The 230686-nt window shown below is 72.5% G+C and carries 194 protein-coding genes and 3 pseudogenes; 98 read left to right on the plus strand and 99 right to left on the minus strand.

The window, feature by feature from the left end; genetic code table 11:
• Positions 1–111 precede the first annotated feature (111 nt).
• Positions 112–1611 carry an MFS transporter gene (locus ABGA99_RS05350; protein WP_347582239.1) on the minus strand — a complete coding sequence of 500 codons (1500 nt, stop codon included), beginning with the start codon at positions 1609–1611 and terminating at the stop codon, positions 112–114.
• 62 nt (positions 1612–1673) lie between these two features.
• Between ABGA99_RS05350 and ABGA99_RS05355 the strand changes: the two genes are divergently transcribed.
• On the plus strand, positions 1674–2678 hold the full coding sequence (locus ABGA99_RS05355) for a YafY family protein (protein ID WP_347582240.1): 1005 nt from the start codon (positions 1674–1676) through the stop codon (positions 2676–2678).
• Positions 2679–2744: 66 nt separating this feature from the next.
• Here ABGA99_RS05355 and ABGA99_RS05360 read toward each other — a convergent pair whose 3' ends face one another.
• The 5 genes from ABGA99_RS05360 to ABGA99_RS05380 all read right to left on the minus strand — a co-directional run bounded on the left by ABGA99_RS05360 (position 2745) and on the right by ABGA99_RS05380 (position 11644).
• On the minus strand, positions 2745–6071 hold the full coding sequence (locus ABGA99_RS05360) for an ALF repeat-containing protein (protein WP_347581008.1): 3327 nt from the start codon (positions 6069–6071) through the stop codon (positions 2745–2747).
• A gap of 137 nt (positions 6072–6208) precedes the next feature.
• A complete protein-coding gene (locus tag ABGA99_RS05365; RefSeq protein WP_347581007.1) occupies positions 6209–8422 on the minus strand; it encodes a S1 family peptidase in 2214 nt (737 codons plus the stop codon).
• Positions 8413–8967, minus strand: a complete 555-nt coding sequence (locus ABGA99_RS05370) for a hypothetical protein (RefSeq protein ID WP_347581006.1) — start codon at positions 8965–8967, stop codon at positions 8413–8415. The genes ABGA99_RS05365 and ABGA99_RS05370 overlap by 10 nt, the downstream gene beginning before the upstream one ends.
• A 248-nt stretch (positions 8968–9215) precedes the next feature.
• On the minus strand, positions 9216–10667 hold the full coding sequence (locus ABGA99_RS05375) for a polysialyltransferase family glycosyltransferase (RefSeq protein ID WP_347581005.1): 1452 nt from the start codon (positions 10665–10667) through the stop codon (positions 9216–9218).
• A complete protein-coding gene (locus tag ABGA99_RS05380; protein WP_347581004.1) occupies positions 10667–11644 on the minus strand; it encodes a glycosyltransferase family 2 protein in 978 nt (325 codons plus the stop codon). The genes ABGA99_RS05375 and ABGA99_RS05380 overlap by 1 nt, the downstream gene beginning before the upstream one ends.
• A 187-nt stretch (positions 11645–11831) precedes the next feature.
• On the opposite strand from ABGA99_RS05380, the gene ABGA99_RS05385 reads away from it, so the two are divergent.
• From ABGA99_RS05385 to ABGA99_RS05405, 5 genes are all read left to right on the plus strand, one after another.
• Positions 11832–13169, plus strand: a complete 1338-nt coding sequence (locus ABGA99_RS05385) for a DUF6716 putative glycosyltransferase (protein ID WP_347581003.1) — start codon at positions 11832–11834, stop codon at positions 13167–13169.
• Between the two features lie 125 nt (positions 13170–13294).
• Positions 13295–14647 carry an acylneuraminate cytidylyltransferase gene (locus tag ABGA99_RS05390; protein WP_347581002.1) on the plus strand — a complete coding sequence of 451 codons (1353 nt, stop codon included), beginning with the start codon at positions 13295–13297 and terminating at the stop codon, positions 14645–14647.
• Positions 14648–14694: 47 nt separating this feature from the next.
• Entirely contained in the window at positions 14695–15645 is a 951-nt protein-coding gene (locus ABGA99_RS05395; RefSeq protein WP_347581001.1) for an N-acetylneuraminate synthase family protein, read from the plus strand.
• Positions 15642–16751 carry a hypothetical protein gene (locus ABGA99_RS05400; protein WP_347581000.1) on the plus strand — a complete coding sequence of 370 codons (1110 nt, stop codon included), beginning with the start codon at positions 15642–15644 and terminating at the stop codon, positions 16749–16751. The genes ABGA99_RS05395 and ABGA99_RS05400 overlap by 4 nt, the downstream gene beginning before the upstream one ends.
• Before the next feature lie 202 nt (positions 16752–16953).
• Complete coding sequence (locus tag ABGA99_RS05405; RefSeq protein ID WP_347580999.1) at positions 16954–18189, plus strand: amidohydrolase; 1236 nt, start codon at positions 16954–16956, stop codon at positions 18187–18189.
• A 147-nt stretch (positions 18190–18336) separates the two neighbouring features.
• On the opposite strand, the gene ABGA99_RS05410 is transcribed toward ABGA99_RS05405, so the two are convergent.
• Together ABGA99_RS05410 and ABGA99_RS05415 are read right to left on the minus strand one after the other, a co-directional pair.
• The gene (locus ABGA99_RS05410; protein ID WP_347580998.1) at positions 18337–19119 is read right to left on the minus strand and encodes a class I SAM-dependent methyltransferase; all 783 of its coding nucleotides are present in this window, start codon (positions 19117–19119) and stop codon (positions 18337–18339) included.
• A gap of 2159 nt (positions 19120–21278) precedes the next feature.
• Positions 21279–21905: a TetR/AcrR family transcriptional regulator C-terminal ligand-binding domain-containing protein gene (locus ABGA99_RS05415; protein ID WP_347580997.1), complete on the minus strand. Its 627-nt coding sequence runs from the start codon at positions 21903–21905 to the stop codon at positions 21279–21281.
• A 101-nt stretch (positions 21906–22006) separates the two neighbouring features.
• Here ABGA99_RS05415 and ABGA99_RS05420 point away from each other — a divergent pair, with 101 nt between their 5' ends.
• The 4 genes from ABGA99_RS05420 (at position 22007) to ABGA99_RS05435 (ending at position 25028) form a co-directional block, all read left to right on the plus strand.
• Complete coding sequence (locus ABGA99_RS05420; RefSeq protein ID WP_347580996.1) at positions 22007–22645, plus strand: CatB-related O-acetyltransferase; 639 nt, start codon at positions 22007–22009, stop codon at positions 22643–22645.
• A 58-nt stretch (positions 22646–22703) separates the two neighbouring features.
• The gene (locus ABGA99_RS05425; RefSeq protein WP_347580995.1) at positions 22704–23885 is read left to right on the plus strand and encodes a macrolide family glycosyltransferase; all 1182 of its coding nucleotides are present in this window, start codon (positions 22704–22706) and stop codon (positions 23883–23885) included.
• 184 nt (positions 23886–24069) lie between these two features.
• A complete protein-coding gene (locus ABGA99_RS05430; protein ID WP_347582241.1) occupies positions 24070–24588 on the plus strand; it encodes a MarR family transcriptional regulator in 519 nt (172 codons plus the stop codon).
• Entirely contained in the window at positions 24585–25028 is a 444-nt protein-coding gene (locus ABGA99_RS05435; protein ID WP_347580993.1) for a MarR family transcriptional regulator, read from the plus strand. Before ABGA99_RS05430 ends, ABGA99_RS05435 begins: the two co-directional genes overlap by 4 nt.
• Before the next feature lie 65 nt (positions 25029–25093).
• On the opposite strand, the gene ABGA99_RS05440 is transcribed toward ABGA99_RS05435, so the two are convergent.
• Entirely contained in the window at positions 25094–26674 is a 1581-nt protein-coding gene (locus ABGA99_RS05440; protein WP_347580992.1) for a methylmalonyl-CoA mutase family protein, read from the minus strand.
• 93 nt (positions 26675–26767) lie between these two features.
• Positions 26768–27640, minus strand: coding sequence for a sulfotransferase (locus ABGA99_RS05445; RefSeq protein WP_347581042.1), 873 nt, complete (start codon positions 27638–27640; stop codon positions 26768–26770).
• Positions 27641–27834: 194 nt separating this feature from the next.
• Between ABGA99_RS05445 and ABGA99_RS05450 the strand changes: the two genes are divergently transcribed.
• Positions 27835–28764, plus strand: coding sequence for a L,D-transpeptidase family protein (locus ABGA99_RS05450; RefSeq protein WP_347582242.1), 930 nt, complete (start codon positions 27835–27837; stop codon positions 28762–28764).
• A 275-nt stretch (positions 28765–29039) separates the two neighbouring features.
• Here ABGA99_RS05450 and ABGA99_RS05455 read toward each other — a convergent pair whose 3' ends face one another.
• From ABGA99_RS05455 to ABGA99_RS05465, 3 genes are all read right to left on the minus strand, one after another.
• Positions 29040–29711, minus strand: a complete 672-nt coding sequence (locus ABGA99_RS05455; protein WP_347581041.1) for a sigma-70 family RNA polymerase sigma factor — start codon at positions 29709–29711, stop codon at positions 29040–29042.
• A 304-nt stretch (positions 29712–30015) separates the two neighbouring features.
• Positions 30016–31176 (minus strand): hypothetical protein, encoded by a 1161-nt coding sequence (locus ABGA99_RS05460; protein WP_347580990.1) that lies wholly within the window; start codon positions 31174–31176, stop codon positions 30016–30018.
• The gene (locus ABGA99_RS05465) at positions 31176–31820 is read right to left on the minus strand and encodes an RNA polymerase sigma factor (RefSeq protein ID WP_347580989.1); all 645 of its coding nucleotides are present in this window, start codon (positions 31818–31820) and stop codon (positions 31176–31178) included. Before ABGA99_RS05465 ends, ABGA99_RS05460 begins: the two co-directional genes overlap by 1 nt.
• A gap of 527 nt (positions 31821–32347) precedes the next feature.
• Between ABGA99_RS05465 and ABGA99_RS05470 the strand changes: the two genes are divergently transcribed.
• Entirely contained in the window at positions 32348–35044 is a 2697-nt protein-coding gene (locus tag ABGA99_RS05470; RefSeq protein WP_347582243.1) for an N-acetylmuramoyl-L-alanine amidase, read from the plus strand.
• A 139-nt stretch (positions 35045–35183) separates the two neighbouring features.
• Here the strand turns inward: ABGA99_RS05470 and ABGA99_RS05475 are convergent, their stop codons facing one another.
• Positions 35184–36959, minus strand: a complete 1776-nt coding sequence (locus ABGA99_RS05475) for a glycoside hydrolase family 20 protein (RefSeq protein ID WP_347580987.1) — start codon at positions 36957–36959, stop codon at positions 35184–35186.
• A gap of 210 nt (positions 36960–37169) precedes the next feature.
• Here ABGA99_RS05475 and ABGA99_RS05480 point away from each other — a divergent pair, with 210 nt between their 5' ends.
• The 5 genes from ABGA99_RS05480 (at position 37170) to ABGA99_RS05500 (ending at position 41351) form a co-directional block, all read left to right on the plus strand.
• The gene (locus ABGA99_RS05480; protein WP_347582339.1) at positions 37170–37697 is read left to right on the plus strand and encodes a 2-oxo-4-hydroxy-4-carboxy-5-ureidoimidazoline decarboxylase; all 528 of its coding nucleotides are present in this window, start codon (positions 37170–37172) and stop codon (positions 37695–37697) included.
• Between the two features lie 248 nt (positions 37698–37945).
• On the plus strand, positions 37946–38326 hold the full coding sequence (gene sdhC / locus ABGA99_RS05485; protein ID WP_347580986.1) for a succinate dehydrogenase, cytochrome b556 subunit: 381 nt from the start codon (positions 37946–37948) through the stop codon (positions 38324–38326).
• On the plus strand, positions 38326–38808 hold the full coding sequence (locus tag ABGA99_RS05490) for a succinate dehydrogenase hydrophobic membrane anchor subunit (protein WP_347582244.1): 483 nt from the start codon (positions 38326–38328) through the stop codon (positions 38806–38808). Before sdhC ends, ABGA99_RS05490 begins: the two co-directional genes overlap by 1 nt.
• A gap of 21 nt (positions 38809–38829) precedes the next feature.
• Positions 38830–40584, plus strand: coding sequence for a succinate dehydrogenase flavoprotein subunit (gene sdhA / locus ABGA99_RS05495; RefSeq protein ID WP_347582245.1), 1755 nt, complete (start codon positions 38830–38832; stop codon positions 40582–40584).
• Entirely contained in the window at positions 40584–41351 is a 768-nt protein-coding gene (locus tag ABGA99_RS05500; RefSeq protein ID WP_347580983.1) for a succinate dehydrogenase iron-sulfur subunit, read from the plus strand. Before sdhA ends, ABGA99_RS05500 begins: the two co-directional genes overlap by 1 nt.
• Positions 41352–41391: 40 nt before the next feature.
• On the opposite strand, the gene ABGA99_RS05505 is transcribed toward ABGA99_RS05500, so the two are convergent.
• The 8 genes from ABGA99_RS05505 to ABGA99_RS05540 form a co-directional block, all read right to left on the minus strand.
• A complete protein-coding gene (locus ABGA99_RS05505) occupies positions 41392–42006 on the minus strand; it encodes a hypothetical protein (RefSeq protein ID WP_347582246.1) in 615 nt (204 codons plus the stop codon).
• 95 nt (positions 42007–42101) lie between these two features.
• A complete protein-coding gene (locus tag ABGA99_RS05510) occupies positions 42102–43379 on the minus strand; it encodes a thymidine phosphorylase (protein WP_347582247.1) in 1278 nt (425 codons plus the stop codon).
• Positions 43379–43822, minus strand: a complete 444-nt coding sequence (locus tag ABGA99_RS05515; RefSeq protein WP_347580979.1) for a cytidine deaminase — start codon at positions 43820–43822, stop codon at positions 43379–43381. Before ABGA99_RS05515 ends, ABGA99_RS05510 begins: the two co-directional genes overlap by 1 nt.
• Positions 43819–45177 carry an ABC transporter permease gene (locus ABGA99_RS05520; protein ID WP_347580978.1) on the minus strand — a complete coding sequence of 453 codons (1359 nt, stop codon included), beginning with the start codon at positions 45175–45177 and terminating at the stop codon, positions 43819–43821. Before ABGA99_RS05520 ends, ABGA99_RS05515 begins: the two co-directional genes overlap by 4 nt.
• 73 nt (positions 45178–45250) lie before the next feature.
• Entirely contained in the window at positions 45251–46354 is a 1104-nt protein-coding gene (locus tag ABGA99_RS05525; RefSeq protein WP_347580977.1) for an ABC transporter permease, read from the minus strand.
• Positions 46351–48009 (minus strand): ABC transporter ATP-binding protein, encoded by a 1659-nt coding sequence (locus tag ABGA99_RS05530; protein WP_347581039.1) that lies wholly within the window; start codon positions 48007–48009, stop codon positions 46351–46353. The genes ABGA99_RS05525 and ABGA99_RS05530 overlap by 4 nt, the downstream gene beginning before the upstream one ends.
• Before the next feature lie 189 nt (positions 48010–48198).
• Positions 48199–49218 carry a BMP family ABC transporter substrate-binding protein gene (locus ABGA99_RS05535; protein WP_347580976.1) on the minus strand — a complete coding sequence of 340 codons (1020 nt, stop codon included), beginning with the start codon at positions 49216–49218 and terminating at the stop codon, positions 48199–48201.
• A gap of 101 nt (positions 49219–49319) precedes the next feature.
• A complete protein-coding gene (locus tag ABGA99_RS05540; RefSeq protein WP_347580975.1) occupies positions 49320–50720 on the minus strand; it encodes an MFS transporter in 1401 nt (466 codons plus the stop codon).
• A gap of 36 nt (positions 50721–50756) precedes the next feature.
• Here ABGA99_RS05540 and ABGA99_RS05545 point away from each other — a divergent pair, with 36 nt between their 5' ends.
• Positions 50757–51782 carry a LysR family transcriptional regulator gene (locus tag ABGA99_RS05545; protein WP_347580974.1) on the plus strand — a complete coding sequence of 342 codons (1026 nt, stop codon included), beginning with the start codon at positions 50757–50759 and terminating at the stop codon, positions 51780–51782.
• Positions 51783–51793: 11 nt separating this feature from the next.
• On the opposite strand, the gene ABGA99_RS05550 is transcribed toward ABGA99_RS05545, so the two are convergent.
• Entirely contained in the window at positions 51794–52534 is a 741-nt protein-coding gene (locus tag ABGA99_RS05550) for an alpha/beta hydrolase (RefSeq protein WP_347580973.1), read from the minus strand.
• Between the two features lie 582 nt (positions 52535–53116).
• Here ABGA99_RS05550 and ABGA99_RS05555 point away from each other — a divergent pair.
• Positions 53117–54250 carry an adenosine deaminase gene (locus tag ABGA99_RS05555; protein WP_347581841.1) on the plus strand — a complete coding sequence of 378 codons (1134 nt, stop codon included), beginning with the start codon at positions 53117–53119 and terminating at the stop codon, positions 54248–54250.
• A 180-nt stretch (positions 54251–54430) separates the two neighbouring features.
• A complete protein-coding gene (locus ABGA99_RS05560; protein WP_347581840.1) occupies positions 54431–54670 on the plus strand; it encodes a hypothetical protein in 240 nt (79 codons plus the stop codon).
• A 76-nt stretch (positions 54671–54746) separates the two neighbouring features.
• Here ABGA99_RS05560 and ABGA99_RS05565 read toward each other — a convergent pair whose 3' ends face one another.
• From ABGA99_RS05565 to ABGA99_RS05590, 6 genes are all read right to left on the minus strand, one after another.
• On the minus strand, positions 54747–54950 hold the full coding sequence (locus ABGA99_RS05565; protein ID WP_347581839.1) for a PspC domain-containing protein: 204 nt from the start codon (positions 54948–54950) through the stop codon (positions 54747–54749).
• 91 nt (positions 54951–55041) lie between these two features.
• Positions 55042–55674 carry a VanZ family protein gene (locus ABGA99_RS05570; RefSeq protein WP_347581838.1) on the minus strand — a complete coding sequence of 211 codons (633 nt, stop codon included), beginning with the start codon at positions 55672–55674 and terminating at the stop codon, positions 55042–55044.
• A gap of 36 nt (positions 55675–55710) precedes the next feature.
• Complete coding sequence (locus ABGA99_RS05575) at positions 55711–56628, minus strand: hypothetical protein (RefSeq protein WP_347581837.1); 918 nt, start codon at positions 56626–56628, stop codon at positions 55711–55713.
• Between the two features lie 52 nt (positions 56629–56680).
• On the minus strand, positions 56681–57274 hold the full coding sequence (locus ABGA99_RS05580; protein WP_347581836.1) for a hypothetical protein: 594 nt from the start codon (positions 57272–57274) through the stop codon (positions 56681–56683).
• Positions 57271–58818 carry a HAMP domain-containing sensor histidine kinase gene (locus tag ABGA99_RS05585; RefSeq protein WP_347581835.1) on the minus strand — a complete coding sequence of 516 codons (1548 nt, stop codon included), beginning with the start codon at positions 58816–58818 and terminating at the stop codon, positions 57271–57273. The genes ABGA99_RS05580 and ABGA99_RS05585 overlap by 4 nt, the downstream gene beginning before the upstream one ends.
• Complete coding sequence (locus ABGA99_RS05590) at positions 58815–59492, minus strand: response regulator transcription factor (protein WP_027771656.1); 678 nt, start codon at positions 59490–59492, stop codon at positions 58815–58817. Before ABGA99_RS05590 ends, ABGA99_RS05585 begins: the two co-directional genes overlap by 4 nt.
• A gap of 212 nt (positions 59493–59704) precedes the next feature.
• On the opposite strand from ABGA99_RS05590, the gene ABGA99_RS05595 reads away from it, so the two are divergent.
• A complete protein-coding gene (locus ABGA99_RS05595) occupies positions 59705–60562 on the plus strand; it encodes a SigE family RNA polymerase sigma factor (protein ID WP_347581834.1) in 858 nt (285 codons plus the stop codon).
• A gap of 442 nt (positions 60563–61004) precedes the next feature.
• On the opposite strand, the gene ABGA99_RS05600 is transcribed toward ABGA99_RS05595, so the two are convergent.
• From ABGA99_RS05600 to deoC, 3 genes are read right to left on the minus strand one after another with little or no spacing between them, the layout of a single operon-like run.
• Positions 61005–61901: an aldehyde dehydrogenase family protein gene (locus tag ABGA99_RS05600; protein WP_347576464.1), complete on the minus strand. Its 897-nt coding sequence runs from the start codon at positions 61899–61901 to the stop codon at positions 61005–61007.
• A complete protein-coding gene (locus ABGA99_RS05605) occupies positions 61898–63340 on the minus strand; it encodes an aldehyde dehydrogenase family protein (protein ID WP_347576463.1) in 1443 nt (480 codons plus the stop codon). Before ABGA99_RS05605 ends, ABGA99_RS05600 begins: the two co-directional genes overlap by 4 nt.
• A gap of 16 nt (positions 63341–63356) precedes the next feature.
• A complete protein-coding gene (deoC, locus tag ABGA99_RS05610; protein ID WP_347576482.1) occupies positions 63357–64325 on the minus strand; it encodes a deoxyribose-phosphate aldolase in 969 nt (322 codons plus the stop codon).
• A 136-nt stretch (positions 64326–64461) separates the two neighbouring features.
• Here deoC and ABGA99_RS05615 point away from each other — a divergent pair, with 136 nt between their 5' ends.
• Entirely contained in the window at positions 64462–65145 is a 684-nt protein-coding gene (locus ABGA99_RS05615) for a PH domain-containing protein (protein WP_347582248.1), read from the plus strand.
• 29 nt (positions 65146–65174) lie between these two features.
• On the opposite strand, the gene ABGA99_RS05620 is transcribed toward ABGA99_RS05615, so the two are convergent.
• The 3 genes from ABGA99_RS05620 to ABGA99_RS05630 form a co-directional block, all read right to left on the minus strand.
• A complete protein-coding gene (locus tag ABGA99_RS05620) occupies positions 65175–66284 on the minus strand; it encodes a C40 family peptidase (RefSeq protein WP_347576461.1) in 1110 nt (369 codons plus the stop codon).
• A 255-nt stretch (positions 66285–66539) separates the two neighbouring features.
• Positions 66540–68231, minus strand: a complete 1692-nt coding sequence (locus ABGA99_RS05625) for a phospho-sugar mutase (RefSeq protein WP_347582249.1) — start codon at positions 68229–68231, stop codon at positions 66540–66542.
• Positions 68232–68355: 124 nt separating this feature from the next.
• Entirely contained in the window at positions 68356–69162 is an 807-nt protein-coding gene (locus ABGA99_RS05630; RefSeq protein WP_347576459.1) for a purine-nucleoside phosphorylase, read from the minus strand.
• 99 nt (positions 69163–69261) lie between these two features.
• Here ABGA99_RS05630 and ABGA99_RS05635 point away from each other — a divergent pair, with 99 nt between their 5' ends.
• Complete coding sequence (locus tag ABGA99_RS05635) at positions 69262–70713, plus strand: NAD(P)H-quinone dehydrogenase (RefSeq protein WP_347576458.1); 1452 nt, start codon at positions 69262–69264, stop codon at positions 70711–70713.
• A 139-nt stretch (positions 70714–70852) separates the two neighbouring features.
• Positions 70853–71833 carry a DeoR/GlpR family DNA-binding transcription regulator gene (locus ABGA99_RS05640; RefSeq protein ID WP_347576457.1) on the plus strand — a complete coding sequence of 327 codons (981 nt, stop codon included), beginning with the start codon at positions 70853–70855 and terminating at the stop codon, positions 71831–71833.
• Between the two features lie 121 nt (positions 71834–71954).
• Here the strand turns inward: ABGA99_RS05640 and ABGA99_RS05645 are convergent, their stop codons facing one another.
• Together ABGA99_RS05645 and ABGA99_RS05650 are read right to left on the minus strand one after the other, a co-directional pair.
• On the minus strand, positions 71955–73184 hold the full coding sequence (locus ABGA99_RS05645) for an MFS transporter (RefSeq protein WP_347582250.1): 1230 nt from the start codon (positions 73182–73184) through the stop codon (positions 71955–71957).
• Between the two features lie 122 nt (positions 73185–73306).
• Positions 73307–73891 carry a TetR/AcrR family transcriptional regulator gene (locus ABGA99_RS05650; protein ID WP_347576455.1) on the minus strand — a complete coding sequence of 195 codons (585 nt, stop codon included), beginning with the start codon at positions 73889–73891 and terminating at the stop codon, positions 73307–73309.
• Between the two features lie 118 nt (positions 73892–74009).
• Between ABGA99_RS05650 and ABGA99_RS05655 the strand changes: the two genes are divergently transcribed.
• The gene (locus ABGA99_RS05655; RefSeq protein WP_347576454.1) at positions 74010–75440 is read left to right on the plus strand and encodes an MFS transporter; all 1431 of its coding nucleotides are present in this window, start codon (positions 74010–74012) and stop codon (positions 75438–75440) included.
• Between the two features lie 43 nt (positions 75441–75483).
• Here the strand turns inward: ABGA99_RS05655 and ABGA99_RS05660 are convergent, their stop codons facing one another.
• The 5 genes from ABGA99_RS05660 to ABGA99_RS05680 form a co-directional block, all read right to left on the minus strand.
• The gene (locus ABGA99_RS05660; protein ID WP_347576453.1) at positions 75484–77241 is read right to left on the minus strand and encodes a biotin carboxylase N-terminal domain-containing protein; all 1758 of its coding nucleotides are present in this window, start codon (positions 77239–77241) and stop codon (positions 75484–75486) included.
• 457 nt (positions 77242–77698) lie between these two features.
• Positions 77699–78307 (minus strand): nucleoside triphosphate pyrophosphatase, encoded by a 609-nt coding sequence (locus ABGA99_RS05665; RefSeq protein ID WP_347576452.1) that lies wholly within the window; start codon positions 78305–78307, stop codon positions 77699–77701.
• Between the two features lie 123 nt (positions 78308–78430).
• Positions 78431–78577 (minus strand): hypothetical protein, encoded by a 147-nt coding sequence (locus ABGA99_RS05670; protein ID WP_164492577.1) that lies wholly within the window; start codon positions 78575–78577, stop codon positions 78431–78433.
• Positions 78578–78649: 72 nt separating this feature from the next.
• Positions 78650–78862: an acyl-CoA carboxylase subunit epsilon gene (locus ABGA99_RS05675; RefSeq protein WP_347576451.1), complete on the minus strand. Its 213-nt coding sequence runs from the start codon at positions 78860–78862 to the stop codon at positions 78650–78652.
• Between the two features lie 23 nt (positions 78863–78885).
• A complete protein-coding gene (locus ABGA99_RS05680; protein WP_347576450.1) occupies positions 78886–80493 on the minus strand; it encodes an acyl-CoA carboxylase subunit beta in 1608 nt (535 codons plus the stop codon).
• 225 nt (positions 80494–80718) lie between these two features.
• On the opposite strand from ABGA99_RS05680, the gene ABGA99_RS05685 reads away from it, so the two are divergent.
• Entirely contained in the window at positions 80719–81585 is an 867-nt protein-coding gene (locus ABGA99_RS05685; RefSeq protein ID WP_347576449.1) for a biotin--[acetyl-CoA-carboxylase] ligase, read from the plus strand.
• Between the two features lie 75 nt (positions 81586–81660).
• Complete coding sequence (locus ABGA99_RS05690) at positions 81661–82878, plus strand: adenylate/guanylate cyclase domain-containing protein (protein WP_347576448.1); 1218 nt, start codon at positions 81661–81663, stop codon at positions 82876–82878.
• A gap of 12 nt (positions 82879–82890) precedes the next feature.
• On the opposite strand, the gene ABGA99_RS05695 is transcribed toward ABGA99_RS05690, so the two are convergent.
• Both ABGA99_RS05695 and ABGA99_RS05700 read right to left on the minus strand, forming a co-directional pair.
• Positions 82891–83994 carry a GGDEF domain-containing protein gene (locus ABGA99_RS05695; RefSeq protein WP_347576447.1) on the minus strand — a complete coding sequence of 368 codons (1104 nt, stop codon included), beginning with the start codon at positions 83992–83994 and terminating at the stop codon, positions 82891–82893.
• Between the two features lie 85 nt (positions 83995–84079).
• Positions 84080–84859: an enoyl-CoA hydratase-related protein gene (locus tag ABGA99_RS05700; protein ID WP_347576446.1), complete on the minus strand. Its 780-nt coding sequence runs from the start codon at positions 84857–84859 to the stop codon at positions 84080–84082.
• Positions 84860–85033: 174 nt separating this feature from the next.
• Here ABGA99_RS05700 and hutH point away from each other — a divergent pair, with 174 nt between their 5' ends.
• From hutH to ABGA99_RS05720, 4 genes are all read left to right on the plus strand, one after another.
• Positions 85034–86599 (plus strand): histidine ammonia-lyase, encoded by a 1566-nt coding sequence (gene hutH, locus ABGA99_RS05705; protein WP_347576481.1) that lies wholly within the window; start codon positions 85034–85036, stop codon positions 86597–86599.
• 177 nt (positions 86600–86776) lie between these two features.
• The gene (locus ABGA99_RS05710) at positions 86777–88048 is read left to right on the plus strand and encodes an Ig-like domain-containing protein (RefSeq protein ID WP_347576445.1); all 1272 of its coding nucleotides are present in this window, start codon (positions 86777–86779) and stop codon (positions 88046–88048) included.
• A 257-nt stretch (positions 88049–88305) separates the two neighbouring features.
• Complete coding sequence (locus tag ABGA99_RS05715) at positions 88306–89763, plus strand: ABC transporter permease (RefSeq protein ID WP_347576444.1); 1458 nt, start codon at positions 88306–88308, stop codon at positions 89761–89763.
• Between the two features lie 51 nt (positions 89764–89814).
• The gene (locus tag ABGA99_RS05720) at positions 89815–90498 is read left to right on the plus strand and encodes an ABC transporter ATP-binding protein (RefSeq protein ID WP_347576443.1); all 684 of its coding nucleotides are present in this window, start codon (positions 89815–89817) and stop codon (positions 90496–90498) included.
• 145 nt (positions 90499–90643) lie between these two features.
• On the opposite strand, the gene ABGA99_RS05725 is transcribed toward ABGA99_RS05720, so the two are convergent.
• Positions 90644–91300 (minus strand): hypothetical protein, encoded by a 657-nt coding sequence (locus ABGA99_RS05725; protein WP_347576442.1) that lies wholly within the window; start codon positions 91298–91300, stop codon positions 90644–90646.
• A gap of 201 nt (positions 91301–91501) precedes the next feature.
• Between ABGA99_RS05725 and ABGA99_RS05730 the strand changes: the two genes are divergently transcribed.
• Positions 91502–92401 (plus strand): TIGR03560 family F420-dependent LLM class oxidoreductase, encoded by a 900-nt coding sequence (locus ABGA99_RS05730; protein WP_347576441.1) that lies wholly within the window; start codon positions 91502–91504, stop codon positions 92399–92401.
• A gap of 12 nt (positions 92402–92413) precedes the next feature.
• On the opposite strand, the gene ABGA99_RS05735 is transcribed toward ABGA99_RS05730, so the two are convergent.
• The gene (locus tag ABGA99_RS05735; RefSeq protein ID WP_347576440.1) at positions 92414–93175 is read right to left on the minus strand and encodes a class I SAM-dependent methyltransferase; all 762 of its coding nucleotides are present in this window, start codon (positions 93173–93175) and stop codon (positions 92414–92416) included.
• Between the two features lie 100 nt (positions 93176–93275).
• Here ABGA99_RS05735 and ABGA99_RS05740 point away from each other — a divergent pair, with 100 nt between their 5' ends.
• The 5 genes from ABGA99_RS05740 (at position 93276) to ABGA99_RS05760 (ending at position 97985) form a co-directional block, all read left to right on the plus strand.
• Positions 93276–94271, plus strand: a complete 996-nt coding sequence (locus ABGA99_RS05740) for an AraC family transcriptional regulator (protein ID WP_347576439.1) — start codon at positions 93276–93278, stop codon at positions 94269–94271.
• A 31-nt stretch (positions 94272–94302) separates the two neighbouring features.
• Positions 94303–95259 (plus strand): helix-turn-helix domain-containing protein, encoded by a 957-nt coding sequence (locus tag ABGA99_RS05745; RefSeq protein WP_347582251.1) that lies wholly within the window; start codon positions 94303–94305, stop codon positions 95257–95259.
• Between the two features lie 135 nt (positions 95260–95394).
• On the plus strand, positions 95395–96393 hold the full coding sequence (gene gap, locus ABGA99_RS05750) for a type I glyceraldehyde-3-phosphate dehydrogenase (protein ID WP_347576437.1): 999 nt from the start codon (positions 95395–95397) through the stop codon (positions 96391–96393).
• Between the two features lie 120 nt (positions 96394–96513).
• Positions 96514–97038 (plus strand): hypothetical protein, encoded by a 525-nt coding sequence (locus ABGA99_RS05755; RefSeq protein ID WP_347576436.1) that lies wholly within the window; start codon positions 96514–96516, stop codon positions 97036–97038.
• A gap of 341 nt (positions 97039–97379) precedes the next feature.
• Positions 97380–97985, plus strand: coding sequence for a lytic polysaccharide monooxygenase (locus tag ABGA99_RS05760; RefSeq protein WP_347576480.1), 606 nt, complete (start codon positions 97380–97382; stop codon positions 97983–97985).
• 197 nt (positions 97986–98182) lie between these two features.
• Here the strand turns inward: ABGA99_RS05760 and ABGA99_RS05765 are convergent, their stop codons facing one another.
• The 6 genes and pseudogenes from ABGA99_RS05765 to ABGA99_RS05790 form a co-directional block, all read right to left on the minus strand.
• Positions 98183–99277, minus strand: a complete 1095-nt coding sequence (locus ABGA99_RS05765; protein ID WP_347576435.1) for a cobalamin-dependent protein — start codon at positions 99275–99277, stop codon at positions 98183–98185.
• Positions 99270–100934: a PP2C family protein-serine/threonine phosphatase gene (locus tag ABGA99_RS05770; protein WP_347582252.1), complete on the minus strand. Its 1665-nt coding sequence runs from the start codon at positions 100932–100934 to the stop codon at positions 99270–99272. Before ABGA99_RS05770 ends, ABGA99_RS05765 begins: the two co-directional genes overlap by 8 nt.
• A 393-nt stretch (positions 100935–101327) precedes the next feature.
• A pseudogene (locus ABGA99_RS05775) lies at positions 101328–101681 on the minus strand (hypothetical protein).
• Positions 101682–102136: 455 nt separating this feature from the next.
• Complete coding sequence (locus tag ABGA99_RS05780; RefSeq protein ID WP_347582253.1) at positions 102137–102490, minus strand: hypothetical protein; 354 nt, start codon at positions 102488–102490, stop codon at positions 102137–102139.
• Positions 102491–102612: 122 nt separating this feature from the next.
• Positions 102613–103275, minus strand: a complete 663-nt coding sequence (msrA, locus tag ABGA99_RS05785; protein ID WP_347576432.1) for a peptide-methionine (S)-S-oxide reductase MsrA — start codon at positions 103273–103275, stop codon at positions 102613–102615.
• A 74-nt stretch (positions 103276–103349) separates the two neighbouring features.
• Positions 103350–104441 carry a hypothetical protein gene (locus ABGA99_RS05790; protein ID WP_347576431.1) on the minus strand — a complete coding sequence of 364 codons (1092 nt, stop codon included), beginning with the start codon at positions 104439–104441 and terminating at the stop codon, positions 103350–103352.
• 121 nt (positions 104442–104562) lie between these two features.
• Between ABGA99_RS05790 and ABGA99_RS05795 the strand changes: the two genes are divergently transcribed.
• Positions 104563–105708 (plus strand): cystathionine gamma-synthase, encoded by a 1146-nt coding sequence (locus ABGA99_RS05795; protein ID WP_347576430.1) that lies wholly within the window; start codon positions 104563–104565, stop codon positions 105706–105708.
• A 57-nt stretch (positions 105709–105765) separates the two neighbouring features.
• Here the strand turns inward: ABGA99_RS05795 and ABGA99_RS05800 are convergent, their stop codons facing one another.
• From ABGA99_RS05800 to ABGA99_RS05810, 3 genes are all read right to left on the minus strand, one after another.
• Positions 105766–106020 carry a hypothetical protein gene (locus tag ABGA99_RS05800; protein WP_347576429.1) on the minus strand — a complete coding sequence of 85 codons (255 nt, stop codon included), beginning with the start codon at positions 106018–106020 and terminating at the stop codon, positions 105766–105768.
• On the minus strand, positions 106017–106496 hold the full coding sequence (locus tag ABGA99_RS05805) for a sigma factor-like helix-turn-helix DNA-binding protein (protein WP_347576428.1): 480 nt from the start codon (positions 106494–106496) through the stop codon (positions 106017–106019). The genes ABGA99_RS05800 and ABGA99_RS05805 overlap by 4 nt, the downstream gene beginning before the upstream one ends.
• A 99-nt stretch (positions 106497–106595) precedes the next feature.
• The gene (locus tag ABGA99_RS05810; RefSeq protein WP_347582254.1) at positions 106596–107162 is read right to left on the minus strand and encodes a MarR family transcriptional regulator; all 567 of its coding nucleotides are present in this window, start codon (positions 107160–107162) and stop codon (positions 106596–106598) included.
• A gap of 252 nt (positions 107163–107414) precedes the next feature.
• Between ABGA99_RS05810 and ilvA the strand changes: the two genes are divergently transcribed.
• The 3 genes from ilvA to ABGA99_RS05825 all read left to right on the plus strand — a co-directional run bounded on the left by ilvA (position 107415) and on the right by ABGA99_RS05825 (position 110846).
• The gene (gene ilvA / locus ABGA99_RS05815) at positions 107415–108638 is read left to right on the plus strand and encodes a threonine ammonia-lyase (protein WP_347576426.1); all 1224 of its coding nucleotides are present in this window, start codon (positions 107415–107417) and stop codon (positions 108636–108638) included.
• 334 nt (positions 108639–108972) lie between these two features.
• A complete protein-coding gene (locus ABGA99_RS05820; protein WP_347576425.1) occupies positions 108973–109992 on the plus strand; it encodes an ATP-binding cassette domain-containing protein in 1020 nt (339 codons plus the stop codon).
• 47 nt (positions 109993–110039) lie between these two features.
• Positions 110040–110846 carry an ABC transporter permease gene (locus tag ABGA99_RS05825; protein ID WP_347576479.1) on the plus strand — a complete coding sequence of 269 codons (807 nt, stop codon included), beginning with the start codon at positions 110040–110042 and terminating at the stop codon, positions 110844–110846.
• A 90-nt stretch (positions 110847–110936) separates the two neighbouring features.
• On the opposite strand, the gene greA is transcribed toward ABGA99_RS05825, so the two are convergent.
• Entirely contained in the window at positions 110937–111434 is a 498-nt protein-coding gene (greA, locus tag ABGA99_RS05830) for a transcription elongation factor GreA (RefSeq protein WP_347576424.1), read from the minus strand.
• 146 nt (positions 111435–111580) lie between these two features.
• Positions 111581–111991, minus strand: coding sequence for a DUF4307 domain-containing protein (locus ABGA99_RS05835; RefSeq protein ID WP_347582255.1), 411 nt, complete (start codon positions 111989–111991; stop codon positions 111581–111583).
• A gap of 112 nt (positions 111992–112103) precedes the next feature.
• On the opposite strand from ABGA99_RS05835, the gene mca reads away from it, so the two are divergent.
• The gene (gene mca, locus ABGA99_RS05840; protein ID WP_347576422.1) at positions 112104–112976 is read left to right on the plus strand and encodes a mycothiol conjugate amidase Mca; all 873 of its coding nucleotides are present in this window, start codon (positions 112104–112106) and stop codon (positions 112974–112976) included.
• A gap of 4 nt (positions 112977–112980) precedes the next feature.
• On the plus strand, positions 112981–113391 hold the full coding sequence (locus ABGA99_RS05845) for a hypothetical protein (RefSeq protein ID WP_347582256.1): 411 nt from the start codon (positions 112981–112983) through the stop codon (positions 113389–113391).
• Between the two features lie 319 nt (positions 113392–113710).
• Here ABGA99_RS05845 and ABGA99_RS05850 read toward each other — a convergent pair whose 3' ends face one another.
• On the minus strand, positions 113711–117055 hold the full coding sequence (locus ABGA99_RS05850) for a tetratricopeptide repeat protein (protein ID WP_347582257.1): 3345 nt from the start codon (positions 117053–117055) through the stop codon (positions 113711–113713).
• Between the two features lie 236 nt (positions 117056–117291).
• Positions 117292–119100, minus strand: coding sequence for a phosphoenolpyruvate carboxykinase (GTP) (locus ABGA99_RS05855; RefSeq protein WP_347582258.1), 1809 nt, complete (start codon positions 119098–119100; stop codon positions 117292–117294).
• Positions 119101–119345: 245 nt separating this feature from the next.
• On the opposite strand from ABGA99_RS05855, the gene ABGA99_RS05860 reads away from it, so the two are divergent.
• The 4 genes from ABGA99_RS05860 to ABGA99_RS05875 all read left to right on the plus strand — a co-directional run bounded on the left by ABGA99_RS05860 (position 119346) and on the right by ABGA99_RS05875 (position 122904).
• On the plus strand, positions 119346–120035 hold the full coding sequence (locus ABGA99_RS05860; protein WP_347582259.1) for a hemolysin III family protein: 690 nt from the start codon (positions 119346–119348) through the stop codon (positions 120033–120035).
• Between the two features lie 140 nt (positions 120036–120175).
• The gene (locus tag ABGA99_RS05865) at positions 120176–120553 is read left to right on the plus strand and encodes a hypothetical protein (RefSeq protein ID WP_347582260.1); all 378 of its coding nucleotides are present in this window, start codon (positions 120176–120178) and stop codon (positions 120551–120553) included.
• A 171-nt stretch (positions 120554–120724) separates the two neighbouring features.
• Positions 120725–122248, plus strand: a complete 1524-nt coding sequence (locus ABGA99_RS05870) for an MFS transporter (RefSeq protein ID WP_347582340.1) — start codon at positions 120725–120727, stop codon at positions 122246–122248.
• Positions 122249–122253: 5 nt separating this feature from the next.
• A complete protein-coding gene (locus tag ABGA99_RS05875; protein ID WP_347582261.1) occupies positions 122254–122904 on the plus strand; it encodes a TetR family transcriptional regulator in 651 nt (216 codons plus the stop codon).
• A gap of 14 nt (positions 122905–122918) precedes the next feature.
• On the opposite strand, the gene ABGA99_RS05880 is transcribed toward ABGA99_RS05875, so the two are convergent.
• The gene (locus ABGA99_RS05880) at positions 122919–125066 is read right to left on the minus strand and encodes a thioredoxin domain-containing protein (RefSeq protein WP_347582262.1); all 2148 of its coding nucleotides are present in this window, start codon (positions 125064–125066) and stop codon (positions 122919–122921) included.
• A 230-nt stretch (positions 125067–125296) separates the two neighbouring features.
• On the opposite strand from ABGA99_RS05880, the gene ABGA99_RS05885 reads away from it, so the two are divergent.
• From ABGA99_RS05885 to ABGA99_RS05895, 3 genes are all read left to right on the plus strand, one after another.
• On the plus strand, positions 125297–125815 hold the full coding sequence (locus ABGA99_RS05885; RefSeq protein ID WP_347576415.1) for a SigE family RNA polymerase sigma factor: 519 nt from the start codon (positions 125297–125299) through the stop codon (positions 125813–125815).
• On the plus strand, positions 125808–126401 hold the full coding sequence (locus ABGA99_RS05890; protein WP_347582263.1) for a hypothetical protein: 594 nt from the start codon (positions 125808–125810) through the stop codon (positions 126399–126401). Before ABGA99_RS05885 ends, ABGA99_RS05890 begins: the two co-directional genes overlap by 8 nt.
• 105 nt (positions 126402–126506) lie before the next feature.
• Positions 126507–127094, plus strand: coding sequence for a hypothetical protein (locus ABGA99_RS05895; RefSeq protein ID WP_347582264.1), 588 nt, complete (start codon positions 126507–126509; stop codon positions 127092–127094).
• Positions 127095–127231: 137 nt separating this feature from the next.
• On the opposite strand, the gene ABGA99_RS05900 is transcribed toward ABGA99_RS05895, so the two are convergent.
• Positions 127232–128443, minus strand: coding sequence for a pyridoxal phosphate-dependent aminotransferase (locus ABGA99_RS05900; protein ID WP_347576412.1), 1212 nt, complete (start codon positions 128441–128443; stop codon positions 127232–127234).
• Positions 128444–128551: 108 nt separating this feature from the next.
• Here ABGA99_RS05900 and ABGA99_RS05905 point away from each other — a divergent pair, with 108 nt between their 5' ends.
• Positions 128552–130675 carry a P-loop NTPase fold protein gene (locus ABGA99_RS05905; RefSeq protein ID WP_347582265.1) on the plus strand — a complete coding sequence of 708 codons (2124 nt, stop codon included), beginning with the start codon at positions 128552–128554 and terminating at the stop codon, positions 130673–130675.
• Here ABGA99_RS05905 and ABGA99_RS05910 read toward each other — a convergent pair.
• Positions 130593–132191 carry a D-aminoacylase gene (locus ABGA99_RS05910; protein ID WP_347582266.1) on the minus strand — a complete coding sequence of 533 codons (1599 nt, stop codon included), beginning with the start codon at positions 132189–132191 and terminating at the stop codon, positions 130593–130595. The genes ABGA99_RS05905 and ABGA99_RS05910 overlap by 83 nt on opposite strands.
• Positions 132192–132213: 22 nt before the next feature.
• Positions 132214–133515 carry an alanine racemase gene (locus tag ABGA99_RS05915; protein WP_347582267.1) on the minus strand — a complete coding sequence of 434 codons (1302 nt, stop codon included), beginning with the start codon at positions 133513–133515 and terminating at the stop codon, positions 132214–132216.
• A gap of 155 nt (positions 133516–133670) precedes the next feature.
• Here ABGA99_RS05915 and ABGA99_RS05920 point away from each other — a divergent pair, with 155 nt between their 5' ends.
• On the plus strand, positions 133671–134420 hold the full coding sequence (locus tag ABGA99_RS05920; RefSeq protein ID WP_347576408.1) for an IclR family transcriptional regulator: 750 nt from the start codon (positions 133671–133673) through the stop codon (positions 134418–134420).
• Complete coding sequence (locus ABGA99_RS05925; protein ID WP_018834583.1) at positions 134417–134830, plus strand: RidA family protein; 414 nt, start codon at positions 134417–134419, stop codon at positions 134828–134830. Before ABGA99_RS05920 ends, ABGA99_RS05925 begins: the two co-directional genes overlap by 4 nt.
• Positions 134831–134852: 22 nt before the next feature.
• Here the strand turns inward: ABGA99_RS05925 and ABGA99_RS05930 are convergent, their stop codons facing one another.
• Positions 134853–135827 (minus strand): helix-turn-helix domain-containing protein, encoded by a 975-nt coding sequence (locus ABGA99_RS05930; RefSeq protein ID WP_347576407.1) that lies wholly within the window; start codon positions 135825–135827, stop codon positions 134853–134855.
• A gap of 94 nt (positions 135828–135921) precedes the next feature.
• Here ABGA99_RS05930 and ABGA99_RS05935 point away from each other — a divergent pair, with 94 nt between their 5' ends.
• Positions 135922–136125 carry a hypothetical protein gene (locus ABGA99_RS05935; RefSeq protein WP_347576406.1) on the plus strand — a complete coding sequence of 68 codons (204 nt, stop codon included), beginning with the start codon at positions 135922–135924 and terminating at the stop codon, positions 136123–136125.
• Between the two features lie 63 nt (positions 136126–136188).
• Here the strand turns inward: ABGA99_RS05935 and ABGA99_RS05940 are convergent, their stop codons facing one another.
• Positions 136189–137526: a M14 family metallopeptidase gene (locus ABGA99_RS05940; RefSeq protein WP_347576405.1), complete on the minus strand. Its 1338-nt coding sequence runs from the start codon at positions 137524–137526 to the stop codon at positions 136189–136191.
• Between the two features lie 210 nt (positions 137527–137736).
• Between ABGA99_RS05940 and ABGA99_RS05945 the strand changes: the two genes are divergently transcribed.
• Positions 137737–139029, plus strand: a complete 1293-nt coding sequence (locus ABGA99_RS05945) for an Nramp family divalent metal transporter (RefSeq protein WP_347576404.1) — start codon at positions 137737–137739, stop codon at positions 139027–139029.
• 115 nt (positions 139030–139144) lie between these two features.
• Here ABGA99_RS05945 and ABGA99_RS05950 read toward each other — a convergent pair whose 3' ends face one another.
• Positions 139145–140854: a glycoside hydrolase family 18 protein gene (locus ABGA99_RS05950; protein WP_347582268.1), complete on the minus strand. Its 1710-nt coding sequence runs from the start codon at positions 140852–140854 to the stop codon at positions 139145–139147.
• Positions 140855–141189: 335 nt separating this feature from the next.
• Between ABGA99_RS05950 and ABGA99_RS05955 the strand changes: the two genes are divergently transcribed.
• The 7 genes from ABGA99_RS05955 to ABGA99_RS05985 all read left to right on the plus strand — a co-directional run bounded on the left by ABGA99_RS05955 (position 141190) and on the right by ABGA99_RS05985 (position 148594).
• Positions 141190–142173 carry a hypothetical protein gene (locus ABGA99_RS05955; protein WP_347576477.1) on the plus strand — a complete coding sequence of 328 codons (984 nt, stop codon included), beginning with the start codon at positions 141190–141192 and terminating at the stop codon, positions 142171–142173.
• A 10-nt stretch (positions 142174–142183) separates the two neighbouring features.
• The gene (gene cpaB / locus ABGA99_RS05960; RefSeq protein WP_347576402.1) at positions 142184–142897 is read left to right on the plus strand and encodes a Flp pilus assembly protein CpaB; all 714 of its coding nucleotides are present in this window, start codon (positions 142184–142186) and stop codon (positions 142895–142897) included.
• Positions 142898–142907: 10 nt separating this feature from the next.
• Positions 142908–144659 (plus strand): AAA family ATPase, encoded by a 1752-nt coding sequence (locus ABGA99_RS05965; protein ID WP_347576401.1) that lies wholly within the window; start codon positions 142908–142910, stop codon positions 144657–144659.
• A gap of 418 nt (positions 144660–145077) precedes the next feature.
• Positions 145078–145407 (plus strand): TadE/TadG family type IV pilus assembly protein, encoded by a 330-nt coding sequence (locus tag ABGA99_RS05970; protein ID WP_347576400.1) that lies wholly within the window; start codon positions 145078–145080, stop codon positions 145405–145407.
• Positions 145408–145409: 2 nt separating this feature from the next.
• On the plus strand, positions 145410–146744 hold the full coding sequence (locus ABGA99_RS05975) for a CpaF family protein (protein WP_347576399.1): 1335 nt from the start codon (positions 145410–145412) through the stop codon (positions 146742–146744).
• On the plus strand, positions 146744–147679 hold the full coding sequence (locus tag ABGA99_RS05980) for a type II secretion system F family protein (protein ID WP_347576398.1): 936 nt from the start codon (positions 146744–146746) through the stop codon (positions 147677–147679). The genes ABGA99_RS05975 and ABGA99_RS05980 overlap by 1 nt, the downstream gene beginning before the upstream one ends.
• Positions 147680–147694: 15 nt before the next feature.
• Positions 147695–148594, plus strand: a complete 900-nt coding sequence (locus ABGA99_RS05985; RefSeq protein ID WP_347576397.1) for a DUF5936 domain-containing protein — start codon at positions 147695–147697, stop codon at positions 148592–148594.
• 27 nt (positions 148595–148621) lie between these two features.
• Here ABGA99_RS05985 and ABGA99_RS05990 read toward each other — a convergent pair whose 3' ends face one another.
• Positions 148622–149494: an LLM class flavin-dependent oxidoreductase gene (locus ABGA99_RS05990; protein WP_347576396.1), complete on the minus strand. Its 873-nt coding sequence runs from the start codon at positions 149492–149494 to the stop codon at positions 148622–148624.
• Between the two features lie 288 nt (positions 149495–149782).
• Between ABGA99_RS05990 and ABGA99_RS05995 the strand changes: the two genes are divergently transcribed.
• From ABGA99_RS05995 to ABGA99_RS06015, 5 genes are all read left to right on the plus strand, one after another.
• A complete protein-coding gene (locus ABGA99_RS05995; RefSeq protein WP_027754509.1) occupies positions 149783–149989 on the plus strand; it encodes a hypothetical protein in 207 nt (68 codons plus the stop codon).
• On the plus strand, positions 149986–150642 hold the full coding sequence (locus tag ABGA99_RS06000; RefSeq protein WP_347582341.1) for a pilus assembly protein TadG-related protein: 657 nt from the start codon (positions 149986–149988) through the stop codon (positions 150640–150642). The genes ABGA99_RS05995 and ABGA99_RS06000 overlap by 4 nt, the downstream gene beginning before the upstream one ends.
• A gap of 19 nt (positions 150643–150661) precedes the next feature.
• Positions 150662–151264, plus strand: coding sequence for a hypothetical protein (locus ABGA99_RS06005; protein WP_347582269.1), 603 nt, complete (start codon positions 150662–150664; stop codon positions 151262–151264).
• 13 nt (positions 151265–151277) lie between these two features.
• Positions 151278–151904, plus strand: coding sequence for an OmpA family protein (locus ABGA99_RS06010; RefSeq protein WP_347582270.1), 627 nt, complete (start codon positions 151278–151280; stop codon positions 151902–151904).
• A 69-nt stretch (positions 151905–151973) separates the two neighbouring features.
• Complete coding sequence (locus ABGA99_RS06015) at positions 151974–152429, plus strand: hypothetical protein (RefSeq protein WP_347576393.1); 456 nt, start codon at positions 151974–151976, stop codon at positions 152427–152429.
• Positions 152430–152436: 7 nt separating this feature from the next.
• Here ABGA99_RS06015 and ABGA99_RS06020 read toward each other — a convergent pair whose 3' ends face one another.
• The 4 genes from ABGA99_RS06020 to ABGA99_RS06035 all read right to left on the minus strand — a co-directional run bounded on the left by ABGA99_RS06020 (position 152437) and on the right by ABGA99_RS06035 (position 155033).
• Entirely contained in the window at positions 152437–152655 is a 219-nt protein-coding gene (locus tag ABGA99_RS06020; RefSeq protein WP_347576392.1) for a DUF397 domain-containing protein, read from the minus strand.
• A 347-nt stretch (positions 152656–153002) separates the two neighbouring features.
• Positions 153003–153437: a hypothetical protein gene (locus ABGA99_RS06025; RefSeq protein WP_347576391.1), complete on the minus strand. Its 435-nt coding sequence runs from the start codon at positions 153435–153437 to the stop codon at positions 153003–153005.
• A gap of 174 nt (positions 153438–153611) precedes the next feature.
• Positions 153612–154550 (minus strand): hypothetical protein, encoded by a 939-nt coding sequence (locus tag ABGA99_RS06030; RefSeq protein ID WP_347576390.1) that lies wholly within the window; start codon positions 154548–154550, stop codon positions 153612–153614.
• 111 nt (positions 154551–154661) lie between these two features.
• Positions 154662–155033, minus strand: coding sequence for a DUF192 domain-containing protein (locus tag ABGA99_RS06035; protein WP_347576389.1), 372 nt, complete (start codon positions 155031–155033; stop codon positions 154662–154664).
• Between the two features lie 147 nt (positions 155034–155180).
• Here ABGA99_RS06035 and ABGA99_RS06040 point away from each other — a divergent pair, with 147 nt between their 5' ends.
• On the plus strand, positions 155181–155909 hold the full coding sequence (locus ABGA99_RS06040; protein ID WP_347576388.1) for an A24 family peptidase: 729 nt from the start codon (positions 155181–155183) through the stop codon (positions 155907–155909).
• Between the two features lie 279 nt (positions 155910–156188).
• On the opposite strand, the gene mgrA is transcribed toward ABGA99_RS06040, so the two are convergent.
• Positions 156189–157226 (minus strand): L-glyceraldehyde 3-phosphate reductase, encoded by a 1038-nt coding sequence (mgrA, locus tag ABGA99_RS06045; protein ID WP_347576387.1) that lies wholly within the window; start codon positions 157224–157226, stop codon positions 156189–156191.
• Positions 157227–157343: 117 nt separating this feature from the next.
• Here mgrA and ABGA99_RS06050 point away from each other — a divergent pair, with 117 nt between their 5' ends.
• From ABGA99_RS06050 to ABGA99_RS06065, 4 genes are all read left to right on the plus strand, one after another.
• Entirely contained in the window at positions 157344–158123 is a 780-nt protein-coding gene (locus tag ABGA99_RS06050) for an isoprenyl transferase (protein ID WP_347576386.1), read from the plus strand.
• A gap of 305 nt (positions 158124–158428) precedes the next feature.
• Positions 158429–159742 carry a PhoH family protein gene (locus ABGA99_RS06055; RefSeq protein WP_347576385.1) on the plus strand — a complete coding sequence of 438 codons (1314 nt, stop codon included), beginning with the start codon at positions 158429–158431 and terminating at the stop codon, positions 159740–159742.
• A gap of 416 nt (positions 159743–160158) precedes the next feature.
• Positions 160159–160887: a transglycosylase SLT domain-containing protein gene (locus ABGA99_RS06060; protein ID WP_347576384.1), complete on the plus strand. Its 729-nt coding sequence runs from the start codon at positions 160159–160161 to the stop codon at positions 160885–160887.
• A 207-nt stretch (positions 160888–161094) separates the two neighbouring features.
• Positions 161095–162495 (plus strand): AI-2E family transporter, encoded by a 1401-nt coding sequence (locus ABGA99_RS06065; protein WP_347576383.1) that lies wholly within the window; start codon positions 161095–161097, stop codon positions 162493–162495.
• A 41-nt stretch (positions 162496–162536) separates the two neighbouring features.
• Here the strand turns inward: ABGA99_RS06065 and ABGA99_RS06070 are convergent, their stop codons facing one another.
• From ABGA99_RS06070 to ABGA99_RS06095, 6 genes are all read right to left on the minus strand, one after another.
• Positions 162537–163073: a carboxymuconolactone decarboxylase family protein gene (locus ABGA99_RS06070; protein ID WP_347582271.1), complete on the minus strand. Its 537-nt coding sequence runs from the start codon at positions 163071–163073 to the stop codon at positions 162537–162539.
• A gap of 101 nt (positions 163074–163174) precedes the next feature.
• A complete protein-coding gene (locus tag ABGA99_RS06075; protein ID WP_347582272.1) occupies positions 163175–165559 on the minus strand; it encodes an FtsX-like permease family protein in 2385 nt (794 codons plus the stop codon).
• Positions 165556–166272, minus strand: a complete 717-nt coding sequence (locus tag ABGA99_RS06080) for an ABC transporter ATP-binding protein (RefSeq protein WP_347582273.1) — start codon at positions 166270–166272, stop codon at positions 165556–165558. Before ABGA99_RS06080 ends, ABGA99_RS06075 begins: the two co-directional genes overlap by 4 nt.
• Positions 166269–166793: a PadR family transcriptional regulator gene (locus ABGA99_RS06085; protein ID WP_347576379.1), complete on the minus strand. Its 525-nt coding sequence runs from the start codon at positions 166791–166793 to the stop codon at positions 166269–166271. Before ABGA99_RS06085 ends, ABGA99_RS06080 begins: the two co-directional genes overlap by 4 nt.
• Before the next feature lie 107 nt (positions 166794–166900).
• Positions 166901–167131: a hypothetical protein gene (locus tag ABGA99_RS06090; RefSeq protein WP_347576378.1), complete on the minus strand. Its 231-nt coding sequence runs from the start codon at positions 167129–167131 to the stop codon at positions 166901–166903.
• Positions 167128–168093 (minus strand): SPFH domain-containing protein, encoded by a 966-nt coding sequence (locus ABGA99_RS06095; RefSeq protein ID WP_347576377.1) that lies wholly within the window; start codon positions 168091–168093, stop codon positions 167128–167130. Before ABGA99_RS06095 ends, ABGA99_RS06090 begins: the two co-directional genes overlap by 4 nt.
• Positions 168094–168278: 185 nt before the next feature.
• On the opposite strand from ABGA99_RS06095, the gene ABGA99_RS06100 reads away from it, so the two are divergent.
• The gene (locus ABGA99_RS06100) at positions 168279–169121 is read left to right on the plus strand and encodes a hypothetical protein (protein WP_347582274.1); all 843 of its coding nucleotides are present in this window, start codon (positions 168279–168281) and stop codon (positions 169119–169121) included.
• Complete coding sequence (locus ABGA99_RS06105) at positions 169105–170364, plus strand: hypothetical protein (RefSeq protein WP_347582275.1); 1260 nt, start codon at positions 169105–169107, stop codon at positions 170362–170364. Before ABGA99_RS06100 ends, ABGA99_RS06105 begins: the two co-directional genes overlap by 17 nt.
• 97 nt (positions 170365–170461) lie before the next feature.
• Here ABGA99_RS06105 and ABGA99_RS06110 read toward each other — a convergent pair whose 3' ends face one another.
• The 3 genes from ABGA99_RS06110 to ABGA99_RS06120 all read right to left on the minus strand — a co-directional run bounded on the left by ABGA99_RS06110 (position 170462) and on the right by ABGA99_RS06120 (position 174810).
• Positions 170462–172483: a SpoIIE family protein phosphatase gene (locus ABGA99_RS06110; protein WP_347582276.1), complete on the minus strand. Its 2022-nt coding sequence runs from the start codon at positions 172481–172483 to the stop codon at positions 170462–170464.
• 119 nt (positions 172484–172602) lie between these two features.
• Positions 172603–173349, minus strand: a complete 747-nt coding sequence (locus ABGA99_RS06115) for a DUF402 domain-containing protein (protein WP_347576373.1) — start codon at positions 173347–173349, stop codon at positions 172603–172605.
• 24 nt (positions 173350–173373) lie between these two features.
• Positions 173374–174810 carry a class II fumarate hydratase gene (locus tag ABGA99_RS06120; RefSeq protein WP_347576372.1) on the minus strand — a complete coding sequence of 479 codons (1437 nt, stop codon included), beginning with the start codon at positions 174808–174810 and terminating at the stop codon, positions 173374–173376.
• 195 nt (positions 174811–175005) lie between these two features.
• Here ABGA99_RS06120 and ABGA99_RS06125 point away from each other — a divergent pair, with 195 nt between their 5' ends.
• Positions 175006–175716: a hypothetical protein gene (locus tag ABGA99_RS06125; protein ID WP_347576371.1), complete on the plus strand. Its 711-nt coding sequence runs from the start codon at positions 175006–175008 to the stop codon at positions 175714–175716.
• A gap of 92 nt (positions 175717–175808) precedes the next feature.
• Here the strand turns inward: ABGA99_RS06125 and ABGA99_RS06130 are convergent, their stop codons facing one another.
• Positions 175809–177509, minus strand: coding sequence for a fumarate hydratase (locus tag ABGA99_RS06130; protein ID WP_347576370.1), 1701 nt, complete (start codon positions 177507–177509; stop codon positions 175809–175811).
• Positions 177510–177646: 137 nt separating this feature from the next.
• On the opposite strand from ABGA99_RS06130, the gene ABGA99_RS06135 reads away from it, so the two are divergent.
• Both ABGA99_RS06135 and ABGA99_RS06140 read left to right on the plus strand, forming a co-directional pair.
• Positions 177647–178336 carry a DUF1707 domain-containing protein gene (locus tag ABGA99_RS06135; RefSeq protein WP_347576369.1) on the plus strand — a complete coding sequence of 230 codons (690 nt, stop codon included), beginning with the start codon at positions 177647–177649 and terminating at the stop codon, positions 178334–178336.
• 200 nt (positions 178337–178536) lie between these two features.
• The gene (locus ABGA99_RS06140; protein WP_018834542.1) at positions 178537–178902 is read left to right on the plus strand and encodes a WhiB family transcriptional regulator; all 366 of its coding nucleotides are present in this window, start codon (positions 178537–178539) and stop codon (positions 178900–178902) included.
• Positions 178903–178983: 81 nt separating this feature from the next.
• Here ABGA99_RS06140 and glpX read toward each other — a convergent pair whose 3' ends face one another.
• Positions 178984–180030 (minus strand): class II fructose-bisphosphatase, encoded by a 1047-nt coding sequence (glpX, locus tag ABGA99_RS06145; RefSeq protein WP_347576368.1) that lies wholly within the window; start codon positions 180028–180030, stop codon positions 178984–178986.
• Positions 180031–180210: 180 nt separating this feature from the next.
• Here glpX and ABGA99_RS06150 point away from each other — a divergent pair, with 180 nt between their 5' ends.
• Positions 180211–180738 (plus strand): DUF4245 domain-containing protein, encoded by a 528-nt coding sequence (locus ABGA99_RS06150; RefSeq protein ID WP_347576367.1) that lies wholly within the window; start codon positions 180211–180213, stop codon positions 180736–180738.
• 85 nt (positions 180739–180823) lie between these two features.
• Here the strand turns inward: ABGA99_RS06150 and ABGA99_RS06155 are convergent, their stop codons facing one another.
• Both ABGA99_RS06155 and xseA read right to left on the minus strand, forming a co-directional pair.
• Positions 180824–181111 (minus strand): exodeoxyribonuclease VII small subunit, encoded by a 288-nt coding sequence (locus ABGA99_RS06155; RefSeq protein WP_347576366.1) that lies wholly within the window; start codon positions 181109–181111, stop codon positions 180824–180826.
• Between the two features lie 21 nt (positions 181112–181132).
• Positions 181133–182344 (minus strand): exodeoxyribonuclease VII large subunit, encoded by a 1212-nt coding sequence (gene xseA, locus ABGA99_RS06160; RefSeq protein WP_347582277.1) that lies wholly within the window; start codon positions 182342–182344, stop codon positions 181133–181135.
• Between the two features lie 107 nt (positions 182345–182451).
• On the opposite strand from xseA, the gene ABGA99_RS06165 reads away from it, so the two are divergent.
• Entirely contained in the window at positions 182452–183453 is a 1002-nt protein-coding gene (locus ABGA99_RS06165) for a 4-hydroxy-3-methylbut-2-enyl diphosphate reductase (RefSeq protein WP_347582278.1), read from the plus strand.
• Here ABGA99_RS06165 and ABGA99_RS06170 read toward each other — a convergent pair.
• Positions 183374–183976 carry a DUF6542 domain-containing protein gene (locus ABGA99_RS06170; protein ID WP_347576363.1) on the minus strand — a complete coding sequence of 201 codons (603 nt, stop codon included), beginning with the start codon at positions 183974–183976 and terminating at the stop codon, positions 183374–183376. The two genes, ABGA99_RS06165 and ABGA99_RS06170, sit on opposite strands and share 80 nt — an antisense overlap.
• Positions 183977–184269: 293 nt before the next feature.
• Between ABGA99_RS06170 and ychF the strand changes: the two genes are divergently transcribed.
• The gene (gene ychF / locus ABGA99_RS06175; RefSeq protein WP_347576362.1) at positions 184270–185358 is read left to right on the plus strand and encodes a redox-regulated ATPase YchF; all 1089 of its coding nucleotides are present in this window, start codon (positions 184270–184272) and stop codon (positions 185356–185358) included.
• Positions 185359–187188: 1830 nt separating this feature from the next.
• Here ychF and ABGA99_RS06180 read toward each other — a convergent pair.
• A complete protein-coding gene (locus tag ABGA99_RS06180; RefSeq protein ID WP_347576361.1) occupies positions 187189–187689 on the minus strand; it encodes a hypothetical protein in 501 nt (166 codons plus the stop codon).
• A gap of 768 nt (positions 187690–188457) precedes the next feature.
• Here ABGA99_RS06180 and ABGA99_RS06185 point away from each other — a divergent pair.
• The 5 genes from ABGA99_RS06185 to ABGA99_RS06205 all read left to right on the plus strand — a co-directional run bounded on the left by ABGA99_RS06185 (position 188458) and on the right by ABGA99_RS06205 (position 193460).
• Positions 188458–189267, plus strand: coding sequence for a phytanoyl-CoA dioxygenase family protein (locus ABGA99_RS06185; RefSeq protein ID WP_347582279.1), 810 nt, complete (start codon positions 188458–188460; stop codon positions 189265–189267).
• Between the two features lie 11 nt (positions 189268–189278).
• Positions 189279–190328, plus strand: coding sequence for a polysaccharide deacetylase family protein (locus ABGA99_RS06190; protein WP_347576359.1), 1050 nt, complete (start codon positions 189279–189281; stop codon positions 190326–190328).
• Positions 190325–191566, plus strand: a complete 1242-nt coding sequence (locus ABGA99_RS06195) for an FAD-binding protein (RefSeq protein WP_347576358.1) — start codon at positions 190325–190327, stop codon at positions 191564–191566. Before ABGA99_RS06190 ends, ABGA99_RS06195 begins: the two co-directional genes overlap by 4 nt.
• A 61-nt stretch (positions 191567–191627) precedes the next feature.
• Positions 191628–192620, plus strand: a complete 993-nt coding sequence (locus tag ABGA99_RS06200) for an aldo/keto reductase (RefSeq protein WP_347576357.1) — start codon at positions 191628–191630, stop codon at positions 192618–192620.
• A gap of 48 nt (positions 192621–192668) precedes the next feature.
• Complete coding sequence (locus ABGA99_RS06205) at positions 192669–193460, plus strand: SDR family NAD(P)-dependent oxidoreductase (protein ID WP_347576356.1); 792 nt, start codon at positions 192669–192671, stop codon at positions 193458–193460.
• Between the two features lie 33 nt (positions 193461–193493).
• Here ABGA99_RS06205 and ABGA99_RS06210 read toward each other — a convergent pair whose 3' ends face one another.
• From ABGA99_RS06210 to ABGA99_RS06235, 6 genes are all read right to left on the minus strand, one after another.
• The gene (locus ABGA99_RS06210) at positions 193494–194444 is read right to left on the minus strand and encodes an aminoglycoside phosphotransferase family protein (RefSeq protein ID WP_347576355.1); all 951 of its coding nucleotides are present in this window, start codon (positions 194442–194444) and stop codon (positions 193494–193496) included.
• Positions 194445–194544: 100 nt separating this feature from the next.
• On the minus strand, positions 194545–195810 hold the full coding sequence (locus ABGA99_RS06215; protein WP_347576354.1) for an MFS transporter: 1266 nt from the start codon (positions 195808–195810) through the stop codon (positions 194545–194547).
• A gap of 30 nt (positions 195811–195840) precedes the next feature.
• The gene (locus ABGA99_RS06220; protein ID WP_347576353.1) at positions 195841–197205 is read right to left on the minus strand and encodes a hypothetical protein; all 1365 of its coding nucleotides are present in this window, start codon (positions 197203–197205) and stop codon (positions 195841–195843) included.
• 59 nt (positions 197206–197264) lie between these two features.
• The gene (locus tag ABGA99_RS06225) at positions 197265–198635 is read right to left on the minus strand and encodes an amino acid adenylation domain-containing protein (RefSeq protein WP_347576352.1); all 1371 of its coding nucleotides are present in this window, start codon (positions 198633–198635) and stop codon (positions 197265–197267) included.
• A complete protein-coding gene (locus ABGA99_RS06230) occupies positions 198632–199138 on the minus strand; it encodes a phosphopantetheine-binding protein (protein WP_347576351.1) in 507 nt (168 codons plus the stop codon). The genes ABGA99_RS06225 and ABGA99_RS06230 overlap by 4 nt, the downstream gene beginning before the upstream one ends.
• 17 nt (positions 199139–199155) lie before the next feature.
• On the minus strand, positions 199156–200064 hold the full coding sequence (locus ABGA99_RS06235; RefSeq protein WP_347576350.1) for a class I SAM-dependent methyltransferase: 909 nt from the start codon (positions 200062–200064) through the stop codon (positions 199156–199158).
• Positions 200065–200668: 604 nt separating this feature from the next.
• Between ABGA99_RS06235 and ABGA99_RS06240 the strand changes: the two genes are divergently transcribed.
• From ABGA99_RS06240 to ABGA99_RS06275, 8 genes are read left to right on the plus strand one after another with little or no spacing between them, the layout of a single operon-like run.
• On the plus strand, positions 200669–202387 hold the full coding sequence (locus ABGA99_RS06240) for a prolyl oligopeptidase family serine peptidase (protein ID WP_347576349.1): 1719 nt from the start codon (positions 200669–200671) through the stop codon (positions 202385–202387).
• Between the two features lie 37 nt (positions 202388–202424).
• Positions 202425–204026 (plus strand): MBL fold metallo-hydrolase, encoded by a 1602-nt coding sequence (locus ABGA99_RS06245; protein ID WP_347576348.1) that lies wholly within the window; start codon positions 202425–202427, stop codon positions 204024–204026.
• On the plus strand, positions 204023–205375 hold the full coding sequence (locus tag ABGA99_RS06250; protein ID WP_347576347.1) for a hypothetical protein: 1353 nt from the start codon (positions 204023–204025) through the stop codon (positions 205373–205375). Before ABGA99_RS06245 ends, ABGA99_RS06250 begins: the two co-directional genes overlap by 4 nt.
• 12 nt (positions 205376–205387) lie before the next feature.
• The gene (locus ABGA99_RS06255) at positions 205388–208582 is read left to right on the plus strand and encodes an amino acid adenylation domain-containing protein (protein ID WP_347576346.1); all 3195 of its coding nucleotides are present in this window, start codon (positions 205388–205390) and stop codon (positions 208580–208582) included.
• Positions 208579–211524 (plus strand): beta-ketoacyl synthase N-terminal-like domain-containing protein, encoded by a 2946-nt coding sequence (locus ABGA99_RS06260; RefSeq protein ID WP_347576345.1) that lies wholly within the window; start codon positions 208579–208581, stop codon positions 211522–211524. The genes ABGA99_RS06255 and ABGA99_RS06260 overlap by 4 nt, the downstream gene beginning before the upstream one ends.
• A 28-nt stretch (positions 211525–211552) precedes the next feature.
• On the plus strand, positions 211553–213328 hold the full coding sequence (locus ABGA99_RS06265) for a non-ribosomal peptide synthetase (protein WP_347576344.1): 1776 nt from the start codon (positions 211553–211555) through the stop codon (positions 213326–213328).
• Positions 213328–214119, plus strand: a complete 792-nt coding sequence (locus ABGA99_RS06270; protein WP_347576343.1) for an alpha/beta fold hydrolase — start codon at positions 213328–213330, stop codon at positions 214117–214119. The genes ABGA99_RS06265 and ABGA99_RS06270 overlap by 1 nt, the downstream gene beginning before the upstream one ends.
• Complete coding sequence (locus ABGA99_RS06275; RefSeq protein WP_347576342.1) at positions 214109–215011, plus strand: aminoglycoside phosphotransferase family protein; 903 nt, start codon at positions 214109–214111, stop codon at positions 215009–215011. The genes ABGA99_RS06270 and ABGA99_RS06275 overlap by 11 nt, the downstream gene beginning before the upstream one ends.
• Before the next feature lie 47 nt (positions 215012–215058).
• Here the strand turns inward: ABGA99_RS06275 and ABGA99_RS06280 are convergent, their stop codons facing one another.
• The 3 genes and pseudogenes from ABGA99_RS06280 to ABGA99_RS06290 form a co-directional block, all read right to left on the minus strand.
• A complete protein-coding gene (locus ABGA99_RS06280) occupies positions 215059–216156 on the minus strand; it encodes an aminotransferase class I/II-fold pyridoxal phosphate-dependent enzyme (RefSeq protein ID WP_347576475.1) in 1098 nt (365 codons plus the stop codon).
• A 204-nt stretch (positions 216157–216360) separates the two neighbouring features.
• The gene (locus ABGA99_RS06285) at positions 216361–217713 is read right to left on the minus strand and encodes a condensation domain-containing protein (RefSeq protein WP_347582342.1); all 1353 of its coding nucleotides are present in this window, start codon (positions 217711–217713) and stop codon (positions 216361–216363) included.
• Positions 217714–217994: 281 nt separating this feature from the next.
• Positions 217995–218525, minus strand: a pseudogene (locus ABGA99_RS06290) (substrate-binding domain-containing protein); the annotation flags it as partial.
• A 26-nt stretch (positions 218526–218551) separates the two neighbouring features.
• Between ABGA99_RS06290 and ABGA99_RS06295 the strand changes: the two are divergent.
• The 3 genes and pseudogenes from ABGA99_RS06295 to ABGA99_RS06305 all read left to right on the plus strand — a co-directional run bounded on the left by ABGA99_RS06295 (position 218552) and on the right by ABGA99_RS06305 (position 226794).
• Positions 218552–225028, plus strand: a complete 6477-nt coding sequence (locus ABGA99_RS06295; RefSeq protein WP_347576341.1) for a polymorphic toxin-type HINT domain-containing protein — start codon at positions 218552–218554, stop codon at positions 225026–225028.
• Between the two features lie 1098 nt (positions 225029–226126).
• A pseudogene (locus ABGA99_RS06300) lies at positions 226127–226501 on the plus strand (HYD1 signature containing ADP-ribosyltransferase family protein).
• Positions 226502–226503: 2 nt separating this feature from the next.
• Positions 226504–226794 carry a hypothetical protein gene (locus ABGA99_RS06305; protein ID WP_347576340.1) on the plus strand — a complete coding sequence of 97 codons (291 nt, stop codon included), beginning with the start codon at positions 226504–226506 and terminating at the stop codon, positions 226792–226794.
• A gap of 184 nt (positions 226795–226978) precedes the next feature.
• Here ABGA99_RS06305 and ABGA99_RS06310 read toward each other — a convergent pair whose 3' ends face one another.
• The 3 genes from ABGA99_RS06310 to ABGA99_RS06320 all read right to left on the minus strand — a co-directional run bounded on the left by ABGA99_RS06310 (position 226979) and on the right by ABGA99_RS06320 (position 228609).
• Positions 226979–228157, minus strand: coding sequence for a site-specific integrase (locus ABGA99_RS06310; protein ID WP_347576339.1), 1179 nt, complete (start codon positions 228155–228157; stop codon positions 226979–226981).
• A 99-nt stretch (positions 228158–228256) separates the two neighbouring features.
• Positions 228257–228484 carry a helix-turn-helix domain-containing protein gene (locus ABGA99_RS06315; RefSeq protein WP_347576338.1) on the minus strand — a complete coding sequence of 76 codons (228 nt, stop codon included), beginning with the start codon at positions 228482–228484 and terminating at the stop codon, positions 228257–228259.
• On the minus strand, positions 228484–228609 hold the full coding sequence (locus ABGA99_RS06320) for a hypothetical protein (protein WP_347576337.1): 126 nt from the start codon (positions 228607–228609) through the stop codon (positions 228484–228486). Before ABGA99_RS06320 ends, ABGA99_RS06315 begins: the two co-directional genes overlap by 1 nt.
• Positions 228610–228796: 187 nt before the next feature.
• On the opposite strand from ABGA99_RS06320, the gene ABGA99_RS06325 reads away from it, so the two are divergent.
• The gene (locus tag ABGA99_RS06325) at positions 228797–230077 is read left to right on the plus strand and encodes a Hint domain-containing protein (protein ID WP_347582280.1); all 1281 of its coding nucleotides are present in this window, start codon (positions 228797–228799) and stop codon (positions 230075–230077) included.
• 176 nt (positions 230078–230253) lie between these two features.
• Positions 230254–230469: a hypothetical protein gene (locus ABGA99_RS06330; protein ID WP_347576335.1), complete on the plus strand. Its 216-nt coding sequence runs from the start codon at positions 230254–230256 to the stop codon at positions 230467–230469.
• Positions 230470–230686 lie beyond the last annotated feature (217 nt).

Raw genomic sequence — 230686 nt, forward strand, 5'->3', positions numbered from 1 at the left:
CCGGAGGGCGACTTCCGCGGCGGCCGGGGCCGCGGAAAACCCCGCCCGCGCAACGGAGCGGGGTGCTGCCCCTGTGGGGCTGCACCCCGCTCCGTAGCGGTGTCGTCGTGGTCAGACGGCCACCAGTTCCTTCTTCTGGTCCGGCTCCGCGGCCTTCTCCGGCTCCGGGTCCGCCGGGTTGCGCTTCGGGAGGGCGAACAGCAGCGCGTACACCACTCCCAGGATCGCGATCACCCACCACATCGCGTTCTCGAACGCCCCCGCGAACGCCGGGCCCACCTCCTGCGGGCCCGTCGGCTCGTCCATCGCGCCGAAGAACACCACCGACACCAGCCCCAGACCCAGCGCCATCCCCAACTGGTTCGTCGTGTTGATCAGGCCCGACGCCGAGCCCGCGTGGCGGCGCGGGACGCCGGAGAGGACCGCGTTCGTCAGGGGGGCGAAGATCAGGCCCATGCCCGCGCCCAGCAGGGTCAGCGGCAGCGCCATCTGCCAGGTGGAGATCTCCGTGCCGTAGCGGTCGGACGCCGTCAGGTAGAGCAGGGCTCCCGACACCATCATCACCGCGCCACCGTGCAGCACCTTCCGCCCGAACCGCGGCGTCAGCGTCTGCACCGACACCCCCGCCGCCACCGAGCAGCCGAGCGAGAACGGCAGCCCCGTCAGGCCCGCGTGCAGCGCACTCCAGCCGAGGCCGAGCTGCATGTACAGCGTCCACACCAGGAAGAAGATCCCCAGCCCGGTGCTGAAGGTGAGCTGGACCCCGATGCCCGCGGCGAAGCTCTTCACCCGGAACAGCGTCAGCTCGACCAGCGGCGAGCCGTCCGCGCGCTGCTTGCGCTTCTGGTACGCGACGAAGGTGGCGAACACCGGCAGGCTCGCCGCCATCGAGACGAAGCCCCACACCGGCCAGTCGTTCTCGTGGCCCATGGTGATCGGGTACAGCAGCATCAGCAGCCCCGCGGTGGCCAGCAGCACCCCGCGCAGGTCCAGGCGCAGTGCGTCGGGGGCCGTCGACTCGCTGATGAAGCGGCGGCCGAGGATCAGGCCGGCGATGCCCACGGGCAGGTTGATGAGGAAGATGGGCCGCCAGGCCAGCCCGAACAGGTCCCACTCGGTGAGCAGCGCGCCGATCATGGGGCCCGACACCGCGCCGAGGCCGGCGACCGCGCCGAACATCCCGAAGACCTTGCCGCGTTCCTCCGCGGGGAACGTGACGTGGATGATGCTGAGTACCTGCGGCACCATCAGCGCCGCCATCGCGCCCTGCAGCACCCGCGAGCCCACGAGCATCGCCGGGTCGGCGGCGATGCCGCACAGCAGCGAGGCGATGGTGAAGCCGCCCATGCCGAGCAGGAAGACCCGCTTGCGGCCGTAGATGTCACCGAGCCTGCCGCCGGTGATCAGGCCGATGGCGAAGGCGAGCGCGTAGCCGGCGGTGATCCACTGGATCGCGCCGAAGGAGGCGCCGGTGTCCTCCTGGATGCTCGGGATGGCGATGTTGACGATCGTCGCGTCGACGAGGTCCATGAAGGAGGCCGTCAGCACCACGGCGAGCGCGATCCACCGGCGGCGATCCGGTCCTGCCACAGAGGCGTTCTGGAAGGTCATAGCGGTAATCTAGGATCCGTATAGGACAGGTCATGTCCTAAAGGGAAGGCAGTCTGGAAAACATGACGACCGACACTCCCAAGCGGCTTCTGCACCTGCTCTCCCTCCTCCAGACGCCCCGCGAATGGCCCGGCAGCGAGCTGGCCGAACGTCTCGGCGTCACCGACCGCACCATCCGCCGCGACATCGAGCGGCTGCGCGACCTCGGCTACCCGGTCGAGGCCACCCGCGGCGCCGTCGGCGGCTACCGCCTGGTGGCGGGGAAGGCCATGCCCCCGCTGCTCCTCGAAGACGACGAGGCCGTCGCCATCGCCGTCGGCCTGCGCAGCTCCGCCGGCCAGACGGTCGCGGGTCTCGCGGAGGCGTCCGTACGGGCGTTGGCGAAGCTGGAGCAGGTGCTGCCCTCGCGGCTGCGCCGCCGTGTCACGTCGCTCGGCACCGCCACCACCCCGCTGACCCGCTGGCAGGGCCCGCAGGTCGACGCCGAGGTGCTGACGGTGCTGGCCGCCGGCGCGGCGGGCGGCGAGCGGCTGCGCTTCGGCTATCGCGCGGCGGACGGCACCGAGACCAAGCGGCTGGTCGAACCCGCCGGGCTGGTCGCGGCGGGCCGGCGGTGGTACTTCGTCGCGTACGACAACGACCGTGACGACTGGCGGATGTTCCGCGTCGACCGCATCACCCGCCCCTTCGCCACCGGTGTCCGCCCGCCGCGCCGCGAGCTGCCGGCCGCGGACGCGGCGGCGTTCGTCGAGGCCCGGATGGGCGGGGACCGGCCCCGCTACCGCGCCCGCGCCACGCTGCACGCGCCGTACAAGGAACTGGCCCGCCGCCTCGGCGGCACGGAGGGGCTGACGCGGCTGGACGAGGGGCGGTGCGCGTTCGTGACGGAGGCGGACGCGCTGGACTGGCTGGCGCTGCGACTGACCGCGCTGGGCTGCGAGTTCGAGGTGCACGAGCCGCGGGAGCTGGCGCAGTACCTCCGGGACCTCGCGGGCCGCGCGTCGCGGGCGGCAGGGACGGAGGAGACCGAGGTGGAAGGGGCACGGGAGAGGGGCGGGGCGGGGTAGGGGGCAGGGGAGTGGCGGGGCTCAGGCCGTGGGGCCCTCGCCGGCGGGCAGCGGGCGGCCGGCGCGTCAGAAGAGGCTGCCGAGCGTGCTGGTGAGGGGGGACACCAGGTTCAGGCCGGCGTCGGTGAGCCGGAAGAGCATGGACGCCGCCATCTCGTCGCCGACGAACGACTTGACCACAGTGCCCTGCAACCCCAGCAATCCGCTGATCGCGAAGCTCCCGGCTGCCACCTGGAATTCCTCGCAGCTGAAGCCGCACTCCACGGCCCAGAGACCGGCGGAGAGACCACCTGTGGCAAGGGAGAAGCCCCCCAACCATGGGGCGGCCGGCGGGGCGGTGACGGCGGCGATCGCTGCCCCGTAACCGCTGGCCGTGCTCAGGTCGCCGAAGAAGCTGGCAAAGCTGATCGGCCTCCGGCGTATCTGGAAGTCCTCCCAGTTGACCTGGTCGTGTTCCTCGGTGTCGCTGGGGTTGGTGTTGTTCTCCTCGTTGCGTTCGGCTCGTTCGGCCGCCTCGCGGGCGGCCTCGGCCGCCTCGGCCCGGCGTTGCTGGGCGACGATGACACGGGCCTGGCTGGCCGCCTCGGCCGCTTCCTTGGCCGACAGGCCCGCCGCGACCGCGGACCGCCAGGCGGCGGCGGCCGAGCCCTGGGCCTCGTACGCGGACACCCCGGCGCGGTGGGCGGCGCCGAGGGCGACGTTGGCCGAGTAGTTGGCTGCCCGGGCGGAGCGGCGGGCGGTGGTCGCCGCGGCGGCGGCCTGTGCCGCGGAGAGCCTGGCCGCCGCGGCGGAGGCGTCGGCCGCGTCGGCGTGCTGCCCGGCCTGCTCGGCGTACTGCTCGGCACGCTGAGCGGAGGCGCTGGCCCGTTCCGCCCACTTGTCCGCCTCCTCGGCCGCCTCGCGGGCCTCGGCTGCGACCTTCGAGGCCCGGCAGGCGTCCTCCTGCGCGCGCTCGGCGATCTCCCGGGCCGCGTCGATAGTGCCCAGCATGGCGGCGGCGTGGGTGAAGTAGTCGTGGTCGACCTGTGCGGCCAGGTACTGGACGCGGTGGACGAAGTTGCGGCGCATCCACGTCGGGCCCGTCAGCGCCGCCTCGGCGTAGGCCCGGGTATAGGGGCCGTTGCTGGAGAGCAGCTGGGTGGCGATCACGGAGTCGTCCTCGCGGACGGCCGCGGGGTACCCGTCGACGAGGAAGTCCTGCAGTGCCTGCGCACTGCCGTCGTCCAGCGCGGCCTCGGCGGCGGCACGCACCGCGGGGCCCGGGTCGGCGGAGAGGAGTTGGGTGATCTGGACGCGGTTGTCCTCGGCCGCGGCCTCGACCTGGCCGCTGATGAGGAAGGTCCGTACGGTCTCGGGGGCCTCGCTCTCCAGCGCTGCCTGCGCCGCCCGGGCCACCGGGGACGAGGCTGCCTCGGCGATGTAGAGGGCGGTCTCGTGGTCGTCCTCGTCCTGGGCGAGCAGACGGTCGGTGTCGAGCCAGGCATGGACGTCGGCGTCGGTGCCGGCGAGGGCGAACGCGGCGGCCTCCCGGCTCCAGCTGCCGTGGCCGGCCAACAGGCCGGTAGCGGCGCGGCGGCCCACGGTGGCGGCCCGGCCCAAGTCGCCGTCGGCGAGGGCCTGCTCGGCCGCGGCGATCAGGTCCATGGTCTCCTGGGCGGTCTGTTCCTCCTGGGTCCGCTTGTTCTCACGCGCGGCCAGGTCCTCCGCCTCGATCTCGGCCAGCACCCGGGCCTCGTCAAGCGCCCTTGCCCGGTCCTCGTCCAGGGCGGCGAGCTCGGCCGCACGGGCCTCCTCAGCCACGGAGACCGCCTTGTTGACGGCCTCGGTGGCGGTGTTGGCGGCTTCGATCGCACTGTTCGCGTGCGCGGTGGCCTTGTTGGCGAAGTCGAGTGCCTCGCCAGCGTGTTCGGCGGCCTCCTCGGCGGCGTCGGCGGAGTTCTCGGCGTGTTCGGCGGCGGAATTGGCGGCGATACGGGCGGTGTTCGCGGCACTGGCGGCCTTGGTCGCCAGCTGCTGTGCCCGTCCGGCCGAGCTGGTGGCGCGTGCCGCTGCCGCGTTCGCGATCTGTGCCTCACGGCGGGCCTCGGCGGCCTCGGCCACGGCCACGCCGGCTGCCTCAGCGGCCTCGGCGGCGGAACCGGCAGCCGCGGCGGCGTTCAGGGCGGCGGAGGCAGCCGCGGCGCCGGAGCGGGCGGCCGACTCCGAGGCGGTGGCCGCGTGCCCGGCGGCGGTCGCCGCGCTGCGGGCCTTCGCCGCGGCGTTGCGGGCGGCGACGGCGGCGTTGCGGGCCGCCGCTGCCTGGGAGGCGTCCTTGGAGGCGGCGATGGCGGCACTGTACGCACCGGCGGCGGCGCTACCGGCCTTGGCGGCGGCCTGGGAGGCGGCGTTGGCGGCCTGGGAGGCACGGCGGGAGGCGGCAACGGCGGTCTGGGAGGCGACGATCGCGTTACGGGCGGCGTTCGCCGCCCCCTTGGCCGCGGTGGCGCCCCTGCGAGCGGCTGCCGCGGCGCGCCGGACGTCGTCCTGCGCCGCGCGGGCCTCCTCGGCGGCCTGCTGCGCTGCCTGCTTGGCCTTCTCCGCGGCGGTCTGGGCGCGTTCGGAGGCCACCTCGGCGCGGTCGGTCTCGGCCGCGGCCCGTCTGCCCTCGCGTTCGACGACGGCGACGAGCTCCTCGATGGTGGTCGCCTCCTGGTCCCGGGCGCGGGCGATGTGCTGACCGGTGTCGAGGAACCACTGCAGGTCGGCGGGGCCACCGTCGAGGGCGCGGTTGGCGTACTCCCGCACCTGGGAGCCGGCACCGTTGAGCATGGTGACGGTCTCCACCCGCATGTCTTCCGCGTGGGCGTCGTACTGGCCGTTGGTGAGGAACTCCTCCAGCACCTCCGGGGTGCCGTCGCCCAGGGCGGTGTTCGCCGCGCGGGTGACGGCGGGGCCGCCGGTGCTGGAGACGATGGTGGTGGCCACCCGGAGGTCCTCGGCCAGGGCGGGGCGGAACCCTTCGGTGATGAATGCGCTGATGGCCTCGCCGCCGGTGTCGAGCGCGGCGGACGCCCCACGACGCACCCCGGCGCCGGCGACGGCGAGCTGCTGGACGACAGCGACGCGCTGGTCCTCGACGGTCGCCGCGGGGAGCTGGTCGGTGAGGAAGGTCTGGATGTCGGTGTCGGTCCCGGCCAGCGCGGCGGCAGCGGCGGCCCTGACCGAGGTGCCGCCGATCAGCCATGCCTCGACGGCCATGCCGCGTGCGGTGTCGGGCAGTTCGAAGTCGTCGGACGGTTCCTCGTCCGCGGCGGTGCGGGCGTATGCGGCCGGCACCGACGGCATGAGGACGGTGGCCGCGGTGGCGGTGAAGACGCCGAGGAGGTGGCGTCGGCTCCAGAACGCGGTGTTCATGAGGGATCCCCCTGGGTGTGTGGTCATGCGGGATGGGCCCGCGAGCCCGGGGCGGAAGGGCCGGCGGGCTCGCGGGTGGCGCTGTTCTCCCGTGTTCTCCCGTTGGCGTCGGATGTGCGCGTGCCGGCAGAGGGCCGTCAGCGGGCAGCCCAGCCGAACGCCACCCCGGAGGCGGGGAGGCCGTTCAGGCCGGGTTCGTACGTGGTGACCGCCCCGGTCTCGCCGGCGTGGCCGCCGGTGGCGTTGCCCCACGGCAGCGCGTACAGGGCGCCGTGGGGGGCGGGGCCGTCGGGTATGCCGACATACAGGCGGGTGCCGGTGGCATGCAGGTGGCGGCCGACCCCCGCGCCCGCGCTGGGGGAGCCGGGCAGCCCGGAGCCGTTCCCCGCCTCGATCCAGAACGCGGCGTCCCCGGAGGCGGTGGGCAGGCCGAAGGTCTGCACCGCGCCCGCGCCGGTGGCGCCGCCGGTGCTCTCTCCGGGGGCGCCGACCGCGAGCAGCACGGTGGTGTCGCTGCTCACCGTCCGCAGCGCGGTGTTCACCACGGATACGTCGGTGCCGAACAGGTCGTCGGACTCCGCGGTGTCGTCGACGCCGGCGCCCTGCTGGTGGATGTTGGCGAGCGGACCGGCGGCCCCGGCGGCGTTCACCCGGAAGGCCGCGACGCGGCCGGCGTCGACCGCGGCTGTGCCGTCGACGGTGAGATCCTCGCGGGGCACGCCGACGGCGAGGACCGATTCCCAGGTGCCGTCCTCGCCGGCGGAGCGGTAGGCGGCCATGGCGAGGGAGGCGCCGTAGCGGTCGCCGCTCTCGGCCGCCGCGCCGCCGCCGTCGGTGTTCTCGTTGAGGCTGTCCAGCGGGGCGGGGATGTTGTCCTCGTTCATGGTGTGGTCGAAGAGCCAGACCATGCCGGCGGCGGAGGCGTCCTGCACCCCCTCGAAGGGGGCGCCGACCGCGAGGTGGTGCGGCGAGCCGGCGACGGAGGCGCCGAAGCGGTCTCCGTTCTCCGCGGAGCCGGCCACCCCGGGCTGGTCCTGGTGCAGCTGGCGGGTGCTGTTGCCGCGCAGGTAGAAGACCTGTCCGGCGTTGGTGGCACCGTTGACATCCTCGTTGGGAACGCCGATCAGCAGGTACGGCACGCCGGTGTCGGTGTGCCCGGCGGCGATCGCCTGCCCCATCTGGTCGTTGGGGTCGGCAGTGGCGGAGCCGACGACGCCGGGGCCGTTGCCCTGGTGGAGATAGAGCGCCTCCTCGCCCTCGCCGAGGCCGTCGGGCGAGCCGTACAGGATGGTCACGCTGCCCGCGTCGGCGGCGCCGGTATCGTCCAGCGGAGTGCCGACGACCAGGTCGGTGCAGCCGTCCTCGTTGTGGTCGAGGACCGCCAGCTCCTCGCCGAAGCCGTCCTCCGGCTGGGCCGAGCCGGGGACCTGGCTGAGGTCCTGTTGGAGCACGGCAGGCGCGCGGTCGCCGCCGTAGACGACACGCAGGAGGCCGGCGCCCGGGTCACCGCCGACGGTGGCCCGGGGGTCGGTGGCGGCGACGTCCTCGGCGCCGTCGCAGTCGAAGTCGCTGGGGCGGGGGGTGCCGACGGTCGTGGTGACCCACTCGGGTACGTCGTCCACCCGAGTGTCGAGCGCGCCTGCGACGGGATCGGTCTCACCGTCCCCCACGTCCGTGCCGAAGCAGCCTGCCTCCCAGGTGCGGCTGTGCACCCCGACAAGCTCCAGCTGCCCGGCGGACTCGCGTAGCACCGGTCCGCCGGCGTCGCCCCGGCAGACCGCGGCACCGTCCTGCCCGACGACGTTCATCTCGCCGGTGCCCACGGCGTCCACGGTGAAGGTGCCGGTGTGCAGGGTGAGCGGCGCCCACTCGTCGGCGGTACGGCCGTAGCCGGCGCCGATCAGCTGCTCCCCGACTACGGGTACGGCATCCCCGAGGGCGACCGGGACGACGGCGTCCACAGGGCGGACGAGACGGGCGAGGAGCAGGTCACGGTCGTGGTGCGGGACCAGTTCGACGACGTCGCGCACCTGGCCGGCGGCGGTCGTGAGGTCGGTGCGGCCGACGGTGGCGGTGGTGTCCAGCGGCGGCCTGCCAGCGGGAGCCGTCGGGTCGGCCGAGGGGTCGTCGGCGAAGCAACTGGCCGCGGTGAGCACCCACTCGGCGTCCACCAGCGCCCCCGAGCAGGCCCGTTGGCCGGCACCGAGGTCCAGCCGTACGGCGAACTCGTAGCTGCTGTCGGTTTCGGCGGGGCCGGCAAGGGCGGGCGCCGGGGCGGCGGTGGTCAGCAGGTGCGCCGCGGTGCCGAGCGCGACCAGGACGGCAGCGGTACGGAGCCGGCTCACCGGCATGGCCCCTCCTCCGGATCGCCAGCGTCCTCAGGGGGCTCGTTGCTGGTGACGAGTTCCAGAAGCGTCTCCTCGGGCTGGCCCGGCCCCTGCCCCTCGCCAACCCCGACACCGGTGTTCCTGCCGATCTGGCAGACGACTTCGCCGTCCCCCGCCGTCATACGCGCCGTGGTGTAGTAGTCGTTTCCCACGATTCTGTACACCGAGGGGATCTCCATGCTCAGATACCCCTGGCTGCCGGTGACGCGGAAACATACGGGGCTTTCCTGGAGGCCACCCTCCTTCACTCTGCCCTCCACCCTCAGCAGCCCCTCCTCGCCGCACTCGGTAAGAACGATATGGCCGTCTCCCCGCTTGAGCTGGAACCCGCGCTCCTCCTGGATCCGTGCAGCCTGCGGGTATGCGAAGTCCTCGACCGCGTAGGCGGGTTCCTCCTGCAGTGGTGCGCCCGTGGGCGGAGGGTCGTCGGCCTGGGCGACATGCAGGGCACCGGCGACGACGGCCAGCGCCGCGGCAGCGGTGACGAGTAATGGTGAACGCAATCTCAACAGAAGCCCCGTTTCCTGTCACATCGTTGGACGGAGGTAAGCGTGAGCCGCACCGTCGACGAGCGCGGGCATGGAAAGCCGTCGACCCGGAGGTCGCGGCGGGCGCGTGTGTGGCAGGCTCAGCCTCGTCGAGCACCGCGAACTCGTCGCCCCTGCTTGCCTTCGAACGGTTGCACAGGAACCTTGACGATTTCTGGGAGGTTTTCTGGCAGCGGATCCGGCCCGGTGATCCGGGCAGGCACCCTCCGCTACCGCAGCCGACGCCGCAGTGCCCGTGCCCGCCGCGCCACCCGCCGCACCGCCGGGCTCCGCGGCACGAACGCCAGCCGCTTCGGCACCCCGCCCGGCAGTCCCTCCACCGTCAGCCGGCGCCGCTTGAAGTACCGCCACGTGTCCGCGTCCAGCTCCGCCGCCAGCCACCGCTCGACCTCCGGCCGCCGCCGCGCGTGGATCCGCGGCTGCATCGTGAACCCGACCGCCGTCAGCAGCCCGCCCAGCGCCGCCTGCGCCTCCGCCGCCGTGGGCGCCCGCCAGTCGCGGACCGCCGCCGGGTCGTCCAGCGACGGCAGCAGCGCGTCGGCGATCGTGACCGGGATGCGGTTGCTGTTCTCGTACGGGGTCAGGCGCTCCAGCAGCGTGTCGGTGCCGACGGTCGCCACCGGCAGCCCGTACAGCGTCGAGGCCGTCATCAGCGCCGTGGAGAACGCCCCCGCCACCAGCGCCGGTTGCAGCCGCTCGTACAGCACCTCCGCGAGCACCGGGGAGTCGAGCACCGTCAGCGCCACGCCGAGGCCTTCCGCCTCTTCCTCCAGCAGCCGCGAGACCCGCGCCGGCGCCATCGGGTGCGGCTTGAACACCACGCTGCGGTGGCCCAGTCCGGCCGCGCCGCGCAGCATCCGCACGTGCAGTTCCTCTTCCTCCGCCGCCGTGAGGATCTTCAGCGCCGACAGGTACTGGCCCAGGAGGAGTGCGGGCGAGGACCCTTCGGCGAGCCCGGCGGCGGGCAGGTCGAGGTCGGCGGCGGCCGCCATCTCGGCCAGTACCTTCTTCAGCTCCTCCGCCGGCACGATCTCCGGCGGCACCCCGAACTCCGTGAGCAGCATGGGCCGTACGCCCGGCAGCAGGTCGGGGTGGAGCAGCCGCTCGACGCGCGCGCCGACGAAGGAGGAGAGCTTGTTGCGGGTGGGGCCGTAGCTCATCAGGCCGTCGGCGTAGACGTGCAGGGCCGCGTCGGGGAAGAGCTGGACGAGCGCCCGCGCCGGGTTGACCTGGATCGACTCCACGACGAGCGTGAGCCGGTCGTCGCCCAGGCCCCACAGCAGCCGCAGGTGCCGCTCCCACAGCGGTACGTCCTCGGCGCGCGGCTCCCACGCGGCGGGGTGCAGCGGGCGGATGGCGTGGTTCCAGTCGCGTACGTCGTCGAAGCGGGAGCGCAGGTGCGCGAAGCCGGCCATGGTGTCGACGGCCGGGGACGTCTCGGGGTTGGCGGCGTTGTTGGTGATCAGCAGGATGCGGCGGTCCGCGGCGGGGAAGAGGCCGGCGTCCAGGGCGGCGGCGAGGGTCGCGGTGCCGTAGAGGGTGGAGGCCACGAAGACCTGGGTGTGCCGGCCGGGCGCGTACCGGATCTGCAGCGGCGAATACGCGGTAAGGGGGGCCAGGGGTGCCGTGGAGGCTGTGGGGTCGGCGGACGGGGAGGTCATCAGCCGGCCACCTCCGCCGGTACGCCCCGGCGGTGCAGCCGGCGCAGCAGGTCGGAGCGGTCGGTGTCCATGGCGTCCAGCACCTCCGTGAGTACGTGCCGGGGCATGCGCCGCAGCGCGTCGGCGCTCCTCTCGCGCAGTCTGCGGGCCACGGGCTTCTCGAACCGTTCGCCGTTCTTCAGATGGTGCGCGATGATCGCGCAGTAGTTCCGCACCGCCTTCGGCAGCAGCAACTCCGCGTCCCGGTCCGCCGCCGTCTCCTCGACCACCTGGTCGAAGGCGCGCAGGAAGTCGAGTTGGCGCACGTCGGCGATCTGGGTGAGGGAGTTCGCGACGCCGCGGCGGTAGAAGACGCCGAGCAGTCCGACGACCGCGAACGTCCGGGCCTCGCGGTGCAGCCGCCAGATCCACGGCCGGTCCTCGGCCGTCCGCAGCCCGTCGGGGAAGTGCAACAGGCCCTCGTCCAGCAGCCGCCGGTGGTAGATGCCGGCCCAGGCGTAGGCGTAGTCGACCGACGTGGTGCGCGTCGCCGGCAGGATCGCGGAGCGCGGGTCCTGGACGACGCCGCGGCGGCCGTGCGGTACGCGGTGGAGGGTGCGGGCGCGGGCGGCGCACTGCACGTGGTCGGTGCGGACGAAGTCGCAGTCCAGCTCGGCGATGGCCGCCAGCAGCCGGCGGTAGTAGCCGGGGGCGAGCCAGTCGTCGCCGTCGAGGAACGTCACGTACCGGCCGCGGGCCCGGTCGAGCCCGGTGTTGCGGGCGGTGGCCAGGCCGCCGTTGTGCTCGTGGCGTACGTGCACGGCGCCCGGCAGGTCGCGCGCGGCCCGCTCCAGCAGCTCGCCGGTGCGGTCCGTCGAGCAGTCGTCGACCAGGATGAACTCGGTGTCCGGTGCCGCGTTGGCGCGCAGGCAGGCGAGCGTCTCGGGCGCGTAGTCCTGCACGTTGTAGAAGGGAACGATCACGGAGAGCTGACGCATCCAGGCGATGCTAGGGGCCGCCCCGCGCCCGGGGCTTGCCCTGCCCCGACGCGGGCGTGAACGCCGGGCGGCGGAACGGTGAACGCCGTCCTTCCGCGACCGGGTTCGCCGTTCGGCGGCGTGTTGTTAACCATTTGTACGGCCGGTGTTGGGCCATCGAGCGGAATGCCTCCCTACCGTCGGCGGCGTGCTCAACGACCCCCCGTCACAGCTTCGCACCGCTGTTCTCGCCGACTCGGACACCCGCTGGAAATGGGGCGCGCTCACCGCTCGCCGCATGGCCCCGGAGGCGGTGCTCGACGGGTATCTGCTGCACGGCCGGGCGACGCCCACGGCGCGCCAGCTCGCCGAGGTCGGCGTCCCCGCCGATGCGATGAGGGAGGTCACGGCGGTCGAGTTCCTGGCCGCCGCCGACCCCGACCGCTACGACGTCGTGCTCCTGTCCTGCGTCGGCGGCACCGTACAGGCGATGCTCCACGGCCTCGCCCGCGCCTGGCAGGGTGCCCGGCGCCGCCCCGCGGTCGTCACCGGCTACGTCGGCGTCGTGTACGAGAAGCTCTCCGACGGCCTCCTCCTGCGCAACGGCGCCGACATCGTGCTGGCCAACAGCCGCCAGGACGCCGAGCGCTTCCGCGCGGTGTACGAGGGCGTCGGCGCCTCGCCGAACAGCATCGTGGAGTGCGCGCTGCCGTTCCTCGACGGCGCGGCGTACGACCCGGCCGCCCCCGGCGGCGACCGCCCGTACACCGTCGTCTTCGCCGTCCAGCCCTCCGTGCCGGACAACCGCGAGGACCGGCTGTACCTGCTGCGCCGTGCCGCCCGGCACGCCGAGCGGCACCCGGAGCGGGACGTGCTGGTCAAGCTGCGCAGCCGGCCGGGCGAGCACACGACGCACATCGAAGAGGCCCCGTACCAGAAGCTCGCCCGGAAGCTGCCCGGCGGCCTGCCCGCGAACTGCAGCCTGGTCTACGGGAACATGGGCGAGGTCCTCGACCGCACCGACCTGCTCGTCACCGTCAGTTCCACCGCCGCGCTGGAGTCCCTGCACCGCGGCATCCCCACCGCCGTCCTGACCGACCTGGGCGTACGCGAGCCGCTGGGCAACCACCACTTCCTCGGCTCCGGCTGCCTCGCCTCCTGGGACGAACTCGACGCCGGCCACCTGCCCAAGCCCGACCCCGTGTGGCTGTCCCGGCAGGGCGTCCCCGGCGCGGCCTCCGCCGAGCCGTACGACGCCGCCTTCGACCGCGCCCGGGCCCGGCTGACCACCCTGGTCGCCGACCCTCAGTTGCCGCCGCTGGCGCCGTACTACACCCCGGAGACCGCGGGCGGCTACCTGCCGCGGATCCTCGCCCGGCACGGCCTGGCCCCCACCGGCGAGCCGCTGCCGCAGGCCGCGGCCGCCGCCGAGCCCGGCCCGCTCCGGCGGTGGGCGCGCACGCTGCTGCGCAAGGCCGCGCGCGCCGCGTACCGGGGCGGCGTCCAGCGCATCGCGCCCCTCATCCGCCGTATGGGGGCGCTGTGAGCGACGCACCCGCGGCCGCGACCCCGCAGGCCGGCAGCGCACCCGCACGTTCGCCGCGCGGGCGGAGAAGCGAACCAGCCGACGCCGTGACGTCCCGCCCCGGCCCGCATCAGCAAGGAGCCTCCATGTCCCAGCCCGAGTCCGCAGCCCGCGTGCTCGCGGTCATTCCGGCCCGCGGGGGGTCCAAGGGCGTCCCCGGCAAGAACCTCGCCCGTGTCGGCGGCGTGCCGCTGGTGGCCCGCGCGGTACGGCAGTGCCTCGCGGCCCGGCTCGTGACCGACGTCGTGGTCTCCACCGACGACGAGACCATCGCCTCCGTCGCCCGCGAGGCCGGCGCCGAGGTCGTCCGCCGCCCCGCCGAGATCGCCGGCGACACCGCCTCCAGCGAAGCGGCGGTGCTGCACGCGCTGGACACCCACGAGGAGCGCTGCGGCGAGCCGATGGCCGCGGTGCTGCTGGTGCAGTGCACGAGCCCGTTCCTGACCGGCGCCGACATAGACGGCGTCACGGCGGCGGTGCTGGCCGAGGGCGCGGACAGCGCGCTGACGGTGGCGCCGTTCCACGGGTTCATCTGGCGGGACGAAGCGGACGAGGCGGAGACCGCCGCCGTCGCCGGGACCCCCGCGGCGGCGAAGACCCCGGCCGTCGCGGAGGCGACCGCCGTCGCCAAGGCGGCGGCGGGTCCCGCGGCGGGCACCGCGACGGGTGCCGCGCCCACGAAGGTGGCCCCGGCCGTCGAAGCCGCCCTGTCCCAGGGCTACGGCGTCAACCACGACAAGTCCTACCGGCCCCGCCGTCAGGACCGCCCGCAGGACCTGCTGGAGACCGGCGCCGCGTACGCCATGCGCACCCCCGGGTTCCGCGAGCACCGCCACCGCTTCTTCGGCCGTACCGCCCCGGTGCGTACCGACGCCGCCCGCGTCCTGGAGGTCGACGAGCCCGACGACCTGACCCGCGCCCGCGCCCTGGCCCCCCTGCTCGACGTGCCCGGACCCGGCTCGCTGCCCACCCGCCGCGACGTCGACGCCGTCGTCCTCGACTTCGACGGCACCCAGACCGACGACCGCGTGTACATCGACGCCGACGGCCGCGAACTCGTCGCCGTCCACCGCGGCGACGGCCTCGGCATCGCCGCCCTGCGCCGCGCCGAGCTGAAGCTGCTCATCCTTTCGTCGGAAAAGAACCCGGTCGTCGCCGCGCGGGCACGCAAACTTCACCTCCCCGTTCTGCACGGGGTCGACCGTAAGGACATCGTACTGAAGCAGTGGTGCGAGGAGGAGGGCATCGCGCCCGAGCGCGTGCTCTATGTCGGCAACGACGTGAACGACCTGCCGTGCTTCGGCCTCGTCGGCTGGCCCGTCGCGGTCGCCGGCGCCCACGCGATCGTGCGGGACGCGGCGCGTGCGGTGACGTCCACCCCCGGAGGCGACGGAGCGATCCGCGAGATCGCCTCGTGGATCCTCGGTCCCTCCCTGTAGCCCGATCCCTCCCTGGCGAGGGTCTGGAGAGTAAGGAACAGATCTGCATGAGCTCCACCCAGCGTTTCCGCACCTTTGGCGACCGCGTCGTCGGCCCCGGCCGGCCGGTGTACGTCACGGGTGAGATCGGCATCAACCACAACGGTGACCTCGACAACGCCCTCGCGCTGGTCGACGCCGCCGTCGAGGCGGGCTGCGACGCGGTGAAGTTCCAGAAGCGCACGCCCGAGATCTGCACCCCCCGCGACCAGTGGGACATCGAGCGCGACACCCCCTGGGGCCGGATGACGTACATCGACTACCGGCACCGGGTCGAGTTCGGCGAGGAGGAGTACCGGGCGATCGACGCGCACTGCAAGGAGCGCGGCATCCACTGGTTCGCCTCCCCCTGGGACCCCGAGGCCGTCGCCTTCCTGGAGAAGTTCGACGTGCCGGCCCACAAGGCCGCCTCCGCCTCGCTGACCGACGACGAGCTGCTGCGCGCCATGCGCGCCACCGGCCGCACGGTGGTCCTGTCCACCGGCATGTCGACCCCGAAGCAGATCCGGCACGCGGTCGAGGTGCTGGGCAGTGACAACATCCTGCTCTGCCACGCCACCAGCACGTACCCGGCGAAGGCCGACGAGCTGAACCTGCGCATGATCCACACGCTGCAGGCCGAGTTCCCGAACGTGCCGATCGGCTACTCCGGCCACGAGACGGGCCTGCAGACCTCGCTCGCCGCGGTCGCCCTGGGCGCCGTCTTCGTCGAGCGGCACATCACGCTGGACCGCGCGATGTGGGGCTCCGACCAGGCCGCCTCGGTCGAGCCGCAGGGCCTGGCGCGGCTCGTACGCGACATCCGCGTGGTCGAGGAGTCGCTGGGCGACGGCGTGAAGAAGGTCTACGACAGCGAGCTGGCGCCGATGAAGAAGCTGCGCCGGGTCAAGGGAGTCGTCGCGGAGGCCGCCGAGGCGGCCGACGGGGCGGGAGTCGAGAAGGAGCCGGTCGGCGTATGACCGAAGACGGCGCCGGCGGCACGACCGTCGCCCTGGTGGAGAGCCCGGTCCAGTTGCTCAACGTGCTGGAGTGGGCCTACCAGGGCGGGACCGTCATACCGTTGACGGTGGTCGTGCTGCCCCCCACCGAGCCGCTCTCACGCGGCCAGTTGCGCCGGATGGCGGAGCTGGCGATGGACGACGGCCTGGAAGTCCGCTGGCAGGAGGCGCGCGGCGGGGCAGGACCGCTGCGCACCCTGACGAGCCTGGCCCGCCCGCTGCGGCGGGCGCGCCGGGTGGTGCTGGGCGACCCGTTCTCGCGGTACGTGCAGACGCTGCTGACGGTCGTCAAGGCGCGGGAGGTCGTCGTCGTGGACGACGGCACGGCGACGATGGAGTTCACGGCACAGCTCTCGCGGGGGGAGCGGTTCGTCCGCTGGCACCGCAGCGGGCGCAGCGGCGGGGCGCGGGGGATGCTCTTCGCGCCGGTCGCGAGCGCGGCGCGGCGGCGGCTGACGCCTGCGGGAAGCGGTGCCTCGGGCACGCGGGTGGAGGTCTTCACCTCGATGCCGGTGGTGGACCCGCCCCCCGGGCTGAAGGTGACGGCGAACGAGTTCGCCTGGACCCGCTCCCGCTTCGGCCCGCCGAGCGTCGGTACGGCCACGGACCTCGTCGGCACCTCCCTGGTGGAGACCGGCGTCGTGGACCACGACCGGTATCTGGAGGCGGTGGCGTCGCTCACCAAGGCGTACGGCGCCACGCGCTACTTCGCGCACCGCAGGGAGCGGGCCGACAAGCTCCACCGGCTCCACCTGCACACCGGCCTGGAGATCGTCCGCCCCGACCTGCCGCTGGAGATCGTCGCCCGCCGCGGCCCCATAGGCCGCACGATCGTCAGCTTCCCGTCGACGGTGGTGCACACGCTGCCGCTGGCACTGGCGGGTACGGGCGTGAAGGTGGCGGTCTGCGAGGTCGACCCGAGCTGGCTGACGGAGACGGCGTCGCCGCGGGCGCAGGGCTTCCTGTCGTCGGTGGCGGGGGCGGCCCGGGAACGGCGCGGGGTCGACGGGCTGCCGGTGGGCCCGGCGACGGCGACGGGGTGGTCGGGGGCGCCGGCGTCGGTGTGAGGCGCCGGGACACGGGGGAACGGGGGAGCCGGAAACGGGGGAGCAGGGGGAACCGGATACGGGGGAACGGGGGAGACGGCCGCTCGAGCGCCGGAGTGTACCCACCGCGTACGCCGGTCATGCACCCGCGGGGCTGAAATTTTGTTGATCCCTTCTCGGTAGCCCCGGTGATCCCCGTACGCTGCATAGTGTGAACCGACTGATGTCCCGTGACGCAGAGCCCGAGTCCGGCCCCGACGCGCTGCTGCCCGGGGCGCTCCCGGCGGCGCTGAACGCCGAACTCATCGCGTTCCGGCGGGACTTGCACGTGCACCCGGAGCTGGGCAACCAGGAGTTCCGTACCACCGCGGCGATCAAGGAGCGGCTGGAACAGGAAGGTCTCGCACCGCGGGTGCTCCCGGCGGGCACCGGGCTGATCTGCGACATCGGCATCGAGGAGGGCGGGACGCCCCCCGGCCCGATGCTGGCGCTGCGCGCGGACATCGACGCGCTGCCGATCCCGGACACCAAGACGGTGCCGTACCGCTCCGCCGTCCCCGACCGCGCCCACGCCTGCGGCCACGACGTGCACACGGTGGTCGTCCTCGGAGCGGGTATCGTCCTCGCCGGCCTGGCCCGCGAGGGCCTGCTGCCGCATCCCGTACGGCTGATCTTCCAGCCCGCGGAGGAAGTGCTTCCCGGCGGCGCCACCGATGCGATCGAGGCCGGAGTGCTCGACGGCGTCGGCCGGATCATCGGCGTGCACTGCGACCCGCGCGTGGACGTGGGCCGCATCGGCCTGCGTCAGGGCGCCATCACGTCGGCCTGCGACCGCCTGGAAATCTCCCTCGACGGCCCCGGCGGCCACACCGCCCGCCCCCACCTGACCACCGACCTGGTCACGGCGGCCGCCCGCGTGGCCACCGACGTCCCGGCCCTCCTCGGGCGCCGCGTCGACGCCCGCGCCGGCCTGGCGGTCACCTTCGGCCGCCTCCACGCCGGCCACGCCTGCAACGTGGTCCCCCAGCACGCGGAACTGTCCGGCACGGTCCGCTGCCTGGACCTGGACACCTGGCGCCGCGCCCCGGACATGGTCCACGCGGCGGTCGACGAGGTCGCGTCGATGCACCGCGCGAAGTCCGCGATCACGTACGTCCGCGGGGTCCCGCCGGTGGTCAACGAGCCGGCGACGACGGCGCTGCTGGCCAACGCGATGGCGTCGCGGCGGGGAGCGGAGTCGGTGGAGACGACGGAACAGAGCCTGGGCGGCGAGGACTTCTCCTGGTACCTGGAGCACGTCCCCGGCGCGCTGGCACGGCTGGGCGTGCGGGCGGTGGGGGAGACCGGACTGCCGCGGGATCTGCACCAGGGGGACTTCGACGTGGACGAGGGCGCGATCCGCGTGGGAGTGGAACTCTTCACGGCGGCGGCGCTGCTGGACGCGGGGGCCGTGGCGTAGCGTCACTCTCTTCACCCGGGTGATCAGTTGGACACCTGCGTCGCCGTATCCGTTGCCGGACGGATGGGCTGCGTCACGTAGTGGATCGGGTCGCCTCCGCCGCCGCCTGGACGGCGGTCCTCACCGTCGTCAGGCACGGGGAATTCCCTACCGCCTGACTTCGGGGACGAGCGTCAGGTAGGCCAGGCCCATCGCACTGCGGTAGCCCCGCAGCCACATGTCGCGGTGGCGATCGGCACGGTCACGGGTCTCCTTCGCCAGGGGGTGTTCGGGGTGGGCGGCAAGCCATTCCTCGACATCGGACTGGTAGGCGGACTCGAAGTCCTCCCATTCGTCCTTGCCCGCGGTCTCGATCCAGGCGGGCCGGAAGCCCGCGGTGACGGCGAGATCGACGAGGTCGGCGAGGTCGTGGTGCTCCCCGGGGGAGGCGTCCGGCCACATGGCCGACAACTCCTCCGGTGTGGGCGTGCGTTGCCAGATCGCCTCCCCGAGCACGACACGGCCTCCCGGGTTGACCAGGCGGCGGAGGGCGTGCAGGGCGGCGGCCGTGTGCGCGGGGGGCGGGGCATCGCTGAAGGCGTGGCTGGCCCCGAAGCAGAGGACGAGGTCGGCGGGACCGTGGGCGGTGTCGACGGCGGACTCCTGGACGAAGCGGACACGCTCGGCCAGCCCTCGGGCCCCGGCGTTGGCGCGCCCGCGGGCCAGGTCCTCTTCGTTGAGGTCGATGCCGACGCCGGTCGCGCCGGGTGCGGCCTCAAGGAAGCGAAGCATGAACTCTCCCCAGCCACAGCCGATGTCCAGCACGGACACCGGGGCAGTCGGGGTGGCGGGGCCGGACAGCCGGCGGATCATCCGGGCGGCCCGGCCCTCGGAGAGGGGGCCGTGGAAGGTGAGCCGGGTCAGCCGCGGCGGGGAGGTGGTGTCGTCCATGGGGCGAACGGTAGGACGATCAGGCAACTGAGGGACACCGGTTTCCGCCCGGTCGCCGGTTGCCTCCTTGCGCCTCGCTGGGTCCCTGGTTGTCCCCCTCGCGCCCGCCCGGGTCCCTGGTTGTCCCGCACGCCCGCCGAGTCCCTGATTGTTCCCTCGCACCCGCCGAGTCCCCGCTTGTCCTGCACGCCCGCCGAGTTCTTGGTTATCCCACCCGTCCATAGTTGTCCCCTCACGCCCGCCCAAGGGTATGCGGGTGGTCTGACAGTGCGGGTGCGGCGGGGTGTTGAGCTGGTACGTCGCGTGGGTGGGGCGGGTGCGGGGGTACGGCGTCGGGCGGGTGGTGGGGCGGGTGCGGGCCCGCGTACGGGGGATCGGTATCGGGCTGGCGGTTGTTCGTGGGGTGGGCCGGTGTCGGGGGGGTCCGCGAGGGGAAAAGGGTGTCGTTGGGGCTCCCCCCGGGCCACCCCACTCCTGATGATGCGGACCTGCGCCCGGTGTCAAGGGCGTCCCTCTCCGCTTCGCTGCGAGGGGCGTCGCTGCGCGATGGGGCTTCGCCCCACCCTTGACACCGGACTCCGGCCCGTGACAGACCGGCGGCTATGGGTGGCCCGGAGGGAGCGGGCGCCCTCGACCGGTACTACGGAGGCGGAGCCCCGCGGACGGGGGCCGGACCGCCGCGAGTTGGGCTGCCCCGATCCCGGATGGGCGCCGCACCGGGCAGGGAGAGCCGGGCCTGGCCGGCTGGATGCCCCGAGGGGGACGGGGCCGGAGGCCGGGGCCGGGCCTGCCCAAGGCGCTGTTGCATCCGGCCCGGCGGGGGCGTCGGCCCGGTGTCGGACGGTCTCGGCCTCGATCCGAGACCGGAGGTCGACTCCTGCCGCATCACACGCACACACGGTCGTCCGCTCACCCGGCAACTCCCGCCAGCGCCACCTCAGCGGAGGAAATCGGCCGTAACTTGCGGTAGCACCCTCAATGAACCAGGACAAACCGCCCTCGTGGGTCGACCTTCGCTCATCCGCGCGCATCCACTCGGCCGCAGGTCGCCACCTGGTACCCCAGGCCGCGCGGAACGCGCGCCGCCGAGAAGAACTCACGGCAACCCGCCCCTTAAATCTACCCAAATCGCCCGTCAGGACCGACTTTTGCCCACGCTCGCGCACTCGCGGGGGTCCAGGTGGGTCGACGGTCACCCAGGTCGCTCCGAATGAACGCAACCGAGCCGAACTCGCGGTAACACCTCTACCAAGCTAGGGCAAATCACCTCTGTGGGTCGACTTTCGCCCATCGACGCACACACAGTCGCTCCGAGGCCCGACCGTCGCCGTCCGCTGCTCCGGTGCGGCGAGATTGGGTCGTAACTCGCGGTAACACCCCCCGATCCGGCCCGAATCGGGCCCCGGAGCCCGAGTTTCGCCCATCGAGACGCACACACCGGGCGGTCGGCGCCGGCTACGCCCACCCGGCGCTCCCGCCCTCGCCCACCGGGGCGTCGGCGATCGGGCCCAGCCCGCCTCCCGGCAACCGCCCCCGTCCATCCGGGGATATCCGCGATCGGGACGAGCCCAACGCCGGGCGGCCCGGTCCCCCGTCCGCGGGGCTCCGCCTCCGTAGTGCCGGTCGAGGGTGCCCGCTCCCTCCGGGCCACCCATAGCCGCCGGTCTTTCGGGCCGTAGTCCGGTGTCAAGGGTGGGGCGAAGCCCCATCGCGCAGCGACGCTCCCGCAGCGAAGCGGAGGGAACGCCCTTGACACCGAGCGGAGGTCCGCATCATCAGGAGTGGGGTGGCCCGGGGGGAGCCCCAACGACACCCTTCTCCCCCCGCGGACCCCCCGTACGCGGGCCTACCCCACGCGCCGTCGCCCGCCCCGATACCGATCCCCCCGTACGTGGCCCTACCCCACGCGCCGTCGCCCACCCCGACACTGAACCCCCGTACGCGGGCCCGCCCCACGCGCCACCACCCGCCCGACGCCGCACCCCCGCACCCGCCCCACCCACGCGACGTACCAGCTCAACACCCCGCTGCACCCGCACTGTCAGACCACCCGCATACCCTTGGGCGGGCGTGAGGGGAGAGCCGGGAGGAGAGCCGGGAGGAGAGCTAGGGGGAGAGCCGGGGGCGACGGCCGGTCACCGTGGATCCCCGTCCTTCGGTCATGCACCCTCTCCACCACCCGCCGAAAACGCCCCCGCCCCCGCCGCCAGTACCGCCGCCCTCGCCGCCCGCTCCGGCAACTGCGGGTCCGGGGCGGCCCGTAGCAATACCACGTGGTGGTACACCGGCGCCGTCGCCGCCATCAGCACCGCCCGTGCGTCCGTCCGCCCCGCGGGGAGTTCCCCCCGCTCCACCGCACGCTCCACGACGATCTCGCACTGGGCGTACCTCTCCTCCCACAGCCGCGTCTGGGCCCGCGCGGCCGCTTCGGAATGGAACGAGGCGGCCATCAGCGCCACGGCGAACGACGGCTGTACCACCAACGACTCCTGGATCTCCTCGTTGAGCGCCGTCAGGTCGCCCCGCAGCGAGCCGGTGTCCGGTGGGCGCCAGTCGATCTCGCCGGCCGCCTCGATGACGTCGACCAGCAGGCCGCCCACGTCGCGCCAGCGCCGGTAGACCGTCGCGCGGTGGACGCCCGCGCGGGTCGCGACGCCCTCCATCGTGAGTCCTTCGTGGCCGCTTTCGGCGAGTTCGGCGCGTACCGCGGCGAGGACCTGCGCGCGGATACGGGCGGTGCGACCGCCGGGGCGGCGGTCCGGCGCCGTGGCCGTGGGGTCTGTCATCAGGGAGTCCACAATCCGCTTGATCGACGTGCCGGGGATGCGTGACCATCTTAAAGCTACAGTTGTCGCACTAACGCCCGCCCGAGAGGAACCGCCTCCCCATGCCACCCGTCCCCGCCGACCCCACCGTGCTGCACCCCATGCCCGACCACCCGCGCGTCGTCCTGCTCAAGCCCCTGCTGACCTCGCCGCTCATCGACGTCGGCGACTTCTCGTACTACGACGACCCCGACGCTCCGACCGCGTTCGAGACGCGCAACGTGCTGTATCACTACGGGCCCGAGCGGCTCGTCATCGGCAAGTACTGCGCGCTGGGCACGGGCACGCGGTTCGTCATGAACGGCGCCAACCACCGCATGGACGGCCCGTCCACGTTCCCGTTCCCCACCATGGGCGGCTCCTGGGCCGAGCACTTCGACCTGATCACCGGCCTGCCGGGCCGCGGCGACACCGTCGTCGGCAACGACGTCTGGTTCGGGCACGGCGCCACCGTCATGCCCGGCGTACGGATCGGCCACGGCGCGATCATCGCCGCCGGCGCCGTCGTCACCGGCGATGTCCCGGACTACGGCATCGTCGGCGGCAACCCGGCCCGCCTCATCCGCACGCGCTACGAGGCGGCGGACGTCGCCCGGCTCCTCGCCGTGGCGTGGTGGGACTGGCCCGTGGGGCACCTCACCGAGCACGTCCGGACGATCATGTCCGGTACCGTCGCCGAACTGGAGGCCGCCGCCCCCTAGAACCCGCGGACCGACCTGCCCCGACATCGCGCACCACCCCGGAAACGAGTGATCGTCCATGCCCCCTCGCCGCGCCCACATCGCCATGGTCGGCATCCCCGCCGTCAGTCACGTCCTGCCCAGCCTCGCGGTCATCCGCGAGCTGGCGGCCCGCGGGCACCGGGTCACGTACGCCAACGACCCCTTCATCGCCGACCGGATCGAGCCCACCGGCGCGGAGCTGGTGCCCTGCACCTCCACGCTGCCCGTCGCCGACAACGACTGGCCCGCCGACCCCATCGCCGCGTCGGGCCTCTTCCTCGACGACGCCATCCAGGCGCTCCCGCAACTGCACGCCGCCTACGACGACGATCCGGCCGACCTGTATCTCTACGACATCGGCGCCTACGCCGCCCGCGCCCTCGCCGAGGCGCAGGGCCGCCCCCTCCTGCAGTTGTCCCCGACGTTCGTCGCCTGGGACGGCTACGAGGAGGAAGTCGCGGTGCATCTGCGGAAGTTGCCGGGTGCCGACGCGTACACGGAGAAGTTCGCGCGGTGGCTGGCGGAGTGCGGGGCGACGACGACGGACGTGGACGCCTTCTCGGGGCCGCCCGGCCGGGCCCTCGCGCTGATCCCGCGGGCGATGCAGCCGCACGCCGACCGGGTCGACACCTCGACGGTGACCTTCGTCGGACCCTGCTTCGACACCGGTACGGACACGGAGGGCTGGACCCGTCCGCCCGGTGCGGACCGGGTGCTGCTGGTCTCGCTGGGCTCCGCGTACACGCGCCAACCGGAGTTCTACCGCCAGTGCGTCGCCGCCTTCGGCGACCTGCCCGGCTGGCACGTGGTCCTCCAGATCGGCAAGCACACCGACCCCGGTGAACTCGGCGCCGTCCCGCCGAACGTCGAGGTACACCCCTGGGTCCCGCAGCGGGCGATCCTGGAGCGGGCCGACGCCTTCGTCACCCACGCCGGAATGGGCGGCTGCGGCGAAGGGCTCCTGGCGGGCGTCCCCATGATCGCGGTGCCGCAGGGAGCGGAGCAGTTCATGAACGCCGACCGGCTCGTGGAACTGGGCATCGCCCGCCGCGTGGACACGGCGGACGCCACCGCGGAGACCCTGCGCACGGCACTGACCGACCTCGTCGCCGACCCCCACCGTGCGGCCCGCTCCCAGCAGTTGCAATCCGAGGCCCGCACGGAAGGCGGCACCCCCCGAGCCGCCGACCTGATCGAAGCCCTCCTCCCCACCCGCTGACCCGCCCCGCCCGACAAGGCCGGCTCACCGGCGCAGCCCGGTGGCCCGCCCCGGCAGACGGCCGCCGCCGCGACGAATTCGCGGTAACCCGACCGCGCAAACGACCTCGAACGCCCACGTGGACCGACGGGAGGGCGCGAGGAAATAGTAGCCATGGACATAGTTGCCATGTATGCTATCTGTCATGAGCGAAGGTCCACCCGGTCCCACGCCCGGCTTCCTGGTGTGGCGGCTCGCCAACAAGTGGCGCGTCGCCGTCGACCGCGCGCTGGCTCCGCTGGACCTCACCCACGCGAAGTACGCGCTCGTCGGCTCGCTGTACGGCATGCAGCACGCCGGAGAGCGGCCCAGCCAGCGGCAACTCGCCGACCACACCGGCCTGGAGGCGCTTTACGTCTCGAAGCTGGCGCGGGCCCTGGAAGCGGACGGGATCATCGAGCGCACCCGTGATCCCCGCGATCCCCGCGCCATGCGGCTCGCCCTCACCGAGCCCGGTCTCGCCGTGGCGCGGCAGGCCGTCGTGGTGGTCCGGGAGCTGGTCGACCGACTGCTGGAGCCGCTCGGCGGTCTCGACGCCCCGCGGACCGGCGCGTTCACCGACGAGCTGCTGACCCTGCTCGACGTACCTCTCGCCCACCTCCTGCCGAACGACCCGACGACCCACCCGACGACCCACCCGACGACCCAGGGGACATCACCATGACCGGCACCGCACCCGTCGCCGACGCCCGTGCCCTCGCTCTGGCCCACTACGCCGCCCGCGGCGTACTGGAGCAGGTCCTCGCCCGCCACGGCATGACGTTCCAGCAGCAGATCGCCCTCCGCGCCGCCGTCACCGCCGACGCCCCGCAGACTCCAAACGACCTCGTCGCCCGGGTCCGGGGCTCCCTCAAGGCCGACCCGGCCGGCATCCGCGCCACTCTGGACGAGCTGCTGTCCAAGGAACTGCTCGTCGCCGACGCGGCGCACCTCCGCCCCACGGACGCCGGGCGGGAGGTGCTCGCCGCCGTCGCCGCGGAGACCGCCCCCGTCTCCGCGCGCATCTGGGGCGGGATCGCCGCCGAGGACCTGGCCGCCGCCGGCCGCGTCCTCGCCCTCGTCAACGAGCGCGCCGACGCCGAGTTCGCGGCACTGACCGCCTGACGGCCCCGCTGACGGCCGCCAGCGAGCGCCGACGGCGTGCCGCGTCACCGCGGCCGGGCCCGCCCCTAGAACGCGTCCACCGGCTCGTACGTCCCCCACACCTCCCGCAGTGCCTCGCACACCTCACCCACCGTCGCCCGCGCCGCCAGCGCCGCCTTCATCGGATACAGCACGTTCCCCGTCCCCTCCGCCGCCGTCCTCAGCTCCGCCAGGGCCGCCTCCACCGCGCCCCCGTCGCGCGCCGCCCGCAGCCGGGCCAGCCGCTCCACCTGCCGCGTCTCGATCGCCGGGTCGACACGCAGCGGCTCGTACGGCTCCTCCACCGCCATCCGGTAGCGGTTGACGCCCACCACGACCCGTTCACCGGCCTCCGTCTCCTGCGCGATCCGGTACGCGTTCCGCTCGATCTCGCCCTTCTGGAAGCCGTTTTCGATCGCGCTGACCGCGCCGCCCTGGTCCTCGACCCGCTGCATCAGATCCACCGCCGCCGCCTCCAGACCGTCGGTCATCGTCTCCACCACGTACGACCCGGCGAAGGGGTCGACCGTCGCGGTCACGTCCGTCTCGTACGCCAGCACCTGCTGGGTCCGCAGCGCCAGCCGCGCGGCCTTGTCGGTGGGCAGCGCGAGGGCCTCGTCGAAGGAGTTGGTGTGCAGCGACTGCGTGCCGCCGAGGACCGCCGCCAGGGCCTGGACCGTGATGCGGGCGAGGTTCACCTCGGGCTGCTGGGCGGTGAGCTGGACGCCGGCGGTCTGGGTGTGGAAGCGCAGCATCAGCGACTTCGGGTCGCGCGCGCCGAACTCCTCGCGCATCACCCGCGCCCAGATGCGGCGCGCCGCACGGAACTTGGCCACCTCCTCCAGGATCGTGGTGCGGGAGACGAAGAAGAACGACAGCCTGGGCGCGAAGTCGTCCACGTCCATGCCGGCGCGGACGGCCGTGCGCACGTACTCGATGCCGTCGGCGAGCGTGAACGCGACCTCCTGGGCGGGCGAGGCGCCCGCTTCCGCCATGTGGTAGCCGGAGATCGAGATGGTGTTCCACTTCGGGATCTCGGCGCGGCAGTACCGGAAGATGTCGGCGATCAGCCGCAGCGACGGCTTCGGCGGGAAGATGTACGTGCCGCGCGCGATGTACTCCTTCAGCACGTCGTTCTGGATCGTGCCGGTGAGCCGGGCCGCCGGGATGCCCTGCTCCTCGGCGACGAGCTGGTAGAGCAGGAGGAGCAGCGCGGCCGGGGCGTTGATCGTCATCGACGTGGACACCCGGTCCAGCGGGATGCCGTCGAAGAGCACCCGCATGTCGTCGAGCGAGTCGACGGCGACGCCGACCTTGCCGACCTCGCCGTGCGCGAGGAGCGCGTCGGAGTCGTGGCCCATCTGCGTCGGCAGGTCGAAGGCGACGGACAGGCCCGTCGTGCCGTGGGCGATCAGGTCGCGGTAGCGGGCGTTGGACTCGGCGGCGGTGCCGAAGCCCGCGTACTGACGCATCGTCCACGGCCGGCCGGTGTACATCGTGGGATAGACGCCGCGGGTGTACGGATACGCGCCGGGCTCCCCGAGCCGGACGGCGGGGTGCCAGCCGGCCAGGGCCTCGGGCCCGTACACCGGCTCGATGGGCAGCCCGGACTCCGAGTGGCGTGCCATGTGATCCCAGCCTTTCCCAGCCTTCCGCGTCTGCACGGACTGTAGCCACGAGCGTACGCTCCGCCAGTGACAACGGGCCGGGACCTCGCGCCCCTATCCCGCGCGCCGGTACCCCCACAGCTCCGCCAGCTCCGCGAGCCGCCCGGTCAGCCCGGCGTCGTGGTCGCCGGTGCGCGCGGGCTGGATGCGGCCCGACTTGATGTTGCCGCTCCAGTCGCCCATGTGCGGCCGGAAGGCGCCGTGGTCGTGCGCGCCGTAGTCGAGCATCCCCGGGGCCCACTCGACGCCGAGGAAGTCGCAGATGCCGCGGGTGGTCCTCTCCGGTTCCGCGGTCAGCTCCTCGTAGCGCAGGACGTGCCCCGCCGCGCCCAGTTCCGTACGGGCGGCCTCCAGGGCCTCGCCGTAGTCGAGGACCTCGGCGTGGACGGCGTCGAGGTCCGGTTCCCTGCGGCGGTTGACGAGGGAGGAGACGACGGCGCCGGGGTGGCGCAGCAGGACCAGGAAGCGGGCGTCGGGCCAGCAGTCGCCGAGCCGGTCGCGGATGAGGGCGTTGGCGGGGGTCTTGTCGACGATGATCCGCTTGCCGCTGCGCTCCAGCTCCATGTGCAGCACGCGGTCCCACAACAGGTGTTCCAGCTCGCGGCGGTCCAGCTCCAGGCCCTCCATGGCCCGGGCGCTGTACGGACGGGTGAGGTCGACGCGCAGCGTGCGCAGGTGCATCTCGTGCGGGGCGCGGATCTCGGGGTGGCTGTTGAGGAGGACGCGCAGCAGGGTGGAGCCGGAGCGTACGGACGACAGCACGAAGACCGGGGACCCGACGAGGCGCGGGGCGCGGGGGGCCGCGTACTCCGGTGAAGCGGCGGCGCGTGCGGGCGCGGTGGTGGACCGGGGGGCGCGCCGGGGCGGGCCGAGCGCCTGTGCCATCAGCTTGCCGCGCCGCTTGAGCCCCTTGCCGACGGCGTTCATGCGCACACCCAACCCTCCTAGCGGCGATCACGGGCGGCCGGGCGGCGTGCGCCGGGCCGACGGGCCATTCCAGGGGATCGCGGCAAACGCAAGGTGTCCGGGAGGCAACGGCGCGCTGCGGGGTTCCGGACCGGCCGTGGCGGGGGAGAGAATCGTTCGACGTCTTGCAGGAGGGAACCGGGGGGGTGGGCGAATTGCGTCCAGCACGTGTGAGCGTTTACAGAAAACTCCATTCGATCCGCGTGGCCGTCGCGCTCGCGGCCGCCGGGGCGGCGCTCGCGGCGGGGTGTTCGGCCTCGGCGGACGCGGCCGGCGGCGGGGGCGGTTCGCCGTCGCCGTCGTCGTCGAGCGCCGCGCCGCCCACGCGGTCCGAGAAGCCCGCGGAGCCCTCGGCCACGCCGTCCGAGAAGAAGCCGGCGAAGCCGGCCGAGAAGCCCAGCGCCGAGGCGTCCGTGTCCACGACGCCCACCGAGGAGCCGACGCCCGAGGGCCCCGAGGTGCTGATGGCCGTGGGCGACGAGACCGAGCAGGTGCGGGAGCTGCAGGCGCGGCTGCGCGCGGAGGGCGTCTTCGCGCAGAGCCCCACCGCGTACTACGGGCCGATCACCGCCGACGCCGTCTCGGCGTTCCAGGAGGACCGCGGCCTGCCGCGCACCGGTGAGACCGATGTCGTCACCTGGGAGCGGCTGCTGGCCCGTACGGACGAGCCTACGCGCGACGAGCTGTACCCGCCGACGTCGCAGGCCATGGAGAGGCCCGACCCCCGCTGCAACGACGGGCGGGTGCTGTGCGTGAGCAAGCGCAGCGACACCCTGCGGTGGATGAAGGACGGCGAGGTGCTGGCGGCGATGGACGTGCGCTTCGGGTCGCAGTACACGCCGACCCGCGAGGGCGTGTTCGAGGTCTTCCTCAAGAGCCGGCACCACGTCTCGACGCTCTACGACACCCCCATGCCGTACGCGATGTTCTTCAGCGGCGGTCAGGCCGTGCACTACTCCGCGGACTTCGCCGCCAACGGCTACGCCGGCGCCTCGCACGGCTGCGTGAACGTGCGCGACGAGGCGAAGATCGCGAAGCTCTTCGGGGACGTCCGGGTCGGCGACAAGGTGGTCGTCTACGACTGAGCGCGCGCGGCGCAACGGCATCCGCGGTGCCGTACGCGCCGTACGCAGGGGCTGAGCTGTGGCTGTGACACTTTCTCCGCCGGCGACGCTGTAAGTGATGTGCCGACTGGTCATCGGCCCAGCGCTCGGCCGGGGTTCCCCCCGTACCTGCGGCTCAGCGCATATGGCGCGGGCGGGTTGCGTTCCCCCAGCACCGCCCGCGCCACTCCCCCTCCTGAGGTCTCCTACGGATTCCGTACGCCGGAACGCGTACGGCAGCGGGCGTACGGCACCTCTCAGGCGCCCAGGCCCAGCCTCAACCGCTCCTCCGAGCCCGCTTCCGTCTCCGCCGCCGGCCTGCCGCTCTCGCCCGCCGCGAAGGCCGCGCGCTCCAGGCTCCGTTCCCGCCGGGCCGCCGGCGTCACCAGCTCGGCGAGCTGCCGCAGCCCGCGGTGGGCGGCGGTACGCACGGCGCCCGGCCGCTTGCCCAGCACCTCACCGGCGTCGGTGGCGCGCATCCCGGCCACCGTGCGCAGCAGCACCGCCTCCGCCTGGTCGCGGGGCAGCGTGGAGATGAGCCTGAGGACCTGCCGGGTGCCCAGCGACTCCAGCGCGTGCTCCTCGGCGGCGCGCTCGGCGGGCAGGTCGTGGATGCCCTCGTCGAGCAGCACGCCCTGCGGGCGGCGGCGTTCGCGGCGCAGCAGGTCGAGCGCCCGGCGCCGGGCGACCGTGATCGTCCAGCCGCGGAACGACGGGCCGTCGCCCCGGAACTTGCCCAGGTCGCGCGCGATCACCAGCCAGGCGTCGGCGGCCACGTCCTCGGCGTCGTCGCCCACCACGCCGCGCAGATACGCGAGCAGCACCGGCTGGAGCCGCCGGTAGAGCGCGGTGAACGCCGCCTCGTCGCCGTTCTGCGCCCGGTGGACCAGTGGCTGAAGGTCCTCGTCCGCACCCTCGTGTCCCGGCACCGCCCGTGCGGCAGCCGGTCTGTCGTAATCCCCCACCTTGTGAGCCTCGTGAGATCGGCCTGCGGCACTGTGCACCGTGCCCGCGCCCCCGCGCGCTCTCCGTCAGGCCGCTGCCCCAGCCACTCCCGGAATAGAACAGATCACTGCAACAATGCCAGACATCATGGACGTTTGACGTGGGCACCCCCACATTTATCCCGTACGGGCAGGTGACCGCCACAAATATTCCCGGACCGCTCCGGGTGAAACGGGATAAAAGGGCGCGTCGGCGGGCGACTTGCCGAGGAGCGGGGGTGCCGCGGCGTCAGCCGGCGGCGGACTCCTCGGGCTCCGCGGCGGTCGCGGTGGCCGTGGGCTCGGGGGTGGGGGACTCCGAGATGTTGACGCCCGGGTTCGGCGACGGGCCCTCCTGCGGCGGGCCTTCGCTGCCGCCGTCCTCGCTGCCGCCGTCGGTGTCACCGCCGCCGCTGTCCCCGCCGGAGCCGCCGGAGTCGCTCGAACCGCCGGTGCCGCCCGGGTCCGTGCTCGGGTCGGTCGGCGAGGGGCTCGGGCTGGTCGGCTCCTCCGCGTCGCCGCCCGTGGAGCCGCCCGTGCCGCCGCCGGTCGCGCCGCCCGGAGTGCCCACGCTGGTGCCCAGCCGGTTCGAGCAGTACGGCGTCATCGCCTCCGCAGAACCGGCCGCCTGCTCCAGGATGCGCAGCCGCGCCCGGCCCGGCATCGGACCCGTGCCGGCCTGCGCGGCGAGGTAGTCGCGGCACAGCGCGTCGAGCACGGAGTCCGCGTCCGCCATGTTCGGCGGCTCGTCGCCCCGTATGTCGCCGATGACGCCGCGGCCCGGCAGATCCGGGTCCGTACCGCGGCCCTGGTCCTTGGAGTCCTTGCCGTCCTTGCCGGAGTCCTTGTCCTTGCCGTCGTCCGACCCCTTGCCGCCCTCCGCGGCGGAGCCGTCCTCCTTCTCGCCGCCGGGGGTCTGGGCCGACGACGTGGCGCCCACGCTCGGCGACCGGTTGCCCCCGGTGTCCTCGATGAACGACGGCGCCGGCAGCACACCCGCACTGGAGGCCACCGCGACCCCGCCCAGCGCACACGCCGCCACCGCACCCACCACGCTCAGCCGCAGCGACCGCAGCCGCTCCACGACGCCGGAACGGCGCCGCCCGCGGCGCCCCTCGAACGGTGACTCGGCGGCGAACTCCGCGGCCGACGCCGGGCTCGGGCTCTCCTGCGCCGCCCGGAACGCCGCCAGCGCGGCCTGTTCTCCCGGCACCCGGCCGTTCGCGCCGGGACGGCCCGACTCGGCCACCCGCGCCAGCACGGCGGCCAGCCGCTCGGCGGCGGCCCGGTCCTCCGGCGACCAGCGCTTACGCCCTCGCCGGCCGTTGCCGTCCGCGAAGTCGAGAGGCTCCCCGCGAAGCAGTCGCTCCGCGACGTCCTCGTCGAGCCAGCCGTACCGGTCGTCCACCATCACATTTCCTTAAGCGTCCGCGCGGCTGATTGCGTCACACCGCCAGGCTGCTGGCCTTCCCCGGGCGGAACGTCCCCCTCTTCCTGCGGCCTCTCGATCAGCGCGGTCAACTGCTTGAGGCCGCGGTGCGCCGCCGTACGCACCGCGCCCGGGCTCTTGCCCAGGACCTCGGCGGTGCGCTTGGCGTCCAGTCCCATGATCACGCGCAGCACCACGACTTCGGCGTAGTCCTGGGGCAGCCGTGCGATGAAGGCCATCGTGCGGCCCGTACCGAGCGCCTCGATCGCCTCCTCCGCGGTGTCCGAGTCCGCGGGCCGGTCGGCGAGCTGGGTCTCGTCGCCGCCGGAGACGGGTCTGCGGGAGCGCATCCGCACGTGGTCGAGCGCGCGGTTGCGGGCTATGCGGGCGGCCCAGCCGCGGAAGCGGTCGGCGTCCCCGCTGAACGAGCCGAGGTCGCGGGCGATCTGCAGCCACGCCTCCGAGGTCACGTCCTCGGCGTCGCCGTCGCCGACGAGGCTGCGCACGTATCCGAGCAGGCGAGGGTGCACCGTCCGGAACACGATGCGGAACGCTGCCTCGTCACCACGCTGGGCAGCGTGCACCGCGCCGGACAGCGCGGCGTCTTCCGCGTATTCCCCCTGCACGGTGGTCAGTTCGTCCGTGGCGCCGGGAGACGCAGTACACGCGGACACATCTGCGGAGCACCCCCGGATCTGGGCGGACCGTCGAGCGATAGTCGAACGAATGTCTGTGCGTCTACTCGACGCGAGGTGCACGCTACGGCGGTGGCGGTCCCTTCGCAACACACCGGGGCCCTCCCTACCCGACCGCATGAGGAACGGACCGGTCCGGGTAAGGTCCCGGCGGCGGCCCGACAGCCCTCCGACAGGGGGCAGAAGGACCTCCGCGGGAGCGCCGCGCGGGGGTCCCGCGGCACCCGCCGGCGGGGGCTGTGACATTTCTGGGCCCTCTGGCGCTGAGTATTACAGCGGGCCCGAACGGGCACCGCGACTGAGGCCGACGGCCGGAGCAGCTCCTGTGGGGGGTAGCGGCTCCGGCCGTCTTCTTTGTGCCGGTCAGGGCGGACGTGACACGTTTTCGACCCCGGCGGCGCTGTACGTGTGTCAAGCGTGAGCGAACGTCACACGTGAGCAACCCGAAGGGGCGGAATGTGAGTCCGCGTAGATCCCATGCGTACCGGCCGCTGAGCCTGCGCAGACGTGCCTGGCTGACGCTGGGCGCGGTCGTGCTCGGCGGTGCCGGCGTGATCACCGTCGCCGTGGCAGACCCCGGCTCCGGCTCGGACGACCCGGCGGCGGCCGGGCTGGAGCCGCGCAAGCCGGCGGTGCACGGCGTCGACCTGACCGGGGACGGCGCCCGTAAGAAGGTGGACCGTACCGGCACCGAGCAGTTCTCGATGGTCGGCATCTCCTGGAGCAACGAACGCCGCGACCTCGGCGGCGCCGCCGAGGTGCGCACGCGCTCGGCCGAGACCGGCGCCTGGAGCGACTGGCGCACGCTCGACACGGACGGCGGCCCGTCCGCCGACGACCTGACTCCCGACATGCGCGGCAGCACCGAGCCGCTGTGGGTCGGCCCGTCGGACGGCGTGGAGGCGCGGGTCGTACGCGCGGACGGTACGAGCACCGCGCTGCCCGCCGGCATGGAGGTCGCGCTCGTCGACCCGGGTGTCACGCAGGAGGAGGCCGAGGCGGCACAGGCCGCCGGCGTCGGCACCGAGGCGGGTACGGAGACGGCACCGGTCGCGCAGGCGGCCGCGGTGTCCGGGCCGGGGTCCGCCGCGTCCTCGTCCTCTTCGTCCTCGTACGGCACCGACCTGGCGCCCGCCGCCGCCGTCACCCAGGCGGAACCCGGCCCGGCGCCCGACTCGCCCGTCACCCCGCCGCCGGTGACCCGCCGTGCCGGCTGGGGCGCCGACGAGTCGCTGGTCGACGACCCGCCCACGTACAACCCCGACGGCATCAAGGCCGCGCTGGTGCACCACACCGCCCAGGCCGTCAACTACTCGTGCGCGGAGTCGGCCGCCATGGTCCGCTCCATCTTCCTCATGCACGTGAACGGGAACGGCTGGAACGACGTCGGCTACAACTTCCTCGTCGACAAGTGCGGCCGCATCTTCGAGGGCCGTGCCGGCGGCATCGACCAGCCGGTGCTCGGCGCGCACACGAGCAACTTCAACAGCCACTCCACCGGCATCTCCATCCTCGGCGACTACCACACCTTCGGCCACCCCTCCCAGGCGTCGCTGGAAGCCGTCTCGCGCATCGCCGCCTGGAAGCTCGGCCAGTACGGCGTGAGCCCCACCGGCAGCACGTCGCTGACGCCGATGAAGCTCGACGCGAACGACGAGTTCGTCCCCGCCGGCGACCCGAAGACCATGAAGAACATCTCCGGTCACAAGGACGCCCGGTTCCGCCCGGACGGTGCGGCCGAGGACGTCAACGTCACCGCCTGCCCCGGCGACCGGCTGTACGCCAAGCTGGGCCAGATCCGCGCCCTGGCCGCCGCCCCCGGCGCCTCGCACGCCCTGCCCACCCGGGACTTCAACGGTGACGGCCGCGGCGACATGGTCGCCGGCACGCCGCGGGCCAACGGCGGTGGGAAGACCGGCTCCGGCGCGGTGTTCGTCGTCCCCGGCGGCGAGAACGGCCCGGTGGCGAGCGCCAAGCGCAGCATCACCCAGAACAGCACCGGCGTGCCCGGCACGGCCGTGGCCGGCGACGCCTGGGGCACCGACACCGAGTGGGGCGACGTCAACAACGACGGCATCGCCGACCTCCTCGTCGGGGCTCCGAACAAGGACGACTCCGCCGGCCACGCCGACGCCGGTGTGATCACCGTCCTGTACGGCCCGGGGCTGAACTCGGGCAGCAACCTCGTCCTCGGCGACGGCTTCGCGCCGGCCGGCGCCAAGTTCGGCTCCGCGGTGGCCGCCGGCGACTTCGACGGCGACGGCCGCGACGAGGTGCTCGGCATGGGCGCCGAGGCGTGGGCCACGCACGACCTGAACGGCAACGGCCGCGAGGGCTCGTTCCCGTACGAGACCGTCAGCTACCAGGACGCCGCCGTGGGCGACTTCAACCGCGACGGCTACGACGACGCCGCCCTCACCTACCGCGACCCGAGCGGCAAGGCGCGCCTCGACGTGCTGCGCGGCACGTCGGCCGGGCTGGACGTCACCGCGAACCTCGGGGTGCCGGGCGGCCGTTCCGTGGCCGCCGGCGACGTCACCGGCGACGGCTACGCCGACCTCGTGGTCGGCCAGCCCTTCGCGAGCGAGTCGGCGGCCAACACCGGCGGCCAGGTCACGCTGCTGAAGGGCTCCGCGAGCGGGCTGACGGCGACCGGCAAGCAGATCGTCCACCAGGGCACGGGATCGGTGCCGGGTGCGTCCGAGGCCGGCGACGCGATGGGCTTCTCGGTCTCGGTCGGCGACGTGGACGCCAACGGCTACGCCGACGTGCTCACCGGCGTCTACCGCGAGGACATGACCCGCGACGGCGCCAACCGCGCGGACGCCGGCACGGCCCTGCTGCTGCGCGGCGGTTCCGCCGGGCTGTCGACGGCGTCCGGTTCGCCGAAGGCGTACCACCAGGACACCGCGGGGATCAGCGGCGTCAGCGAGAAGGGCGACCGGCTCGGCTCCTCGGTGCTGCTGGCCGACCTGTCCGGATACGGGCGGGCGGACCTCGTCATCGGCGTGATCGGCGAGGACGCCTACGACGGCACCCTGCTGCAGCTCGACAGCGGCAGCCAGGGCGTGTCGGCGTCGGGCGCCGTGTACTACGGCAAGTCCGCGCTCGGCACGCCGGCCGGCGGCCGGCTGGGGGTCGAGCTGGCGCCGTGAGGCGCTGACTCCCGGCACCTGTGCCGACGAGGGGCCGCCCCGGTTCGGGGCGGCCCCTTCGGCGTGCGTCGCCGGCGGCGGCCCGTCCCGTGCGGGCACGGGCCCGCGGCGTACGCGGGCCGCCGCCCCCGTACGCCCGTCAGCCGCCGCCCCGCACCGCCTTCGCGAGGTCCGCGAACTGCCCCCACCCCAGCCGCGGCTCGCGCGGGTCCCACACCTTCTGCGCCATCGCCGCCAGCGGCAGCCTGACGCCCCGCGCCACCTGCCCGGGCGTCTGCGCCCCCGCCCGGTCTCCCCACACCGCGAAGCGGGCGCCCAGCACCTCGTCGGGGCCCGCCAGCCGCTCCGGCACCGGCCGGCTGCCGCGCAGTACCGCGGGGGTCCACTCCTCGTAGATCCGCTCGCCCGTGGGGTACGTGAACTCGTTGGGCTCGCCGAGGACGTAGTACAGGTACTCGTCGTTGAGGTTGACCAGTTGCCACCCGTCCTCCAGGAACGCCTGCGGGTCGCGCGCGAACGCCTCCTTGCCCGTCCAGTACTCGACCTCCCGGTCCCGGGCCGGACCGACCTTCGCACCCGGGATGAAGCCGTCGTTCCACGCCTTGACCTTCTTGCCCTGCTTCTTGACCGTGTCCGCCCGCGCGTTGAGCCAGGCGGCGTTGAGGTCGGCGACGACGGCGCCGGCGCCGAAGCGGTCGCGCGCCGCCGCGGCCAGGTGCGGGTAGCGGGCCTCGGGGTCGGTCGCCATCAGTGCCACGTACTCGTCGCCGCCGATGTGCACGTACGGGCCGGGGAAGAGCTGCGCGTACTCCGTCAGCAGGTCGTCCACGATCCCGGCCGCGCGCGGCTTGGAGATGTCGATGGCGCCCTCCACCGGGCTGCCTTCCGGCGTCTTCAGTTGCAGGTCCGGGTGGGCGTCGAGGACGGCGCCGAGGTGGCCGGGGGAGTCGATCTCGGGGATGACGGTGACGTGCAGGTCCGCCGCGAGTTCGATGATGTCCCTGACCTGGGCCTTGGTCAGGTGCGGATCGGAGACCACCTCGGGGTGGGTCTCGCTCTCGATCCGGAACGCCTGGTCGTCGGAGAGGTGGAGGTGGAGCTGGTTGAGCTTGAGGTCGGCCATCTCCCGGACGCGGTCGGACAGCCATGCGGCGCTGAAGTGCTTGCGCGCGATGTCGACCATGAACCCGCGCTGCCGGCGGTCGGGGCGGTCGTCGATACGGCCGGGCGGTACGCCGCCGTCGGCGCGGGCGGCCTGCAGCAGGGTGCGGGTGCCGTAGAAGACGCCGGTGTCGGTGGCGGCGGTGACGGTGGCACGGCCGTCGGCGACGTCGATGCGGTACGCCTCGGGGCCGCCGGCGCGGCGGGGTTCGAGCCGGAGGCGGATGTCGCCGCTGCGCTGCCCCAGATCCGGGTCCGCGGCCTTGTCGCCGCCGTCGTCGTCCGCGTAGCGCATGCCGAGTTCGCCGGCCAGCCGCATGGACTCGTCGGTGACCGCGTCGTCCTCGGCGACGACACGGGCGCGGTCGGCGGGCCGCCAGCCGGTGCCGTCGGCGCGCTCGTAGGAACGGACGGCGGGGACGGTGCGGGGGTCGGGGAGAGGCTTGTCGCGGTCGGCTCGGGGCGGGCCGGGGCGGTCCTCGTCCCCGGCGGTGGGCGTGGCGGGGGTGTCGCCCTGCGCGGTGCGGTGGGCGGCGGCGCCGACGCCGCGGTGGGGGGAGCCGTCGCCGTCACCGCCGTCGAGCACGGGGCGGAGGGCGAGGAGTACGGCGGTGGTGGCCAGGGCGGTGGCCAGGGCCCAGTACAGCGCGCGCCGGGGGCCCCGGAGGGCGCGGAGCGGGCCGCCCGGGCGGCGGGCGTGCCGGCCGGCGGGGGACCGGCGCGGAGGACGGGACGGACGCGGTGGGAATCGCATGGGTGGGGACCTCCCGGAGGGCCACGGCAGAGCGTGGGGACGCGAAGCAGCACTCCTGTCGATTCAGTGCGACAAACCTCCTCTTCTGGGTGAACCGCCGGCCGGTACGACCGGAACGTTCGGTTCCGGACGCTAGCGTGGCGCAGCGCTGTTCGACCGTAGCCGCCCGCGGTACGCCCCCACGCACCCGGCACGCCCCAGGGAGCCACCCTGCCCACACCCACCCCCCGAGCGACCCGCGCCGCCGGTCCCGCCGCCGACCCCGCCCGGCTGGCGGCCTTCAACGCGGCATCCGCCGCCGACGCCGAGCGCGCGCTCCTCGACTGCCTCGACGACCGGCACTGGGCCCGCCGCCTCACCGCCCACCGCCCGTACCCCGACCTCGACGCCCTCCTCGCCGCCGCCGACGAGGCCAGCTACGACCTCGCCCCCGGCGCCGTCGCGGGCGCGCTGGCCGACGAGACGACCGCCCTGCCCGCGGCCGCCGGGCCCGCCGAGCGCACGGCGCTGCGGGCGGCGCACGCCGCGTACGAGAGCCGCTTCGGGCACTCCTTCGTCCTGTGCCTCGACGCCTGCCCCGAGGACGAACGCCTGGACCGCACCCTGGCCGCCATCCGCATCCGCCTCGGCAACGAACCCGACGAGGAGCGCCTCGTGGCCGCCGACGAACTCCGCCGCCGGGCCCGCGCCCGCCTCGCCCGTCTCCTCACCCCGGCAGCCGGCTCACCTCGTCCCTGACGGCGAAAACCCGCCACGCGCACCGGCGGCAAATCGGGACGCAACCGCACGGATCGCCACGCCAGCCAGCGCGGTTAGGCCACGCGCGTGCCTGATTGATCACACCTGCACCCCCGTGGCCGGTGTGCCGACGCACCGTCGCTACGATGGCGAAGGCCGGTGGACCGTACCCGGCCGGGTCATGACCGACAGTGCAGTACCCGAGCCCTGACGGCCGGCCCCCGATCAGTTTCCGGAGGGGTTTTTCCGTGCCGGCTGGAACGCTCTACCGCGGCCGGGAAGGCATGTGGTCCTGGGTGGCGCACCGCGTCACCGGCGTCCTCATCTTCTTCTTCCTGTTCGTCCACGTCCTCGACACCTCCCTGGTGCGGGTGTCGCCCGAGGCGTACGACGACGTGGTGGCCACGTACAAGACGCCGATCGTGTCGCTGCTGGAGTACGGGCTGGTCGCCGCCGTCCTCTTCCACGCGCTCAACGGGCTGCGCGTCATCGCCGTCGACTTCTGGTCGAAGGGCGTCCGGCTGCAGAAGCCGATGCTGTGGATCGTGGTCGGGATCTGGGCGGTGCTGATGGTCGGGGCGATCTACCCGGTGCTCGGCCACACCGCACGCGAGCTGTTCGGGAGCTGATGACCATGGCCACCTCCGATGTCGAGCTGACCGGCTCCTCCGCCGCGTACTCCGCCGACAACCCCGCCCCGCTCATCGAGGCCCCCCGCGCCCGCACGCCGCGCACCGCCCGCTCCACCTCCCGTACCCGCACCAACTTCGAGCTGTACGGCTGGGTGTTCATGCGGCTGTCGGGGGTCGTGCTCGCGGTCCTCGTCGTCGGCCACCTGCTGATCCAGCTGGTGCTCGACGGCGGCGTCAGCAAGATCAGCTTCGCCTTCGTCGCCGGCCGCTGGGCCTCCCCGTTCTGGCAGGGCTGGGACCTGATCATGCTCTGGCTCGCGATGCTGCACGGCGGCAACGGGCTGCGCACGGTCATCAACGACTACGCCGAGCGCGACGGCACCCGCTTCTGGCTGAAGATGCTGCTGTACGCCGCCACGGTCTTCACCATCCTCCTGGGCACGTTGGTGATCTTCACCTTCGACCCGAACATCCGCTGACGCGGCGAAGAGGTTCCCCTCATGCAGATCCACAAGTACGACACCGTGATCGTCGGCGCGGGCGGCGCCGGCATGCGCGCCGCCATCGAGGCGACGAAGCGCAGCCGCACCGCCGTGCTGACCAAGCTGTACCCCACGCGCTCCCACACCGGCGCCGCGCAGGGCGGCATGGCCGCCGCCCTGGCGAACGTCGAGGAGGACAACTGGGAGTGGCACACCTTCGACACCGTCAAGGGCGGCGACTACCTGGTCGACCAGGACGCCGCCGAGATCCTGGCGAAGGAGGCCATCGACGCGGTCCTCGACCTGGAGAAGATGGGTCTGCCCTTCAACCGCACCCCGCAGGGCCGCATCGACCAGCGCCGCTTCGGCGGCCACTCGCGCAACCACGGCGAGGCCCCGGTGCGGCGCGCGTGCTACGCGGCGGACCGTACCGGCCACATGATCCTGCAGACGCTCTACCAGAACTGCGTGAAGGAGGGCGTGGAGTTCTTCAACGAGTTCTACGTCCTCGACCAGCTCATCGTCGAGACCGACGGGGTGAAGCGGTCGGCGGGCGTGGTCGCGTACGAGCTGGCGACCGGCGAAATCCACGTCTTCCAGGCCAAGGCCGTCGTCTACGCCTCCGGCGGCAACGGCAAGTTCTTCAAGGTCACCTCCAACGCCCACACCCTGACCGGCGACGGCCAGGCGTCGGTGTTCCGGCGCGGCCTGCCGCTGGAGGACATGGAGTTCTTCCAGTTCCACCCGACGGGCATCTGGCGCATGGGCATCCTGCTCACCGAGGGCGCCCGCGGCGAGGGCGGCATCCTGCGCAACAAGGACGGCGAGCGCTTCATGGAGAAGTACGCGCCCGTCATGAAGGACCTCGCCTCGCGCGACGTCGTCTCCCGCGCGATCTACACCGAGATCCGCGAGGGCCGCGGCTGCGGCCCGGAGGGCGACCACGTCTACCTGGACCTCACGCACCTGCCGCCGGAGCAACTGGACGCGAAGCTGCCGGACATCACGGAGTTCGCGCGCACGTACCTGGGGATCGAGCCGTACACCGACCCCATCCCGATCCAGCCGACCGCGCACTACGCGATGGGCGGCATCCCCACCAACATCCGCGGCGAGGTGCTGGCCGACAACACCACCGTCGTCCCCGGGCTGTACGCGGCCGGGGAGGTCGCCTGCGTCTCCGTCCACGGCGCCAACCGGCTGGGCACCAACTCGCTGCTCGACATCAACGTCTTCGGCCGCCGCGCGGGCATCGCCGCGGCGGAGTACTCGGCGACGGCGGACCACGTCGAACTGCCGGAGGACCCGGCGGCGTTCGTGGTCGGCGAGGTGGCGCGGCTGCGTGACTCGGCGGGCAAGGAGCGGGTGGCGGAGCTGCGGCGCGAGCTGCAGGAGACGATGGACAAGAACGTGATGGTCTTCCGCACGGAGCAGACCATCAAGGAAGCGGTCGAGAAGCTCGCGGAGCTGCGGGCGCGGTACAAGAACGTGGGCATCCAGGACAAGGGCCGGCGGTTCAACACCGACCTGCTGGAGGCGATCGAGCTGGGCAACCTGCTCGACCTGGCCGAGGTCATGGCGATCTCCGCGCTGGCCCGCAAGGAGTCCCGCGGCGGCCACTACCGCGAGGACTACCCGAACCGCGACGACGTCAACTTCATGCGCCACACCATGGCGTACCGCGAGGTCGGCGACGACGGCGCGGAGACCGTCCGGCTCGACTACAAGCCGGTCGTGCAGACCCGCTACCAGCCCATGGAGCGTAAGTACTGATGGCAACACCCGTGTTGGACAAGGTCGAAGACGAGTTCCCCGAGTCGGCGGCCTCCCCGTACATCACCGCGACGTTCCGCATCCGCAGGTTCAACCCGGAGGCGGCGGCGGAGTCGTACTGGGAGGAGTTCCAGGTCGAGATCGACCCGAAGGAGCGGGTCCTCGATGCGCTGCACAAGATCAAGTGGGACATGGACGGCACCCTGACCTTCCGCCGCTCCTGCGCCCACGGCATCTGCGGCTCCGACGCGATGCGCATCAACGGCCGCAACAGGCTGGCGTGCAAGACGCTGATCAAGGACCTCGCACCGGAGAAGCCGATCACGGTGGAGCCGATAAAGGGTCTGACGGTGCAGAAGGACCTGATCGTCGACATGGAACCCTTCTTCCAGGCCTACCGCGACGTGATGCCCTTCCTGGTCGCCCACGGCAACGAGCCCACCCGCGAGCGCCTCCAGTCGGCGGCGGACCGCGAACGCTTCGACGACACCACGAAGTGCATCCTGTGCGCGGCCTGCACGAGCTCGTGCCCGGTGTTCTGGAACGACGGCCAGTACTTCGGCCCGGCGGCGATCGTGAACGCCCACCGCTTCATCTTCGACAGCAGGGACGAGGCGGGAGAACAGCGCCTGGAGATCCTGAACGACAGGGACGGCGTCTGGCGCTGCAGGACCACGTTCAACTGCACGGACGCGTGCCCCCGCGGCATCGAGGTGACGAAGGCGATCCAGGAGGTCAAGCGCGCCCTGATCACGCGGCGGTTCTAGGAGTGGGGGGAGGCGCGTGGCCTCCCCCCGGGCCGGAACGTCAGCCCTCTGCCGGGGCGGCGAAGAGTTCGTCGAGGCTGGTGGCGGTGGGGGCTCGGTCGAACCAGAGATCGAGGGTTTCTTGGTCACCGCAGGTGAGGATGCGGTGCCGGGTGTCCTCAGACAACGGGAAGCCCCGCACCTCCAGGATTTGGATGACCGCATCGCTCCAGATCGCCATCCGGAGTCCTTGCGCGCGGCCTTGGATGTAGCCCTGCTTGCGAAGGTTCTCGGCGACGTAGCTTCGGAAGGAAAACAAGCAGGTCTCCACGAAATTCCTCCAGATCGTCCCAGCCGGGGTCGCTGCCAGGATCGGCTGGTGGCCGTAGCGGTTGCGGAGGTAGCTGAGGTAATACGCCCAACTGTCGGGCTTGTCCTTGTCCGGCTTCGTCTGGGCTTCGACCAGCAGAAGGTAGGTATGACCGCCCGGGAACTCCAGCCGTAGCAGCGTGTCCACGTGGCGTTCTACCGGCCGCACCTCCCTGACGTCGCTGTCGATCGCCGTGACCACCGCCTCGCCCGGCACCGGAATGTCCAGCAGCCTGAAGGCGCTCGTGAATAACTCCGGGATCTGCTGGAAGGCCCGGTGGTGCGTCTCGTGTGGGGAGTTGACCATGATCGGGACGCTAGTCGCCTGCCAGATATGCCATCGGCATATCTGCTTATCTCACTCGCACGAGTGAGCGACCCCGACTCTGTTGACGGCCCCGCTCAGTCCAGCCTGTCCAGGATCAGCGGGCCCCGTTCCACCGCCGCGCCCGGGGGCGCCACGTCGTACGACGACTCCAGCGCCTCCAGTGCCTCCGGGATCCGCTCCGGGGTGTCCGTGTGCAGGGTCAGCAACGGCTGGCCCGCCGTCACCGGCGTGCCCGGCTTGGCGTGGAGTTCCACGCCCGCCGCCGCCTGGACCGGGTCCTCCTTGCGGGCGCGGCCCGCGCCCAGGCGCCAGGCCGCCAGGCCCACCGCGTAGGCGTCGAGGCGCGAGAGGACCCCCGTCGTCGGGGCCGGGACCGTGTGGGTCTCGCGGGCCGTGGGGAGCGGGGCCGACGGGTCGCCGCCCTGCGCGGTGATCATGCGGCGCCACACGTCCATCGCCGAGCCGTCCGCCAGCGCCCCCGCGGGGTCCGCGTCCGGCAGGCCGGCCGCCGTCAGCATCTCCCTGGCCAGCGCGAGCGTCAGCTCCACCACGTCCGCCGGGCCGCCGCCCGCCAGCACCTCCAGCGACTCGCGGACCTCCAGCGCGTTGCCCGCCGTCAGCCCCAGCGGCGTCGACATGTCCGTGAGCAGCGCCACCGTACGCAGCCCGTGGTCGTTGCCCAGGCCCACCATCGTCGCGGCCAGTTCGCGCGCCCGGTCCAGGTCCTTCATGAACGCGCCCGAGCCGACCTTCACGTCCAGCACCAGCGCGCCCGTACCCTCGGCGATCTTCTTCGACATGATCGAGGACGCGATGAGCGGGATCGACTCCACCGTCCCGGTCACGTCCCGCAGCGCGTACAACTTGCGGTCCGCCGGCGCCAGCCCCGTGCCCGGGGCGCAGATCACGGCGCCGGCGTCGCTCAGGATCGCCATCATCTCGTCGTTCGACAGCGAGGCCCGCCAGCCCGGAATGGACTCCAGCTTGTCGAGCGTGCCGCCGGTGTGCCCGAGGCTCCGCCCCGACAACTGCGGCACCGCCGCCCCGCAGGCGGCGACCAGCGGTGCCAGCGGCAGCGTGATCTTGTCGCCGATGCCGCCCGTCGAGTGCTTGTCGGCGGTCGGGCGCGGCAGGGCGGTGAAGTCCATCCGCTCGCCGGAGGCGATCATCGCCGCGGTCCAGCGGGCGATCTCGTCGCGGTCCATGCCGTTGAGCAGTATCGCCATGGCCAGCGCGGACATCTGCTCGTCGGCGACCTCGCCGCGGGTGTACGCCGCCACGACCCAGTCGATCTGCTCGTCGGAGAGCCGTTCGCGGTCGCGCTTGGCGCGGATGACGGAGATGGCGTCCATCAGTTCTGCGATCCTCCGCTCTCGGAGTTCTGGGAACCCTTCAATCTGCTCAGCTCGAACGGGCCGAAGGCGTCGGGCAGCAGCTCGGCCAGCGGCCGGATGCCCGCCGGGGTGTCGAGCAGCAGGTCGGGCCCGCCGTGTTCGCTGAGCAACTGGCGGCAGCGGCCACACGGCAGGATGAGCTGCCCCTCACCGTTGACGCAGGTGAAGTGGGTGAGCCGGCCGCCGCCGGTGGCGTGCAGCGCGGAGACCAGGCCGCACTCGGCGCACAGCCCGACGCCGTACGAGGCGTTCTCCACGTTGCAGCCGACGACGGTGCGGCCGTCGTCCACGAGCGCCGCGGCGCCCACGGGGTACTGCGAGTACGGGGCGTACGCCCGGGACATCGCGTCCCGCGCCGCCCGCCGCAGCGCCTCCCACCGCTCGTCGTCCTGCGACGTCACGTGCTCTCTCCCCTTCGGTAACGCTTGCCGATCCACTTCGGCACCCGCAGCCGCTGCGCGAACACCGCCAGCACCACCAGTGTGGTCACGTACGGCGTGGCTTCCACGACCTCGCGCGGCACCGTGTCCGTCGTCGCGTACAGCACCCCGAGGAGCACCGCCGCGACACCGGCCGCTATGGCCGCGCGGGCGCCGCCGCGCACGTACTTCCACACCGCGTACGCCGCGAGCAGCACCGCCAGCAGCAGGAACAGCGCGTGCACGGCCTCGCCGCCGCCGCGCAGTTGCAGGCTGTCGGTGAAGCCGAAGAGGCCCGCCGCCATCGCCGTACCGCCCGGACGCCAGTTGCCGAAGATCATCGACGCCAGGCCGATGTACCCGCGGCCGCCGGTCTGGCCCTCCAGATAGATGTGGGTGAACGTGACCAGGAACGCCCCGCCGAGCCCGGCGAGCGCGCCGGAGACGGCCAGCGCCGCGTACTTGTAGAAGTAGACGTTCACGCCCAGCGACTCGGCGGCCACCGGGTTCTCGCCGCAGGACCGCAGCCGCAGCCCGAACGCCGAGCGCCACAGCACGTAGTACGTGAGCACGAAGAGCGCGGCCGCGATGAGGATCAGGTACGACACGTCGTCGGTGAGACCGCGCAGGATCCCGGCGGTGTCGGAGAGGAAGAACCAGTGTTTGCCCTCCAGGTCTCCCAGCCAGCCGGCGGCCCCGTGCAGGGCCCCTGCGACGTCGGAGAGGAGGAACCAGTCTTTGTCTTCCAGGTCTCCTAGCCAGCCGGAGACCGCGGAGATGGAGAACGTGGGCATGTCGTCGACTTGCGGCGACTGCTTGTCCGTGCCGCCCGCCGCCAGCGCGCCCCCGTCCGCGAAGAAGATCTTCGCCATGTACTGGGTGGCGCCGAGCGCAAGGATGTTGATCGCCACACCCGAGACGATGTGGTCGACGCCGAACGTCACCGTCGCCATGGCGTGCACCAGCCCGCCCAGCGCCCCGCCGATCACCCCGGCCAGCGCGCCCGCCCACGGGCCGTGCTGCCAGCCGATCCAGCCGGCGAAGAACGTGCCGAGGATCATCATGCCTTCGAGGCCGATGTTGATCACGCCGGCCCGTTCCGCCCACAGCCCGCCGAGGCCGGCCAGGCCGATCGGCACGGCCAGCGCGAGCGCGCCGCCGATCTGCGCGGAGGCGGTGAGGTTGGTGGTGTCGGTGATCGCGCGGACCGCGGACAGCAGCAGCAGTCCCGCGGCGATGAGCAGGAGCACCTGCGGCATGCCGAGCCGCCGCTTGCCGCCGTCTCCCGGCGGTCGCTTCGCGGGCGCGGCGACGCCCGTCTTGGTCACCGTGCTCATGCGCCGGCCTCGCTTCGCCCGGCGGGCTGTGAGCACAGCGCGCACCTTTGAATGATTCGCTCGCTCCGCTCGCTCATGCGCCCACCTCCGCCTTCTCGGTCTTGCGTGCCTGGGCCAGCTCCTCGCCGACGCGGCGCTGCTGGTCGCGCAGCGCCCAGCGGCGGACCACCTCGTAGGCGATGACGACGCAGAGCACGATGATGCCCTTGATGACTTCGACGATCTTCTGGTCGTAACCCTCGAATTCGAGCTGCGTGCCGGTGCGCTCCAGGAAGGCCCACAGCAGCGCGCCGAGCGCGATGCCGACGGGGTGGTTGCGGCCGAGGAGGGCGATGGCGATGCCGGTGAAGCCGACGCCGAGCGGGAAGTCGGTGCCGTAGTTGTACGACTCGCCCAGCAGCGTCGGCATCCCGACCAGGCCGGCGACGGCGCCGGAGAGCACCATGCTGGTGACGATCATGCGCTTGACGTCCACGCCGCTCGCGGCGGCGGCCGTCTCCGACCGGCCGACGCTGCGCAGGTCGAAGCCGAAGCGGGTGCGGTTGAGGACGAACCAGTACAGGAAGCCGGCGAGCACGGCGAAGACGACGAATCCGTTGATGTCCCCGACCGAGGTCTCGATCATGAAGATGTGGCTGGAGGACGGGATGTTCGGGGTGTGGGTGAGGTTCCCGTCCTTCTCGCCGAGGCGGCCCGCGGTGAGGTAGTAGCCGATGACGGCGCCGGCGATCGAGTTGAGCATGATCGTCGTGATGACCTCGCTGACACCGCGGGTCGTGCGCAGCACACCCGCGATGCCCGCCCAGATCGCGCCGACGCCCATGGCGACCAGGATGATCAGCGGGATCTGGATGATGCCGGGCAGCGACAGCGCGCCGCCGACGGCCGCGGCGAAGAAGGCCGCGATGCGGTACTGGCCGTCGACGCCGATGTTGAAGAGGTTCATCCGGAAGCCGATGGCCACGGCCAGCGCGGAGAGGAAGAACATCGTCGACTTGTTGACAATGTAGATGGCGCTCCGGTCGGTCGTGCCGAACTCGATCATGACCTGGTAGGCCCGGAACGGGTCCTTCCCGGAGATCAGGATGATCAGCGAGGTCAGCACCAGCGCGGCGAAGACCGCGAGCACCGGGGCGCCGACCGCCGTGATCAGCTTGTCCCTGTCGAGGCGTTTCATCGCGTACGGCCTCCGCCCTGCGCGTCGTCGCTGTGGGTGGCGGTGCCGCGCGGGTGCGGCACCGGGGCGTCCTCGGCCGCCGAGGTGTCCTCCAGGTGCCCGCTCGCCGCGCCCGTCATCGCACTGCCCAGTTCCTCCGGCGTGATCGCCGCCGGGTCCGCGTCGGCGACCAGTCGCCCGCGGTACATCACCCGCAGCGTGTCCGACAGGCCGATCAACTCGTCCAGGTCCGCGGAGATCAGCAGCACCGCGAGCCCGTCGCGGCGGGCCGCGCGGATCTGCTCCCAGATGTCCGCCTGCGCGCCCACGTCCACGCCGCGCGTGGGGTGGGCGGCGATGAGGAGCTTCGGCCGGTGGCTCATCTCCCGGCCGACGATCAGCTTCTGCTGGTTGCCGCCGGAGAGCGAGGCGGCGGTCACGTCGATGCCGGGGGTGCGGACGTCGTACTCCGCGACGATCCGCTTGGTGTCCTTGCGGGCCGCGGCGGTGTCGATGAGCACGCCGCGGCTGTTGGGGCGTTCCGTGGTGTGGCCGAGGATGCGGTTCTCCCACAGCGGCGCCTCCAGCAGCAGGCCGTGCCGCTGGCGGTCCTCGGGGATGTAGCCGATGCCGCCCTCGCGGCGCTTGCGGGTGGCGGCGTGGCTGATGTCCGTGTCGTCGAGCACGATGCTGCCGCCGTCCGGGTCGCGCAGCCCCATGATGGCCTCGACCAGCTCGGACTGGCCGTTGCCCTCCACGCCGGCGATGCCCAGCACCTCGCCCTTGTGGATGGTGAAGGAGATGCGGTCCAGCACCTCGCGCGGTACGCCGTCGGCGTCGACGGCCGACAGGTGCAGGTTGCTGACCTGCAGCATCGATATGTCCGTGACCGTCGACTCGCGGGTCTCGGGGGTCGGCAGCTCGCTGCCCACCATCAGCTCCGCGAGCTGCTTGGAGGTGACGTCCGCGGGCTTCACGGCGGCGACCGTCGTGCCGCGCCGGATGACGGTGATGTCGTCGGCGACGGCGAGGACTTCGCCGAGCTTGTGCGAGATGAACAGCACGGTCAGGCCCTCGGCCTTCAGCCCGCGCAGGTTGTCGAAGAGCGCGTCGACCTCCTGCGGGACGAGGACCGCGGTGGGCTCGTCGAGGATGAGCGTACGGGCGCCGCGGTAGAGGACCTTGAGGATCTCCACCCGCTGCCGGTCGGCGACGCCGAGGTCCTCGACCAGGACGTCGGGGCGGATGCCGAGGCCGTACGCCTCCGACAGCTCCTTGATCTTCGCGCGCGCCCCGTCGCCGATGCCGTGCAGCTTCTCGCTGCCCAGGACGGTGTTCTCCAGCACGGTGAGGTTGTCGGCGAGCATGAAGTGCTGGTGCACCATGCCGATGCCGCGCGCGATGGCGTCGGCGGGGCTGGCGAACGTGACCTGCGTGCCGTCGATCGTGATGGTGCCCTCGTCCGGCTTCTGCATGCCGTAGAGGATCTTCATCAGGGTCGACTTGCCCGCGCCGTTCTCGCCGACGAGGGCGTGCACGGTGCCGCGGCGCACGGTGATGTCGATGTCGTGGTTGGCGACGACGCCGGGGAAGCGTTTGGTGATGCCGTGGAGTTCGACGGCGGCGGCGCCGGCGGGTGGATCCGCTGCCGTGGAGCTGCTGCTGGGGGCTGTGATGGCGCACACTCCTCGTCGAGGGCGGTGGATGCGGGGCGGCGGACGTACCGAAGCGCCGTACGGACGGCGCGAGTTACGTGACGCGAGTTACGGCATATCACGCTACGCGCGTAGTCCGGAGGCAGATGCGCGGGGTCCGGTGGACGGCCGACGCGCACCGCCCTCCGGACCCCGTCACACGTACCGTGCTCAGGGAGTGTCGCTGACCTTGATCTCGCCGTCGGCGATCTTCTGCTTGGCCGCGTCGATGTCGGCCTGGATGTCCTCGATGAACCCGCCGGAGGTGGCCAGGCTCACGCCGTCGTCCTTGAGCGCGAAGGTCTGGTCGCCGGTGAGCGGCTTCTCGTCCTGGACGCTCTTGATCACGTCGTAGACCGCCACGTCGACGTTCTTGACCACGGACGTCATGATCGCGTCCTTGTAGTCGGCCAGGGCCTTGTCGCGGTACTGGTCGGAGTCGACGCCTATCGCCCACGCGCCTTCCTGGGCGGCCACGGCCTCGATCGAGCCCGTGCCGGACAGGCCGGCGGCGCTGTAGATGATGTCCGCGTCGGAGTCGAGCATGCCCTCGGCGATGCCCTTGGCGCGCAGCGGGTCCTGGAAGCCCTTGAGGTCGCTCTCGTAGAGGTACTTCACGTCGACCTCGACGTCGGGCTTGGTGTCCTTGACGCCCTGGACGAAGCCCGCCTCGAACTTCTTGATCAGGTTGTTGTGCACGCCGCCTATGAAGCCGACCTTGCCGGTCTTGCTCTTCGTCGCGGCGGCCACGCCCGCCAGATACGAGCCCTCGTGCTCGGCGAAGGTGACACCGGCCACGTTCTTCCCCTGCGACGCCTCGTCGATCACGGCGAAGGTGGTGTCGGGGAAGTCCTTGGCGACCTTGTTGACCGACTTGCCGTAGGCGAAGCCGACCCCGATCACCGGGTTGTAGCCCGCCTCGGCGAGGGAGATGAGACGCTGCTCGCGGTCGGCCTCGGTCTCGCCGTCGCGGGCGGTCAGCTCCTTGCCGCCGAGGTCGAACTCCTTCTTGGCCTTGTCGTACCCGCGGGCGGCCGACTCGTTGAAGGAGGCGTCACTGCGGCCGCCGACGTCGAACGCGAGGCCGACGCCCTTGTCGCTGCTGCCGCTGTCGCTGCTGCACGCAGCACTGGTGAAAGCAAGGGCCGCGGTTGCCACGCCCGCGGCGGCGATCTTGGTTACCCGGCGCAAGAGGACTTCCCCTTCGGTCTTGGCGAAGCGCCTCTTTCCGGCGCTGCTTCGGGGGCATCGTAACGCGCGTAGAACAAGCTGAACCTCCGGCAACGAACCCGTTACCGGATCGTCTCCGCGCCGGTGCTTTCGGCGGTGCGCGCGACGCCGGCGCGTATCGGCTGACCTGTCGGTTCGCGGGGAACCGGGCGGGTTGCGGGGGCCTGTGCGCGCCCGCTTGCGCGGGGCGTCCGGCCGGCCCCCTCGCGCGCTGCGGTGCGGGTCGCCGCGGTGGCCAGGCGGGTGGCGTGAAGAGTGACGCCCGTGACGCCGGCGAGGGCCACGAGACCCAGGACGACGACCCCGTGCCAGCCGATCGCGTGGAAGGCGATCGCGCCGACGGTCGCGCCCGCGCTGTTCCCGACGTAGTACGCGACCTGGTAGAGCGCCGACGCCTGCGCCTTGCCGGTCTGCGCCGCGTGGCTGACGGAGGCGGAGGCGACCGCGTGCCCGGCGAAGAACCCGGCGGTGAGCAGCACCAGACCGGTCAGCACAGTGGCCAGGGAGTCGCCGATCGTCAGCAGCAGCCCGGCGGCGGTGGTGCCGGCGGCGGCGTACAGGGTGCCGCGGCGGCCGAGGCGCGCGACGAGCCGGCCGGCGGCGGCCGAGGAGCCGGTGCCGACGAGGTAGATCACGAAGACCGAGCCGATGAGGCCCGCGGACAGGCCGAAGGGGGCGCCGGCCAGCCGGTAGCCGATCATCGTGTAGACCGAGCCGAAGACGGTCATGAACAGCAGCCCGATCGCGTACAACCGGCGCATCAGCCCGTCGGAGAGATGGCCGCGTACGGTCCGGGCGAGCGCCCGCGGCGCCAGCGGCGCGGCGGTGAAGTGCCGGGCGCGCGGCAGGAGTACGCGGAAGGCGACCGCGCAGAGCAGCGAGAGCGCGGCGACCGCGGCCAGCGCCGCGCGCCAGCCCCAGGCGTTCGCCGTCCAGCCGGTGAGGATGCGGCCGGCCATGCCGCCGATGCTGTTGCCCGCGACGAAGAGCCCCACGGCGCCGATCACCGCCCGGGCCCGTACCTCGTCGGCGATGAACGCGATGGCCGACGCCGGGATCCCGGCGATCGCCACACCCTGGAGCGTACGGAGCGCGATGAGCGCACCCAGGTCCGGCGCGAACGGCATCGCCAGCCCCAGCAGCACGGCCGCCGTCAGCGACCACGTCATCGTCTTCCGCCGGCCGAACCGCTCGGAGACGGCGCTCAGCGGCAGCACGGCGAGCGCGAGGGCGGCGGTGGTGGCGGAGACCGTCCAACTGGCCGCGCCGGGACTGACGCCGAGGTCGGCGGAGATGGCGGGCAGCAGCGCCTGGGTGGAGAACAGAAGGGTGAAGGTGGCGACGCCGGCGGCGAACAGGGCGAGGAGCACGCGGCGGTAGCCGGGCTCGCCGGGGGCGTGCTTGGCGGGCACGTGGGCGGGGGCGCTCACATGGGGCGTAAGCGCCCCGGTATCGGAGGGCATGCGTCGAACGTACGGCGGGTCTCGCTCATGCGTCCAATGCGGAAAACGGTGATAATCGATGCTGTGGTGAATGAGCAGAGGTCACAGGGGTCGTTGTCACGGTCCCGTCATCAGGAAGACATCTCGGCCGCGGTCGCGGCCGCCGCCCCCGGGGAGCCGGGGGAGTGGGGGGCGGTGCTCGCGCCCCGGCTCGCGCAGTTCGCCGCGGTCGCGCGCGAGGAGCACGTCACGCGTGCCGCCCGCGCGCTCGGCGTCCCCCAGCCGACGCTGAGCCGCGCGATGGTACGGCTCGAAGCCGACCTGGGCGTCGCGCTCTTCGCCCGCCGCGGCCGCACGCTGTCGCTGACGACCGCGGGCCGCGACTTCCTGGCGTACGCGGAGCGGGCGCTGGCGGAGGTGGCCCGCGGGGCCGAGGCCGTACGCGCCGACGCGCACCCCGAGACGGGCAAGGTCGCCTTCGGCTTCCTGCACACCCTCGGCTCGGAGACCGTGCCGGGGCTGCTGCGGGAGTTCCGCAAGGACCACCCGCGGGTGCGCTTCTCGCTGGTGCAGAACTACGGGGAGTGGATGCTGCAGCGGCTGCGGGCGGGCGAGTTGGACCTGTGCCTGACCTCGCCGGTGCCGGACGCGCCGGATCTGGAGGCGCGGCGGCTGGACGAGCAGCGGCTCCGGCTCGTCGTGCCGGACGACCACCGGCTCGCCGGGCGGCGCCGGATCCGGCTCGCGGAGGTGGCGGAGGACCCGTTCGTGACGCTGGAACCGGGCTACGGGATGCGGCGGATGATGGAGGAGCTGTGCGCCCAGGCCGGGTTCGTGCCGCGGATCGCCTTCGAGGGCGAGGAGGCGGAGACGATCCGCGGGCTGGTGGCGGCGGGCCTGGGCGTCGCGCTGCTGCCGCCGCCCGCGGTGCCGCGGCCGGGGGTGGTGGAACTGAACGTCACGGCGCCGCGGGCGGTGCGGGAGATCGGGGTGGCGTGGGTGGCGGGACAGCAGGAGACGGCACCGGTGGGGGCGTTCCGGCGGTTTCTGCTGGGGCGGCGGGGGCAGTTGCTGGCGGGGTAGGGGCCCGCGGGCTACGCCGGGGCGAAGCCCGCGGCCAGCGGCATGCGCAGGCCGATCGGCGGAGGTGCCGCGAGCGCGTCGGCGAGCGGCCTGCTGTACGGCCGGCCGAAGAGCGAGCCCATGACGAAGTCGGCGCCGAGGGCGAGGACTTCGGACCGGTGCTGGTGCATGCCGTGCCCGTCGGAGTGCACCTCGAAGCGGCACACGTCGCGGTTGGCCTTCTTCGCCCGTACCGCCAGCCGGTACGACAGCTCCGGGTCGGTGCGCGCGTCGTCCGTGCCGTGCACGAACAGCACGGTGCGCCCGCTCAACTGCCGTACGGGCTCGGCGTCGGCCGCCTGCGCGTCCGGCAGCCACGGCGCCAGCGCCAGCACCGAGACGACCGCCTCGTGCCCGGCGGCGCGCAGCGCGGCCCGGCCGCCGACGTCGGTGCCGACCAGCGCCACGGGCACGTCCCCGTACCGCCGTACGACCTCCTCCAGCGCCCACTCCGCATCCTGCGCGGCGTCCGCCGCGGCGCCGTTCCAGCCCCGGTAGCGGTAGTGCACGGTGTGCGCGACGAGCCCGTCGCCGCGACCGGCGCGCCCGAGCCGGCGGGCCAGCGACCACACGGAGGCGGCGGCGAGCCGCGACGGCCGCCGGCTGCTGACGCCCTCGCCCGCGGGCAGCAGCAGCGCCACCGCCTGCGCGGAGGACGCCCCGGTGGCGCGTCCGAGCCGGGCGGGGCGGGGCACGCTGGTCTCCTGTCGCATGGCAGCACGATGGCAGATACGGCCCTCCGTGCCCAGTGGTCTGCACCACTCCCGACCCGCCCTCCCCACAAGGCAGTTACCGAGCCCCGCCACACCCCCACGAGCAGGCCACCGACCGGCACCGACAGCCCACCCCGGAGAACGCCCCACCCTCTCCCGGCAACCGCGGGCCCCGGCGCCCACGACGCCGCGGGGCGACGACCTGCGTGCAGGCCCCGGTGTGCCCCATCCGCATCCGCTCGCCGGCAGTCGGCGGGTCACCGCGCGGGTCCCCGCCCCGGGCGTCGCGGGGCCACCGCGCTCGCGCGAAGGCGCCGGTCCGCGAGGGCCGCACGGCCCCTGCCGGCCGCGCCGGTGCGATGCCGCGGCCCCGGGCGCCGGCCCGGCGGGGCGCCTCCCCGCTGCCCCCGGAACCCGCTCGTTACCGCCGCGACCCCGCCTCCAGCTCATCCACCCCGCTCCACCCCCCCCCGCAGCCCCTCCCCGCCCCGCCGAGCCCTCACCCCCGCGGCCGGCGCCCGCCGCCGGGCACTGCTCTACGCGCGTAGGATGGCGCAAATCGTGACGAGAGAGAGGTGCCGCATGGCGGATGACAACGGCAGAGGTGCGGTTTCCGGGGCGGTGCCGGACCGGGAGCGGATTCGGCGGGCGCCCAAGGTGCTGCTCCACGACCACCTCGACGGCGGCCTGCGCCCCGGCACCGTCGTCGACATCGCCCGCGAGACCGGCTACTCCGGGCTGCCCGAGACCGACCCCGAGCGGCTCGGCGTCTGGTTCCGGGAGGCCGCCGACTCCGGGTCGCTGGAGCGCTACCTGGAGACCTTCGCCCACACCTGCGCCGTGATGCAGACCCGTGACGCGCTGGTGCGGGTCGCCGCCGAGTGCGCCGAGGACCTGGCCGCCGACGGCGTCGTGTACGCCGAGGTGCGCTATGCCCCCGAGCAGCACCTCCAGGGCGGGCTGAGCCTGGAGCAGGTGGTCGAGGCGGTCAACGAGGGCTTCCGCGAGGGCGAGCGGCGCGCGCACGCCGCCGGGCACCGCATCCGCGTCGGCGCGCTCCTCACCGCGATGCGGCACGCCGCCCGGTCGCTGGAGATCGCCGAACTCGCCAACCGCTACCGCGACCTCGGCGTCGTGGGCTTCGACATCGCCGGCGCCGAGGCCGGCTTCCCGCCCACCCGGCACCTCGACGCCTTCGAGTATCTGAAGCGCGAGAACAACCACTTCACCATCCACGCCGGCGAGGCCTTCGGCCTGCCGTCGATCTGGCAGGCGCTGCAGTGGTGCGGCGCCGACCGGCTCGGCCACGGCGTACGGATCATCGACGACATCCACGTCGCCGAGGACGGGACCGTCAAGCTCGGCCGGCTGGCGGCGTACGTGCGCGACAAGCGGATTCCGCTGGAGCTGTGCCCGACGTCCAACCTCCAGACCGGCGCCGCCCCCTCGTACGCCGAGCACCCCATCGGGCTGCTGCGCCGGCTGTACTTCCGCGCCACGGTCAACACCGACAACCGGCTCATGAGCGGCACGAGCATGACCCGCGAGTTCGAGGAGCTGGTGCGCACGTTCCACTACACGCTGGACGACATGCAGTGGTTCACCGTCAATGCCATGAAGTCGGCTTTCATTCCTTTCGATGAAAGGCTGGCGATGATCAACGAGGTCATCAAGCCCGGTTACGCCGGGCTCAAGTCGGAGTGGCTTTTTCGCTGACCGCTTCTGACCTGCGAATTCAGATGGCTGAAGAGGCGTGGGTCGATGGTATTACGATCCGCGGATGGGGCCGTACGGGCCAATTCCGGGACCGGCGGGGCGGTCTTTGCCGCGGCGTTATCCGGCTGGCTACGTTTCACCTTGCCGCTCGATATCCGCAAGGACGAGGACCTGAATTCCATGAAGACCTGCAAGATCGTCGGTACCGCACTGCTCGGCGCCGCCTTCGCCGTCGCCGCGGCGGGCACCGCCTCCGCCTCGACCGTCCCCGGCCTGCCCGACCCGGTCGGCCAGTTGACCTCCCCGCTGGAGTCGGCCACCGGCTCCCTGGGGGCGGGCGACAAGGGCGACCAGGCCCAGCCGCTCTCCCAGCTCGGCCCGGTGACCAGTGTGCTCCCCGTGGACGCCCTGCCACTCTGACGTCCGTACGCAGCGAAGCCGGGGCCGGTATCCCTCGTGGATGCCGGTGCCGGCTTCGTGTCGTCGGGGTCCGTCCTCACCAGGCCGGATGCTGCACCTTCTCCTCGCCGGGCATCAGCACCCACAGCGCCAGGTAGAGCAGGAACTGCGGGCCCGGCAGCAGGCAGGACGCCAGGAAGACGACCCGCACCGTCCTGGGGGTCGTGTCGAAGCGCCGGGCCAGGCCGGCACACACTCCGGCGATCATCCGGTCGTCGCGCGGTCTCATCGGCATGGCCATGGCTGCGTCACTCCTCGGGTCGGCGTTCGCGGCCCGCCGTGTGCGGGCCGGTGATTCCACCGTAGGCACACAAGCCGGACGAAACGTCGCCCTACGGGGCGATCTCGACCCTGGTGATTCTCGGGGGCGGGCCCTGAGACTTCCCGTCCGCCGTACGCTCCGCCTCGTCCGCTCCGGCCGCCTCCTCCGCATGCGCCGCACCGGCCGCGCGGCCCGCGGGGTGCCGCCGGCGCAGCCGCGCGCGTGTGGCCGGGACCACCGTCAGATGCGCCAGCGCGACCCCCAGGATGTAGAGCAGCATTGTGTCCACGTTCGCGACCTGACCCGGCACCGTCGTCTTCAGCAGCTCGACGACCAGCGCCAGCATCGAGCCCGCGAAGACGGTGCGGGCGAACGACCCCGCCACCGAGGCGTTGACCCGCCCGCCGATCAGCGGCAGCAGCACCCCCGCGGGGGCCAGGACGAACAGCGACTCGACGGCGTACCGCAGCGCCGACCACGGGTCATCGCCGAACTCGGCCCGGATCGTCGTGAGCGGTCGCAGATTCGCCGCGTCAACCCACGGCACGGCATTGGGGCGGAGCGTAAACCACCAGACTGCGGTCAGATGCAGGACTAGGAGGACAACGCCGGCCACCCGGAATCTCAGGGCGGCCGATCCGCCCGTCGCATGGCGCTGCACGCAGGCAAGGACGCCGCTACCGACTCGTACGGTTCCCGGCATCCGCCGCCGGAGTGTGATCTTCGGTGCGGAGGCTCCTCAGCCGACCAGACGGCGGCGCCAGTCCAGGCCGGTGACGGGTATCGCCTGGCCCGGATCGCCGTCCCACCCGGTCCGCAGACCGGCCTCCCCGAGGGCGGCGACCACCTCGTGCCCGATGGCCGCGGTCGTCTCGGACGAGCCGTCGAAGCCGCCGTAGTAGAGCGTCAGCCCGCCGTCCGCCGCCGCGGACTCCGACGACTGGTGGATGAAGTAGACGAAGCCGCGCGCGTCCGGCTCGCCCGCACCGCCTATCTCGGCGTTGCCGCAGCTGCGGCAGCAGGCGAAGTGCTCACGGGCGGTGATGCCGGCCGCCCGCAGGGCGGTGAAGGCGCGGGTGATCCGTTCGGGGTCCGTCTCGCCCCGCCAGCCGGCCTGCTCGGCGACCCGCTCCAGCCACAGCCGGTCGGCCAGCGCCCGTGCCTGCGGGGCGGAGATGGGCCGGCGGTCCTCGGTGACCAGGAACTCCTCGGCGCACTCGGCCAGTTCGGCTCGGGTCGCGTAGCCCGCGGCCAGCACCTCGCGGACCCGCTTCTCCAGCTCCGTACGATCCTCTGCGCCGAGGTCCAGCGGCGGCACCTCGGACGCGGGCCCGGTATCCGTGCGCGACCAGGACAGCCCTGCCTCCCAGCCGGCCTCCTCGCGGGCCCAGCCGGTCAGCGCCGCGATCACGGCCTCGGGGCCGCCGGCCGTCGCGCCGAAGTGCCGGTCGCCGCCGCCGTCTCGGTACTCCACCGCGTAGTCCCCGCCGGCGTCGTGCCAGACCTGGGCGAAGAAGTCCGGCAGGTCGGGGATCCGCTGGAGCACGAGGAAGTGGTCGTCGGCGCCACCTATCCGCCGGACAAGCGCCGCCAACTCCGCAGCGGACACGCGCACATGCCGCTCCCCGCGTTCCGTCTTCACCACGATCCCGAGCATGCGGAAACTGTGGCACACGCCACTGACACCGGCCCCCGCGGACCGGAAGCGCTCAGGTCGCGGGCTCGCCGACGGTGTTCTCCGGCGCCCGCAGCGCGTCGTCGGTGCAGCGGTACGTGTACGGCGGGTCCCCCGCGTCCGGGCCTGCCAGCACCGCCGTACGCTCCTCGCCCGCCGCGTACGTGCAGACGATCTGCGCCAGCATCGGAGACCCCAGACCCTGCGGATCCCGGCTCAGCCGCACCGTGCCCGCCGGATCCCCGGAAAGACCGTCCGTCACCCGCAGCCCGGAGACGGCGGTGGAGTAGCCGGCCTGCTTCTCGTCCTCGCGCGGCTCCCGCTCCAGCTCCCTCAGCAACCGCGCCGCCAGCTCCGTACCGGCCAGGTCGTCCGGAACGCTCCGGGGCACCGGCGCCAACTGCGTACCGCACACCAGATACACCGCCCGCAGCGTCTCGCCGTCCGCCGATCGCGCCGCCGGCGACGGGCCGCCCGGCGCGCACTCCGCCCGCGACGGCGCGCTGCCGGCGTCCACCGGCACGGACGTGGGCCGAATCCCGCACCCGGTGGTCAGCACCGCGACGGTGGCCACGGCGACCGCCGCCAGGGCCGCGAAGACCGGCCGGTTCGAGGCTGGCGCCCTCACTCGTCCTCCTGCTCCAGGGCCTCCGCAGCCGCCGACGAGTCCCGCGGCAGCCGCAGCGTGAACACCGCCCCGCCCGCCGGGTCGTTGGCCGCGGTGATCGTACCGCCGTGGATCCGGGCGCTCTCCACCGCGATGGACAGCCCGAGGCCGCTGCCGTCGGAGCGCGGCCGCGCGGTGTCCGCCTTGTAGAAGCGGTCGAAGACGTGCGGCAGCACCTCGGCGGGGATGCCTGGCCCGTTGTCCTTGACCTCGATGACCAGATCGCCGGCGCCGGGCGCGTCCGCCGTGGTGCGCACCGACACCCGCACGGGGGAGCCGCCGTGCTTGAGCGCGTTGCCGATGAGGTTGGCGAGGATCACGTCCAGACGCCGCGGGTCCAGGCGCGCGACGATGCCGCGGTCGGCGTCCAGCTCCACCGCGTCCAGCCAGGCGCGGGCGTCGATGCAGGCGGTGACCAGGTCGGCGACGTCCACGTCGTCGAGGACGAGCCGGGCGGTGCCGGCGTCGAAGCGGGTCACCTCCATCAGGTTCTCCACCAGGTCGTTGAGCCGCCGGGTCTCCTGCACCACGAGCTGCACCGCGGGCGCGATCATCGGGTCCAGGTTCTCCTGTTCCTCCTCCAGCACCTCGGACACCGCGGTCATCGCGGTCAGCGGCGTGCGCAGCTCGTGCGACATGTCCGCCACGAACCGCCGGCTGGACTTCTCCCGCTCGCTCAGCTCCTCCACCCGCTGCTGCAGCCGCTCCGCGGTCTGGTTGAACGTCCGCGACAGGTCGGCCAGTTCGTCGGTGCCGGTCACCCGCAGCCGGGTGTCGAGCTTGCCCTCGCCGAGCCGCCGTGCCGCCTCGCCGAGCCGCTGCACGGGCCGCAGCACCGTGGACGCGGCGCCCTGCGCGAGCAGTGCGGAGCCGATGAGGGACAGGCCGGTGGCGATGCCCAGCGACCAGGCCAGCGAGTTGAGGTCCCGGCGCTCGGAGTCCAGGGACTTGAACATGTAGCCGGTCCAGTCGGTGCCGATCACCCGGGCGCCGCCGACGAGATACGGCGTGCCGTCCATCGTCACCCGCTGCCAGTACAGGTGGTACGGCCACTTCCCGTCGTCGCGCCGCTGGTCGACCGCCGTCTTCAGCGTCTTCGGCACGTCGTGCAGGGTGAACGACGGGTCGGAGCGCTCCACGCAGCCGGGTTCGCCGCCGCTGCCCCCGCCACCGGAGATGAGTATGACGTCGAAGTTCTGGGTGGTGCTCGACAGCCGCCGGGCGGCCTTGGCGAGATCCGTACAGCCGGCCCGCAGGTCCAGCTCGCCGCCCTCGTCCTGCAGCGACTCCCGGAAGTCCTTCAGCGAGGCGTCCTGGGTGCGGGTGAGCACCGAGTCCCGGTTGAGCCAGTACGCGATGCCGGCGACGGACACCGCGGAGACCAGGGCCACCAGCGCGAACACGATGACCAGACGCAGTCGCAGGCTGATCCAGCGCAGCAGCCCCGCCGCCCAGCCGCGTACGAGCCCCTGCCGCCCCTGCGCGTCGGAGGGGCCCGGACTCACGAGGGCGGATCCAGCCGGTAGCCCACGCCGCGTACGGTCTTGATCAGTGTGGGCGCGGACGGCACGTCCTCGACCTTCGCGCGCAGCCGCTGTACGCAGGCGTCGACCAGCCGGGAGTCGCCCAGATAGTCGTGTTCCCAGACGAGCTGCAGCAACTGCTGACGCGACAGCGCCTGGCCGGGCCGGCGGCTCAGCTCCAGCAGCAACCGCAGCTCCGTCGGCGTCAGTTGCAGATGCTCGCCGTCCTTGGTGACGGTCATCGCCGAGCGGTCGATGACGACGTTGCCGAACGTGGCCGAGTCGGTGGTCTCCCGCTCGCCGCGGCGCAGCACCGCGCGGATCCGGGCGTCCAGCACCCGCCCCTGCACGGGTTTGACGACGTAGTCGTCGGCGCCCGACTCCAGCCCGACCACGACGTCGATGTCGTCGCTGCGCGCGGTCAGCAGGATGATCGGCAACTGGTCGGTGCGGCGGATGCGCCGGCACACCTCGAAGCCGTCGATGCCCGGCAGCATGACATCCAGCACGATCAGGTCGGGCCGCTGCTCGCGCAGCAGCTTGAGCCCGTCCTCACCGGTCGCCGCGGTCGTCACGCGGTGGCCCTGGCGGGAGAGGGACATCTCCAGCGCGGTGCGGATGGCGTCGTCGTCCTCGATCAGCAACAGAGAAGGCACGCGGGTCATTCTGGCAGGGCGCGCCGGAAGGGGCGAGTTCGCCGTCATCACGGCCTCCGGGAAGGGCCCGTGTAAGGGGCACCCGCCCCTGTTGCACGCCTGTGACAGTCGACGGACAGCGCGATGAAGTCGGGACGACAGGATTCTGGTCGTCGGGCAAGCCCGGCACAGCGGGGCCGACCGAAGCAGACTCCACCGACGGGGGGCGTGAGATGAACGCACTGCACGACAGCACCACCAGCGCAGCGGTTCACACACGCCTGCACGCCAAGGGGGGGAGTGCCGAGGGGATGGCTCCCGCCCGCGCCTCGCGCGGTGCGGGGGAGTCCGGTGCCGCGAACGCGCGGGGGTGCGGTCGCGGCGCCGGGCGTCGTCCTCCTTACATGGTCGCGATCGCGGGCAGCACGGGCCCCGGGGGGACCGGCGTCATGCCGGCGGGGACCGGACCGGCCGTGGACCCGGGGGGGGACGACGGGGGGAAGAAGGCGTACGGAGAGGTGCCGGGGGAAACGGTCGGCAAGCAGGCCGGGGCCGCCGCGGAGGCTGACAGCACCGCGGCGTTCACCGCCTACGTGGCCGAGCGGCGCGCCTCTCTGTACGCCACCGCCTACCACCTGACCGGCGACCGGTTCGAGGCGGAGGACCTGCTGCAGAGCGCACTGTTCTCCACCTACCGGGCCTGGGACCGGATCAGCGACAAGGCGGCGGTGGGGGGCTACCTCCGCCGTACCATGACGAACCTGCACATCAGTGCCTGGCGCCGGCGAAAGCTCGCGGAGTATCCGACCGAGGAACTTCCCGAGGCGCCGGGGGAGTCGGACGCCATGCGCGGCACGGAGCTGCGCACGGTGCTCTGGCAGGCGCTGGCGCGGCTGCCCGAGATGCAGCGCACGATGCTCGTGCTGCGCTACTACGAGGGCAGGACCGACCCGGAGATCGCCGACGTGCTGGGGATCAGCGTGGGGACCGTCAAGAGCAGCATCTGGCGCTCGCTGCGCCGGCTGCGCGACGACGAGGCGCTGAGCTTCGGGCGGGACCGGGAGGAGTCGTTCGAGGAGCTCGTGGCCTGAGGGGCCGATGACCGGGGACGGGGGGACCTGGGGCCACGGGAGGGGAGAACGGGGGAAATCGGGGGATCGGGGGAACGGGGGGAAAGACCGCGAGACCGCACGGGGCCGGGGGGTGCCCGTCAGGGATCGGGGGATCGGGGGACGTGCAGGGGCCGGACGCGCGGGGGGTGCGTCCGGCCCCTGCTCGTGTGCGCGGGGTGCGGGTGCGCCGCGCCGCGGTGCGCCAGCCGCGGCGCGCGGGCCGCGGCTGTCGCCGGGCCGGTCGGCGGGCCGCCCTGCGCGGCCCGGGCGGCGCTGCCGGCGCACGGTCGTCGCGCCTCCCGCGCCCCTCGCGGTGCCCGCCCGCGTCCGTCGGCCCGTACGGACGGGCTGGGGCGCAGCCGCGTAGTCGTGCCGTCCGCGCCCTCGTCCCGTACGCCCCGCCGCCCCGGCCGGGAGGCCGTCAGTACGCCGAGCCGCTCACACCCAGGCTGCCCGTCGGGTGCCAGACCGTCTTCGTCTCCAGGAACGCCGTCAGCCGGCCCGTCCCCGGGTCCGCCGTCCAGTCGTACGGCGGCCGCGGGCGCAGCACCCGCTTCAGGTTGTCCGCCGCCGCGACCTCCAGCTCCCTCGCCAGCTCCGCGTCCGCGCCCGTCAGGTCGATGGCGTTGACGTCCTGGTGCGCGGCCAGCGTCGGCGCGATCTCCGCGGTACGCCCCGAGAGCACGTTGACGACACCCCCCGGCACGTCCGACGTGGCCAGCACCTCCGCCAGCGACAGCGCCGGCAGCGGCCGCTCCTCCGCGGCGACGACCACCGCCGCGTTGCCCGTGGCGATCACCGGCGCGAGCACCGACACCAGTCCCAGCAGCGCCGACTCCTGCGGCGCCACGACGGCGACGACACCCGTCGGCTCCGGCGCGGAAAGGTTGAAGTACGGCCCGGCGACCGGGTTTCCGCCGCCGGCGACCTGGGCGATCTTGTCGGTCCACCCCGCGTACCAGACCCAGCGGTCGATCGCCGCGTCCACCTGCGCCGCCGACTTGGCCTTCGACAGCCCCTCGGCGTCGGCGACCTCCGCGACATACTGCTCGCGCCGCCCCTGCAGCATCTCCGCCACCCGGTAGAGCACCTGCCCGCGGTTGTACGCCGTGGCACCCGACCAGCCGGCGACGGCCTTGCGGGCGGCGACCACCGCGTCGCGGGCGTCCTTGCGGGAACCGCGGGGCGCGTGGGCGAGCCAGCGGCCCTTCGCGTCGGTCACCTCGTACACCCGCCCGCTCTCCGAGCGGGGGAACTTCCCGCCCACGTACAGCTTGTAGGTCTTGAGGACCGACAGCCTCGCATCCGCCTGTGTCATCGCAGGTACGCCTCCAGCCCGTGGCGGCCGCCCTCGCGGCCGAAGCCCGACTCCTTGTAGCCGCCGAACGGCGAGGTCGGATCGAACTTGTTGAACGTGTTCGCCCACACGACGCCCGCGCGCAGCCGCTCGGCCACCGCCAGGATCCGCGAGCCCTTCTCCGTCCACACCCCGGCGGACAGCCCGTACGGCGTGTTGTTGGCCTTCGCGACCGCCTCGGCGGGGGTACGGAACGTCAGCACCGACAGCACCGGGCCGAAGATCTCCTCGCGCGCGATGCGGTGCGCCTGCGTCACGCCGGTGAAGAGCGTCGGCGCGAACCAGTAGCCGCTGCCGGGCAGTTCGCACGGCGCCGTCCAGCGCTGGGCGCCCTCCGCGTCACCGGCGTCGGCCAGCTCCGTGATCCGGGCGAGCTGCTCGGCGGAGTTGATGGCCCCGATGTCGGTGTTCTTGTCCAGCGGGTCGCCCAGCCGCAGCGTGGCGAGCCGCCGCTTCAGCGACTCCAGCAGCTCGTCGGCCACCGACTCCTGCACCAGGAGCCGGGAGCCGGCGCAGCACACCTGGCCCTGGTTGAAGAAGATGCCGCCGACGATGCCCTCGACGGCCTGGTCGATCGGGGCGTCGTCGAAGACGATGTTGGCGCCCTTGCCGCCCAGCTCCAGCGTGAGCCGCTTGTCCGTGCCGGCGACGGACCGGGCGATCTCCTTGCCGACGGCCGTGGAGCCGGTGAACGCGACCTTGTCGACGTCCGGGTGCGCGACGAGCGCCGCACCGGCGTCCCCGTAGCCGGGGAGGATGTTGACGACGCCCTTCGGCAGCCCGGCCTGGCGGCAGATGTCGGCGAAGAACAGCGCGGACAGCGGGGTGGTCTCGGCGGGCTTAAGCACCACGGTGTTGCCGCAGGCCAGCGCCGGGGCGATCTTCCACGCGAGCATCAGCAGCGGGAAGTTCCACGGGATGACCTGCCCGGCGACGCCCAGCGGCTTCGGCTCGGGACCGAAGCCCGCGTGGCCGAGCTTGTCGGCCCAGCCGGCGTAGTAGAAGAAGTGCGCGGCGACCAGCGGCAGGTCGGCGTCGCGGGTCTCGCGGATCGGCTTGCCGTTGTCCAGCGTCTCCAGCACCGCCAGCTCGCGCGAGCGCTCCTGGATGATGCGAGCGATACGGAACAGGTACTTGCCGCGCTCCGCGCCCGGAAGCGCCGACCAGGAGGTGAACGCCCGGCGGGCGGCGGCGACCGCCCGCTCGACGTCCGCCTCGCCGGCCCGCGCGACCTCCGAGAGCACTTCCTCGGTCGCCGGGGCGACGGACTTGAAGACCTTCCCGTCGGCGGCGTCGGTGAACTCGCCGTCGACGAACAGGCCGTAGCTGGGCGCGATGTCGACGACCGAGCGGGACTCGGGCGCGGGCGCGTAGGCGAAGAGCTTGTGTTCAGCGGTCATTCGGCTCGGTCCCCCTCTAGTCCACGGTCACGTAGTCGGGGCCGGAGTAGCGGCCGGTGCGCAGCTTCTGCCGCTGCATGAGCAGGTCGTTGAGCAGGCTGGAGGCGCCGAAGCGGAACCAGCGGTTGTCCAGCCAGTCGTCCCCGGCGGTCTCGTTGACCAGCACCAGGAACTTCACCGCGTCCTTGGCCGTGCGGATGCCGCCCGCGGGCTTCACGCCGACCTGGACGCCGGTGGCCGCGCGGTAGTCCCGGACGGCTTCGAGCAGGACCAGGGTGTTGGCGGGGGTGGCGTTCACGCCGACCTTGCCGGTCGAGGTCTTGATGAAGTCGGCGCCGCCCAGCATGCCGAGCCAGCTCGCCCGGCGGATGTTGTCGTACGTGGACAGCTCGCCGGTCTCGAAGATCACCTTCAGCCGGGCGCCGGCCGCGGCCTGCCGCACGGCGCGGATCTGCTCGTAGACCTCCAGATAGCGGCCGGCCAGGAAGGCGCCGCGGTCGATGACCATGTCGATCTCGTCGGCGCCCGCGGCCAGCGCCGCACGGGTGTCGGCGAGCTTCACCTCCAGCGCCGCCCGCCCGGAGGGGAAGGCGGTGGCCACCGAGGCGACCTTCACGCCGGAGCCGGCCAGCGCCTCGGCGGCGACGGCGGCGAGGTCCGGGTAGACGCAGACGGCAGCGACCTGGGGTGTCGTACGGTCCGTGGGGTCGGGGGTGCGGGCCTTGGCGCACAGCGCGCGCACCTTGCCGGGGGTGTCGGAGCCCTCCAGCGTCGTCAGGTCGATCATCGAGACGGCCAGGTCCAGGGCGTACGCCTTGGCCGTGGTCTTGATGGAGCGGGTGCCCAGGGCGGCGGCGCGGGCCTCCAGGCCGACCGGGTCGACGCCGGGCAGCCCGTGCAGGAAGCGGCGGAGCGCGCCGTCGGAGGCCGTCACGTCCGCGAGGGACGCCGGCGGGCCCGCGGCTGCGGTGGGTATGCGGGGCATGGTCACCACACGAGCATATCTACCCGCGTAGCGTCCCGGGAGTGGGCCTACGGACCCCGCGGACCCGGCGGATCGATGCGGGACCGCAATACCGGTGCGATGTCCGGATTCCGGACCGTCGGGCAGAATCGGCGGCATGAGCAAGGACACCCCGGACACCCGGCCGAAATACGCCGACCGCGCCTACCGCTCCGTCGCGGGCATCGCCGCCGGCGTGCTGCTGCTCGTCCTCGGCGGCTGGCTCGGTGTGGACGCCCTGGTCCGCGGCAGCGGGCAGGCGCGGGTGATCGCGGTGGCCGCGCTGGTCGCCGGGGTGCCGCTGGTGGTGTCACTGACGCTGCGGCCGGTGGTGTACGCGGGCGAGGAGCGGCTGCGGGTGCGCAACCCGTTCCGCACGATCGTGGTGCCGTGGGGCCGGGTGGAGGAAATCCGCGCGGGCTACTCCAGCGAGGTCGTCACCGAGGACGCCAAGTACCAGATGTGGGCCATCCCCGTCTCGCTGCGCGCCCGCAAGAAGGCCAACCGCCGCCGGGACCGCGCGGCCGGCGGCGGCGGGCTCTTCAGCCCGTCCAGCCGCCCGGCTCTGTCGGACCCGGCGATGCGCCGCCCCGGCGGCACGGGCGCCGCCGGCCTGGACCCCTCGGCGGGCGACCTGACGCCGACGGCCGACAAGTCGATCCGCGAGCTGCGCGAACTGGCGCACACGTACGCCGAGCGCGAGGGCGCGCAGGGGCCGGTCACGGTGCGCTGGGCGTACGAGATCCTGGGCCCCGCGATCGCGGGAAGCCTGGCCCTGATCATCGCCATCGCCGTCGGCTAGGCACCCCCGAGCCGCTGGTGACGCCTCCGTCAGCCGGGGCGGATCGCGCTGTGGACCGGCATGCTGTAGATCGACTCGGAGCGGACCACGGCGCCGGGACGCGGGGCGTGGATCATGTGGCCACCGCCCGTGTAGAGGCCGACGTGGCTGATGTCGTCGAAGAAGAAGACCAGGTCGCCGGGGCGCAGTTCGGCGACGGGCACGGAGGCGCCCGCGGTGACCTGGTCCCACGTCACGCGGGGGATCTCCACCCCCGCCGCCCGCCACGCGGCCTGCGTCAGACCGGAGCAGTCCCACGCGTCGGGGCCGGTGGCGCCCCACACGTACGGCTCGCCCGCCTGCGCCTCGGCGAAGGCGAGGGCGGCCTCGGCCCCCTGGGATAGGGGGCCGTCCTCGGCGGGCGCGGTGGCCTCGCCGGTGATGGTCCGCTCCGCCAGCTCCTGCCGCGTCTCCTCCTGCCGCTCCCGCAGCCGGCGCTCCTCGGCGGCCTCGCGCCGGGCGTGCTCACGGGCCCGCCGCTCGGCCTCGGCGCGCTCCGCGCGCTCCAGCTTGTCGAACTCGGCCCGTTCGCGGCCGGACAGGTCGGCCTTCAGCTCGCGCGCCTCGGTGAGCTTCGCCCGCAGCGCCTTCTCCTGGCGGCGCAGCGACGCCTCGCGGTCCTTGAGGCCGTCCACGGCCGCGGCGGCGGCCTTGCTGCGCTTACGGGCCTCCCGCTGCCGCGCGGTGAACTCGTCCAGCGCGTGCTGCTGCCGCTCGGACAGCCGGCTCAGCAGGTGCCGGTGGTCGGCGTACCCCTGCGGGTCCTCCGCGAGCAGCAGAACGGCGGCCTGCGACAGGCCGGTCGCCCCGGTGCGGTACTGGGTGGTGACGTAGCCGGTCAGCGTCCGCCGCGCGTCGTTGACCCGCGCGGTCGCCTGCGCGGCCCGCGCCAGCAGCCGGTCGGCCACCTGCTGCTGCTCGTCGGCCGCCGCCCCGGCCTCGTTGACCCGCTGCCCGGCGACACTGGCCTGCCGATCCAGCTCCTCGACGCGATCCCGGACTTCGGCGGCCCGCCGCGCCGCCTCCTGGGCCCGCCCCCGCTGCTCCCCGACGGCCGACGGGCCGTCTCCCGGCTCGTCCGCGACGGCGACCTGCGCCACCAGAATCGCCGAGGCCAGGGCGAACCCGGTAACGGCCCCGGAGCGCCGGCGACGGACCCGGGCGGGGCCGGCCGTGACCGGTCTCTCCTTCCGCGAGCGGACTCCCGGAGCGTGTGCGGAGGAGCCGAACGCACCGGAGCGGCCCGGTATCCAAGAAGAAAACGTCACCCCGACCCGCTACCCACCCCCGGGACGCCCCACGCACCACCGGGGCCGGGCCGCGGTCTCACCGCGGGGTACCGACGCCCCGGTGTCTCAGAGGCCCGCCGCCGCGGACAGGTCCGTTTTCAGGTCCGCCAGGACCTCCGCCGCCGTCGCCCGTGCCGCCGGGAGGCCCGGGAGTCCGGCCGGGACCGGGATCACGGCCTCCAGGTAGCACTTCAGCTTGGGTTCCGTGCCGCTCGGGCGGACGATCACGCGGGCCGCTTCCACACCCCGGGCCCCGTCGCCCGCCAGCGTGTAGCGGAGGCCGTCCGTCGGGGGCAGCGCCGGGGTGCCCGTCGAGAGGTCCTCGGCCCGCGTCACCCGGAGGCCCGCTGCCGTCCGCGGCGGGGACGTGCGGAGGCGGTGCATCGCCGTCGCGATCACGTCCAGGTCGTCCACGCGGACGGAGAGCTGGTCCGTGGCGTGCAGCCCGTGCTCCACGGCGATGTCGTCCAGCAGGTCCTGGAGCGTACGGCCCGCCGCCTTCAGCTCCGCCGTCAGCTCGGCGACGAGCAGGGCCGCGGTGATGCCGTCCTTGTCGCGGACGCCGGCGGGATCGACGCAGTAGCCGAGGGCCTCCTCGTAGGCGTAGCGCAGGTCCTCGACCCGGGCCAGCCACTTGAAGCCCGTCAGCGTCTCCTCGTACGGCAGGCCCGCGGCCCGCGCGATCCGGCCCATGAGGGACGAGGAGACGATGGACGCGGCGAAGGTGCCCGCGGCCCCTTTGCGTACGAGGTGCGTGGCCAGCAGGGCGCCGACCTCGTCGCCGCGCAGCATCCGCCAGCCCGCGCCCCCGTCCGCCGCCGCGTCCGGGACGGCCACCGCGCAGCGGTCGGCGTCGGGGTCGTTGGCGATGATCACGTCGACGTCCCCGCCGGCCGCCGCGCGGGCCGTGGCGAACGCCAGGTCCATCGCCCCGGGCTCCTCCGGATTGGGGAACGCGACGGTCGGGAAGTCCGGGTCCGGCTCCGCCTGCGCCGCGACCGGCACCGGGGCCGGGAAGCCGGCGCGGGTGAAGGCGGCGGCGAGGGTGGCGGCGCCGACGCCGTGCAGCGCGGTGTGCACGGTCCGTACGCCCCGGGGGCCGCCCGCGGTGACGACCGTGGCGGCCCGGTCGAGGTACGCCTCCACGACCTCCTCGCCCAGCACCTCCCAGCCGCCCTCCGGGCGGGGCACGTCCGCGAGCGGGCCCACCGCCGCGATGGCCTCGGCGATCCCCGCGTCGGCGGGCGGGACGATCTGGGAGCCGCCGCCGAGGTAGACCTTGTAGCCGTTGTCCCGCGGCGGGTTGTGGCTGGCGGTGACGGTGACCCCGGCGACCGCGCCGAGGTGGCGGATCGCGAAGGCCAGCACCGGCGTCGGCAGCGGCCGGGGCAGGACGGCGGCCCGGAAGCCGGCGCCGGTCATCACGGCCGCCGTGTCCTCGGCGAAGGCGTGGCTCTTGTGCCGGGCGTCGTAGCCGACGACCACCAGGCCGCCGCCCGCGCCCTGCTCGTTCAGATACGCGGCCAGCCCCGCGGCGGCGCGGATGACGACGGCCCGGTTCATCCGCATCGGCCCCGCGCCCAGCTCACCGCGGAGCCCGGCGGTGCCGAACTGCAGCGTGCCCGCGAAGCGGTCCGCGAGGGCGGCGGTGTCGTCGGCCCGGAGCAGGGCCGCCAGCTCGGCCCGGGTGTCGGGGTCGGGGTCCTCGGCCAGCCAGGTCCTGGCCCGGGCGGTGAGCGCGGCGGCGTCCGTGGTCACCGGTTGTCGTCCTCAGTCACTGTGGTCCTCTCCGTCCGTCCCCGGCCGCCCGTCCCGGCGTCCGTGCCCGTCGCGGCGTCCGTGCCCGTCGCGGCGTACGCCCCGGCGCGTACCGCCTGAAGCCTCACACCCGGCGCAGCACCTCGGCCAGCAGCCCGCCCATCCGCGCCGCCGAGTCGCGCCCCGCCTGCAGGACCTCCTCGTGGCTCAGCGGCTCGCCGGTCATGCCCGCCGCCAGGTTCGTCACCAGCGAGATCCCCAGCACCTCGGCGCCCGCCTCGCGGGCCGCGATGGCCTCCAAGACCGTCGACATGCCCACCAGGTCGGCGCCGAGGCGGCGGAGCATCTCGATCTCGGCCGGCGTCTCGTAGTGCGGGCCCGGCAACTGGGCGTAGACACCCTCCTCCAGGCTGGCGTCCACCTGCTTGCACAGCGCCCGCAGCCGCGGCGAGTACAGATCCGTCAGGTCGACGAAGTGCGCGCCCTCGATCGGCGAGGCCGCGGTGAGGTTGATGTGGTCACCGATCAGCACCGGCTGGCCGGGCCGCATGCCCTCGCGCAGTCCGCCGCAGCCGTTGGTGAGCACCACCGTCTTGCAGCCCGCCGCCGCGGCCGTGCGCACGCCGTGCGCCACGGCGGCGACGCCGTGGCCCTCGTAGAAGTGCGTGCGGCCGAGGAAGACCAGTGCCCGTTTGCCGCCCAGCCGGTACGAGCGGATCCGCCCGGCGTGGCCCTCCACCGCGGGCGGCGGGAAGCCCGGCAGGTCGGTGACGCGCAGCTCGTGCTCGGGCGCGCCGAGCGCCTCCGCCGCCGGTACCCAGCCGGAGCCCATCACGACGGCGACGTCGTGGGTTTCGGCCCCGGTGAGCTCGCGGAGGCGGTCGGCGGCGGCCGCCGCGTCGGGGGCGGCGTGCGGAGTGGATGCGTTCACGCGACGAGCGTAGCCCGTCACCCCCTACGCGCGTAGAAGCGGCCCCCCCACTGGGGGCCCGCCGCCCCGCGCGGGAGCCGTCGGCGGCGGCGGGGGACAATGGGGTACGTGACTCGGATCGTGATCATCGGTGGTGGCCCCGGCGGGTACGAGGCGGCGCTCGTCGCCGCGCAGCTCGGCGCGGAGGTGACGGTCGTCGACTCCGACGGCCTGGGCGGTGCGTCGGTGCTCACCGACTGCGTGCCGTCGAAGACGCTGATCGCCACCGCGGAGGTGATGACCACCTTCGACTCCTCGTACGAGGAGCTGGGCATCATCGTCGCGGACGACACGCCCCCGGAGAAGCAGGCCGCCCGCGTCGTCGGCGTGGACCTGGGCAAGGTCAACGCCCGGGTGAAGCGGCTGGCGCTGGCCCAGTCCGAGGACATCACCACGAGCGTGACGCGCGCCGGCGGCCGGGTCGTACGGGGCCGGGCGAGCGTCTCGCCGCAGCAGGCGCCGGACGGCTCGCGCACGGTCCTGGTGGCCGGGGCCGCCGACGGGGAGCCGGCCGAGCTGGTCGCGGACGCGGTGCTCGTCGCCACCGGCGGCAGCCCGCGCGAGCTGCCCGACGCGCAGCCCGACGGCGAGCGGATCCTGAACTGGAAGCAGGTCTACGACCTCGACGAGCTGCCCGAGGAGCTGATCGTCGTCGGCTCCGGCGTCACCGGAGCGGAGTTCGCGGGCGCGTACCAGGCGCTCGGCTCGCGGGTCACGCTGGTCTCCAGCCGGGACCGGGTGCTGCCGGGCGAGGACCCGGACGCGGCGGCGGTGCTGGAGGACGTCTTCCGGCGCCGCGGCATGAACGTGATGAGCCGCTCGCGCGCACAGGGCGCCAAGCGCGTCGGCGACCGGGTCGAGGTGACCCTCAACGACGGCCGGGTGATCACCGGTTCGCACTGCCTGATGGCGGTCGGCGCGGTGCCCAACACCCGGGGCATCGGCCTGGAGGAGGCCGGGGTGCGGCTGACGGACTCCGGACACATCTGGACCGACAAGGTGTCGCGCACCAGCGCGCCGGGCATCTACGCCGCGGGCGACTGCACGGGCGTCTTCGCGCTCGCCTCGGTGGCGGCGATGCAGGGCCGGATCGCGATGTACCACTTCCTCGGCGAGACCGTCGCGCCGCTGCGGCTGAAGACGGTCTCCGCGAATGTGTTCACGGACCCCGAGATTGCCACGGTGGGTTACCAGCAGTCGGATGTGGACGAGGGGCGCATTGATGCACGGGTGATGAAACTGCCGCTGCTGCGCAACCCGCGAGCCAAGATGCAGGGGGTGCGGGACGGATTCGTGAAGCTGATCTGTCGCCCCGGCACCGGGATCGTGGTAGGGGGAGTTGTGGTCGCGCCGCGGGCCAGCGAGCTGATCCACCCCATCTCGATCGCCGTCGACAACAATCTGACCGTCGAACAGATCGCGAAGGCGTTTACCGTCTATCCCTCGCTGTCGGGGTCGATCGCCGAGGTCGCGCGGCAGCTCCAGGCCAGCAAGCCGGGCGGCGACGACTAGGCCCGTACCTGGTCGGGCCGCGGGTGGTGCCGAGCGCAACCGAGCACCTATACCACCTCTGGATGTCGCCAAGGAGCATTTTCTTCTCATCGACGCAAGCGGCTGAAAGAACACGGTCTTTGGCGTTACTGTCGGTTTCGTGTTCGCTGCAGAACGTCGTCAGTTGATCCTGGAAATGGTACGGGCCAATGGGGCCGTATCCCTCCGAGAGCTTGCCCGAGTCGTACAGACCTCCGAGGTGACCGTACGCCGAGACGTACGTGCCCTGGAGGCAGAAGGGTTGCTGGACCGAAGGCACGGAGGGGCGGTCCTTCCGGGCGGGTTCACCCGTGAGTCGGGCTTCCCGCAGAAATCACATCTCGCGACCGCGGAGAAGACCGCGATCGCCGATCTGGCCGCCGGATTCGTCGAGGAGGGCGAGGCCGTCGTCGTCGGTGCCGGTACGACCACGCAGGAGCTGGCCCGCCGGCTCGCGCGCATCCCCGGCCTGACCGTCGTGACCAACTCCCTGCTCGTCGCCCAGGCGCTCGCGCATGCGAACCGGGTCGAAGTCGTCATGACCGGCGGCACGTTGCGCGGCAGTAACTACGCGCTGGTGGGCAGCGGTGCCGAGCAGTCGCTCCAGGGGCTGCGCGTCTCGCGCGCGTTCCTCTCCGGCAGCGGGCTGACCGCCGAGCGCGGGCTGTCCACGTCCAACATGCTGTCGGCGAGCGTCGACCGGGCGCTCGTGCAGGCCGCGGCGGAGGTCGTGGTGCTCGCGGACCACTCCAAGCTGGGCACCGACACGATGTTCCAGACGGTGCCCACCGACGTGATCACGCGCCTGGTCACGGACGAGCCGCCGTCGAACGACGAGCGGGCGGGCACGGAGTTGCAGGCGCTGGCGGACCAGGGGGTGCAGATCGCGGTCGCGGGCCCGGAGCAGCCGGCGGGCGGTGAGAGCGGCCCCCCGGCACCCCGCCGGCACCCCCGGCACGGGGGTGAGCGGCGGCGCGGCGAGGAAAGCGTCCCACTCCCGGGCCAGCGCCGGACACCCCAGTCGGCGGCGTCGGCCATGCGTACCGCCACGGCCCTCCCCGACCAGGGCAGGGTGGCAGACCTGGCCCCACGCCGCCGGTAGTTCCGCGAGCCCCCTGGGGCCCGGGAGAGCCCCGGGGCGCCGGCCACGGAAGCGGTGCCTGCCGTGAGGCCGCGCTGCCGGCGACGCGCGGGTAAGTGACTTCGGGGCCGCGACGTGTTGTTCAGGTGCCGTCCGGCCATGTCAGGCGCCGGGTGCGGTGTATCCACACGGCGACGGCCGCCAGGGCGGCCGCGCCGCCGCCGAACGTCATGACGGCGGACGGCGAGGTCTGGTCCACGGCGACGCCGCCGGCCAGGGCACCGAGGGCGATCGTGGCCTGGAAGGAGGCGGTGAACAGCACCGCCGCCGCCTCGGGCGCGTGGGGCGCCGCCTTGGCGAACCACGTCTGGGACGAGACGGGGACCGCCCCGTAGGCCACGCCCCAGAGGACCAGCAGCGCCACGGCACCGAACGGCCGGCCCCCCAGGACGGGGAGCAGGAGCGTGGCGGCGGCGATCACGACCGCGACGAGACCGAAGGTCCCGCGGGGACGGCGGGTGACCAGGGCGCCGCCGAGGAAGTTGCCGATGATGCCGGCGGCACCGTAGACCAGCAGGAGACCGGTGATCAGCCGGGGGCCGGCTTCGGTGACCTGCTCCAGGAACGGCGTCACGTAGGTGTACGCGCCGAAGTGCGCCAGCACGATCAGGATCGTGACCACGAGTGCGAAGCGGGTGTTGACGCCTCGCAGCATGCCGCGCAGGACGTGGAGCCGGGTGGTCCGCGTGGGCGGCAGGAGCGGCACGGAGACCAGCAGCATGACCAGTACGCCGACGGTCAGGGCGCCCAGGGCCACGAACGCGGTGCGCCAGTCGGCCAGGTCTCCGAGGAGGGTGCCGGCCGGTACGCCGAGAACCGAACCGAGCGGTACCGCGGAGAAGATCACCGCCCTGGCGCGGCCCACCGACGGGGCGGGCACCAGGCGCTCGGCCAGTGAGGCGCCGATCGACCAGAAGCCGCCGATGACGACGCCGACGACGACCCGTGACGCCAGGACGACCCAGTAGTCGGGCGCCGCGGCGGCCAGGAAGTTCGCGCCGGCCAGCAGGGCCATGAACGCACACAGCATCAGGCGGCGGTCGACGTGGGCGGACGCCGCCGTCACCACCGGGGCGGAGGCCGCCGCGAGGAGGCCCGGCATGGTCATCATGAGCCCGGCGTTCCCGTCGGAGACGCTGAAGCTCGTCCCGATCTCGGTGAGGAGACCGATCGGCAGGATCTCCGTGGTGACGATCGCGAAGATGCCGAGCGTCACCGAGACGACGGCCGGCCAGCCGTTCGCCGCGGAGCCGGGGCGTGGGCGGCCGGGCTCGCCGGACGGGTGTGCGGGGGAGGTGGTCGGTGCAGCCATGGAGTCCGCCCTGTGAGGTTCCGCTGTTGCAGGACCAGTGCAACAAGGGCCTCACGGTGCGGTCTGGCCGATTCCCGACGTCATAGTGACCGGCAGGGTGCTGTCGCGAATCCGCCGGCCCGTCAGGACGGAGGCCGGGTGCGCAGGCCGTCCAGGGCCAGGCCCAGGAGGCGGTCCGCGACCTCCGTGTCCTCCGGGTTCTTCGCCGACGCCTTCTCCGCCGCGTACGCGATCGCGCTCGTCAGCCGCAGCAGGTCGTCCGGCGCGACGTCCGCGCGCAGCTCGCCGGTCTCACGCGCGCGCGAGGCCAGCAGCTCGACGGTCTCCCGCAACTGCTCCTTGCAGTTGACCATCAGACCCTCGTCCATCAGCGTCGCCGCGACGCCGCGGATCGTCGAGGACACGTCCACATACCGCCGCATCCACGCCGCCAGCGCCCCCATCGGCGTCCTGCCCGCCTCCGCCGACAGCATCCTGGCCGCGGCGTCCAGCTCGTCGACCTGGGTCTGGAACACCTCGCCCATGAGCGCGAAACGGTCCGGGAAGTGCCGGTACAGCGTGCCGATGCCGACGCCGGCGCGGCGCGCGATCTCCTCCAGCGAGGCGTCCGCGCCGTGCTCGGCGAAGGCCACCGCGGCCTCGCCGAGGAGGCGTTCGTAGTTGCGGCGTGCGTCCGCACGCATCGGCCGGCCCTGCACCGTTCCCATGGGCACCACCCTTCGTCGTCCCCGCTGCCGCCCAAGAATGCCATTGCAGAAACGGAGGCAGCCTCCGTATAGTCAAGCGGAGCTACCCTCCACTTCATTCTCTGCCGGAGGCACATCTGTGTCCACATCCCTGCGCACGCCCCCGGGCCACGGCATCCGCGGTCAGGGCCGAAAGGCCCGCGGCGCCCGCCCGGGGCTCGCGCTCACCGCGATCGTCGCCACCCAGCTCATGTTCCTGGTCGACGCCACGGTGGTGAACGTCGCACTCCCCGACATCGCGCTCGACCTCGCCTTCTCCCCGACCCGGATGTCCTGGATCCTCAACCTCTACACCCTCGCCTTCGGCGGCCTGCTGCTCCTCGGCAGCCGCATAGGAGACCGCATAGGCCGGCGCCGCGCGCTCGTCACCGGCGTGCTCGCCTTCACCGCCGCCTCCCTCCTCGCCGGCCTCGCGCCCAGCGGCGGCTGGCTGCTCTTCGCCCGTACCGCCCAGGGCGTCGCCGCCGCCCTCGCCGCCCCCAGCACCCTCGCCCTGATCGCCACCACCTTCCCCGAAGGCCGCCAACGCGCCCGCGCACTCGCCGTCTTCGCCTCCATCAGCGGCGCGGGATCGGCCCTCGGCCTGGTCCTCGGCGGGGCGCTCACCGACCTCGTGTCCTGGCACTGGGTCTTCCTGATCAACCTGCCCGTGGGCCTCGCCATCGCCTGGCTCGCACCCCGCCACCTCGACGAAACCCCGCGCCAGCGCGGTCCGTTCGACGCCCTCGGCGCGCTGCTCGGCACGCTGGGCATGACCTCGCTCGTCTACGCCTTCATCCGCACCGCGGAGCGGGGCTGGGGCGACGGGCTCGCCCTCGGCGCCTTCGCCGCCGCCGCGGCGCTGCTCGGCGGCTTCCTCGCCGTCGAACTCCGCGTCCGCCGGCCGCTGGTGGTCCTGTCGCTCTTCGCGGACCGCAACCGCTCGGTCTCGTACGGGACGATGCTGATGGTCCCCGCCGGGATGTTCGGCGTCTTCTACTTCACCACGCAGTACCTGCAGCGGTTCCTCGACTACAGCCCGTTCCGCGCGGGCCTGGCCTTCCTGGCGCTCACCCTGCCGCTCTTCGCCGCCTCGCGCTTCGCGCCGCGCGCGCAGGCCAGGTTCGGGCCGAAGCGCACCGCACTGGTGGGACTGACGCTCAACACCGCCGGCATCCTGTGGCTCACCCGTCTCGACGGCTCCTCCGGCTACGTCGACGGGCTGCTGGGTCCGCTGCTGCTCATGGGCGTCGGGGTCGGGCTGACGATGATGCAGCTCACCACCCTCATCCTCAGCGGCGTCGGGCCCGAGGACGCGGGGTCCGCCTCCGGGCTGCTGCAGACGATGCAGTACGTCGGCGGCAGCCTGGGCCTGTCCGTGCTCGTCTCCGTCTTCGACGCGGGCCTGCGGCACTCCCCGGGCCACACGTTCTTCGACGGTACGGGCGCCGCGTTCACCGCCGCGGCGGCGTTCTCCGCGGTCGCCCTGCTGCTGATGGCGGGGGCCCGGAACGTACCCCGTACGCCGTGAAGCCGCGTCGGGGGCGGGCCCGCCGGGCCCGCCCCCGACCGTGTCAGTCCTTGATCTCGCAGATGACGGCGCCCGACGTGACCGTCGCGCCCATCTCCGCCGCGAGGTCCTTGACCGTGCCCGCGCGATGGGCGTTGATGGGCTGCTCCATCTTCATCGCCTCCAGCACGATCACCAGATCGCCCTCGGCGACCTCCTGGCCCTCCTCGACCGCGACCTTCACGATCGTGCCCTGCATGGGCGAGGCCAGCGCGTCGCCCGAGACCGCCGAGCCGGACTTCTTCGCCGCCCGCCGCTTCGGCTTCGACCGCCCGGCCGCCGCCGAGGCGACCGCGCCGAGCGACGACGGGAGCGACACCTCCAGGCGCTTGCCGCCGACCTCGACGACCAGCGTCTCGCGGCTCTCCTCCGCCGCGTCGGCGTCCGCGCCGCCGGCGAACGGGGCGATGCCGCCCGCGAACTCCGTTTCGATCCACCGGGTGTGGACGGCGAACGGCTCGATCGCGGAGGCCGGTGCGAACGCCGGGTCCCGTACCACCGCGCGGTGGAACGGCAGCGCCGTCGCCATCCCGGAGACCGTGAACTCGTCCAGCGCGCGCGCCGCGCGCTGCAGCGCCTGCTGCCGGGTCGCGCCCGTGATGATGAGCTTGGCCAGCAGCGAGTCCCAGGCCGGGCCGATCACGCTGCCCGCCTCCACACCCGCGTCCAGCCGCACGCCGGGCCCGGCCGGCGGCTCGAAGGCCGTCACCGTGCCGGGCGCGGGCAGGAAGTTGCGCCCCGGGTCCTCGCCGTTGATACGGAACTCGAAGGAGTGACCCCGCACCGGCGGGTCGTCGTACCCCAGTTCCTCGCCGTCGGCGATACGGAACATCTCCCGCACCAGGTCGATGCCCGTGACCTCCTCGGTCACCGGGTGCTCCACCTGGAGCCGGGTGTTGACCTCCAGGAACGAGATCGTGCCGTCCTGGCCGACGAGGAACTCGCAGGTGCCCGCGCCCTCGTAGCGCGCCTCCCGGAGGATCGCCTTGGACGCCCGGTACAGCTCGGCGTTCTGCTTCGGCGACAGGAACGGCGCCGGCGCCTCCTCCACCAGCTTCTGGTGGCGGCGCTGCAGCGAGCAGTCCCGGGTGGAGACCACGACCACGTTCCCGTGCTTGTCCGCGAGGCACTGCGTCTCCACGTGCCGCGGCCGGTCGAGATAGCGCTCGACGAAGCACTCGCCGCGGCCGAAGGCGGCGATGGCCTCGCGCACCGCCGACTCGTACAGCTCGGGGACCTCTTCGAGGGTGCGGGCGACCTTCAGCCCGCGACCGCCGCCGCCGAAGGCGGCCTTGATCGCGATCGGCAGCCCGTGCTCCTCGGCGAACGCCGTGACCTCCTCGACGCCCGCGACCGGGTCCTTCGTGCCGGCGACCAGCGGCGCGCCGGCACGCTGGGCGATGTGCCGGGCGGACACCTTGTCGCCGAGGTCGCGGATCGCCTGCGGCGGCGGGCCGATCCACGTCAGGCCGGCGTCGAGGACGGCCTGGGCGAACTCCGCGTTCTCCGACAGGAACCCGTACCCCGGGTGGACGGCGTCCGCACCGGAGTCCTTGGCGGCCTGGAGCACCTTGCCGATGTCGAGGTAGCTCGTGGCCGGGGTGTCACCGCCGAGCGCGAAGGCCTCGTCGGCCACGCGGACGTGGAGTGCGTCCCGGTCCGGCGCGGCGTAGACGGCCACGCTGGCGATACCGGCGTCCCGGCAGGCGCGGGCGACCCGGACGGCGATTTCGCCACGGTTGGCGATGAGCACCTTGCGCACGTTGGCTCCCTTCTCGGAACACCGAGATTTTAGGTAATGGCGACACCTCTGCGCTGCGGGATCCCGGAGGTGAGTTTTCCCACACAGAGGGTGATCCGCGCCGCCGCACTCGGGCGCGTAGCCCTGAGTTCCCAAGGTACGCCGCATCCCGGGCCGTGCGCGCGAAACCCGCGTGTGGCCAAGGTCTCGCGCGCATGGAGCAGATGGACGGCGCATCTTTTTGTGGGAACCATACGAAGGCGAGACGGAATCTTTTCGGGTTGCCCGTCCGGTCGGATCCATGGCGCAAGCCTGTCGGGTGCCCGTCGCGTGTCCCTCGTGTGTCCGTCGTGCGCGCACACGTGCCGCCCCGAACTACCCATCAGTAGCGTGAAGGGGCGGAACGGACCCGGTCCAGGGGTGCCGCTTCCCGTACGCGGCCGCAGGCGCGGCATCCCGTACGGGCCCGGAACGCGCCCTAAGCCCAGAGGTCCGTGATCTGCACCCCCAACTCCGCGAGCAGGCGGCGCAGCAGCGGCAGCGAGATCCCCACGACGTTGCCGTGGTCGCCGTCGATGCCGTCGATGAACGCCGACGAGCGGCCGTCGATGGTGAACGCCCCGGCCACGTACAGCGGTTCGCCCGTCGCCACGTACGCCGCGATCTCGGCGTCGCTCGGCTCGCCGAAGCGCACCACCGTCCCGGCGGTCGCACTCGCCCGCCGGCCCGACGCCGTGTCGATCACGCAGTGCCCCGTCTGCAGCACCCCGGAGCGGCCCCGCATCGCCTTCCACCGCGCCGTGGCGTCCTCGGCGTCCACCGGCTTGCCCAGCGCCCTGCCGTCCAGCTCCAGCACCGAGTCGCAGCCGACGACCAGCGCCCCCGCCGCCTCCGGCCGCCCGGCGACGGCGCCGGCCTTCGCCTCGGCGAGCACGAGCGCCAACTCCGCGGGGGTCGCGGCGGTGACGGCGTCCTCGTCGACACCGCTGACGACGACCTCGGGCGCGAGCCCCGCCTGCCGGAGCAGGGCGAGCCGGGCGGGGGACTGCGACGCGAGCACGAGCGTGCGGGCGGGGTGGTGGGTCATGCGCGTCATCGTAGGCGGCGACCGTGACATCGCCGCCGGGCGCCGGGCACCGCTTCACAAGTCGTCATGCACGCACGACGACTTGTGAAGCGTCACCTGCCGTGGCGCCCGTACGCCGGCGGCTCACGTCGGCAGCACGTCGGGTCCCGCCGCCCCCAGGGCCATCGTCACCACCGCCGCCAGCGCAAGCAGCCAGCCGGCGCGGCGCAGCCGCCGTTCCGCCGCACGCAACTCCGCGTCGGGCTCGTCTGGAGGGTCGGACCAGAGCATCTTCCGATGGTGCCGGGCCGCAAGCCCGGACGCCTGAGTACGGGTACTCAATTACGGGCGGTGCGGCCCGGACTACGACGGCCAGTACGTCGTACGCCACGCCTTCGGCCCCGGCTGCGGCGTCCGCCGGGCCGGCACCCGCCGGGCCGGATCCGCCCACTCGCTCGCCGGCCCGCCGCCCGCACCCGGGGCGGACGACGCCGCCCGCGCCTGGACCACCGCCAGCGCCACCGCCAGCTCCTCCACCGTCGGGTTGCCCCGGACGACCTTGATCTCGTCGGACATCGGCCCTCCTCGCCACCGTCGCTCTACAGCGGGATGTTCCCGTGCTTCTTCGGCGGCAGCGCCTCCCGCTTGTTGCGCAGCACCCGCAGTCCCTTCGCCACCTGCCGCCGCGTGTCCGACGGCATGATCACGGCATCCACATACCCGCGTTCGGCCGCCGCATACGGGTTCAGCAGCGCGTCCTCGTACTCCCGGATCAGCTCCTCGCGCCGCGCCTCCCGCTCCTGCTCGTCCTCGATGGCGGCGAGCGTGCGGCGATACAGGATGTTGACCGCGCCCTGTGCGCCCATGACGGCGATCCGCGCGGTGGGCCAGGCCAGGTTCAGGTCCGCGCCGAGGTGCTTGGAGCCCATGACGTCGTACGCGCCGCCGAACGCCTTGCGGGTGATCACGGTGATCAGCGGCACGGTGGCCTCGGCGTAGGCGTAGATGAGCTTGGCGCCGCGGCGGATGATGCCGTCGTACTCCTGGTCCGTGCCCGGCAGGAAGCCGGGGACGTCGACGAAGGTGAGCACGGGGACGTTGAAGGCGTCGCAGGTGCGCACGAAGCGGGCGGCCTTCTCGCTCGCCTTGATGTCCAGACAGCCGGCGAACTGCATCGGCTGGTTGGCGACGACGCCGACGGGGTGGCCCTCGACGCGGCCGAAGCCGGTGATGATGTTCGGCGCGTACAGCGCCTGGGTCTCCAGGAACTCGCGGTCGTCCAGCACGTGTTCGATGGCGGCGTGCATGTCGTACGGCTGGCTCGCCGAGTCGGGGATGAGGGTGTCCAGCTCCCGGTCCTCATCCGTGACCGACGCCTCGCCCTCCTCGGGGAAGGCGGGCGGCTCGCTGAGGTTGTTGGACGGCAGGTACGACAGCAGCGCCTTGACGTACTCGAAGGCGTCCTTCTCGTCGCCCGCCATGTGGTGCGCGACACCCGAGGTGGTGTTGTGCGTACGGGCGCCGCCCAGCTCCTCGAAGCCGACGTCCTCGCCGGTGACGGTCTTGATGACGTCGGGTCCTGTGATGAACATGTGCGAGATGCCGTCCACCATGACGGTGAAGTCCGTGATGGCCGGGGAGTACACCGCGCCGCCCGCGCACGGGCCGACGATGACGCTGATCTGCGGGACGACACCCGAGCTGTGCACGTTGCGGCGGAAGATCTCCGCGAACAGCCCCAGCGCGACGACGCCCTCCTGGATGCGCGCGCCGCCGCCGTCGTTGATGCCGATGATCGGGCAGCCGGTCTTCATGGCGAAGTCCATCGCCTTGACGATCTTCTCGCCGTAGACCTCGCCGAGGGAGCCGCCGAAGACCGTGAAGTCCTGCGAATAGACCACGACGGGGCGGCCGTCGACGGTCCCGTAGCCGGTGACCACGCCGTCGCCGTACGGGCGGTTGGCCTCGATGCCGAAGTTCGTCGCGCGGTGCCGGGCGAACTCGTCCAGCTCCGTGAACGACCCGTCGTCCAGCAGCAGGTCGACCCGCTCGCGCGCGGTCAGCTTGCCCTTCGCGTGCTGCTTCTCCACCGCGCGCGCCGATCCGGCGTGCGTGGCCTCCTCGATCCGCCGGCTCAGATCGGCGAGCCGGCCGCCCGTCGTGTGGCTGTCCGCCGTCTCGGCGGGGGGCTCGTGCGCCATGGCCATCGCGGTGCAGCTCCTGCTCGTCGGGGGCCTCCGGGCGGGGGACCCGGGGGAGTGCGGGACTTACCGCTACGTAGGTTATCGGCGCGCGGCTGCCCTACGGGTGCGGCGTTGGCCACACCCGCCGCGTGGCGCCGTCGGGGCGGTGGTGACGCCGGCACCCGGCGGGCGTAAAGGCCGCGTGGCGTCGGCGGCGGTGGGGCCGATGTCTGGCCGTAGGGTGGCCGTATGAGTGCAGATCGGGGAAGCCGCTGGTCCGACCTCGACCGTCCGCCGCTGAACGCCGACGCGCTGCGCCGGGCGCTCGTACGCACCGGGGGGCTGTGGACGTCGCTCGACGTCGTCGAGGCCACCGGCTCCACGAACGCCGACCTCACCGCGCGCGCCCGCGAGGGGGCGGCCGAAGGTGCGGTGCTGGTCGCCGAGGAGCAGACCGCGGGGCGCGGCCGGCTGGAGCGCCGGTGGTCGGCACCGCCCAGATCCGGGCTCTTCTTCTCCGTACTGCTGCGCCCCGAGGGCGTGCCCGTCAGCCGGTGGGGCTGGCTGCCGCTGCTCGCGGGCGTCGCCGTGGCGACCGCGCTGCCGCGGGCCGCGGGCGTGGACACCGCGCTGAAGTGGCCGAACGACGTGCTCGTGACCGTCGGCGGCGAGGAGCGCAAGGCGGGCGGCATCCTCGTGGAGCGCACCGACGCCGCGAGCGAGTCCGTGGTCCTGGGCATCGGCATCAACGTCACCCTGCGCGCCGGGGAACTGCCCGTCCCGCAGGCCGGCTCGCTGGCGCTGGCCGGCGCGAAGGTCACGGACCGGGACACCCTGCTGCGCGCGCTGCTGCGGTCGCTGGAGCGGTGGTACGGAAGCTGGCGCAGCGCCGGCGGAGACCCGGCCGGCGCCCGGCTGCAGGAGACGTACGCGGCCGGCTGCGCGACGCTCGGCCGGCAGGTCCGCGCGGAGCTGCCGGGCGGGACGGCGGTGACGGGGGAGGCCGTCGCGGTGGACGGTGACGGCCGGCTGGTTCTGGCCACGGCGGCGGGGCTGGCGGAGCCGGTCAGCGCGGGGGACGTGGTGCACCTGCGGTCCGCTGCGCAAGCGGAGTGAGCTGGGCCACAATTCCCGTATCGTGGGGACCGCAAGGGCGGTGGCCAGGGAACGGACGGGGGGAGGGGGCAGCCGGTGAGTGAGGTTGCGGGCTCCTCAGGTGCGGAGGAGCCGAGGGACCCGGTGGGTCCGGAAGGCTCGGCGGCCGCCGCGGACTCGGCGGGCGCTGCGGCCGCCGCGGGCCCCGAGGGCGTAGAAGACCCGGATCTTCCGGAAGCTCCGGAAGATCCGGAGGAACCCGAGAGTGACGAAGACCCGATCGCGATCCGCATCGAGCAGCTCATCCTGGGCTCCGACCGCCGCTACACGCCCTTCCAGGCCGCCCGCGCCGCGGGTGTGCCGATGGAGCTGGCGGCCCGCTTCTGGCGCGCCATGGGCTTCGCCGACATCGGCCAGGCCAAGGCGCTCACCGAGGCCGACGTCCTCGCCCTGCGCCGGCTGGCCGGCCTGGTGGAGGCCGGGCTGCTGAGCGAGGGCATGGCCGTGCAGGTGGCGCGCTCCACCGGGCAGACCACGGCCCGGCTGGCGGACTGGCAGATCGACTCCTTCCTCGAAGGGCTCACCGAGCCGCAGGAGGGCATGTCCCGTACGGAGATCGCCTACCCGCTGGTCGAGCTGCTGCTGCCGGAGCTGGAGGAGTTCCTCGTCTACGTCTGGCGGCGCCAGCTCGCCGCCGCCACCGGCCGGGTCGTCCAGGCACAGGACGACGACGAGATGGTCGACCGGCGTCTCGCGGTGGGCTTCGCCGACCTGGTGGGCTTCACCCGGCTGACCCGGCGGCTGGAGGAGGAGGAGCTGGGCGAGCTGGTCGAGGCGTTCGAGACCACCGCCGCCGACCTGGTCGCCGCCCACGGCGGCCGGCTCATCAAGACCCTGGGCGACGAGGTGCTGTTCTCCGCGGACGACGCGGGCACGGCGGCGGAGATCGGCATCCGCCTGATCGAGACCCTGGCCCACGACGAGACGATGCCGGAGCTGCGGGTGGGGATCGCCTTCGGCACGGTGACGACGCGGATGGGCGACGTCTTCGGCACGACGGTCAACCTGGCGTCGCGGCTGACGTCGATCGCGCCGAAGGACACGGTGCTGGTCCACGGCGACTTCGCCGAGGAGCTGATACGGGACGGTGCCGCCCCGGAGTCGGAGGCCGCGGCCACGGCGGCGGAGAAGGCGGCGGCGGAGGGCGGCACCGAGGAGGCGCCCTCGTACCGCTTCGCGCTGCAGCCGATGTGGCAGCGGCCCGTGCGGGGGCTGGGCGTGGTGGAGCCGTGGCTGCTGAGCCGCCGCGGCTGACGGTCCCGCCACCTACCCCTGATTCCCCGTCTGCCGCCCTCTGAACGATCTGCGGCTCCGCCCCCGCGGCGGGTCGTCCGCCAGCCGCGTCACCTCCCTGTCCCGCCCCGCCACCACCGGTCCCTCCGACCCCGCCGCCTTCGCCGCGTACTGCGCCGCGTCCGCCAGCCGCAGCAGCCGCCGCCCCGACGGCACCGGACCGATCGGGTCCCCCGTCGACGCCACCCCGCACGCGACCCCCCGGCCCGGGTCCAGCGTCGCCGCCCGTACGCACAACTCCGTCGCCGTGCGGACCACGTCGTCCGCCGGAGGGCCCGCCGACAGCAGGCAGAACTCGTCGCCGCCCAGCCGGGCGGCCAACGTGTCCGGCAGCGCGGCCCCGTGGAGCGACAGCAGCGAGCCGAATCGTTCCAGCAGACGGTCGCCGCCCGCGTGGCCGAGTGAGTCGTTGACCTCCTTGAGCCCGTTGACGTCGCAGACCACCAGACTGACCACCGTGCCCGCCGCCCGGTGCTGCGCCACCGCCTCGTCCAGCCGCAGGTCCAGCGCCCGGCGGTTGGCCAGCCCCGTCAACGGGTCCGTGAACGCCAGCCGCCGCGCCTCCTCCAGCCGCTCCGTCTGCGCCAGCGCCGCCGCCACCACCGCGCTCAGCGCCGCCGCGAAGCTCTCGTCGTACGGGGTGAAGGCCGCCGCGCCGCGCGGGCGGGCGACGTACAACTCACCCCACGCCCGCCCGTGCACCGGAATCGGCGCGAACAGGCAACTGCCCCGCCCCCGCCGCCGCAGCATCTCCCCCCTTGGCCCCGGGGAGTCCTCCGTCGCCGTCCAGGGGCCGCCGGGCGAAGCCAGGTCGGGGAAGTCGCGCAGGGGGTACGACTCGTCCGGCGGGAACTCCTCCTCGTCGGGCGTCCGCTCGCCGTCGTTCACGAGCACCCGCAGCCGCCCGCGCTCCCGCTCCCAGACGGACACCGCCGCGAACGATCCGGCCAGCGCGCGCCTGGCGCCCGCCGCCGCCGCGTGGACGGTGTCGCGGGGCGTGGCCGCGTCCGCGAGCGCCCGGGCCAGCTCGACCACGGCGCGCAGCGGTTGGTCCGGGGGCCGGTCGTTGCCCGTCACGGCTCCAGGGTAGGCAATCAATCCCCATTTGCAGGATTTAGGCCGATTGCTCACTATGAGGGAGGCGACGCCCTTCGCCCGCCCCTCACGTCCCCGGCCACTCCGGTTTGCGCTTCTCGTTGAACGCGGCCACGCCTTCCTTCCGGTCGGCGGACAGCGCCGTCCGGTGCCAGGCCGCGTCCTCGATCTCCAGCCCCGCCCGCAGCTCCCGCCCGTAGCCCAGCCGCAGCGCGCGCTTCGCGGCCCGTACGCCCACCGGCGAGTTGCCCGCGATGCGCCGCGCCAGGTCCAGCGCCGTCGTACGGGCCTCGCCCGCCGGCACCAGCCGGTCGACCAGGCCCAGCGCATGGGCCTCCGCCGCCTCCACCCGGCGCGCGGTGAAGATCAGCTCTGCCGCCCGCGCGGAGCCCACCCGGCGCGGCAGCAACTGCGTCCCGCCGCCGCCCGGCACCACCCCGACCGACACCTCCGGCAGCCCGACCACCGCCGTCTCGTCGGCGACGATGAAGTCGCAGGACAGCGCCAGCTCGTACCCCCCGCCGAGCGCGAAGCCGTGCACCGCCGCGATGGCCGGCATCGGCAGCTCCAGCACCCCCGTGTACGCGGCGCGCGAGGTGGGGCGGTGGCGGTGCATGTCGGCGTCGGTGAAGCCGTTGCGCTCCTTGAGGTCCGCGCCGACGCAGAACGCCCGCTCGTGGCTGGAGGTGAGCACCACGGCCCGTACGGAGGCGTCCGCGGCCAGCCGCGCGGTGGTCTCGGTGAGCACGCGGGCCAGCTCGGTGGAGACGGCGTTCATGGCCTCCGGCCGGTCGAGGACCAGCTCGGCGACGTGCTCGTGCGTGCGGACGGCGATGCCCTCGCCCATGCGTATCGGCCTCCGGCGGCTCGTGGCGTTAACGCTCGCTAACGTAGTGCGTGAAGCCGTGCCGCGCCAGGGCTGACCAAGTGCGTTTTCTGATCAGTTGGACGTCCGGCGAGGGGGTCCGTGCAGCGCCCGTGACAGCTCAGGATTCACTTCGTAAGGTTTCTGAATATGAATATGCACTCCCGTCCCGCGCCGGTCGTCCTCGGGCCCGCCGGCACCACCGCGGACGACGTCCTCGCCGTCGCGCGCCGCGGCGCCCCCGTCGAGCTGTCGGCAGGCGCCCTCGACGCACTTGCCGCCGCGCGCCGCGTCGTGGACGACCTCGCCGCCAAGCCCGACCCGGTGTACGGGGTCTCCACCGGCTTCGGTGCGCTCGCCGTCCGGCACATCAGCCCCGACCTGCGCGTGCAGCTCCAGCGCAACATCGTCCGCTCGCACGCGGCCGGCATGGGCCCGCGGGTGGAGCGCGAGGTCGTACGGGCGCTGATGTTCCTGCGCCTGAAGACGCTGGCCTCCGGCCACACCGGCGTACGGCCCGAGGTCGCGCAGGCGATGGCCGGGATGCTCAACGCCGGCATCACCCCGGTCGTCCACGAGTACGGCTCCCTCGGCTGCTCCGGCGACCTCGCGCCCCTCTCGCACTGCGCGCTGGCGCTCATGGGGGAGGGCGACGCCGAGGGCCCCGACGGCGTCGTGCACCCCGCCGCCGAACTGCTGGCAGCGCACGGCCTCGCGCCCGTGACCCTGCGCGAGAAGGAGGGCCTCGCGCTGCTCAACGGCACCGACGGGATGCTCGGCATGCTGCTCATGGCCTGCGCCGACCTCGCCGCGCTGCTCACCGCCGCCGACGTCACCGCCGCGCTCACCCTGGAGGCACTCCTCGGCACGGACCGGGTGCTCGCGCCGGAACTGCACGCCGTACGTCCCCACCCCGGCCAGGCCGCCAGCGCCGCCAACATGCTCAAGGTGCTCGCCGGCTCCGGCCTCACCGGCCACCACCAGACCGGCCACGACGGGCTGCCCGCCGCGCCCCGGGTACAGGACGCGTACTCCGTACGCTGTGCGCCGCAGGTCGCCGGCGCCGGCCGGGACACCCTCGCCCACGCCCGTACGGTCGCGGACCGCGAGCTGGCCGCCGCCGTCGACAACCCGGTGGTGATCGGGGGGCGCGTGGAGTCGAACGGCAACTTCCACGGCGCCCCCGTCGCATACGTCCTGGACTTCCTCGCCGTCGCCGCCGCCGACCTCGGCTCCATCGCCGAGCGCCGCACCGACCGGCTGCTGGACAAGAACCGCAGCCACGGCCTGCCCGCCTTCCTGGCCGGCGACCCCGGCGTGGACTCGGGCCTGATGATCGCCCAGTACACCCAGGCCGCGCTGGTCAGCGAATTGAAGCGGCTGGCCGTGCCGGCGTCGGCCGACTCCATCCCGTCGTCGGCGATGCAGGAGGACCACGTCTCGATGGGCTGGTCCGCGGCGCGCAAGCTGCGTACCGCGATCGACCATCTGACCAAGGTGCTGGCCGTCGAGATGTACGCGGCCACCCGGGCCGTCGAGCTGCGCGCCGGACTCACGCCGGCGCCCGCCACGCAGGCCGTGCTGCGCGCCGTGCGCGACGCGGGGGTCGCGGGGCCGGGGGACGACCGGTTCCTGTCGCCGGATTTGGCGGCAGCAGAGGGATTGGTCCGTTCTGGTCGGCTCGTCGCGGCGGCGGAGTCCGTCACAGGGCCTCTTTCCTGATTCGTCGCAATCTGATCGAATGGGCGCTGACCTGCGCCGTTCCCTCTCCTTCCGACCGGATGCGGGGCGATACGCCCGACCGCCGGTCAGGAGCGTCGGTGGCGTGTGCCACAGTGGGTAGGCAGTACGGAACGGACTAGTGGGGACTGGGCGTCCTACTCCGTGAGACAGGGCATCGTGCCCTTCGCGGTGAAGGGGAGTTACGACGTGAGGGTGTACGGCAAGGGGCGGCGCGGGGTGGCGCTGACCGCGCTGGCGATGAGTGCCGTGCTGGGGCTGACCGCATGCGGCGGCGACAGCAATGCGGAAGGCTCCGGGGACAAGAAGGAGTCCGCCTCGGACGAGAAGAAGAACGTGCCGGACGCCCGAATATCGATCGCGCCCAAGGACGGTACGGAGAACGTCGGGATCAACTCCGACACCGAGGTCACGGTCAAGGGAGGCAAGCTCACCGAGGTCGTGCTGACCGCGGTCGGCAGCACCGAGCCGATCGCCGGCACCATCGCGGACGACGGCGCCTCCTGGACCCCGGACGCGGCGCTGGAGCGCGGCACGGAGTACCGGATCACGGCCAAGGCCAAGGACGGCGACGGCCAGGTGTCCACCTCCAACGCGAACTTCTCCACGGTGTCCGCCGAGAACAGCGTGATCGGCTACTTCACGCCGGAGGACGGCACCGAGGTCGGCGTCGGCATGCCCGTGTCGCTCAACTTCGACAAGCCGGTCGAGGACAAGGCGGCCGTCGAGTCGAAGATCGGGGTCGAGACGAGCAGCGGCCAGGAGGTCGTCGGCCACTGGTTCAACGACACCCGGCTCGACTTCCGTCCGGAGGAGTACTGGGAGGCGGGCTCCACCGTCACCATGGACATGAACCTCGACGGCGTCGAGGCGTCGCCCGGCGTCTTCGGCGTGCAGGACCGCGAGATGAGCTTCACCGTGGGCCGCTCGCAGGTCACCACCGTCGACGTCAAGGCCATGACGATGGAGGTCGTGCGGGACGGCAAGAAGGTCAAGACCATCCCGATCTCCGCCGGTTCGCCCGAGAACCCCACGTACAACGGCCAGATGGTGATCTCCGAGAAGCACAAGGAGACCCGGATGGACGGCTCGACGGTCGGCTTCACCGACGACGAAGGCGAGAGCGAGTACGACATCCCGGACGTGCCGCACGCCATGCGCCTGTCCACCTCCGGCACGTTCATCCACGGCAACTACTGGGGCGGCCGGGGCGTCTTCGGCAGCGCCAACACCAGCCACGGCTGCGTCGGCCTGTTCGACAAGCAGGGCGCGGACGACTCCGGTACGGACGGCGCGTGGTTCTACGACCAGTCGCTGGTCGGTGACGTCGTGATCGTCAAGAACTCGCCCGACGAGACCATCGCCCCGGACAACGGCCTCAACGGCTGGAACATGGACTGGGCCGCCTGGCAGCAGGGCAGCGCGCTCTGAGCCGAGGCGCGCCGCCGCCGAGCCGACGCGGTGCGCCGAGGGCGCACGGAGCCGATGCCCCGTGCGCTCCGGCGTACCGCAGGGCAGGGGGGCGCGGAGCGCCTTCCTCCGGCGGGCGCCGCGGGCGTGCGCCGTAGCACCGGCACAGGGCCGGGACCTGGACCGTACGACGTACGTACGGCGAGGCCCGGCCCTTTCTCATGGCACTCTCACGGTGACCTCAGCCTTTCCCCAACATCGCGCCATAGCTTCGCCGCATGTTCCTCACCTACCTGCGGCGCGAGTTGCGCCGGCGCAGAAAGGCCGCACTGGTCGTCGCCCTCGGCCTCGCGCTCGGGATCGGCCTCGTCATCACCGTGTCATCCGTGGCCGCCGGCATGCGCGACGCCCAGGACGAAGTCCTCCACTCCCTCTACGGCGTGGGCACCGACCTCACCGTCAGCAAGGAGGCGGACGAGAGCGGCGGCGGTCCGCAGAGCTTCCGTATCGGACCGGGCGAGGACGGTGAGGACGCCACCAAGACCGACGACCGGCTGATGCCGCTCGGCGGCTTCGACCACCTCGACGACTCGGTCGTCGACGAGGTCGAGGCCCAGGACGGCGTCGACACGGCGGTGGGCGCGCTGGCGCTCAACGACATCGAGTTCAAGGGCGACTTCCAGCAGGGGAAGATCGAGGGCGGCGCCACCGATAAGGCGGCTCCCGGCCAGGGCGGACCCGGCGGCGGAGGCGGGGGCGGCCCGCGGATCGAGGGCGGCGGCGCCGACATCGACGTCGACTCCTTCACCGTCACCGGCCTCGACGTCACCGAGCAGGACGTCGGCCCGCTCTCCTCGTCCAAGATCAGCGACGGCGTGACCTTCGGCAAGAACGACACCGACGCCCTCAAGGCGGTCGTCGACAGCGCGTACGCCAAGGACGAGGACCTGAAGGTCGGCGACGAGGTCACCATCAAGGGCAAGAAGTTCGAGATCGTCGGCATCGCCACCGCCGACACCGGCGCCGCCACCGCGAACGTCTACATCCCGCTCAAGCGCGCCCAGGAGCTGTCCGACGCCGACCTGGAGGACAAGGTCTCCACCATCTACGTCAAGGCCGACAGCTCCGAGGACATCCCCGCCGTCGAGGACGCCATCGACGAGAACGTGGCCGGCGCCAGCGTGACCTCCGCCTCCGACCTCGCCGAGCAGGTCTCCGGCAACCTCTCCACCGCCTCCAACCTGGCCACCAACATCGGCAAGTGGCTCTCGGTCGTCGTGCTGATCGCCGCCTTCCTGCTCGCCGGGCTGCTCACGATGTCCGCGGTCGGCCGGCGCGTGCGGGAGTTCGGCACGCTCAAGGCCCTCGGCTGGCGCAGCGGGCGCGTCGTCCGGCAGGTGATGGGTGAGGCGTTCGTCAACGGCATCCTCGGCGGCGTCCTCGGCATCGCGCTCGGGGTCGCCGGGGCGTACATCGTGACGACCGTCGCCCCGACGCTCGACGCCTCGGTGGGCCCCGGCTCCGACATGCCCGAGGGCGCCGTGATGCGCGGGCCGAAGGAGATGGTGGACGCGGCGAACTCCACCGTGGAAGTCGCACTGCAGGCGCCCGTGACGCTGTCCGTGATCGCCCTGGCCGTCGCGCTCGCGGTCGCCGGCGGGCTGATCGCCGGCCTCTTCGGCGGCTGGCGGGCGGCGCGGCTGCGGCCGGCGGACGCGCTGCGGCGCGTCGAGTAGCCCCACCCTCCCCCGACCACCTCACCCCGCGGCACCCAGGAGTTGACCACGATGTACCAGCTCACCGGCGTCACCAAGCGCTACCAGCGCGGCAAGGAGGCCATCGACGCCCTCGCCGGCGTCGACCTCACCATCGCCGACGGCGACCAGCTCGTCGTCCGCGGCCCCACGGGCGGCGGCAAGTCGACGCTGCTGCAACTGCTCGGCGGCCTGGACCGCGCGACCTCCGGCACGCTCAGCCTCGACGGCACCGACCTCGGCGGCCTCAGCGAGGCCGCGCTCACCCGGGTACGGGCCGCGACCATCGGCTTCGTCTTCCAGAGCTTCAACCTCATCCCCACCCTCAGCGCCCAGGAGAACGTCGAGACCGCCCTCGTGCCGCTCGGCGTGAAGGCGACCGAGCGCGCCAAGCGGGCGGCGGAGGCGCTGGAGTCCGTGGGCCTGACCGAGCGGCTGACGCATCTGCCCGGCGAGCTGTCCGGCGGGCAGCAGCAGCGCGTGGCCATCGCGCGGGCGCTGGTGAAGCAGCCGAAGGTGCTGCTGGCCGACGAGCCGACCGGCAACCTCGACGAGGACACCCGGGACGACATCGTGGCGCTGCTGGAAGGGCTGTGGAAGGAGCTGGGGTTGACGTACGTGCTGGTCACGCACGACAGCGCGATCGCCCGGCGGGCACCGCGGCTGGCGGTGATCAAGAAGGGCCGGCTGAAGGTCACGGAGCGGGAGGCGGCGTAGCGCCGGAGAGGCACGGGGGTCTCGGGGGGAGGGCGCGTACGGGCGCGAAGGTGCCCGTACGCGCCCCTGCGTGCCCCGGGGCGTACGGGAGGCGCCGCACGGCATACGTCGTACGGCACGGGCGGGGTCGTACGGAACGGGTAAGTCAGCGGCGGCGCGGCGAGGCCAGCAGGTACATCCCGCCGTCGCGCTCCGGGTGTTCGGAGACCTGCCAGCCGGCCGCCTCCAGCACCCCCGCGGCGCGTACCAGCTCCCGCAGCGCCGGCCCGGGGCGCCAGTCGGCCCGTACCGCCTCCGGCTGGTGCGCGGCGGGGGCGACGGTGTAGCCGCCGGTCTCGGGGGTGGCCGGGGGCAGGCCGCCGGCCTCCAGCGCGAGGGCGACGGCAGACGCCAGGTGCGTGCGCTCCCAGGCGCACGGCATGTCGGTAGCGCCGTCGGCGTTGGTGACCCGGCGCAGCTCGGCGAGGCCCTCCCAGGCGCTGCGCACCTCGCGGGCGCGCGCCTCGGCGTCGGGCGGGGCGGGCTCGCCGCCGGTACGGGCCGCGAACACCCCCGGTTCCGCCGGGTCCCGGCCGCTCACCGGCTCCGCGTCGGCGGCTTCCGCGTCGGCCAGCAGCCGGTCGCGCAGCTCACGCCCGGCGGGGGTGAGGTAGTGCCGGTGCGGCGGGCGCGGATGCCGTACCGCGAAACCGCCGTCCACCAGCCCTTCCAGCACGCGCTCACTCGCGCGCACCAGCCCGGTCGCGGCGTCGGCCCCGGCCACGGCGCGGCGCCGGGCGGGCGTCAACTTGGCGGTGCTCATGGCACCACGGTACGCAGTCGCCGCGCACCCCCGTCCGCGTGCCGCCCCGGCTCCTTCGGCGACGGGCCCCTGACGCCCCGGGAAGGCCGCCTGACCGCCCGTTACTCCCCTGGGAGTAAGAAAGTTGACTCCTGTGGACGGACGACCGGCACACGCCGCCACAGGCAGACTGCGTGGTAAGCGACGAGGAGGCCGCCCACCATGCGCATCAGCATCAACGTCACCGACTTCTCCTGGCCCGGCGGCCCCACGGCCCTCGCGCCCGCGCTCGCCGAGGTCGTCGGCGCGGCGGACACGGCGGGCGTGGACACCGTCTGGGTCGGTGACCACCTGCTGCAGGCCGATCCCACGTGCACGCCGGACGAGCCGGTGCTGGAGGCGTACACCACCCTCGGCTACCTGGCCGCGCGCACCGAGCAGGTCCGCATCGGCACGATGGTCACCGGCGTCACGTACCGTCCGCCCGCCCTGCTCGTCAAGGCCGTCACCACCCTCGACGTGCTCTCCGGCGGCCGCGCCTGGCTCGGTCTCGGCGCCGGCTACCGCGAGGACGAGGCGTACGCCATGGGCCTGACCATGCCGCCCGCGATCGAGCGGGTCGAGCGGCTGGAGGAGACGCTGCGGCTGGCGCAGCAGATGTGGGCGGGCGACACCGGCCCGTTCGACGGGCGGCACTTCACACTGGACTACCCCGTGTGCAGCCCGCAGCCGGTGCAGCGGCCGCGGCCCGCGGTGCTCGTCGGCGGCGTGGGCGACGGGCCGATGCTGCGGCTGGCGGCGCAGTACGCGGACGCGTGCAACTTCTTCGACGTACCGGACGGCGGCCTGACGCTCCGCCGCGAGCTGGACGTGCTCGCGGACCACTGCGCGGCGGCGGGGCGGCCGTTCTGGGAGGTCGAGAAGACGGTCACCGCCCGGATGGAGCTGGGGGAGCCGGCGGAGTCGGTGGCGGAGCGATGCGAGTCGTTCGCGGAGTACGGGATCGAGCACGTGGTGTTCGTCGCCGTCGGGCCGTGGTCGGTGGAGGCCGTCGAGGCGGTGGGCGAGGCCGTGCCGGTGGTGGCGCAGATCAAGCCGAACAGCGAGGTGGGCGTCTGGTGAAGCCCGCGGCCCTCATCCGCGGCGGAAGGTGACCACGGTCCCCGGCGTCACCGGCGCGGGCGCCTGCGGCGCAGCGGCCACCCGGCGCTCCAACTCCGCGAAGCCGGCCTCGATGTCGGCTTCCGGCATGTGCTCGAAGAGGGAGAACGCCCGCGTACGCAACCGGGCCAGCGCCCCCGCCCACGTCCCGGGCGCCGGCAACCCGACCTCGCCCACGCCCTTCAGTTCCCACCCCGCCGTCTCGAACGTATCGCGCAGCACTGACAGCGGCTCGTAGAGCGCGGCGAGGACGTCGCGCCCGTGCGGAAAGGCGTCGAGGTACCACAACTCGGGCAGCGAGTCGGTGAGTTCCGTACGCAGCAGCAGGGTGCCGCCGGGCCGTAGCACGCGGTGCAGCTCGCGGGCGCCGGCGTGCTTGTCCCGTACGTGGTGCCAGACGAGGAAGCCGAGCGCGAAATCGACCGACGCGTCCGCAAGCGGCAGCGCCTCGGCGCGCCCCGGGACGTACGCGACCCGCGGATGCGCGGCGTACGCGACCGCCTGCTCGCGCATCCGCGCCGACGGCTCGACGCCCGTAACCGGACCGCCGAACTCCGCGGCGAGCAGCGGTGTGAACCGCCCGGTGCCGGACCCGAGGTCCAGCCCGCGCAGCGGCCGGGCGGCGGGCAGGCGGGCGGCGAAGGCGCGGGACCAGGCGGTGCGTTGGGCGTCGGTGAGGGCGCGGCCTGCGGCGTAGGTGCGGTGGAGGCGGTCGTCGTAGTCCACGGGGCGCATGCCCGATTGCTACCCGGGCGGCGGCCCGTTCGTGCGCTTCCGCTTCGCCCGGCCGACGGGCGGGGGAGGGAGTGGCCGTCACGCGCTAGTCTGGCCAGCCATGTCGCTGAACGGCCCCGCACCGCCCTCCGATTCCGCTTCCGCTTCCGCCCAGGGGGGCGGCGCGGTGCTCGTGGCGGGGCTCGCCACGACGGGCGGCGGCTGGATCGGCCACCACCGCCACCCCGTGCCGCAACTGGCGTGGGCACGGAGCGGTGTCCTGATGGTGCGGGCGCTGGGGCGCACGTGGGTGCTGCCGACGACGTCGGCGCTGTGGATCCCCCCGGGAGTGGGCCACGCGACCGGCACGGCGGGCACCACGGAGCCGCGGGCGCTGTACGTCCGGCATCCGGGCCCGGCCCCGACGGCCGCGGACCACCCGCTCCGTACCCGCCCGGCGGCGGACCGGCACACGCGCTCGGCCCGGATCCGGGCCGGGGCCGAGACGGGCCCGGCCCTGGCCGCCGAGCGTGCGGCCTGGGCCCAGGAGCCGACGGCGGCGGACTGCACCCCGGCCGCCGGGCGCGCGCCGGGGGCAGCGGACCCGGGCGCGGCCGACGCCGCCCCCGTCGCCCCGGGGTGGTCGGAGCCGACCGTGGTGGCGGTGACCCCGTTGCTGCGGGCCCTCTTCGACCACCTCGCCGACGACGCCCCCGCCCCGGCCGCCCGCGCCCGCGCGGAGGCCGTGCTCCTCGACCAGCTCACCCCCGTCGCCGCGACGTCCGTGCTGGCGCCCATGCCCCACGACCCCCGCCCCCGCGCCGTCGCCGAGGCGCTGCGCGACACTCCCGCCGACGCCCGCACGCTCGCGGAGTGGTCCCCGTACGCCGGCGCGGCGCCCCGTACGCTGGCGCGCCTCTTCGTCGCCGAGACCGGCATGCCCTTCGGCCGCTGGCGTACGCACCTGCGCCTCCAGGCCTCCCTGCCGCTGCTCGCCTCCGGCGCGACGGTGGCCACCGCGGCCCGGCACGTCGGCTACGCCTCGCCGAGCGCGTTCGTGGCGGCGTTCCACCGCACCGTGGGGGCACCGCCCGGCACGTACTTCCCGCGCGACTGAGGAAGCGCGGACAGGCACGTACCGTGTCCCCGTGCCAGCCTCCCGCCTCCGCCGCGCCGCCGTCCTCGTCCTCGAAGGCGCCAAACCCCTCGACGCGGGCATCCCCGCGCAGGTCTTCAGCACCCGCCGGAGCATGCCGTACGAGGTGCGCGTGTGCGGCGCCGCACCGGGGCTGGTCGCCGGCGGCGACGGTCTCTCGTACCACGTCGCGCACGGCCTCGACGCGCTGGCCTGGGCCGACATCGTCTTCGTCCCCGGCTACCGGTTCCCCGACCGCGACGACCCCCCGCCCGCGGTCACCGAGGCCCTGATCGCCGCGCACCGCCGCGGCGCCCGCCTCGCCGCCATCTCGACCGGCGCCTTCGCCCTCGCCGCCACCGGCCTCCTCGACGGCCGCCGCGCCACCACCCACTGGCACTACACGCGCGCGCTCACCGCGAAGCACCCGCGGGTGCGGGTCGACGAGAACGTGCTCTTCGTCGACGAAGGCAGCGTCCTGACCTCCGCGGGCGCGGCCTCCGGCATCGACCTGTGCCTGCACATCCTCCGCGGCGACCTCGGCGTGGCCGCCTCCAACCACGCCGCCCGGCGCCTGGTCGCGGCCCCGTACCGCAGCGGCGGCCAGGCGCAGTACGTGCCGCGCAGCGTGCCGGAGCCGCTCGGCGAGCGGTTCGCCGCGACGAGGGAGTGGGCGCTGCACCGGCTCGGCGAGCCGCTGACCCTGGAGGCGCTGGCCCGGCACGCGGGGGTGTCGACGCGCACGTTCTCGCGGCGGTTCGTGGACGACACCGGGTACACGCCGATGCAGTGGATCATGCGGGCCCGTATCGACGTGGCACGCGAACTGCTGGAGCGCTCGGAGCAGAGCGTGGAGCAGATCGCGGACCGTGTCGGCCTCGGTACGGGCGCGAACCTGAGGCTCCACTTCCAGCAGATTCTGGGGACGACGCCGAGCGAGTACCGGCGCACGTTCGCGAGGGGCGAATAGGCGGCGGGGAGCTGGCGAGATCCTTGCGGAGTGTGGCACCCAGGCCGCTGTCACGGGACCGTACGGCGGGCGAACCTACCGGTAAAGCGCAGGAAACCGTGGGAAAGCCGCAGACACCCGGAAGGCAGGAAGACCATGACCCGCATCGCCATCAACGGATTCGGCCGCATCGGCCGCAACGTGCTGCGCGCGCTGCTGGAACGCGACAGCAGCCTCGACGTCGTCGCCGTCAACGACCTCGCCGAGCCCGCCACCCTCGCCCGGCTCCTCGCCTACGACACCACCGCCGGCCGCCTCGGCCGCCCGGTCACGGCGGACGGCGACACCCTCGTCGTGGACGGCCGCCGCATCAAGGTGCTCGCCGAGCGGGAGCCGGCGAAGCTGCCGTGGGCCGAACTCGGCGTGGACGTCGTCCTCGAAGCCACCGGCCGCTTCACCGCGGCCACCGCCGCCCGCGCACACCTCGACGCGGGCGCCCGCAAGGTCCTCGTCAGCGCCCCCTCCGCCGGCGCGGACGTCACCCTCGCGCCGGGGGTGAACACCGAGGCGTACGACCCGCAGGCCCACACCATCGTCTCGAACGCCTCCTGCACCACCAACGCGCTCGCCCCCCTGGCCGCCGTACTGGACGAACTCGCCGGCATCGAGCACGGCTTCATGACCACGGTGCACGCCTACACCCAGGAGCAGAACCTCCAGGACGGCCCCCACCGCGACGCCCGCCGCGCCCGCGCCGCAGCCGTCAACATCGTCCCCACCACCACGGGCGCCGCGAAGGCCATCGGCCTCGTCCTCCCCGGCCTGGACGGCAAGCTCTCCGGCGACTCGATCCGCGTCCCGGTCCCGGTCGGCTCGATCGTCGAACTCAACACCACGGTCTCCCGCGACGTCACCCGCGAAGACGTCCTCGCCGCCTACCGCACAGCGGCCGAAGGCCCCCTGGCCGGCATCCTCGAATACTCCGAAGACCCCCTCGTCTCCGCCGACATCACCGGCAACCCGGCCTCCGCCGTCTTCGACTCGGCCCTCACCCGCGTCGACGGCCGCCACATCAAGGTAGTCGCCTGGTACGACAACGAATGGGGCTTCTCCCACCGAGTAATAGACACCCTCGAACTCCTCACCACCACCTGACGTCCACCTGCCCCGTACCTCGGAGGGCCAGTCGATCGCCCGGGTCGCCGGTCTTCTTGTCGCACGTCGCGGAACTCACGAGAATGCTGCGCACGACAAGGGGGACTGAGGGGGAGACACATGACCGTGCCGGGTGAGCAGGAACTCGGTGCCTTCGTAGGGCGCCACCAGACCGACGTGGCACGCCACGGGCGGACCGGGATCATCTCGTTAGTGATCGGGGTGGCGGCGGCTGCCGTCTCCATCCCGATCGTCATCCAGACCTTCGAGGAATCCACCAGCGGCACCTTCGCCGGCCTGGTGGTGGGCGTGGCCCTGCTGTGCCTGTGGTCGGGCATCACCAACGGCCTGCGCTACACCACCCGCCACGGCGAGGTCTACACGGTCCGCCAGGGCGGCCTCGTCTACCGCAGGACCGGCGAATCCCGGGTGATCCCCTGGGAGAGCATCCGCAAGGTCTCCGACAGCGGCCAGAAGAACGCGATCAGCGCGGCCATGGGCTGGGACGTCCACTGCCGCATCAAAGTCCACGACGGCAAACGCCTCCTCCTCACGGGCTTCACCCGCGACGCCGCCGAACTCTCCCAAACGATCCACCGGGCGGTAAGAGAGGGAATCCACCCCCTCCCCACGGAACGCACTTAGCCCGACCGCCCGCGCCGAGGCTCCTCTGCTCGTGCGCTGTGGAGTGGATATCGCCTGCAAGCACGGCACGTGGCGGGACCGGCGTAGAGCCGCTGAGGTCGCGGAAGTTCGGTGACGAGGCATCGAACGGCGGCGCGATCCGGACGACGACGATCAGGTGGTCGTGAGGCTCACCGGTGGAACTCTGCTGTCCTCATGGACATATCACCCAGGCCGAGTAGTGTAGTGGGAGCGCTCCCATCTGTGTTCTTCCACCGAAGAGGAGACCCCCCATGCACAAGCCAAGCCCATCCGGCAAGCGCTCCCGGCCGGCCGCCCGCCGACCTCTCCGGGCGCTCACCCTGCTGATCGCCGTGGTCGTCGGCGCGCTGGCCTGGACCGGCCCCGCCCAGGCGCACGGCACCGTCGTCGACCCGGCAACCCGCGCCTACCACTGCTGGGACGAGTGGGGAGACGACCACCTGAACCCGGTCATGGAGCAAGAGGACCCCATGTGCTGGCAGGCCTACCAGGCCAACCCCAACACCATGTGGAACTGGATGAGCATGCTCCAGGACGGGCTCGGCGGGAGGTTCGAGGAGCGGACCCCCGACGGGAAACTCTGCAGCAACAACCACCAGAACTTCGAGAGCCTGAACAACCCCGGTCCCTGGACGACGACCGACGTCACCGACAACTTCTCGATCCACCTGTACGACCAGGCGTCCCACGGAGCCGACTTCTTCCGGGTCTACGTGAGCAAACAGGGGTTCGACCCCAAGACCCAGGCCCTCGGCTGGGATGACCTCGACTTCATCACCGAGACCGGCAGTTACCCGCCGGCCTCCGACATCACGTTCCCCGTCCAGACCTCCGGCTACTCCGGACACCACATCGTCTTCACGATCTGGCAGGCCTCGCACCTCGACCAGGCCTACCTGATGTGCAGCGACGTGAACTTCGGCTGAGCCGGAAGGCCCGCACGCGCGAAACCCTGGCCGGCCCGGTGCACAGTGAGCCCGGCACCGGGCCGGTGGGGAACGCAGCGAGCCGCCGGCGCCAGTCCCCCGCGGCGGCGACCAGACCGCCACGGGCACGGGACACCCGCGCCTGCGGAGGTGTCGTCCGCGTGCGACCGCCGTCGCGGCACTCGTGCGGCACTCGTTCATCCCGGGCGGCCAGGTGCGTCCTGCTGCTCGACGAGGAACCGGCGCCCCGCCGAGAGTGTGCCGAGGGCCCGGGGCGACCCGTGCAGTCGGTCGGCCAGGGCGTCCGTCATCACGAGGAGGCGGCGCGAGTCCGCCGAGCGGGTGGAGAGGTAGGCCTGCACGAAGGCGAGATTTCGGGTGAACACCCGCTCGTCGTCGACGTAGACGGCCGCTGCCAGGGAATCCAGAAAACGGCCGAGAAACCCGGCGCCCTCCTCGTGCTCCGCGCCGGAGCCGAAGACGTGCTCCGTACCCGAGCTTCCGCGCAAGCCCGGGTCCACGTCACGCAGCGCGGCGGCCAGATGTTCCAGCAGCCCGGGTCTCTGCCTGACGAGCATGGCGTACGCCTCTACGGCATCCGCCGGGACCGACGACTCTCCGCGCAATACCGGCGGCCAGTGGCGAATCAGCGCTTCCGCGGCGCCGCGCGCGTCGGCCGCGTACAGGTCCGCACCCAGCGCGTACGCCCATGTGCCCTCGGGACCGAACCCCGCGCCGCCCGTGATGACGGGAACACCGGCCCACCGGCAGATCTCGATCTGCCGGTGGGCGAGCGGAAGGTTCCAGGGCAGGGTGCACGACAGAGCGACCACGTCGGGGCCGTTCTGGTGTACGTCCGAGAGAATCCCCTGCGGGGACACCGACCCGCCCAGTGAGCGCACGTCGAAGCCGCGCAGTCGCAGCACCTCGGTGAGGATCTGCGAGGGGAGGACGTGCCATTCGCCGTCGCTGCACGCCACCACCACGTGGCCCCGTGAACCGGCCCCGCCGGGCGAGCGGGCGGTGCCGCGGGCAGCGGACGCGACCCCGTCCACGGCCTTCGTGCTGACATGGGTGGCTGCGTGCTCCTGCGCCACCGTCCACTCGCCGGACTCCCACCGCTCACCGACCTTCACCTGTGCGGGCGCCACCAGTTGGAGCAGTACGTCCTCCGCGCTCACGCCGCTCGTCACAAGACCGACGGCCAGCTCGACCGCCGCATCCTCGTCCGCAGCCGCCAGGCAGGCATCGAAGCCGGCCCGGTCGGCCTCGGTGATCCGGGCCTCACTCATGGAAATCCGGCCTTTCCGGCAAGGGGGGACTCGCGCGGCTCCCGGGCCGACGGTGCAGGGAGGAGCCCCGGCGGGGCGGTGCCTGAAGCGTCAGGATGGAGATGTCGTCGTGCGGGCGGCCGGCGAGCCATTCGGTCGTGAGGAGCTCCAGCCGCTCGGCGACCGACGCGGCCTGCATGTCGGTGCAACTGGCCAGCGCGTCCACGAGGCGTTCGTCGCCGTACATCTCGCGCCCGCTCGGACCACCTCGTGCTTCGGTGACCCCGTCGCTGTAGAAGAGGATCAGCTCGCCGGGTTCGAGAAGGAACTCCGTAAGGCCGAAACTGGGATCGGGCACCGCCCCGACGAGCGTGCCCTCGCAGACGATTTCCTCCACTCTTCCGTCGCCGCGCAGTGCGAGCGGGGAGAGGTGGCCGCCGCCGGCGATCTCCACCTTCACCGAGCCGTCGTCGCAGGGGCGGGCGGAGCCCGTGACCAGGGTCGTGAAACGGTGGCCGTCGCTGAGGACGATGTCGTTGAGCAGATGCAGGTCACGCAGGGGTTCGCTTTCCTTCGCGACCATGGCCAAAGTCCGCATGCTTTGCCGTAGGTGCCCTGCCAGCACGGCGGCCTCCGCGCCCTTGCCGGACACGTCACCGAAGAAGAACGTGACCCCGCCCAGGGCGGAGGGGGCCACGTGGTAGAAGTCGCCGCTGATGTGCAGCGTCTCAGCGGCCGGCCGGTAGGCGGCGCCGAGCCTGAGGCCCTCGGAGGAGGGCAGCGGTTCCGGGGCCATGCTGGCCTGCAGGACGGCGATGGTGTCGGCCTGCTGCGTATAGAGTGCCGCCGTCGCCAGCGCGAGTCCGGCCCGTACGGCGAACTGATGCGCCAGCTCGATGTCCGCGTCGTCGAAGCGGTCACGTTCCGGGCCGCGCAGCATGATCAGCGCGCCTGCGGGCACGCCCCCCGCGGCGAGCTGGGCCACGAGCGGCTCTCCGCCTGGAACGAGCTCCGCGGGCATGAGACTGCCGAGCGCGTCCAGCTCTTGAGGGCCGATGACAGTGGGGCGCGGTTGGAGGCCGTACAGCGCGTTCGCGACCTCGGGCACCTCTTCGAGTCTCTCGACCGCCACCTCTCCGAAGGAGCGTTCATCGCCAGGACCCGCCCGGTGCCAGTCCGTACGCCGCCCGCTCGCAGGCAGGACGACCACGGACGCGTCCGCCAGTTTCGGGGTGAGGATCTCGACGAGCGTACGGGCGGTGCGGCCGTGATGGAGCGAAGCGCCGAGGCGCTGGGCGGCCTCCTCCAGGAAGGCCGACCTGGCGCGTTCGTCGACGAGCGCCGCCTCGGCCTCCTGTGCGCTGCTGACCTGACTGACCAGCCATACCGCGAGTCCGTCGGCGGTACGCAGGCGACCGCGGAGCCTGCGGCCCTCGTGGGCGGCGGAGAAGCGCGTCGCCCTCCGGGCGGCGGCACGAGCGAGGGGTGCCGCCGACGCACTCGCCGGCTGTCCCAGGCGCAGCCGGGGAAAGAGGCGGGCGGCGGCACGGTTGAACCCCCGGATCGTCCCCTCGGCGAGGTCGCACGCGACGACGGCCTCGTCGACAAGATCCAGCAGCTCGCCCAGCTGCCCGGAGGTGTGGCTCCACGCGCCCGCGCCGTCTCCGTCGTCCGCCATCGGCTACCACCTCTTGCGCGCTCCGCTCCTGCGCCCGCAGCATCCAGATCGTATCCGAATTTGTGCTATTTACCCCATTGTGACGGTGTCCGGCGCGTCAGGCGCGGCACCGTGGTGCCTTGGAGCAGCAGCGCACGTGGCGGGTGTACTACCGGGAGTGGGAGTGCGCTGCGAGGTGACATGGATATTCAGTGACCAGCGCTTCACAGAGGTCGGTCTCGAACTGGACCCCAGTCACCAGGTTCTGCTGCCGAAGTCGGTGACGTCCATCCCGGTACCGGCCAGGTCAACGAGCTGCCCGGCCAGTCGTTCCACCTCCGCCACCACGGGGGGTGGGGATACCGCCTGCGACCTGCTCGTGGTCCGGGTCGTACTCCCAGCGCCAGTCGAGGCTCACCGGGGCGGACGGCTGAAAGCGGTGTGTGCTTCGTCGAGGATCCTGCCGGTCTCGGACGCAGCACGTGGTGCCTGCACAGCGTCGCCCGACTCGGCGGTGTCCTCCCAGCGGCGCCAGCTCCTTCGCTGGGTCGGGATGGCGCTGGATGTGGACGTAGACGGCCCACTGCGCGATGAACCGCTGGAGCGGCCCGGGTCAGGAGCCCTGCCGGGCCTGATCGGCCGCTTGGTCCAGTTCGCGGGTGAAGGCCGGCAGCGCGGCGGTCGCGACTGGCTGACGGCCTGCCGCAGGGCGGTGACCGTCGGGGGCGGCTGAGGGATGAGCGGTTGCCCGGCAGTGGAGGTGGTCATCGCTGCTCCCATGGGGCTGAGTCCGATCCCTCGTGGCAGCGTATGGGGCGCCGGCCCGATATCGCCGCTCGAACGAGCGAGGGAGGAGCGTTTTAGCGGTCTGCCGGGGCGATGCGATGCCGGTGGGGCCAGGAGCCGGCGTTCGACCGGTCACTGAGCTTGACGCCCGTGCGCGCGAGCCTGCCGTGCCTGTGATCGTTGGGCCAAGCCGCCACAGCCCGGACCATGGCACGCCTATGCTCCCCGGTCGTGGAGTGGATATCGCCGGTAAGCACGGCGCTCGGTGCGGCGATCGGAGTGGGGGCGACACTGTTCTCCGATCGGTTGCGGTGGCGGCGCGAGCGGGAGGACCGGGCGCTGGAGTCGCGCAAGCAGTTGTACGCGGACTACTCGGCGGCGCTCTCGCGGATCAGGACGGCGCTGATCCGGGTCGTACTCCCAACGCCACCGCGCGCTCACTGGATCGGGATACCGAGGGCGGTGTGTGCTGCGTCCAGGATCTTGCCGATCTCGGAGACTGCTCGCCGCGCTTGGGCGCTGTCGTCCCCTTGGGCGGTGTCCTCCCAGTAGCGCAACTGGGCGGCCATGTCGGGATGGCGCTGGATGTGGACGTAGACGGCCCACTGGGCGATGAAGCGCTGGAGCGGACCCATCTCGGAGCCCTGCCGGGTCTGGTCAGCCGCCTGGTCAAGCTCGCGAGTGAAGGCCGGCAGCGCGGCAGGCGCAATCTGTCTGACGGCCTGCCGCAGGGTGGTCACCGTCGCGGCCGGCTGAGGGATGAGCGGCTGCCCGGCGGTTGAGATCGTCATTGCTGCTCCCATGGGGCCCGAGTCTGATCCCTCGTGGCAGCGTACCGGGTGCCAGTCCGTTCCCGCCGCTCGAACGAGTGAGGGAGAAGCGATTCAGCTCGGCGTCGCTCACCCCGGTCCGGTCACTCGGCGCTGGCGACGCCGATCGGGCAGCTCACGCCGGTGCCGCCTATGCCGCAGTAGCCGCCCGGGTTCTTGTCCAGGTACTGCTGGTGGTACGCCTCCGCCGGGTAGAAGGGGCGGTCGGCTGCCGGGAGGATTTCTGTGGTGATCTCGCCGTAGCCCGAGGTCTTCAGGACCTGCTCGTACGACGCGCGGGAGGCGTCCGCCGCCTTGGCCTGGGCGGGGGTGTGGGTGTAGATCGCCGAGCGGTACTGGGTGCCGATGTCGTTGCCCTGGCGGAAGCCCTGCGTGGGGTCGTGGGACTCCCAGAACAGCTTGAGCAGCTCCTCGTACGACACCGCCGCCGGGTCGTACACCACCCGGACCGCCTCCGTGTGGCCCGTCCGGCCGGAGCACACCTCTTCGTACGTCGGGTGCGTCGTATGTCCGCCCTGGTAGCCGACCAGGGTCGTCCACACGCCCGGCGTCTGCCAGAAGTTGCGCTCCGCGCCCCAGAAACAGCCCAGCCCGAAGTCCGCGACCTCCAGGCCCTCCGGATACGGGCCCTCAAGCGGGTTGCCCAGCACCGTGTGGCGCTCCGGGACGGAGAAGGCGGGCGCGGGCCGGCCGGGAAGGGCCTCGTCCTTGGTGACGAGGTGGTTCTTGTGGCGGTTCAGGAACATCTCCCGGCCTCCTCCGCTGACACTGCTCTTTCCCTTTGAAGGGAACGTATCGTGCACCCCTGACATTCCCGCAGTCACTTCAACGCCGCACCCCTGCCGCCCTCGTACCCCGCCACCGCCAGCGCCCGGTACGCCGCGTACTCCGCCGCCGGCTGCTCGCTCAGCGACCACGGGAGCGCGCCCACGTACCCGTCCACGTGCCGCATCTGCTCCAGTGCCTCCTCGTACCGCTCCGCCCGCACCAGGAAGCACGCCAGCAGGTGCCGTACGTGCGGCAGCATCGGGTGGTCCGCCGGCGCGTGGTGCACCGCGTACTGCGCGCCCTCGATCGCCTGCCTGACGACCTCGCCCTCGTACAGCCCCCGCACCAGGTTCGCCTCGGGCAGGTGCTCCCAGACCGCGAACAGCGGCAGCGCAGGCAGCAGCGTCCCCGGCCCCGCCGAGGCGGCCGCGCGCTGCGCGAAGTCGTACGCCGCCTCCCTGGAGCCGTGCCACTTCTCGCACGCGTACTGCAGCGCCGCGAGATGCGCGCCCATGTGGTCGCCCGCGCGCTGCTCGACCGTGTGCCACAGCTCCTCGAAGTCCGCCTCGCGGTAGTGCACGCCCCGGGCGATGGCCAGCTCGATGATGTACGGCATCGGGCTGCCCGGCGCCAGCATCGCCGCCTCCGAGCAGACCTTCTTCGCCTCCTCCAGGATCACCGGGAACTCCTCCGCCCCCGACCCGGCCATCCACGCCTGCCTGACCAGGAACTCCGCGTGCACCTCGGCGCCGCCCACGTCCTTGGGCCTCTCCGCCCGCCACGAGCGCAGCCACGCGCCGCCCTCGCCCGGCTGCTGCGCGAGCTCGAAGGCCGCCGCACCCGCCAGCGTCTGCACCCGCTGCCAGCGCAGCTCCCACTCGTCGTCGGTGAGGGCGAGCAGCCGGGAGGCCGCCTGCCAGTCCTGGTCCTGCTGCAGCTCCTGCAGGACCTCGGCGAGCTGCGGGTCGGGGCCGGGGAGGCGGACGTCGAGCTCGTCGACGGGTACGAAGCCGTAGCCGCCGGCCGGGTCGACGGCCCGCGCGTTCGACTGCAGTACCTCCCGGCCACCCCGGCCACGCCGCAGCAGGGGCACGGCGACCCACGCGATCAGGGCGATGGCGAGGAGTGCGAACAACAGTTCCATTAATATGTCCTGGCTTCTCAAAGAGGGTGCGGTCCGGGCTGGTACACGTACGGGTCCTCCCCTCCAGCAAACCAGACGGCCGCGCGCAACGGCCCCCCTCCAGGGCTTATCCTCGGGCCGCATGAGCCAGCCCAGCTTCGAGACCGTCGCCATCCACGCGGGCCAGGAGCCCGACCCGGCGACGGGCGCGGTCGTACCGCCGATCCACCAGGTGTCCACGTACAAGCAGGACGGGGTGGGGGGCCTGCGCGGAGGCTATGAGTACAGCCGTTCCGCGAACCCCACCCGCACCGCCCTGGAGCAGAACCTCGCCGCGCTGGAGGGCGGGGCCCGTGGCCTCGCGTTCGCCTCCGGCCTGGCCGCCGAGGACTGCCTGCTGCGGACCGCGCTCACCCCCGGCGACCACGTGGTCATCCCGGATGATGCGTACGGTGGCTCCTTCCGGCTGTTCGCGCAGGTCGCGGCGCGCTGGGGGGTGCAGTTCTCGGTGGCGCACACCGGGGACCCGGCGGCGGTACGGGCCGCGCTGACCGACCGTACGAAGCTGGTGTGGGTGGAGACGCCCAGCAACCCGCTGCTCGGCATCACCGACATCGCCGCCTCCGCGGCCGTCGCCCACGAGGCCGGCGCCCTGCTCGTCGTCGACAACACCTTCGCCAGCCCCTACCTGCAGCAGCCGCTGGCGCTCGGAGCCGACGTCGTCGTGCACTCCACGACCAAGTACATGGGCGGGCACTCGGACGTCGTCGGCGGCGCGCTCGTCGTGGCCGACCGCGAGCTGGGCGAGCGGCTGGCGTTCCACCAGAACGCGATGGGCGCGGTGGCCGGGCCGTTCGACGCCTGGCTGGTGCTGCGCGGCATCAAGACGCTGGCCGTACGGATGGACCGGCACAGCGCCAACGCGGCGCGGGTCGCGCACATGCTGGACCGGCACCCGCGGGTGACGCACGTGTACTACCCGGGCCTCGCGGACCACCCCGGACACGAGACCGCGGCGAAGCAGATGCGCGACTTCGGCGGCATGGTGTCGTTCCGCGTCGAGGGCGGCGAGGAGGCGGCGGTCGAGGTCTGCAACCGGGCGGGGCTGTTCATCCTCGGGGAGTCGCTGGGCGGCGTCGAGTCGCTGATCGAACACCCGGGGCGGATGACGCACGCCTCGGCGGCGGGTTCGCCGCTGGAGGTGCCGGACGACCTGGTGCGGCTGTCGGTCGGGATCGAGTCGGTGGACGACCTGCTGGCGGACCTCACGCAGGCGCTGGGCGGCTGAGGCACGGGACGCACGGGGCCCGGACGTACGGGCCCCGGCACACCGGCCCCGGCGGCCTCACCAGCCGTCGAAGTCCGGGGTCGTCTCCGCCGGGTGATCCACCCACGCGCCGCTCACCGCCGCCCACACCGTCAGTGCCGCCAGCGCCGCGACGAGCAGCAGCCACACCCCCGACCGCAGCAGCGTCCGGCGGCGCAGCAGCCGCCGGCCGCGCGCGGCGGCCAGGTCGGCGAGCTGGGGCGGCACGGCGGGGTGCGGACCGTCGAGGAGGTCGCGTACGGCCTGCTCTTTGCGGGCGGTGATGGAGATCACGACGTCGCCACCTCCCGGCGCGTGCGTTCCGGGGCCGGCGTGTGCCGGCTGAGCATGGCGGCGCTCGCCCGCAGCAGTATCTGGTGGACTCGCTCGGGCGGCAGCCCGAGTGCGGCCGCGGTCTGTTCCTCGGCGACGCCCTCGGACATCCGCAGCACGAGCACCAGCCGCTCCTGCGGCGACAGCCGGTCGAGCAGACCGCCGGTGGTGCGGCGGTAGCGCCAGGCCGTCTGCGCGTAGCGGGCGACGAGCTGCTGCCGGGCCGTCTCGTACGGATCCTCGCCGCGCAGCCGGTCCCAGCGGGCGTACGTACGGGCCAGGGCCTGGGTCAGCAGCCGTTCGGCCTGCGGGGCGGCGTCCGGCGGCTCGGCGGTGAGGAGTTGGGCGGCATGCAGCAGCCGCCCGGCCGCGCCCGCGCAGAAGGTCTCGAACTCCAGGGCACGGCGGCGCTGTTGTGCCGAGCGCCGCTGACGCACAGCGCTGCTCCCTTCACCGCCCTCGATCCCATAGGACGGCAGCCGGGCGCCGGGGTCAAGATGTCGGCAGCACCTACGTGGCCGGAGGACCGGACGGCGTCAGCCGCCCCCGTCCCGCGGGCCGTCCAGGCCGTCCCGCTCCCCGGTCTCCTCCCCGTCCTGCCGGCCGGGCTGCCGGCCTTCCTGCTGCCCGGCGTTGGCCTGTGAGACCGAGGTGTTGAAGCGCGTGAGCAGGGTGCAGAACGTGGCGCGCTCCATCGGCGTCCAGTCGGAGGTCAGCCGTGCGACCAGCTCGCGCCGCGAATCCTGCACCTCGTGCAGCCGCGCCCTGCCGAGTGGTGTCAGCTCCAGCACGACGGCGCGGCCGTCCTCGGGGTGCGTGGCGCGCTTGACCAGGCCGCCGTCGACGAGCGGCGCGACCTGCCGGGTCACGGTCGAGGAGTCGATGCCCATGCCGGCGGCGAGGGCCTTGACGCCCGTGGGGCCGTGCTGCTCAAGACGGTTGAGCAGCAGGTAGGCGGCGCGGTCCATCGTGTTGCGCATCTGCCCGGCGCCGGCGAGGCGCGTCTGCTCGGCGCGGCGGGCGAAGACGGCCAACTGATGCTGCAGGTCGTTCAGCAGGTCGGCCACTGCGGGGGTGTCGGTGGGAGAGGAGGGGGAGGGCATGGACGGTGCTCACTTCGTGAGGACGTTCACCGGCTGCGGATCTGGCCGCCGATACGGGTACGGCGGCGAATGCTGCTAGCGGGTGGCTCGGATACGGGCACGGACACGGGCGCGGATCGGTCCGTAGGTCAGGGGGTGGACACGCGAATTCGAACTGGGCCACAGATTACGCGGCCCCGCCGTTTGCCGTACGGCCTGTGGAAAAGCCCCTGTGGAAAACCCGCCGTCATCTCAGCGTGCGAGACTGTGGCCATGAGCGCAGCCGCGGCCGGTGCCGTCAGCCTGGACGACGTTCGCGACGCACAGGACATCCTCGGCGGCATCGCACGGGTCACCGCGCTGGAGGGCAGCAGGTTCCTCTCCCGGCTGGTCGACGCCCCGGTCCATCTGAAGTGCGAGAACCTGCAGCGCACCGGATCCTTCAAGCTCCGCGGCGCGTACGTGCGCATCGCCGGGCTGGGCGAGGGGCAGCGCGCCCGCGGCGTGGTCGCCGCCAGCGCCGGGAACCACGCGCAGGGTGTGGCCCTGGCGGCGTCCCTGCTGGGCGTGCGCTCGACGGTCTTCATGCCGGTCGGCGCCCCGCTGCCCAAGGTGGCCGCGACGCTGGACTACGGCGCGGACGTACGGCTGCACGGGCAGGTCGTGGACGAGACGCTGGAGGCGGCGGAGTCGTACGCCGCGGCGACCGGCGCCGTCCTCATCCACCCCTTCGACCACCCCGACGTGGTGGCGGGCCAGGGCACGGTCGGGCTGGAGGTGCTGGAGCAGTGCCCGGAGGTGTCGACGATCGTGGTGGGGATCGGCGGCGGCGGCCTGGCGGCCGGTATCGCGGTCGCGGTCAAGGCGGTACGGCCCGACGTACGGATCGTCGGCGTGCAGGCGGAGGAGGCGGCGGCCTATCCGCCGTCGCTCGCGGCGGGGCGCCCGGTGGCGCTGGAGTCGTTCGGGACGATGGCGGACGGCATCCAGGTCGGCAAGCCGGGCGACGTCCCGTTCAAAATCATTGGCGAGTACGTGGACGAGGTGCGTACGGTCTCCGAGGACGCGTTGTCCGCCGCGGTACTGCTGTGCCTGGAGCGGGCGAAGCTGGTCGTCGAGCCGGCCGGAGCGGCTCCGGTCGCCGCGCTGCTGTCCGACCCGGAGGCGTTCGGGGGCGGGCCGGTGGTGGCGGTGCTCTCCGGCGGGAACGTCGATCCGCTGCTCGTCCAGCGCATTCTCCGGCACGGCATGGCGGCGGCGGGGAGGTACCTTTCGCTCCGGCTGCGCGTGACCGACCGGCCCGGGGTGCTCGCGACGCTGCTGGGGGTGTTGTCAGAGGCGGACGCTAACGTCCTCGACGTGAGCCACGTGCGGACGGATCCGCGCCTCGGGCTCACGGAGGCCGAAGTCGAGCTACAGCTAGAGACGAAGGGGCGGGAGCACTGTGATCGGGTGCTCGCCGCGCTCCGGAAAGCCGGGTACACGGTGACTGCCTGACACACGCGAGTACGACGAGCACGAAGCGCTGCACGACGCCCACCACGCCCCACGGGCATCACGCGTCACGGAGCGCCCCCGCGCACGACGCACCGGACACGCGCCGCGGCGCCGCAGGTCCGCCCCGTACGCAACCGCGCTCCTCAGCGCACACACCCCCTCAGCCCACCATTCACCCACCTCACGCGACTCTGCCACTCGCGACTTGACGCGATATATCGTGTGTTCTATTCTCCTGCTGTTGTCCGACCGTCCGCCCATGTCTGACATTTGTTGAGAAGTGCCGCCAGACCCGTCCACCACCACGACTTCCATCCAACCTGGGGAGATCTCTATGCCAGGCGCCATCCACGCCGAAGGGCTGGTCAAGCACTTCGGCGATGTGCGGGCACTGGACGGCGTCGATCTCGACGTCCCCGAAGGCTCCGTTCTCGGCCTGCTCGGTCCCAACGGGGCCGGCAAGACCACCGCCGTACGTGTCCTGACCACACTGCTGCGGCCCGACTCCGGCCGCGCCGAGGTCGCGGGGATCGACGTCCTCAAGCACCCGAACGAGGTGCGCAGGTCCATCGGTCTGTCCGGCCAGTTCGCCGCGGTAGACGAGTATCTGACCGGCCGCGAGAACCTCCAGATGGTCGGCCAGCTCTACCAGCTGAGCGCCCGCGACGCCAAGGCGCGCGCCGCCGTACTGCTGGAGCGGTTCAACCTCGCCGACGCCGCGGACCGCACCGCCAAGACGTACTCCGGCGGCATGCGCCGGCGGCTCGACCTGGCCGCCGCGCTCGTCGTCGAGCCGCCCGTGATGTTCATGGACGAGCCGACCACCGGCCTCGACCCGCGCAACCGCCAGCAGCTCTGGGACGTCATCCAGGAACTCGTCAAGGGCGGCACGACCCTGCTGCTCACCACGCAGTACCTGGAAGAGGCCGACCACCTGGCGCACGACATCTGCGTCATCGACCACGGCCGTGTCATCGCGCGCGGCACCTCCGACGAGCTCAAGGCCAGGACCGGTGGCGAGCGCGTGGAGGTCGTCGTGCACCAGCGCGACGAGATCTTCGCCGCCAGCGAGGTCCTCGGCGCCCTCGGCCAGGGCGAGGTCACGGTTGCGGACCACACCCGCAAGCTGACCGTGCCCGTCAGCGGCGGCGCCCGGCTGCTCGCCGACGTCATCCGGGACCTGGACGAGCGCGGCATCGCCATCGACGACATCGGGCTGCGCCGCCCCACCCTGGACGACGTGTTCATCTCGCTCACCGGCCACGCGGCCGAGACCGAGGACGGGAACGGGAAGGCAAGCGAGGACGGCGACGGAAAGGCCGCCGACGACGCCGCGAAGGAGACTGCCAAGTGACCGCCTCGACCGCCCCGGCGCGCCCCGGACCCACGGCGCCACCCGCGCTGGGGGGTGTCGGCCAGTCCGCCCGGGACTCACTGGTCGTCGCCAAGCGCAACCTGCTCCGGATGTCCCGGATCCCGGAAGTCGTCATCTTCGGCCTGATCCAGCCGATCATGTTCGTGGTGCTGTTCTCGTACGTCTTCGGCGGCTCGATGAACGTCGGCGGCAGTACGAACTCCGAGGTGTACCGCGAGTTCCTGATGGCCGGCATCTTCGCCCAGACCGTCACCTTCGCCACCGCGGGGGCGGGCGCCGGTATAGCCGAGGACATGCACAAGGGCCTCATCGACCGCTTCCGGTCGCTGCCGATGGCCCGCGGTGCGGTCCTCACCGGCCGCACCCTGGCCGACCTGGTGCAGACCGCCCTGACGCTGGTGGTGCTGGCCGTCGTCGCCGCGCTGGTCAGCTGGCGGTTCCACGAGGGCCTGCTGAAGGCGCTGGCCGCGTTCGCCCTGCTGCTCCTGCTCGGCTACGCCTTCACCTGGGTCGGGGCGCTCATCGGGCTGTCGGTGCGTACGCCCGAGGCGGCCACGTCCGGCGGACTGGTCTGGCTGTTCCCGGTGACGTTCGTCTCGAACGCCTTCGTGGACTCCAGCAACATGACGCCGTGGCTCCGGCACATCGCCGACTGGAACCCCTTCAGCGCGACCGTGCAGGCATGCCGCGAGCTGTTCGGCAACCCGGGCGTCTCCCAGTCCGACGCCTGGCCGATGCAGCACCCGGTGCTGGCCTCGCTGATCTACTCGGTCGTCATCATCGTGATCTTCCGCACGCTGGCGGTGCGGAAGTACCGCAACTCCGCCGGGTAACGCGCCCCGCGGCACACGTCGAAGCCCCCGGTCCGGGAACCTCGGTTCCCGTCGGGGGCTTCGCGATGGGCTGCTGCGTCCGACGCGCGGTCAGGCTGCGTAGGGCTTGGCGTTGAGGATCGTCACCATCGCCTTTTTACCGTTCGGCAGCTCGTAGCTGGCTTCCTCGCCGATCTTCTTGCCGTTGACTCCCACGCCCAGCGGCGACTGCGGCGAGTACGTCTCGATGTCCCCGCTCGCGTACTCCCGGGAGGCCATCAGGAAGGTGAGGGTGTCGCTCTCGTCGCCGTCGAAGGCGATCGTGACGACCATCCCGGGCTCGACGACGCCGTCGTCCGGCGGAGCCTCGCCGACCTTCGCGTTCTCGAGAAGCTGCTGAAGCTGGCGTACGCGCAGCTCCTGCTTGCCCTGCTCCTCCTTGGCCGCGTGATACCCGCCGTTCTCCCGCAGGTCACCCTCTTCGCGAGCCGCCTCGATCTTCTTGGCGATCTCGGTGCGTGCGGGACCCGACAGGTTCTCCAGCTCGGCCTTGAGCTGGTCATACGCCGCCTGGGTCAGCCAGGTGACGTTGTCGCTGGTCTGGGTCACAGGTGCTCCTTGTCGGTGGTGGTTCTGGTGCTGGGGGAACTTCTCATGCGTCTGGGATGCAGCAATCGCCCTACCCAGAAGAATTGCGCCTTCGTGGGTGGGGCGAAACCACGATCGTAACAATTCCGGCAGCGAGACGGCGACTGTTATCGCTCGTCGGCCGCCTTGCAGCCGACCAGCTCGGCGTTGGCGCCGCGCTCGGTGGTCCGGATCGACACCACGGTGTCGATGCGGGTCTTCCGCTCGTCGATGCGCACGTCGCGGACGCCGACCTCGGACTTGTCCGCTGCCAGCGAACGCAGCGTGCAGACGGCGTCGACGTCGGTCTTCTTGCGGACCTCGATGTGCACCTGGACCTCGGCGTCGGACATCACCTGGAAGCGGATCAGCTCCCCGGACGCCTTCGAACCGGCCGTCGCATCGACAGCGCCCCAGGCCACGAAGCCGAGCAGGGCCGTGCCGAGCACGGCACCGACGACCTTCAGCCGCCGATCGGCACGGGCGTCGGCCGAGCGGCCGTACCGGCCCTCGGGCAGCGTTCGGGGCGCACCGGCCATGATGGTCCCTCCCGGCAGAGCGGCTGGCTGCGGCTGACGGCGGAATGAATTGTCAGTCCGCTCAGTCACTATAGAAGCCGGCCTAGACGACCTGTTACCGAGGATTGAATCTGTGAGCGATGACCTGCGGCTGATGGCCGTCCACGCACACCCCGACGACGAGTCGAGCAAGGGTGCGGCCACCATGGCCAAGTACGTCTCGGAGGGCGTAGAGGTCCTGGTCGCCACCTGCACCGGAGGCGAGCGGGGATCGATCCTGAACCCGAAGCTCCAGGGCGATGCCTTCATCGAGAAGAACATGCACGAGGTACGGCGCAAGGAGATGGCCGAGGCGAGGGAGATCCTCGGCGTGAAGCAGGCGTGGCTGGGGTTCGTCGACTCCGGGCTGCCGGAGGGGGACCCGCTGCCGCCGCTGCCCGAGGGCTGCTTCGCCCTGAAGGAGGTCGACGAGGCGGCGGAGGCGCTCGTCCGGCTGATCCGCGAGTTCAAGCCGCAGGTCATCACGACCTACGACGAGAACGGCGGCTATCCGCACCCCGACCACATCATGACCCACAAGATCACGATGGCCGCCTTCGAGGCCGCCGGCGACCCCGCGCGCTACCCGGACGCGGGCGAGCCCTGGCAGCCGCTGAAGGTCTACTACAACCAGGGCTTCAACCGGCCGCGGACCGTCGCGCTGCACGAGGCGATGCTCTCGCGCGGGCTGGAGTCGCCGTACGGGGAGTGGCTGGAGCGGTGGAAGGAGTTCGAGCGCAAGGAGCGCACGATCACGACGTACGTGCCGTGCGCCGACTTCTTCGCGATCCGCGACAAGGCGCTGATCGCGCACGCGACGCAGATCGACCCCGACGGGCCGTTCTTCAAGATCCCCATGGAGGTCCAGCAGGAGGTCTGGCCCACCGAGGAGTACGAGCTGGCGAAGTCGCTCGTGGATACTTCCCTCCCCGAGGACGACCTCTTCGCCGGCATCCGCGACAATTGAGCGTGTGAACACCACATTGGCTGCCGATCTCGTCCCGCTCGCGGAGGAGCTCGACAAGAACAAGGTCACGCCGGGCGTCCTCGGCTTCATCGTCTTCGCGCTTCTCGGCGTCGCGGTGTGGTTCCTGCTGAAGAGCATGAACCGGCACCTGGGTCAGGTCGACTTCAAGGAGAAGACCGACCGCGGCGACGCCGGTCCGGGCGGCACGCGCCCGGAGGGCGAGGGCCCGGGAGACGGGGGCGATCCGCGTGACGACGCGCCTCGTGGCGACGCCCCGCGCGGGTCCGCCCCGCGCGGTGACGCGCCCCGCGGTGGCGCCCCGCGCGACGACAGCCCGCGCGGCGAGTCACCGCGCACCCCGGCGCCGGCGGAGAGCCCGGAGGCAGACAAGCAGCCGGTCGGCCGCCGCCGCTGACGACGGCCGACGGGATACTGCCCAGCGGCGGGCATGGCTCCGCGTGGGCACGGCTTCACGGCGGGGCACGGCCAGGCGCCCGGCAGCGCGGGCACGGCCCAGCGGACGGTACGGACCAGGTCCGTGGCTGCCCCGCGTCCGCACCGGCACCGGTCGGCGCGGGACATGCGCGAACCGTTCGGTAATGCGCCGAGCCGGGGGCCCGGGCGTCGTCAGCGCTCGCTACGCCGTCGCCCCTGCCCGGGCGTCGCCGGACGGGGCCGTCCTGCCGGCCTCGGCCGGCCGGCAGTCCCCGCCCGGCTCCCCCCGGGGCTGCTGGTCAGCCCGCCAGGGCGCCGTCGTCCGTGGAGGCCGCGCCGTCCAGGGGGACGCCCATGACCTCCCGCGCGTGCCGGCTCGGGACCATGCCCAGGCGCCAGGCCTGCCAGCCCGTCTCGGGCTCCACGCCCCGCTCCAGCACGAGCTGGAACGTCTCCGCGTAGTCCTCCAGCGCCGGGTCGACGACCCCGCGACGCCCCGCGGTCGCCGTACGCAGCTCGTCCAGCAACTCCGACAGCTCCTGCTGCGCCACCGCCGCGCCCACCACCGAGCCGCCCGGCGAGGCGAACGGCAGCAGTGTGCAGCGCAGGAACCGGGCCCACGTGGCCCCCCGCCGGTCGCCGATGCCGCCGAACAGGTCTATCGCCGTGTCCACCAGCTCCAGCGCCTGCCCCGCGCGGCCGTTGCCCGCGTCGATGACGGCCAGCTCGATGCACGACCATCCCTCGCCGTGGGCCACGCCCACCCGGCGGAAGTCCTGCCGGGCGTCCTGGAGCAACTGCCGGGCGAAGCCGCTGTTGCGCAATGTGCCGGTCTGCTCCGCGCGCAGGTCGCGGGTGACCCGCGCGGAGTGGTGCCGCGCGCAGGCCAGCCCGTACACGTCCCGCATGCGGCTGAACATCGACCGGGACCGCTCCAGCGCCCGTACCGCCGACTCCCGCTTGCCGGCGCCCTCCTGGGCCTGGCCCAGGTAGTACAGCGTCCAGGCCTCACCGCGCGCGTCGTCGTTCTCCCGATGCCGGGCGAGGGCCGCCTTGAGCTGCGTCACCGCCGTCGCCGGGTCGGCGGCGACCAGGCGGGCGCGGGCGAGCTGCGTCATCGCCCAGGCCTCGCCGCGGCCGTCGCGGGTGCGCGCGTACTGCTCCAGGGCCTCCTCCAACTGCACCTCGGCCCCCGGGACGTCGCCCATCCGCAGCCGCACCTGCCCGAGCTGGAAGTGCGCCCACGCCTGGCCGTGCACGCTCTCGCTCTCCTGGTGCAGCGCGAGCGCCTGGTCCAGCAGCGCCAGCGCGTCGCCCAGCTGCGCGCGGTCGCGCAGCACGGCCGCCAGCGCGTGCAGCGTCCAGGCGCGGTCGCCGCGCATGTTCTCGCCCTGCTGCATCTGCAGGGCCTCGCGCAGCTTCGCCTCCGCCTCCCGGAGGCTGCCCTGCTGCTGCAGGGTGATGCCCAGGTCGCGCAGGGCCCGGGCGGCGCCGGCGGAGTGCTGCGCCTCGCGGTAGAGGTCGACCACGGAGGACAGCGTCGAGCGCGCCTTGTCCAGCTCGCCGAGCTGCCGGGCGGCGACGCCCGTACGCCACTGCACCGAGCGCATCAGCAGTCCCTGGTCGGCGGCCTTGGTCAGCTCGTTGAGCTCGCCGAGACGGTACAGGTCGCCGCGCAGCAGGCAGTAGTCCGCGAGGGCGCCGAGCAGGTGCAGCACGGCGGCCTGGTCCACGCCCTCGGCGTGCCGCAGGGCGGCGGTGATGAAGCTCTGCTCGTCGTCCAGCCAGCGCAGCGCGGAGTCCAGCGAGGTGAAGCCGTGCGAGCCGAAGCGGTCGGCACGCGTCGACGTATGCCCGTCGACCAGCCGGATCACGGAGTCGGCCAGCTCCGCGTAGCTGCGGATCAGCCGCTCGTGCGCGGCGGCGCGCACCTCGGGGTCCTCCTCGTCGAGAAGCCGGGCGTAGGCGAAGCGGCGCACCAGGTCGTGCACCCGGAAGCGGGAGCTGCGTACGTGCTCCACCAGCCCGGCGCGGGCCAGCGCCGTCAGCCGCTTGCCCGCCTCCTCCTCGCCGACGCCGAGGAGCGCGGCGCAGGCCGCCGCCCCCAGGCTCGCGCGGCCGACCAGCGACAGCCGGCGCAGCAGCGCCCGGGTCGGCTCCGCCAGGTCGCCGTAGCGGAGCCAGAGGGCGCGCTCCACCGGCCCCACCGGCCCGTAGGCGTCCAGCGCCTCGGCGAGCCCGACCAAGCTCCGCCCGTCCAGCGCGGAGCCGGCGATGCGCAGCGCCAGCGGCAGCCCGCCGCAGAGCAGCCCGATGCGGTCGGTGGACTGCGCGTCGTACGGGTCGGCGGAGCGCTCCGCGCCCTCCGTCCCCTGGGCCATCTCGCTCAGCAGTTCCTCGGCCGCGGTCGGCTCCAGGCCCTCGACCGGCATGTGGTGCACCCAGGCGTCGAGGTCGCCGGGCAGCTCCAGCCGCTCCCGCGAGGTCACCAGCACCAGGCTCTCGGAGCGCTCCGGCACCAGCAGCCGGACCTGCTCGGCGTCGACCGCGTCGTCCAGCACTATGGACACCGGCAGGGACGTCAGATGCTGGTGGTACAGCTCGATGAGCCGGCGCAACTGCGCGTCGTGTGCCGGGCGCTCGCGGAACATGAGCTGATCGCGCGGCGCGCCGAGGCGGTTGAGCAGGTGCAGCAGCGCGTCCCGGGTGGGCAGCGGGTCCTCGCCCAGGCTCTCCCCGCGCAGGTCCACCACCACGGCGGCACGGAACTGCTCGCGCAGCTGGTGGGCGGCGCGGACCGCGAGCGTGGTGCGCCCGGCGCCGGGCGGGCCGTGCAGCAGGACGACGGTCGGCTTGGTCTCCGTACTGGCGCGGCCCTGCTGCACCCACCCGGCGATCTGGGTGAGCTGCGCCTTGCGGCCGACGTACACCCGGGAGGCCTCGGGCAGCTGGCGGTAGGACTGCTCCAGGGTGGCCCGCTGCCGCGCCTCCTGGCTGCGGTTCCGGCGGGACTGGGGTTCGCGGTCCGTGCCTCCGCCACCGGCTCCGCTCGGCCGGGGGCGGTCGGCGGCGGGCTCGCTGCGGCTGCCCGTGCGGGTGGCGGCCGAGATCATTCGCTGCTGGTCGAAGAAGGGCCGTACGCCGCGCAGCTCCAGCGCCGTCAGCCACTGCAGCCGGAGCTGCTCGGGGCCGCCGGGCTGCCGGGCGGCGCCCGAGCGCGTGTTGCCCGAGAGCCAGTGGGCAAGCCCGATCTGCACCAGGCCCGCGGTGAACCCGGCGAGGCCGGCGGCCACCCCGGTCCAGAGCGCGGCCGTGGAGCCCAGGCCCTCTTCGGCCGAGACGAGCAGGGCGATGGCGGCGGCGGTGAGCGTCGCCGTCACGGCGGGCCCGACCGACTGCGGGGTGAAGCGCTCGGCGAGCGAACGCCTCCCGGCGGCGGCCTCGTCCAGCGCGCGCACGAACGCCCCGTACTCCTCGGCGGCGCGCTCCGCCATGTCGTCCAGCGCCGCCCGCGCCCGGCCGAGCAGCACCACGCCGTCCGTCCGGCCACCGGAGCGGCGCACTTCTTCTTCGACCGCGCGGGTGAGAAGAAGCTCTGCCTCCCCCCGATGCTTGTCGCGCAGTCGGGACGCTGTGCCCGGCATGTGCTCCCCTCCCATACCCGTCGCTCGCCCGTGCAGTTGCGTTGCACTGCCAAGTCTTCCGCGTTTCCCGGGCATTCGGCATCCCCCTGTGGATAACTCGGCCGGATGATGCGGTGAATGAAGAGCTGATATCACCGCGTACCCGGGCCTTGAGCGGAATTGGGGAGGGGGAAACACGGACCGGCGGGTACGACGCCGTTGTCGTACCCGCCGGTCCGGCCGGCCGCGTAACCAGGTCAGCCCAGGCGGTCGACCAGTGCGCGGTACTCGTCCCACAGCTCCTTCGGAGTGTGGTCGCCGAAGGTGTCGAGGTGCGCGGGGATCAGCGCGGCCTCCTCACGCCAGACCTCGGGGTCCACGGAGAGCAGGAAGTCGAGTTGCTCTTCGGTGAGTTCGAGCCCGTCCACGTCCAGGGCGCCCTTTGCGGGCAGCACCCCGATCGGGGTCCGGACGCCCTCGGCCTCCCCGTTGAGCCGTTCGACGATCCACTTCAGCACGCGGCTGTTCTCGCCGAACCCGGGCCAGACGAACGACCCGTCCGCGTCCTTGCGGAACCAGTTGACGTAGTAGATCTTCGGCAGCTTCGCGGCGTCCGCGGAGGCGCCGACCTTGAGCCAGTGGCCGAAGTAGTCGCCCATGTTGTAGCCGCAGAAGGGCAGCATGGCGAACGGGTCGCGGCGCAGCTCGCCGACCTTGCCCTCGGCGGCGGCGGTCTTCTCGGAGGCGACGTTGGCGCCGAGGAAGACGCCGTGCTGCCAGTCGAAGGACTCGGTGACCAGCGGCACCGCGGTGGCGCGGCGGCCGCCGAAGAGGATGGCCGAGATGGGCACGCCCTTGGGGTCCTCCCACTCCGGCGCGATCGTCGGGCACTGCGCGGCCGGCACGGTGAAGCGGGCGTTGGGGTGGGCGGCGGGGGTGCCGGACTGCGGGGTCCAGTCGTTGCCGAGCCAGTCGGTGAGGTGCGCCGGGGGCTCGTCGGTCATGCCCTCCCACCACACGTCGCCGTCGTCGGTGAGGGCGACGTTGGTGAAGACGGAGTTGCCCCACAGGGTCTTCATGGCGTTGGCGTTGGTGTGCTCGCCGGTGCCGGGCGCGACGCCGAAGAAGCCGGCTTCGGGGTTGATCGCGTACAGCCGGCCGTCCTCGCCGAAGCGCATCCAGGCGATGTCGTCGCCGATGGTCTCCACGGTCCAGCCGCGGGTGGTCGGCTCCAGCATGGCGAGGTTGGTCTTGCCGCACGCGGACGGGAACGCGGCGGCGACGTACGTGGACTCGCCGCGCGGCGGGGTGAGCTTGAGCACCAGCATGTGCTCGGCGAGCCAGCCCTCGTCGCGCGCCATGACGGAGGCGATGCGCAGGGCGTAGCACTTCTTGCCCAGCAGGGCGTTGCCGCCGTAGCCCGATCCGTAGGACCAGATCTCGCGGGTCTCGGGGAAGTGCGAGATGTACTTCGTCGAACTGCACGGCCAGGGCACATCCTGCTGCCCGGGCTCCAGGGGGGCGCCGACGGAGTGGACGGCCCTGACGAAGAAGCCGTCGTCGCCCAGCTCGTCGAGGACCTCGCGGCCCATGCGCGTCATGGTGCGCATGGCGGTGGCCACATACGCCGAGTCGGTGATCTCGACACCGAGCGCGGAGAGCGGGGAGCCCAGCGGGCCCATGCAGAAGGGGACGACGTACATGGTGCGGCCGCGCATGGCGCCGCGGAAGAGGCCGCCCTCGCCGGAGGTGCCGGTGAAGACCTCGCGCATCTCGGCGGGGTCCATCCAGTGGTTGGTCGGCCCGGCGTCCTCCTCCTGCTCGGAGCAGATGAACGTACGGTCCTCGACCCGCGCGACGTCGGTCGGGTCGGATGCGGCGTAGTACGAACCGGGCCGCTTGACGGGGTCCAGCTTCGTGAACGTGCCTTTGGCGACGAGCTCAGCGCACAGGCGGTCGTACTCCGCCTGGGAGCCGTCGCACCACACGATCTCGTCCGGCTGGGTGAGGTCGGCGATCTCCTGGACCCAGGAGACGAGCCCTTCGTGTTTGGTCGGGGTGGTCATGAGTGCCGCTTGCTCCAGATGTAGAGGGTTTGGGCCGTTTCTTCTCTGATGACACATCTATCTGGTTTTCAAGACCGTTACCCCTTGGGGGTGCCAACCCGGTTGCCGCTCATATGAGCTCATCCGGTGTCGGGTGTGCGCTCGTTTGATGATGAGGTAGCTCAGACGTCATGTCCAGTCGGCTCCTGCGTGAACAGCGCCACTCCCGCGGCCGTAACCTACGGACGCGTAGGTAGCATGGGCGCATGAGTGCGACGGGCGAGGGAGAGCTGCAGCGAGTCGCGAACGCCGCGGCCGCCGTGCTCAAGCCGCGGCTGCGCGGCTGGTTGCACGCGGTGATGTTCCCGGCGGCCCTGTTCGCGGGCGTGCTGCTGACGGCGATGGCCGAGAGCCCGCGCGGCCGGCTGGCCTGCGCGGTCTACACGCTGACGGCCTGTCTGCTCTTCGGCGTCAGTGCGCTCTACCACCGCGGCGACTGGGGTCCGCGCGGCACGGCCGTGCTGCGCAGGCTCGACCACGCCAACATCTTCCTGATCATCGCCGGCACGTACACGCCGTTCACGATCCTCCTGCTGGAGGGCGGCAGGCAGCTGGCGCTGCTCTGGTTCATCTGGGCGGCGGCACTTGCCGGGATCGCGTTCCGCGTGCTGTGGGTCGGTGCGCCGCGGTGGCTCTACACGCCGTGCTACATCGCGATGGGCTGGGCCGCGGTGTTCTTCCTGCCGGACTTCATGCGCGCGGGAGGTATCGCGGTCCTCGTGCTGGTCGTCGTGGGCGGCGTGCTGTACAGCGCGGGCGGCGTGATCTACGGGATCAAGCGGCCGAACCCGTCGCCGCGTTGGTTCGGCTTCCACGAGGTCTTCCACTCGTTCACGCTGGCGGCGTTCGCCGTCCACTACGTGGGGATCTCGCTCGTCGCGTACCGCCACGCCTGAGTCGGGCGGGGGGAGTTCGTACCGGACGTCCGTCTGTCCGGGTGATCTGCTCGTGTCGGCTTCTGTACTTCGGGGCGCAAAAGCCGCGGGGATGCTGTTATTCGGTGCGAACTACCCCCTCGCTCCCCGTGGAGGCAGAAATGCGCATCCGTATGCTCGCCCGCTCCCTGGCCGTCAGCGCCGTCGTGGTCGGTCTCGCCGGTGCCGGTGCGGCTTCGGCCCAGGCCAGCGCGCACCCCAAGTCCGGCAAGCCGTGCTGCAGTAAGTCGCACAGCAGCAAGTCGCACAACAGCAAGTCGTTCGACAGCAAGTCCTTCGACAGCAAGTCGTTCAACAGCAAGTCGCTCAACAGCAAGTCGTTCAACAGCAAGTCGTTCAACGAGATCCACAAGACCTCGAACAAGATCGACGTCGACGTCGAGAACAAGACCAACAACCGGATCTCCCACAACAAGTACACGGAGATCAGCCCGTCGGCGACGGTGGTGTTCGGCCCGCTGCAGAGCTACAACCGCTAGTCCGCGACCCAGGGTCCGGCCCGCACCTCCTCCTGTGCGGGCCGGACCTTTGCTGTTGCCCGGGCCGTTTTCCCATGTGGATCGCCCGCAGCCCTGGCGCCCGATTCTGAGAGTTGCTACTTTTTGCCAGTGACTTCCACAAAGCGCTGGTGGGCTCTCGGCGGGCTCGTCATGTCCGTGCTCGTCCTCGGGTTCGACCTGACGATCCTCAACGTCGCGCTGCCCACGATGGCGGCGGACATCGGGGCAGACACCGGCGAGCTGCAGTGGATCGTGGACTCGTACGCGGTGGTGTTCGCCGCGTGCATGCTCCCCGCAGGGCTGCTGGGGGACCGGTTCGGGCGGCGCCGGATGCTGGTGGCCGGGTTGCTGATCTTCCTGGCGGGCAGCCTCATGGGCCCGTTCGTCTCCAGCCCGGAGGCGGTGATCGTCGCGCGTACGGTGATGGGCCTGGGCGGGGCGCTGATCATGCCGCTCGCGCTCTCGGTCATCCCCACGCTCTTCGACGACGACGAGCGCACGAAGGCCGTCGGTGCGGTGACCGCGGGCATGGCCGTCGGCATGCCGGCGGGCCCGCTGCTGGGCGGCTGGCTGCTCGACCACTTCTGGTGGGGCTCCATCTTCCTGCTGAACATCCCGCTGGTTGCCCTCGGCATCGCGGCGGCGCTGCTGCTGATACCCGAGACCCGCGACCCCTCGGTGCCGCGGGTCGACCCGGTCAGCACCGTACTCAGCGTCCTCGGGCTCGGCGGGCTGGTCCTCGGGGTCATCGAGGGGCCGACGCGGGGCTGGGACGATCCGCTGGTGGTGGGGTCGCTGGCCGGCTCGGCGGTGCTGCTCTGCTGGCTCCTGCTGCGGGAGCGGCGCGCGGTCCGGCCGATGCTGGACCTGGAGTTGCTGCGCAACCGCGCCTTCCGGTGGAACGCGGTCGTGGCCGTGCTCGCGACCTTCGTGATGGCGGGGCTGCTGTTCGTGCTGCCGCAGTACCTGCAGGCGGTGCTGGACAACGACCCGTTCGGCACGGGGCTGCGGCTGATGCCGCTGATGGCAGGGCTGCTGGTGACGGCGCGCGCGGCGCCGCCGCTGATGGCGCGGTTCGGCTCGCGGATCGTGGTCAGCACGGGCATGGCGGTCTTCGCGTTCGCCATGCTGCTCGGCAGCCGTACGGACGTCTCCGACGGTTACGGCTTCACGGCGGTATGGCTGACCGTCACCGGCTTCGGCCTCGGGTTCGCGCTGGTGCCGACCATGGACGCCGCCCTGGGCGCGCTGCCCGCGAGCCGGGCGGGCAGCGGTACGGGGCTGCTGACCACGCTGCGGCAGGTCGGCGGCGCCATCGGGGTCGCCCTGCTGGGCAGCCTGCTGAACGGGGTGTTCACGGACCGGCTGGACACGGACGGGGTGCCGGGCGCCGCGGCGGAGAAGGCGCGGGAGTCCGTGGTGGCGGCGCAGGCGGTCGCCGAGCGGCTGGGCGCCCCGCACCTCGCGGAGTCGGCCGACTCCGCATATGTGCACGGCATGGGCCTGGCGTTGCTGGTCTGCGGCATCGCCGCGCTGCTCACCGCGATCGTCACCGCCGTACGGCTGCCCGACGGCAGACAAGGAGAGAAGCCGGGATCCGGGGCTCCGCGGGAGGAGGGGAAGACAGGCCGCGGCGCCGGAATAGCCTCGGCCAAGGGCGGTGCAGGACAATGAGGAGCATGGCCACCTCCCGTACCTCTGCCGCCCCACCCGTCGCCGCCTCCCAGGCGGCTTCGGTCGCCGAGGCCGGGCTGGGTCTGCGCGAGCGCAAGAAACGGCGCACCCGCCAGGCGATCCGGCAGGCGGCGTACCGCCTGATCGGGGAGCAGGGCTACGAGCAGACCACCGTCGAGCAGATCGCCGAGGCCGCGGAGGTCTCGCCGAGCACCGTCTTCCGGTACTTCGCGACCAAGGAGGACATCATCCTGACCGACGAGTACGACCCGGTGCTGGAGCAGGCCATCCTCGACCGGCCGGCGGACGAGCCGCCGCTCGTCGCGCTGCGGGAAGCGGTGGTCACCTCGCTGCGGCTGCTGTACGACGAGTTCCGGCCGGAGTTCGTGCTGCGGATGCAACTGGTGCGCGAGGTGCCGGCGCTGCGGGCACAGATGCACGAGAGCATGGACCGGAACGTCGAGCTGCTGTGCGGGGTGCTCTCCGAGCGCACCGGCCGGCCGAAGGACGACTTCGAGCTCCGGGTCGTCGTGGGGGCGATCTTCGGGGCGCTGACCCAGGTGCTGTTCGAGTGGGTGGACCGGGAGCCGGAGTGCGACCTGGTGGAGACGGTCGACCGGGCGCTGGAGGTGCTGGAGCGCGGCCTGACGCTCTGAGGAGCGACCGCGCGTCAGCCCTGCGGGGGTGCGGCGGGGGTCAATTGGGCGCGTAGCTCGTCGGGCCCGGTCACCGGGGCGGTGCAGACGAAGTGGCGGCAGACGTACGCGGCAGGGGCGCCGTCGACGAGGGGGCGGCCGGCGAGGAGGGGGATCGCGCCGGGGTCGTGGGGCGGTCCGGCGCCGGGCCGGACCGCGCCGGCTTCCGCACCCGCCCCCGGCGCCTCGCCCGTGTCGGACGGCGCGCCGGTGGCGACCACCGCGCCGGGCGCGGGGGAGAGGAGGGCCGTGCGGTGGAGTTCCGCGCGGCCCGGGTCGTCCGGGGCACCGACGACGGCGACCTCGCGGGGCCCGTCGAGCGCCGCTTCCGCCGCCGCGAGTCCCCAGCCGACGAAGCGGGGCGCCCGCGGGCCCAGCCTCGCCACGATGCCGAGGGCCTGTTCGGCGGCCTCGCGGTGCCGTTCGCTGCCGGTGTACGCGGCGTAGGACAGCAGCGCCGCGGCGGAGGCCGTCCAGCCGGACGGCGTCGGGTTGTCCGTCGGGTCCTGGGGGCGCCGGATGAGCTGTTCGGCGTCGTCGGCGGTGTCGTACAGCGTGCCGCCCTCGCCCCGGAACCGGTCGAGCACGGTGTCGAGCAGCAGCCCGGCGAGGTGGAGCCACGTCCCCTCGCCGGTGACGGCGGTGAGCGTGAGGAAACCCTCGGCCACGTCGGCGTAGTCCTCCAGCACGCCGGCGTTGTCGCCGGCCGCGCCGCCGCGCGAGGTGCGGACGAGCCGGGCCACCGTGCCGGGCCCGCCGGTGCCGTCCGTCATGTGCACCCGTACCAGCAGGTCCGCCGCGGCCTCCGCGGCGTCGACGAGGTCCGGCCGGTCGAAGTACGCGCCGATCTCGGCGAGGGCGGCGATGGTCAGCCCGTTCCACGCCGTGACCACCTTGTCGTCGCGGAACGGCCGCGGCCGTTCCGCCCGCGCCGCCGTCAGCCGCTCCCGTACGGAGGCGATCCGCCCGGCGTCGAAGGGCACCCCGGTGTCCGGCAGTTGCAGCACCGAGGCGCCCTCCTCGAAGGTCGCCGCCGCGGGCGCCCCGGGCACGCCGTAGTACGCGCCGGCCAGCGCCGCGTCCTCGGCGCCGAGGACCTCGCGCAGTTCGTCGGGCGTCCACACGTAGTACGCGCCCTCGGCGTGCCCGCCGCCGTCGGGCCGGTCGCTGTCGGCGTCGAGTGCGGAGGCGAAGCCGCCCTCTTCGGTGCGCAGTTCGCGCACCAGGAAGTCCGCGGTCTCCAGCGCCACCCGGCGGGCCTGCTCACTGCCCGTCGCACGCCAGAGGTGGGCGTAGACGCGGGCCAGCAGGGCGTTGTCGTAGAGCATCTTCTCGAAGTGCGGGACGACCCACCCGGCGTCCACCGAGTAGCGCGCGAAGCCCCCGCCGAGCTGGTCGTAGATGCCGCCGCGGGCCATCGCCTCGCAGGTGGCCTGCACCATCTCCAGCGCCCCCGCCGAGCCGGTGCGGGCGTGGTGGCGCAGCAGGAACTCCAGCACCATCGGCTGCGGGAACTTCGGCGCGCCGCCGAACCCGCCCCGTACCGCGTCGAACTCCTTCGTCAGCTCCAGCAGCGCCGCGTGCACCTCCGCCGCCCCCGGCGCTCCACCCCCGGCACCGCCCAGCGTCCGCCCGGCAAGATCGGCGGCGACCCGCGCCGCCACCTCGGCGACCTCCCCCCGCCGGTCGGCCCAGGCCGCCGAGACCCCCTGCAGCACCTGCCGGAACGACGGCATCCCGCCCCGCGGCCGGGGCGGGAAGTACGTCCCGAAGTAGAACGGTTCCGCATCGGGCGTCAGGAACACCGTCATCGGCCACCCGCCCTGCCCGGTGGCAGCCTGCACGGCCTCCATGTACACGGCGTCGACGTCGGGCCGCTCCTCGCGGTCCACCTTGATGCTGACGAACCCGGCGTTCAGCTCCGCGGCGGTGTCCTGGTCGGCGAAGGACTCCCGTGCCATCACATGACACCAGTGGCAGGAGGCGTACCCCACCGACAACAGCACGGGTACGTCCCGCCGCCGCGCCTCGTCGAACGCCTCCTGCTCCCAGGGCCACCACTCCACCGGGTTGGAGGCGTGCTGGAGCAGGTAGGGCGACTGAGAGTCAGCAAGTCGATTCACGCTGGCATGGTCGCACGATTCCACGGCCTGCCCCGGGAATCACCGGTCCGCTCCGGAAGACGCCGAGGGCGTGGCGGTAGGCCTCGCGCGACGAAGCGCTCGACGCATCCGAGGATGTCCGTCTGCCCGGCGGTCCCGGCGGCGTGGCGGGCTGCTTGCGCCACAGGCACGCAGGTGGCACCGTTCACTCGATTGAACACATGTGCGGCCACCGGAACTGCAGGCGGGGGATGGACGAGCAGGCGTTCGACGCCTTTTATGCCGGGAGCGCGGGGCGGCTCGTCGGCCAGCTGTATGCCATGACCGGCGACCGTGCTGAGGCGCAGGACGTGGTCCAGGAAGCCTTCGTCCGGGCCTGGGAGTATCGGGCCCAGCTCGACAAGGACGGTGCGCCCGAGGCGTGGGTGCGTACCGTGGCCTGGCGGCTGGCGGTCAGCCGGTGGCGGCGCGTGCGAACCGCGCTCTCCTTCGCGCGGCGCCAGGGCCCGCCCCCGGACGTACCGTCGCCGGACATCCAGCATGTGCTGCTGGTGCAGGCGCTGCGGCAGATCCCTGCGGCGCAGCGGCGGGTGATCGTGCTCCACCACCTGTGCGATCTGGAGGTGAAACAGGTGGCTGCCGAGACCAACTCTCCCGTCGGTACGGTCAAGGCGCAGTTGAGCCGGGGGCGGGCCGCGCTGGCGAAGATTCTGGCCGATACTGAGCTGGATCCAGGGGCGGGACGTCTTTCGGAGGTGGAGCATGGCTGACGGGACCGGCCTGGATGATCACCTCGCCGGCCTTGCCGCCGAGGCTCAGCGGGTCACCGTGCCACTGGCCGCGGAGCAGATCCGGGCGCGCGGTGACCGGCGCCGGCGCCGTAAGCGGGCGGCCCGGATATCGGGCGGCGTGCTCCTGGCCGCCGCTGTCGCCGTGGGAGGTATCTCGCTGGTCCGGCCCGGCCCGGAGTCCGCAACGACCGCCGCGAAGCCGACGGAGTCGCGGAGCGCTTCCTTGTTCGTACCCCCGACACCGGCCCCGGGTGAGGAGTACGCCAGCGAGATCGGCTACGTGTATGAGGCGAAGGTGCTGGAGGACACGGTCGAGGTCACCGTGGAGCAGCTTCGTGCCGAGCAGGGAAAGGCAGTACCCACGGGTGTGGTGCACCAGGTGACCCTTTCGCCGCAGACGCCGGTCGAGGTGGAGCAGGTGGCCGGTGGGGAGCCGCGGGACATGCGGCTGGGTGACGTGGTGGACCGGCTGCGGGGCGGGCCACGGTGGGTGTTCGCGCTCGACTACGACGGTGAGGGCCGGATTCAGTCACTGCGGGAGGCGTTCTGGCTGACCGTGGAGTGAGCTTCAGCGGAAGCCGAAAAGTCCGACCGGAATGCAACCCGCGGGACGGTGTGCGGCGTAGAGACCGTGTAACTCCACCACACCGCTTCCAGGAGCACGCTGCCCATGTCTGCCATACACCGCCGGGCCACCCGGCCCTTGCTCACCGTTGCCACCCTCGGCGCCCTCGTCCTGACCGGATGCGCCGGGAACGGCAAGGAGACCACGGATGACCCCACCGCGCTCGCGGTGACGGGCACCGCACCGGCCGGCAGTGGCGGGACAGCCGCCCCGTCGGACGACGGCGAGGGCTCGCAGGACGGGCAGACGCCGACCGGTGAGACCCCGTGGGCCGGCACGAAGCAGTTCGTCACGATCGGCGAGGCCTGGAGCGAGGGCGGACTGACCCATCTGTCGGTGCGGCCCGCCCAGAAGAAGATCAACACCCAGTTCGACACCTGGGAGATCATCCCCGGCAAGGGGGCCTTCACCACGGTGACCATGGTCAAGGACGCCCGGGTTCTGCTGACGGTCCCCGTCCGGGGCGACGACGCACCGGGTGTCAGCCGGGGCGAGCCTCTGCCGTCCTCCCAGGCCGAGTTCGTCACTCTGCTGAAGCAACTCGACTCCGGGCTCTCCGCGGGCATCGGGTACGACCTGAGCTTCGACGGAGAGGGACGGGTGGCCAGGCTGCAGTCCCAGTACAAGCCGTGAGTCACGCACGCCTGGGCCGCGCGGGGGCCGCGGACGACATGGAGCACGGTTGACGGGACCGGCTTGGGGATCATTGCGCCGATCCTGCCGCCGAGGGTCGGCCGGTCGGTTCACGGGCCCGGCCTCGCGTTCCCGGGCTACCGCTGGCGGTAGCCGTCCAGGAACGTGCCGATGCGGGTGATGGCGTCCGTCAGGCCGTCCTTTTCGAGGAGGGTGACGATGCGGAAGTGGTCCGGGCGGGGCCAGTTGAAGCCGGTGCCCTGGACCAGGAGGATGTTCTCCGCGCGGAGGAGGTCGAGGACGAAGCGGGCGTCGTCCTTGATCTTGTGGACCTTGGGGTCCAGGCGGGGGAAGGCGTAGAGGGCGCCCTTGGGTTTGACGCAGGTGACGCCCGGGATCTGGGTGAGCAGCTCGTAGGCGGTGTCGCGCTGGACGAGGAGACGGCCGCCCGGGAGGATCAGGTCCTTGATCGATTGGCGGCCGCCGAGGGCCGTGGCGACGATGTGCTGGGCCGGGACGTTGGCGCACAGGCGCATGTTCGCCAGGATCGTCAGGCCCTCCAGATAGCTGCGGGCGTCCTGCTTCGGGCCGCAGACGGCCAGCCAGCCGCTGCGGTAGCCGGCCACGCGGTACGCCTTGGAGAGGCCGTTGAAGGTGAGGACCAGCAGGTCCGGGGCGTACGTGGCGGTGGGGGCGTGGGTGGCGTCGTCGTAGAGGATCTTGTCGTAGATCTCGTCCGAGCACAGCACCAGGCGGTGGCGGCGGGCGATGTCGGCCAGGCCGCGCATCAGCTCCGCGTCGTAGACGGCGCCGGTGGGGTTGTTCGGGTTGATGACGACCAGGGCGCGGGTGCGGTCCGTGATGCGGCGCTCGATGTCGTCGAGGTCGGGCATCCAGTCGGCCTGCTCGTCGCAGTGGTAGTGCACCGGGGTGCCGCCGGCCAGGGAGACCGAGGCGGTCCACAGCGGGTAGTCCGGGGCCGGGATCAGGACCTCGTCGCCGTCGTTGAGGAGGGCCTGCATGGACATCTGGATCAGCTCGGAGACGCCGTTGCCGAGGAAGACGTCCTCGACGTCGAGGTCGATGCCCTTGGTCTGGTAGTGCTGCATCACGGCGCGGCGGGCGGGCAGGATGCCCTTGGAGTCGCCGTAGCCGTGGGCGCTGCCGGCCGTGCGGAGGAGGTCCTCCAGGATCTCCGGGGGGCACTCGAAGCCGAAGGGGGCCGGGTTGCCGATGTTGAGCTTGAGGATCTGGTGACCCGCCGCCTCGCGCCGCATCGCCTCTTCGAGCACGGGGCCCCGGATGTCGTAGCAGACGTTGGCGAGCTTCGTTGACTGGATCACCTGCATGCGGCCACTGTACGGGCCGGTCCCCGGACCCGCCTCCGGATAACGTGCGAGGCCGGTCACACGGCCGAGGGCCCGCCGGGCCCGGCCCGTACCTGCCACAATGTCCGGATGGCGGCCCAACCCCCCACCGGCACACCGACGTTCGCCTCCCTCGGTGCCGGCACGCTCGCCCTCGTCAACGACGAGCCCGTGGCCGCGCCCGGCGACGACATCCTGGGCACCGGTCTGGCCGCCGCGCAGCTCGCCCGGCTGCTGCACGCCTCCCGCGCCTCGACGCCCTTCACCCTCGCCGTGGACGCCGGCTGGGGGATGGGCAAGTCCAGCCTGATGCGGCTGGTCGACGCCAGGCTGCGGGCCGAGCCGGACGTGGAGACGGTCTGGTACAACGCCTGGACCTCCACCGGCGCCGACGCCCTCGAAGGGCTCGTGAAGTCGGTGCTCGTCCGCTTCGAGCGGCGCACGCTCAAGCGCGCGCTGGCGCGCATCTCCCGGGGGCGCGCGGTGACGCGCGGCGTACGCGCCGTCACCACGGCGCTCGGCGGGGCGCTCGGCGCGGCCGGGCTCGTCGACGAGCTGTGGACGAGCTGGGAGGCGGGACCCGAGGCGCGCAACGGGATGCGCGAGGAGATCGACCGCATGGCCCGGGAGTGGGCCGAGAACAGGCCCCGGCGGCTGCTGGTCGTCTTCATCGACGACCTCGACCGCTGCTCGGAGGAGACGGTCCTCGCCGTCTGCGAGGCGCTGAAGGTCTACCTCGACGTGCCGGGGCTCGTCTTCGTCGTCGGCTGCGACCGCTCCGCGCTCGGCCCCAGCGGGCTGCTGCGCGACCTGTCGCCCGCGGGCTCGGCGTTCATGGAGAAGATCTTCCAGACCAGCTATCGCATCCCCGTCGCGGACAACGACGGCGTCGGCCGCTACGTGGAGTGGTGCGCCCGCACCGCAGGCATCGAGGGCGTACTCGACGAGGAACTGAAGAAGCTGCTGGTGGAGCGGTCGGGGCGGAATCCGCGGCGGATCAAGCGGCTGGTCAACGGCTTCGTGCTGGAGGCCACGCTCAACCCGGTGTGGTCCGGGTTCCGCCCCGAGGCGGTCATCAGGACGCTGCTGCTGCAGTACTTCTACCCGGAGTTCTACCGGATGATGACGGGCGCGTCCGGTGCCCCGGGCGGCGACGTGGTGCAGGAGTTCACGACCTACCGCCGGGTGCGCCGCACGCTGCTGTCGGCGGTGCCGCCTGACACGCAGGAGGCGTCGCCGGAGTTCGCCTCGGACGCGGAGGTCGGCGCGTTCTTCGCGCAGTACGAGCTGTCCCCGCCGGTGCCGGAGCAGGACGCGGCGCAGGCGCTGGAGCAGATGGAGCGGCGGCTGCCGATCGGCTTCCCCGAGCACGCGGCCGACCAGGGGTTCACCTCCCTGCTCGGGGAGCTGCTGCGGCTGCCCGACGCGGAGCGGCTGCTGGTGCTGCTGCGCGAGGGGGCGCCGGTGGCGGTGGAGGGGGCGGGCCAGGCGCGGCCGCCGGTGTCCCTTCCGTACGTAGACGAGCGGGGCATGATGTCCGGCCCCTGGAGGGCGTCCTGGGGCGGCGGACCGTACGAGCCTCCCCACATCCGCCCGGAGCCGGTCCCGGTGCCCTCCCGGCCGGTCCCGAGCCGGCAGGCGTACCCGCAGCCGGGCCAGCACCCGTACCCGCAGGGCCAGGGCCAGGGCCGGCCCCAGCCGGCCTACGCGAGCCCTCTCCCCCCGATGGGCGATATCGACCTCGGCCGCCCGCTGCCGTCCTCGCTCGCGCTGGAGGGCCTGCGGATCCTGTGGGTCGACGACCATCCCGAGAACAACGCGGACCACGTGCGCCGCCTGCGCGGCCTCGGCGCCAGGATCGCCCTCGCGCGGGATCGCGGGGAAGCCGAGCAGGAGCTGGCCGCCCTCCCCTTCGACCTGCTGATCTCCGACATCACCCGCGGCGGCGAGCAGTCCGCGGGACTGGACGACCTGCGGGACTGGCGCACCTCCGGGACGTACACCGGCCGTACTCTGTTCCTCTCCAGCCGGGTCACTCCCGAGCGCGAGGAAGTCGCCGCAGAGCTGGGCGCGCGGATCTTCAACAGCGGAGACGCACTGCTGGGCTACGCCATGGAGCTGGCCGCGGCCCTCAGCGCCCTCCGCGCCCCGGCGCCGTCCGCCCCCGAACCGTCCGCCCCGGCACCGCCGCGGTCCGACGCCCCTCCCGGATGACGAACTCCCCGCCCACCAGCACGTACGGCACCCCCACAGGACCCCGCCGCGGCTCGTCGTACGTCGCCCCCGCCGCCACCGCCGCCGGGTCGAACAGCACCAGGTCCGCCACGTAGCCCTCCCGCACCAGGCCCCGGTCCGGCAGCCGCAGCCGGGCCGCCGGGCGGGCGGTGAGGTGGTGGACGCACTCCTCCAGGGTCAGCACGCCCAGCTCGCGCACGTAGTGCCCGAGGTAGTGCGGGAAGGTGCCGTACGCCCGCGGATGCGGCTTCGCGCCGTGCAGGATGCCGTCGCTGCCGCCGGTGTGCGCGGGGTGGGTCATGATCGCCCGGACGTTCTCCTCGTGCCCCACGTGCTGCAGGATCGTCGTCGCGAGCCGGTCGTCCAGCAGCAGCCGGCGGGCCGCGGCGAAATCCGGCAGCCGCCGCCCGACCCAGTGCGCGAGCGCCGGGTCGCCCACGCCCGAGACCTCGATCGTCGACCAGTCCATCGGCACCCCGTGCGACCCGTCGGAGCCCTCGACGTCCAGCGCGTGCCCGATCCGCGCCGCCGTGTCCGCGTCCCGCAGCCGCGTGAGCGTCGCCTCCGGGCCGCCGACCGACGCCCAGCTCGGCAGCAGCGCGGCGAGCGTCGTGCAGCCGGCCAGGTACGGGTACGTGTCCAGGGTGACGTCCACGCCCTCGGCGAGCGCCCGGTCCAGCAGCGCGGTCAGCTCGGCGGCGCGGCCGGCGTTGACGTCGAAGTTCAGGGTGGCGTGCGCGAGGTGCAGCGCGCAGCCGGCGTCCCGGGCGAGGCCGAGCATCTCGGCGTACGCGCCGAGGGCTCCGGCGCCGTACGAGCGGTGGTGCGGGCAGTAGTAGCCGCCGTACGCCGCGACGACCCGGCACAGCTCCGTCAGCTCGGCGGTCGGTGCGTACATCCCCGGCGGATACGTCAGCCCCGACGACATCCCCACCGCGCCCTGCTCCAGGCCCTCGGCGACGAGCCGCTTCATGTGCGCCAGCTCGTCCTCCGTGGCCGGCCTGTCCTCCCAGCCCAGCGCCAGCATCCGCACCGTGCCCTGGGGCACGAGGTAGGCGGCGTTGACCGCCAGCCCGTCGCCGTCGGGGCCGCGGTCGAGGCGGTCGAGGTACTCGCCGACCGTGCGCCAGTCGAACGCCACCGCGTCGTCGCCGGGCCCGCCGCCGTTCCAGCCGGCGATCTGGCGGCGCAGCTCGCCGAGGGTGCGCTCGTCCACGGGCGCGTACGACAGCCCGTCCTGGCCGATGACCTCCAGCGTCACGCCCTGCGCGGCCTTGGCGGTGTGCGCGGGGTCGCGCAGGAGGGCGAGGTCGGAGTGGGCGTGCATGTCGATGAAGCCGGGGGCGAGGACGAGGCCGCCGGCGTCGAGGACGGTCCGGCCGGTGAGACGCGGGCCGACGGCCGCGATCCGGCCGCCGGCGAGGCCCACGTCGGCGCGGTGACCGGGCGCCCCCGAGCCGTCGACGACGAGGGCGCCGCGGATCACGAGTTCCATGTCTGCCGCCCTGGAGCGCCGCTCAGAAGAAGGTCCGTACGTACTCCTCGACCGTACCGTCCTCCGCCACCAGCGGGATGAGCTGCCATTTGTCGAAGATCGTGCACGGGTGCGACAGCGCCAGCGCCACCCAGTCCCCGACCTCCAGCTCTGCGCTCTTGGGCCCTTCGGCCACGTCCAGCCAGGCGTGCTGGTCCGAGAGCTTGCGTACGGTGAGGCCCGTCGCCGCCCGCTCCGCGCCCACCCCGGCGGCCGGGTCGAATCCGCGCACCGCCACCGGCACCGGCAGGTCCAGGTCGTACGCGGCGTCCCGCTTCCCGGCGTTGACGAACGCCTGCCCCGGCTCCGGCCGCGACACCACCTGCGTCCACAGCCGGAACGCCGGCGTCAGCGACCCCTCCCCGGGCACCCGGTTGAACGGCGTCACCCGGGTGTAGTGCCCGTCGTCGTGGCTGATGTACGCGCCCGAGCGCAGCAGCTTGAGCACCGGCCGCGACAGCTCGGGCACCGCCGCGAAGCCGTCGGCGACGGCGTCGAACCACGCGCTGCCCCCGGCGCTGACCACGATCTCGTCGGTGTCCGCGAAGAGCCCCGCGGCGTCGAACTCCGCCGCCAGCCCCAGCAGCCGCCCCATCCAGCCCCGTACCACCGCGGCGTCCGCGCCCGGGGCCTCCGCCTCGTACCCGGCGACCCCGACCAGCCGCAGCGTTCCCGCCCGCGCCGCCGCCGCGGCGACCGCGCGGCACTCGGCCTCCGTACGGGCCCCGGTGCGCGCGTGCGGCCCCGCGCCCAGCTCGACGGTGACCTCCACGGGCCGGGTGGCCCCGGCCGCCCGCAGCGCCGTGTCCATGAGCTCGACGCCGCGCACCGAGTCGACGTAGCAGACGAGCCGGAAGTCCGGGTCGGCGGCCAGCTCGGCGGCGAGCCAGCGCAGCGCGGCCGCGTCGACCAGTTCGTTGGCGAGGAAGATCTGCCGGACACCGAACGCCCGCGCCACCCGCGCCTGGTGGGGGACCGCGACCGTGATGCCCCAGGCACCGTGGTCGAGCTGGCGGGCGAAGAGCTGCGGGGCCATCGTCGTCTTGCCGTGCGGCGCGAAGGCCAGGCCGTGCGCGGCGGCGAAGCGGGCGAGCGTGCCGAGGTTGTGCGCCAGCGCGGGGGCGGAGAGCGCGAGCACCGGGGTGGTGAACCCGCCGGTGAACAGCGAGCGGCGCTGGGCGGCCAGCTCGCCGGCGGTCAGCCCGGCCGCGTCGGGCGGCAGGCCCTTGAAGCGGTGGTCGATACGTTCTTCCGCCAGCTCGGCCAGCTCGGCAAGCGCTGCCATGAAGCCCTCCAGCAGGTTGGTTGCGCAACGCGCAACGTGCATTGCGTATATCGACACCGCTGTCTAACATCCGGGCGAACGGCCGGTCAACGGTCGGCGGTACGAATCCGGCGCTCGAAGCCGGCCGTACGGAGCCACGGCGGAGGGAGGACGCGATGAGCCAGTCGGTCGGCCGCGCGCTCGCCATCCTGCCGATGCTCGCCGACGGTCCCGCGGGCCTGGAACAGGTCGCGACCCGGCTCGGCGTCCACAAGACCACCGCCATGCGGCTGCTGCGCACCCTCCACGAACACGGTCTGGTCTACCGCCAGGACGACCAGCGCTACCGCCTCGGCGCCCGGCTCTTCGCCCTCGCCCAGGCGGCGGCCGAGAGCCTGGACGTACGCGAGATCGCCCACCCGCACCTGGTGAAGCTCGGCGAGCTCACCGGGCACACCGTGCACCTCGCCGTCTACGAGGACCGCGAGGTGATGTACATCGACAAGGTCGACAGCCGCTACCCGGTGCGGATGTACTCGCGCATCGGCCGGCCCGTCGCGATCACCGTCGCGGCCGTGGCCAAGCTGCTCCTGGCCGACCTGCCGGAGCCGGAGCGGCGCGCCGTCGCCGAGCGGCTCGAATACCCCATGTACACCCCCCGTTCGACGCCCGATGCCCAGGCCCTGCTCGCCGAGCTGGCCGCGGTGCGCGAGCAGGGGTGGGCCACCGACTTCGGCGGCCACGAGGAGTCCATCAACTGCATCGGCGCCCCCATCCGCGGCGCCGACGGCCGTACCGCCGCCGCCTGCTCCCTGTCGGCGCCGAACGTCGTCGTCACCGCGGACGAGCTGATGACCCTCCTCCCGCAGCTCCGCCGTACGGCGGCAGCGATCAGTGACGACTACTCCGGAAGAGTGCCCGCATGAGCGACAAGGCCCAGAAGACCGACGTCACCCCCGCCACCCACGTCCCGCCGCCGGCGCGCTTCTCCGCGGGCGTGCGCAAGGGCAACATCCTTCAGGTCGCAGGACAGGTCGGCTTCCTGCCGGCCGAGGAGGGCAAGCCGCCGACCCCGGCGGGCCCGGATCTGCGTGCGCAGACCGAGCAGACGCTGTCCAACGTCAAGGCGGTGCTGGAGGAGGGCGGCGCGTCGTGGGAGGACGCGGTGATGATCCGCGTGTACCTCACCGACACCGCCCACTTCGCCGAGTTCAACCAGATCTACGACGCCTACTTCGCGGAGCTGGAGCAGCCGCCGGCGGCGCGTACGACCGTGTACGTCGGGCTGCCCGCCGGACTGCTCGTGGAGATCGACTGCCTGGCCGTCCTCGGCTGATCCGGCACCCCCGGCCCTGCCGTCAGCGCCCCGCGCCGACGGCAGGGCCGCGGAACGTCCGCCGGTAGGCGTTCGGCGTGGTGTCCAGCCGGCGCAGGAAGTGGTGGCGCAGCGTCGCCGCGTTGCCGAAGCCCGCGCGGGCGGCGATGGCGTCCACCGTGGCCTCGGTCTCCTCCAGCAACTGCTGCGCCAGCAGCAGCCGCTGGCCGAGCAGCCACTGGTACGGCGTCGTGCCGGTCTCCTGCTGGAAGCGGCGGGCGAACGTCCGCGGCGCCAGATGCGCCCGCGCCGCGAGCTGCTCCACCGTCGCGTCCTCGTCCAGGTGCTCCTGCAGCCAGGCCAGCACCCGGGCGATGGCGTCGTCCTCGCAGGTGCCGCGCACCGGGCGGTCGATGTACTGCGCCTGGCCGCCGTCCCGGTGCGGCGGTACGACCATGCGGCGGGCGATCGCGTTGGCCACCTTGCTGCCCTGCTCCTCGCGGACGAGGGCGAGGCAGGCGTCGATGCCGGAGGCGGTGCCGGCGGAGGTGAGCACGGGGCCGTCGGCGACGTAGAGCACGTCCGGCTCGACCAGCGCGCGCGGGTACTCGCGCTTGAGCATGTCGGTGAAGAGCCAGTGCGTCGTGCAGCGGCGGCCGTCCAGCAGCCCGGCCTGGGCGAGCAGGAACGCGCCTGTGCAGACGCTGAGGACCTTCGTGCCGCGCGCCACCGCCTCGCGCAGCGCGTGCAGCAGCTCGGGCGGGAAGTCGCGGTACGCGAACTTCTGCCCGGCCGGGATGGCGATCAGGTCGGCGTCGGCGAACCGCTCCAGGCCGTGCGGTACGTCGACGGGCAGGCCGGGGTGGACGGTGACGCGGCCCGGGCGCGGGGCGGCGAAGGAGAAGTCGTAGACCGGCAGGCCCTCCTCGCGGCGGTCCATGCCGAAGACCTCGGAGACGACGCCCAGCTCGAAGGCGTTGACGTCATCGGTGAGCAGACACACGACGTTCGACAGCATGCGGTCCAGTATGCCATCCGGGTGGCAGCAATTCGAAGGTCTATGGCAGGGCTGCCACTGTTTGTGTGTGCAAGGATCCGGGATCGTAGACGACATGAACGCGATCCTCGACTACACCGTCGGCACCCTGGTCCTGCTCCTCATGGCCGCGATCCTCGTAGGTCCGGCCCTGTACTTCGACCGGCGCGAGCGCCTCGCCGAGCGCCGGCTCAAGGCCGCCGAGCGCGGCGGGAACCCGGCGCCCGCCGGGGACGTCTCCGTACGGGACGTGCTCGCCCGCTACGGCCGCGCCGCCTGACCGCCCGGCCACCCGCCCCGCGTGACACGGCGCGCCCCCGCTCCCGGGGGCGCGCCGCCGGCGTCAGCCGGTACAGTACTGGCCTTCCTTCCCGATCGAGCGGTACATGCAGTCGGCGTTCTCCAGCAGTTGCAGCACCGCGTCCCGGTTGCGGCTGGTCTCCCGCCCGATGACCTCGTCGGGCGGGTAGAACCCGCCGCCGCTCGCCGAGCGCGGGTACATCTCGAACGTGTAGCTGAAGATCTTCTGCTCGCCCCAGAGATAGTCGTTGACCGACCCGTCCGTGATGTACAGGTCGCTCGACTGCTGCGGCGTGTAGCCGTTGCTGGCGGCCATCTTCTGGCCCACCGCGGCGAACGCGTCGCGGTCGTCCTGCGTCAGCCCCGGGCCGGTGTCGTTGTACGTGTACCCGTACGGCCACAGCACCAGCTCGCTGTACGTGTGGAAGTCGATCCCCGCCTTGATCTGCTGCTTGCCGCCCACCACCCGGCTGCGCGCGAAGTCGGCGACGACCTTGACCTCCTTGGCCGACTCGCCCGCGGTGCCGCGGTAGGTGTCGGAGGACGGGCTGCCGGAGGAGCCGCCGCAGCAGCCCCAGCGGTAGTTCCAGTTGCGGTTCAGGTCCGTGCCGACGGCCGTGGAGCCGGAGTTGGGCTGCCGGTTCTTGCGCCAGCTCCGGTACGAGCCGGTGGCGATGTCGTACTCGCCGCCGTCCGGGTTGAGGTCCGGCACGATCCAGATCTCCCGGCCGTTGACGGCGTCGGTGATGCGCTGGTCGGTGCCGTAGTCGTCCGCGAACTCGCCCAGCAGGTACAGCGCCATCTCGACGGTCAGGTGCTCGCGGGCGTGCTGGTGGTGCGTGAAGAGGATCTCGGGCTCGTTCTCGTCGGTGGCGACGTTGTCGCTCACTTTGACGGCGACGATGTCGCGGCCCTGGTACGAGGTGCCGATGACCCGCTTGCTGATGAGGTTCGGGCGCTGGGCGATCCGCCGGTCGATCTCGGCCGTCATCTCCGCGTAGTTGTGGTACTGGGAGTCGGCCGGCGGGAAGTCGAGCGTCGTGGGGGGCTCGTCCGCCGGCCGCGCGGGCGGGGCGGGAAGCCGTTCGAGCCGGTAGCCGAGCGCGCGGAGCTGCCGGGCCTGGGCGCCGTCGGCGGAGACGACCACGGAGTGGTCGCGTGCCTCGTCGACGGACACGCCGGTGGCGGCGAGGCGGGTACGGGCCTCGCGGCCGGTCTGGCCCAGGACCTCGTACTGCCTGATCTGCTCCGTTTGTTGCTCGTGGACGGCGGTCGTCCCGGCCGGCTCGGCGGCCGGTTCCGCGCCGGCGGCGCTGAGGGTGCCGGCGGCGGCGAGGGAGAGCACCGCGGTCAGGGTCACCGACCGTATACGTAGTCGCATGCCTGCTCCTGGATGTGGAGGTCGTGGGGTGGTGCATGGCGACGTCGTGTCGTGTGGGGCGGTGGTGCGCGTCAATGGTTCTGAGTCTGGCATGATCAGGTCAAGAGGCACCGATGCCTTCGCGCCGGTGACGCCCCCTTGTGCGACCGTCCGCTGATCCCTTATCAATGCCGGAGATCGCAGGGGGGACGAGCTGCGAAGGAGCCGCTCATGGCTGACCGCACCGAGCCTGCGTCCGCACCGCCCGAGATGAGAAAGGCCAAGTGGCGCTACATCGGGCCGGGGATCGTCGTCGCCGCGACCGGCGTCGGCGCCGGCGACCTGGTGGCCACGCTGCTCGCCGGCAGCAAGTTCGGCTACACCCTGCTGTGGGCCGCCGTCATAGGCTGCGTCGTCAAGGTCGCCCTCGCCGAGGCCGTCGGCCGCTGGCATCTGGCCACCGGACGCACCCTGTTCGAGGGCTGGCGCACCCTCGGCACCTGGACCTCCGTCTACTTCGCGATCTACGTCGTCATCTGGGGCTTCGTCTACGGCGCCACCGCCATGTCGTCCTCCGCGCTGCCGCTCGTCGCGCTCTTCCCGGACGGGCCGAACCTCAAGACCTGGGGCATCCTCACCGGCCTGGCGGGCCTGGTCTTCGTCTGGTTCAACCGCTACGCGGTCTTCGAGAAGGTCATGACGGTCCTCGTCGGCGTCATGTTCGTGGTCGTCGTCTACGTCGCGATCCGCGTCTCCCCGAACGCCGGGGACGCCTTCGCGGGGCTGTGGCCCACGCTGCCCGACGACTCGCTGCTCTACACCCTCGGTCTGATCGGCGGCGTCGGCGGCACGATCACCATGGCCGCGTACGGCTACTGGGTCAACGCCAAGGGCTGGACGGACATCGGCTGGCTGAAGGTCATGCGGCTGGACAACCGGGTCGCCTACCTCACCACCGGCATCTTCGTCGTCGCGATGCTGCTCGTCGGCGCCGAGCTGCTGCACTCCACGAACCTCTCGCTGGAGTCGGGCGACAAGGGCCTGGTCGACCTCGGCGACATCCTTGAGGAGCGCTACGGCACCGCCACCGCGAACCTCTTCCTCGTCGGCTTCTTCGCCACCTCGTACACCTCGCTCATCGGCGTCTGGCACGGCGTCAGCCTGCTCTTCGCGGACTTCGTGGCGAACGTGCGCGGTGGCCCCGGCGCCCGCGACGGCAGCGCGCGGGAGGTCGCCGCGGGCAGCCGGGAGCGGTCGCTGCCGTTCCGCGCGTACCTGCTGTGGCTGACGTTCCCGCCGATGACGCTGCTGTGGCTCGACGAGCCGTTCGCCATCGTCATCACGTACGGCGTGCTCGGCGCGTTCTTCATGCCGTTCCTCGCGCTGACGCTGCTGTGGCTGCTCAACACCGACCGCACCCCGCGGCGATGGCGCAACGGCCTGCTCAGCAACTCCCTGCTGACCGTCTCCGGATTGCTCTTCATCGTGCTGTGCGTGCAGCAGATCAGGGATCTGCCCTGGTAGCAGCCCTGGTAGCAGCGCGGAAAGGGCCCGCCCCGCCCGGGTCGTCCGGGCGGGGCGGGCCGAAGGCCGTCGGCGCGGTCGGCGGTGCGGGAGGCGGCCGGCCGCGGACGGCCGCTCAGGGCAGGGCGTGCACGTGCGGCCCCACGGCGTTGGACCAGGAACTGCCGGCGGTGGCGTCCCAGTTGGTCGACCAGGTCATCGCGCCGCGCAGGTCGGGGTACGTCCGCGGGGGCTTGAACGAACCGCAGTTCGTCCCGCGGGCGAGGCAGTCGAGCGCGGCGTTGACGACGGACGGCGCGGTGTAGCCGCCGCCCGCGGCGCGGGTGGACGCGGGCAGGCCGAGGCCCACCTGCGAGGGCGCGAGGCCGCCTTCGAGCTGGATGCAGGCCAGGGCGGTGAGGAAGTTGATCGTGCCCTGCGCGTACACGCCGCCGTCGCAGCCGAGCATCGTGCCGCTGTTGTAGTACTGCATGTTGACGACGGTGAGGATGTCCTTGATGTTCAGCGCCGTCTTGAAGTACTCGCCGGCGGTCGACTGCATGTCGATGGTCTGCGGCGCCATCGTGATGACGAGGTCCGGGCCCGCCTTCTGCGACAACTGGCGCAGGGCCTGCGTCATGTAGGTGGAGTTGAGGCCGTTCTCCAGGTCGATGTCGACGCCGTCGAAGCCGTACTCCAGCATCAGCGCGTGCAGGCTGTTCGCGAAGTTCGTGGCCGCCTGCGGGGAGTTCACCGCGACCGTGCCGAGTTCGCCGCCCACGGAGATGATGACGGACTTGCCTGCCTGCTGCTTGGCCGCGATGTCCTGCTTGAACTCCGCGACCGTGTAGCCGCCCAGGGCGGCCGAGGCGAGGTTGAAGGTCACCGCGCCCGGGGTGGGGGTCGCGTCGGCGAAGGCCACGGCGATGATGTCGTACTGGCCGCTCACGTCGCGGATCCGCTGCACGGTCGCGCCGTTGTCGAAGTTCTGCCAGTAGCCCGTCAGCGCGTGCTTCGGCACGCCTCCGCTGCCCCCGCCGTCCGGTGTGGTGGTGCCCGTGACGGCCGCGGACTTCGGGGACTCCCCGGCGGCGTTGGTCGCGGTCACCTGGAACCGGTACGCCGTCGAGGGCGTCAGCCCGGTGACGGTCGCGGAGGCGCCGCTCGTGCTGAGCACCTTCGTGCCGTCGCGGTAGACGTGGTAGCCGGTCGCACCGGTGACCGGGGACCAGCCCAGCGAGACCGAGCGGGCGGCGGTGCCGGTGACGTCGAGGCCGGTGGGCGCGGCGGGAACGGTGCCGGGGTCGCCGCCGGGTCCGGTGAGGCTGACGTCGTCGGCGTGGTAGGCGGGCTGGCCGTACCAGCCGTGGGTGTAGACGGTCACCGAGGTGGTGTTCGGACCGGTGGTGAAGCTCGTCTTGAGCTGGGTGTACGAGGACGCCCCGGAGGTCCAGGTCGAGACGTCGGTGGTGCCGGTACCCCCGGCGCCGAGGTAGATGTACGAGCCCTGCACCCACGCGCTCAGCTCGTACGCGGAGTTGGGCCTGACCGCGACGCTCTGCGTGCAGCGGGCGTTGTCCTGCCCCGCCGGGGTGGCGCGCAGCGCCGCGGCGCCGCTGTGCACCGGGCCGGAGACGGTCGTCCCGGCGGTGCCGGAGCAGGTCCAGCCGCTGAGGCCGGACTCGAAGCCCGGGTTCTGGACGAGGTTGGGCTCCGCGCCCGCGGCCAGCGGGGCGCCGAGGAGCGTGGCGAGGAGGCCGCCGGCCGCGGCGACGGCGAGCCGGCGGAAGGAGCCTCTGGTGGTTCTGGCGGAGCGGGGCGTGCGGGGTCTGCGTGCTCGGAACACGGGGGCCTCCGTAACGGGGGAGCGCGTGGGGAGCGGGACCGTGCGGGGTAGTGGGTGGCCGGGGACGTACGGGTCAGGAGTGGTGCGGCTCGGTGCGGGGTGCGCCGCACAACTTGGTCCAGACCAATGCGGCTGTCAAGACTTCCCGTACGAGAGCCGCACCGCGAACGGCGCCGTCCGGCCCGCCCCCGGCCGCCTGGCGCGCACCCCAACCCTCTTTGCACAAAAGGTGTTTCCGCAGCCCACGTCCCGGTTATGGTGCTCAGAGCGTGTCTGAGACCGGTGGGGGGACGCCCGACGTGCCAACAGCCATCGCAGTCACCGGCCCCGACCTCGTGCTCCCCGCCCCCGGCCGGCACGGGCCGCTCGGCCGGCAGGGCCCGCCCGGCCTCCCAGGACCCACGGTGAGGGCGCTGCGCCACCCGCGGGAGCAGCCCCTGGAGGAGGCGCTGGCGGAGGTGTCGGCCGTGCTGGAGCAGTACGGCTTCCTCGTCGTGCTCCACCCCGCCGCCGCCCCCGCCGACGTGGTCCGCCGGCTGCACACCGTACGGTCCGTGCTGGAGAGCGACCGGATGGCGCTGATCCCGCTGCCGTTACCGCCGCTGGCCGTCGCCGTCATCGCCCGCCAGTTGCTCCAGTTGTCCACGGCCGACCTCGGCGCCGGCGTGCTCGCCACCGCCGCCCGACTGCTCACGCACTACATCCACGCGGGCGCCGTGCTCGGCAGCGTCGCCAAGCTCGACCGGGTGCCCGTGACCCTCGGCGCGCACGCCCGCTCCTGGGTGCCCGGCGCACAGTTCGCCGTCCTCGCCGCGCCCCGGCCCCAGCTCGTACGGATCGGCCGCGACCCCCTGCCGCCGGGACCCGACTTCGCCACCGGGCTCGTGCACGCCTCCGGGCGGGCCGACGCGGCCTGGGTCACCGGCGAACTCGCCGCCGGCTGGCGGGTGCAGGCGATGGAGATGGCGCCGCTCCCGGCGGCGTCCGCGCCGTGGTGGGCGACGGACAAGGTGTGCGAGTTCGCCGCCGGGATCACCGACCCGCTGGTGCTGAGCCGGCTGGTGGCCTCGGTGCAGCGGACCCGCTGCTCGTGGTGCGGTCTGGAGATCATCGGCGACCGGTGCCTGCTGTGCGCCACCCCGGCGCCGCCGGGTCCCGCCGCCCCCTCGCCCCCGCTGCCGCAGGCGGGGCCGGTGCCCGTACCGCAGCAGGGCGTCCCCCCGCCCGTAGCGCAGCCGCCGCCCCACTCCGTACCGCAGCCGCCGCACCGGCCCGCCGTCGGCGCGGCCCCACCGTCACCCCCCGAGATCAACCGTTGAGGTCCCGTCGATGAACTCACGCCAGCGTCGCGGCATCATCCTCGTCCTGCTGTCGGTCCTCGTCGCACTCGGCGCCTTCGCCGGCGTGCTGGCGTTCGTCAGCGACGTGGAGTCCAAGGTCGGCGACGAGGCCACCGCGTACCGGCTCACCACCGACGTCGAGGCGTACGAGCCGCTGGAGTCCGACCAGTACGAGAAGACGACCATGCCGAAGCGCTGGCTGCCCGACACCGCGGTCACCGACCCGGACGAGCTGACCGGGAAGGTCGCGCTCACGCCGCTGAAGCGGGGCTCGCTGCTGCAGAGCGACATGGTCAGCGGGCGCCCGGAACTGGAGCCGGGACAGCAGGAGATCGCCATCATGATCGACGCCTCCACCGGCGTCGCCGGAAAGATCACGCCGGGCGCGCGGGTCAACATCTTCGCCACCTTCGACGCCCAGGGCGAGGGCGACAAGCCCGTCTCCCAGGTGATCGTCGCGGGCGCCCGCGTCATCGACGTCGGCGAGCTGACGCCGATCGAGCGCACCGGCGACGACGACCCCCGGGCCGACGAGGGCGAGGCCGTGCCGATCACCTTCGCCCTCGGCACCTCCGACGCGCAGCGCGTGGCGTACGCGGAGTCCTTCGCCACCCACGTGCGCCTCGCGCTGGTCGCCCCCGGCGAGGAGGACACCGACATCGCCCCCGAGGACCGCACGTACACCCTCGACGAGGACCGGTGAGGGGCCGCACATGACCGTACGCATCCAGCCCGTCATCGCCGACCCCGACGCGGCGCGCGCCACCGTCTCGCTGCTCCACCAACTGCCCGACGCCGAGGCCGCCGCGCCGATCGGCGACTCCGTCGCGCTGCTCGACCACCTCGCGACGCTCGCCGGCAGCGGCGTGGCCGAACTGCCGGAAGTGCTCCTCGTGCACGAGCGGATCGGGCCCGTGCCCGCGCTGGAGCTGATCCGTGACGTCGCGCTGCGCTTCCCCGCCGTGGGCACCGTCCTCCTCACCGCCGACACCTCGCCCGCGGGCTACTCCGCCGCCATGGACGCCGGCGCCCGCGGCGTCGCCGGGCTGCCGCTGGCGTACGAGGAACTGGCCGCCCGGGTGCAGGCCGCCGCGCAGTGGAGCGGCGGCGTCCGGCGGCACCTCGGCGCCGCGACCGGACCTGAGGCGTTCGGCGGTCCCGGCGGCACGCTCGTCACGGTCAGCGGGGCGAAGGGCGGCGTCGGCACCACGGTCGCGGCGGTGCAGCTCGCGCTCGCCGCGCGGGCCGCCGGGCGGCACGTGGCGCTGGCCGACCTGGACCTGCAGTCCGGCGACATCGCCTCCTACCTCGACGTGCAGTTCCGCCGCTCGGTCGCGGACCTGGCAGGCATCAAGGACATCTCGCCGCGCGTGCTCCAGGACGCCGTCTTCACCCACCACACCGGCCTCGGCCTGCTGCTCGCCCCCTCCGAGGGCGAGCGCGGCGAGGACGTCGACGACCGGGCGGCGCGGCAGACGCTGAGCGCGCTGCGGTCGCGGTACGAGGTGGTGGTGCTCGACTGCGGCAGCCAGGTGACCACGCCGAACGCCGCGGCCGTCGAACTCGCCGACGTCGCGGTGCTCGTGACGACGCCGGACGTGATCTCCGTACGCGGCGCGAAGCGCATGCTGCGGCTGTGGGACCGGCTGCAGATCCGCAAGGCGGAGGACACCGTCGTGCTGGTCAACCGGCTCACCCGGAACACCGAGATCCAGCCGTCGATCATCGCGCGGGCCACCGGGACGACGGTGGCGCGGACGGCGGTGCCGGCGGCGTTCAAGGAGCTGCAGCCGCTGGTGGACGCCGGGCGGCTGCAGGATCTGGAGCAGCGCTCGACGGTACGGCAGGCGCTGTGGGCGGTGGCGGGAGAGCTGGGGCTGACGGTGGTGCCGGATCCGGCGGGCGCGGGCGCGGCCGGCGGTCCCGGGGCGCACGGGGGCGGCGCGCAGCGGGCGTTGGGCACGGGCGCCGGTCCCGGCGCCGTCGCCGCCGGCGGACGCGGCGCGGGCCCCGCGCCCCAGGTCGCCCCGACCGGCGCGAAGCCGGCGCTGCCGCCCGGCGCGCCGGGGGCGCCAGGACCCGGCACCGCGCCGGGCCCCGCATCCGGCCGCGGGGGGCGGCGCTGGGGGGACCGCGGACAGGTGTCGGTGGAGTTCGCCGGCATGCTGCCCCTGATCGCGGTGGTCCTCGTCGTCGTCTGGCAGTTCGTCCTCGTCGGCTACACCTACTCGCTCGCCGGCAACGCCGCCGACATGGCCGCCCGCGCCGCCGCCGTCGGCGACGACCCCGCCGCCGCGGCGGCGGAGGATCTGCCGGACGCCTGGGACGCCTCCGTGTCGGTCGGCTCGTCGAACGGCGTCACCACCGCCCGGGTCGATCTGAAGGTGCCGGTCCTCTTCCCGGGCGGGCTGGACTTCCCGTTCACGGTCAGCGGCACCGCCGGTGCCACGGACGAGGGAGACTGAGATGCGGAGCGGATCGCGCACGAAGACGCTCCGCGGGGCGCGGGCGCGCGCCGGGCGGGCCGAGCGCGCCGCCCCGGGCCGGGCCGAGGGCCGGGAGCCGCCCGCCCGGAGCCACCGCCGGTCCGGCGCCTCGCCGGTGCGGCGTGCCGCCGGGGCCGGGCGCTGTGCGCCGGCGGCGGAGGGCTTGCCCGTCGGGTCGGTCCGGCGCGGGGAGGGCGGTCCGGGAGACCGGGCCGCTGCCGATGCCGGGCTCCGTGCGTCGCCGGTTGCGGACGCCTCCCGGGTACGGCCAGGCGCCCGGGCAGGGCGCTGCGCGGCGAGGGTGGACACCCCGCCGGTCGTGCCGGCCCGGCGAGGGCACCGCTCGTCCGCCGCTCGCGCCTTTTCGCTCCCGCCCCGGCGAGGGGACCGCGGGTCCGTGGCCATCGAGTACATCGGCTTCCTGCCGGTGCTCATCTTCATCGCGCTCGCCGCCGTGCAGTTGGGCGTCGCCGCCTACACCGCCTCCCAGGCCGGCACCGCCGCCCGCGCCGCGGCGCGGATGGAGTCCCTGGACGACCCGCCGTCGTCCGCCGCCGCCGCCGGGGCCGCCTCGATCAGCGACTGGCTGGACGCCGGCTTCTCGGTCTCCTCCGGCGACGGCGAGGTCACCGTCACCGCCAGCGTCGAGATCCCGTCCGTCATCCCCGGCGTCGACAACTTCGGCTCGGTGGAGCGCAGCTCCACGATGCCGCGGGGGAAGGACTGACGATGAGCCTGCGGGCCCGTATCACCACCCCCGACCACACCACGGAGGGCCACGGCGAGACCCTCGTCCCCACCTACCGCGCCAAGCTGCTGGAGGAGATCGACCTCGCCGAGATGTCGGCGCTGTCGCCCGCCGAGCGGCGCGCCCGGCTGGAGCGGGTGCTCGGCCACATCCTCAGCCGCGAGGGCCCGGTGCTCTCCACCGCGGAGCGCTCGCAGCTCATCCGCCGCGTCGTGGACGAGGCGCTGGGGCTCGGCATCCTGGAGCCGCTGCTGGAGGACCCGAGCGTCACCGAGATCATGGTCAACGGCCCCGACCGGATCTACGTCGAGCGCGCCGGCCGGGTCGAGCAGCTGCCGCTGCGGTTCGCCTCCGACGAACAACTGATGCAGACCATCGAGCGCATCGTCTCCACCGTCAACCGCCGCGTGGACGAGTCGACCCCGATGGTCGACGCCCGGCTGCCCACCGGCGAGCGGGTCAACGTCATCATCCCGCCGCTGTCGCTGACCGGGCCGACGCTGACGATCCGCCGCTTCCCGCGCTCGTACACCCTCGCCGAACTCATCGGCCTCGGCACCCTCGACGAGCACATGCTGCTGCTGCTCTCCGGGCTGGTCCGGGCGAAGTTCAACGTCATCGTCTCGGGCGCCACGGGCGCCGGGAAGACGACCCTGCTGAACTCGCTCTCCGGACTCATCCCCGAGCACGAGCGGATCATCACCGTCGAGGACGCCGCCGAGCTGCAGTTGCAGCAGGCGCACGTCATCCGGCTGGAGTCGCGCCCGCCGAACGTCGAGGGCAAGGGCCGGATCACCATTCGCGACCTCGTACGCAACTCGCTGCGCATGCGCCCCGACCGCATCATCGTCGGTGAGGTGCGCGGCGGTGAGACCCTGGACATGCTCCAGGCCATGTCCACCGGCCACGACGGCTCGCTGGCGACCGTGCACGCCAACTCAGCCGAGGACGCCCTCATGCGGCTGCAGACGCTGGCGTCGATGTCGGACGTCGAGGTGCCCTTCGAGGCGCTGCGCGACCAGATCAACTCGGCCGTCGACGTGATCGTGCAGCTCGCGCGGCACACCGACGGCACCCGCAAGATCGACGAGATCGTGATGCTGTCGTCCCGCGGCCGGGAGGTCTACCAACTGGTGTCCGTCTGCCGTTTCCGCGCCCTGCCGATCAGCTCGGACCGGATCGTACGGGGCCAGTTCGAGTTCTCGCCGCTGCCGCGGCGCACGGGCGACCGCCTCTTCTACGCCGGCGAACCCGTGCCCCCGGCGTTCGGGGTGGCGCCCTCGGAGCGGCACCTGCAGACGCGGGAGGCGAGGTGATGGACCGCCAGCAACTGTTCGCCCTCGTCGTCGGCCTGTCGCTGCTCGCCGGCGCCCTCGCCGTGTGCGGCGTCGCCGTCTACGCCGCCGGCCGCGCCCGCCGCGCCGACCTGCTCGACCGGCTCTCCGACGCCGGCGACCGGCGGCCCCGGCGCCGCTTCTCGGAGGTCGACCGGCGGGTCCGGCCGACGCGGATCGGCCGCTATCTGGAGCGGCGCATCGCGACGACCGGACTGGACGTCACGCCGGGCGAGTTCACGGTGTACGCGCTGGCCGGCGTCGCCGTGCTGTGGCTCCTCGCCGACGCGCTGTTCGCCGCCTTCTTCGGCCCGATCGCCGGGCTCATCGGGCTGTGGTGCGCGCACGCCTACCTCAACTGGCAGCGGCAGAAGCGCATCGAGGCGTTCATCAACCAACTGCCCGACCTCTCCCGCATCCTCGCCAACGCCACCCAGGCCGGCCTCGCCCTGCGCACCGCACTCGGCCTCGCCGCGGAGGAGCTGGAGGCGCCGGCCGGCGAGGAGCTGACCAAGGTCACCGACCAGCTCGCCGTGGGCGTACCGCTCGACGACGCCCTCGGCGACCTCGCCGCGCGGCTGCCGTCGCGCGAGCTGTCCGTGCTCGTCTCCACCCTGGTGCTCTCCAACAAGGCCGGCGGCCAGGTCGTCGGCTCCCTGCGGAACCTCACCGGCACCCTCAACGACCGCAAGGAGACCCGCCGCGAGGTGCGTACCCAGCTCTCGCAGGTCACCCTCACCGCGTACACCGTGCCGGTCATGGGCATAGGCACCCTGCTGCTGACCGACCAGGTGATGCCCGGCTCCATCGAGCGCATGGGCTCCTCGCCGCTCGGCCAGGGCGCGGTGCTGACGGCCGTCGGACTGTACGCGCTGGCCATCCTGCTCATCCGCCGGCTCGCGAAGATCGACGTCTGAGGGGCCGGGACTCACATGGCATACGGAACCCTCGGCCTGCTCCTCGCCGCCGCCGTCGGCCTCGCCGTCTTCGGCGTCCTCAGCGGCATCCGCGTCTACCGCGCCGAGGTCAAGCTCCCCAGCGACCTCCAGGTGGCCCTGGAGGTCGGCGCCACCCGCACCACCGTCGTCGGCTCGCTCGTCGACCGGCTCGGCATGCGGTTCGCGCCGCTGGTGCTGAAGCTGATGGGCCGGCGGGCGGTGGAGAACAAGCGCCGCAAGATAGACCGCGCGGGCAACCCCGGCGGCCTGACGATCGACCGCTACGCCGCCCGCCGCGCCGTCTACGCCGCCATCGGCTACGGCGGCGCGCTCACCCTGCTCTCCTCCGGCCAGTGGGTCGGCGCGCTGGTGCTGACGGCCTTCGGCTACGGCTGGGCGGAGGTCGGCATCTGGGCGGCCGTACGCAAGCGGCGTGACGTCATCGAACGCACGCTGCCCGACTTCCTCGACGTCCTCGCCGTGGTGGTCAGCGCCGGGCTCGGCTTCCGGCAGGCGCTGGACCGCGTCAGCGAGCGCTACTCGGGCCCCTGGGCGGACGAACTGCGCATCACCCTGCGCCAGATGGACATGGGCGTCTCCCGCCGCCAGGCGTTCGAGGAGCTGCGCCGCCGCAACGACTCCGAGCAGGTCGCCCAGTTCGTCACCGCACTCCAGCAGGGCGAGGACCTGGGCGCGCCGATCGTCGAGACGCTGATACAGATCGCCACGGACCAGCGGCGCACGGACGCCCAGAACGCGCGCCGCCGCGCGTCCCGGGCGATCCCGAAGGCGACGCTGCTGATCACCAGCCTGATGGTGCCGGCGACGATCATCCTGCTGGTGACGGCGGTGTATCTGGGCTCGGGGTCGGAGTTCGGCGTGCTGACGGAGTAGGGCCGCGTGCCGAGCCGTCGCGCGGCGCTACGACACCAGCGGACGCACTTCCTGCGCCACCCACCGTACGAAGGCCACCGGATCCGGCTCGTCGGCGGTCGGCTGCAGCACCACCGTCGTCGCCCCGGCCGCCGCCCAGCGGTCCACCGCGGCCGCGACCGCCGCCGCGTCCCCGGCGACATGGGCCTCCGCGGCCGGATCCCAGCCCATCCGGCGGGCGTCCTCGGCGAGCCGGCGCTCGGCGCCCGGTCCGGTGGCGACGAGGATCGAGGCGACGAGCGGATGCTCCCCGGACCGCCCGGCGTCCTCGCGCCCGGTCCGTACCGTCTCGGCGGCCGCCTCCACCACCTCGGGCGAGGCACCCCCGGCGAGGATCGTCCCGTCGGCCGACTCCCCGGTGAGCCGCAGCGTCCTGGGCCCCGTACCCCCGGAGAACACCGGGGGCGCCGCCGCCGGCGGCCAGGCCAGCTCGACGCCGTCGAGCTTGACGTACCGCCCGTCGAGGGTGACGTTCTCCCCGGCGAGCAGCGCGCGCAGCGCGGTCAGATGCTCCTGGAGCAGCGTCAGCGGCGACGAGACCCGCCCCCCGACCTGCCCCATCCACGACTGCACCCCGTGCCCCACCCCGAGCGTCACCCGTCCGGGGAACAGCCGGTGCAGGGTGGCGGTCTCCATGGCGACCAGCGCGACGTTCCGCAGCGGCACGGGCAGGATGCCGATGGCGACGTGCACCCGCTCGGTCCAGGCGAGCACGGCGGCGGCGGTGGCGACCCCGCTCTCGTAGAAGCAGTCCTCCCACACCCACAACTCGTCGATTCCGGCCTCGTCGGCGGCGCGGGCCACGGCGCGAAGCCGTTCGGGAGGGAACTGGGGAATGAACACGGTGGCAAGTCTCGTCATGCGGCGACGGTACCCGGACCGGCCGACACCACCCGGCAGGCGGACATCCCGGGGTATTCCCCGCCGACCTCTTCGCATGCGCGAGGGGGGTGTGGGACAGTCGGCAAGCGGCCGGTTACGCTGCGCACGTGGACGCGCTGCGGCGCGGGCCGCCGCAGGTGTAAGGCGGGCGGCGAGGGGGAGGACGGAAAATGGCCGTTCCTGACGCCAAGTCCGCTGTTACAGACCACAATTGGCTTGACGGACCGACGGCAACGGCCGCGTTGTCCGACTCCGGAGGTAGACCGCATGTGGAAACCCAACGACGTGCTGCTGAGGTCCCTGGCCGCCACCCAGCGGCTGCGCCGCGGCCGCGAGCGCGATCGGGGGCAGACAGCGGTGGAGTACCTGGGGATCATCGCGGTGGCCGTGGTGATCGTGCTGGTGCTGATCCAGTCGGGGCTGGGGGAATTGATCCTCGGCAAAATCCAGGACCAGATCGGAAAGATCGGCTGACTGATGACTCAGGTCAGGCGTTCCCGCTCTATATCGCCGGGATTGCAGGCCTGTTGTTCCTCGCCGTCGCGTACTTCGCCGTCGGTCAGGCCGCAGCGAACCGCAACGACGCCCAGGGTGCGGCCGACGCCGCCGCGCTGGCCGCCGCCCACGACGCACGCGAGCAGTTGTCGGAAGGGCTGCTTGACACGCTCCTCGACCCGGGGTCGTGGGACGACGTCATCGGAGGCGAGGGCTTCGAGTACGGGCCGGCCTGCGCCGCGGCACAGGACTTCGCCGCCAGAAACGATGCGGACACGACCGCGTGCGACCGCGTGTACGACCCGGACGACGGCTTCACCGTGACCGTACGCAACCGGGAGGCCGTGGGCGACACGCTCGTACCGGGCACGGAGAGTAAACGCTCCGAGGCCACCGCCACGGCGGTCCTCGAATCCCGCTGCGACGTGCAGGAGCCCGACGACTCCGGGGGAGAGGACGACGGCCGGGACGAGGATGACGACGGCGGAGGCGGCGACGGCCGCGGCGACGAGGACCGGGACAAGCCGCCGCTCGAACTCGACTGCGAAGGCGGCGACTGGTCCCTCGACCCGGACGACATCGACCTCCTTCCCGACCCCGACGACCTCTTCTCCGTACGTCTCGCCGACTGAACTGCGAAGGAAGCTGGCAATGAGCATGAGGGGCACGAGCAGGGCGCGCAGAGGAGCCGCCACCGTGGCGCTGGCCGCAGCCCTGGCGCTCACCGCCGCGGGCTGCGGCGGTAGCGACGACGGCGACGGCGACGCGAAGTCGTCCGACACCTCCGAGACGTCCGGCGGCGGCGACGCCGACGCCAAGGGCGAAGGACAGCAGGACGCGGACGACGAGGAGGTCCCGTCGGAGCCGATCGCCGAGGTGAAGAACAAGGAGGGCATCGTCCTTCGCGTGCTGGAGCTGAAGCGGGACACGGGCGGCTTCGTCACGCTCAACGGCGAGCTGGAGAACACCGGCTCAGAGGACTTCCTGCACATCCAGGACTGGTCCGGCCGGGAGCAGGGAGCGGACAAGTCGTCACTCATGGGTGCGACGTTCGTGGACTCCGACGGCAAGAAGCGCTATTACGCCCTGCGGGACACCGAGATGCGCTGCCTGTGCACCTCGGGCATCGCGAGCCTCGACGCCGGCGAGAGCCTGACCATATACATTCAGTTCCCCGCGCCGCCCGACGAGACCACCGAGGTCGAGTTCCAGCTCCCCACGTTCCCGCCCGCCAACCTAGAGATCTCCGAATGAGGTGAGCACCGCGATGCCCTCCCGCACTGTCGTAGCGCTCACCCTCGCCTCGTTCCTCGCCGCCACCCCCGCCGTCGCGCACGCGCTCCCCGCGCAGGACGACGTCCCCGTCCCCTCCTCCCCGCCCGGGACCAGCACCTCCGCGCCTCCGCCCGTCGAGACCGACGCCAACGACCCCGATCTCCAACTGGAGGACGGCGCCACCCTCGACGAGCCCAAGGTGCTGGACATCGTCTCCGTCGTCGAGACCCAGGGCGGCGAGGAGCGGCGGTCCGACTCCAACTCGACCATCACCATCGCGCTGCAGGCCGAAGTGCTCTTCCCCAAGGACAGCGCCCGGCTCACCGGCCAGGCGCGCTCCCGGATCGCCGCCATCGCCGACGAGATCGAGCAGAACGACCCCGGCACCGTCCGCGTCTTCGGCTTCACCGACGACCTCGGGTCGTACGAGCACGGCGTCACGCTCTCCAAGAACCGCGCCAACGCCGTGCACCAGGAGCTGACCAACACCCTCCAGGCCGCCGACATCACCTACGTCGTCCGCGGCTACAGCGAGGACTACCCCATCGCCGACAACGCCACCGAGGAGGGCCGGAAGCAGAACCGGCGGGTCGAGGTGAGTTTCCCCCGGGGGCAGTGACCCGGATGTCCGTCGTGCCCGGTATGCTCGCCTCGGCGCGCCTGCGTGCCGGGAGGGGGCGAGGACCGCGTGGCCTTCGTGGGGCGGGTGCTGCGGACGGCCGGCGTCGTGGCCGGTGCCGTGGTGGTGCTGGGCGGCGTGCTGTGGCTCGCCGACGACGTGTTACGGGGTCCGCCCGCCGACTCCGCGCAACTGCACCCCGCCGCCGGGCGGTCGGCCGGCGGGTCGACCTACGCACCCGCCGAGTTCGCCGAGCACGTCACCGGCGTCGAGACCGAGTGGGAGGGCGACACCACGGTGCGTACGGTCATCTCCACCGACCTCGCCGACGACGCCGCCGGCCGCCGTATCGCCGCCGGCATCAAGGTGGCGCATCTGCGGCAACTCCTCGCCGACTGCGTCGAGAAGCTGCCCGTCGTCGTCGTCAACGACCGCGACGGCGAGGAGATCCGGCACGGGGACCTCCTCGGCTTCTCCCGCCACCGGGGCGACGACTGCCCCGCCCGGGCGCCCCGGTCCTCCTGAGCCCGGGTCAGAACCTGCGCACCGTCGCCGGCGTGCGGGTCGCGTACACCGTGAACGCCGCCCACGCCTCCGGCGTGAACGTGAGCACCGGCCCGTCCGGCGTCTTGGAGTCCCGTACGTGCACCACCCCGGCCCCGGCGGCCACCTCGACGCACTTGGCCCCGGCCCCGCGGCTGTAGCTGCTCCTCCGCCATTCCAGGCCATCAGGGCCGTGCTCGGTGCTCATCGGTCTCCCCGCCGTATGGTCACGTACCGCGCGCCGGACCACGACGCGCCCAAGGCCGCCCAATGCGGGCACAAGACCTCGAAACGAATGACGACACGGCACGGCACTTAGTTCCCGCCGAACCCGCCGAACCCGCCGAACCCGCCGCTTCCGCGCGTTCCCGCCGGGCTTCCGCGCGGTCGCCACAGCCCTCCGCGCGGTCCCCTCAGTCCGCCGCCCGCGCCGCCGGCCCCCGTGTTTCGGCTCCGCCTGAAACACCTTGCCGCCGCCACCGCGCCCCGCGGAGTGTGGGGGCGGGCCGGAGCGGGCCCCTTTCCCGGGGGGCTCGCCGGTCCGCGCCCCCGCCCTCAGCCTGCACGGGGCGGGGGCATCGGGGCCGCGCCCCGGGCGCGGGGCCCCCCGGCGGCGGTGGACGCCTCACCGCCGCCGGCCTCCGGGCCGTCCGGCAACGCCGTCGCCGCGGCGGCCGGAGCGGGGCGCGGCCGCCGAGGACCTCTGCAGCAGGCGGTGCCGTCCGGGCCGCGGCGGACGAGGAGTCCGGCCACCGGGTCGGGTACGGCGTCGAGCGCCGCCCGTACGCCCGGCAGCCGGCGCCACGCCTCTCCGTCGCTCTCCTCGCGGAACGCGATCTCGAAGACGATCCCGTCGGAGTGGACGTGCCACTCCCAGGTCGATGCCCGGTTGCTGATCGCCGACTCGACGAGCGCGTACTCGTACGCGTCCTTCCACCGCAGTGCGGAGGAGTGCGCGTCGAACACCTCGATGGACCACCAGTCGCCCATGGCTGCTTCCTTCGGCTTCCCGCCGCGGTCTTCGCCGGTTCTTCGGCCCACCACCGTAGGCCGGGTGCGTACGCGCGTACCAGGGGCGCTCGGGGTGCGTTCCGGGGAGTTGTCCCGCGGGCCACCGGCGGGCCACCACCGGGCAACTCCCGGGCGCCCCCGCGGGCTTCGGGCTCAGCCCTCGATGAGCCGCTCCAGCACCGCCTGGAACTCCCCGTCCACCATGATCTTGATGCCGTCCTCGTCCATCGCGCTGAGCCGGGTCAGCCCACCGGCCCGCCACCAGTAGACGTCCGGTGTGATCCGCCCGACGCCCTCCTCGAAGCCCGCCGCGGCGAACTGCGCGAGGGTGTTGAGGCCGGCTATCACATGCCGGTCGCGGATCGCGTGGAACGCGAGCTGGTGCCGGAACGGCATGGCCACCAGCGCCCCGTCGGTGCTCAGGCCGCGGCCGGTGATCCGGGGCACCAGCTCGTCGAGCATCAGCACCAGGCTCGCCGTGAACATCGACTCGCCCATCACCACGTCGACGCGGGCGCCCTCCTCCTGCTCGACCGTCTCGTGCGCCTCGACCGGCAGCCCGCGCAGGTTGTCCAGCGCCCGCGCCCGCAGCACGGCGATGTCGCCGAAGGGCTCCAGCGAGGAGCGGGGGAGGACCATGACGCTCTCGGGGAGGTCCAGCGCCAGCACCTCGCGCAGCCCCTCGGCGAGCGGGCGCGCGTAGTCGAAGCCGTCCGAGCCGGTCATCTCGTCGGGCAGCAGCCGGGGGTAGAGCTGGGCGCGGAACTTCTCCGCCGGCATGGTGTCCAGCACCGACGGGCCGTCCATGGCCCGCAGCATGATGCCTATGTGGCGGCGGGTGAGCTCGGGCCAGACCCGCGGCCCGCGGGCGTCGTTGTGGCAGACCGCCGCCAGGTTGCCCAGGCCGAACTGCCGGCCCGAGCTGTCGGTCACGGCGTTCGCGCCGACCGTCACCTCCAGTCCCTGCTCGGCGAAGGCCGCGTGGACCCCGGCGCGGAAGCGGGCGCCCTCGTCCTCGGAGAAGAACTCGAACGAGGAGTCGCGCGCGGTGTCCCGCGCGTCGCGGCGCGGCTTGCGACCGAATATCCCCACGGTGGTGCCCCCTGTAGGTCCGTACGTTGTCCGCGCCGCGGCCCGGCGTGCGGGCCGCGATCACGGTCGTTTTCGATCGTAGCGAGCGCCGCCGACGCTCCCGCCGCCCGGTCAGTCCGCCCCCGCCGTGGCGGGGCCGACGCCGAGCCGTACCCCCGGCCGGATGCCCCAGCCGGCGAACGCGCCCGCCTCCGCCTCCAGGACGTGCCGGGCCCGCAGCCGGGGGCGGCCGAGGCGGCCGGGGGGCATGGTGCGTACGGCCAGGACCGTCAGCCGGCGGTCGAGGTAGGCGACGTCGATGGCGAAGCGCATGCCGAGGGTGTGCACGCCCTGGGCGGGGGTGAGGAGGAGGGCGCCGGCCAGACCGTCGCGGCCGAGCAGGCCGCGGCTGCGGCGGGTGAAGGAGGCCGCCACCTCCAGCGGCAGCGGGTCCGTGCCGCCGCCGACGGTGAGCGTGGCCGGTCCGTCGGGCCAGGTGGGCATGGCGGGCATCTCCCCGTGGTGTCGCTACGAGCCGGGAGCCGCCCGGACGGGCCCCCGGCCCCGGCCCCCGAGCCGCCACCGTACCGCCACCGTACCGCCGCCGACCCGCCTCTGCCCCGCCCGCGGAACCGCCGTTAGGCTCACCCCGTGCTCGCCGTCCTCCTCGTCGTCCTCGCCGCCGGCTACGGCGCCGCCGCCGGGGCCCTGCTGCCCCGGGCGGCCTACCGGCTCTCCGTGGCCGCCGACGAGCCGTGGCGCGACCGCTGCCCGCAGGACCATCCGCTCCCCGGCTGGGCCGGCCCGGCGACGTGCAAGGAGTGCGGAGGAGGCCCGTACGGCCTGCGCGTCTGGCTCCCCGCCACCGCGACCGCCGCCGCCTGCGCCGCCCTCGCCGCCGCCACCGGAGCCGAGCCGGAGCTGGCGGTCTGGCTGCTGCTGGCGCCGTTCGGAGTGCTGCTCTTCGCCGTCGACCGGGCGGTGCGGCGTCTCCCGGACGTCCTGACGCTGCCGCTCGCGGGGGCGGCCGTGGTGCTGCTGGGGGGCGCGGCGCTCGTAGGAGGCGCGGGATCGTGGACACGCGCCCTGCTGGGCGGCATCGCGCTGGGGGCGATCTACTTCCTGCTCTTCTTCCTCAACCCCGCCGGCATGGGTTTCGGGGACGTGAAGCTGGCGCTCGTGCTGGGCGTCGCGCTCGGCTGGTACGGCTGGGACGTCCTGTTCACCGGCTCGTTCGCCGGTCTGCTGCTGGGCGCGGGGTACGCGATCACCATGCTGGCGGCCCGCAGGGTGGGCCGGAAGACGGGCATCGCCTTCGGCCCCTTCATGATCGTCGGGGCCTTCGCGGGCCTCGTCGTCGGCGGACTGGCGGCCGGCTGAGCGGCGCGGGGACGGGTCCGCCCGTACGCCCCGCACGCCCCCCGAGCCCCTCCCGTGAGCCGCGAACCGCCCCGTGCGAGTGACCTGATCGCAGCGGAGTTCGTATACGGACCGTCACCGGGCGAGTACTTTTCGAGGTGACCCGTCCGTTCCGGTACTGAGCACCCCTCACCCTGGGTTATGGTGGAACTCCCCCCCTCGGGCCGGTCCGTATCCCCCCCACGGACCGGCCCGTTCCCTTTCCCCGGACGGCCCCCCGGGGCCCTCCGGCACCGGCTCTCAGCCGCGTCCGGCCCAGATGTTCACGCCGCTCGTCGTCTTCGCGAACCCGTCGATCTCCGCGAGCTCCGCCGCCGTGAGCTCCGCCGCGCCCAGCGCCGCGACGTTCGCCTCCAGCTGCGCCACGCTCGACGCGCCGATCAGCGCGGACGTCATCCGCGGGTCCCGCAGCACCCAGCCCAGCGCGAGCTGCGCCAGCGACTGCCCGCGCCCGCGCGCGATCTCGTTCAGCCCGCGCAGCCGCCGCACGACCTCGTCCGTCAGCAGCTCGGGATCCAGCGACTTGTTCTGCGCGGCCCGCGAGCCCGCCGGGATGCCGTTCAGGTACTTGTCGGTCAGCATCCCCTGTGCCAGCGGCGCGAAGGAGATGCAGCCCATGCCCTCCGCCTCCAGGGTGTCGAGGAGCTCGTCGTCCTCGGTCCAGCGGTTGATCATCGAGTACGAGGGCTGGTGGATCAGCGGCCGTACGCCCATCTCCCGCAGCAGCCGGGCGGCTTCGCGCGTCTGCTCCGCGGTGTAGGAGGAGACGCCGACGTACAGCGCCTTGCCCTGCTGCACGGCGGACGCCAGGGCGCCCATCGTCTCCTCCAGCGGGGTGTCCGGGTCGTAGCGGTGCGAGTAGAAGATGTCGACGTAATCCACGCCCATGCGGCCGAGCGACGCGTCCAGCGACGACAGCAGGTACTTGCGCGAGCCCCACTCGCCGTAGGGCCCCGGCTGCATCAGGTAGCCCGCCTTGGTCGACAGCACCAGCTCGTCGCGGTACGGGCGGAAGTCGGCGGCGAAGATCCGGCCGAAGTTCTCCTCCGCCGAGCCCGGCGGCGGGCCGTAGTTGTTCGCCAGGTCGAAGTGGGTCACGCCGAGGTCGAACGCGCGCCGCAGGATGGCGCGCTGCGACTCCAGGGAGCGGTCGTCGCCGAAGTTGTGCCAGAGACCGAGGGAGATCTCCGGGAGCTTCAGGCCGCTGCGACCCGTCCGGCGGTAGGTCATGGCGTCGTAGCGGGTGTCTGCTGGCAGGTAAGGCAAAAGACTGTTCACAAAACCTGCCTATCACGAACCCGGTGCGCTCCTGTGACAGGACTGTGGCACAACGGGCAGTACTGTGGCGCCTTCCGGGGGGTACTCCGAACGTACGACGGAAGGGCTGAACGCGGGATGACCTGGCGCGGCATCGTGTATCGCGTATACGAGAAGCGCCTTGAGCGCCGTCTCGACCACGACCGGGTGCCCAAGCACATCGGCGTCATCCTTGACGGCAACCGTCGCTGGGCCCGCGCCGCGGGCGGTACCACCGCGCAGGGCCACCAGGCCGGCGCCGAGAAGATCCACGAGCTGATCCGCTGGTGCCGCGAGACCGACGTCGAGGTGCTCACGCTCTGGTTGCTGTCCACCGACAATCTGGACCGGCCGGAGCCCGAGCTGAACCCGCTGCTCGCCATCATCGAGGAGGCCGTCTCCGGCGTCGCGGCCCGCGGCGGCGCGCGGGTGCACCACGTGGGCAACCTCGACCTGCTGCCGATGCAGACCCAGCGGATCCTCAAGGAGGCGGAGGAGGCCACCCTCGATGTGACCACCGGGGCCGGCAGCGGCGCCGTCCTGGTCAACGTCGCCGTCGCCTACGGCGGCCGGCAGGAGATCGCCGACGCCGTCCGCTCCATGCTCGGCGACGCCGCCGACCAGGGCCGGTCGCTCGCCGACGTGGCCGAGACCGTCGAGGTGGAGCACATCGCGCAGCACCTCTACACCCGCGGCCAGCCCGATCCCGACCTGGTGATCCGCACCAGCGGCGAACAACGGCTGTCCGGGTTCATGCTGTGGCAGTCGGCGCACTCCGAGTACTACTTCTGCGAGGTCTTCTGGCCCGCGTTCCGCCGTGTCGACTTCCTGCGCGCCCTGCGCGACTACGCGGCCCGCCACCGCCGCTTCGGCGGCTGAACCTCCCCCAGGCGCACGCTTTAGCACGAATCCGCCGTTACGGCCCCTCGGCCACAGGCATTGCATGCCCCGGGGCTTGCGAGGGAATATCCGTGCTAGCAGGCGGTCCACCGCACCGCCCGCCCGGGAGGACCCTTTGCACCACGTGCCGCATCACGAGGTCCGTGCAGCGCACCATCGCACGGACGGGGCGGAGGGCCGGGGCCCGGTCCTGCGCGCCCACGTGGCCGCACGGGCCCGGACGCCCGGCCCGATCCCCGCGACTCCGTCGCGTGCCGACCTCTTCCGAGGGGGTTCGTCCATCCGTGGTGAACAGCAAGAAGCCTGACCGGCGCACTTATGTCCTCGACACGAGCGTTCTGCTGGCCGACCCCAGGGCCATGGCGCGGTTCGACGAACACGAGGTGGTGCTGCCCGTCGTGGTGGTCACCGAGCTCGAGGCCAAGCGGCACCATCCGGAGCTGGGCTACTTCGCCCGCCAGGCGCTCCGCCAGCTCGACGAGTTCCGGGTCAGGTACGGCCGGCTCGACGCCCCGATCCCGCTCGGCGACCTCGGCGGCACCCTGCGCGTGGAACTCAACCACACCGACATCGGGGTGCTCCCCGCCGGTTTCCGGCTGGGAGACAACGACTCCCGCATCCTGGCCGTCGCGCGCAACCTCCAGGCCGAGGGGCAGGACGTCACCGTCGTCTCCAAGGACCTGCCCCTGCGTATCAAGGCGTCGTCCGTGGGCCTGGCCGCCGAGGAGTACCGCGCGGAGCTGGCCATCACGGACTCCGGCTGGACCGGGATGGCCGAGCTGATGCTCGGCGGCGAGCAGGTCGACGAACTCTTCGCGACCGAAGTCGTCTCGGTGCCCGAGGCGGACGACCTGCCGGTGCACACCGGGCTCGTGCTGCAGTCCGAGCGCGGCCGGGCGCTCGGCCGGGTCACCCCCGACGGGCGGATCCGGCTGGTCCGCGGCGACCGGGAGGTCTTCGGGATCCACGGCCGCAGCGCCGAGCAGCGGATCGCCCTCGACCTGCTCGTGGACGAGGACGTCGGCATCGTCTCGATGGGCGGACGCGCCGGTACCGGCAAGTCCGCGCTGGCGCTGTGCGCGGGCCTGGAGTCGGTGCTGGAGCGCCGGCAGCACCAGAAGGTGATGGTCTTCCGCCCGCTGTACGCGGTCGGCGGCCAGGAGCTCGGCTATCTGCCGGGCACCGAGGCCGAGAAGATGAGCCCCTGGGCGCAGGCGGTCTTCGACACCCTGTCCGCGGTCACCTCGCGCGAGGTGATCGAGGAGGTCATCGCGCGCGGCATGCTCGAAGTGCTGCCGCTGACCCATATCCGGGGCCGCTCGCTGCACGACGCGTTCGTGATCGTCGACGAGGCGCAGTCGCTGGAGCGGAACGTTCTGCTCACCGTGCTCTCGCGGATCGGGACGAACTCCCGCGTCGTCCTCACGCATGACGTGGCGCAGCGGGACAATCTGCGCGTCGGTCGTTACGACGGTGTGGTGGCCGTCGTCGAAAAGCTGAAGGGGCATCCGCTCTTCGCCCATGTGACGCTCAACCGCTCCGAGCGGTCGCCGATCGCCGCGCTGGTGACCGAAATGCTGGAAGACGGCCGGGTATAACGGGATACTGCTCCCCGTGCTTCTTCTCGAACGTGTGAACTGGGCGCAGCAGCTTAGCTGTTGCGCCCAGTGCTACGCACGGGTTTCCGTCAACAGCGAGGGGCAAACGCGGTGTGAGCTTTCCCACTGGACGGGGAATTGCGTCCGGGTGTCCGTCTCCGGCAGAGTCTGGGACTCGTCAGGCCCTGCGTACGGCCCCGCACCGACCCCGGTGCAGCACGACTCAACTGAACAGAGCCGCCGTACGCCGCCCGAGCGCAGCACCGGCCCCCGCGGACGCGAGGGCTGCCGGGCCCGTGCCTCCCGTGACCAGTCGGTCCGCCACAGTCGGCGGTCCGGAACAAGGGGAGGACAGTGTCAGGGGCAGGAACGCGTCCGCGAGGTCACCGAAGCGGGCGACGCTGGAAGGACTTTGTGTGAGCCGGATTTCGGTCCGGGGTTTCGCCGTGGCTTCCGCCACCGCGGTCACCTCTGTCGGCGCTGTCGTCGGTGTGGCCACGGGCGCGGAGAAGGGCGACGACTCGACGGCCAACGTCGAGGCGACCGCCGCCGACGCGACACTCCTCGCCGACGTACCCGCTGGCGCCACGGCCCAGGTGCAGACCGCCTCCCTCACGGAGCAGGCGGACGCCCAGGCCGACGCCGCACACACGGACGCCCGTAAGGCGGCCGAGGAGGCGGCGCGCAAGTCCGCCGCCCAGGCCGCGGAGGAGAAGAAGGAGGCCGCAGAGCGCAAGGCGGCCGAGGAAGCCGCCGAGAAGGAGCGGGAGGCCGCCGAGGCCGCCAGCCGCTCGGCCGCCGAGTCCGAGTCGGCATCCGCCGACGCGGGCGACTTCGCTCCGCAGTCGTCCTACTCCGTCGCCGATGTGCAGGCCATGGCCCGGCAGATGGTGCCGGCCGACCAGTACCAGTGCTTCAGCAACATCGTCGACCACGAGTCGGGCTGGGACTACACCGCCACCAACCCGAGCTCCGGCGCGTACGGGCTGATGCAGGCGCTGCCCGGCGAGAAGATGGCCTCGGCCGGCGCCGACTGGCAGACCAACCCCGCCACGCAGATCGAGTGGGGCCTGAGCTACATGAACGACCGCTACGGCAGCCCGTGCGGCGGCTGGGAGTTCTGGCAGGCCAACGGCTGGTACTAAAACCCCGGCGCAGCATCCCGCGCCATGCGTACGTGAAACGCCCCCGGCTCCGCCGCCGGGGGCGTTTCACGTACGTGCGGAACCGCCGCTCACGTCCGGCACGTCCTAGATGACCGGAGCAGACCACTCCCGTATGCAGGGGCCGTGTACGGTCGTGCGGGTGACGGACGGGACTGCGGGCGGACCGTAGGCGGCGTGAGGACTTCTATGTCGAAGATGACGGACTGGCTCGGCGGGGTGGGCGAGCGGGCCAGCCGGATGGCGGAGCGGCGCCGGGTCGCCGCCGCTGTCGGCGCGGAGAAGTCCGCGTCCGGGCAGCCCGCCGTCGAGGACGCCCCCCAGGACGTCGTCGCCGAACCGGCCGCCGCCGCCCGGCCCCCGGGCCCGCCGCCGCGGCCGGCGCCGGCCAGCGTCGTGCCCTGGGGCATGCGGGTCGCGGCCGAGGTCGGCTGGCGGCTGCTGGTCCTCGCCGGGCTGATCTACGTGCTGATGCAGGTCATCAGCGTCGTCAGCCTCGTCGTCATCGCCTTCGCGGTCGGCCTGCTGGTCACTGCGCTGCTGCAGCCGACGGTCGCGCGGCTGCGCCGCTGGGGCTTCAGCCAGGGGCTCGCCACCGCCACCACGTTCATCGGCGGCTTCGTCGCGATCGGCCTCATCGGCTGGTTCGTGGTCTGGCAGATCATGGAGAACATCGACGATCTGACCGGCCGCATCCAGCAGGGCATCGACGACGCGCAGGAATGGCTCATCGACGGGCCGTTCCACGTGCAGGAAAAGCAGATCAACAACATCGGCAACGAGATAAGCGACTGGCTGGGCGAGAACTCCAGCGAGGTCACCTCCGCCGGTCTCGAAGGCGTCTCGTACGTGCTGGAGTTCTTCTCCGGCGCCGCCATCGCCGCGTTCGTCACCCTCTTCCTGCTCTACGACGGCGCGCGCATCTGGCGGTGGTGCCTGCACTTCGTGCCCACCGACGCCCGCGACGCGGTGGCCGGCGCGGGGCCGAAGGTGTGGGCCACGCTCACCGGTTACGTGCGCGGCACCGTGCTGGTGGCGCTCATCGACGCGGTGTTCATCGGCATCGGCATCTTCATCCTCGACGTGCCCATGGCCGTCCCGCTGGCCGTGCTGATCTTCCTCTTCGCGTTCGTGCCCCTCGTCGGTGCGCTGGTCTCCGGCGCACTCGCGGTGGTGGTGGCGTTCGTGACGAACGGGCTCGTCACGGCGCTGCTGGTGCTCGGCGTGGTGCTGCTGGTGCAGCAGATCGAGGGGCACGTCCTGCAGCCGTTCATCCTCGGCCGCATGGTGCGGGTGCATCCGCTGGCGGTGGTGCTCTCGGTGGCCATCGGCACGCTGGTCGCGGGCATCCCCGGCGCCGTGGTGGCGGTGCCGCTGATCGCGGTGCTCAATACGGCGGTCGGATATCTCAAGGCGTACCACCGGGAACACGCGGCGGATCCGGGGCCGCCGCCGCACGGGTCGACGGTCCTCGAAATCTCGCCCGCCACGCCGACCGACACCCCCGCGCCCGGCTCGGACGCGGAGACGGCGGAGGCGGCGGCGGCGACGCGGGAGGGCCCGGAGGCCAAGGGCGACGCGAAGGGCTGACGCGGCGGGCCCGTACGGGACGCTCAGCCGGAAGACCGCGGTCAGCCGTCGCCGAGCGCCGCCTGGGCGTCGAGGACCGTGCCGGCGGCGTGGACGAGCGCGGCGACCTTCAGCGCCTCCTGCACCGTCTCCCGGTCCGCGCCGGCCCGCCGCAGCGCGGCCTCGTGCTCGTCCAGGCACGCTCCGCAGCCGCCCACGGCGGACACGGCGACGCACCACAGCTCGTAGTCCGCCTTCGGTACGCCGCGGGGGCCCAGCACGTTCGTCCGCAGCCCGGTGCGCAGATGGCCGTAGCCGGGGTCGGAGAGCAGGTGCCGGGCGCGGAAGAAGACGTTGTTCGCCGCCATCGCCGCGGCGGCCGCCCCCGCGGCCTCGTACGCCTCGGGCGTCAGCCGCTCCCGCGCCTCCGGCGCCACCGCGCGCAGCACGGCGGGGGAGCGGACGGCGATGGCGCAGGCGAGCAGGGCGCCCCATAGCTGCCGTTCCGGCAGCGGCCCGTCGTCGACGACCGCGGTGAGGTTGCGGCGCAGGTCCCCGGCGTAACCGGGGAGGGCCGACTTGAGTGCGTCGAGTGCCACGCGCCCGACCCTACAGAACCGTACGGCCCGCGCCCGCCGGCTCGTACGGGACCGGCCCGGCGCGCCCCCCTACGACGCGCGCCCGGCCGGTCCCGGGCCCTCTACTCGGTGCGCAGCCCGTCCGGGCGCATCAGCCGGATCAGCAGCGGCATGCTCAGCGCCGTGACCGCGGCGACCACCGAGGCGCCCGCGCCCGCCATCATCAGCACCGACGGCCAGTCGACCGCGACGGGCGTGTCCGTCATGCGCATCAGCACCGTGCCCAGCACCAGCCCGAAGCCCATCGACAGGGCCATGCCCAGCGCCACCGGGATCGCCGTCTGCCACAGCACCGACAGGCTGAGCGTGGAGCGCCGGGTGCCGAACGCGACCAGGGACGACAACAGCTTGCGCCGCTCCCGCAGTTGTTCGAGCTGGCCGACGAGCAGGCTGCTGCCGATCAGCACCAGCACGCAGGCGGCGCCCACCGCGAGCCCGGTGCGGATGCCGGCGAAGTCCTCCGAGACGATCTCGCCGTCCAGCGTGTGCACGGAGAGCAGCGGGTCGACGCCGTCGACCACGTTGCGTACGCGCTCGGCCGCGTCCGGTACGGCCGGGTCGAGCCGCACGTCGACCCAGGCGTTGAAGACGCCGGAGTCGTGGACGTCGGGGACGGCGCCGGGGGTGGCGACGATGCCGTCGTACAGGTTGCCGTCGCCGTCGCGGAGGGCCTTGGCCGGACGGGTGCCGGCCGGCGGGGTCCAGGGGAGCGCCTTGCCCGGCATGCCCTCGTACGACGGGTTCAGGTACAGCGGGTCGCCCCTGGCGATCAAGCGGCGGGCGTCGGCGGCGCCGTAGGTGTCGGTGAGGCGGAAGGCGTCGCCGTCGCGGCAGTCGGGGAGCTTCGCCAGCGTGCGCAGCTTCGCGCAGGAACCGACGGTCAGCGTGGCGAAGTTCTCGGGATCACGCGCGGTGTCGGCCACCTCGACGCTGATCCGGCTGACGGTCTCCCGGACCCCCCGGGCGGTGGCGACCCGGTCGCCCACGCGGAGGTCCTGCCCCGCGTCGACGTAGATGCCGAGCTGGTACCTGCCGGTGTCGTGGCCGGTCGCCTCGCTGTAGTCGTCCTCGACGCCGGTGAAGACCATCTGCAGCGCGATGGCCCCGGCCACCGCGACGGCGATGCCGTTGACCAGCCGGGCGGCGGTGCCGCTGCTGAGCTGGAGCCGGCGGACGGCGAGTTGCCAGGACGTCGGCCCGCGGCCGAGGCGGGCGACCACGGCCTCGACGAGCCAGGGCAGCAGCGCGGTGATGCCGGTCAGCAGCAGGACGGTGCCGCTGATGACCTGCCACTCGGGGAACGAGCCGGCGTTGTCGCCGCGGCCCATCATCGGTGCCAGCAGGGCGAGTCCGACGGCGGGCAGCAGCAGCCGCCACCAGATGCGCCGCCGGCTGGGCCGCGCCGACCGTACGACGCCCAGCGGCTCGATGACGACGCCCCGCAGCGCGAGCAGCGTGACGCCGACGGCCGCGGCCGGCACGGCCACGACGACCAGCAGGGCGAGCATCGGCGAGGGGTTCAGGTCCGCGGCGAAGATGCTCATGTCGTAGACCGTCACGCTGCCCGCGAGCTGCCGGCCGGCGAGGAACAGGCCGGTGCCGACCGCGAGTCCGAGCAGCGCGCCCGCCAGTGCCTCGCCCGCGGCGATCCGGCGCACCGCGCGGCCGTCGGCGCCGACGAGCCGCAGCGCGGCGAGCCGGCGGTCGCGGCGGTCGCCGCCGAAGCGGACGGCCGCGATGAGGAACACCGCGACGGGCATCAGCAGCGCGACGAACACGATCATCGCCAGCAGCAGCAGCACCGGCTCCATGGCCTGGTCCTCGGACTGCTCGCCGAAGGCCACGACCCGGCTGACGTTGACGTCGGCGGCCGCGATGTCGTCGCTGCCGGCGTAGTACGAGAGATCGCCCGGGTCGATCAGGCCGGCGTCCGAGACGGTGCCGGCGATGCCGTAGTCCAGGCGTTCGCGCAGCAGGCCCGCGCCGGGGTCGTCGAGCAGGTCGGCGAGCGCGGGGGAGACCACCATCTCGCCGGGCTTCGGGAACTCCTCGACGCCCGGGGGCAGCGGTGCGCCCGCGCCCTCGGGGCGCAGCAGCCGGCCGCGGATCGCGGTGTCCCCGTACTCGGTGTCGACGGTGCCCACCAGGACGGTGTCGCCCGTGTACTCGGCGTCGGACGCGAGGACTTCGGCGCGGTCGGAGCCGCGCTGGTCGCGGTCGGCCAGGGCGCCGGGGATGGCGGTGGTGAGCAGCAGCAGCGCCACCCCCAGGCCGACGCCGACCGCGGTGAGCACGGTGCGCATCCAGCCCTCGCGCCCGCCGCGGAGCGCGAACGCCAGGCCCATGCGCAGGTCGTCGGCCCAGATGCGCAGCGGGCTGCGGGGGTCGGGGGGTGGCCCCGTCGGCCCGGTGCCGGTGGCCTTCTCGGCGTACGTCACGTCGCTCATCGGCCGGCCGGCTCCAGACTGCGGGTGCGCCCGTCGCGTACGACGACCTCGCGGTCCGCGTACGCCGCGACGCGCGCCTCGTGGGTGACCAGGACGACGGCCGCGCCGCTGTCCTGCGCGGCGCCGGTGAGCAGTTCCATCACGCGCTCGCCGTTGAGCGAGTCGAGCGCACCGGTCGGCTCGTCGGCGAAGACCACCCGCGGCGTGGTCGCCAGCGCGCGGGCGACCGCGACGCGCTGGCCCTGGCCGCCGGAGACCTCGCCCGGCCGCTGGTGCGCGATGTCGTCGACCTCCAGGCGCTCCAGCCACGGCCGGGCGGCGCGTTCGGCGTCACGGCGGCCGAGCCCGGTCAGACGCAGCGGAAGGGCGACGTTCTCCACGCAGGTCAGCTCCGGTACGAGCTGGCCGAACTGGAAGACGAAGCCGAACTCCCGGCGGCGCAGGGCGCTGCGCTCGGCGTCGGAGAGCGCGGCGAGGTCGCGGCCCGCGTACGTCACGGTGCCCTCGTCGGCCGGGACGATGCCGGCCAGGCAGTGCAGCAGCGTCGACTTGCCGGAGCCGGAGGGGCCCATGACCGCGACGGTCTCGCCGGCCGCGATGGCGAAGTCGGCGCCGTCGAGCGCGGGGGTGCCGGCGTAGACCTTGCGCAGGGCGGTGGCGGTGAGGATCGGCGCCGGCTCGGCGAGCGGGCCGGGGGCGGGTGTGGTGCTCATGCGCGTACCTCCGCGGCGAGTTTGCCGAGGCGCGCGGCGGTGAGCTCCAGCCACCGCAGGTCGGCCTCGAGGTGGAACAGAGCGTGGTCGCAGATGAGCTGGTCGGCGAGGTCGCCGCCCTTCTTGCGACGGGTCAGCTCGCGCATCAGACGCAGATGCTCCGCGCGCTGGACGTCGAGGAGTTCGGCCGCGTCGCGGCCGGTGAGCAGCGCGAGGACGACCTTGGTGTAGAGGGTCGACTGCAGGTACGGCTCGGGCTTCTCCGGGGTGGTGAGCCAGCCGGCCACGTCGGTGATGCCGGCGTCGGTGATGGCGTAGCGCTTGCGCTCGGGCCCGCCGCCGGGCTCTATGCCGTCGACCTCGACGAGGCCGTTCTTCAGCAGCCGGGACATCGTGGAGTAGACCTGCCCGTAGTGCAGCGGGCGGTCGTGACCGAAGCGCTCGTCGAAGGTCCGCTTGAGGTCGTAACCGTGGCGGGGGCCCGACTCCAGGAGCCCGAGGAGGGTGTGGCCGATCGTCATGCGGAGGACTCTACACGGTGTGTATACGTGCAGTGTATAGACGGGGTGTGTAGTGCCTCGCGGCCGGTGGGCGCGGTGCCGGGGCGGGTCGGGGCGCGGCCGGTGTCCTACTCCGGCTCGCGGGGCGGGCGGCCCCGGCGGGGGTGCGGGCGGGCGTCCTTGGGGAGCCGGCCCGCCTCCGCGAGGGCCCGGCGGAGCAGGTAGTCGATCTGCGCGTTGGTGCTGCGCAGCTCGTCCGCCGCCCATCGGGCCAGCGCATCGTGCACGGCCGGGTCGAGCCGCAGCAGCACCTGCTTGCGCCGGGCCCGGCGGGCGCGGTCGGGGTCGTCGTCCGTCACTGGTAGAGGGACCCGGTGTTGAGGACGGGCTGGGGGGCGCGGTCGCCGCAGAGCACGACCATGAGGTTGCCGACCATCGCCGCCTTGCGCTCCTCGTCCAGCTCGACGATGTCCTGCCGGGAGAGCCGGGCCAGCGCGTCCTCGACCATGCCCACCGCCCCGTCCACGATCTCCCGCCGCGCGGCGACCACGGCGCCGGCCTGCTGCCGCTGGAGCATCGCGGAGGCGATCTCCGGCGCGTACGCGAGGTGCGTGAAGCGCGATTCGATGATCGTCACGCCGGCCGCCTGCACCCGGGCGGTCAGCTCCTGGGCCAGCTTCTCGGTGATCTCCTCGGCATCGGCGCGGAGCGACAACTCGTCGTCCTCGTAGGCGTCGTACGGGTACTCGATGGCGATGTGCCGCACCGCGGTCTCGGTCTGGGTGGCGACGAACTCGGTGAAGTCGTCGACCGCGAAGACCGCCTGCGCGGTGTCCTCGACCTGCCAGACGACGACGGCGGCCAGCTCGATGGGGTTGCCGCGGGCGTCGTTGACCTTGAGGACGGCGGTCTCGTGGTTGCGTACCCGGGTGGAGATCTTGCGGCGGGTGGTGAGTGGGTTGACCCAGCGCAGGCCGTCGTCGCGGATGGTGCCGGTGGAGCGGCCGAAGAGCTGCACGACGCGGGCCTCGCCGGGCTCGACCATGTTCAGCCCGGCCATCGCCACGAGCGCCGCGAGGAAGAGCAGGGCGCCGAGGACGAGGACGGGGACGCCCGCGGCGGGGGTGCCGCCGCCCGTCAGGGCGACGCCGAGGGCGAGCAGACCGGCGCCGGCGAGGGCGCCGGCGAGGCCGAGGATCAGGGCGAGGGCGCCGCCGATGCTGTTCGCCTGCCGCTCGGCGACGGGTGGGACGGGCATGCCGGGTGGGGCGCCGGGGGTGTCCGGGGCGGGCGTGTACTGGTCGCGCGGTCGGTCCGTCATGTGAAGTCCCCGTTCTCGGTCCCTGGTTGTGGGGTGAATCTAGCAAAGTGCTAGCACATTTTGAAGGCGAGTTGTCATGCCCTCTTCCGGTAGGTGGTCTACACCGGTCAGAATGGAGCCGCCTGCGGGAGCAGACGCCGGCATCACCGTCCCCGTGTCACCCCCACGACCGACAGGAGACAGCGATGTCCACCATCAGAGCCGTGTCCGCAACCGGAGCGGGCGGCCTTCTCGTCGCCGCCCTCGCGCTCACCGGCGGACCCGCGCAGGCGGCCGAACCGGGCCCCGCCGCGGGCGCCGCGGCGGCCGGCGCGTACAAGGAGCGCACCGACACCCTGCCCGCCGAGCGGCTGACGGCGGAGCAGCGGCGGCTGCTGGCCGAGAAGTCGGCGGCGGCGAAGGGCGCGGCGCAGCAGTCCGTCGCGCGCGGCGACGTCGGGGCGGCGGCGATCGTCTCCTCCGGCGCCGTACAGCAGTCCCAGATCAACTCCTACTACTGCGGCCCCGCCACCCTCGTGATCACGCAGTCCGCGCGCGACGAGGTCGGCAACCGGTCCCAGACGCAGGCCGGCAGCGAGCTGCGTACGAACTCCTCCGGCACGGCCTGGTACGGCATCAACGCGAACGTCCCCAACCCGACCGGCTATCCCATCCCCGACGTGCTCAACTACCGCCTGCCGGGCGCGGGTTACGTACCGAAGGCGCTGCCGTACACGCCGAGCGCGACGGACAAGGCGAACTTCCGCGACCACATCGTGCACAACACCTCCGGCGACTACGCGATCGCGGGCAACGCCTGGGAAGTCGTCGGCGGTCCGCACCTCGTCGGGCACCCGAACCGGGAGATATTCCACTGGGTGTCGATAGACGGGCACAGCGACGACGGCGCACGCACCGTGCAGTACCGCGACCCGGTGGGCGGGGTGCCGACCAGCGTCATCTCGTGGGCCGGCAGCGTGCCGCGTACCGCGACCATCTCGTCGGACACCATCACGACGATCATGGGCGGTCGTGGGTACGTCTGGTGAGCCCCGGCCCGGCGCGCTCCGCGCCCGCGGCGTAGCCGCCGCGGCGCTGGGCGCGGTCGTCCTCCTGGCGGGCACCCCCGCGTGCTCGTCGGGAGGCGGCGACGGGCCGCGCGAGGACTCTCCCACGGCGGCGCCGCCGACCGGCGCGCCCGTACGGGACCGGGCCTGCGAGGTCGGGCTGCCGGGCGGGTGGTCGGACGCGCTGGCGGACGGGCGGGTCCCGGTGCCGGAGGGGGAGCGGGCGGTGCTCACGGAGGTCGGCCCGGGGGCGGGGTGGTCGGTGCTGCAGTCGTCGGGGCCGGCGCCGGTGGCCGGGGCGGGGCCGGGAGAGGGCCGGTCGGTCGTCCTGCGGGAGGGGGACGCGGAGCGGCGGGTGATGCGGCTCGCGGACCCGGTCGAGCATCAGGTCGGCAGTGCGGACTTCGACGGACGATGGCTTGTTTTCGACGTTGTCGAGGGCCGGCAACTGGAGAGCCCGTGGACGCTCTACGCCTGGAACGCGACGAACGGGCGGCGGGAGGCGGTCGCGGAGGCGGAGTCGGCGGACGACGGGAAGAGCGCGGTGCCGGGTCCGTTCGTGCAGGCGGTGGTGCGGTCGGGACGGCTGTTCTGGGCGCAGGGCACGGGCGGCGGCCGGTCGGCGGTGTACGCGCGGGACCTGGACGGCGGCAAGCGGCGGACGGTGTACGAGGGCGTCGTCGACACGCCTTTCGCGGCGGGCGGCCTGCTGGTGTGGCTCCGCCAGTCCGAGTCGCCGGACGGCGGCCCGGAGACCCGCCTGGCGGCGGTCTCGACGGACACGCTGCGGCAGGCCGGACTGCCGGGCCCGATCGCGGCCTTGCGCAACGTCCGGTACGTGGCGTCGGACGGCCGCACGTGGGCGTGGGCGGGCGGCGACCCGGACCGCCCGCGGCTGTACGTGTGGCGCGAGGGCTGGCCCGAGCCGCTGCCGCTGGTGCGGGGCGGGGACGCCGGGCCGGTGACGGAGCCGGAGCTGGGCGGCATCGACCAGGTGCAGGTGAGCGGGGAGGTGGTGACGTGGCGTACGACGGAGGCGGCATGGGCCCTGGACCTGCGGTCGCGGTCGTATACGCGGATCACCCCGAGGTACGGGTACGCGCTGGCGCGGGACGGAGGGCTGGGGGTGGCGTACCCGGAGGGGGAGGCGAAGGCGGCGGACGCGAAGGACGCCATCCAGCTCACCCGGACCGCGGCGCTGCCTCCGCTGCCGCCCTGCGACTGAGGCCGGCCCCGGGCGCGGTCGCGCCGCTTCCGTGAAGCGGTCGTGAGCCGGAGCCGCGCGGGCCGCCGCAGACCCTCCGCCGCAGGCCCCCGCCGCGTCAGATCTCGAACCACACCACCTTGCCCACACTGAGCCGCTCCGCGCCCCAGTGCCGGGCCAGCTTGTTCACCAGGAACATCCCCCGGCCGCCCTCGTCCGCCGGCCCCGCCCGCCGCATCCGCGGCAACTGCGGGACGTCGTCCACCACTTCGCAGCGCAGCCTGTCCGTGTGCACCAGGCGCAGCGTGACCGGGCGCTGGGCGTAGCGCACCGCGTTCGTCACCACCTCGCTCACCAGCAGCTCCACGATGTCCGTCAGCTCCTCCAGGCCCCACCCCGCAAGCGCTCCCCGCGCCAGCGACCGTGCCTCGCGGGGCGCCTGCGCGCGTGGGTCCAGGGACCACTGCGCCGCCGCGCTGGGCGCTATACCGTCCAGCCGCGCCGCCAGCAACGCGATGTCGTCGTCGCGGTCGCCGGGACCGAGGACGTCCAGCACCTCGTCGCACAGCGGCTCCAGCGGCGGCGGGTTGCCGGGACCCGTGAGGGCCGCGGTGCGGCTCAGACGCGCGCAGAGCTGGTCGATGCCCGTGGAGACGTCCATCAGCCGGGATTCGACCAGGCCGTCCGTGTACAGCAGCAGCGTCGAGCCCTGCGGCGCCTGCAGCTCCACCGCCTCGAAGCCCACGCCGCCCACCCCGATCGGTGCGCCCGGCGGTACGTCCAGCACCTCGCTGAAGCCGTCGCGGCGGAGCAGGACCGGCGGCGGGTGGCCGGCGTTGGAGGCGGTGAGGGTGTGGGCGATGGGGTCGTAGACCGCGTACAGGCACGTGGCCATGCGGTCGTCGCCGAGGCGCTGCGCCTGCTCGTCGAGGTGGTGCAGGACCTCCTGCGGCGGCAGGTCGAGCTGGGCCAGCGTCTGCGCCGCGGTACGCAGTTGGCCCATGATCGCCGCGGAGGTCACCGAGTGGCCCATCACGTCGCCGACGACCAGCGCGACCCGGCTGCCGGGCAGCGGGATCGCGTCGTACCAGTCGCCGCCGACCCGCGCGGTCTCGGCCGCGGGCCGGTAGCGGCTGGCCAGGCGGACGCCGGTGGGCTCCGGCAGGTATTCGGGCAGCATCGTGCGCTGCAACTGGTCGGCGATGTACGCCTCGCGGTCGTAGATCACCGCCTTGTCGACACCGAGGGCCGTGTGCGTGGCCAGTTGGGCGGCGATCAGCAGGTCGTCCTGCCCGTACGCGGGCCGCGCCGGACTCCGTACGAGCACCGCCACCCCGATCACCCGGCGGCGGCCGCGCAGCGGGGCGACGATCGTGCGCTTGTCGGCCGGCGCGTTGGCGAGCGGGCTTTCGCGGCCCAGCAGTTCGGTGAGCGCGGCGCGGGCGGCCAGCGTCTCGCCGAACACCGGGCGGACGCCGCGCAGCACTTCGAGGAGCGCCCCGGCCCGTACGACGTCGACCTGCTCGGCCGCGCCGAGACCCGGGGCGTCCGGCTCCGCCGCCGCGGGCAGCAGCCGGCTGCCGCCCATGCTGTCGACGTCCTCGACGCCGTCGGTGATCCGGTCGGTACGCCGCAGCCGCAGCCGGAACGGTTCCGTGGGCTGCTCGTCGCCGACCGGCAGCGGGTCGCGGAGGTAGACGAGGATCGCGTCGGCGAAGGACGGGACGACCGAGCGGCACAGGCCGAGGACGATCTCGTCCAGGTCGATGCCGCGGGCGATCCGGCGGGTCGCCGCGCCGAGGAACCGCAGCCGCGCGGACGCGGCGTCCTCCTCGGGCCGGCCCAGCGTGCGGGGCGGGTCCGCGTCGGCGCCCGCGCCCGGCTGGGGGCGCGGCCGGCCGCCGCTGGGGGTGTCGTCGGCGCCCTGGTGCGCCGGCACGCCGCCCGTGGCGTGCGCCGGGGCGTTCGCGGGCTGCGCCGGTTTCGTGCGGTGCAGGGCGTCACGCGGATCGGGGATGGTGTCGCCCGAGTTCGCGGTGGGAGCGGTCGGCGACACCGCCTCGTCCGTGCCGGAGGCGGCAAGGGTGTTGCCGGACTCCGTCCGCTCGGCGGCTGCCCGCCGCCTGTCGCGCTCCGTCACGTGTCGGTACCGTCCATCCGGCCGTTCCACCCAAGTCTCCACAGGGCGGGTTGAGTTGTGGGTACTGCGTGCTGTGGACGTCGATCCTACGTTTGACCTACCGGGGCGCAGCAAGGGTCTCATGAAGACAAGCGCGCGGGCGTGTGATCCCAATCCGCCGGAAGAAGAGGAACTGTCCACTTCGGGTCGGGGCGCCAGCGGTCCCAGCCTTCGGAGAACGGCGGTCCCCACGCCCCGATGGCATCGACCGCCCGCCGGCCGGCGTCCCGTACGGCCGCGGCCCGCGCGGCGGACATCAGCCCCGCCCGCTGCGCGGCGGCGAACTCGTCCTCGTCCCGCCACTCCCAGGAGCGGTCGGGGTGGACGACGAGATCCAGGTAGTGGTCCTCGGAGTCGACGCCCCCGGCCCAGCGCACCCGGGGCGCTTCGAGGTTCACGTAGAAGGACTTGAAGGTCCAGTCGCCTTCCCAGAACAGCCAGACGGACCACGGCTCCCCGGGCCGGGCCAGCTTGAGCACGCCGGCGCCGAACCAGCGGGTGCGGAACGGGCGGTGCGGCTTGGTATAGCGGGTGGCCAGCGGCTCCCTGTGCAACTCGGTGCCGTCGGCGAGGACGGGGCGTACGCACTCGGTGTCCGGCGCCACCCAGACGGCGAGCGTCTCGGCGTCGTCGCGGACGACGGTGACCGGGCGGCAGACGGCGACCGTACGACCCAGCCGCCCGGTGCCGTCGGTGCCGCCCGCACCGCCGGTGCCGGCTGTCCCGGGCGCGTGGGCGCGGTAGCGCCAGAGGATGTGCTCCCCGGGCGTCCACCGGCCGCCTGAGACGTTCTTGTCGCTGTCAAGCGTCGCGTCTGGCCCGTGCATCCGACGATGGTATCCAGCGGCGCCTCACGGCCGGGTCATCCTCAGCACGTCCAGCGCACCGTCCAACTGCTCCTCCGTGAGCAGCCCGCGCTCGACGTACCCGCCCTCCAGGACCACCTCGCGGATCGTCTTGCGCTCGGCCAGCGACTTCTTCGCCACCTTGGCCGCCTCCTCGTACCCGAGGTACCGGTTGAGCGGCGTGACGACGGACGGGGACGACTCCGCGTACTCCCGGGCGCGCCCGGCGTGCGCCGTGATGCCGTCGACCGTGCGATCGGCGAGCAGACGTGCGGCGTTGGCCAGCAGCCGGACGGACTCCAGCACGTTGCGGGCGAGGACGGGCAGCATCACGTTCAACTCGAAGTTGCCCGAGGCGCCGGCGGTGGTGACCGTCACGTCGTTCCCGACGACCTGGGCGCAGACCATCAGGACGGCCTCGGGGATCACCGGGTTCACCTTGCCCGGCATGATCGAGGAGCCGGGCTGCAGGTCGGGCAGGGCGATCTCGGCGAGGCCCGTGCGCGGTCCCGAGCCCATCCAGCGCAGGTCGTTGCAGATCTTGGTGAGCCCGACCGCGATCGTGCGCAACTGGCCCGAGATCTCCACCAGGCCGTCGCGGGCGCCCTGGGCCTCGAAGTGGTCGCGTGCCTCGGTCAGCGGCAGTCCGGTGGCGCGGGCCACCTCGGCGATGACGGCGGCGGCGAAGCCGGGCGGGGTGTTGATGCCCGTACCGACCGCGGTGCCGCCGAGGGGCAGCTCGGCCAGCCGGGGCAGCGAGGCGTGCAGCCGCTCGACGCCGAAGGCGACCTGGGCCGCGTAGCCCGCGAACTCCTGGCCGAGGGTGACGGGCGTGGCGTCCATCAGGTGCGTACGCCCCGACTTCACCACCTCCGCGAACTCCTCCGCCTTGCCCGTGAGCGCTGCCTGCAGATGCGTCAGCGCGGGGATCAGGTCCTGCACGACCGCGCCGGTCGCGGCGATGTGGATGGAGGAGGGGAACGTGTCGTTCGACGACTGGCTGGCGTTGACGTGGTCGTTGGGGTGGACCACCGGTCCTCCGGCGCCCAGCTTCTCCTGCGCGAGGGTGGCCAGCACCTCGTTCATGTTCATGTTCGACGACGTGCCGGAGCCGGTCTGGAAGACGTCGACCGGGAACTCCGCGTCCCAGCGGCCCGCCGCGACCTCCTCCGCCGCCGCCTGCACGGCCGCGGCGACGTCCTCGTCCAGCACGCCCAGCTCGGCGTTGACCTTCGCCGCGGCGGCCTTGATGCGGGCCAGCGCGGCGATGTGCGCGGTCTCCAGGCGCAGCCCGGAGACCGGGAAGTTCTCCACGGCGCGCTGCGTCTGGGCGCGCCACTTGGCCCCGGCGGGGACGCGGACCTCGCCCATCGAGTCGTGCTCGATGCGGAAGCCGTCGGATGCGGGGCGTTCGGCCGGGGACCGGTCAGCGGGCTGGCTCATGCTGCCGAGGATACGACCGCCCACCGACACCGCCGGTGCGCCGAACGGTGGATTCGGCGGGGACGGCCGCGGACTTGCCGGGGCATCTGCCGGGGGCGCGGACGGCGGCGCGGTGGAATCGACTGGGACCGAAAGAAATCGGAAGAGATCAGAAGAGATCAATAGATAACGGCCAGGTTCGGCCCGAGGAGTGACGTGACGACCAGCCTTCGCACCCGCCGTATCCGCAGCGGAGCGCGCGCCGCCGCGCTCGCCTGCGCCCTGCTCGCCGCCGTGGCGCAGCCTGCGGGCGCCGTCCCGCACGACGACGACAGGGGGGACGACAGGGGGGACGACAAGGGGAAGGACGTGCCGGGGGTGACAGGACCGGCGATGAAGATCGCCATCGACAACGCGCGCAAGACCTCGGGCCCGGGTCAGGAGGCCACGTACACGATCCGCGTGTCCAGCCTGCAGGAGGGGCCGATCGAGGGGCTCGTGGTCCGGCAGACGCTGCCGGAGGGGATGGACCTGGTCGAGCCGGGCACGGGCGGCAAGGTGCGGGGCGGCCGTGAGGTGACCTGGACGGCGGACCTGAAGGGGCACCAGCACGCGGTGTTCACCGCGCGGACGCGGCTGGTGGAGGGGGCGCCGACGACGGGCGAGCTGGCGGCGACGGCGTGCGCGTACGAGCAGGGCGCGGAAACCGCGGTGGTGTGCGCCCCGGACATCGACAAGCTGACCGCCGCGCCGGCGCACACCGCCGACGACGGCCGCGGCGGCGACCGCGAGGAAGCCGGGCCCCAGGCCGCCGGCGGCTCCGACAGCGCCGCGGCCTACGGGCTGGGCGCGGGCGCGCTGCTGCTGGGCGGCGGGGGCGCGGTGTTCGCACTGCGCCGCCGGGCGGCGGCCACGCGGCGGGGCTGAGGGCGCCGGCGTACCGCCCGGCTCGTACGACCGCGGGGGGCGTCCGGAGCGACCCGGCCGCCCCTCCCCGCCTGTGCGCGCCGCGCGCCGCGCTACGGCTGTGCCGCGCCCCGAACCGGGATGCTCGTCACGAACGGCTTGACCGGGCCCGGGTCGGTGAAGAAGTCGTTCCCCTTGTCGTCCACCACGACGAACGCCGGGAAGTCCTCCACCTCGATCTTCCAGACCGCCTCCATGCCCAGCTCCTCGTACTCCAGGACCTCGACCTTCTTGATGCAGTCCTGCGCCAGCCGCGCCGCGGGACCGCCGATCGAGCCCAGGTAGAAGCCGCCGTGCGCGGCGCAGGCGTCGGTGACCTGCTGGGAGCGGTTGCCCTTGGCCAGCATCACCATCGACCCGCCCGCCGCCTGGAACTGCTCGACGTACGCGTCCATGCGCCCCGCCGTCGTCGGCCCGAAGGAGCCGGAGGCGTAGCCCTCGGGGGTCTTGGCCGGTCCCGCGTAGTACACGGGGTGGTCCTTCAGGTACTGCGGCATCTCCTCGCCCGCGTCCAGCCGCTCCTTGATCTTCGCGTGCGCGATGTCGCGCGCCACGACGAGCGGGCCGGTCAGCGACAGCCGCGTCTTGACCGGGTACTTCGTCAGCTCCGCCCGCACCTCGGCCATCGGCCGGGCGAGGTCGATCCGTACGACGTCCTGCGCGGACCCCGCGGTCAGCTCCGCCGCGGTGGTGTCCGGCAGGAAGCGCGCCGGGTCGTGCTCCAGCTGCTCCAGGAAGACGCCCTCCGCCGTGATCTTCGCCAGCGCCTGCCGGTCGGCGGAACAGGAGACCGCGATGGCCACCGGGCAGGACGCGCCGTGCCGCGGCAGCCGCACCACGCGCACGTCGTGGCAGAAGTACCTGCCGCCGAACTGCGCGCCGATGCCGAGCGTCTGGGTCAGCTCGAAGACCTTCGCCTCCAACTCGGTGTCGCGGAAGCCGTGGCCGGCGGGGGAGCCCTCGGTGGGCAGCGAGTCGAGATAGTGCGCGGAGGCGTACTTCGCGGTCTTCAGCGCGTACTCGGCGGAGGTGCCGCCGACGACGATCGCCAGGTGGTACGGCGGGCAGGCGGCCGTGCCCAGCGAGCGGATCTTCTCCTCCAGGAAGCGCAGCATCGACGCCTCGTTGAGGACGGCCTTCGTCTCCTGGTAGAGGAACGACTTGTTGGCGCTGCCGCCGCCCTTGGCCATGAAGAGGAACTTGTACGCGTCCCCGTCGGTGGCGTAAAGCTCCACCTGTGCCGGCAGGTTGTTGCCCGTGTTCTTCTCGTCCCACATGGTCAGCGGCGCCATCTGGGAGTAGCGCAGGTTGAGCTTGGTGTACGCGTCGTACACCCCGCGCGACAGCGCCTCCTCGTCCCGGCCCTCCGTCAGCACCTGCTGGCCGCGCTTGCCCATGACGATCGCCGTGCCCGTGTCCTGGCACATGGGGAGCACGCCCGCCGCCGAGATGTTGGCGTTCTTCAGCAGGTCGAGCGCGACGAACTTGTCGTTGGCCGACGCCTCCGGGTCGTCGCAGATGGCGCGGAGCTGGGCGAGGTGGGCGGGGCGCAGATAGTGCGAGATGTCGTGCATCGCCTCCGCGGCCAGCAGCCGCAGCGCCTCCGGCCGGACCTCCAGGAACGTACGGCCGCCGGCCTCGACCGTGCGTACGCCCTCCTTTGTCAGCAGGCGGTACGTCGTGGTGTCCGCCCCGAGCGGGAGGAGGTCGGTGTACTGGAACGCGGGGCTGGCGGGGCGGGCGGTGGCGGTCATCGCGTTCCTTGTCGTCGGCCGGCGGGGGCTGTGCGTCCCCCAGGTTAGGACGGCCGCGCGGGCGCGGGGTGGCGAGGTGCCCTTCCACCTGCCTTGGGGCCTAGTCACGATGTATCGCGTTTGGTTACGCTGGGCCCGTGGACGAGACCCCGCGCGACAATGCCCCCGTGCCCGCCGCCCCGCCCTCGCTGTCGAAGAAGCCGGTCGCGGAGGGAGAGCTGCGCGCCTCCGACGCGGACCGCGACCGGGTGGCCGACATCCTGCGCGAGGCGCTCGCCGAGGGGCGGTTGGACCCGGAGGAGCACGCCGAGCGGATCGACGGCGTCTACAACGCCAAGACCGTGGGCGAGCTGGAGCCGCTCGTCCGCGACCTTCCGGTCGGCCGGCGCGCGGCGGGCCCGGCGTCGGCGCCGCCCCCGCCGTCGTTCCCGGAGCCCCAGTCGCAGACCCTCGTCGCGATCTTCAGCGGCTCCACGCGCAAGGGGCGCTGGAGCGTGGGGCGCAGGACGTCGGCGTTCGCGCTCTTCGGGGGCGTCGACATCGACCTGACCGAGGCCGTCTTCCACCAGCAGGAGATCGTCATCAACGCGACCGCCATCTTCGGCGGCGTCGACATCAAGGTCCCGGAGAACGTGTCGCTGCGCGGCTCCGGCACGGCCGTCTTCGGCGGCTTCGACGTGCACGCGCAGGAGGCGGACGACCCGCGTGCGCCGGTGGTGGTCGTCACCGGCTTCGCGCTCTTCGGCGGGGTGGACGCCAAGGGCAAAAGGGGCAAGTTCCTGAAGAATCTGGCCGACCGGATGCGCAAGCACGGCCTCGGTCACTGACGCCGTTCCAGGGCCCCCAACTGCCCCCGCAGACACGCGGGAAGCACCGTTATCCCGGGTGGCCACTCGGCGCATAAGCGCGCGCACAGCGGGTAGAGCACGTGCATCGCCTCCTCCGTACGGCTGCAGGTGCGAGCGGTCGTACGCCCTAGGAGACAGCTTTGTCCCCGATCCGCCAACGCCGTCGTCAGGAGTGGACCGTGCTGCAGTCCCACCAGCAGTCCCTGCAGGAAGCCCGGGTGCCGATCCAGCGCTCCGGACGGCGGGAAGAGGGGGATCCCTGGCACACGGAGGCGGTGTGCCGGCGGGACGAGGCCGCGCTGTTCTTTGCTCCGTCGAAGGAGCCCACCGCCGACCGGCTGTCGCGCGAGGCCGCGGCCAAGCGGGTCTGCGCGCGTTGTCCCGTGATGGTCGAGTGCCGGGAGCACGCGCTGCTGCTGCCCGAGCCGTACGGCGTGTGGGGCGGGCTCACGGCGGCGGAGCGACGGGTCGTGCAGGCGCGGCGCAGGCGGCGGGAGACGGCGGAGAAGCTGACCGCCCCGCGCGGGATAGCGCAGGCGGGCTGACGCGGCCCCCGGGATCAGGACAAACGGTTCTGCCGGGGGCGTCGGCCGTACGCGCCCGCCGCCCGCCCGCGCCCCCTCCCGCTACTGGGCCCGGTCGAAGTCGACCGAGCTGTACGCGCGCAGCTTCGACAGCCGGTGCTCCGACTCGATCTGCCGGATCGTGCCGCTCTTCGACCGCATCACCAACGACTGCGTGAACGCCCGGTCCGCGCGGTAGCGCACGCCGCGCAGCAGCTCCCCGTCCGTGATCCCGGTGGCCACGAAGAACACGTTCTCGCCGCTGACCAGGTCGTCGATCAGCAGCGTACGGTCCAGGTCGTGCCCGGCGTCGAGCGCCCGCTGCCGCTCCGCGTCGTCCCGCGGCCACAGCCGCCCCTGGAACGTACCGCCCAGGCACTTCATCGCGCAGGCCGCGATGACGGCCTCCGGGGTGCCGCCGACGCCCAGCAGCAGGTCGACGCCGGTGCCGTCGCGGGCGGTCATGATGGCCCCGGCGACGTCGCCGTCGGAGATGAACTTGATCCGCGCCCCGGCCTCGCGGACCTCCTGCACCAGCCCGTCGTGGCGCGGCCGGTCCAGCACGCAGACGGTGACGTCCCCGGTGGTGCCGCCCTTGGCCTTGGCGACCCGGCGGATGTTCACGGCGACGGGGGCGTTGATGTCGACGTACTCGGCGGCCTCGGGGCCGGTGGCGAGCTTGTCCATGTAGAAGACCGCGGACGGGTCGAACATGCCGCCCCGCTCGGCGACGGCCAGCACGGAGACGGCGTTGCCCATGCCCTTGGCGGTGAGCGTGGTGCCGTCGACCGGGTCGACGGCCACGTCGCACTCCGGCCCGGTGCCGTCACCGACGTGCTCGCCGTTGAAGAGCATCGGGGCGTGGTCCTTCTCGCCCTCGCCGATCACGACGACGCCGTTCATCGAGACGGTGCTGACCAGGGTGCGCATGGCGCGTACGGCCGCGCCGTCGGCGCCGTTCTTGTCGCCGCGGCCGACCCAGCGGCCGGAGGCCATCGCGCCGGCCTCGGTGACCCGGACGAGCTCCAGGGCGAGGTTGCGGTCGGGGGCCTCGGGGGCCACCTCCAGTTGCTCGGGGAGGTGGTGGGGCGTCTCATGGGACTGCGACATCCGTGAGGACCTTTCCGCTCGGTCGACGGCCGGAGGGGCTGGAGGGGGCAGTCTGAGCCTATCCGTTTATCGCCATTATGAGCACACCGCCCCTCGGATGAGCGGGTCGGTTTCTCCGCTGTCCGCCGGCCGCCCACACCCCGGGGAAGGGGCCGCTCCGCGATGAGGGACGATAGAGGGGTGGCAGACAGGAACAGCATGCGGACGGTGCGCAATCTGGTGGGTGCGCTGACGATCACCTGCGGGGTGGCCCTGGTCGTCTACTGGGCCGTCCTCCCGCGCGAGGGCGACGGCAACGAGATGGCCGCCGTCTCCTACAGCCAGGAGCTGGGCCAGGCCCGCCGCGCAGCACCGTTCCCGGTCGTCGCGCCGGTGGGGCTGCCGGACGACTGGCGGGCCAACTCCGTGACGTACCGCGGGACCGGCGACCACGGCACGACGTGGCACCTGGGCTTCGTCACGCCCGACGACGAGTACGTGGCGGTGGAGCAGGGGAGCGAGAACGCCGACCGCTTCATCCGCAAGGTCACCCAGCACGCGCGGCCGACGGGCGAGAGCCGGCAGGTGGCGGGTACGGAGTGGGACCAGTACCGGGGCAAGGACTACGACGCGCTGGTGCACAAGGGCGACGACGTGACCACCGTGGTCACCGGCACGGGGAGCCTCACGCAGATGGAGCGGATGGCGGCGGCGCTGCAGGAGAAGTGAGCGCGCGCCGGTCCGCACGGAGTCCGGCGCCCCCCGTCCGTACCGGAAGGGCGGGCGCGCCTTCCCCAGGCGTCGGCCGGGCCCCTCAGCCCGTACGTTCTGCGGCCCCCGACTCCGCGCCCTCCGCGCCCTCGTCGTCCTCTTCCCCGTCCCCCTCGGCCTCGGCCCCCGACTCCGCCAGCGCCGCGTCGAGCCGCTCACGGGCACCGTCCAGCCACTGCCGGCAGATCCGCGCCAGCTCCTCCCCGCGCTCCCACAGCGCCAGGGACTCCTCCAGGGTCGAACCGCCGGACTCCAGCCGGCGCACGACCTCCATCAGCTCGTCCCGCGCCTGCTCGTAGCCGAGAGTCCCCCGGTCCTTCGTCTCTGCCATGGCCCCCACCTTAGAACCCGCCTACGACACCGGGCCGACGGTGACACCGAACTCCCCGTCGGCGACCCGGGCGCGCAACTCCTCGCCCGCGCTCACCTCATCCGCCGCGCGCACCGCCGCGCCGTCCTGCCGCTGCAGCACCGCATAACCGCGCTTCAGCGTGGAGGCGGGGGAGAGAGCGACGACCCGGGCCCGGGTGTGCTCCAGCTCGGAGTCCGCGCGGTCCAGCAGATGCGCCAGCGTGCGCCGGCCGCGCGCGAGCACCGCGTCCACGACCTCCGCGCGCTCGTCCACGATCGCGTACGGCTCGGCCATCGCCGGCCGGCTCAGCCACGCCGCGAGCCCGCGCTCCTCGCGGTCCAGCACCCCCGTCAGCACCCGCAGCGCGCGCAGCCGGAGCTGCTCTATCCGCGCGTGCTCCTCGCCGACGTCCGGCACGGCGTCCTTGGCGGCGTGCGTGGGCGTACGGGAACGGAGATCCGCCACGTGGTCCAGCAGGGGGTTGTCCGGCTCATGGCCGATGGCGGAGACCACCGGCGTACGGCACGCGGCCACGGCCCGTACAAGCTGCTCGTCCGAGAACGGCAGCAGGTCCTCCACGCTGCCGCCGCCCCGCGCGACGATGATGACGTCCACCTCCGGCAGGCCGTCCAACTCCTGCAGGGCCTTGACGATCTGCGGCACCGCGTGCACCCCCTGCACCGCCACCGGCCGCACCTCGAACCGCACCGCGGGCCACCGGTGCCGCGCCGTCTCCAGCACGTCCCGCTCGGCCGCCGACGCCCGGCCCGTCACCAGCCCGATGCGGCGCGGCAGGAACGGCAGCGTCTTCTTGCGCTCCGGCGCGAACAGCCCCTCGGCGGCCAGCGCCTTCTTCAACCGCTCCAGCCGCACGAGCAGTTCGCCGACGCCCACCGGGCGGATCTCGGCGGCGCGCAGCGAGAGCTGGCCGCTCGGCGCGTACCAGACCGGCTTGGCGAAGACGACGACGCGGGCGCCTTCCTGTATGACATCCGCCACCTTGTCGAACACGTCCCGGAAGCACGTCACCGTCAGGGAGACCTCCTGCGCCGGGTCGCGCAGCGTCATGAAGACCACGCCCGCGCCCGGCCGCCGCGACAACTGGGTGATCTGCCCCTCCACCCACAGCGCGCCGAGCCGGTCGATCCAGCCGCCGATCTTCCGCGAGACGACCCCGACGGGCATGGGTGTCTCTGCCGTGTTCACCGCCATGGCCCCGAGCCTAACGGCGGGGTACGACACCCCGGCGGCTCCGGCGCACGGGGTCGCGGACCACTGCGCCGGAGAATCGCGGAGGGGGTGTTCCGTACCATGGCGGTATGACTGCTTCAAGCACTCCGCAGCCCGCCCGCCGCGTCCTTCTCGCCGCTCCCCGGGGCTACTGCGCCGGCGTGGACCGGGCGGTGATCGCCGTGGAGCAGGCGCTTGAGCAGTACGGCGCACCGGTGTACGTACGGCACGAGATCGTGCACAACAAGTACGTCGTCAAGACGCTGGAGCGCAAGGGCGCGATCTTCGTCGAGGAGACGGCCGAGGTGCCCCCCGGCAACATCGTGATCTTCTCCGCGCACGGCGTCGCCCCCACCGTCCACGACGAGGCGAAGGAGGGCCGGCTCGCCACGATCGACGCGACCTGTCCGCTGGTGACGAAGGTGCACAAGGAGGCCGTCCGGTTCGCCAAGGACGACTTCGACATCCTGCTCATCGGCCACGAGGGCCACGAGGAGGTCATCGGCACGTCGGGCGAGGCGCCGGAGCACGTCCAGCTCGTCGACGGGCCGGCGGACGCCGACCGGATCAAGGTGCGCGACCCCGACAAGGTCGTCTGGCTGTCGCAGACCACGCTGTCGGTGGACGAGACGATGGAGACGGTCGACCGGCTCAAGGGCCGCTTCCCGAACCTGCTCGATCCGCCGAGCGACGACATCTGTTACGCCACGCAGAACCGGCAGGTCGCGGTGAAGCAGGTGGGCGCGCAGTCGGACCTCGTGATCGTCGTCGGCTCGGAGAACTCGTCGAACTCGGTGCGGCTGGTCGAGGTCGCCCTCGACGCCGGCGCCAAGGCGTCGTATCTGGTCGACGGGGCCGAGGAGATCGACGAGGCGTGGCTCGGCGGCGTGACGACGGTGGGCGTGACGTCGGGGGCATCGGTGCCCGAGGTCCTCGTCGACGGCGTGCTGGAGTGGCTCGCGCAGCGGGGCTACGCGGACGTGGACCTGGTGCAGCCGGTGGACGAGCGGATCACCTTCTCCCTGCCGAAGGAGCTCCGCCGCGACCTGCGCGCCGAGGCGGCTGCGCTGGGCGGCGGCGAGGCGGACTGACCGGAGCGGTCTGGTCCGGGGCCCGCCGCGGCCTCGCGCGCCGGCGCGCCCCGGACGCCGGCCGGCGCGGGGGCTCCCCGCCCCCGCCGGGGCTGCGCCGTACGGCGAGCAGGGCGAAGTGCCGCAGCAGCGCGACGGCGGCGGCCAGCAGCGTGCCCCCGTAGAGCCACGGCGCCTCCAGGGCCAGGGTCGTACCGGCGGCCATCACGTGCGAGGTGATCCCGTCCGAGCCCTCGCCGACGGCCAGGAGCCCGGCGGCGAAGGCGATCGGCATGGCGATCGGGGCGGCGATGACGTCCGAGGGCCGGATCCACAGCGCGCAGCACACGGACAGCACGAGGAACACCACCCCGAAGAACACCGGCGCAGTCCCCCTCACCACCTGCACGAACGCCCCCGTGCCCAGCATCACCGACGCCGCCAGCAGCCCTCCGCCGACCGCCGTCAACCGCGGCCCCGCGGGCCGCAGCAGCGTCCGCAACACCGGTGGCACGGGCCGCCGCACCGCGGCGCGGTACACCACGGCGCTCTCCTCCGGCCCGGCGGCCCCGGCGGGGCCGGGCGCGCGGGCCGGTCGCGGGACGTGAGCCTGCCGTCGCGCTCCGTCAGGATCCGTATTCGTACGGTGATGCTGCATCGCTCCACGTTAGGCCCCGTGGCGGGTGAAACCCCGGGAGGGGCACAGAATGCGCTCATTCGGAGTGCCGGAGTCCTACAGGACGCACACACGGGGCGCGCAGGGACACCCGTAGAATCGTCAGCGGGGTCCCCGCCGCGTCGCGCCCCCGTCCCCGTACCTCGTAGGAAGTCGTTCACGTGTCGCTCACGATCGGAATCGTCGGCCTGCCGAACGTCGGCAAGTCGACCCTCTTCAACGCCCTGACCAAGAACGAGGTGCTGGCGGCCAACTACCCGTTCGCCACCATCGAGCCCAACGTCGGTGTCGTCGGCGTCCCCGACCCCCGCCTCGCCACCCTGGCGGGCATCTTCAGCTCCCAGCGCGTCCTCCCGGCAACGGTCGACTTCGTCGACATCGCCGGCATCGTGCGCGGCGCGAGCGAGGGCGAGGGCCTGGGCAACAAGTTCCTGGCCAACATCCGCGAGTCCGACGCGATCTGCCAGGTCATCCGCGCCTTCCGGGACGAGAACGTGGTCCACGTGGACGGCAAGGTCTCGCCGAAGAACGACATCGAGACCATCAACACCGAGCTGATCCTCGCCGACCTCCAGACCATCGAGAAGGTCCTCCCGCGGCTCCAGAAGGAATCCCGCATCAAGAAGGACCTCGGCCCCAAGCTCACCGCCATCGAAGAGGCCAAGGCCATCCTCGACACGGGCCAGACCCTCTTCGCCGCGGGCATCGCCCAGGGCACCGAGCGCGCCGAACTCCTCCACGACCTGCACCTGCTGACGGCGAAGCCGTTCCTCTACGTCTTCAACGTCGACGAGGACGAACTGGCCGACGAGTCCTTCAAGGACGAACAGCGCGCCCTGGTCGCCCCGGCCGAGGCGATCTTCCTCAACGCCAAACTCGAATCCGAACTCGCCGAACTCGACGAGTCCGACGCCCTGGAACTCCTCCAGTCGGTAGGCCAGGAAGAACCGGGCCTGGTCACCCTGGCCCGCGTCGGCTTCGCCACCCTGGGCCTCCAGACCTACCTGACCGCAGGCCCCAAGGAAGCCCGCGCCTGGACCATCAAAAAGGGCGCCACGGCCCCGGAGGCGGCGGGCGTGATCCACACGGACTTCCAGAAGGGCTTCATCAAGGCGGAGGTCATCTCCTTCGACGACCTGGTCACCACAGGCTCGGTCCCCGAAGCCCGCGCGGCGGGCAAGGCCCGCATGGAGGGCAAGGACTACGTGATGCGCGACGGCGACGTGGTGGAGTTCCGCTTCAACGTGTGAATCTTTCGAACAGACCCTTCCGTCTTGCATTCATGCAGGTCGGAGGGGTCTTCGTGTTCGGACGTGGTGGAATTCGACTGGAACGGCGAAGGGGCGATCCCCTCGCATGGGGCTACCTGTTTGTGCAGGTCAGGTCGGGTGCGGTTGGATGGTTGAATCTGGTCGGGGGTTCCCGGCCGCTGGAATTTTGCTGGATCCAGAGGATACCCGCGGGGGTATGGCGGGTGATTCCTGGGCTCGCGAACCGGCCTCTGATGGGTCGTGGTCCAGGCGCCTTGGCTGAGGCGGCCCGGCTCTCGGCTTATCACAGTTTGCGGCTCTTTTTCGCGTCGACAGCCCTGGCCCGCGGCGTTCCGATCCGCGAGGTGTCCCGCTGGCTCGGCGGCAAATCGATCAAGGCCACTGTCGACGTGTACGGGCCACCTGGTTCCCGCCTCCTGGGGGCGATGCCGAACGATCAAGCAGAGCACCCCTGCAGTCGGACTCCCCCGTGGCCGAGCGCATGGGGCCAGAGCGGGCCTTCGCTCGGCCCGTGGATCCGGCGTGAACAGAGGGCGGCTGAGGGAGACGCGTGTGACCACATTTTAGCCGAAGTGTTCGGTCTTGACCGCTGTTTGGCTGCTATCTTTCGTTCTTTTCTGAAGAACCTATGCCTGATGGGGTAATTGGTGTGATGCAAGTCACGGGAGGCATGGGTGAATTACCGGGTTTGCCCGTTTGAGCCGCGCGTCGCCCGAACCCTGCAGCTGGAAGAGGAGCTGCAGGTGCGGTTCGCCGTGGCCACCGACGACCTGGCGGACTTCAAGAGCATGCTTCGCCGGGTGGTGACATGGGGGGTGCCCAGCGAGGTACCGCAGCTCAACGGACTGTGAGAGCGGCCGACGACCACCGGGCGACCGGACCGGCCACCCGGAGGTCACCGGGGTGGCCGGTCCGGTTGGGAGGCGGAGGGTCGGAGGCCGGCTGCCCGCGCCCGTCGGTGGTCAGAACCTCCTTGAGCGTGGCCAGGGCCAGCCACCGGTGAGGTCTGCTGGAAGATCACCACGTGCGGAAACATCTCGCGGCCGATGCAGCAGAGGCCGTTGTCATGGCCGCCGGTGGGCCGGATCTCGCGGACGACGTTCCCGATCGAGGACCTGCTCACGTCCCCCAGTGCGTCGGCGAGGACATCGAGTGTGCATAGCTTCCGCAGATAGAGAATCGCGATCACGACGCTCTCCCTGTCGCCGAGCTTTTGGGGGAAGACGCCGCCGCGGCTGCCCGGTTGGCGCTCCGTGCCCCGGCGCTGGTAGGAGGCCCGTTCGGCCTGGGCAACCTGTCGCAGGGCGAGGCGATCAGTGAGTACAGCCAGGTCAGGTGTCACTTATCCGTGCAGCAGTCTCTCCCGATCCACGAAGTGTCCCGCTGGCTCGGCCATAAATCGATCAAAACCACCGTCGACGTCTACGGCCACCTCGTCCCCGCCTCCTGGGACCGCTGCCGAACGATCACGCACAACGCCCTGCGGCCGGGCACCCCCGCGGCCGAGCGCAGGGGTGCAGGGTGGTCCCTCGTCGGGCCCGTGTATCCAGCATGAACACGGCCTTGAGACGGTGAACTTGCGTATCCAACTGTTGCCGGTTCTAGGAATTGTCGACTCCTTCTGTGACTGCGTGCCGGCACGTCCCGCGGGGCGGTGATCACGTGGCGAGGCCGAGGGCGTCACTGCAGTGGACATCAACGACCAGCGTCCGCAGCTCGCTGGCGGGCCTGGGCGCGGGCAGGCACCAGAGTGCGGTTTGCGTACCTCGCGGGAGCGGCAAACGTGCCGAAGGCAGCGAATAACGGCGGTCATGATGCGCCGAATTCGCGCTGCCGGCCAGCCCTTCGGTCAGTCCGTCTAGAGTGTCCGCCGCCGGTACCTGGCTGGTGGCGGCGAGCACTTGCACCGCCGCCGTACGCTCCCGCACCCCCGTGGCGCTCGGGCTGGTCGCCCACCACCTTCGCCAAGCCCGCCAGTACGACGCCTGGGTGGACGCCGCCGAGGCCGCAGCCGAGCAGGCAGCCGGACCCGGCCTGCTCGTGCAGCAGCACGGTGAAGAACCGCAGCTGCCCGCGGACCGCCCGCGGCTGCTCCTCGGCCAGGGCCTGCTCGAACAGGTCAAGCACGTCCGCGTAGCGGCGGGCCTCGATCGCCGTCCGGCCGAGCCTGACGGTGAGTGCGCCCCGCCGGGCCGACGCGAGCGGGGCGGTGCGCAGCACCTCCTCCAGCAGCCGGGCAGCCTCGGTGTCGTCGGCGAGCAGCCTGGCCAGGGCAGGTGAGCCGGCCGCCGCCGCTGAGGCGCTGCGCACCGCGGTCGACGGCTACCGCGAACTCGGCGCCGCCTGGGACCTGGACCGGGGGCAGCCGCACTTCTCGCCGTCCACGGTCCACGGCCGCTCCCCACACCGGCCATGCCCGACAGGGGCGCCCTGGCAAGATCTTGTTATGCGCTCCGGGTGCCACTTCGGCCGACGTCTCACAGCCTCCTTGCGGCAGAACCCGTGCCGTGCGACCCGCTGACACCACCCCGCCCCTCGATTACCGTTAACCGTGGAACTCGCCTTCTTGCCGGGAGAGTCGATGAGCAGTGTGACTGACTGCAGCGAGCCTGAGCGACGAGTGAACGGGGCGACCGCCGGAGGTCGGAGTCGAGCGGCGAAGGCGGGTTCGACAGGACGTACGAACGCGGGGCTTACGAAACCACCCTCCACACGATCACCGACGCTACTCAGAACCGGCTCCTCCGTTTCGTCCCGAAGCCCGGGCTGACCGAGGTTTAGCGGAAGCCGCTGCTTCTTTTTCCGGGTGCGACGGACCCCGCCCGAATCGACTTCGGCATAAAGCGCACGAATTCGCGGGGGATGCGCCCGCCGGTGCCCGGACTGGACGGTCCGCGGTGAACCGGTGCCCCGGACGGATAGGCCGGACCACCGGACAGTGGTGGTCAGCGGGGGTAGGGTGTCGGCTTCCGGACTTTGATGTCAGGTATGCAACAAAGCACCCGCTGACGGAATCACGGTATGCAGTTGCCGTCGTCGGCGTGGATCGCCGAGCCGACAGGAATGGAGCCCTTTCTTATGCGCGCGAGGACGCTCTCAGCCACCTCACAGCCGTCGGGACTGAATGACGAGCAGATCGAGCAGTTCGCCCGGTCCGGTTTTCTCGTGCTGCCGGGGTTCCTCCCCGCCGACCTGGTAACCCGGCTTAAGTCGGAAGCGGACCGCTGGATCGACACCGGTCTGCGCGCCCTGTCCATTGCGTCTGCGGTGGATCCGGACGCAAACGGAGTGCCGAAAGTCATGGAATTCGACCAGCCCGCGCACGGGGAACTCCTCACCCACCGTCCGCTGCTGCGGGCGATCGGGCAGTTACTCGGACCGCGTTTCGTCTTCCACCACATGCACAGTGACCGGCACGCGCCCGACCTCCCCGGCAAGCCGTGGCACCACGACTACGAACTGGTGCCCCAGTGGTCCCGTACCCACGACATGGTCCACGCGCTGCACTACCTCGACGGCATCGATCCGAGGATGGCCGGCCTCGTCGTACTCCCCGGATCGCACCGGGAACCGGCCGAGAAGACCGCGCGCGCCCACCTGGGCACCGATGTGGTCCCCGGTGAGGTGTTCATCGAGGAACTGCCGCCCGGGTCGACGGTGCTGGTGCACTCCGCGCTCTTCCACGCCCGCCGGGCGAAGCCCCGGCGCGCGGGCCGTCCCCGCTACTTCGTCGACGCCTCCTACTGCCAGGTGGGGGCGGTGTGGGCACCAGCGAAGCCGTACTGGCGGGAGACGCTGAGCCGGGCGCGGCAGCTCGGGCTCGCCGGCCAGGACTGGCCGGACCTCTTCGCCGACGAGCACTTCAGCGAGTACGTGAAGCCCGAGTGAGGAGTGGTCACATGCTGTACGCGGGGATCGCATGGCAGGCCGGCGGCTACCGGCTCGCGCTGGCCGGCCCGGACGGCCGGGACGTCCCGGAACCCGCCGACTACGCCTCGAACCGCGTGGACGAACTGGTCACCCGGCTGCGGGGGCTCGGTGAGCGGACCACCGTGGTGGTGGAGAGCACCAACGGCACCCTGGACGGCCGGCTGATGGCGGCGGGCCTGGCGGTCCACCGCGCCGACCCGGCGCTGCTTCCGGACCGGCCGCTGTTCGGCTCGGTCGCGGCGGAGGAGCTGGCGCGGGCGGGCCTGCGCGGCGCGCGGGGGCTGGTCCGGCTGGAGCCCCACCGGGGCACCCAGACCGGCCGCGAGGACGAACTGGCCGCGTGGATCGCGGAGTCGGCCCCGGCCGACCGGGAGCTCGCCGGGGCGGGCCGCCTCTTCAGCCACGCCGGCCGCGACCGCCGCCGGGTCGCGCTGACCTTCGACGACGGCCCCCAGCCGCCGTACACCGGGCAGGTCCTCGACATCCTCGAACGCTACGGCGTCCCCGCCACGTTCTTCTGCTGCGGGATCCACGTGGGCGGCCGTGCCGACATACTGGCGCGCATGCGCGAGCAGGGCCACGCCATCGGCAACCACACCTGGTCGCACCCGTTCCTGCCCGAGCTGTCGCGCCCGCAGGCGGCCGAGCAGATCGACCGCACCGCCGAGGCGATAGCCGAAGCGGGCGGGGGCGACCCGCCACGGCTGTTCCGGCCGCCGTACGGGGCGCGGACCCCGGCGGTCCTGGCCTCGCTCGCCGAGTCCGACGTCGTCTCGGTGCTGTGGGACGTCGCGCCCGACGACTGGGCCCTGCGCGAGTCCGGTGACATCGCCCGCGACGTCCTGTCCGCCGCCCGGCCCGGCTCCGTCGTCCTGCTGCACGACGGCGGCGGCGACCGCGCACCCACCGTGGCGTCGCTCCCGCCGATCATCGAGGGCCTGACCGAGCGCGGGTACGAGTTCGTCCGCGTGGACGACATGCTCGACCGCGACGGCTCCGGGCTGGTGAGCGCGCCTTGAGGAACTGGGCAGGCAACGTCGACCTCGGGGCGGAACCGCCGGCACGGCCCCGGTCCACGGACGAACTCCGCCGGATCGTCGCGGACAGCGCGCGGGTCCGCGCCGTCGGCTCCCGCCACTCGTTCAGCGGCGTCCTCTCCCCGGAGGGCACCGCCGTCGTCCTCGACGGGCTGCCGCCCGTGGTCGAGATCGACACGGCGGCGCGCACCGCGACCGTCAGCGCCGGTCTCCGCTACGCCGACGTGGCGGCGCACCTGCACCGCGCGGGCCACGCGCTGGCGAACCTGCCGTCGCTCCCTGACCTGACCGCGGCCGGGGCCTGCGCGACCGGCACCCACGGATCCGGCGACGGTCGGCGCGGGCTGGCGGCGGCGGTCAGCGGGCTGCAACTCGTCGACGCACAGGGCGAGTCGGTCGAGCTGCGCCGCGAGGCCGACCGCGACGTCTTCGCCGGGGCGGTGGTCTCCCTCGGGGCGCTCGGTATCGTCACCCGGATGACCCTGGAGATCGAACCGTCCTTCGAGGTCGCCCAGTCGCTGCGTACAGCGGTGCCCGTCGCGGAGCTACAGGACCGGTTCGACGACGTGTTCGCCGCTGCCTACAGCGTCAGTTTGTTCACCATGTGGGCGGACGACGCGGTCGTCTGGCTCAAGCGGCGCACCGACCGGCCCGCGCCCGAGCCGGACTTCGGCGTGCCGGCCCCGGGCCCGCTGCACCCGGTGCCCGGCGCCGACCCGGCGGCGTGCACGCCCCAACTGGGCGAGCCCGGCCCGTGGCACGAGCGGCTGCCGCACTTCCGCGCGGGCGCCACCGCGCCCGCCGGCGACGAGCTCCAGTCCGAGTACTTCCTGCCGCGCACCGCCGCACCGGCCGCGTTCGCCGCGCTCCGCGGGCTCGGCGGGCTGCTCGGGCCGGTCCTCCAGGTCGGTGAGGTCCGGACCGTGCAGGGGGACGACCTGTGGCTGAGCCCCGCCTACGAACGGGACTCGGTGACATTCCACTTCACCTGGATCCGGGACACCGCCCGGGTGCTGCCGGTGATCGCCGCCGTAGAGGAGCGGCTGGCGCCCCTCGGCGCGCGGCCGCACTGGGCGAAGCTGACGGTGATGACGGGCCCCGGGATCCGGTCGTGCTACCGCCGTGCGGCCGACTTCCAGGAGCTGCGGGCGAAGTTCGACCCGGGCGGCAAGTTCTCCAACGCCCTCCTCGACGACGTGTTCCCCGCGGGTGCCCGGTGACCGGATCCGCTCCGGTGCGGCCCGTCCCTACCCATCGACCCACCAGACCGGGAGTGCTCGCATGAGAACACGACTTCTGCCCAGGGCGGACCGGAAGCTCTCCGTTGTCGGCCTCGGCACCTGGCAGTTCGGCGACGGCTGGAGCCACGTCGGCGAACGCGACGTCCGCGGCATCCTCGACGCGGCCGTCGCCTCCGGCGTCGACTTCATCGACACCGCCGACGTCTACGGCGACGGCCGAAGCGAACGGCTGATCGGGCGGTTCCTCAAGGACTTCCGCACCTCGCCGGGCGAACGCCCCACGGTGGCAACCAAGTTCGGGCGCCGCGGCCCGCAGGAGCCGGGCTCCTTCACCCTCGACAACTTCCGGGAGTGGTCCGACCGGTCGCGGGCGAACCTCGGGATGGACACGCTCGACCTGGTGCAGCTGCACACCCCGCCCGACGCCGTGTTCGCGTCCGACGCGGTCTTCGACGCCCTCGACGCGCTGGTCGAGGAGGGCCGGATGAAGGCGTACGGCGTGAGCGTCGAGACCTGCGCCCAGGCCATGACCGCCCTCGCCCGGCCGGGCGTCGCGTCCGTGCAGATCATCCTGAACGTGTTCCGGCGCAAGCCGCTGGAGGAGGTCCTGCCCGCCGCGAAGGCCGCGGGCGTGGGCATCATCGCCCGGGTGCCGCTGGCGTCCGGGCTGCTGTCCGCGAAGTTCAGGCCGGACACGGTCTTCGCCGAGGACGACCACCGCACGTACAACCGGCACGGCGAGCAGTTCGACGTCGGCGAGACCTTCTCCGGCGTCGACTACGAGACCGGCCTCGCAGCCGCGGCCGAGTTCGCCGCCCTGGTGCCCGAGGGCATGACGGCCGCGCAGCTCGCCCTGCGCTGGGTCGTCCAGCAGGACGGCGTCACCACGGTGATCCCGGGCGCCACCTCGGTCGGGCAGGCGCGCGACAACGCGGCCGTCGGGTCGATGGCCCCGCTGCCCGCGACGACGGCCGAGCGGCTGCGCGAGCTGTACGACCGCAGGATCCGCGGCCTGGTGCACCACCGCTGGTGACCGCAAGCCCCGCAAGCCCGCAAGCCCGTAAGCCCCAGGAGCCGCAGGATGAAGATCGCCGGAGAGACCGTCCTGCTCACCGGCGCGACCGGGGGCGTCGGCCGGGTGCTCGCCGAGCGCCTGGCTGCGGCACGTGCCGACCTGATCGTCACCGGGCGCGACACCGATGCGCTACGGGACCTCGCGGACCGGCTCGGCGCCCGGCCGGTCCCCGCCGACCTGGCCGACCCGGACGACGTGGCCCGGCTCGCGGAGCGCTGCGCCGGCACCGGGATCCTGGTGGCAAACGCGGCGCTGCCGGCCAGCGGCGACCTGCTGGAGTACACCCCCGGGCAGATCGACCGGGCCCTGGCGGTCAACCTGGGCTCGGCGGTCCTGCTGGCCCGGCTGCTCGCCCCGCGGATGGCCGAGGCGGGCCGGGGGCATCTCGCGTTCGTCGGGTCCATGTCGGGGAAGGCCGCCATCCCGTACTCGTCGCTGTACACCGCCGCCAAGTTCGGGCTGCGCGGCTTCTCCCACGCCCTGCGGCTGGACCTGCGCGAGGCGGGCGTCGGGGTCTCCCTGGTGCAGCCCGGCCTCGTCCGGGAAGCGGGCATGTTCGCCAGGACCGGGGCGCCCGTGCCGCGGGGCACGCGCACGGTCACTCCGGACCAGGTGGCGGCCGCGGTGCTCCGGGCCGTCGAACGCAACCGGGCGGAGGTGAACATCGCGCCGGCCAGACTCCGGCTGCTCTGCGCTCTGGCGGTGCAGTTCCCCTCCGCGGCTGCCTGGATCCAGCGCCGGGGCCCCGCCGACGACGCGGGCCGGCTCATCGTCGAGGCGCAGCGCGGCTCGCGGTGAACTCGCGGTGAAGCAGCCCCTCCGGAACGGGTCCTACCGGTCGGCTGCCGCCGCGCCCGCGCTGCTGCCGGCGGCGTACTCGGAGAAGATCTCACCGAGCACGCGCCGGGAGTCGGCGGCCTCCGCCTCGTCGCCGTCGGCGCACGCTGAGGCGTAGGTGGAGAGCGTCTTCCAGAGCGCCCAGCCCCGCCCCCGCGCCCAGTCCGCCGCGCCCACCGACAGCCGCTCCCGGAACACCTGCCGGCCCTCGGCGGGCAGCAGGGTCCACGCGATGGCCAGGTCGCAGGACGGATCGCCCACGCCGCAGGTGCCGAAGTCGATGACCGCCGCCAACCGCCCGTCGGCGAGGAGGAGGTTGCCCTCGGCGATGTCGCCGTGGAACCAGCTCTCCGTACCGTCCCAGCGCGCGTCGAGGGCGCACGTCCAGATCTCGTGCGCCAGGCCGGTGTCGATGCGGCCCTCCAGATCGGCGAGCGCGCCGCGGGCCAGCCCGTCATACGTCCGCAGCGTGCCGCCGCGGTACCAGTTGTGGACTCCCGGCCGGGGCCCGTCGGCGGGGTCGACGTCCCACAGGGCGGCCAGGAACCCGGCCACGTCGCCCGCGAACCGGACGGGGTCGGCGATACGGTCCACGCGGGCCGGCTCGCCGTCGAGCCAGCGGTAGACCGACCACGCGTACGGGTAGCCCGCGCCGGGCCCGCCCTTCGCCAGCGGTACGGGGATCGGCAGCGGGAGCCGGGGAGCGAACTCCGGCAGCCACCGGTGCTCCTTGTCGACCGCCTGCGCGTACTCGGCCGCACTGGGCAGGCGCACCAGCATGTCGGCGCCGAGGTGGAAGGTCCGGTTGTCCCACCCGCCCTTGGCGACGGGGCGGACCGGGAGCCCGGCCCACTGGGGCAGCTGCTGCCCGATGAGGGAACGCACCTGCTCCGTCTCGACGGTGATGCGCTGGGGTACGGGGCCGAGATCCGGTGTCTTGCTCAACACGACTTCCTGTCAGGCGAATAGCGGGATGGGGGAGGAATCCTGCGGCACGACCGCCGCCGACCGGGTTCCGCCGCCGGGAACGGGGCGTACACGCGGGTCAGGCGGGGTGGGCGGAGGGCTCGGGCTGCTTCTCCTCCTCCCGGTCCGTACGCGACGCCCAGGCGACCATCGGGCCGGTGACCGCCGCCGCGGCGGCGAACACGCCCGCCAGCACGAGCCAGCCGGGCGGCCCGCCGGTCACCACCAGGAACGAGAGCGCGGCCGGGCCGGCGACCCAGCTCAGCTGCCCGCCGAGGCCGAACACCGCGACGTACTCCCCGCGCCGGCTCTCCGGCGCCAGGCCGTAGCGGATGGCCCAGGTCCCCGCCGACGTCAGGAGTTCGCCGGCGGTCAGCGTGACGATTCCGACGGCCAGAGCGGCGACGGTGGCCAGTCCTTCGGTGGTCCCGGACACGGCGAAGGCGACGCAGCAGACGACCAGGGCGATGCCGGCCCGGGCCCACGCCCGCGCGCCGTTGCCCGGCGTCTCCACGCCGCGGCTGGCCCGGATCTGGAAGAGGACGCACAGGCCCATGTTCGTCAGCATCGTTCCGGCCACGAGCCACGTCGGTCCGTCGGTCTGCGACACGATCCACAGCGGCAGCAGGACCGACAGGACCGGCCCGTGGAGGTTGTAGACGCCGTTCAGCACGGCGAGGACCACGAACGACCGGTCGCGTATGGCCACCGGCTTGCGGCGGGCCGCCCGTTCGGCCGGGCGGTGCGGGTGGTCGACATGCGGCACCGCCCAGGCGATGAGGCCGGCCTCGATCGCGGTGACGGCGGCGGCGATGAGGACGATCGCCAGGTAGCCGGAGCGGGATTCCAGCGAGATGGCCACGCCGGCGATGGCCGCGCCCACGGCCATGCCGATGTTGGACGTGGTCCGCAGGTAGGCCCTGCCGCGTGCCCGGCCGCCCTCCGGGAAGAGGTCGCCGAAGTATCGGCCGGCACCGGCGCTGCCGAGCCCGCTGACCAGCAGTTCGAGGATGACGACGAGCTGGAACTGCCAGTACGTGCCGGCGAAGGGGTAGAGGAGGAAGACCAGGGCGCTCGCCGTTGCGCCGACCAGCCAGACACGGCGGCCGCCGAAGCGGTCGGCCAGCATGCCGAACGGCATCATCGTCGCGGTGCTGATGAGCCAGGCGATCGAGATCCCCAGGCCGACGCGCCCCGGCGAGAGGCCGATGTACTCGGTGAAGAACACCGCGCTGCCGGTCAGGTACAGGCCGGTGGAGACGCCGCTGAACATGGAGCGGAGCAGGATCACGGGGGAGATGCCGGCGGGCAGCTTCATCCGGTTCATCTGGTTCATCCGGTTCATCCGGCGCCTCCCGGTGGGCGGTGGGCCAGGTCAGCAGAAAAAGACACAGCCGGTCCTGGTGTGCTCGTTGCCCCCGAGGGGGCCGGACTGCGACAGCGGGCGGCCGCGTACGGAGGAGCCGCTGTGCCCGGCGGAGCCGAAGAAGACCTGCCACAGTACGGTCCAGTCGTCGGGCTCGGCCGTCTCCGGGTCGATCACCGTCTCGGGGAGCGGGCGGACCCGCTCCTGCACGACGTAGTCGGGGCGCGGCGGTGATTCGAGCACGGTCCGCCACTCGGACTCGCCGACCTGGTCGCCGATGACGACGCCCTGGCTGGCGTACAGGCTGGCGGGCTTGAGCACGAGTTCCGTACGCCGGGAGAGGCACTCCTTCAGCAGGACGGCGCGGTCGTTCTGCGGGACGGTGGGGAACGCCGGCCCGAGCAGGCGGGTCCACGGCACGATCCGGTCGATGCAGGCGATCTCGGTCCTGGACAGCTTCGCCCGTACCGCGGGCTCGAAGAGCAGGCCGAGCGCGGCCTTGCTGTCGTGGATCTCCGGGTCGAACGGGGTGAACAGCGCCGTGCGACCGCTCCGGTGGGCCTCGATCAGGGCCCGCAGCTTGGCCATGCCCTGCGGTTCCAGCGGGATGTGGCGTACGAAGAACATGCGCAGCACCACGTCGACCGGCCGGCCCCGCAGCGTGGCCTTGCCGTCGGCGAAGCCGAGGTCGGAGAGTTCGCCGTGGATGGTGTCGACGCCGTGGGAGCGGAGCGCGGGCATGAGCCGGCGGGCGCTCTGCTCGGAGCCCGACTCCTCGACGATCGCGACCACCGGGGAGTCGGTCCCGGCCGTCGTACGGCCGGCGGCGAGCAGGTCGTCCGCGAGACCCTGCATCGGGTCGGCCCAGGTGAGCCCGAACTCCTCCGCGAACCGGCCGAACGCGGATGTCCGCAGCAGGGCGCCGTTCAGCGTCGTCGTCAGCCGGCCCCCGAGCACGCTGCCCATGTTGAGCTCCAGCACCCGGTAGCCGTCCGGCGTGCGGAACACGTCGGCGCGGCCGTAGTCGATGCTGACGCCGGAGTCCCACGGTCCGGCGGGCGCCCCGGAGCCGACGATCCCGGCGAGCATCGCGGCCAGCAGTTCGCCGTCGTAGCCCTGCGCCCTCAGGTACTCCTCGACGCTGCCGCCGAAGCAGCGGCCCGGCAGGTCGTCCATGACCGCGATCGTCGCCTTGATGTCGGCGGTCAGGCCCTGCAGGCTGTCGAGCCGGGCGAACATGGGGCGCGCGATGGCGTCGTCGGCGTAGTGCGCGGCGGGCTCGGCGGGGTCGAGGTCCCGTACGCATCTGAGCAGCCGGCCGTCGGCCCCGGCACGCCGGTTGTACTCGTCGGTCAGATCGGCGTGCGACGCCATCGTGAACACCTCGGTTGTCGGTAACGTTCCACTGCTCAACTGCTCAACTGCTCAACTGCTCAACTGCCGCTGCCGGGCACCACGTAGGCCACCAGCCGGCGGTTGCCCGAGTCGTCGTCCTTCGCGACGACCACCGCGTCCCGCACCCCGGGGTGGCGGCGCAGCACCGCGGCGATCTCCTCGACCTCGATGCGGTGGCCGCGGATCTTGATCTGCGTGTCGGCCCGGCCGAGGAACTCGAAGCACCCGTCGGGGCCCAGCCGGACGAGGTCGCCCGTGCGGTAGAGGCGCTCGCCGCCCGTCTCCGGCGGGCCGGAGACGAATCGCCGGCCGGTCAGGTCGGGCCGGCCGCGGTACCCCAGTGCCAGGCCGGCGCCGCCGAGGTACAGCTCGCCGACCTCGCCGGCCGGCAGTACGCGCAGGTCGTCACCGAGCACCCAGGCCGTCGTGTTGTCGATGGGGCGGCCGACGGGTACGGGCACGTCGTCCGCTGCCGGGGGCACCCGGGAGATCAGCGAGTAGACGGCCATCTCCGTCAGGCCGTACATGTTCCAGACCTCGTCCGCCACGCGGCACAGCCCGTTCGCCAGCGGGCGGGTGAGGGGCTCCCCGGCGCTCAGCGCGAGGCGCAGGCCGAGGCCGTCCGGCGCGGCGGCGCGGAATCCGCCCCACGACGTCGGCGTCGCCGCCATCACCGTGACCCCCTGCGCCGTGACCAGATCGAGCAGGCGCTGCGGGTCGCGGGCGTCCGCGGTCGAGGCGATGACCAGGCGCGCACCGGTGGTGAGCGGCAGGAGCAGCTCTGGCACGGACATGTCGAAGGACGGGCTGGCGAGCGCGAGTACGACGTCCTCGCCGGTCACGCCGGGCTCCCGCGCCATGGAGCGGAGCAGGTTCACCACCGCGCGGTGCGGCACGCTCGCGCCCTTGGGGTCGCCCGTGGAGCCGGACGTGTAGAGGACGTACGCCGCGCCCTCCCCGAAGCCTTCGCTACGAGCGGTCAGCGGCGGGCCGTCCGCGGCGCCGCCGGCGGCCTCGAAGACGACCACGGGCACGTCTAGCCCGTCGAACGTGTCCTCCGGCGTGCCCGGCGCCGTGACGATCACCTGCGCCCCGGCGTCGCGGAGGACGAACTCGACCCTGCGTCGGGGGTAGTTCGGGTCGACCGGCACGTACGCGGCACCGAGCTGCCAGCTCGCCAGCATGGCGATCAGCAACTCCACCGACCGGTCCCGGTGGATGGCGACGATGCTGCCCGGTGACACCCCGTGGCCCGCCAGCGTCCGGGCCAGCCAGCCCGCGTGCCGGCCGATCTCCGCGAAGGTCAGGCTCCCGCCGCTGTGCGCCACGGGCACGTCGGGATGCCGGCCGATCACGTCGACCACCAGGTCGAGGACGCTCCCGGCCGCCGTTTCCTGGTTGGGCGTCATGGGCGCTCCCCGTTCGCGTCCATCTCGGCACGCACCCGCGCGGCGAGCGTCGCGACTGTCGAGTGCTCGAACACGTCCTCGGCCGGAATGCCGACGCCGTGCGAGCGCTGAATGTGTGAGACCAACCGGATGACCTGGAGTGAATTGCCGTCCAGGTCGAAGAAGTCGTCGTGGATGCCCACGTCGTCGAGTTCGAGCACCTGCCGCCAGACGTCGGCCAGTTCGCGTTCCAGGTCGTCGCGCGGTTCGCCGTCCATGCCGGGCTGCACGGTCACCGCCGGCAGTGCGTTGAGGTCGACCTTGTCGTTGGGAGTCCGCGGCAGGGCGTCTAACACGATTATCGCCGAGGGCACCATGTATGCGGGTAGTCGCTCACGCAGATAGGTCATCAGTTCCGTATCGAGCACGTACGGTTTCCTTCCGGGGTGGCGGTCATAGCGCAGGTGTACGACCCGATGCCGAACGAATTCAGGGCCGGGGCCCGGGAGAACACGGGATAACACCGCCGTGTACGGGGCCGTCAGGCTATCTTCGCCCGGATGACGGCCAGCGGAGCTGCATACACGGTGAAAACCGAGAAGCCCCAGTACGCGGTGTCTATCGAACTCGCGCCGACCCCGGTCAGCAGGTTCTCCCAGTCGGCCGCCGACCGGTAGGACAACGGGTATGCCACCGTCTCGTGCTTCGTCAGGCAGCCCGACACGTCGAACAGGGACAGCGCGGCGAGTTTGTCGGCCTCGTCAAGGGCACGGAACTTGATGGTCAGTGAGTTGTCCGTGAATCCCGGGGTATCGGCCCAGGAGTCCTCCAGGATGAGGATTTCGCCGCCCGGCCGCAGCACGCGCGCGGCTTCCGCGAGCAGTGCTTCCTGAATCTGCTTGGTCATGTGGTGCAGCGCCACCCGGAAGGCCACGATGTCGGCGCTGCCGTCCGCCAGCGGAATGCGGGCCCGGTCCTCCTGGTGGGCGAAGTGCAGCCGCTCGCCGAGCATGACCGCCGGATCCTTCCGGTGGTCGACACCGGTGACGAGGCGGACTCCGGGGTTCCGTCGCAGCAGGCAGTCGCCGAATCCGTTGTTCGGGTTGCCGACGTCCACGACGTGTCCGGTTGCCGTGTCCAGGCCGCTGACGGTCTGGATCCGGCGCCACGCGCCTTCCTTGTCGGTGGTCAGGTTCGCGCCGTGGCCGGCCGCGTCCCATGCGTCGCGCGACTGTGCGAAGACCGCGTCCACTTCTTCGAGTGTGGTGCATTCGCGGAGCCGGGCGAGACCTTTGCCCATCAGTTCCCCGGCGCCCCGGCCGAAATGTAAGTCGTAGGTGAGCGGCAGGACTTCCTCGGCCAAGTCGAAGGCGGCGGTCCGGTCGCGGAGGTCGAGGAATACGCGCTGGGCCTCGATGCCGATGAGCGGGCATTCTGCGGTGGCGGACAAGCTTGGCTCCTTTCCGGAGATTCAGCATGCTTTCCCCGGCGACACCGGCACGAAGCCATCCGGGCCAGCCGATCAGCGAACATAATCCAGCGGTGCGGGCGCGTCAAGGACGCCGCCCGTAACAGCGCGATCATGCAGAGCGGAATGAGAGTCACCGCTTTGTGCGCCTCATGCACGGTCATCGGCGTGGGCGTTGTCGATCTTCTTGACATGTACTTGCGGGCCGGAGAGTCTGTGTGGGAAGGTACGGCGAGTTGACTGTGTGATGAGGAATGACCCTGGGGTGCGTGTGTCCTGACATGCGTCGCCCCGGCGCACGGGGGCAGGTCGACCAGCATGAATACACCGTTCCAGCTGCGGTGAGACCTTCTGCCCGTGCCACATTGCGCATCGCGGGAGTTGCCGGAGGTCGCACATGAAGGAGCGGCGTATTGCACCGTACGGCACTTGGCCATCGGCCGTCGGGGTGGAGGATCTCGTGGACGGGATCCGGGAACTCACCTACCCGAGCCGCAGCGGCGACCGGACATTCTGGATTGAGACGGATCCCGCCGATCCTGCCGCCCCCCGATTAGTGGCTGCCGCCGACGGACAGGAACCCGCGGTGGTCCGGTCGGGAGTGCGCTCCGACGTCGGCGGGTACGGCGCGGTGCCGTACGCCGTGCACGGTGCGTCGGTCTTCTACGTGGACGCGGCGGACCAGCGGGTCCACCGCCTCGACGCGGACGGCACGTCCGTGCCGCTGACGGCGGCGGAGGACGGCCCGGTCCGCTACGGCGCCCCGCGGCCGGCCCACGACGGCCGCCTGGTCTTCGCCGTCCGCGAACGCGGCGCCGGCCAGGACGCGGTGCACGAGCCGGTGGCGTTATCCGCCGACGGATCCGGGACGGTGCGGGTCCTCGCGACCGGACACGACTTCTACGGTGCCGCGGCCGTCCACCCCCGTGAGGCGCGGATCGCGTTCACCGCCTGGGATCACCCGCACATGCCCTGGGACGAGTCGGTCCTGTGGGAGCTGTGCCTGGACGGGGCCGGTGCGGTGGCGTCCCGCCGCCTGGTGGCCGCGGCCCCGGGTGTGTCCGTGACCCAGCCCTGCTACGCGCCCGACGGCCGGCTGCACTTCGTGGACGACCGCTCGGGCTGGTGGAACCTGCGCGTCGACGGCGCGGACACCTCACCTGCCCCCATGGCCGCCGAGTTCGGCAGGCCGGACTGGTGCTGCGGCCTGACCACCTACGGCTTCCTGGACGACGGCCGGATCGTGGCCGCGTACCGCACCCGCGGCAAGGACGCGGTCGCCGTCGTCGGCCACGGCGCGGGCCCCCGGCCGCTGCCGCTCGACCGCGACGTGGTGGAGGCGCTGGCCACCGGCGGCGGCGAGGCGGTGGCGGTCGCCGCTTCCGGCTCGCACCCCGCCGCGGTAGTCCGGCTGCCCGTCGGCGGCGGGCAGCCGGAGGAGCTGCGGTCCAGTCTCCGGCGGGCCGCGCCCGGCGGAGAATGGATCAGTGAGGCACGGCCGTTCGAGTTCGACTCGGAGGGGCAGCCCGTCTTCGGGTTCTACTACGCCCCGCGCAACCCGGACCGCCGCGGCCCGGACGGCGTGCCGCCCCCGCTGCTGATGACCTGCCACGGCGGGCCGACCGTGGTGGCCTGCGCCCCCCTCGACTTACAGGTCCAGTACTGGACGAGCCGCGGATACGCGGTCGCCGAGATCAACTACGGGGGGAGCGCCGGCCACGGCCGGGCCTACCGCGAGCGGATCCGCGGCCGGTGGGGCGTGCTCGACGCGGCCGACTGCGTGAACGCCGCCCGGCACTTGGTGGCCGAGGGCCTCGCCGACCCCCGGCGGCTGGCCGTCCGGGGGCGCAGCTCCGGCGGGCTGACCGCGCTCAACGCGGCAGCTGCACACCGGGACTTCGCGGCGGTGGTCTGCTACGCCGGCGTCACGGACCCCGCGGCGATCCCCGAGCGCACCCACAAGATGGAATCACGCTACCTCGACAGCCTCATCGGCCCCTGGCCCGCGGCCCGGGCACAGTACGCCGCCCGCTCCCCGCTCCGCAGACCCGGCCCGTGGACGGCGGCGGCGCTCGTCTTCCACGGCGGCCGCGACCCCGTCGTACCCGTCGAGCAGGCGGAAGGGCTGCGCGAGGGGCTGCGGGAGCGGGGCGCGGCCGTGGAACTCGTGGTCTATCCGGACGAGGGCCACGCGATCGCCAAGCCCGAGAACATCCGTCACCTCGTCGCGGCGGAGTCGGCATTCCTCACCCGCGTGCTCGGGCACGCGGAAGCGGAGGCCGCACCCCGCTTGTCCCGCCACTGAATCCCGTACGTCTCCGACTAGCCGACCGAGGTTTCTGATGCGTGGATATCTCTCGCCGTCGACGGTGGTCCAACCTCTCATCCACCGCTGGTACGCCGTCCCCATGGTCGCCGCTCCGCACACCGGCGCGCTGAACCTGGTGAAGCGCCACCTTCCCGCACTGCGCAGCTACGCCGAGTCGCCGCGCAAGCACGCCCGTGCCCTGGCCAACCCGCAGATGTTCGGGGCCCCCTACGTGAGCCCCGGCGCGAACGGGCCGGAGGCGGTGACCGAACTGCTCGACCGCACGACGCGCGAGGCCGCGCCGCGCATCCGCATGGCCGAGGACATCGACACCGTGCGGGAGATGCTCGCCAAGCACGCGGACGGGCGCGCGCTCACGTCGCTCTACGACGACCTCCCCGACTCGCTGCGCGGCATCACCGAGCTGGTCTACGACACGGCGAACCACCCCTCCGTCCGGTTCTTCGAGAGCCTGCTGTACCGGACGGAGGCGGCGCAGCCGGAGGCCGAGGTCGTCTCCCTGCGTGAGCGGCACGACCCCGACCAGCCGTTCATCTACAGCTCGCCGGTGCTGCCGGAGCCCGGACGCGTCGACCTGGCGGTCCCGTTCGCCTCCGAACTCCTCGACGAGCTGTTCGCGGCCCGGCTGGCCCCCGTCGACGTGGACGAGCTGGCCGGGCGGTTCGGCCTCGACGACGACCAGAAGGCGGCCTTCCGCCGGATGTTCACCGAGGAGGCGCCGCGGGCGTACGAACCGAACCTGACCGGCGAGGTGCGCATGCGCTACTTCGGCCACGCCTCCGTGCTGCTGGACTTCGGCGGGTTCACCGTGATGACCGATCCCACGCTCGGATACGACGGCGACGGCTTCGACGAGCACTACTCCATGGCCGACCTGCCCGAGACCATCGACGTCGTGATCATCAGCCACGCCCACTCCGACCACTTCTCCCTGGAGACGCTGCTGCAACTGCGCCGCCGCATCGGCGTGATCGTGGTGCCGCAGGCCTCCGGCGGCAGCCTGGCCGACATCGGGATGCGCGCCCTGCTGGAGCACTACGGCTTCACCGACGTGGTGGAGGTGGCCGACATGCAGTCGATCGAGCTGGGCCCGGCGCGCATCACGGCCCTGCCGTTCCTCGGCGAGCACGGCGAACTCGACATCCGGGCCAAGATGGTGCCGCTGGTGCGCCTCGGCGGGCGCGGGTTCATGTTCGCCACCGACACCTCGCCCGTGGACCCGACGATCTACGACCTGGTGGCCGCGGAGATCGGCCAGGTCGACGCGATGTTCATCGGCCTGGAGTGCGTCGGCGCCCCGATGAGCTGGCTCTACGGCCCGCTGCTCGACCAGCCCATCGCGCGGGAGCATAGCGTGGAGCGCGGCCTCAAGGGCTCCTTCGCGGCGCCGGCCGACTCGCTCGCCGAGCGGCTGGGGGCCCGCCAGATCTTCGTCTACGCGCTGGGCATCGAACCCTGGCTCAAGCACCTGACCGGCTGCTGGTACGACCCCGAGGCGGAGCAGCTCAAACAGGAGGTCCTGCTGCGGAAGCTGGCCGGCGACCGGGGCGTGGCCTCCGAACTGCTCTACGTCACCGCGGAGCGCTTCTGGCCGGTGCGGGACGAGGAGAAGTGACGGAGCCGTCGGCACGTCCCGCCCCGTACCCGCCGGGCGGTGCGGCGGGCACGCCCGGCGGGAGCCCCGTGGTCGGCGTCGTCTACGACGTGGGCGCGGCGGGCCCGGCCGAGGTGGCGGCCGCCGCGCGCGCCTGCGGCGCCGGCGTGGTCCTGGTGGTCGACACGGCCTCGGACCACGTCCGGCACCTGCTGCCCGTGCTGGCGAAGCGGTTCACCCTGTGCGACGTCACCGGGCTCGACGCGGCCGGGGCCGTGGCAGCCGTCGCCGCGTTCGCTCCCGCCGGTCTTGTGACGTTCAGCGAGAACCGGATGGAGACGACCTCCGCCCTCGCGGCGGGGCTCGGTATCGGGCACTGGCATTCCCCCGCGGTGACCCGGCGGCTCGTCGACAAGCTGGAGCAGCGCCGGGCGTTCGCGGCCGCCGGGCTCGACGGCCCGCCCTTCGCCGCGGCGGACAAGGCCGTCGGCGTGGCCGACGCGCTCGGCACCGTGGGCCTGCCCGCCGTGCTCAAGCCGCGGCGCGGCACCGGGAGCCGCTTCGTCACCCGCGTCGACAGCGCCGCCGAAGCCCGCGTCGCCGCCGCGGAGTTCTTCGCCGCCGCGCCCGGCGCGGAGCTGCTGGTGGAAGGGCTGCTTCCGGGGGACGCCGCGGGCGCGGGCCCCGAGTGGGGGGACTACGTCTCCGTCGAGACCGCGGTTCACGGGGGCGCCTGCCACCGGCTGTGCGTGACGGGCAAGTTCCCGCTCGTACGGCCGTTCCGGGAGCGCGGCTCGTTCGTCCCGCACACCCTGCGGCCGCAACTCGCCGAGCACGCACACGAACTGGCCGAGGCGGCCATCGCGGCTCTGGGCGTCCGCGACGGGATCGTGCACACGGAGCTGAAGCTCACGGCGGACGGGCCGCGCCTGATCGAGGTCAACGGCCGCCTCGGCGGCCTCGTCGGCGACGTCGTACGCCGCGGCTCCGGCATCGACCTCGTGGCGGCGGCGATGCTGCTGGCCCTGGGGCGGCCGGTGCGGGAGACGCCGCGGTTCGACGGCGTCGCGTACCAGTACACGCTGATGCCGCCGGCCGGCTTGCCGGGAATGCCGGGAATGCCGAGAACGCCGAGAACGCCGGGCGAGGCGGCCGGGCGGACCACGGCGAAGGAGCTGGGGGCCCTGCGCCTCCTGCCCGGGGTCGACCTTGCCGACCTGCGTGCCCTCGAAGGCCCACCGGCCGACTGGCGCGGCGGGGCGACCGCCCGCCTCGGCCGCCTGCACGGACGGACACGCGATCACTCGGATCTCGCACAACTGACGCACGCGATCGACGACATCTGCCGTCCGGTTCTCGGGGATATGTGAGGGACGTGGCACATGAGCACGATGCAGACCGGCCGGAGCCGCGCACAGGCACTCTCCGCGGCGCAACGGCGGCTATGGCTGGCCTACCGGCTCCAGCCCGACAGCCCGGAGTTCACCGCTCCGTGGGCCGGACGGCTGGTCGGTGAGCTCGACGCCGAACGCCTGCGGCGGGCATGGCGCGCCGTGCTGGACTGCCACGCGGAGCTGCTGCTGAGGCTCGACGAGGCGGACGGCGAGCCCTGCCGTTCGACGTGGGCGGCACGGGACTTCCCGCTGCCGGTACGGGAGGTCGACCCGGCCGCCGTGCCCGCGGAGCTGGAGCACGCGGTCACCCGCCCGTTCCCGCTCGTCGGGCACCGCCTGGTCGACGCCGAGCTGCTCCGGCTCGGCCCGGCCGAGCACATCCTAGTCGTCGGGGCCCACCACGCCGTGGTCGACGGCCGCTCCTTCACCCTCGTCGTACGCGACCTGTTCAGGGCATATGCGGGGGAGGAACTGCCCGCCGCCGGCCGCCCGTACACCGACTACGTCACGGCGGCACCCGCCCCGACCGACCGGCGGTTCGAGTCCTGGATCGAGGAACTCGAACTGCCCGAGGACGGCGACCCCCTCGGGTTCGCCCCCGCCGCCCGGGACGCCGACCGCGACGGGGCCCTCGTCCGGCACGCGATCCCGGCCGGGGTGTGGGAGGCCGTACGCGGGCTCGGCCGCCGCCTGCGCACCACGCCGCAGGTGATCGGCCTCGCCGCGTACGCGCTCGCGCTGAGCCGCTACACCGACAGGACCGACCTGATCGTCGGCGGCACCATGGACACCCGCTCCGGCGACTTCGCCGACACCGTCGGGATGTTCATCAACCCCGTGCCGCTGCGCGTCCGCGCCGACCCGGCCGCTGGTGTCGCGGACTACTGCCGGTCGGTGCACTCCTCGCTCATGCGCGCCTTCTCGTTCCGCGAGGTGCCGTTCGAGGAGGTCGTCCGCCGTCTGCACGCCACGCCGGACCCCACCCGCACGCCCCTCTTCGGGACCCTGTTCAACTTCGAGGCCGACGCGCCGGTCCTCGACACGGCGGGGCTGCGGATCAGCGAGGTCGAGCTGCCGGTCCGCGTCTCCAAGTACGACCTGACGATGGTGCTGCGGGACCGGGGCGACACGGCCGAACTCCTCGCCACCTACCGGTCGTCGCGGTACTTGCCCGCGCAGATCGAGCAGTTCACCGCGCACACCGCCGGGGTCCTCGCGGGCCTTTGCGAGGAGCCCGGCAGCCTCCGGGCGGTCCCGATGCTCTCCGCGGCCGACCGCTCGGAGCTGGCGGCGCTCGGCACCGGTGCGGCACCGGACGAGGACTTCCGCCCGGTCACCGGCCTGGTCGCGGACATCGCGGCGGCCGATCCGGAGCGCGTGGCCGTGACCGACGCCGACGGCGACCTCGGCTATCGCGAGCTGTCCGACCGCGCCGACGCCATCGCCGCGGCGCTGCAAGCCCGCGGCCTGGGCCGGGAGTCCCGCGTCGGGGTGCTCGCCGAGCCCTCCGCCGCGGCGGTGACGGCGGTGCTCGGCGTGCTCCGGGCAGGCGCCGCGTACGTACCGCTGAACCCGTCGTACCCGGCCGCGCGGCTGTCGGCGATGCTCCGCGACGCAGGGGCCGACGTCGTCCTCGGGGACCCCGGCTGGGCCGGCAAGCTGCCCGGCGCCGAGGTGTTCGCGCCCGCCGACCTGGTACGCACCACCGGCGCCGCGCCGTCGGAGCCGGCGGCGCCGGAGGGCGGCGACGCCGCGTACGTCATCTACACTTCGGGCACGTCGGGCGAACCGAAGGGCGTCGTCGTCGAGCACCGGTCCCTGGCCGCGTCCACCTCCGGCCGGCTCGCGACGTACGGGGGCCACGAAGTCTTCCTCCTGGTCTCCCCGCTCTCCTTCGACTCGTCCGTGGCCGGCCTGTGGGGCACGCTCGCCTCCGGCGGCCGGCTCGTCGTCGCCGCGACCGGCGACGTCCACGACCCGGAGCGCCTGACCGGCCTCATCGAGCGCCTGCGCGTCACCGCGATGCTGTCCGTCCCCACCCTCTACTCCGGCCTGCTCGACCGGGCCGACCGCGACGGCGCCGCGCGCCTCGCCTCCCTCCGGCTCGTCATCACGGCCGGCGAGGAACTGCCGCAGGAACTCGCGGACCGGCACTTCGCCGCGCTGCCGGAGACGGTGCTCGCCAACGAGTACGGCCCCACGGAGGCCACCGTGTGGAGCACCTTCCGGGTCCTCGACGAACCGGCGCGGGTCGACATCGGCGGCGCGGCCCCCGGCGCGCGGCTGTCGGTGCGCGACGGGAACGGGGACCTCATGCCGCGCGGCGCGGCGGGCGAGCTGTACGTCGGGGGGACCGGCGTGGCCCGCGGCTACCTCGGGCGCCCGCAGGACACCGCCGAGAAGTTCCTCGACGGGCCCGGCGGACGGATGTACCGCACCGGCGACTTCGTGCGCTGGAACGAGCGGGACGGTCTGGACTTCGTCGGCCGGCGGGACGACCTCGTCAAGGTCCGCGGACACCGCATCGAGCTGGGCGCGGTCGAGACCGCGCTGCGGGCCGCGGAGGGCGTCGCGGACGCGGTCGTGCTGCCGGCCCCGAGCGGCGCGAGCCTCGACGCGTTCCTCGTCGCCCGGCCCGGCTTCGACGAGAAGCAGGTGCGCAAGCAGCTCTCCGGGGAGCTGCCGCCGGTCATGCTCCCGGGCTCCTTCACGGCGGTGCCGGAGCTGCCGCGTACCCCGCACGGCAAGATCGACCGCACCGCGCTGCGCGAGCTGTCCCGCCGCGACGCCCCCGCGGCGGGCCCGCCGGACGCCGCCGCCCAGGCGCCGGACGCGGACCCCGGCGCCGGCGAAGGCGCCGCGGACTCCGGGGCCGCCGTGCGCGCCCACGTGCGCGCGGCGTGGTGCGAGACGCTGGAGGTCGACTCGGTCGACACGGACGTCAACTTCTTCGACGCGGGCGGCCACTCGCTGCTCGTGCCCACCCTCCAGATCGAATTGGAGGACCGCCTCGGGGTAGAGATCGACATCCTCGACCTCTTCACCGCCACGACCGTCGACGACCAGGTGGAGCTGCTCACGGCCGGGCAGGCGGAAGAGGCCGCGCCGGAGCCGGTGCTCGACCCGCGGCAGGCACGGCTGGCGGCCGGCCGCCGCCGTGCCGCGGCCGCAGGGGACGCATGAGGGACCGCTCGCTCGACGTCGCGATCACCGGGGTGCACGCCCGGCTCCCCGGCCCGGCCGACCCGGACGCCTGGTGGGCGGCCGTACGCACGGGGCAGGTCCTCACCACGCGCCTCGACGCGGACCTGCTGGCCGAGGCGGGAGTGCCCGCCGACCTCGCCGGGGACCCCTCGTACGTGCCGGTGCGCGGCCGCATCCCCGACGGCGAGCGCTTCGACGCCGAGCTGTTCGGGATCAGCCCGCGCGAGGCCGAGCTGATCGATCCGCAGTACCGCCTGATGCTGGAGGCGACCTGGGCCGCACTGGAGGACGCCGGCCGCGCCCCGCTGACCGACACGCTGCGCACCGCCGTGTTCGCCTCGGCGAGCGAAAGCTCCCTCGCGCGCGTCCTCGCCGACGGCGACATCGATTCGGCGACCCGGGAGGCGCTCGCCACCGGCACCAGCCGGGACTTCATGGCGACCCGCATCGCCTACCGCCTCGGCCTGCGCGGCCCCGCGATGAGCGTCTCGACGGCCTGCTCCTCCTCCCTGGTCGCGATGCACCTGGCGGTGCAGTCGCTCAACAACGGGGACTGCGACCAGGCGGTGGTGGTCGCGGCCTCGCTGCGGCTGCCGCAGGCCGGGTCGCAGCACGTACGCGGCGGGATCGTCTCGCCGGACGGGTGCTGCCGCCCCTTCGACGCCGCTGCCAACGGCACGATCGGCGGGTCCGGCGTCATCGCCATGGTGCTGCGCCGCCTCGGCGAGGCGGACGCGCATCCCGCACCGTACGGCGTGGTCCTGGGGTCCGCCGTCAACAACGACGGAGCGGACAAGGCCGGCTTCAACGCGCCGTCGCCCCGCGGGCAGACCGCCGTCATCCGCTCGGCGCTCCAGGTGGCAGACGTGGCGGCCGGTTCCCTCGGCTACCTCGAAGCACACGGCACCGGTACGTACGTGGGCGACCCGATCGAGTGGACCGCGACGTCGACCGCACTGCGCGAGAGCGGCGTGGGCCCGGCCCGAATCGCGGTCGGCTCCGTGAAGGGCAACATCGGCCACCTCGACGCCGCGGCGGGCCTCGCGGGCCTGTACCGGACGCTGATGGTGCTGGGCCGCGGCGAGGTGCCGGCGATGGCCGGGTTCAGCAGGCTCAACCCCCTGCTGCCCGCCGAGTCGCCCCTCTACGTGCCGACCGCGCCGGATCCGTGGCCCGGGGCGGCACCGCGGCGCGCCGGGGTCAGCTCCTTCGGGATCGGCGGCACCAACGCCCACGTGATCGTCGAGGCCCCGCCGCCCGCCCGCCGGGCGGCAGCGGCGGCAGCCGGCGGTCCGCCCGTGCTCCTCACGCTGTCGGCGATCCGCCCCGCCGCGCTCGACGGCGCGGCCGAACGGCTCGCGGCACGGCTGACGGGCCGTCAAGACGACGTACGGGACGTGGCCTTCTCCCTGCGGGTGGGACGGGCCGTCCTGCCCGAGCGGCTGGCCGTCGTCGCGGCGAGCGGGGAGGAGGCCGCGGCGGCGCTGCGCGGCGGCCCCGGCGGCGTACGCGGCCGGGCGCCGGGCGGCGGGGACCGGCCGGTGGTCCTCCTGCTGCCGGGGCAGGGCTCGCAGCGGCCCGGCATGGCCGTGCCGCTCGCGGAGCACCTCCCGGGCTTCGCCAAGGCGCTGGACGGCGTACTCGGCGCCTTCCCGGCGGAGCACGCCGCACGGGTCCGCGAGGCCGTGTACGAACCAGGGTTCCCCGCGGCCGAGCTGAACGGCACGCGGCTCTCCCAGCCCGCCCTGTTCGCGGTCGCGTACGCGGCCGCGGGTGCACTCGCCGAGGCGGGTGTGCGGCCCGTGGCGCTGGCGGGGCACAGCCTCGGTGAGATCACCGCCGCCACGATCGCCGGCGTGCTGGCTCCCGCGACCGCCGCCGAGCTGGTGGTGCTGCGCGCGGAGGCGATGGCCCAGTGCCCGCCCGGGGCCATGCTCGCCGTCACCGGCGACGCCGAGGAGGCGGCCGGGTTCACTGCCGCGGACCCCCGGCTCGAACTCGCCGCGGTCAACGCCCCGGACGCCTACGTCCTCAGCGGGCCGGAAGAAGCCGTCGACGGACTCCACCGCCGGCTCGAAGGCCGCGTGCCCGTCCGCCGCCTGCGGACCGGCCACGCCTTCCACTCGGCCGCCATGGAGCCCGCGGCCGATGCCGTACGGGCCCACGTCGCGGGGCACGCTCCGGGCCGGGTGCGGGTGCCGTTCGTCACCAACGCCGACGGCGCCCTCGTGGCCGCACGCACGCGCCTGCCGCTGACCGTGTTCGCCGACACGGTCTGCGCCACCGTGCGCTTCGCCGACGGGCTGCGGGCCCTGCGGGAGCGCTATCCGGACGCGATCGCCCTGGAGGCGGGGCCGGGCCGGGCGCTGTCCGCGGCCGCCACCCGCATCGGCATGGACACCGTGCAGCTGGCCCCGCGGTCCGGCGAAGGCGAGCCCCTCCGCGCGCTCGCCCGGCTGTGGACCGAGGGCGTGCCGGTGGATCTCGCCGCTTTCGCCCCCGCCGCGAGCGGAGTCCGGCTGCCGGGCACGGTCTTCGGCGGCCGCCGCTACCCGGTGTCCGAGCTGCGGCTGGCGGCGACACGGCCGGCCGCAGCCGGCACCCCGGCCGCCGACGCGGCGGCGCAGGCGGGGGAGGACCACGCGGCGGTGGACCACGCGGGGGAGGAGCAGCCCACGCCGCACGAGGAACTGGTGGCCGCGTGGCGCGACCTGCTCGGCCACCCGGACCTCCGGCCGGACGACGACTTCTACGACCTCGGGGGCGATTCGCTGACCGCGATCCGCATCGTCCGCCGCCTGGAGCAACGGCTCGGTATCGGCCTGCCGTTGCGCGAGTTCATGCTCTCCCGGACCCTCGGCCGGCAGGCGGGTCTCCTCGCCCGGCTGGCCGCGCAGAGCGATATGGAGGATTCCCCGTGACGGTGCGCTGCCGCAGAGGCGGACCGCGATGAGCGGCGACGCGTTCATCCGTATCGACGAGGCGTTCGCCCGGCAGGCCGCGGCGCGTACGGACCAGGTCGCCGTCTGGGATCCGGCCGGGACGTACACGTACGGCGAACTGTGGGAGGCGTCCGGGCGGTTGGCGCACGCGCTGGCCGAGTGGGGCGTCCGCCGCGGCGACGCGGTCTGCCTGCACGGGGTGGGCGACCGCGACACGATCGCGGCGATGCTCGGCGTGCTGCGCGCCGGAGCCCACGTCGTGCCCGTGGACCCCGGCTATCCGGCCGAGCGCGTCGAGCACATGGCCGCTCTCGTCGGCGCCCGCCTGCTCCTCCTCACCGCCGACCACAAGGTGCCCTCGGGGCTGACGGTCGCGACCCGGCACGTACAGGACCTGACGGGGCCCGCCGGCGCGGAGGCCGCGGCTCCCCGGCCGGCCGGCAGCGCGCACGACCTCGCCTACATCATGTTCACCTCGGGGTCGACGGGGCAGCCGAAGCCGGTGGGCGTGCCGCACGGCGCCCTCAGCGCGCTCTGCCTGCGGGACAGCCCCGTCCGGCGGGCCCCCGGGGACGTGTTCCTCGTCCACACCATCCTCACCTTCGATCCGTCGATGCTGGAGATCTGGTCGGCTCTCCTCGCCGGAGCCGCGGTGCTGTGCGCGCCGCGTACGTCGCTCGCGGTGCACGAGACGGCCGCGTTCCTCGCCGACCCGCGGGTCACCACCGCGGTCCTCACCCCGGCGGTGTTCGCCCTGGTCGTCGAGCGCCACCCGGAAGCCCTGCGGTCGCTGCGGCACCTGATCGTCGGCGGCGACGTGCTGCCGTACGAGCACGCGGTCCGCGCCCGGCGGGATTGTCCCGACCTGGAGATCGTCAACTGCTACGGGCCGACCGAGAACACCATCGTGAGCACGGCGTTCAGCCTCTCGTCGTGGGACGGAGCGGGACCGTCCGTGCCCATCGGAAAGCCCGTCGCCGGCACCGTCTGCCTGCTGCTGGACGCTGACGGCGGTCCCGTACCGGACGGCGAGGTCGGCGACCTCTACGTGGGCGGGGACCGCCTCGCGGCCGGGTACGCCGGCGATCCGGAGTCGACCAACGAGCGCTTCCTCCCCGACCCCGCCGTGCCAGGCGGGCGGATCTACCGGACCGGCGACCGGGCCTCGCTCCTCCCGGGCGGCGACCTCGCCTTCCACGGCCGCGAGGACGACGAGTTCAAGGTCCGCGGCTTCCGCGTGAACCTGGCCGAGGCCGAGTCGGTCGTCGAGGCGGACGAGCAGGTGCGCGAGGCGGCGGCGGTCCAGGTCGGTGCCGGCTACAACAAGAAGTTCGTGGTGTTCGTCAGGACGACGGCGCCCGGCGCGGCCCCTCGGAACATCAGGGCGCGCACGGCCGGGCGGGCGCCGGGGCACCTGGTGCCGGACGAGGTGGTCGCGGTCGACGGGTTCCCGCTCACGGACGCGGGCAAGGTGGACCGCGCGGCGCTGGCCGCCCGGTACCGGGACCGGCGCGACGCGGCGCCCGCCGGGGAGCGGGACGGTGAACGGCCCGGGGACGACCGGGCCCTACTCGCGGCGATGTGGCAGGAGCGCACCGGCACGCCGGCGGAGGAGGGACACGACTTCTTCGGCGCCGGCGGCAACTCGCTGGACCTCATCCGGCTCATCGACGACATCGGGGACCGCTTCGGCGTACTCCTCGACTTCGTGGACGTATACGGGATCGGGTCCTTCGACGAGCTGGCCGACCTGGTGCGTACGGCCCGGGACGAGGCCGGCTGATGGCGCCGCAGGGCCCTCGCCCCGTCGTCCGGGTGCCGGTGCCGCGGCCGGCGGCCGGCCGCCGCCTGATCTGCTTCCCGCACGCCGGCGGGTCGGCGAACTTCTTCCGGGACTGGGCCGCCGGCCGGCCGGAGACCGAGGTGGCTGCCGTCCAGTACCCGGGCCGGGCGGACCGGCTCGACGAGCCGTGCCACGACGACCTCGGGCAGGCGGCGGACGAGGTCCTCGCCGCGGTGGGCCCCTTCCTCGACCGCCCGGTGACCTTCCTCGGGCACAGCCTGGGCGCGATCGTGGCGTACGAAGTGGCCCGGCGCCTGGAGCAGATCGGGCTCGGCGTCGAGCGGCTCGTCGTCTCGTCGGCGCGGGCGCCGCACGACCCCGACCACGTGGCCGCCCAGGACGTCGACTGGGACGACGACGCCGCGGCGCGGTCCCTGACCGCCCTGGGCCACACCGACGCCGAGGTGCTGGCGGACCCCGCTGCCCGGGGGCTCGTACTGCCGTATCTGCGCGCGGACTTCGAGATGCTCCGGCGCTACCGCCATGTGCCGGGGGACCGGCTGAGCTGCGACATCGTCGCCGTACACGGCTCCGAGGACGGGCACGTGAGCGCCCGGCAGGCCGAGCGGTGGGGCGATCTCACCACCGGTGTCTTCCACCACGCCACCAGGCCCGGCGGGCACTTCTACCTGGTGCCCGCGCCGCCGCTGGACCTCTTCCTCGACACGCCGGGCCGACGCCGGGTGGAGCCGCCCGTGAACCCCGGGAGGGGAGACACACATGCCCGATGAGCTACGCATCGAAGCCGACGCGGACCTCGTACGCACACTGCTGCGGGCGCAGGCGCCGCAGTGGGGTGAACTGCCGCTGGAGCGCGTCACGTCGGCCGGGGTGAACAACACCCTCTACCGGCTCGGCGACCGGCTGAGCGTACGGCTGCCGCAGACGGAGTGGGCCGCCGGCCACATCCGCAAGGAGCACCGGTGGCTGCCCCGGCACGCCCCGCGGCTGCCGCTGGACATCCCCACGGCCGTGTTCACCGGCGCCGCGGACGACGACTTCCCGTGGCCCTGGCTGGTCTGCCGGTGGCTGGACGGCGCGGACGCGGTGGAGTCCCCGGTGTCCGACGAGCGCGCCGCCGGTCGGGCGCTGGCCGGGTTCGTCGGTGCGCTGCAGCGCATCCCGACCGCCGACGGGCCGCGGGCCGGCCTGCACAGCGGCCTGCGCGGCACGCCGCTGCCGGTACGGGACGGGGTGGTCCGGAGGGCGCTCGGCCACCTCGAAGGCAAGTTCGACGTCGAGGCCGCCACTGCCCTGTGGGAGTCGGCGATCCGCGTGCCCGCGTGGCGGCGCGCGCCCGTGTGGGTGCACAGCGACATCCACCCGGGCAACGTACTCGTACGCGACGGGGTGCCGGGCGCGGTGATCGACTGGGAACTGCTCAGCGTCGGCGACCCGGCGCTCGACGTGATGGCCGCCTGGACGTTCCTGTCGTCCGCGGGGCGCGAGACCTTCCGGGAGGCGCTGCCGGTGGACGACCACACCTGGGCGCGGGCCCGCGGCTGGGCGCTGTGCGTCGGCGTGATCGCCGCGGACTACTACGAGGGCAGCAACCCGGTGCTGGCCGGGTTCAGCCAGCGGGCGGCAACGGAGGCCATCGCCGACTTCGAGCACGACCGGTGACGCCTGAACCCGGCGGGCCCCGCCCGCCGGCACGGCCGCGGGCGCGCTCAGTTCACGGCGCGGGCCATCCGGGCCACCGCCTCGCGGACGCGGTCGGCGGAGGTGGCGAGGTTGAAGCGTACGAACCCGCGGCCCGCCGACCCGTAGAGCGGGCCCGGGCTCAGCGCGACCCGGCCCCGCTCCAGGAACGCGGCGGCCGGGTCGTCGCCGAGGCCGAGCGCCCGGCAGTCCAGCCAGGCCAGGTACGTGGCGTCCGGCGGCCGGTACCCGATCCGCGGCAGCTCGCGGTTCAGCTCGTCGGCGAGCAGCTTGCGGTTCTCGTCCAGCCCCGCCAGCAGCTCGTCCAGCCACGGCTCGCCGTGGCTGAACGCCGCCACGCCGGCCATGACCCCGAAGATGCCCGCGGACACCCACAGTTCGGGCGGCAGCCGGTGCAGGTCGGCGGCCGCACCCGGCGCCGCGACCAGCAGCGCCGCCTTCAGCCCGGCGACGTTCCACGCCTTCGACGCGGACACCGCGACGAACGACCGGTCCGCGGCCTCTGAGTCGAGCATGGCGAACGGGACGTGCACGACGCCGGGGTACGTCAGCGGGCCGTGCACCTCGTCCACGACGACCCGGACGCCGTACCGGTGGGCCAGCTCCGCGATCGCGTACAGGGTCTCGGCGTCGGCGACGGTGCCGGTCGGGTTGTGCGGGTTGCACATGAGGTACGCCCTGGCCCCGGCCGCGAAGGCGCCCTCCAGCCCGGTCAGATGGATCCGGCCGTCCACCATCGGGTTCTCGACGACGCACCGGCCGAGCGCGTGGAGCTGGCTGAGGAACGCCGGGTACGCCGGGGTGTCCAGCACGACCCGGTCGCCGGGCTCGGTGACCAGCCGGATCGACTCGGTGATCGCCTGCGTCACGTCGGAGACCAGGGTGATGCGGGCGGGGTCGGGCCGCCACCCGTACCGGCGCGCGGCGAACTCGGCGAACGCGCCGGGCAGGTCCGCGTGGTACGCGTAGCCGGTGTCGCCGCGGTCGAGCGCGGCGGCCAGCGCGGCCCGGATCGGCGGCGCCAGCGGGGTGTCCGTTTCGGCGAGCCACATCGGCAGCACGTCCGGCGGGTATTCCCGCCACTTCAGGCTGCGCCGGGCGGCCAACTCGGCCGCGCTGTACGTCTGTAAGGGATTCGCCACGGCGTTACCCGATCACAAGGGAATTCATGCGCAAACCAACCTCGCTCTTCGGTGGTCTTTGCCGTGGCCGCCCTCCGCGGGCGGCACCCGGGCCGGTCCGGCGTTCCGCCCTCGGCGGCTCAGCGGCCCGGGAAGGCCATGCGGTGGGGCCCGACAGGAGGCGGCGCCTCATTCCCGGGTGGTGCCGACGCAAGTCCGCGCGAAGTCCCGGGTGATCGTCTCGACGAATTCGCGCGTGTACATACCCTCGGCGCAGCTCGCGTTGGCCACGGCCGGGCGGTCGCCGTAAAGGAAGAGCGCCAGTGCCAGACCGGGCTGGTGGAAATCCTTGCCGAACATGGGCAGGGATTCCCGCGTGAGCGGTACGCCGCCGAGGCGCGGCGCCGGGTCGTACACCGCGGTGTTGACATACCCGTATCCGGTCGGTTCCCGGTCGTACGCGTCGGGGTACCGGGCCCGGACGTACTCTTCGTGGCTGAACATGCTGTGCGAGATCGCGTCCAGGACTCCGGACCGGACCTTGGGCGCCAGCGACGGAACCGTGTCCTCCGCGGTCACCGGAATCCGCAGCATCATGCGGTTCGAGAAGTATCCGATGAGTTTCTCCGTGCCGGGCCAGATGCGCCGCGACGTGGCGAAGAGGAAACGCACGTCCCCGGAGTGCCCGTGGGCCCGCAGGGTCACCGCGGTTGCGGCGAAGGCGAGCATGGTGGTCGTCACGCGCAGCCGCCGCGCGTACTGCTTCAGCCGGGCCGTGTCGTCGGCGGACAGCTGGAGATCGTAGTTGATGATCTCGCCCCACGGCTCGCAAGGGCCTAGCTCAGGCAGGTCGAGGCCAGGATAGGCGCCGAGTCCCTTGTTGTGCTCGTCCCACCAGGCGAGCGACTCCGCGCCGTCGTCGCCGGCGAACCAGGCGCGCTCATCGAGCGCGAAACGGGTGGCGTCGGTGACCAGTTCGTCGAAGGCGGACGCGGGTCGGTCGGCAAGTCCGTCGTACACCTTGGTGATGTCGTCGAACAGGGCCATGGCGCCGGCGTGGTCGAGGATGCTCTGCTCGATGGAGACGCCGAGCATGTCGCTCTCCGGGCGGTGCAGGACGACCGCGCGGAGCAGCGGCCGTTCGAACGGCGCGAACATGTCCTGCAACCATGCGTACGCCTCGGCGTCCGCGGCGGCCGGATCGGCACCGGCGGTCATTTCACGCAGCGGCCAGGTCGCCTCACCGGGCGGAATGCACCCGACCGTGTCGATCGAATCCGGAAAGAAATACAGGCGCAGGCCACTGTGCCTTCTGGCAACGAGGCGCAGCGCCTGCTCCATTCGCGGTACGTCGAGGCGGCCGGGGTAGGAGTACGCCCATACGTACGGATTCTTCCACCAGCGGTCGGGGCCCTGTAACAGTGCGAGCCGCTTCGTCTGGGTGGTGGTCGCCGGATACAGCCGCCCGTCCGTTCCGGGTTCGGCTTCGGTGCTCTCCGGCTGTGATGCGGCGTGCATACTCGACTCCTCCGGCTGGGGCATCGGTAACGGGACGACTTCACTCCACTTATGGCCGTGGGACCGCGGCCTTCCGAACACGCAAGTCCGACTCCTCCGTAGCACGCCTTTGGCGGTGACCGACGAGGCAACCATACGAGCCCGCGGATATCTGCGGAACCCTCCGGCAAGCGGGTGATGAGCCGCCGAGGGATTTACCACCGGATCTCCACCCGGTGTTCGGACCGTTCCGTACGGCGCAGGCAACGCGGCACGGGGCTGCCGAATCCGCCCGGGTCCGAATCCCCGTCAGCCGTGGGCGGCGCGGGGTCGCCGTAGCGTACCTGCGTGGGATGACGACGCGCAGCGGCGCGTCGCCGTCCGGACCCGGATGCGGCTCGTTCAGGCGGCGCAGCAGCAGTTCGGCGGCCCGCCGGCCCAGCTCCCGCGGGTCGTACGCCACGATCAGCGGCACCCCGAGCACGTCGGCCAGTTCGAAAGTCGTCGAAGCCCGCCAGGCTGACGGTGCGGCCGAGGCGGCTGGTGGCGCGGAAGGCGCCGAGGGTGTTGCGGCTGTTGGCGCAGAAGAGCGCCGTCGGGGGCTGGGGGAGTGCGAGCAGCTCCCGGGCGGCGTCCTCGGCGGCGGGGACGGTGCGCTGCCGCAGCCACACGTACCGCTCGTCCAGCGCGACTCCCGCCTCCTCCAGCGCGACGCAGAAGCCGCGGAACCGCTCGGAACTGGTCCAGACGGACGGTGGCAGGCCGAGGAACCCGAGCCGGGTGTGGCCGGCTGCCAGGAGGCCGGCCGTCGCTTCGCGAGCGCCGCCGAAGTCGTCCACCAGCACGCAGTCCAGCGGCCCGCAACGCGGGCGTTGCCGGCCCGGTGTTCACCCTTGAGTCTCAGCCTGAGCAGGACCAAGGAGCGGCAGAAGCCGGTGGCCGCTCAGGGGCGGTCGATGTCACGCTGGACTATGCGGACTTCGCCGAGTCCTTCGGTGGCGCGTACGGCTCTCGCCTGACGCTCACGGAGCTGCCAGCCTGTGCCCTGACTCGCCCAGTCCGTCCGGAGTGCCGTACCGGCGAGCCGGTCAAGGCCACCAACGACACCGAGCAGCAAACCCTGAACGCCGCGGACGTCGTCGTAGGGGACAGCGCCCCCACGATCCTCGCTGCTGTGGCTGCGGAGGAGGGTGGCCAGGGCGACTTCAAGGCCACGCCGCTGACGCCTTCGGCCGCGTGGAACGTGGGACTGAACACAGGCGATTTCACATGGGGCTACGACTTTCAGATACCCCAGGTCCCAGGAGGCTTGCATCCGACCGTACAGATGTCGTACTCGTCCGGTTCGGTGGACGGCCGCACCGGTGGTACCAACAACCAGTCTTCCTGGGTCGGCGACGGCTTCGACCTCTGGCCCGGTTACATCGAGCGCCGCTACAAGTCCTGTTCGGACGACGGGGTGGAGAACCCCGACGGGAACAAGCCGGGCGACCAGTGTTGGGGCTACGACAACGCATTCCTTGCCATCAACGGCAAGGGCGGTGAGCTGGTCCCGGCCGGAAATGACGAGTGGAAGCTGAAGAAGGACGACGGCACGCTCATCAAGCGGCTGACATCCAGCGACCGGAACAACGGTGACAACAACGACGAGTACTGGCGCGTCACCGATCCCAACGGAGTTCGGTACTACTTCGGCTACCACCGGCTGCCAGGATGGGCTTCGGGCGACGAAACCACCGATTCCACCTGGAACGTTCCTGTATTCGGCGATGATGCCGATGAACCCTGCCATGACTCGGCAGGCTTCGGATCTTCATGGTGCCAGCAGGCCTGGCGATGGAACCTCGACTACGTCGTCGACCCGCACGGGAACGCCATCGCCTACTACTACAACAAGGAAGAAAACTCTTACGGCCGCAATCTGAAGGCGACCAACAACACCCGCTACGACCGCGGCGGCAACCTGGACCGCATCGAGTACGGCCTGAAGTCTTCGGCCGTCTACGGGACCAAACCGCTGGCGAAGGTCGACTTCACCAGCAGCGAGCGCTGCCTGCCAAATTCCCAGACCGACTGTGCAAGCATCTCCACAGACGCCTTCTACTGGTATGACACCCCCTGGGATCTCAACTGCAGCGCGGACGCCGACTGCGACAACGGCCGGCTTTCACCGACTTTCTGGACCCGCAAGCGCCTGACCGGCGTGAACACCGAGGTCCTGAAGAGCGACGGCAGCTACGCCACCGTGGACTCCTGGAAACTTGAGCACCGCTGGGGCCAGGCCGACATCGACTACCAACTGCTGCTGGACTCGATACAGCGCACCGGCCACACGGCCACCCCAACGGTCGCACTGCCGAAAACCACCTTCACCTACATCCAGAAGGAAAATAGGCTCGACAAGACGGGCGACGGCTACGCACCATTCATCAAAGCCCGCCTATCCGATGTCGACGACGAGTATGGTGGCCGAATATCCGTCAACTACTCCGGGGAAGCCTGCTCCTGGGACTCGTTGCCAACCCCGCAGAGCAACACCACTCGCTGCTTCCCCCAGTACATCGGAGGATCGTCCAGTGACGACCCGGAACGCCAGTGGTTCAACAAATACGTTGCGACGTTCCTTACGGAGACCGATCGGACGGGCGGCGCACCCGACAAACTCACCCGCTACGAGTACCTGGGCGGGGCAGCCTGGCATTACGACGATGACGACGGCCTGACAAAGGAAAAGTTCAAAACCTGGTCCCAGTGGCGCGGTTACGACCACGTTCGCGTCAAGACCGGCGGAGCCGGCGGCGAGTCCGCACTCAAGTCGCAGAAGGACAGCTACTTCCTGCGCGGCATGCACGGCGACCGTGAGAGCACCAGCGGCGGCACCAAGAACGTACAGATATCGCTGGGCGATGGAGAAGGCGATCCCATCACCGATCACGAGTCGGCGGCGGGGTTCGCATACAAGACCGTCGACTACTCAGCGCCCGACGGCAAGGTGCTCAGCAAGACCGTCAACCGCCCCTGGCATCACCAGACAGCCAAGAAAGAACGCAACTGGGGCACGGTGACCGCCAACTTCAGCGGCACCGCGCACACCAAGAACTGGGTCTCCCTTGACGACGGCGCGGGCAGCAAGTGGCGCGTCTCCTCGACGGCCAGCACCCATGAGACAGTCGCTGGCCGGATCACCAAGGTCGATGACTTCGGAGACAACTCGACTGCCGCCGACAACCGGTGCACCCGCACTACCTACGCCACCAACACCGAGACCAACATCCTCACCCTTCCAGCCCGGGTGGAGACGCTGGCGGCAAGTTGTGACGAAACGGTCGACCGCTCCAAGGACGTCGTCAACGACATCCGCACGGCATACGACTCCGGCTCCTACGGAGACGCACCTACCGCCGGGGACGCCACCGCGGTGGCGACCTTGAAATCCCACAACGGCACCACCGCCACCTACCTGGAGAGCGGCGCCACCTACGACAGCTACGGGCGCGAGCGCTCGGCCACCGACCTGACCGCCAACGTCACCGTCACAGGCACGGATCCGCCACAGCGCAACGCCCGCACCGACGGCCGCACCACCACCATCGCCTACACACCGACCAGCGGATTCCCGACCAAGGTCACGAAGACAACGCCCCCTGCACTCGAAGGGAACGCGAGCACGGCCCAGACCGAGGTCCGCGAACTGGAACCGCTGCGCGGCCAACCCTCGGCGATCCTCGACACCAACGACAAGCGCACCGCCTACACCTACGACGCTCTGGGCCGCACCACCAAGATCTGGCTGGCCGACAGGCTCACCGGCACGCTGCCGGACTACGAGTTCACCTACTTCGTCGAGGAGAACCAGCCGGTCGCCGTGGCAACCCGCACGCTGGGGCTCACAGTCACGAACCAGATTCCCTCGTACACCCTCTACGACGGCTTCCTCCGCGAGCGCCAGACCCAGACGGCCGGCCCCAACGGTGGTCGCCTCATCGCCGACAAATTCTACGACGAGCGCGGTCTGGTCGATCAGACCTTCGCCCCCTACCACGCCGACGGCGGCCAGAGCCGCGTCCTGTTCGCACCCAACGACGCCGAGGACGTGGAGACGCAAACCCGGCACGTGCACGACGGACTCGGCCGGGAGACCGAGAACCGTCTGATGTCCGGCAGTGGAGACGGGGGCGAAGTCCTAGCCACCACCAAGACGACCTACCACGGTGACCGGGTCACCATAGTCCCACCGGTTGGCGACACCACCACAACGACGCTGAGCGACGCCCGCGGACAGACCACCGAGGTCCGTCAGCACCACGAACGGTCCCCGTCATCGAGCTACGACACCATCTCCTACGACCACACTCCACGAGGCGAACTCGCGAAGGTCACGGACCCGGCCGGCAACGCCTGGACGTACACCTACGACCAACTCGGCCGACAGATAGAAGCGAACGACCCCGACAAGGGCAAGAGCACCTCCACGTATGACGACCGCGGTCAGCTCGTCTCGACTACAGACGCCCGCGACGTCAAACTCGTCAGCATCTACGACGGCCTCGGCCGCCAGACCGAACTGCGGGAAGGCACGCCGTCCGGAGAACTCCGGGCGAAGTGGACCTACGACACCCTGAGCGGCGCCCAAGGCCAGCTCGCCGAGTCCACCCGCTACGTGGAAGGCAGCGCCTACACCCACAAGGTCACCCAGTACGACGACTACTACCGCCCATCCAGACAGGCCACCGCCATCCCGCCCGCCGAAGGCTCCCTCGCCGGCACCTACCAGGAAGGCACCGCCTACACCGCGGGCGGGCTGGTCAAGTCCCGCACGTTCTCTACGGTCGGCAATATCGCTGCCAAGGGCTGGAACTACGAGTACGACCCGAACACCCAGTGGCCGCTTGCGGTCGTCTCCGACGGCGTTCGATCCGACACCACCTACACGCTCCTCGGCAAGCCCTATGTGCAACTCCTCGGCGCCACCGGCGACGCGGAGAGAACCAAAGTCACCAACACCTACGAGGGCGGCACCCAACGCCTCAAGACCTCGCGCGTCGACCGCCCCGGCCAGGCCGGCGTCGACCAGCACAACACCTACCAGTACGACCAGGCAGGCAACTTCCTCTCCATCTCGGACGTCTCCCGCACCGGGACCGACACGCAGTGCTTCACGTACGACCACCTGCGCCGCCTGACAGAAGCCTGGACCGAGGCCGACACAGCCTGCGAGACCGCACCGCCGGCAACGGGCATCGGCGGCCCGGCCCCGTACTGGCAGACCTTCACCTACGACAAGGTCGGCAACCGCCTCACCGAGGCGCAGCACGACATCGGCGGCGACACCAGCAAGGACGTCAACCGCACCTACACCTATCCGGCACCGGGCAGTGCCCAACCACACACACTCACCTCGGTCACCACAGAGGAATTAGCCGGCACCGCCACCGACAACTTCAGCTACGACCCCACCGGCAACACCACCACCCGCTCCCAGGACGGCGCATCCCAGCAACTCACCTGGGACGCCGAAGGCCAGCTGACGAAGGTCGACGGCGGAGCCGAGAAGGTCACCGACTACGTTTACGACGCAGACGGCAACCGACTCATCGCCCACACCCCCACAGGCGCCACCCTCTACTGGGGCGGCCACACCGAAGTCTTCCTCCCCAAGGGCAGCACCACCCGCAAGGCCACCCGCTACATCCCACTCGGCAACGGAAACCAGGCCGTACTCGACAACGACGGCTACTGGTCCCTCACCCTCGCCGACCACAACGGCACCGGCAACCTCGCCATCGACGCCGACACCCTCAACCTCACCCAACGCCGAATCCTGCCCTTCGGCTCCCCCCGCGGCACAGCCCACGGCCCCTGGCCCGGAACCCGCGGCTTCGTCGGCGGAACTGACGACACCACCAGCACCGGCCTGCAACACCTGGGCGCCCGCGAGTACGACCCACAGACCGGCCGCTTCCTCTCCGTCGACCCGATCATGGATCCCACTGATCCGGAATCACTGCACGGCTACTCCTACGCCGGCAGCAGCCCACTGACATTCAGCGACCCGGAGGGACTCAGCCGAGCCGACGCCTGCGGAGTCGGCTGCCCTGTCGGCGGCACCGGACCCGGCACCGGGCGCCCCATCCAAATCATCAGCAGCAGCCCCAGCAACTACAACCCAAGTCCCTGTCTGAACATGGACGGCTCGCCATGCGGCTCCAAAACCATCCCGATCTTCCCTGGGGTAGAAGTTCCACGGAAGTGGGATGACAAAGACGAGTTCATCGAGCGATTCAACAAGTACATCGATAATGAACGATCCTACAAAGATACACTCCCAGACTTCATTGAGAATCCGAGCCTGGAAAACCGGGCCACCGTTCAATTCGTAAAAGACAAGCTCTGGCGCATCTGCAACCTGATGGACAACTGCCCGAAGAGCCTCCAAGTCGCCTACTACCAGTTCGCCGGCAACCTCATGGAGATGACAGGGGGAGGATTCGGAGCCGGTGCTGGCGCACGCGGCATAGGCAAGAAGGCTGGAGGTACAGGAAATGCCGCCTGTCGAAGGAACAGCTTCACCGCCGACACGAAGGTGCTGTACGCGGACGGCACCACGAAACCGATCGAAGAGGTAAAGATCGGCGACAAGATCGTCGCTACAGATCCCGAGACCGGAGAAACCAGCGTCGAAACCGTCACCGGCACCATCGTCGGCAAATGCTCGAAGCACCTAGTCGAGATCACGATCGACATCGACGGCAAGCACGGCGACAAAGAAGCCAGCGTGACCGCCACCGACGGCCACCCCTTCTGGGTACCCGAACTGGACGAATGGATCGACGCCACCAACCTGACCAGCGGTCAGACGCTACAGACCAGCGCAGGCACCCGCATCCAGATCACAGCCATCAAACGCTGGACCACGCAGACCACCGTCTACAACCTAACCGTCAGCACCAAGCACACGTACTATGTGCAGGCCGGAAGCAGCCCAGTGCTTGTGCATAATTGCGGGAGTGGAGGGAAAGGAGGATTTTTCGGTAAGCTATTCGGTAAGCGGAAGGCTGGCATTCCGGATGCAAACGCGACTGTCGGGGATCTCCGCGGAATTGGACACGATAGTGTCGATGCGAATGGTAATTGGGACTACGATCCCCTGAAGCGAGGAATGCTTCAGGGGCAGGATGACGCTGATTTGCTGCGCTCCGTTTTCGACCCTGACGACGAAGCGCGTACGTTCATGACAATTGGAGGTGACGGCCAGATGATGGAAGGTAACCATCGGATGGCCGAACTCATCTCACGAGCCTCGGACCCGGACAGTGAAATCGGATGGGATACCCCGATTTACATTCGTGGTTGGGATTGAGCCAGGGTGCATCGAGTGAAGAGGGTGGCTGCGTGGCTGGGGAAGCGGAAGGTCAGGCGCCTGGCGAGCGGTGCGGCCATCAGTCTCATGGTGAGGGCAAAAAGAAGCGGCAGGTCGTACGCAGGGAATCTGGAATGGCTTCAGCAGCATGAAGATCGAATCGGTGACGGCTATTTGGTTCCCGTTCGTGATGTAGATCTGAGGTCTGCTGATGTGCGATGCATCTTTGCGTTTGTGTTGGACGGAAAGAGCTGGGTTTGGCTGACCGTCGACGTTAATCCATGGCGTGTGCTGCGAGTTCCCGGGGTTACCGGCGCAGAAACTGTTCATGTGATGGGAAGGCTCGTTGCCGGCTATCCGGTAGTCAAATGGGACGGCTCCACGTCTGGCATGGCTGGAACCTAAAACTGTACGCAAGGGCTACCGTGCGTCCGGTGGGGTGGTCTCCTCGGACGGCCCGCTCGTGGAGCTCGCCGCGGTGCTTCGGTGGTGCTGGCACTGAACCAAGGTGCTGCCCACCGTCAGCGAACGATCATGCAGCGCCCTGCGCTGAACGCCCCCGCGGCCGAGCGCAGGGGTGCGCGCGTGAAGCCTCGCGTGGCTCGTGGATCCAGCGAAAACGGGGGCCATGGACCGGCCGTTTCCGACGACTGGTTCCTGGCTGGTTCCGTCCCGGCCTTCCGGTGTTTCCGCAGGTCAAGACTGTGTACCCGGTGTTCCGCTTCAACGTGTGAATCTTTCGCACAGACCCTTCCGTCTTGCATACATGCAGGTCGGAGGGGTCTTCGTGTTCGGACGTGGTGGAATTCGACTGGAACGGCGAAGGGGCGATCCCCTCGCGTGGGGCTACCTGTTTGTGCAGGTCAGGTCGGGTGCGGTTGGATGGTTGAATCTGGTCGGGGGTTCCCGGCCGCTGGATTTTTGCTGGATCCAGAGGATACCCGCGGGGGTATGGCGGGTGATTCTTGGGCTCGCGAACCGGCCTCTGATAGGTCGTGGTCCAGGCGCCCTGGCTGAGGCGGCCCGGCTCTCGGCGTATCACAGTTTGCGGCTCTTTTCGCTTCGACAGCCCTGGCCCGCGGCGTTCCGATCCGCGAGGTGTCCCGCTGGCTCGGCCTTCATAATTCTGGCGGCTGCCCTCCCGAAACCCTGATTCATTACACCGATGAAGCGGGCATGAACGGGATCGTGGGGAGTAAGAAGTTGAATGCCTCTACCAAGGAGGCGAGTCCGAAGGATGCGCGCTATGGCGATGGGTAATATCTCTCCGACGTTGCTCCTGGCACCAAGACGTGTGCGCAGCTGTCGCGATGCTTCCTCGGGCACCCATTCTCTGGGCGACGATTCACTAATTACGTCGAGATTGACGTCAGAGGACTGAATGTCGTCAAGGGGAGAGATAATGTCTACGTGATCCCCGGTCAAGGGCCGTTGGATCTGAGCGGGCGAATAATTAGCCACGGAGCAAACTGAGCATGCGATACCTCAAGGTGTTCTGGCACCACGACCTGCCTGATGAGCCGGTTGAGCTGTACAGCGAGCTTGACGATGCAGGATATGAGATCCGCAAGGTGGAGATCTATCGGGACGGACATCGAGATTTCGCGGACGGTGAAACGTCCTCGGGGGCGACCATGCTCGGCGAAATCCCAATCCCGAGCTTGGAGGAGATCGCTGAGCAGGAAGAATTTTCTCCGGCGTTCATCGAATTCGCGGAGTTCGAAAACGTCTGGCGTCAATCCGTGAGCGGCTCCGGCAGTTCGTGATCATGCGTTAAAGGCAAGTGTGAAATAGTCCTCGTTTTCTCGAATCTTCAATCTTGCGGCTTCGATTATTTCGATTTCCTGCCGTAGGGTGTGCCCTTGAAGGCGTGCGACATTCTGGAAGCCCCACCGAAATATGTTTCCGGTGGGGCTTCCAGGGCGTTTGACGGCAACGGTGACGGCAACGTCAGCGGACGACGGCAGCGGCGGGTGGGTCGTCGGAGGCGTCGGTCGGGTTGAGGGCGTTGCCGAGGGTGTCGATGGCCCTCCGCTGGAGACGGAGTCGGACGTGGGCGTAGACGCCCGCAGTGACACCGATATGGGCGTGGCCGAGGAGTTCCTTGATGACGACCAGGTCGACGCCCTGTTCCAGGAGCAGGGTGGCCGTCGAGTGGCGGAGATCGTGGAAGCGGATCGTCCGGAGTCCGGCGCTGTGGAGGAGGTGACGGAAGCGGCGGTTGAGGTTGCCAGGATCGAGCGGACTGCCCTTCGGGTTGGTGAAGACGAGCCCGTTGTCAGTCCAGCCCGTTCCGGTTGCCCGACGCTCTTCCTCCTGCTGTTCCTGGTGGATCTTGATGGAGTTCATGCATTCGGTGGGGAGGGCGATGCGGCGTTCCGAGGCGAGGGTCTTGGTGTTCAGGACGGTCAGACCCTGGCTGCGGGTGCGCTGGAGGGAACGGTGGATGGTGGCGGTGCCGCTGTCCATGTTGAGGTCTTCCCAGTGGAGGCCGAGGAGTTCACCCTTGCGGAGTCCGGTGCGCAGGGCGAGTTCGTACAGAGCGTGAAGCCGGTCGGCGCCGGCCGACTGGAGGAACTCGCGGGCTTCGGCGGCGGTGAAGGGCTGGAAACGCCGGGGGCGTGGCGTGGTCGTCGTCTTGACGTTCCGGGCGACGTTGCGCGGCAGTTCGTCCTCGCGGACGGCGTGTTCCAGGGCGGACTTGAGGACCGCGTGGACGTACGTCACGGTCAGCGGTGACAGTCGCTTCTCGCAGCACTGGCCTATGGCGCAGCAGGCCCGTCGAGCAGCGTCCCGTTCCTGGGCGCAGCACTGGCAGGTGGTGCGGAGTCCGTCGAGGAAGGTGCGGACGTCGCGGGTGGTGAGCTGGGCAAGTTTCTTCGCGCCGAGCCCGGGGTTGAGGTGGAGGCGGATGGCGGCGGCGTAGCGGGTGTGGGTGTTCTCCCGCAGGTGGTGAACGGCGACGCCGTCCAGCCAGTACGTGAGGTAGGCGCTCACGGTGCTGTCGGCCGCTGCGACGGGGAGGCCGCGGTTGCTGGCCGCGATCTTCTCGGTGAGCTTGGTCATCGCGTCCCTGCGGGTGGTGCCGTAGACGCGGATGCGCTTGCGGGTGTTGCCGGGGGCCAGCACGTATCCGGCGGCTTCCCACCGTCCGTCCTTGCGCTGGTAGACGGTTCCGTCGCCGTTCGCACGGGTACGGGAGCGGCGGAACGAAGCGAGGCGAGGTCATCAGGCGGCTTCCTGTTCCATGCGGGTGCGGATGAAATCGGTGAGGGCGTGCGTGGGGATGCGGCGGGCGCGGCCGAGGGTGATCGAGGCGAATTGCCCGGTGCGGAGCAGGTCGTAGACGGCGGAGCGGCCGAGCTGGAGACGAGCCATCACCTGGGGCACCGTGAGTAGATCCAGCACCGGTGCCGCTTCCGCACGGTGGAGGGCCGTGAGCGGGGGCGAGGCCATCAGCAGCCGCCTTCGGCTGTGAACTGCCGTTCCACTGCCCTGCGGTGCCAGACGTGGGCGGCGAGGAGGGCTGCGCCGGGGCTGTAGCCCGAGCCGAGGTAGTCCCACGATGACACCGCCAGCACGGGCCTGCAACACCTGGGCGCCCGCGAGTACGACCCGAAACTGGGCCGCTTCATCAGCGTCGACCCGCTACTGGAACTCGACAAACCCCAAACCCTGAACGGCTACACCTACGCCGCCCAGAACCCCCTCACCTTCAAGGACCCCACCGGCCTGGGAATCGACTGCGGAAGGGGCTCACCGAGCGGCGTGAGCTGCGGCAGCGGACAGACCCGCGCGGACGGCAGCCGCGGCAACGGGATGAGCCAGACGGGCGGCGGGGTGATGGGCCGGCCCTCCGTGAGCCATCCCTGGTGCAGCAACTGCTCGTCGCAGAGCCCGGCCCAGACGATCGACGTCGAAGTGAAGGACAACGAGCTCTGGATCGAAGGTATCCGCCTGCCTGCCGCTCAAGAGTTGGAGTTCCGCTACGCGCAGTACGACACGGATGACGACAAGATGCGTGCCTGGGCGAACTCGACGTGCTCCGGAAGCGATACAGAGAGTAATGTCAAGGGCTTTTGCTCGGCGGCAGAGAAGCTTGGGCTCTGGGACACGAGCCCGCCGCCAGGCGCTGGCATCGTCCTCGCGATCGTGGCGCCCGACGTCGAGTCGTTGAAGAAGTGCGGCAAAGCCATGGGGTTGAGTCTCTCCTGTCTTTCCGCTGCCCTCGACGCGCCCTGGGCGAAACCTCTCAAGTCATTCAAGGCCCTCAAAGCGGCGAAGAAGTGCCACAGCTTCTTCGCCGCGGGTACCCGGGTGTTGCTGGCCGACGGCGGCTCCAAGCGCATCGAGGATCTGGAAATCGGTGACCGGATCGTCGTCATCGATCCGGAGACGGGCAAGACCAAGGTCCGCGAGATCGTGGCCACGATCACCACCGAGGACGACAAGGACTTCGTCGACCTCAAGATCAAGACAGACGGCCGCACCGCCACGCTGGCGTCCACCACCACGCACCCGTTCTGGGTGCAGGAGAAGAACGCCTGGGTGAACGCCGGTGACCTGACCCCCGGCTACACCCTCCGCACCCCGGACGGCACCACCGCAACCATCCACGACGTCCGCCACTACACCCAGCGCCAACGCACCCACGGCCTGACCGTAAACGGCACCCACACGTACCATGTGCTGGCAGGCGAGACCCCGGTCCTGGTTCACAACAGCAGTTGCAGCGTTGTGCCCTATGACGCGGACTTCGCGATGGGGCAACTCACGCGAAACGGCACTGCCAAGGCCTCGGAGTTGGAGGCGTTCGGAGCCGCGCAAGGATGGACGAGAACGCAGACGGCCTCTGGCCCCATTAAGTTCCGAGACGACAACGGCAAATATCGCCTGACCATCAAGCGAGGAAGCGGTAGGGCCCCAGGAAGTAGCGACCCGCATGTTGAGATGAGAAATGCAGACGGGGATCGGATCGACTCGTTCGGGAATGTTGTCACTCGGAAGAGTCCTGGTAATCACACGCCCATCGATTGGGATCTGGAATGAAAGACTATAGGGAATTCGGTCAGCTCTCTGTGTTTCATCTGGAAGAGAGCTACATACTTGACATCGTTGCTCGCCCTGGCTCTCTAGCATGCGATGTCGACCTCGCCTTGTTCCCTGAGCACCGCGAGTACACATCGCCCGCACCGGGAGAGAGGCACTGCTACAAGCGTGGGTGGATGCGATTCTCCTCGGTGTCGGAGTTGCATTGGGTTGACCAGGGGTGGCCGCCGGCCGTGGATGCCTCGGGTGAATCGGACTACGGAGCCATCGATTCGATGAAGATTGATGGTGATCGATACGTGATGGCTGGTGACTTTGGGGAGATCTGTGTCATCGCCCAAGCTGTAATGATTCAGTTGCGTGATTTGGGTGTCGCCGAACCCGTGGATTGAGCGTGAGCGGGGTCATGGACCCGCCGTTTCAGCGGCTGGATGCTGGCTGGATCCAGCTCCGCTCTCCAGCGTTTTCGCAGGCCACAATTCCGTACCCGGTGTTCCGCTTCAACGTGTGATTCATACGAACAAGGAGCCTCCGGCTCGTATTCGTGCAGGTCGGAGGCTCCTTGACGTTCGGATGTGGTGGAGTTCGGTTGGAACGTCGAAGGTGCGG

The sequence above is a fragment of the Streptomyces sp. B5E4 genome (assembly GCF_039871555.1).
In the GTDB taxonomy this organism is placed as follows: domain Bacteria; phylum Actinomycetota; class Actinomycetes; order Streptomycetales; family Streptomycetaceae; genus Streptomyces.

Coding starts and splice junctions, on each gene's coding strand:
- ABGA99_RS05350 (WP_347582239.1), bottom strand. CDS start 1,611: ATGACCTTCCAGAACGCCTCTGTGGCAGGACCGGATCGCCGCCGGTGG.
- ABGA99_RS05355 (WP_347582240.1), top strand. CDS start 1,674: ATGACGACCGACACTCCCAAGCGGCTTCTGCACCTGCTCTCCCTCCTC.
- ABGA99_RS05360 (WP_347581008.1), bottom strand. CDS start 6,071: ATGAACACCGCGTTCTGGAGCCGACGCCACCTCCTCGGCGTCTTCACC.
- ABGA99_RS05365 (WP_347581007.1), bottom strand. CDS start 8,422: ATGCCGGTGAGCCGGCTCCGTACCGCTGCCGTCCTGGTCGCGCTCGGC.
- ABGA99_RS05375 (WP_347581005.1), bottom strand. CDS start 10,667: ATGACCTCCCCGTCCGCCGACCCCACAGCCTCCACGGCACCCCTGGCC.
- ABGA99_RS05380 (WP_347581004.1), bottom strand. CDS start 11,644: ATGCGTCAGCTCTCCGTGATCGTTCCCTTCTACAACGTGCAGGACTAC.
- ABGA99_RS05390 (WP_347581002.1), top strand. CDS start 13,295: ATGTCCCAGCCCGAGTCCGCAGCCCGCGTGCTCGCGGTCATTCCGGCC.
- ABGA99_RS05395 (WP_347581001.1), top strand. CDS start 14,695: ATGAGCTCCACCCAGCGTTTCCGCACCTTTGGCGACCGCGTCGTCGGC.
- ABGA99_RS05400 (WP_347581000.1), top strand. CDS start 15,642: ATGACCGAAGACGGCGCCGGCGGCACGACCGTCGCCCTGGTGGAGAGC.
- ABGA99_RS05405 (WP_347580999.1), top strand. CDS start 16,954: ATGTCCCGTGACGCAGAGCCCGAGTCCGGCCCCGACGCGCTGCTGCCC.
- ABGA99_RS05410 (WP_347580998.1), bottom strand. CDS start 19,119: ATGGACGACACCACCTCCCCGCCGCGGCTGACCCGGCTCACCTTCCAC.
- ABGA99_RS05415 (WP_347580997.1), bottom strand. CDS start 21,905: ATGACAGACCCCACGGCCACGGCGCCGGACCGCCGCCCCGGCGGTCGC.
- ABGA99_RS05420 (WP_347580996.1), top strand. CDS start 22,007: ATGCCACCCGTCCCCGCCGACCCCACCGTGCTGCACCCCATGCCCGAC.
- ABGA99_RS05425 (WP_347580995.1), top strand. CDS start 22,704: ATGCCCCCTCGCCGCGCCCACATCGCCATGGTCGGCATCCCCGCCGTC.
- ABGA99_RS05430 (WP_347582241.1), top strand. CDS start 24,070: ATGAGCGAAGGTCCACCCGGTCCCACGCCCGGCTTCCTGGTGTGGCGG.
- ABGA99_RS05435 (WP_347580993.1), top strand. CDS start 24,585: ATGACCGGCACCGCACCCGTCGCCGACGCCCGTGCCCTCGCTCTGGCC.
- ABGA99_RS05440 (WP_347580992.1), bottom strand. CDS start 26,674: ATGGCACGCCACTCGGAGTCCGGGCTGCCCATCGAGCCGGTGTACGGG.
- ABGA99_RS05445 (WP_347581042.1), bottom strand. CDS start 27,640: ATGAACGCCGTCGGCAAGGGGCTCAAGCGGCGCGGCAAGCTGATGGCA.
- ABGA99_RS05460 (WP_347580990.1), bottom strand. CDS start 31,176: ATGGTGGACGACCGGTACGGCTGGCTCGACGAGGACGTCGCGGAGCGA.
- ABGA99_RS05475 (WP_347580987.1), bottom strand. CDS start 36,959: ATGCGATTCCCACCGCGTCCGTCCCGTCCTCCGCGCCGGTCCCCCGCC.
- ABGA99_RS05490 (WP_347582244.1), top strand. CDS start 38,326: ATGACCATGGCCACCTCCGATGTCGAGCTGACCGGCTCCTCCGCCGCG.
- sdhA (WP_347582245.1), top strand. CDS start 38,830: ATGCAGATCCACAAGTACGACACCGTGATCGTCGGCGCGGGCGGCGCC.
- ABGA99_RS05500 (WP_347580983.1), top strand. CDS start 40,584: ATGGCAACACCCGTGTTGGACAAGGTCGAAGACGAGTTCCCCGAGTCG.
- ABGA99_RS05505 (WP_347582246.1), bottom strand. CDS start 42,006: ATGGTCAACTCCCCACACGAGACGCACCACCGGGCCTTCCAGCAGATC.
- ABGA99_RS05510 (WP_347582247.1), bottom strand. CDS start 43,379: ATGGACGCCATCTCCGTCATCCGCGCCAAGCGCGACCGCGAACGGCTC.
- ABGA99_RS05520 (WP_347580978.1), bottom strand. CDS start 45,177: ATGAGCACGGTGACCAAGACGGGCGTCGCCGCGCCCGCGAAGCGACCG.
- ABGA99_RS05525 (WP_347580977.1), bottom strand. CDS start 46,354: ATGAAACGCCTCGACAGGGACAAGCTGATCACGGCGGTCGGCGCCCCG.
- ABGA99_RS05540 (WP_347580975.1), bottom strand. CDS start 50,720: ATGCCCTCCGATACCGGGGCGCTTACGCCCCATGTGAGCGCCCCCGCC.
- ABGA99_RS05545 (WP_347580974.1), top strand. CDS start 50,757: ATGCGGAAAACGGTGATAATCGATGCTGTGGTGAATGAGCAGAGGTCA.
- ABGA99_RS05550 (WP_347580973.1), bottom strand. CDS start 52,534: ATGCGACAGGAGACCAGCGTGCCCCGCCCCGCCCGGCTCGGACGCGCC.
- ABGA99_RS05555 (WP_347581841.1), top strand. CDS start 53,117: ATGGCGGATGACAACGGCAGAGGTGCGGTTTCCGGGGCGGTGCCGGAC.
- ABGA99_RS05560 (WP_347581840.1), top strand. CDS start 54,431: ATGAAGACCTGCAAGATCGTCGGTACCGCACTGCTCGGCGCCGCCTTC.
- ABGA99_RS05565 (WP_347581839.1), bottom strand. CDS start 54,950: ATGGCCATGCCGATGAGACCGCGCGACGACCGGATGATCGCCGGAGTG.
- ABGA99_RS05570 (WP_347581838.1), bottom strand. CDS start 55,674: ATGCCGGGAACCGTACGAGTCGGTAGCGGCGTCCTTGCCTGCGTGCAG.
- ABGA99_RS05575 (WP_347581837.1), bottom strand. CDS start 56,628: ATGCTCGGGATCGTGGTGAAGACGGAACGCGGGGAGCGGCATGTGCGC.
- ABGA99_RS05595 (WP_347581834.1), top strand. CDS start 59,705: ATGAACGCACTGCACGACAGCACCACCAGCGCAGCGGTTCACACACGC.
- ABGA99_RS05600 (WP_347576464.1), bottom strand. CDS start 61,901: ATGACACAGGCGGATGCGAGGCTGTCGGTCCTCAAGACCTACAAGCTG.
- ABGA99_RS05605 (WP_347576463.1), bottom strand. CDS start 63,340: ATGACCGCTGAACACAAGCTCTTCGCCTACGCGCCCGCGCCCGAGTCC.
- deoC (WP_347576482.1), bottom strand. CDS start 64,325: ATGCCCCGCATACCCACCGCAGCCGCGGGCCCGCCGGCGTCCCTCGCG.
- ABGA99_RS05615 (WP_347582248.1), top strand. CDS start 64,462: ATGAGCAAGGACACCCCGGACACCCGGCCGAAATACGCCGACCGCGCC.
- ABGA99_RS05635 (WP_347576458.1), top strand. CDS start 69,262: ATGGGGTACGTGACTCGGATCGTGATCATCGGTGGTGGCCCCGGCGGG.
- ABGA99_RS05645 (WP_347582250.1), bottom strand. CDS start 73,184: ATGGCTGCACCGACCACCTCCCCCGCACACCCGTCCGGCGAGCCCGGC.
- ABGA99_RS05650 (WP_347576455.1), bottom strand. CDS start 73,891: ATGGGAACGGTGCAGGGCCGGCCGATGCGTGCGGACGCACGCCGCAAC.
- ABGA99_RS05665 (WP_347576452.1), bottom strand. CDS start 78,307: ATGACCCACCACCCCGCCCGCACGCTCGTGCTCGCGTCGCAGTCCCCC.
- ABGA99_RS05670 (WP_164492577.1), bottom strand. CDS start 78,577: ATGCTCTGGTCCGACCCTCCAGACGAGCCCGACGCGGAGTTGCGTGCG.
- ABGA99_RS05675 (WP_347576451.1), bottom strand. CDS start 78,862: ATGTCCGACGAGATCAAGGTCGTCCGGGGCAACCCGACGGTGGAGGAG.
- ABGA99_RS05680 (WP_347576450.1), bottom strand. CDS start 80,493: ATGGCCATGGCGCACGAGCCCCCCGCCGAGACGGCGGACAGCCACACG.
- ABGA99_RS05685 (WP_347576449.1), top strand. CDS start 80,719: ATGAGTGCAGATCGGGGAAGCCGCTGGTCCGACCTCGACCGTCCGCCG.
- ABGA99_RS05700 (WP_347576446.1), bottom strand. CDS start 84,859: ATGGGCGAGGGCATCGCCGTCCGCACGCACGAGCACGTCGCCGAGCTG.
- hutH (WP_347576481.1), top strand. CDS start 85,034: ATGCACTCCCGTCCCGCGCCGGTCGTCCTCGGGCCCGCCGGCACCACC.
- ABGA99_RS05715 (WP_347576444.1), top strand. CDS start 88,306: ATGTTCCTCACCTACCTGCGGCGCGAGTTGCGCCGGCGCAGAAAGGCC.
- ABGA99_RS05720 (WP_347576443.1), top strand. CDS start 89,815: ATGTACCAGCTCACCGGCGTCACCAAGCGCTACCAGCGCGGCAAGGAG.
- ABGA99_RS05725 (WP_347576442.1), bottom strand. CDS start 91,300: ATGAGCACCGCCAAGTTGACGCCCGCCCGGCGCCGCGCCGTGGCCGGG.
- ABGA99_RS05730 (WP_347576441.1), top strand. CDS start 91,502: ATGCGCATCAGCATCAACGTCACCGACTTCTCCTGGCCCGGCGGCCCC.
- ABGA99_RS05735 (WP_347576440.1), bottom strand. CDS start 93,175: ATGCGCCCCGTGGACTACGACGACCGCCTCCACCGCACCTACGCCGCA.
- ABGA99_RS05740 (WP_347576439.1), top strand. CDS start 93,276: ATGTCGCTGAACGGCCCCGCACCGCCCTCCGATTCCGCTTCCGCTTCC.
- gap (WP_347576437.1), top strand. CDS start 95,395: ATGACCCGCATCGCCATCAACGGATTCGGCCGCATCGGCCGCAACGTG.
- ABGA99_RS05755 (WP_347576436.1), top strand. CDS start 96,514: ATGACCGTGCCGGGTGAGCAGGAACTCGGTGCCTTCGTAGGGCGCCAC.
- ABGA99_RS05765 (WP_347576435.1), bottom strand. CDS start 99,277: ATGAGTGAGGCCCGGATCACCGAGGCCGACCGGGCCGGCTTCGATGCC.
- ABGA99_RS05770 (WP_347582252.1), bottom strand. CDS start 100,934: ATGGCGGACGACGGAGACGGCGCGGGCGCGTGGAGCCACACCTCCGGG.
- ABGA99_RS05780 (WP_347582253.1), bottom strand. CDS start 102,490: ATGACGATCTCAACCGCCGGGCAGCCGCTCATCCCTCAGCCGGCCGCG.
- msrA (WP_347576432.1), bottom strand. CDS start 103,275: ATGTTCCTGAACCGCCACAAGAACCACCTCGTCACCAAGGACGAGGCC.
- ABGA99_RS05790 (WP_347576431.1), bottom strand. CDS start 104,441: ATGGAACTGTTGTTCGCACTCCTCGCCATCGCCCTGATCGCGTGGGTC.
- ABGA99_RS05795 (WP_347576430.1), top strand. CDS start 104,563: ATGAGCCAGCCCAGCTTCGAGACCGTCGCCATCCACGCGGGCCAGGAG.
- ABGA99_RS05810 (WP_347582254.1), bottom strand. CDS start 107,162: ATGCCCTCCCCCTCCTCTCCCACCGACACCCCCGCAGTGGCCGACCTG.
- ilvA (WP_347576426.1), top strand. CDS start 107,415: ATGAGCGCAGCCGCGGCCGGTGCCGTCAGCCTGGACGACGTTCGCGAC.
- ABGA99_RS05820 (WP_347576425.1), top strand. CDS start 108,973: ATGCCAGGCGCCATCCACGCCGAAGGGCTGGTCAAGCACTTCGGCGAT.
- ABGA99_RS05835 (WP_347582255.1), bottom strand. CDS start 111,991: ATGGCCGGTGCGCCCCGAACGCTGCCCGAGGGCCGGTACGGCCGCTCG.
- ABGA99_RS05850 (WP_347582257.1), bottom strand. CDS start 117,055: ATGCCGGGCACAGCGTCCCGACTGCGCGACAAGCATCGGGGGGAGGCA.
- ABGA99_RS05855 (WP_347582258.1), bottom strand. CDS start 119,100: ATGACCACCCCGACCAAACACGAAGGGCTCGTCTCCTGGGTCCAGGAG.
- ABGA99_RS05860 (WP_347582259.1), top strand. CDS start 119,346: ATGAGTGCGACGGGCGAGGGAGAGCTGCAGCGAGTCGCGAACGCCGCG.
- ABGA99_RS05865 (WP_347582260.1), top strand. CDS start 120,176: ATGCGCATCCGTATGCTCGCCCGCTCCCTGGCCGTCAGCGCCGTCGTG.
- ABGA99_RS05870 (WP_347582340.1), top strand. CDS start 120,725: ATGTCCGTGCTCGTCCTCGGGTTCGACCTGACGATCCTCAACGTCGCG.
- ABGA99_RS05875 (WP_347582261.1), top strand. CDS start 122,254: ATGGCCACCTCCCGTACCTCTGCCGCCCCACCCGTCGCCGCCTCCCAG.
- ABGA99_RS05885 (WP_347576415.1), top strand. CDS start 125,297: ATGGACGAGCAGGCGTTCGACGCCTTTTATGCCGGGAGCGCGGGGCGG.
- ABGA99_RS05890 (WP_347582263.1), top strand. CDS start 125,808: ATGGCTGACGGGACCGGCCTGGATGATCACCTCGCCGGCCTTGCCGCC.
- ABGA99_RS05895 (WP_347582264.1), top strand. CDS start 126,507: ATGTCTGCCATACACCGCCGGGCCACCCGGCCCTTGCTCACCGTTGCC.
- ABGA99_RS05900 (WP_347576412.1), bottom strand. CDS start 128,443: ATGCAGGTGATCCAGTCAACGAAGCTCGCCAACGTCTGCTACGACATC.
- ABGA99_RS05905 (WP_347582265.1), top strand. CDS start 128,552: ATGGCGGCCCAACCCCCCACCGGCACACCGACGTTCGCCTCCCTCGGT.
- ABGA99_RS05910 (WP_347582266.1), bottom strand. CDS start 132,191: ATGGAACTCGTGATCCGCGGCGCCCTCGTCGTCGACGGCTCGGGGGCG.
- ABGA99_RS05915 (WP_347582267.1), bottom strand. CDS start 133,515: ATGGCAGCGCTTGCCGAGCTGGCCGAGCTGGCGGAAGAACGTATCGAC.
- ABGA99_RS05920 (WP_347576408.1), top strand. CDS start 133,671: ATGAGCCAGTCGGTCGGCCGCGCGCTCGCCATCCTGCCGATGCTCGCC.
- ABGA99_RS05925 (WP_018834583.1), top strand. CDS start 134,417: ATGAGCGACAAGGCCCAGAAGACCGACGTCACCCCCGCCACCCACGTC.
- ABGA99_RS05930 (WP_347576407.1), bottom strand. CDS start 135,827: ATGCTGTCGAACGTCGTGTGTCTGCTCACCGATGACGTCAACGCCTTC.
- ABGA99_RS05935 (WP_347576406.1), top strand. CDS start 135,922: ATGAACGCGATCCTCGACTACACCGTCGGCACCCTGGTCCTGCTCCTC.
- ABGA99_RS05940 (WP_347576405.1), bottom strand. CDS start 137,526: ATGCGACTACGTATACGGTCGGTGACCCTGACCGCGGTGCTCTCCCTC.
- ABGA99_RS05945 (WP_347576404.1), top strand. CDS start 137,737: ATGGCTGACCGCACCGAGCCTGCGTCCGCACCGCCCGAGATGAGAAAG.
- cpaB (WP_347576402.1), top strand. CDS start 142,184: ATGAACTCACGCCAGCGTCGCGGCATCATCCTCGTCCTGCTGTCGGTC.
- ABGA99_RS05965 (WP_347576401.1), top strand. CDS start 142,908: ATGACCGTACGCATCCAGCCCGTCATCGCCGACCCCGACGCGGCGCGC.
- ABGA99_RS05975 (WP_347576399.1), top strand. CDS start 145,410: ATGAGCCTGCGGGCCCGTATCACCACCCCCGACCACACCACGGAGGGC.
- ABGA99_RS05980 (WP_347576398.1), top strand. CDS start 146,744: ATGGACCGCCAGCAACTGTTCGCCCTCGTCGTCGGCCTGTCGCTGCTC.
- ABGA99_RS05985 (WP_347576397.1), top strand. CDS start 147,695: ATGGCATACGGAACCCTCGGCCTGCTCCTCGCCGCCGCCGTCGGCCTC.
- ABGA99_RS05990 (WP_347576396.1), bottom strand. CDS start 149,494: ATGACGAGACTTGCCACCGTGTTCATTCCCCAGTTCCCTCCCGAACGG.
- ABGA99_RS05995 (WP_027754509.1), top strand. CDS start 149,783: ATGTGGAAACCCAACGACGTGCTGCTGAGGTCCCTGGCCGCCACCCAG.
- ABGA99_RS06005 (WP_347582269.1), top strand. CDS start 150,662: ATGAGCATGAGGGGCACGAGCAGGGCGCGCAGAGGAGCCGCCACCGTG.
- ABGA99_RS06010 (WP_347582270.1), top strand. CDS start 151,278: ATGCCCTCCCGCACTGTCGTAGCGCTCACCCTCGCCTCGTTCCTCGCC.
- ABGA99_RS06020 (WP_347576392.1), bottom strand. CDS start 152,655: ATGAGCACCGAGCACGGCCCTGATGGCCTGGAATGGCGGAGGAGCAGC.
- ABGA99_RS06025 (WP_347576391.1), bottom strand. CDS start 153,437: ATGGGCGACTGGTGGTCCATCGAGGTGTTCGACGCGCACTCCTCCGCA.
- ABGA99_RS06035 (WP_347576389.1), bottom strand. CDS start 155,033: ATGCCCACCTGGCCCGACGGACCGGCCACGCTCACCGTCGGCGGCGGC.
- ABGA99_RS06050 (WP_347576386.1), top strand. CDS start 157,344: ATGACCTGGCGCGGCATCGTGTATCGCGTATACGAGAAGCGCCTTGAG.
- ABGA99_RS06065 (WP_347576383.1), top strand. CDS start 161,095: ATGTCGAAGATGACGGACTGGCTCGGCGGGGTGGGCGAGCGGGCCAGC.
- ABGA99_RS06075 (WP_347582272.1), bottom strand. CDS start 165,559: ATGAGCGACGTGACGTACGCCGAGAAGGCCACCGGCACCGGGCCGACG.
- ABGA99_RS06080 (WP_347582273.1), bottom strand. CDS start 166,272: ATGAGCACCACACCCGCCCCCGGCCCGCTCGCCGAGCCGGCGCCGATC.
- ABGA99_RS06085 (WP_347576379.1), bottom strand. CDS start 166,793: ATGACGATCGGCCACACCCTCCTCGGGCTCCTGGAGTCGGGCCCCCGC.
- ABGA99_RS06095 (WP_347576377.1), bottom strand. CDS start 168,093: ATGACGGACCGACCGCGCGACCAGTACACGCCCGCCCCGGACACCCCC.
- ABGA99_RS06100 (WP_347582274.1), top strand. CDS start 168,279: ATGTCCACCATCAGAGCCGTGTCCGCAACCGGAGCGGGCGGCCTTCTC.
- ABGA99_RS06115 (WP_347576373.1), bottom strand. CDS start 173,349: ATGCACGGGCCAGACGCGACGCTTGACAGCGACAAGAACGTCTCAGGC.
- ABGA99_RS06120 (WP_347576372.1), bottom strand. CDS start 174,810: ATGAGCCAGCCCGCTGACCGGTCCCCGGCCGAACGCCCCGCATCCGAC.
- ABGA99_RS06130 (WP_347576370.1), bottom strand. CDS start 177,509: ATGACCGCCACCGCCCGCCCCGCCAGCCCCGCGTTCCAGTACACCGAC.
- glpX (WP_347576368.1), bottom strand. CDS start 180,030: ATGTCGCAGTCCCATGAGACGCCCCACCACCTCCCCGAGCAACTGGAG.
- ABGA99_RS06155 (WP_347576366.1), bottom strand. CDS start 181,111: ATGGCAGAGACGAAGGACCGGGGGACTCTCGGCTACGAGCAGGCGCGG.
- xseA (WP_347582277.1), bottom strand. CDS start 182,344: ATGGCGGTGAACACGGCAGAGACACCCATGCCCGTCGGGGTCGTCTCG.
- ABGA99_RS06165 (WP_347582278.1), top strand. CDS start 182,452: ATGACTGCTTCAAGCACTCCGCAGCCCGCCCGCCGCGTCCTTCTCGCC.
- ABGA99_RS06185 (WP_347582279.1), top strand. CDS start 188,458: ATGCGCGCGAGGACGCTCTCAGCCACCTCACAGCCGTCGGGACTGAAT.
- ABGA99_RS06190 (WP_347576359.1), top strand. CDS start 189,279: ATGCTGTACGCGGGGATCGCATGGCAGGCCGGCGGCTACCGGCTCGCG.
- ABGA99_RS06200 (WP_347576357.1), top strand. CDS start 191,628: ATGAGAACACGACTTCTGCCCAGGGCGGACCGGAAGCTCTCCGTTGTC.
- ABGA99_RS06205 (WP_347576356.1), top strand. CDS start 192,669: ATGAAGATCGCCGGAGAGACCGTCCTGCTCACCGGCGCGACCGGGGGC.
- ABGA99_RS06215 (WP_347576354.1), bottom strand. CDS start 195,810: ATGAACCGGATGAACCAGATGAACCGGATGAAGCTGCCCGCCGGCATC.
- ABGA99_RS06220 (WP_347576353.1), bottom strand. CDS start 197,205: ATGGCGTCGCACGCCGATCTGACCGACGAGTACAACCGGCGTGCCGGG.
- ABGA99_RS06225 (WP_347576352.1), bottom strand. CDS start 198,635: ATGACGCCCAACCAGGAAACGGCGGCCGGGAGCGTCCTCGACCTGGTG.
- ABGA99_RS06245 (WP_347576348.1), top strand. CDS start 202,425: ATGCGTGGATATCTCTCGCCGTCGACGGTGGTCCAACCTCTCATCCAC.
- ABGA99_RS06255 (WP_347576346.1), top strand. CDS start 205,388: ATGAGCACGATGCAGACCGGCCGGAGCCGCGCACAGGCACTCTCCGCG.
- ABGA99_RS06260 (WP_347576345.1), top strand. CDS start 208,579: ATGAGGGACCGCTCGCTCGACGTCGCGATCACCGGGGTGCACGCCCGG.
- ABGA99_RS06265 (WP_347576344.1), top strand. CDS start 211,553: ATGAGCGGCGACGCGTTCATCCGTATCGACGAGGCGTTCGCCCGGCAG.
- ABGA99_RS06270 (WP_347576343.1), top strand. CDS start 213,328: ATGGCGCCGCAGGGCCCTCGCCCCGTCGTCCGGGTGCCGGTGCCGCGG.
- ABGA99_RS06275 (WP_347576342.1), top strand. CDS start 214,109: ATGCCCGATGAGCTACGCATCGAAGCCGACGCGGACCTCGTACGCACA.
- ABGA99_RS06285 (WP_347582342.1), bottom strand. CDS start 217,713: ATGCCCCAGCCGGAGGAGTCGAGTATGCACGCCGCATCACAGCCGGAG.
- ABGA99_RS06305 (WP_347576340.1), top strand. CDS start 226,504: ATGCGATACCTCAAGGTGTTCTGGCACCACGACCTGCCTGATGAGCCG.
- ABGA99_RS06315 (WP_347576338.1), bottom strand. CDS start 228,484: ATGGCCTCGCCCCCGCTCACGGCCCTCCACCGTGCGGAAGCGGCACCG.
- ABGA99_RS06330 (WP_347576335.1), top strand. CDS start 230,254: ATGCGATTCTCCTCGGTGTCGGAGTTGCATTGGGTTGACCAGGGGTGG.